Below are 182,540 nucleotides of genomic sequence, written 5' to 3' on the forward strand. Positions count from 1 at the left end.
CTTCGCCGAACAGGATCAGCGGCAGACGTTCCATGCGGCCGGTCTGGATCAGCGTCAGACATTCGAAGAATTCATCGAGCGTTCCGAAGCCGCCGGGGAAGACCGCGATCGCCTTGGCGCGTACCATGAAATGCATCTTGCGAATGGCGAAATAGTGGAAGTTGAAGCTGAGCTCGGGCGTGACATAGACGTTCGGAGCCTGCTCGTGCGGCAGCACGATGTTGAGACCGATCGACGGCGCGCCTTCGTCGGCCGCACCGCGATTGCCGGCCTCCATGACGCCGGGACCGCCGCCGGTCACGATGACATATTCCTGAAAGTCGAAGCCCGCCGAATATTTCGAGCAGAGACGGGCAAATTTGCGCGCCTCGTCATAATAGACGGAGGCCGCCTCCAGATTGGCGCGCTGGATCTCGTTGCGCGCCGCCCAGGCACTCTGGCCGGGGGCGGGAATGCGGGCGCCGCCGAACATGACGACGGTCGACCGGATGCCGCGCTCGGTCAGCATCATCTCCGTCTTCAACAGTTCCAGTTGCAGGCGGATCGGCCGCAACTCCTCACGGCAGAGGAAATCCTCGTCGACATAGGCTAGGCGATAGGCCGGCGACAGCGTCTGCGGCGTCTTCGGCACGGCTTCGGCGCGCTGCCTGTCGGTCGAGCTGCTCTTCAACGGGTCCCATACGCCGTCCTTGCGCCTAGAACCGCCGTTTCGTCCCTTCGCCATGTCGAAATGCCTTTCAGTATTGCCGGCCGTGAAACCGGATATGTCGCTATAACGCCTTGAATCCAGGTATGATCTTGTTCGAAAAATCATTCCGTTCTACGCGTGCATGCTGTAGAGCAGGACAAACCCACGCCGATCGCATGTCCGGAGACTCCGCCGTCTCCACGATAAAGATCGAAGTTTAAGGAATTCTCATGAGCGCCACCGACCTCGCATCCCTGGAAAAGACCATCGAAGCGGCCTTCGACAATCGCGATAATGTGAACGTGTCGACGAAGGGCGAGGTCCGTGATGCGGTCGAAGCGGCGCTCGATCTGCTCGATTCCGGCAAGGCTCGCGTGGCGACCCGCGGCGCCGACGGCGCCTGGACGGTCAATCAGTGGCTGAAGAAGGCGGTGCTCTTGTCCTTCCGCCTCAACGACATGGAAGTGGTCAAGGGCGGCTCGGGCAATTCCGTCTGGTGGGACAAGGTCCCCTCGAAGTTCGAGAACTGGGGCGAAACCCAGTTCCGCGCCGCGGGCTTCCGCGCCGTTCCGAACTGCGTCGTGCGCCGCTCGGCCTATATCGCCCCGAATGCGATCCTAATGCCCTCCTTCGTCAATCTCGGCGCCTATGTCGGCGAAGGCACGATGGTCGACACCTGGGCGACGGTCGGCTCCTGCGCGCAGATCGGCAAACATGTGCATCTGTCCGGCGGCGTCGGCATCGGCGGCGTGCTCGAACCGATGCAGGCCGGCCCGACCATCATCGAAGACAATTGCTTCATCGGCGCCCGTTCCGAAGTGGTCGAAGGCTGCATCATCCGCGAAGGCTCGGTGCTCGGCATGGGCGTCTATATCGGCAAGTCGACCAAAATTGTCGACCGCGCCACCGGCGAGGTGATGTACGGCGAAGTGCCGCCCTATTCCGTCGTCGTCGCCGGCTCGATGGCCTCGGCCAACGCGACGATGGCAAACGGCCAGCCGGCGCCGCATCTCTACTGCGCCGTCATCGTCAAGCGCGTCGACGAACAGACCCGCTCCAAGACTGGTATCAACGAGCTGCTTCGCGATTGATGACATCGGGAGATTGATCCGGTAAACAGACGGCGTCTTTTTGCGCGAGGCGGCCCCGCCTTGCCATGTCTTTGCCATTGCCGCTGGATAATTCGACCGCCATGACCGTTACCGATCCCGTCGCCAATCTGCAGACGCTGATTCGCTGCCCCTCCGTCACACCAGCCGAAGGCGGCGCGCTGACGGCCCTCGCGGCGATGCTTGCGCCGCTTGGCTTCAAAGTCGACAAAGTGAGAGCGAGCGAAGAGGGAACGCCCGATATCGAGAACCTTTATGCCCGCCTCGGCAGCAACGGCCCGCACTTGATGTTTGCCGGCCATACCGATGTCGTGCCAGTTGGCGATGAAGCCGCCTGGACGCACCCGCCTTTTGCCGCGGAGATATCAAAGGGCGAACTCTTCGGCCGCGGCGCCGTCGACATGAAGGGCGGCATCGCCTGTTTCGTCGCCGCCGTTGCCCGCCACATCGAAAAGAACGGGCCGCCTGCCGGCTCACTCTCTTTCCTGATTACCGGCGACGAAGAGGGCCCGGCGATCAACGGCACGATCAAACTGCTGCAATGGGCGGCGGAGCGCGGCGAACGCTGGGACGCCTGCCTTGTCGGAGAACCGACCAATCCGGACCGGCTCGGTGACATGATCAAGATCGGCCGGCGCGGCTCGCTATCGGGCAGGATCATCGTACATGGCGTTCAGGGCCATGCCGCTTACCCGCACCTCGCCGACAATCCGGTGCGCGGTATACTGCAGCTGACGCAGGCGCTGATGGATCCGCCTTTCGACGGCGGCACCGACGATTTCCAGCCGTCGAACCTCGAAGTGACGACGGTCGATGTCGGCAATCCTGCGACGAACGTCATTCCGGCAAAGGCATCGGCAAGCTTCAATATCCGCTTCAACGACAGCTGGACCGTCGAGACGCTGCGCGCCGAAATCCTGCGCCGGCTCGAAGCCGCCGCCGGCCATGGCCAGCTGCGTCCGGGCCGCGAGCCAGTCAAATACGATATCGTCTGGGCGGACCGGCCGAGCCATGTCTTCCTGACCCGCAACAACGCCCTGATAGCTTCGCTGTCGTCTGCCGTCGAAAGCGTCGTCGGCCGGTCACCGGCGCTTTCGACCACCGGCGGCACGTCGGATGCGCGCTTCATCAAGGATTATTGCCCGGTCGTCGAGTTCGGCCTGGTCGGCCAGACGATGCACATGGTCGACGAGCGCGTCACTGTTGCCGATCTGGAGACGCTGACGGCGATCTACGAGACCTTCATCGACCGCTGGTTCGCCCATGCCGGGTCTTAGAGAAGTTCAGTACTACCTGGCCGGCCTCTGGCTGCTGATCCGGATGGATCCGCGCGGCTTCCGCTTCCTCGATCTGTCGGAGCGCGGCGTCAACCGGTCGTTCTGGGCGATGGCCTGGTGCCTGCCGCCGATGGGCATTTCCTGGCTCTGGTGGCGACAGGCCTTCCTGCGGTCGATGCCGCCGGAGGCCGATGTCGATCTTGCCTTCTACATCAGGCTCGGCCTTGTCGAGGTCGCCAACTGGTTCGTGCCGCTGGTCTTTGCCGGGCTGCTGCTGCTTGTCTTCCGCATGGGCGAGCGCTTCGCCCCCGTCGTCGTCAGCGTCAACTGGCTCGGCGTGCCGCTCTCCTATATCAACGGTCTGCTGCTGGCGCTGGTGTTCTTCCTGCCCGGCACGGTCGGCCTCGTCTCGCTGCTGCTGCTCGCCTTCATGCTGGCGCAGGTCTTCGCTTTGGCGCGCATTCTCAGAATGATCTGCCACGATCACGCGCTGATGGTCGGGGCGCTGACGCTGGTGCTGCTGGTGCCGTCGATGATCCTTTCGGAATATCTGCAACACTTTCTCGGCATCTATCCCGCCTGACCCGCACTATCGCATGAGCATCAGAGATCGTCGTCGTTTTCCTCGTCGGGCCTGCGACGGTCGGTGATGACGTCGGGATAATCCACCTGCATGAAATAGAGCCCTTCCGGCGGCGCCACCGGGCCGCAGGCCTTACGGTCCTTCGCCTCGAGCGCTGCCTGCACGTCTTCAGGCGTCCATTTGCCTTCGCCGGCGAGCTTCAGCGTGCCGGCGAAGGAACGGATCTGGTTGTGGAGGAAGCTCTGCGCCGTGGCGCGGATCTCGATCAATTCGCCATTTCGCGTCACGTCAAGCCGGTCGAGCGTGCGCACCGGGCTGTTCGCCTGACAATGGGCGGAGCGAAAGGTGGAGAAATCGTGCCGGCCGACCAGCCGCTGAGCGGCGGCGTGCATGACCTCGTGATCGAGCGTCTTCGGCACCCACCAGGCCTTGCCGGCCTCGAGCGCCAGCGGCGCCCGGCGGCTGACGATGCGGTAGAGATAATGGCGCCGCAGCGCCGAAAAGCGGGCATCGAAGAAGTCGGGAACGGCCTCGACGTCGAGAATAGAGACACGCTCGCCGGCAAGCCGCAGATGCGCGTTCAAGGCATTTTGCAGCTTGTAGGGCGACCAACTCTTGGAAAGATCGGCATGGATCACCTGTCCCATGGCGTGGACGCCGGAATCGGTGCGGCCGGCGCCGCGGATCGACACGGTCTCGCCGGTCAGCGACAATACCGCCGCCTCGATCGCGCCCTGCACCGAGGGTCCGTTCTCCTGCCGCTGCCAGCCGACATAGGGGCCGCCGTCATATTCGACGGTCATGCGGAAGCGCGGCATCAGGAAAGCCTCGTGCCGGCCGCAAGCGGCGTGCCTCGGAGGAAATCCGCCGCGGCCATCGGCTTGCCGCCGGCCTTCTGCAGCCGTGTCAACCGCACGGCGCCGGAAGCGCAGGCGACGACGAGATCGTCGGTCAGCAGCTCTCCGGCAGCGCCCTGCCCGTCGGCCAGTTCGGATCCCAGCACCTTGACCCGCTCCGGCCTGCCGCCGATCTCTAGCTCGAACCAGGCGCCGGGAAACGGCGCCAGGCCGCGGATATGGTTGTGCACATCACGGGCGTTTCTTGCAAAATCGATGCGCGTCTCGGCCTTGTCGATCTTGGCGGCGTACAGCACGCCCTCCTCCCGCTGCGGCGTCAGCGGCAGGTCGTTCATCTCCAGCTTCACCATGGCTTCCGCTATAGCCTTGGCGCCAACGAGCATCAGCCGGTCGTGCAATTCGCCCGCCGTCATGTCCGGACCAATCTCGACTTCGCGGGTCAGCGCGACCGCGCCGGTGTCGAGCCCCTTGTCCATCTTCATCACCATCATGCCGGTCTTGTCGTCGCCGGCCATGATCGCCCGCTGGATCGGCGCAGCACCGCGCCAGCGCGGCAGCAGCGAAGCATGACCGTTGTAACAGCCCTCGCGGGTGCCGTTCAAAACGGCCTCCGGCAACAGCAGTCCGTAGGCGACGACGACGCCGACATCGGCCTTGAAGGCGGCAAACCGCTCGCGCTCCTCGGCATCTTTGAAATTGACCGGCGTGAAGACGGGAAGACCGAGCAGTTCGGCCGCCTGATGCACCGGCGATTTCTGCAGATCGAGCCCGCGGCGTCCACCCGGCCGCGGCGGCTGTGTGTAGACCGCGACGATTTTGTGGCCGGCGTCGACGAGCAAGCGCAAGGTCGGAACCGAGAACTCAGGCGTTCCCATAAAGATGATGCGAAGAGACATTTTATCTCGCCAGTTGAGGATCAGCCGTCTTCAAACGGGTTTATGAGCTTGAGATCAAGCCCCTCGAAATCTCTGGTGTTGCGGGTGGCAAGCGTCGCACCGTTTACAAGGCAAATGGCGGCAATCATGGCACCCTGAACCGAAATTGGCCGTCCCACGCTTTCGCGTCTTGCGCGCAGACGGCCCGTTGCCATTGCCGCTTCCAAATCCCAACCGACGATACGGTCACGAAATTGGCCCTTCACCAAATTCTCTATGGCACGGAAGAAGCGGTCCGATCCTGTCTTCAACAGAACCCTTTCAGCGCTATAAATCTGCTCCATCAACCCGACGGCGCAAAGCCAGATCCGCGAACCATCCTGCTGCTGCAACCAGGTCTTCACTTTTTCATCTGGCAGTAACTTTGCGAATTCTGATACTACATTCGTATCCAGAACGATCATTCGATATCCTCGAACGGCCGACCGAAATCCTTTTTCCGCGCGGCCTCGACTCCTTTCATGACTGCGACAATTTCGTCGTCCACCGCGTTTTCGCTTACGAACGCGGCGCGTATCGCTTCATATGCCGACATAGGCTCAGGCTTGGCCTCGGCTTTTCATTGAAGCGCTTCCCACAAAAGCTCCTTGGCCTCATCAGAAAGGCTGTTCCCACTCCGTTGGGCCGCTTCCGCGATGTCTCGCTTCATTGCGTCGGAAATATTTCGGATCAGAAGGTCGCCCACTCAAAGCCTCCCTTATGATATCAATGATATCATAATGCCGTTGAAGCCCATTTCAATCGTCGTCAGAGGGCTTTGGACTTTGCCGCCTTGGTGAACTTCTTGATCACCATCTCCCGCTTCAGCCGCGAGATATGGTCGATGAAGAGCACGCCGTTCAAGTGATCGATCTCGTGCTGCAGGCAGGTGGCAAGCAGCCCGTCGGCTTCCACCATCTGTTCCCTGCCGTCGCGGTCGAGGTATTTGACCGAGACGACAGCCGGGCGCTCGACCTCTGCATAATAGTCCGGAATCGACAAGCAGCCTTCCTCATAGACCGAGCGCTCGTCGGACGATTTGACGATCTCCGGATTGATGAAGACCTGCGGCTGCTTTTCCTCGCCCTCGCGGGAGACGTCAATGACCAGCATGCGGCGCGGCACGCCGATCTGGATTGCGGCGAGGCCGATGCCCGGCGCGTCGTACATGGTTTCCAGCATGTCGTCGGCAAGGCGCTGCAGGTCGGCATCCACACGCTCGATCGGCTTGGAGAGCTGACGGAGAACGGGGTCGGGAAGAATGATGAGTGGCTTGATGGTCATGGGCGTTCCCATAACCCATCTTTTCCCGCTATGGAATTATCCGGCGGGCGGGGAAGACGCTTTTTTGCATACCCGCCCGGAATTTCGCCATATTTGAGTCAGGCCGCCCGGCGGGCACCGACGACGGCGTGGCCTTCCGAACGGACGCGGAAGCGGCGCAACAGCTCGATCAGCTGGTCCACCTCGTCCTTGAGGCGACGGGTTTCCGCCGACGTGCGCTCGACCATGCCGGAATTCTGCTGGGTGATTTCGCCCATGCTGCGGATCGCCACGCTGACCTCGTTGACGCCGGTCGCCTGATCGCGGGCGGCGGCGGCGATATCGGCGACGAAGCGGTTGATGATATCGATGCGGCTGATCATATCGTTCAGCGCCTCGCCGGTGCTCGAGACGATGCCGACACCCTCGTTAACCTGACTCGAACTCTGCGAGATCAGGTTCTTGATCTCCTTGGCAGCATCGGCCGTGCGCTGGGCGAGCTGGCGGACTTCCTGCGCGACGACCGCAAAACCCTTGCCGGCATCACCGGCGCGCGCCGCCTCAACGCCGGCGTTCAGCGCCAGAAGATTGGTCTGGAAGGCGATTTCGTCGATGACGCCGATAATTTTGGAAATCTCCGTCGAGGATTTCTCGATACCGGCCATCGCCGACACGGCGCTGGTGACGAGTTCGCCCGAATTCTTCGCCTTCTGCTGAGTCTCGCGTACGGCGTCCGAAGCCTTCTCGGCATTGGCGGCGGTCTGGCCGACGCTGACGGAAAGCTGCTGCAGGGCAGCCGAACTCTCCTCGACGCCGGCCGCCTGCTGGGCAGTGCGCAATGCGAGATCGTTGGTCGCATTGGAGATGACGTCGGCGCCATTCATGATATGGCCCGACGTGTCGCGCACCGATGCGAAGGAATGGCGCAGCGCCTTGACGGCACGGTTGTAATCCTCGGCCATCTGCCGAAAATTACCGGGCAGGTCGGATGGCAGAGTGGCCTCGAGATCGCCGCTCGACAGCGCCTCCAGACCGCGGCGCAGCTGCTCCAGCGCCATCGCCTGATCGGCCTCGGCCTGGGCACGCTGCTCTTCCAGAGCCTGGCGCTTGGCTTCAAGCGTCTCGAGGTAGACCGAGATCGAATAATCCATGTCGAGCATGCCGGCCTTGATGACCGCCGACAGCCTTTCGGCGAGCAATTTGCCCTGCTGGCGCGCAAAGACCGACGGCCACTGCTTCTCCATGATGCCCTTGACGAGCTCGGACAGAACCAGGGCATAGCCGCCGACATACCAGCGCGGCTCCAGCCCGATGCGGGCGTGCGTGCGCCCGACCGCGGTCACGCCGTCGACGTAGGTTTCGTCGAAGGCGCCGCCTGCAAGCTTGCCCCAATGATCCTGCTGCCGCTTCTTGGCATGAGCGACATGGTTCTTGTCGGCGAAAAAGCCTGAGACGGCGGGGGTCTTGGCGATCTTGGCATAGAACTTGTCGAGGGCACCGCCGATTAGCTCTGATATGACGGGGCTGAGATCCCGTATCGACCGGCGCGCCGCCTCGTCCAGTTCGATGAAATCGAGGCGCTGCCTGAGTGCACTGTCGGTCTGCTGGGATGTCATGGAAATCTCTGTACTTGGCGCAACGGCGCTGGAGGGAATTCTGCGGCACAGATTTTGGCGAATATGGTTGAGCAATGGTTAAATCGGCGGCGATTTTCTGCATCGGTGAGGAAAAAGGCGACAGAGGATTTCGTTCACGTTTTGATCTATGTATTGCCGCAGCTTCTGTTATGGTTGCGGCATGACCGTTCATTCCGAATCGCTCGCCCTCTCCAACGCCTCGCTGAGCCCGGCCATGCTGGCGCTTGCCGGCGGCGTTTTTGTCGCCTTCGTGCTTCTGGTGATCATCCTTCTCTTGCGCAGCGCCAGCCTCCGCCGCGAGCAGGCGGAGGAGGCGAGCCTGCGGGCTGGCGAAAGCGAGGCGCGCATGGCCGAGCTTTTGAAGATCCAGGCGGAGATGCAGGGCCGCATCACGGCCATGACCGAGGTTTTTGGCGCGCGTCAGAGCGAGCTCAACCAGGCAATCAGCCAGCGTCTCGACGGCATGTCGCAGCGCGTCAGCTCGACGATCACCGAGCAGACGAAATCGACGCATGAGAACCTGCAGCGCCTGCAGGAGCGGCTGGCGGTCATCGATGCCGCGCAGAACAATATCCAGACGCTCGCCAAGGACGTGGTCGGACTGCAGGCGATTCTCTCGAACAAGCAGACGCGCGGCGCCTTCGGCCAGTCCCGGATGGAGACGATCGTCGCGGACGGCCTGCCGATGGGCACCTATGCATTCCAGCAGACGCTCTCGAACGGTTCGCGGCCGGACTGCACGATCCGCATGCCAAACGGCGCGCCGCCACTCGTCATCGATGCGAAGTTCCCGCTCGAAGCCTGGAGCGCCATCCGCGACGCAGCCAGCCCCGAGGCCGGCAAGATCGCCAGCCAGCAGTTCCGCCGCGACATGGAGATTCATATCCGGGATATTTCAGAGAAATATCTGATTCAGGGGGAAACCCAGGAGACGGCTTTTCTCTTCGTGCCGTCGGAATCGATCTTCGCGGAGATCCATGAGAACTTCGAGGCCCTGGTGCAGAAGGCACACCGCGCGCGCATCGTTATCGTCTCGCCATCGCTGCTGATGCTGTCGATCCAGGTCATCCAGGCGGTGCTGAAAGACCAGCGCATGCGGGCGCAAGCGCATCTGATCCAGGGCGAGGTGGCGCTCCTGATGGACGATCTCGGCCGCCTCGACGAGCGGGTGCGCAAGCTGCAGGGCCATTTCGCCATGGCGCAGAAAGACATCGACATGGTGGTCACGTCAGCCGACAAGCTCACCAAACGCGGCGCCAAGATCGAGGCGCTGGAATTCGAGGCAGGCGGCGACGCAAAGCCTGCCCGCGACGGCGAGGTCCCGGCCAAATCCGTGGAAAGCCGTACCGGCCTTCTCAAGCTTCGGGTGGTTGACGAGGAGTGATCGCTTCGGGCAGTGTCTCGCCCCATGAAATAGCAGGAGCATGATGTCATTGGCATGCTCCAAAAGACGGGACAGCCTGATGATCACAGTTTTCGGATCCATCAACATGGATCTCATCGCCACGACCGAGCGCCTGCCGAAGCCCGGCGAAACAGTGGCCGGCAACGGTTTTGCCACGGCCGCCGGCGGCAAGGGCGCCAACCAGGCGCTGGCAGCCCGCCGCGCCGGTCGCTATGTGCATATGGCCGGCGCCGTCGGCAAGGATGCTTTTGCTGCCGATGCTCTTTCTCTGCTCGATGAGGCAGGAACCGATCTCTCCCTCGTCAAGCATATCGACGGTCCCACAGGAACGGCGCTGATCCTGGTCGGCGGCGACGGCGAGAACATGATTGCCGCGGTGCCGGGCGCCAACGGCCTGGTCGCGCCCGCCGATGCGGAAACCGCGATCGGCCGCATGCACGAGGGCGACATACTGATGTTGCAGCTTGAGGTGCCGGTCGCGGCCGTCGAACGCGCGCTCTCGGCCGCACACGCCAAGGGCATCACCAGCATCCTCAACCTCGCCCCATTGATTCCCGATGCGCCGCGTCTCGGACGCCTCGCCGATATCGTCATTGCCAATGAGACTGAGTTCGAGCGACTTGCCGGACAGGACGGCATGGACGCAGGAGCGCGCGAGGCAGCGCTTGTCCGCCTGCATCACGAAACCGGCCAGACGCTGATCGTGACGCTCGGCGGCGATGGCGTCATCGCCATTCGTGACGGGGTCCTCTCAAGAGCGCAGGGGCTGGCGATCGATCCTGTCGATACGGTCGGAGCGGGAGACACCTTCTGCGGCTATTTCGCCGCCAGCCTCGATGACGGGCTTGATTTTCCGACAGCGTTGCGCCGCGCGGCAGTCGCCGGTTCGCTCGCATGTCTCAAATCAGGAGCGCAACCGTCAATCCCTTTGAGTGGGGAAGTCGCAGACAGAATATAGCCTGGCCTGCCTGCGAAACGCCGGCAGATGTCCTTCAATTTTAAAGGAGATTTCTGCGGTTTTGCTCATATAACCACTCAAGTTTCATTTAAATTTAACAGGTCTCCGGCGATCTTCCCAGCGATCGCCGGATCGTCGCATATGCGGATCCGCGGCTGATGCGGCTGCTCCATGACGGAGCCATGCCTTCGCTCCTGCGCCGAAGAATGCCCGTTCGGCGCATCCTTGCCTGAGGAACCCATGTTCATTTTTCGCATGAAATCGCTTGCGGCGAAACTTATCGCCATCACCGGCATCGCCATCGCACTTGTTCTCATCGCTTCGAACTTTTTCCTCATAGGCCAGACCCGGGATCGCGTTCAGACGCTGACGATGGATCAAGCCAATCTCGAGGCAAAGTCGATCGCCAATGAGATCGCCGCCAATGTCGGCGAACTCGCCAGCGCTGCCCGCAGCATGTCAGGCGTTATCGGCCGAGCCCACGATGGAAAGTCGCTCGATCGCAAGGGCATGATCAACGTGCTGAAAGCCAACCTGGAACAGAATGCCTTCGCCTTCGGCAGCTGGTTCTGCGAGCAGCTTGGTGCGCTGGACGGAAAGACGACCGAGATTGCCAACAACAATGACGAAGGCACCAACAAGAACGGCGCCTTCACGCCCTATTGGTCGAAAACCAAGGATGGCGGCATCCAGTATTCGACCTTCGACAATGATTATACCGCTGAGTGGTGGAAACTTGCTGCCGACAGCGGCAAGGGCGCGATCACCACGCCTTACATGGCCGAGGGAACCGACGTACCGACGCTGCTGACTTCCATTGCCTATCCTGTCATGTCGGGCGGCAAGATGATCGGCGTCGGCGGCGTCGACATCTCGCTAAAGTCGCTGACCGATAAGCTTCAGGCGCTGCACCCCTTCGGCTCCGGCCGCGTGACGCTGCTCTCGCAGGCCGGCAACTGGATCGTCGCGCCGGTCCCCGACCTGATGACCAAGCAATATGACGGCGAAGGCGCCGACGTCGTCAAGGCGGCGCTGTCGAACAAGCAGCCCGGCCTCGTCCGAAACCTCACCTATGACGGCCTCGATCCTTTCGACCGCGTCGTCTATCCATTCGAAGTCCCCGGCGTCAACGCCACCTGGGTCGTGCTTGTCGACGTCCCGCACACCGCGATCAACGCGCCGGTGCAGGATCAGACCTACATGATGATCGCCACCGGCCTGATCGTGCTCGGCGCGGTGATGCTGGCGCTCTATTTCGCCGTCCGCTCGCTCGTGCAGAGGCCGCTCGGCAGCCTTGTCGCCAGCGTCAAAACGCTCAGCGACGGCGAATATGCCGAACCCGTCGCGGCCCAGGACCGTACCGACGAAGTCGGTTCGGTCGCAAAGGCACTCGAAGGCTTCCGCTTCAAGCTCGCCGACTCCAGGCGCCTCGAAGACGAGGCCACCCACCAGCGACAGGCCGCAGAGGCCGAGCGCGGCCGTTCGGAATCGGAACGGCAGCAATCGGTGTCGCTGCAGCGTCACATCGTCTCGGTCGTCGGCGCCGGACTCTCGGAATTGTCTCAGGGCAATCTGGGTTACCGCATCACCGAAGATTTCCCCGGCGAATACGGCAAACTGAAGCAGGATTTCAATGCCGCGCTTGCAAGCCTCGAAGAGACCATCAATACGATGAATCTCAGCGTCGTCAATATCGGCGCCGGCACCGGCGAGATCAGCAACAGCGCTTCCGATCTCGCCAAACGTACCGAGCAGCAGGCAGCAAGCCTGGAAGAGACGGCGGCAGCGCTCAACGAGCTCACCGCCCAGGTCGATTCCAGTGCCGAGAATGCCCGCACGGCTGCCGACAACGTCAATCTCGCCTGCCAGGATGCCGAGAAATCAGGCGAAGTGGTGCAGAAGGCCATCGCCTCCATGCAAGGGATCGAGCAGTCTTCGACGGAGGTATCGCGGATCATCGGCGTCATCGATGAGATCGCCTTCCAGACGAACCTGCTGGCGCTGAACGCTGGCGTCGAAGCGGCTCGCGCCGGCGAAGCCGGCAAGGGTTTTGCCGTCGTCGCCCAGGAAGTGCGTGAACTCGCGCAGCGTTCGGCCACTGCCGCCAAGGAGATCAAGACGCTGATCAACACCTCGGCCGTCCAGGTCAAGGAAGGCGTCGATCTCGTGGGGCGCGCCGGCGGGACGCTGCACAAGATCGCCGAACAGGTGATGGGCATCAACAGCCTCATCCGGCAGATCTCGGCATCGGCCAGCGAACAGGCGGTGGGGCTGAAGGAAATCAACCAGGCCATGAACCAGATGGATCAGGTGACGCAGCAAAATGCGGCGATGGTGGAGGAGGCGACCGCCGCCAGCGTGGCGCTCAACGACGAGGCGCAGACGCTGAAGACGCTCGCCACGCGCTTCAGGGTGTCGGGCTCCGCCAACGCGACCGCGCTCGCCTCCGTGGCGAGGCAGATGCGTGCGCCGGCTGCGGCCCCCTCGCACTTGGCAACCGCTCCTGTGGTCCGCCACGCGCCGGCGACCCGCCGCACCACACCTCAATCGCATGGCTCGGCCGCCGTGGCTGGGGATAACTGGGAAGAGTTCTGACCGTTCAGCCCTGGGTAAATCAAAAAATGCGCCTGCGAAATCAGGCGCCTTTTTTCATTTAGGGATTATGCAGCTCAAGCAGCGTTCGACGTCTGCTCTTCGTTGAGGAAGGCGTAGATCGCCGAGGCGGAATCGGTGGCCCGCAGCTTTGCAACCAGGTCTTGATCGCGCAGGACGCGGGCGATGCGCGACAGGGCTTTGAGATGGTCGGCGCCGGCGCCCTCCGGCGCAAGCAGCAGGAAAACGAGGTCGACGGGCTGGTCGTCCAGCGCTTCAAAATCGACAGGCTGCTCCAGCCGGGCAAAGATGCCGACGATGGAATGAATGTTCACCAGCTTGCCGTGGGGAATGGCGATACCGTTGCCGACGCCGGTCGAGCCCAGGCGTTCGCGCTGCAGGATGACGTCGAAGATCTCCCGTTCGGAGAGCCCGGTGATCCTCGCGGCTCTTGCCGCCAATTCCTGAAGCAACTGTTTCTTGGAATTTACTCTGAGGGCGGGAATGATCGCATCCTGATGGAGCAAATCTGCCAATGCCATTTCTTTTTCCTTCTGTCGCCGGGATCAGTTGATGCGAGGAGCGGCGGCGATACCGCCGCTCACCACTCTGATCTCAGCCTTTGATATTGGCCGAATCGATCCAGCCAATATTTCCGTCGTGCCGACGATAAACGATGTTCAGATGTTCCTTGCCGGGACTGCGGAACAGGAGAAGCGGCTCGTCGGTCATGTCGAGCGCCATCACGGCGGTGGCGACGGACATGGTCTTCAACTGCTTCGTGCTTTCAGCGACGATTGCCGGGGCGAAATCGTCGGGAATTTCATCCTCGTGATCAGGAACGGAGTCCATGACCGTATAGGAGACTTCTGCAAAGCCATTCAGGTGGTTTCCGGCATGGTGGTCCTTCAGCTTGCGCTTGTAGCGACGCAGGCGTTTCTCGATGCGTTCGGAAGCGGCGTCGAAAGCAAGCTGCGGATCCGTCGCTTCGCCGGCGGCATGAAGCACCACCCCGCTGTCGAGATGAAGCTTGCAGTCTGCCGAGAAACGAGAACTCGCCTTTTCGACGGTCACCTGGCCGGAATACCCCCCATCGAAGTATTTCGTGATGGCCGTTCCAATTTGGTCCTCGATCTTTTGGCGGAAGGATTCACCAATTTCCATATGTTTCCCGGATACACGCACACTCATGGAGTTTCCCTTCTTATGGTCGTTTGCGGGTATCAGTTTACGCCAAGCCTCGGGTTCATCCAAGCACTTCGCGCAATCTCAAGCAAGATCGGCGTAGGCCTGAGGTCCTCGGTGCCCTTGGGATGATGGGGATAACTTCAAAACGCCGTTCACGGCGACGATTGCGGCGGGCTTCTAGCCAGAGGTTGCCGGAAAGTCAATAGGGCGCCGAATCAGCTCCGGGCGCGCTCCCAGAAGGTGTAGCAAATCTCCTACGGAAGGAGCCTTCCGGCGACTTTCCCTTCATCAGCTCCCGCGCTTCGTGCCTGCGTTGCGCGCGGCATCGTCATGGCGATGACACCGAGAATGACGCAGACCAGTCCGATCCACGCCGTCGGGTTCAGCCTCTCGCCGAGAAAGACGATACCGATCGCCACACCGATCGGCACACGGAGATAGGCTTGCGACGTGGTTCCGACCGAACCCAGCGTCTGAACGAGGCGGAAATAGATCGTAAAGGCAAGCGCCGTCGAAAAGGCAGAAAGGGCAAGCAGCGCCAGCACCGATGCGGCCGAGGGATCGAGCCCCCAGGGCCGGTCGACGAGCAGGCTCACAGGCATCAGAATGACCGCGCCCGAGATCAGCGAACCGGCCGCCGGCACGGCAGGATCGAGGCCACTAAAGTTCTTGCTGAAAATCGCGGCCCCTGCGTAACAGATGGTTGCCAGGATGATGGCGAGCTGCGCCATCAGGCTTTCGCCTAGACCGCCGAGCGCTTCGACGCCGATGACGAGGCAGATGCCGGCAAGCCCGGAGACGACGCCGAAAAGCTTTCGCGCCGTCGCCGGCTCATGGCGGGTTATCGACACGGTCAGCAGGAAGGTGAAAATCGGCGTCGCCGAATTCAGGATCACCGCCAGTCCGGCATCGACGGACTGCTCCGCCCAGGCGATCAGCGTGAAAGGAAAGACGCTGTTCAGGCAGGCCTGAACGACGAACAGGCGCCATGTCGCGCGATCGCGCGGCAGGCGGACATGCCGATGGCGAAGCACGGCCAGCAGAATGGCGCCGGCGATCAGTGTGCGCACCGCGATCAAGGTCACCGGCGGGATCGTTTCGACCCCGATCTTGATAAAGGTGTAGGAAGAACCCCAGAGGGTCGCAAGCACCAAAAGCAGGACAAGTTCTCTGGTAAGGTTCGGCTTTTGCGGCGTCATAGGCACATCGATCTTCGTTCAAGACGCGGGAGAAATAGGCCAATTCGGAAGGTGGATGCTTCGATCCAGATCGAAGCATGTGCTGCGTCAGAAGCCCGCGACTTTGGCGAGCGCCCGCTTCTCGCGGCGGCGCTGCACCGAGGAAGCGATGTTCATCGCTTCCCGGTATTTGGCGACCGTGCGGCGGGCGAGATCCACACCGCCCTTCTTCAGCATGTCGACGATATCGTCATCGGAGAGCACCGCGTCGGGACTCTCCTGCATGATCAGCGCGCGGATCTTGTGACGCACGGCCTCGGCCGAATGGCTGTCGCCGCCCTCGACCGCGCCGATCGATACGGTGAAGAAATATTTGAGTTCGAAGAGGCCGCGCGGCGTCAGCATATATTTGTTCGAGGTGACGCGGCTGACGGTAGACTCATGCATCTTGATCGCCTCGGCCACCGTCTTCAGGTTCAGCGGCCGCAAGTGGTCGACACCGTGCAGCAGGAAGGCGTCCTGCTGGCGGACGATCTCGCTTGCCACCTTCATGATGGTTTTTGCCCGCTGGTCGAGGCTGCGGGTGAGCCAGTTGGCGCTCTGCAGGCACTCGGAAAGGAAGGCATGATCTTCGCCGTTCCGGGTCACGCGGGAAAAATAGGACTGATTGACGAGCACGCGCGGCAGCGTATCCGGGTTGAGCTCGACCAGCCATCCACCCTCAGCGGAGGGCCTGACGACGACATCGGGCATGATCGCTTCGGAAACGCCCGTCTCGAAACCGCTGCCGGGCTTCGGATTGAGCTGGCGAATCTCGCCGAGCATGTCGAGAAGATCTTCCTCATCGACGCCGCAGAGCCGCTTCAGCGTGGCGAAGTCGCGCCGCGCCAGGAGTTCGAGATTTTCGACCAGCGCCTGCATGGCTGGGTCGTAACGGTCTTTATGCCGGAGCTGGATCGCCAGGCATTCGGCGAGGCTGCGGGCGAAAACACCCGGAGGATCGAGCGTCTGCAGGGCGGCGAGCACGTGTTCGACCTGGGTGAGGTTCGTGCCGAGCCGCTCGCCGGTTTCGACGAGATCGACCTGAATGTAACCGGCATCGTCGAGTTGATCGATGAAATTCTGCGCGATCAGCCGGTCGCTCATATCGGGCAGGACGAAGGGGATCTGCTGCGCGAGATGATCGCGCAGGGACACCTGACCGGCGACAAAATCGTCAAGATCGTAATCGGCGGCGTCGGCGCTGCCCGGCATCGACTTCCACTGACCGACGAGTTCCGGTGCGTCGAGGCGCTGCGGACCACCATCATCGGGAAAGACATTGGTGTAATTGGCGTCGAGCTCGTCGTTCAGCCGGCCGGTGCTTTCGCTGCCGCCGTTGTCGTACCAGTCACTGGAAAGCGCCTCGGCGCGATTGTCGGCGCCGTCGTCCGCGCCGGCGTCCTCCGGCGAATGAGCGAACTGCTCGTCCTCGCCTGCCGCCCGTTCGTCGCGCGCCTCGCCATCATTCGACGGAAATTCGAGCAGCGGGTTCTTCTCCACTTCCTGAGCGATGAACTGGGTGAGCTCAAAATGGGTCATCTGCAGCAACTGGATGGATTGCATCAGTTGCGGCGTCATGACCAGGGACTGGCTCTGGCGCAGAAATAGATTGGCGGACAGTGCCATGACGGACGCGAAACTCCCTCAACTCCTCCGGGAAACCACGGCCGATCCACGCTTCAGGCCACGGAAATCCGAGTTGGCCCAAAAATTGCTTTTTTATCTCATTTGGTCAAGCGGAACTACGCGGCAAGGTGAATCAGCGTGGGATCAAAGGCTGAAATTGTCGCCGAGATAGAGCCGGCGTACTTCCGGATTGTTGACAATGTCATTCGCACGGCCGTGGGTCAGCACTTCGCCGGCATGGATGATATAGGCGCGGTCGATGAGGCCGAGCGTCTCACGCACATTGTGGTCGGTAATGAGAACGCCGATGCCGCGGGCCGTCAGATGGTGGACGAGGTTCTGGATGTCGGCGACCGAAATCGGGTCGACACCGGCGAAGGGCTCGTCGAGCAGCATGAAGGTCGGGTCGGTTGCAAGCGCTCGGGCGATTTCGAGACGGCGGCGTTCGCCGCCGGAAAGGGCGACGGCGGCACTCTTACGCAGCTTCTGGATATGAAATTCCTCCAGCAGCTCGTTCAGCTTCTGCTCGCGCTCGGCCTTGTCCTTCACATGCACTTCGAGGACGGCACGGATATTTTCTTCCACCGTGAGTCCGCGAAAGATCGAGGCTTCCTGCGGCAGGTAACCGACGCCGAGGCGCGAGCGCCGGTACATCGGCATGGTCGTGACATCGTTGCCATCGATCTCGATCGTGCCTTCATCGACCGGCACCAGACCGGTGATCATGTAAAAGCAGGTCGTCTTGCCGGCCCCGTTCGGGCCGAGCAAGCCGACGGCTTCGCCGCGACGCACCACAAGGGAGACGCCGTTGACGACACGCCGCGTCGCATAGGTCTTCGTCAGACCACGAGCGATCAGCGTTCCCTGATAGCGGCTCTTGTCGGCGGCACCTGCAGCTTGCGGCTCAGGCCGGCCGAACATGGTGGGTAGCGATGATAATTTCACGGGGGAGGCCGGTTCAGTTCTGCTTCTGCGCGTTCGGCTGCGATTTCGGATCGAGCTGAATCTGGACACGACCGCCGCAGCTTTCAAGCTCCGCCTGGCCGGTTTGCATGTGAACGGTCAGCTTGCAGCCGGTGAAGACGTTCGGTCCGTCCGACAGAATGACCTTGTTTCCCTGATCCGCGGTCAGGATGAATGTCTGCGAGGCCATGTCGAAATTGCCGTCGTCGGCAGTCGCCGTCTGCGTGCCTGAAACCAGGTAGACCTTGTCCGTCACCAGGATCTTGTCGATATCCGCACTTCCCGATGCCAGCGAGGCCGACTGCTCGGGCTTCGCCTCCGGTTGAGCCGGCGCGCCGGCGCCCGGCTTTGCCGCCCTGTCCTTGTAATAGACGGTCATCTTGCCGGACTGCATCGTCGTCGTGCCCTGGACGACCTTGACGTTGCCGGTGAAGAGCGCCGTGTGCTCCTGATCATGGATCTCCAGCTTGTCGCTTTCGATTTGGATCGGCTGATCGTTGGAAAGCTTCATGCCCGACATGGTGGTCGACTGCGCCCCCGCGCCCGAGACCGTCAGAATAAGGGCAAATGCGCCGGCAACGAATGCGATGCCTGTCTTGCAAGCTGAAATGCGACAATCTTTTGTCATGAGTGACCCGGCTGGTTAAGTGCCCTGTTTATGAATGGTGGATGGATCGACATTCATGCGAACATTCCCCTCGAATGTGATCACGCGCCCCTTATCGGTTATCTCCAGCGTCTTCGCAACAATGGAAGCATTGTCCTTTGTGATGGTGACGGGATCGTCGCTGCGCATGTTGCCGCCCTTGATGTCGAGCCGGGCGGACTGGAATTGCGCGTTGAGGCCGCTGCTCAGCACCAGGGTGAAGGGAGCCGTCATATGCAGGTTGTCGGTGGCGCGATTATAATCGGCAGTCGAAGCGATGACGCGGGCAATCAGCCCGTCATTCATCGGCACGGCGGCCTTGATGGTCTCGAGGGTGATGAGATCAGGATTGCGGATATCCTGCAGCGCCCTTTCCGCAAGCATGGAATAATTGACACCGTCGGAGTTGCGTCCGGCAATTGCCGGCTTTTCCATCACGACCTTGCCGTTCTCGATCTTGGCGCCTTCCATCTTGATATTCTCGGGCAGATATATCTTGACCAGTGCAACCGCCGTGAGGCCGGCCGCGATGACGAGGGCGGCCAGGGGCAGCAAGATCTTCAGCCGCCGCACGCGGGCGGAATGGAACAACGCATCGCCATAGGGGCTCCGACCGGAGCCCGCATAAGCGGCATTTCCGTTGTTCTTCAGGGTATCGAGCATAGGTCTCGTTCCATGTGCGATGATTGCCCCGCCTGCGTAACAAAGCGGCCGGCAATCACAGTTCGTTTCGCATTATTACATTGGCTTGCCAATATGGAATTTTTTCTGCAACAAGCAACAAAACGGAAAAACATACAAAAGTGGCATTCGTACGCGCCGCTGCGATCAATTTCACCGGACCCATCGGCGCCATGCCGACCCCGGGCCAGCGCTGGAGGTTTCTATGGACAGTTCGATCATCGCGGATCGCCGGCGGCTGCGCCGCAAACTCGGCTTCTGGCGCATCGTCGCGGTCGCACTCATCGTGGCGCTTGGTTTTGCCTTTTACCGCTTCGCACTCGGCGGAGCCGGCACGGCAAGCCCGCATATCGCCCATGTGACGATATCGGGGCTGATCGTCGATGACGACGAGCTGCTGGAGCGGCTGAAGAAGGTCGAGACCAGCGATCAGGTGAAGGCTGCGGTGATTTCGATCTCCTCGCCCGGCGGCACGACCTATGGCGGCGAAAAAATCTTCAATGCGATCCGGGCGATATCAGCCAAGAAGCCTGTTGTCTCGGACGTGCGCACGCTGGCCGCCTCCGCCGGCTACATGATCGCCACCGCGGGAGACACGATCATTGCCGGCGACAGCTCGATCACCGGCTCGATCGGCGTCATCTTCCAGTATCCGCAGATCCAGCCGCTGCTCGACAAGATCGGCGTATCGCTGCAGGAGATCAAATCCTCGCCCCTGAAGGCCGAGCCCTCGCCCTTCCACGAGGCGAGCGAGGAAGCCAAGGCGATGATCCGCAACATGGTGGTCGACAGCTATAACTGGTTCGTCGACCTGGTCGCCGACCGGCGCAAGCTGCCGCGCGACGAGGTGTTGAAACTCGCCGACGGCACGATCTATACCGGCCGGCAGGCGCTGAAGGCGAAGCTCGTCGATACGATCGGCGGCGAGGCGGAAATCCGCGCCTATCTCAAGTCGCGCGGCGTCGACACCGATCTGCCGATGGTGGATTGGGACAAGAAGAGCAACACGCCTTTTCTGCTCGCAGGAGCTGTTTCGCGGCTGGTTACTATCTTGGGTTATGATGATCTGGTCAAAGGCCAGGATATTAATGGAATCCTGCCCCCAAAGTTGCTTCTTGACGGGCTGCTTTCAGTTTGGCAGGTTGGCCGGGATTGATAAGAAATCAATAATTTAAGGGGGCGACTGTGATCAAGTCCGAATTGGTGCAGATTGTTGCGGCACGCAACCCGCATCTCTATCATCGCGACGTCGAAAATATCGTCAACGCGGTTCTCGACGAGATCACCGATGCACTGGCTGCGGGCAACCGCGTCGAATTGCGCGGCTTCGGCGCGTTTTCGGTCAAGAACCGCCCTTCCCGCTCCGGCCGTAACCCGCGCACCGGCGATACCGTCTTCGTCGAGGAGAAGTGGGTTCCCTTCTTCAAGACGGGCAAGGAACTGCGCGAGCGGCTCAATCCCGGCCAGGCCGACGAAGAGGATTGAGCGGCGCGAGCCGCCTGCGGCGAAACCGCACTTGAACTTGAACACCGTTTTCCTATTCTGCTAGCGCATCGGCCCGAAAGTCGGAATCGATTTTCGGGCCGATGCATATAAGACGCATGGAGAGCTCAAATGGCCAAGAAGATCGTCAACCTGTTGATTCTGCTGCCGCTCGGAGTCATCCTCATCGTCTTCTGCGTCGCCAACCGGCAGAGCGTCACGCTCGCCTTCAATCCCTTCAGGCCCGAAGACCAGGTGCTTGCGGTTTCCGCACCCTTCTTCGTCTTCCTGTTCATCGCATTGATAGCAGGCATGCTGATCGGCTCGGCCGCCACCTGGTTCAGCCAGGGCAAACACCGCAAGCGCGCCCGCACCGAGGCCAAGGAAGCCATTCGCTGGCAGGGCGAGGCCGATCGTCACAGGTCCCGCGCGGAGGAGATCGCCGGCCAGCTGCCGTCGCGATAAGATCGGCTCTCGCCCCGAGTCAAACCGGAGAAAAGCTCAGCTCCTCGTAGTCGCCTTCCGGCGACGCGCCGTTGCCGGTCACCGCGAAACCGTGGGAAAGGTAGAAGGCCTTCGCCCGCCGGTTGTTCACAAGGCATTTCAGCCGGTACTTATGTCGCGGCCATTCCGGCAGCGCCCTGAGCAGCGCCGTGCCGGCGCCGAGCCCCTGGAACTCGGGCCTTATATAAAGCATGTGAATGAAATCGTCCTCCGGCCAGAGCGACAGGAAGCCGGCGACGCTCCGGTCGGCATGCTCGCAGACGAAGATGGTCTCGCCATTGGTATGGGCGGAGAAATCCTCGCGGTGAAACTTGCCGGGATCGACCCAGACGAATGTCTGGCGGCGCACGGAAAGATAGATGTCCGCAAGCAATTCCTGGTCTTCCGCCCGTGGCGGCCTGATGGTCCATGTCATCATGTCGCAATAGCTCAGGCGCAGGTCCGCGCCAAGCCGCAGCGAAAGCCTTCGGCGCTCAATCCGCAGTCATTTTTGCAACGATCGCAGCATTGAAATCCGAGAAGAAACCTTCGGCCAGCCGCTGCGAGGTCGAATCGAGCAGGCGTGCGCCGAGCTGGGCGAGCCTGCCGCCGAGTTCGGCTCTTGCCCGGTAGTGCAGGATCGTCTCCTCGCCCCTCGCCTCGAGCACGACATCGGCGCTGCCCCTGGCGAAGCCGGCAAGGCCGCCCTTGCCTTCGGCCGACAACGTATAGCTTCTCGGCGCATCGATATTAGAAAGCGTCAGCAACCCATGGAAGGTGGCGGAGAACAGGCTGAACTTCACCTTGATCGTCGCCTCGAAAGCGCTTGGCGACAGCCGCTCGATGCCCTGGCAGCCGGGAATGCAGCCGCGCATGATCTCCGGATCGTTGAGCGCTGCCCAGACCATGTCCCGCGGCGCGGCGATGCGTTCTTCGCCGGTGAAATCCATTCGACAGCCCCATCTGCGATTCGCCCCATCTTATCCCAGCAGCAAAGCCCTTTGCCACGGCGGATGGGAATGTTATCTGGTGGCTTCTATCGGAAAGAATTACGATGAGCGACGAATTGAAACCATGGAGCGTGACGGCGAGCCGGATCACCTACGAGGATCGCTGGATCCGGCTTCGCAGCGACGATTGCGTTACCGCCGAGGGGATCGTCGTCGCTCCGTTCCATGTGCTCGATTATCCCGATTGGATCAACGTCATCCCGCTGATGCCCGACGGACGCGTGCTGTTGACGCGGGAGTACCGGCATGGCCGGGCCGAAATCGTCCTCGGTCTAGTCGCCGGCGGCGTCGAACCCGCTGACATCGAAGCCGGCGATGCGGCGATGGCGGCAGCGCGGCGCGAACTGCGGGAAGAGACCGGCTATGACGCCTCGACCTTCGTCAAGCTGCTCACCTCCTATCCGAATGCCGCCAACCACAGCAATATAGTCACGAGCTGGCTGGCGTTTGGCTTGAACAGATCGGGCGAACCCTCTTTCGACCCTGGTGAGAAAGTCGACATGTTGTTTGCAGATCTTGCCGATATCCTTGCCGACCTGCGGTCCGGCGCCGTTATCATGCAATCGATGCATGTCGCGGCCCTCTATGCGGCGGAAAGCTGGCTTCGCACGCACGCAACCGAGGGCTTGAAATGAACGCCGCCACAAGAGAACCTGTCCAGGCGTGGTCGGCGCCCAGTTGATCCGCTGCAGTCTTCTAGGCTAGAGGACGAAAAAACCGACAGAGACGCGGAAGAGCACGTGAAACAAAGAGAACGCCGGCCGGGCCAGAAGAAGACATCAGGTCCCGCCGGTGAAAGCCGCAGGGACGATCGGGCCGGCCGAGCACCAAAGCCCGTGGCACGTCCCGCGGCCACACGCGATACGGTTCGCGAGAGTGCGACGCCGGCTGCGGTTTTACGCCCGCTCATGACGCGCAGCGGCGATCGGCCGGCGGAGCGCGTGCCGGTCATTCTCGAATCGCTCGGCGCCGGCGATTTCCACCTGATCGACAGCGGCGATGGCCAGAAGCTGGAGCAATATGGCCCCTACCGCATCATCCGCCCGGAAGCTCAGGCGCTGTGGCGGCCTTCGCTGGCGCCGCAGATCTGGGAGAAGGTGGATGCCGTGTTCACCGGCGATACCGACGAGGAAGGCACCGGCCGCTGGCGCTTCCCGAGGGAGGCGCTCGGCGAGACCTGGCCGCTCAACCTGCTCGGCGTCGATTTCCTCGGCCGCTTCACCTCGTTCCGTCACGTCGGTGTCTTTCCCGAGCAGATCGTCCATTGGAGCTGGATGAAGGAGGCTGTCGAAAAGGCCGGCCGACCGCTGAAAGTGCTGAACCTCTTCGGTTATACCGGTGTCGCGTCGCTGGTCGCCGCCGCTGCCGGCGCCGAGGTCACCCATGTCGACGCGTCGAAGAAGGCGATCGGCTGGGCGCGCGAGAACCAGGCGCTCGGGCGCATGGAGAAGCTGCCGATCCGCTGGATCTGCGAGGATGCGATGAAATTCATCCTGCGCGAGGAACGCCGCGGCAGCCAATACGACATCATCCTCACCGATCCGCCGAAATTCGGCCGCGGCCCCAACGGCGAAGTCTGGCATCTCTTCGAGCATCTGCCGCTGATGCTCGATGTCTGCCGCGAAATCCTCTCCCCGAGGGCAGTCGGCCTGGTGCTGACGGCTTATTCGATCCGCGCCAGCTTCTATTCGATCCACGAGCTGATGCGCGAGACGATGCGCGGCGCCGGCGGTGCGGTCGAATCCGGCGAGCTGGTGATCCGCGAGGCAGGCCCCGACGGCAAAACGCCGGGCCGCGCGCTTTCCACATCCCTCTTTTCCCGCTGGGTGCCGCAATGAGCAAGGACTTCCACGATCAGGGGCCGCGAAGGGTCGGGCAGGTGAAGGAAGTCACCTCGCTCGCCAATCCGATCATCAAGGACATCAAGGCGCTGACCAACAAGAAGTCGCGGGAGGAAAGCGGGACTTTCCTCGCCGAAGGGCTGAAGCTCGTCATCGATGCGATCGAGCTCGGCTGGACGATCCGCACGCTGGTCTATGCCAAGGCCGCCAAGGGTAAGCCGCTGGTCGAGCAGATGGCGGCAAGGACCGTCGCCTCGGGCGGGCTGGTGCTCGAAGTCAGCGAAAAGGTGATTGCCGCGATCACCCGGCGCGACAACCCGCAAATGGTCGTCGGCATCTTCGAGCAGCGCTGGACGCCTCTCAAGGGCATCCGGCCGCAGGAGGGTGAGACGTGGGTGGCGCTCGACCGCGTGCGCGATCCGGGCAATCTCGGCACCATCATCCGGACGGCCGATGCGGCCGGCGCGGCCGGCATCATTCTCATCGGCGAGACGACCGATCCCTTCTCGCTGGAGACCGTGCGGGCAACCATGGGCTCGGTCTTCGCCGTTCCGGTCGCGCGGGCGACGCCGGAGGAGTTCCTGGCCTGGCGGAAATCGGCCGGCGTTTCCATCGTCGCCACCCATCTGGCCGGCGCGGTCGACTATCGCACGATCGACTACCGCAAGAAGCCCACGGTCCTCCTGATGGGCAACGAACAATCCGGCCTGCCGGACCAGCTCGCCAGGGAGGCCGATGCGCTCGCGCGGATCCCGCAGCAGGGCCGCGCCGACTCCCTGAACCTCGCCGTCGCCACTGCCGTCATGCTTTTCGAGGCGCGCCGCCATCTCCTTTCACTTGCCGAGGGCAAATGACCGAACCGACGAATGCACGCCCCGCGCTGTTTTCGCGCCCGGCACCGATCCTGATTTTCATCCTTCTTGCCGTTCTCATCGACCAGGTCGTCAAGATCGCCGTCGATCATACCCTGCCGCTGCAGGAAGCCGTTCCCGTCATCCCGATGCTGGCGCTCTACCGCACCTATAATCTCGGCGTCGCCTTTTCGATGCTGGAGGGCATGGACGGCTGGATCATCGTCGGCATGCGGCTCGTCATCGTCGCCTTCGTCATCTGGCTGTGGCACCGCACGGCAAAAGACCGCTGGCTCGCGCATCTCGGCTATGCGCTGATCATTGCCGGTGCGATCGGCAATCTTGTCGATCGCTTCGCCTACGGACATGTGATCGACTACATCCTCTTCTACACCGAAAGCTGGTCTTTCGCCGTGTTCAATCTCGCCGACAGTTTCATCACCGTCGGCGCCGGCTGCGTCATCCTCGAGGAGCTGCTGCTGCCGAAAAAGGCCGGCCGCTAAAATCTTATCGAATTCCTGAAGGCATTCGGAATAAGCCTCATGTTATCCAGATACCATGCAGAGTCTGGGACAGTTGCAGGAAAGATTGTCCGCCGCCTTCGGCGGAACCGCCGTCAAGCCGCATCAGGAGCGGACGGAGGAAACCTCTTCGCGTCCCGGAGCATCGACAGCGCGCACGGGGGCTGCTTCCCTATCAGGGCCTGCAGCGACGCGGCGCCTGCTGTTCTACTGGCTGAGCGGCGCCGGCTTTCTGGCCGCGATGGTCCTGACGCTGCTCGCCCATGCCGGCGAGCCGTTGCTCCTTTCGGGCGGTCTCGTCGCTCTCGGCCTTGCCGTCATCGCCTGTTACGCCGTGCTGATGGTACGCCGGCAGAGAAGCAGGCAGCCCGCCGGTCGATCCGCTCCGAACGGCGATGATGGCGCGAAGCTCTTCGCCGAGGTGCATGACGTGCTCGGCGACATCACCCTCACCCGTGCCATGGACCGTCGCATCATCTCGGCCAACGACACCTTTCGCCGTCTGACCGGCCGGCTGCGCCCGGAAGGGCGGACCTGCGAAGAGATCGGGATTGCCTTCCGTCCCGGCGCGATCCCGCACTGCTACGACGTCGAGATATCGACGCCGGAAGGCCAGCGTATTTTCCTGTGGCGCGACGTGGTCACCCGCGATCCGGGCAGCGGCCACCTGCTGCTGCAGAGTGTTGCCCGTGATGTGACGGAGGAGCGGCTCGTCGCGCAGAGCCGCGAGTCGGCCCGCCAGAAAGCCGAGTATAACAGCGCCGCGAAATCCCGACTGCTTGCAACCGTCAGCCACGAGGTGCGCACGCCGCTTTCCGGCATTCTCGGCATGACGCACCTGCTCGCGGAAACGCGGCTGACGCAGGAACAGCAGAATTATCTCGCCAACATCCGCCAATCCGGCCACGCCTTGACGCAGCTTGTCGAGGATCTGCTCGATTTTTCCACCATCGAAGTCGGCCGTTTCGAGCTTCACCCGCGCTCGGAATCGCTGCGGAAGCTTCTGGAAAGCGTCGTCGAAATGCTCGCCCACCGGGCGCATGAAAAGGGGATCGAGATCGGCGCCACCGTGTCGTCAGACGTTCCGGAGAAAATGAGCTTCGATGCGGCGCGGCTGCGCCAGGTTCTGTTCAACGTCATCGGCAATGCTGTCAAATTCACGCAGGCCGGCGGCGTTTTCATCCGCGTATCGCTCGATGCCGGCAACCTGCTGATTACCGTCACCGACACGGGTCCGGGCATGACGGCGGAGGAGCTGGCGCGCGTCTTCGGCGAGTTCGAACAAGGTGGAAACGTTGCCGACAAGAGCGGCGGCACCGGGCTCGGCCTTGCCATCTCCGCCCGCATCATGCGCGAATTCGACGGCGCCTTGACGGTCACCAGCGAAAAGAGCAAAGGCAGCACATTCACCATACGCTTCCCCATTGAACTCGACAGCGAGCGCTCCGAACGGCGAAACACGCTGCTTGCCGGCAACAGCGTCGTGCTGCTGGCGCCGGCAGGGGCGGCCCGCTCCGCCATTGCCGAAACGATCACCGCGCTCGGCGGCACCTGCCATCTTGTCGACAGCGGCGAGGCTGCGCGCGCGAAGCTGCTCGGAATGGCAAGCGGCAGCCGCCGGCCAACCGATATTATCGTCGATCATCGCATGTCGGCGGAATTTTCAGCGCATCTCGCCGATCGCGCCGAAATCGCTGCCCTTGGCCTGCGCAAGGTCCTGCTTGTCAATCCCGAAGAGCGCAGCGCCCATCCGCTCGACCTGTTCGATGCCTGGCTCATCCGGCCTCTGCGCGAACAGTCGCTGATCGATGTGCTGCGCGGGCGCATGCGCGGCATGGAGAAGCGCGACGCGCTGAACGACAACCAGCCGGGTTTCGGACCGCCGATGGCCGAAACCATGGTTGCCGCACACGGCCTGCGCATCCTGCTCGGCGAGGACGATCCGATCAATGCGATGCTGGTGCGCGTCGTCCTGGAAAAGGGCGGACACAAGGTGCACCATGTCGAGGATTTCGACACACTCCTCGATTGCGCGCTCGGCGAGGCGAGCGCGCGGCCAGACATCATCATCAGCGATCTGTCGATGCCCGGCGGCAACGGCATCGACATGCTGGGGCGGCTGCGCGGCCACGAAAGGCGGCTCGATCTTGACCCGGTGCCGGTGATCGTGCTCACCGCCGACAAGAGCGACGAGTCGCGCCGCCAGGTCTTGCTCAATGGCGCCAACCGCGTGATGGTAAAGCCGGTCGATCCGGTGCGGCTGCTGACGGAGGTTCAGGCGGTCGCCGCCCTTTCCGCCCGACGGGCAGAAGCGCGGTAGGTCGCTGAATTGACTGCGCAGGCTGCTTGCGCCGGGAAATTCAATATGTCACTTTCCTGTCGCACAGAAGTGTTTTATGGCGTCGATAAGCCGGCAACGGGAGAATCGCCATGTCCTCCATCGACATCCTGAATTGTGACGTTACCGCGGAGGCTGCACGGCCGTCGACGGCTGCGCAGCAAGACGGCGACATCCTCGGCCGGATCGGCAATCTCGAAACCCGCCTTGCCCGCACGGCACGCGAGATCGATGCGGCCCAGGCCGTGCGCTACCGCGTCTTCGTCAAAGAAATGAAGGCGCAGCTGCCGCCGGAAGCCATGCGGCGCGAACGCGATTTCGATGCCTATGACGCTGTCTGCGACCATCTTCTCGTTCTCGACCGCTCGCTCGAAGGTGATCCGGAAGATCAGATCGTCGGCACCTACCGGCTGCTGCGCCAGGATGTCGCGATCGCCAATGGCGGTTTTTATTCGGCTTCCGAATTCGAAATCGAGAGCCTCCTCGCCAGGCACCCGGACAAGCGCTTCATGGAGCTCGGGCGTTCCTGCGTGCTGCCGGAATACCGCACCAAACGCACCGTTGAGCTTCTCTGGCAGGGCAACTGGGCTTATGCATTGAAGCACGGCGTGAGCGCCATGTTCGGCTGCGCCTCGTTCCCCGGCGTCTATCTCGAAAGCCACGCACTGGCGCTGTCCTTCCTCTACCACAATGTGCTGGCGAAAGACGAATGGGCCATCGGCGCACTGCCGCATCTCGCCCGCAACATGGATCTGATGCCGGCCGAGGCCGTCAACCCGAAGCGGGCGCTGATGGCCCTGCCGCCGCTGATCAAGGGCTACCTCAGACTCGGCGCAATGGTCGGCTCCAGCGCCGTCATCGATCATGCCTTCAACACGACCGACGTGCTGATCGTGCTGCCGATCTCCAGCATTTCCGACCGCTACCTGAACTACTACGGCGCCGACGCCGGTCGCTTCGCAAGCTGATTGCAGTCAGGCGAAGCAGAGATTGCCAGTGCTGCCCCTCACCCTAACCCTCTCGCCGTTCTGACGGGGAGAGGGGACTTGCCGCACGAGCCGTGGATGGGGCGGAGAGATCGCGGCATATCCCCTTCGCCCCGCAAACGGGGAGAAGGTGCCGACAGGCGGATGAGGGGCTGATCTCGCCGATCTCCCTGGTCACTGAATATCTCGCTGTGCGGGCAGATGGCCTTATGACCCGCCATAGGCGGCGATCGCCGCCATGTTGACGATATCGCTGTCCTTGGCGCCCATCGAGGTGATCTGCACCGGCTTGTCGAGGCCGACGAGGATCGGGCCGATGACGGTGGAGCCGCCGAGTTCCTGCAGCATCTTGGTCGAGATAGAGGCCGAGTGGAAGGCCGGCATGACGAGGACGTTGGCGGGGCCGGAGAGCCGGCAGAAGGGATATTGCTCCATCACCTTGCGGTTCAGCGCCACATCGGCAGCCATCTCGCCGTCATATTCGAAATCGACGCGGCGCCGGTCGAGGATCTTGACCGCTTCGCGCACCCGCTCGGAGCGTTCGCCGGAGGGATGGCCGAAGGTGGAATAGGCAAGCATGGCGACGCGCGGCTGATACCCCATGCGCCGTGCGAGACCGGCCGCTTCTTCGGCGATATCGGCAAGCTCTTCGGCGGTCGGCATGTCATGCACCGCCGTGTCGGCGACAAAGACCGTGCGGCCGCGGCAGAGCGCCAGCGACACGCCGATGACGCGGTGGCCGGGCTTCTCGTCGATGCAGCGGCGCACATCCTCGAGCGCGGTGGAGTAGTTGCGGGTGATGCCCGTCACCATGCCGTCGGCGTCGCCGAGCGCCACCATCGTGGCGGCGAAGTGGTTGCGGTCGTTGTGGATCAGGCGCTGGGCATCGCGGTGGAGGTAACCGCGCCGCTGCAGCCGGGCATAGAGGTAATCGATATAGGCTTCGACCCGGGTGGAGATGCGGGCATTGACGATTTCGAAGCCGGGCCGGTTGAGGTCGATGCCGGCGCGCTCCGCCGTCGCCCGGATCAGATCCTCGCGGCCGAGCAGGATGGCGGTGCCGAGCTGCTGGTTGGCGTAGGACATGGCGGCGCGCAGCACCTGTTCTTCCTCGGCCTCGGCAAAGACGATCCGCTTCGGGCGGCGGCGGACACGTTCGTAGAGGCTGGCAAGCGTCGAGGCGATCGGATCGCGGCGCGCCGAAAGCTCGCGAGCGTAACCGGCCATGTCGGTGATGACCTTGCGGGCGACGCCGCTTTCGATCGCGGCTTCTGCGACAGCCACCGGGATGGCCGAGATCAGGCGCGGATCGAAGGGAACGGGGATAATATATTGCGGCCCGAAACGCGGCCGGTTGCCCTGGTAGGCGGCGACCACGTCATCCGGCACGTCCTCACGGGCAAGGTTTGCCAGCGCCTTGACGGCGGCGATCTTCATCGAGTCGTTGATCGTGGAGGCGCGCACATCGAGGGCGCCGCGGAAGATATAAGGAAAGCCGAGAACGTTGTTGACCTGGTTGGGGTAGTCCGAGCGGCCCGTTGCCATGATGGCGTCGTCGCGGATGCGGGCGACCTCCTCGGGGGTTATCTCGGGATCGGGATTGGCCATGGCGAAGATGATCGGCCGGTCGGCCATCGAACGGATCATCTCGGCCGAGAAGGCGCCTTTCTGCGACAGGCCGAAAATCACATCGGCGCCGTTCATCGCATCTTCCAGCGTGCGCGCATCGGTCTTTGCCGCATGCGCCGATTTCCACTGGTTCATGCCCTCGGTGCGGCCCTGGTAGATGACGCCCTTGGTATCGCAGAGGATGATGTTTTCGGGCGCAAAACCCATCGCCTTGATGAGTTCGACGCAGGCAATCGCCGCAGCGCCGGCGCCATTGCAGACAAGCTTCGTCGTCTTCAGGTCGCGGCCGGTCAGTTCCAGCGCGTTGATCAGGCCAGCGGCGGCGATGATCGCGGTGCCGTGCTGGTCGTCATGGAAGACGGGAATGTCCATCAGCTCACGTAGCCGGCTCTCGATCACAAAGCAGTCCGGCGCCTTGATATCTTCGAGATTGATGCCGCCGAAGGAGGGGCCGAGGAAGCGGACGCAGTTGATGAACTCGTCGACGTTTTCCGTATCGATTTCGAGGTCGATGGAATCGACGTCGGCGAAGCGTTTGAAGAGCACCGACTTGCCTTCCATGACCGGCTTGGAGGCAAGCGCACCGAGATTGCCGAGACCGAGAATGGCAGTGCCGTTTGATATGACGGCGACCATGTTGCCGCGCGCCGTATAGTCGTAGGCGGTCTGCGGATCGGCGGCGATCGCCTTGACCGGAACGGCGACACCCGGGGAATAGGCAAGCGAGAGGTCGCGCTGCGTCGCCATCGGCTTGGTCGGGTTGATCTCCAGCTTGCCGGGGCGGCCCATGGCGTGAAAATCGAGCGCCTCCTGATCGGTCACCGAGGTCACCGGCCGGTCCTTCTTATTAATATCGGGCATAAATCCTCCAACGTCCTGTGGGCGACGCTTCGCTCTTCCTCAAATGCAGTTGTCATCTATAGCGGCGCGCGGATAGGGTTGGCACCTGTTTTTTTGGGAAAAACTGCACCTCCGTGAACGCACGAATAGACATTGGGAATGAAGCCTTTTCGGCTGCCGAGCTCGCCACGGCGGAAAGCCGCGCCTCCGCGACGCCGATGATGGAGCAATATATCGAGATCAAGGCGAACAATCCGGGTTCGCTGCTGTTCTATCGCATGGGCGACTTCTACGAGCTCTTCTTCGAGGATGCGCTGGAAGCCTCCCGCGCGCTCGGCATCACGCTGACGAAGCGCGGCCAGCACATGGGCCAGGATATCCCGATGTGCGGCGTGCCCGTGCATGCGGCCGACGACTATCTGCAGAAGCTGATTTCGCTCGGCTTCCGGGTGGCCGTCTGCGAACAGATCGAGGATCCGGCCGAAGCGAAAAAACGCGGTGGCAAATCGGTCGTCAAGCGTGACGTGATCCGCCTCGTCACGCCCGGCACGATCACCGAGGAGAAGCTGCTTTCACCCTCGGAATCCAACTATCTGATGGCGCTTGCCCGCATCCGCGGCGGCGCCGAGCCGCAGCTGGCGCTCGCCTGGATCGATATTTCCACAGGCGTCTTCCGGCTTGCCGAGACGGAAGCCTCGCGGCTGCTTGCCGATATACTGCGCATCGATCCGCGCGAATTGATCCTGCCCGACACGATCTTCCACGATGCCGAGCTCAAGCCGGTCTTCGATGTGCTTGGCCGCACGGCGGTGCCACAGCCTTCCGTCCTCTTCGACAGCGCCAGCGCCGAAGGCCGGATCGCACGCTATTTCGGCGTCTCGACGCTTGACGGCTTCGGCAGCTTCTCGCGCGCCGAGCTGGCGGCGGCCGCAGCCGCCGTCGCCTATGTCGAGAAGACGCAGATCGCTGAGCGGCCGCCGCTTGGTAAGCCGGAACGGGAAAGCGCCGCTTCAACGCTGTTCATCGACCCGGCCACCCGCGCCAATCTGGAGCTTGCCCGCACGCTGTCGGGAGATCGCAACGGTTCGCTCCTGAAGGCGATCGACCGCACCGTCACCGGCGGCGGCGCACGGCTTCTGGCCGAGCGGCTGATGTCGCCGCTCACCGATCCTGCCCGCATCAATGCGCGACTCGATTCGATCGGCTTCCTGATCGAGGAGCCCTCGCTCTGCGGCAGGCTGCGCGACACGCTGAAACATGTGCCCGATATGCCGCGCGCGCTCTCCCGCCTGGCGCTCGACCGCGGCGGGCCACGCGATCTCGCTGCGATCCGCCAGGGGCTGCAATCCGCCAAGGGTGTTGCGGAGATTCTCGCAACCGCCATGCTGCCTGATGAGCTCGGCGAGGCGCTGTCCGGCCTGAAAGCGCTTCCCGCGCCGCTGTACGAACTGCTCGCCGATACGCTCGCCGATGAATTGCCGCTGTTGAAACGAGACGGCGGTTTCCTGCGCGATGGCGCGAGCGCCGAGCTTGACGAGGTTCGGGCGCTGCGCGACCAGTCACGCCGCGTCATCGCCGGACTGCAACTGCAATATGCCGAGGAAACCGGCATCCGGTCGCTGAAGATCAAGCACAACAATATCCTCGGCTATTTCATCGAGGTGACCGCCGGCAATGCCGCCCCGATGACGGAGACGGCGGAGGCGAAGGCCCGCTTCATCCATCGCCAGACGATGGCGAGCGCCATGCGCTTCACCACCACCGAGCTTGCCGATCTCGAAAGCCGTATCGCCAACGCCGCAGACCGAGCGCTGACGATCGAACTCGACGCCTTCGACAGGATGACGACGGCCGTGGTCGCTGAAGCCGAAGCGATCAAATCCGGTGCGCGGGCGCTTGCCGTGATCGACGTCGCCGCAGGCCTGGCGCTGCTTGCCGAAGAGCAGGCCTATTGCCGACCGCAGGTCGACGGCTCGAAAATGTTTGCGATCGAAGGCGGGCGCCATCCGGTCGTCGAACAGGCGCTGCGCCGGCAGGCGGGCGGCCCCTTCGTCGCCAACAACTGCGATCTGTCGCCGAAGACCGGCGACAAGGATGGGGCGATCTGGCTGCTGACCGGCCCGAACATGGGCGGCAAATCGACCTTCCTGCGCCAGAACGCCTTGATCGCGATCCTGGCGCAGATGGGCTCCTTCGTGCCGGCGACATCGGCCCATATCGGCGTCGTCGACCGTCTGTTCTCGCGCGTCGGCGCCTCCGACGATCTGGCGCGCGGACGCTCCACCTTCATGGTCGAGATGGTGGAAACGGCTGCCATTCTCAACCAGGCGAGCGACCGCTCCCTCGTCATCCTCGACGAAATCGGCCGCGGCACCGCCACCTTCGACGGTCTGTCGATTGCCTGGGCCGCCGTCGAGCACCTGCATGAGGCCAATCGCTGCCGCGGCCTCTTCGCTACGCATTTTCATGAGTTGACCGTGTTGTCGGAAAAGCTTGGCCGGTTATCGAACGCCACGATGCGCGTCAAGGAATGGGACGGCGACGTGATCTTCCTGCACGAGGTCGGGCCGGGTGCGGCCGACCGTTCCTACGGCATCCAGGTCGCCCGCCTCGCCGGGCTTCCGGCCTCGGTCGTGGCACGGTCCCGCGACGTGCTCACCCGCCTCGAAGATGCCGACCGCAAGAACCCGGCGAGCCAGTTGATCGACGATCTGCCGCTCTTCCAGGTGGCGGTGAGGCGAGAAGACACTTCTCGCGGCCCATCGAAGGTCGAGGAGGCGCTGAAGGCGATGAGCCTCGACGACATGACGCCGCGCGAGGCGCTGGATGCGCTTTACGATCTCAAGAAAAAGCTGAAATAGGAGCGCAGTCCATGTTCATGGAGAAGCTGGTTCGCGAAACCGAGCGCCTCTCGCTCATCTGCTCCATGCTCGACACGATGCGGCGCGCCGACAAAGATCGCAACGCGCGCGGCTGGACATCGCCGATCGGCCTGCTGAAAATCACCCGCTCCTGCGCTATGATATCCGAACTCGGAACGTCGATTGCCAAGGCGGGCTACCGCGAGTGCGACAGGGCGACGCTCGAGGAGATCCAGCGCGAGACCCGGCAGGTGCTGTATTCGCTGCATGCGCAGGCCGCAGACTGAGACTTTACGGAAGGTTTGCGGCAGAGCGTCCCGCATCGCGGCATTGGCAACACCATTTCGCCAAATTTAAAGGTTCTTGCAGTATGAAGGCCCGTGTCAATCGCCGGGCAAAGAGGTTATAGCGCATGCAGACGAAACGTGAGGCGAGCCCCAATCAGGCAGCCCGGCATGAACAGGAAACCGCCCCTGCGAGCGCGACGCGCAACCTCGATTTCTCGGAGATCCTCGACGCCGAACTCCTGCAGAAGCAGTGTGAAGCCGTTGCCGAAGCCAATCGAAACCGGCCCGACATCATGCGCGCCGATCTTCTCGCGGCGCTGAAAAGGGCGAGCACGGACGGCCGGCAGAAGGCGCGCGCGGCCCTTGCCGCCGACGGAAGCGGTCTCAATTGCGCCTATCGGATTTCCTGGCTGCAGGACCAGATCATCAGTGTCCTCTATAATTTCGCCACCACCCATATCTTCCCGCTGCAGAAGGACAAATTCGCGGTCACCGCCGTCGGCGGCTATGGCCGCGACACGCTGGCGCCGGGCTCCGATATCGACCTGCTCTTCCTCTTCCCGCCGCGGCCGGCGGAGGAGACGCACAAGGCAGTCGAATTCATGCTCTACGTGCTCTGGGACATGGGCTTCAAGGTCGGCCACGCCACCCGCACGGTGGAGGAATGCATCGCGCTTTCCAGGTCGGACATGACGATCCGCACCGCGATCCTCGAGATGCGTTATATTTGCGGCCTGCAGCGGCTGGAAACCGAGCTCGAAGCCCGTTTCGACAAGGAGATCGTCACTGGAACCGGGCCTGAATTCATCGCCGCCAAACTAGCAGAACGCGACGAGCGCCACCGCAAGGCGGGCGACACGCGTTACCTCGTCGAGCCGAACGTCAAGGAAGGCAAGGGCGGGCTTCGCGACCTGCACACGCTGTTCTGGATCTCGAAATATTACTACCACGTGCGCGACCAGGCGGAGCTGATCAAGCTCGGCGTTCTGTCGAAACACGAATATCGCCTTCTGCAGAAGGCGGATGATTTTCTCTGGGCCGTGCGCTGCCATATGCACTTCCTGACGGGCAAGGCCGAGGAACGTCTGTCCTTCGACATCCAGCGCGAGATCGCCGAGGCATTCGGCTATCACACCCGCCCCGGCCTTTCGGCGGTCGAGCGCTTCATGAAACACTATTTCCTCGTGGCCAAGGATGTCGGCGATCTCACGCGCATTCTGTGCGCCGCACTCGAAGACCAGCAGGCGAAGTCGATCCCGGGTCTCACCGGCGTCATCAGTCGCTTTACCCATCGCACCCGCAAGATTGCCGGCAGCGTCGAATTCGTCGAAGACCGCGGCCGCATCGCTCTTGCCGACGCCGATGTCTTCAAGCGCGATCCGGTCAGCATCCTCAGGCTCTTCCACGTCGCCGACATCACCGGGCTGGAATTCCATCCGGATGCGCTGAAACGCGTCACCCGCTCACTCGCCCTGATCGACAACAGCTTAAGGGAAAACGACGAGGCGAACCGTCTCTTCATGTCGATCCTGACGTCGAAACGTGACCCTGCGCTGATCCTGCGCCGGATGAACGAGGCCGGCGTGCTTGGCCGTTTCATCCCCGATTTCGGCAAGATCGTCGCGATGATGCAGTTCAATATGTATCATCATTATACGGTCGATGAGCATCTGATCCGCACCGTCGAAGTTCTCTCGGAGATCGACAATTCACGAGCGGAGGACCTGCATCCGCTCGCCAACAAGCTGATCTCGGGAATCGAGGACCGCGAGGCGCTCTATCTCGCCGTTCTCCTCCATGACATCGCTAAGGGCCGCCAGGAGGATCATTCGATTGCCGGCGCCCGCGTCGCCCGCAAGCTCTGCGCCCGCTTCGGCCTCTCGCAGAAGCAGACGGAACTCGTGGTCTGGCTGATCGAGGAACATCTGACGATGTCGATGGTGGCGCAGACCCGCGACCTCACAGATCGCAAGACCATTATCGATTTTGCCGACCGCGTACAGTCGCTCGACCGGCTGAAGATGCTTCTGATCCTGACGATCTGCGACATTCGCGCCGTGGGCCCGGGCGTCTGGAACGGCTGGAAGGGCCAGCTTCTGCGCACGCTCTATTACGAGACCGAGCTGCTGCTGGCCGGCGGCTTTTCGGAGGTGTCCCGCAAGGAGCGGGCCCACGCCGCCGCCGAGGCGTTGCGCGGCGCCCTATCCGACTGGAGCCAGAAGGACCGCAACACCTATACCAAGCTGCATTACCAACCATACCTGCTCTCGGTGCCGTTGGAAGACCAGCTCCGCCACGCCGATTTCATCCGCCAGGCCGACAAGGCGGGCCAAGCGCTAGCCACGATGGTGCGCACCGACAGTTTCCACGCCATCACTGAGATCACCGTGCTGTCGCCCGACCACCCCCGGCTGCTCGCCGTCATTGCCGGCGCCTGTGCTGCGGCCGGCGCCAACATCGTTGACGCGCAGATCTTCACGACCTCGGACGGACGGGCGCTCGATACGATCCATGTCAGCCGCGAATTTGCCGATGATGCCGACGAACTGCGCCGCGCCGGCACAATCGGGCGGATGATCGAGAACGTGCTGTCCGGCCGCAAGCGCCTGCCCGAGGTTATCGCCACGCGCACGCGTAACCGCAAGAAAAGCAAGGCTTTCGACATTCCGCCTTCGGTCAACATTACCAACAGCCTGTCGAACAAGTTCACGGTCATCGAGGTCGAATGCCTCGACCGGCCGGGCCTGCTGTCGGAGATCACTGCCGTGCTCTCCGATCTGTCGCTCGATATCCAGTCGGCGCGCATCACCACCTTCGGCGAGAAGGTAATCGACACCTTCTACGTCACCGACCTCGTGGGTCAGAAGATATCGGGCGACAGCAAGCGCGCCAATATCACCGCCCGCATGAAGGCCGTGATGGCGGAGGAGCAGGACGAGCTGCGCGAGCGCATGCCCTCCGGCATCATCGCGCCCGCCGCCACCCGAACATCGCCCGCAGCCGAAAAGAAAGCCGATTCCCCCGCATGAGCCCCAAAGCATGAGCCTCGTCAAGAAATTCGCGACCGTCGGCGGCGCCACTCTCGGCAGCCGCATCTTCGGCTTCGCCCGTGAAACGCTGATGGCAGCGGCGCTCGGCACCGGGCCGATGGCCGACGTCTTCTACGCCGCCTTCCGTTTTCCGAACCTCTTCCGCCGGCTGTTTGCCGAAGGCGCCTTCAACGCCGCCTTCGTGCCGCTCTTTGCCAAGGAGATTGAGGCGAACGGCACGGATGGCGCCAAGCGCTTTTCGGAAGAAGTCTTCGGCGTGTTGTTTTCGGTGCTGCTCCTCATCACCATCGTGATGGAGCTTGCCATGCCGCTCTTGGTGCGCTTCATCATCGCGCCGGGCTTTGCCGACGATGCCGAGAAATTCTCGATCACGATCCGCATGGCGGCCGTGATGTTTCCCTATCTGATGTGCATGTCGCTGACGGCGATGATGAGCGGCATGCTGAATTCGCTGCATCATTTCTTCGCCGCCGCCATCGCCCCCGTCTTCCTCAACGTGGTGATGATCGGAGCGCTGTTTTATTCGCTCTATACCGGCGCCGATCCGCTCGCGACGGCCTGGTATCTCTCCTGGGGCGTTCTTGCCGCCGGCGTGCTGCAACTCGCCGTCGTCTATGTCGGCGTGCTGACAGCCGGCATGAGCATCGGCCTGCGCTTCCCGAAGATGACTGCGAATGTTAAGCGGCTGCTGATCCTTGCGGTGCCCGCCGCCGTGACAGGCGGCATCACTCAGATCAACCAGCTGATCGGCCAGGCGATCGCCTCCTCCCGCGACGGCGCGATTGCGGCGCTACAGTATGCCGACCGCATCTATCAGCTGCCGCTCGGCGTCGTCGGCGTCGCCGTCGGCGTGGTGCTGCTGCCGGAGCTTGCCCGGGCGCTGAAGGGCGGGGCGCTGCGCGAAGCGGCAAACCTGCAGAACCGCTCGATCGAATTCGTGCTGTTCCTGACCATCCCCGCCGCTTTCGCGCTCTGGATCCTCTCCGACGAAATCATCCGCGTGCTCTACGAACGCGGCGCCTTTCATCAGGAAAACACCGCCGTCGTCGGCTCGATCCTGGCGATCTACGGCATTGGCCTGCCCGCGTTTGTGCTCATCAAGGCGCTGCAGCCGGGCTTTTACGCCCGCGAGGACACCAAGACGCCGATGCGCTTCTCGGCGATCGCAGTGGGGACCAACTGCGCGACGGCGCTGACCCTGTTCCCCTTTATGGGCGCGCCCGGCATCGCCGTCGCCGAAGCCACCGCCGGCTGGATCAGCACGCTTTTGCTGTTCACCACGCTTTTGCGCCGCGGCCATCTGACCTGGGAATGGGCGCTGGCAAAACGCGCCGCCCTGCTGATCGTCGCCTCGGCCGTCATGGGCGCGGCAATCGTCTTCCTCAAGCAATATTGGGCGCCGTGGCTCGCCTCCGGCGCGCCGCTTCTGACCAAGGTCGGTACGCTGGGGCTGCTGATCGCAATCGCAATGCTCATCTATTTCGCCGCCGCCTTCCTGATCGGCGGAGCCGACCTCGGCATGATTCGGCGCAACCTGAACCGCAAGCCGGTGCCGGCGAAGGATGCACAAAGCTAGTTGATTGCCGAGAAAGCCCCTCATCCGGCTGCCGCCGCCTTCTCCCCGTTCTGACGGGGAGAAGGGACTTGCCGCGCCGCCGCGCCTCTCTCAGGCCTCTCATAGGCACGTCCCCTCGCCCCGTTTACGGGGAGGGTTAGGGTGAGGGGCAAAAGCCGCCGGCGCAAACCTGACCGCCGTGGCACACCCTTCGCAAACCTTGCTCTCGCGCTTAGCAATCGACCCATCGCCGTTGCGGGCCGACATCGACATGAATGATGCCGTTGCAGTAGCTGCCGATGCCGCCGATGCCTGGAGCTGTCTTGGCGGCAGCAATGATGGTTCGTTCCGAGAGGCCCGGCACCCGGATATCGGCCGCCAGGCATTTTCCATGCAGCGAGCCATGACGGCGGGGATGTGGCCGGAGGCCGGAGGTAACGATCGGGCGGCGTCCGGTCTTTGCGGCGATATGCGAGAGGATCGCTCGCAGGCGCTCTGGAAAACAGCCGGCGCGCACGCTGACGGTCTGAACCGCATAAGCGAGTCGCGTCTCATGCTTGGGAAGATGAACGGCCGGTCTCTTGCTGTCTTGACCGACGGCGTCGGTTGCGGATTGTAGGGCGAAAAGGCCTGCCATGACGAGCAAACGGGTGTTCTGCATGGTCCCCTCCGGGCGGTTGGCCTGGCGACTGACGGGCCGCCAGTGTGCGGAGAGGATTTTCAGTTCAATAAAAGCTTTTCTGTGAAATTTTATACTCAATTTGAACTAAGGACGCTGATCAATTCGGCTTAAAAATGAGCATCCTTCGCGTTCTAGATGGAATAAACATCCAAACATGGGAGATCACATGAGTGTCCAGTCTCTTTTTCTCGTCACGCTCGTCGTTGACGATTACGACCGCGCCAAAGGCTTCTATTGCGGCACCCTGGGTTTCGATTGCCTTCAGGACGAGCCCCAGCCGGAGGGCAAACGCTGGGTGGTCGTGAAGCCGAAAGGCGGGGATGGCGCAGCCTTTCTGCTGGCGCAGGCGGCAAACCAGCCGCAGCGCGCGGCGATCGGCAACCAGACAGGTGGCCGCGTCGGCTTCTTCCTGAAGACCGACGATTTCGCCCGCGATTATGCCGCGATGCTCGGCGCCGGTGTGCGCTTTCTGGAGGAGCCCAGGCATGAGGTCTACGGCATGGTCGCCGTCTTTACGGATCCTTACGGCAATACCTTCGACCTGATCCAGCATGCCGCAGCCCGAACCACTTGATTGCGACGGGTTGCCCGTGCATAAGCCGCGGCGTTAGCAACATGGGCGAACAGCCCTGGGGCCCTCCACCAGCCTATTGAGGACGACATGAGCGAATTCCAAAAACTCGTATTCTCCGGCGTGCAGCCGACCGGCAATCTGCATCTCGGCAACTATCTCGGTGCGATCCGCCGCTTCGTGGCGCTGCAGGAAGGCAATGACTGCATCTACTGCGTCGTCGACATGCATGCACTCACCGCCCAGCTGGTGCACGAGGACATGCCGAGCCAGACGCGCTCGATCGCCGCTGCCTTCATCGCCGCCGGCATCGATCCGGAAAAGCACATCGTCTTCAATCAGTCGGCCGTGCCGCAGCATGCGGAACTTGCCTGGATCTTCAACTGTGTCGCGCGCATCGGCTGGATGAACCGCATGACGCAGTTCAAGGACAAGGCCGGCAAGGACCGCGAGCAGGCTTCGCTCGGTCTCTACGCCTATCCGAGCCTGATGGCGGCCGACATCCTCGTCTACCGCGCCACCCATGTGCCCGTGGGCGAGGACCAGAAGCAGCATCTGGAGCTTGCCCGCGACATCGCCATGAAGTTCAACCTCGATTATGCCGAGCATATTCGCAAGAGCGGCTACGGCATCGACATCACCGTCGGCGACGAGCCGGTGCATGCCTATTTCCCGATGGTCGAACCGCTGATCGGCGGACCGGCGCCGCGCGTCATGTCGCTTCGCGACGGCACCAAGAAAATGTCGAAATCCGATCCTTCCGACCTCTCGCGCATCAATCTGATGGACGACGAAGAGGCGATCTCGAAGAAGATCCGCAAGGCCAAGACCGATCCGGACGGTTTGCCGAGCGAGGTCGACGGGCTCCAGGGCCGTCCGGAAGCCGACAATCTGGTGGCGATCTATGCCGCGCTGGCCGACAAATCGAAGGCCGAGGTGCTTACCGAATTCGGCGGCCAGCAATTCTCGGTCTTCAAGCCGGCGCTGGTCGATCTCGCCATCCATGTGCTGGCGCCGATCACCGGCGAGATGCGCCGGCTGATGGACGATACCAGCCATATCGACGCGATCCTGCGCAAGGGCGGCGAACGCGCCAGGGAGCGTGCCGAAGTGACGATGAAGCAGGTGCGCGACGTCATCGGCTTCCTGTACTGAGACAACGCCCCTGTCCTTCGGGGAACAAGGGAATCCCCAGAGGCAGAGGCGCCAAAAACTGCGCTTGCAATTTCCGCTTCGGGTGTCAGAGTCCGCCCCATGGTATCGAAGCGACTCTCACGGCTCGAAGGTCACCGCCGCAAATTCATGGCGGTGATCGACGGGACACCCGAATGCCAGCGCGCCGTTCATTATGCCGGCCGGCGCGCGAAGAATTCCAATGGCGGCCTGGTGCTGCTCTATGTGATCCCCAACGGCGATTTCCAGCAATGGCTCGGCGTCGAGGAGATCATGCGGGCCGAGGCGCGCGAGGAAGCCGAGGCAACGGTTGCCAAGATCGCCCAGATCGTGCGCGAGACGATCGGCATTGAGCCTGAGGTCGTCATCCGGGAAGGCAGTGCCGCCGAGCAGATCAACGCCGTGATCGAAGAAGACCGCGATGTGGCGATCCTCGTTCTTGCCGCCGGTTCGGCAAAGGAAGGTCCCGGACCACTGGTTTCGTCGGTCGCTGGACGCGCGGCGGCGTTTCCGATCCCGGTCACTGTCCTGCCGGATACGCTGACCAATGAGGAAATCGACGCCCTCTGCTGAGCCTATTTCTTGAGTACAAGTCTCTTGATTAGGTCAGGCAATGGGCTTATCTTCTTTGGAAGAATTCTAAAGACGGCCGAGGTCTCGAGCCTGTCACATGGAGAGCCAGATGTTCATTCAGACCGAAGCCACGCCGAACCCCGCCACACAGAAGTTCCTGCCGGGCAAGGTTGTCATGGAAAACGGCACCGCCGAATTCCGCAGCGCCGAAGAGGCTGAAGCCTCGCCGCTCGCCGCCCGCCTGTTCGAAATTCCTGGCGTCACGGGAGTCTATTTCGGCTATGATTTCATTTCCGTCTCCAAGGACAACGCCGAATGGCAGCATCTTAAGCCGGCTATCCTTGGCTCGATCATGGAGCATTTCATGTCCGGCAAGCCGGTCATGAGTGATGCTTCCATCCTTTCCGAAGATGCCGATGCCGGCGACGAGTTCTTTGATGAAGGCGACGAGTCGATCGTGCTGACCATCAAGGAGCTTTTGGAGACCCGCGTGCGTCCGGCCGTCGCCCAGGACGGCGGCGACATCACCTTCCGCGGCTTCAAGGACGGCAAGGTCTATCTGAACATGAAAGGCTCCTGCTCCGGCTGCCCGTCTTCGACGGCGACGCTGAAGCACGGCGTCCAGAACCTGCTGCGCCATTTCGTTCCCGAAGTGCAGGAAGTGATTGCCGCTTAAGAATTTCAAATTCGCTCCGGCCGTTCATCTCAGGTTCGGCCGGAGGGTCTATGGTTAGGCGACAAACAGTTTATTCGGAAATTGATGGCATGATCGTTCTGGCGCTCGACACGGCAGGTGTGGATTGCGCTGCCGCCGTTTATGACAGCGGCAGGAATACGGTGCTGGGGGAGGCATCGGACATGATCGGCAAGGGGCATGCTGAACATCTGATCGGGATCGTCGATCGCGCGCTGGATCAGGCGGGTGTCACGCTTTCTGACGTCGACCGCCTTGCCGTCACCATCGGCCCCGGCTCGTTTACCGGCATCCGCGTCGGCGTTGCCGCAGCCCGGGGTTTTGCGCTTTCCCTCAATGTGCCCGTCGTCGGCGTCACCACGCTCGAGGTGATAGCATCAGCCCAGCGTGCGAGGACGCCGGGCCGTGCCGTGCTGGCGGCGATGGACGCCAAGCGGGACGAAATCTATCTCCAGTCCTTCGCCGCCGATGGTTCCCCGCTGGATCAGCCGCGGGCGGCAAGCGTTGCCGAGGCTCAGGCTTTCGCCGCCGGCTTCGATGGTGAAATCACCGGTTCGGCAACGCCGCTCCTGAAGGCCGGCGCCGGTGGCGACCACCCCAACGTCTTTCCGATTTCGATTGTCGCGCGTCTGGGGGCTGCGGCCCCTGCCGACGCCGGAAAGCCCAAGCCCCTTTATCTGCGCGGACCGGATGCCAAGCCGCAGGCCGGATATGCGATTGCGCGACGAGTGTGACATGCTGGAAGCCTATCTGACGCTGAAGCCGGAATTCGAAATCATCGCCATGGAGCGCGAGGATTGCCGCGACGTCGCCGTCCTGCATGGCGAGCGTTTCGCCCAGCCCTGGGGCGACGGCGAATTCCACAGCCTGCTGTCGCAGGAGACTGTTTTCGGCTTCGTCGCGCGCCAGACCAACGCCATCCTGAAAAAGCCGCTTCCCGGCTTTATCCTTGCCCGCCAAGTCGCCGGCGAAGCCGAGATCCTGACGATTGCCGTGCAGGCGAAAGCCGCCCGTGCCGGACTGGGCTGGCGGCTGATGCAGGCGGCGATGCGCGAGGCGCGGGCGCGCGGCGGCGAGAGCATGTTTCTTGAGGTCGACAGCGGCAATACGGCAGCACTCGGCCTCTACCGCAAGCTCGGTTTTGAAAAGGTCGGCGAGCGCCAGGGCTACTACAAGCAGGAAAACGGCGCCCCTTCCACGGCGCTTGTCATGAAGCGCGTTCTTCGATAGTTCCCTGGCAGAGCAGGACATGCGGACCGGCGCAAACGCCGTGCAGGCATTGTGGAAACGCGATTACTTTTGAAGGCGGGCCATGACCGACGTAGCCAAGACCCTCGAGGAGCTTTGCGCCGAACGCGGCATGCGCATGACCGAGCAGCGCCGCGTCATCGCGCGCATCCTGGAAGACTCGGAAGACCATCCCGACGTCGAAGAGCTTTACCGCCGTTCTGTGAAGGTCGACGCGAAAATCTCGATCTCCACGGTCTATCGCACCGTCAAGCTGTTCGAGGATGCCGGCATCATCGCCCGCCACGATTTCCGCGACGGGCGCTCGCGCTACGAAACGGTGCCGGAAGAGCATCATGACCATCTCATCGACCTGAAGACCGGCACGGTCATCGAATTCCGCTCGCCGGAGATCGAGGCGCTGCAGGAGCGCATCGCCCGCGAGCACGGCTTTCAGCTGGTCGACCACCGCCTGGAGCTCTACGGCATTCCATTGAAGAAGGAAGATCTCTGAAGCGATGGCCGCCCGGGAGTGCCGCATTTGATCGCCTGGCTGCGTATCGCCCTTGCTGCGGTCGTCATCCTTGCCGTCAGCATCGTCCTCATGCCGCTGCAGGTGCTGGCGCTGCGCTTCGACTGGCGGCTGCGGCGCGGACTTCCGCGCGTCTGGCACCGCATCGTCTGCTATTGCCTCGGCATCCGCGTGCGCGTGACGGGCAGGCTGGAAGGCCGCCGGCCGCTGATGCTCTGCTCCAACCATTCGTCCTGGATGGATATCATGGTGATGTCGTCCGTCGCCGACGTCGCCTACATCGCCAAGATCGAGGTCAGAGACTGGCCGATCTTCGGCACGCTCGCCAAGCTGCAGAAGAGCGTGTTCGTCGTGCGCGAGGAAAGGCGCAAGACCGGCCATCAGGCAAATGAGATCGCCGGGCGCATGGCCGATGGGGAAATCGTCGTGCTCTTTCCGGAGGGCACGACCTCGGACGGCAACCGGTTGCTTGAGGTCAAGTCGTCGCTGTTCGGCGCTGCCGCGATGGCGGTGCCTTATTCGCCGACGGGAACCGTCGTGGTGCAGCCGGTGGCCGTCGCCTATACCAGAGTGCATGGCATTCCGATGGGGCGCTACCACCGGCCGCTCGCTGCCTGGCCGGGGGATATCGAGCTCCTGCCGCATCTGATCGACATCCTCAGATGCGGCGCCATCGACGCCGAAGTTTCCTTCGGCGAGGCGGTGGAATACCGCGCCGAGAGCAATCGCAAAGAGGTGAGCGCGACGATCGCCTCGCGCATCCGCAGCCTTCTCAACACAAGCCTGCGCGGGCGCAATGTCGGGTGAGCCGAGAGTCTCTTTTCTCCGACGGCAAAAACCACTAAATAGCGCGCCATGACACAGGATAACGCCCTTCTTCAGGCCCCGGAGGTTTCTCTCCGTGACGGCAGCAACAGCCGCAAGGTCTTCATCAAGACCTATGGCTGCCAGATGAACGTCTATGATTCCATGCGCATGAGCGATGCGCTTGCCCGGGACGGCTACGAACCGACCGAAGACATGGAACAGGCGGATCTCGTTCTGCTCAACACCTGTCATATCAGGGAGAAGGCGGCCGAGAAGGTCTATTCGGCGCTCGGACGGCTGCGCGAGATGAAAAAGAAGAAGGCAGCCGACGGCCGCGATATGATGATCGGCGTAACCGGCTGCGTCGCCCAGGCCGAAGGTGAGGAGATCCTGCGCCGGGCGCCGGCTGTCGACGTCGTCATCGGGCCGCAGACTTATCACCGCCTGCCGGAGGCGCTGCGCCGGGCCAAAGAGGGCCAGCGCGTCGTCGATACGGAATATGCGATCGAGGACAAGTTCGAGCATCTGCCGATTGCCGAGAGCCGCAAGATCCGCGCCCGCGGCGTCACCGCCTTCCTGACGGTGCAGGAGGGCTGCGACAAGTTCTGCACATTCTGCGTCGTGCCTTATACGCGCGGCTCGGAAGTATCGCGGCCGGTCTCGCAGATCGTCGAGGAGGCCGAAAAGCTGGTCGAAGCCGGAGTGCGCGAAATCACCCTGCTTGGCCAGAACGTCAATGCCTGGCATGGCGCCGGACCGCGTGGCGAGGCATGGAGCCTCGGCGACCTGCTCTACCGGCTTGCCGAGATCCGCGGCCTGGCGCGGCTGCGTTATACCACAAGCCATCCGCGCGACATGGACGATCGGCTGATCGAGGCGCATGGTGACCTCAGGGCGCTGATGCCCTACCTGCACCTTCCGGTGCAATCGGGTTCGGACCGCATCCTGAAGGCGATGAATCGACGCCACACGGCAGCCGAATATCTCGCGCTGATCGAGCGCATCCGCGCGGTGCGTCCCGACATTGCGCTCTCTGGCGATTTCATAAGCGGCTTTCCGGGGGAGACAGACAAGGATTTTGAGGATACACTCAGACTTGTGGAGGAGGTGCGCTATGCGCAGGCCTTCTCGTTCAAATACTCGACACGGCCGGGCACACCCGGCGCGGAACTGAAGGACCAGGTGCCGGAAGAGATCAAGGCAGAACGGCTGGAACGCCTGCAAGCGCTTCTTTTGAGGCAGCAGCATGAATTTGCCGAATCCTGCATCGGCAAGGAGATCGATCTGCTGCTCGAAAAGCCCGGCCGCATGCCGGGTCAGCTGATCGGACGTTCTCCCTGGCTTCAATCCGTGAATGTTGATGCAAAAGCATCGCAAATCGGTGACATTATCAAAGTGCGAATCACCGGAACCGGAACGAACAGCCTGTTTGCCGAACGCGCAGAGGCTACGGTCTAACCCAAGGAGCCCGACCGCTTGAACGGACAAGAATTGGTTTCTTCTTCACCGCGCCACCCCCGCACGCCGAGCGACACCAATCACTTCGTCCTGACGTTCGAGAACAATCGGTTCGCCAGCGAACTCTTCGGCCAGTTCGACCAGCATCTAAAGCTGCTCGAGGAGCGGCTGAATATCGATGCGCGGGCACGCGGCAATTCCGTCGTCATATCGGGCGATGTCGTGACCACCAATCAGGCGCGGCGCACGCTCGATTATCTCTATGAAAAGCTTCAGAAAGGCGGCAGCGTGGAACGATCCGACGTCGAGGGCGCAATCCGCATGGCGGTCGCCGCCGACGATCAGCTCAGCCTTCCCACCATGGAGCGCAAGGCCAAGCTGACAATGGCGCAGATTTCGACGCGCAAGAAGACGATCATCGCCCGCACGCCGACGCAGGACGCCTATATCAGGGCGCTGGAGCGCGCCGAGCTCGTCTTCGGCGTCGGCCCGGCCGGTACCGGCAAGACCTATCTCGCCGTCGCCCATGCCGCCCAGATGCTGGAGCGCGGCGCAGTCGAAAAGATCATCCTGTCGCGCCCGGCCGTCGAGGCCGGCGAGCGCCTCGGCTTCCTGCCCGGCGACATGAAGGAAAAGGTCGACCCCTATCTTCGCCCGCTCTATGACGCGCTCTACGATATGATCCCGGCCGACAAGGTCGATCGGGCGATCACCGCCGGCGTCATTGAAATTGCGCCGCTCGCCTTCATGCGCGGCCGCACGCTCGCCAACGCCGCCATCATCCTCGACGAAGCGCAAAATACGACGTCGATGCAGATGAAGATGTTCCTGACGCGTCTCGGCGAAAATGCCCGCATGATCGTCACCGGCGACCCGAGCCAGATCGACCTGCCGCGGGGCGTCAAATCCGGCCTCGTCGAGGCCCTCGAGCTGCTGAACGGCGTTGAGGGCATCTCGATCGTGCGCTTCAAGGACACCGACGTGGTACGCCATCCGCTGGTCGGGCGCATCGTCAGAGCCTATGACGCCACCTATCTTGTCGAAGCCGAAGACGTCGGTCGGCAGGACTGATGGCTGAACTCGACATCCAGATCAGCATCGAGAACATCGGCTGGCCCGGCGAGGAAACGCTGCTGGTTTTTTGCGAGCGTGTGCTCGGTGCCGCCGCGGTCTATCTTCGCGACAATGAGAAGCAGCCCTTCCCGAAGATGCCGCCTGAAGTTTCGCTGGTCTTTACCGACGATGCCTCGATCCAGGACATCAATGCCGAATGGCGCGGCAAGGACAAGCCGACCAATGTCCTTTCATTCCCGGCCTTTCCGGTTGAGCGCGGCAAGCTGCCCGGGCCGATGCTCGGCGACATCATCATCGCCCGGGAGACGGTGGAGCGGGAAGCCCAGGAACTCGAGAAGAGTTTTGACGACCACCTGACCCATCTTCTGGTGCACGGTTTCTTGCATCTTCTCGGCTACGACCATATGAATAATGCCGAAGCCGAAATTATGGAGGGGCTGGAGACTCGCATTTTGGCGCAGCTCGGCCTATCTGATCCCTACGAGGGTCAAGACCTTAAAATGGAACCATGAGCGACTTTACGACGAAGCCAGCGGCAGACGCCAAGGACTCCGAGCCATCCTCTTCTTCGGATGAGGTCGGCAGTAGTAGTCGGCCATCCGGCCGATCCCAATCCTTCTGGTCGCGCGCTGCCCGCATTCTCCGACCGCAGCAGGGCTCGCGGCTGCGCGAGGATCTTGCCGATGCGCTGATGACCGATGCGGCCGGCGACGACGCTTTTTCGCCCGACGAACGGGCGATGCTGCACAATATCCTGCGCTTCCGCGAGGTGCGCGTCGCCGACGTGATGGTGCCGCGCGCCGATATCGAGGCGGTGGACCAAAATATCACTATCGGCGAGCTGATGATCCTTTTCGAGGAATCCGGCCGCTCGCGCATGCCTGTTTATGCCGATACGCTCGATGACCCACGCGGCATGGTGCATATCCGCGACCTGCTCTCCTATGTCGCCAAGCAGGCGCGCAACAAGCGCCGCGGCCCGGCAAAGCCGGCCGCTGCAGCCCCGGCGATCGAAGTCGCGCCGGAGAACATCCAGAAGCCGCCGCGCTCGAGCAAGCCGAATTTCGATCTTGCCCGGGTCGACCTGCAGAAGACGCTCGCCGAGGCCGGCATCATCCGCAAGATCCTGTTCGTGCCGCCGTCGATGCTGGCCTCCGACCTCTTGCGCAGAATGCAGGTGAACCGTACGCAGATGGCGCTCGTCATCGACGAGTATGGCGGCACCGACGGTCTCGCCTCGCACGAGGACATCGTCGAAATGGTGGTCGGCGACATCGACGACGAACATGACGACGAAGAGGTGATGTTCAAGCGCGTCGCCGAAGACGTCTTCGTTGCCGACGCCCGTGTCGAGCTGGAAGAGATCGCTGAAGCGATCGGACCGGATTTCGACATCAGCGAACAGGTCGACGAGGTTGACACGCTGGGCGGGCTGATCTTCTCCGCGCTCGGCCGCATCCCCGTTCGCGGCGAAGTCGTCCAGGCCCTGCCGAACTTCGAATTCCATATTCTTGACGCAGATCCGCGCCGCATCAAGCGGCTGCGCATCACCCGCAAGCGCCACGCGATCCGCCGCCGCGCCAAGGAGGCTGGCGACATCACGCCCGGATCCGAGACCGGCGACGACCGGCCGGCCGAATCGACCACGAACTAGGCATCAGTACGAAAATCGGGTCGCCTTTCAGGGCCGTTGCGGAAACAGGACAAAGGGCCGCTTTTTTGAAAGACTGCGCATGGGTTGATTCGCGGTTTGATGGGAGTGCGCATGGAGCGGCTTGCGGACAGGGTTATCCTCGTCTGGGGGTTAAAACGGTCGTTGGTGGCCGTCGTCGCTGGAGCATTCGCCGCTCTGGCGCTGCCGCCTTTCGGTTTTTTCGCTGCGATGTTTCTCTCCTTCACGCTGCTCGTCTGGCTGCTCGACGGGGCGGCGGCTTCTCCTGAAAGCGGCCTGATCGGCAGGCTATGGCCGGCCTTTGCCGTCGGCTGGCTGTTCGGCTTCGGCTATTTCGTCGCCGGCCTCTGGTGGATCGGCCATGCCTTGCTGGTCGATTCGGAGGAATTTGCCTGGGCACTGCCCCTGGCAGTCCTCGGACTGCCGGCCGGCCTTGCGGTCTTCTATGGGCTGGCGACTGCACTTGCCCGGATCGTGTGGTCGGACGGCATGGGACGGATCGCCGCACTTGCGGCCGGTTTCGGCCTGATGGAATGGCTTCGAAGCGTGATTCTCACCGGCTTTCCCTGGAATGCCATCGGTTACGGCCTGATGCCCGTTCCGCTGATGATGCAGTCGGCGCATGTGATCGGCGTGACGGGGGTGACGACACTTGCCGTCTTCGTCTTTTCCGCCCCGGCGCTGATCGGGACGCGACAGGGCGCGAAGCCTGGAATTGCGCTCGCCGCCCTGCTGTTTGCCGCCCATCTCGGTTACGGCGCCTATGCCCTCCATCTGGCGCCGCGGCCGCAGCCCTTGCCCGAGGACAAGCGGCCCGTGGTGCGGCTGGTGCAGCCGGCTATCGATCAGGCGGCGAAGATGGACAACGACGCCGACCGCAATGCGATCTTCGAGACCCATCTGAAGCTTTCGGCCGAAGCGCCGAGGAATGGCGGACGCAAACCCAACATCATCGTCTGGCCGGAAACCTCGATCCCCTTCATCCTCACCGACAACCAGGATGCGCTGACGCGGATCGCCGATACGCTCGACGACGACCAGATCCTGATCGCCGGCGCAGTGCGCGCCGAGGAGATAGGGCCCGGCACACCGGTGCGCTACTACAATTCCATCTATGTGATCGACGGCCGCGGCCAGATCATCGCCGCCTCCGACAAGGTGCATCTCGTGCCTTTCGGCGAATATCTGCCCTTTGAGGACATCCTCACCGAACTCGGCATCCAGAACGTCGTCGAGATACCGGGCGGCTTTTCGGCCGCCGCAACCCGGCACCTGTTGGCGCTGCCCGGCGGCCTCAATCTCTACCCGCTGATCTGCTATGAGATCATCTTTCCGGGCGAAATGACCGGCGACATCGTGGATGCCAACGCGCTCCTCAACCTCACCAACGATGCCTGGTTCGGCATCACGCCCGGACCCTACCAGCATTTTCAGCAGGCGCGGGTGCGGGCAATCGAGACCGGCCTGCCGCTGATTCGCGACGCCAACAACGGCATATCGGCACTCGTGAACGCGCATGGGGAAATCATCGCAGGCCTCGGTCTTGGTGAGACCGGCTTTATTGATGCAACTGTTGATGGGTTCGGCAATGGGTTCGGAACCACATACCCCCTTCAGACATACTTCTGGTTGACCGAAGCACTGCTGATATTGATTGCGCTAATTTCACGCGGAGGTTTTATTTTAGGGTTGAATTGACCAAAAACCCCTAAAATTGCATAGTGGTGTCAATCGGCGTTCTTAACGTATGTTTATCGGCGGGTTCCCGCCGCTTACAACGTGGCGTTTTGGGATGGATCAGGGGCATGCCGGTTGGAAACAGAAATTCGTAGCTAGGGCACGACCATGATTGAAAATAAGAAGAAGCCGAATCCGATCGACATCCATGTTGGCAGCCGCATTCGCCTTCGCCGGACGATGTTGGGCATGAGCCAGGAAAAGCTTGGCGAAAGCCTCGGCATCACCTTCCAGCAGATCCAGAAATATGAGAAGGGCACCAACCGTGTCGGCGCAAGCCGTCTGCAGAACATCTCGAGCATCCTCAATGTTCCGGTCTCCTTCTTCTTCGAAGATGCGCCCGGCGAACATGCCGGCGCCGTCGGCGGCATGGCCGAAGCCTCCAGCTCGAATTACGTCGTCGATTTCCTCTCCTCCTCGGAGGGTCTGCAGCTCAACCGTGCCTTCGTCAAGATTTCCGATCCCAAGGTACGCCGCAAGGTCGTGGAACTGGTCAAGGCGCTCGCTGCCGAAGCCGACGCTGACTGATCCAGCTCTCATCGCAAAATAGGAAAGGCGGTCGAAAGGCCGCTTTTTTTGCGTTTTTCGGGCAAAATTTGTCACATCGCCGCAGATATAAAGATATATTTATGTCCTTGTGCGCTTGTCATCAGCGCTCGAACTGAGTACCTACTAGCTTGCTTTTATTCTTTGAGGGGAATCCCGGAATGCGCGCGAATTATCTCTTTACCAGCGAATCTGTTGCCGAAGGTCATCCGGACAAAGTGTGTGACCGCATCTCCGACGAGATCGTCGATCTGGTCTACCGCGAAGCGGCCAAGACCGGCGTCAATCCGTGGGGCGTGCGCATTGCCTGCGAAACGCTGGCAACGACCAATCGCGTCGTCATCGCCGGCGAGGTCCGCCTGCCGCCGAGCCTGATGAAGAAGGACAAGGACGGCAAGGACGTCATCAATCCCTCGAAGTTCAAGGCCGCTGCTCGCCGCGCCATCAAGGATATCGGCTACGAACAGGACGGCTTCCACTGGAAGAAGGCAAAGATCGACGTGCTGCTGCACTCGCAGTCGGCCGATATCGCCCAGGGCGTCGACAGCGCCGCCGACCAGCAGGGCGACGAGGGCGCCGGCGACCAGGGCATCATGTTTGGTTACGCCTGCAAGGAAACGCCGGACCTGATGCCGGCTCCGATCTATTATTCCCACAGGATTCTGCAGCTGCTTGCTGCGGCCCGCAAGAAGGGCGACGGTGAAGTCGCCAAGCTCGGCCCCGACGCCAAGAGCCAGGTGACCGTGCGTTACGTCGACGGCAAGCCGTCGGAAGTGACCTCGATCGTGCTTTCGACCCAGCATCTCGACGAGAGCTGGGATTCCAAGAAGGTCCGCGCCGTCGTCGAGCCCTATATTCGCGAGGCGCTCGGTGAACTGAAGATCGCCGAGGATTGCAAGTGGTACATCAATCCGACCGGCAAGTTCGTCATCGGCGGACCGGACGGCGATGCGGGCCTGACCGGCCGCAAGATCATCGTCGACACCTATGGCGGTGCGGCTCCACATGGCGGCGGCGCATTTTCCGGCAAGGACACGACCAAGGTCGACCGTTCGGCTGCCTATGCCGCCCGCTACCTCGCCAAGAACGTCGTCGCCGCCGGCCTCGCCGACCGCTGCACGATCCAGCTCTCCTACGCCATCGGCGTCGCTCAGCCGCTGTCGATCTATGTCGACCTGCACGGCACCGGCAAGGGTGTGTCGGAAGACCAGGTTGAAGCGGCGATCCGCCAGAATATGGACCTGTCGCCGTCGGGCATCCGCCGTCACCTCGACCTCAACAAGCCGATCTACGCCAAGACCTCGGCCTATGGTCATTTCGGCCGCAAGGCTGGCCGCGACGGCTCGTTCTCCTGGGAGCGCACCGACCTCGTCAAGGCGCTCAAGGAAGCCGTCAAGACCAAGGTCGCTGCATGACGGATATGGAGCGCCGGGGACGGGCGACCGAAGCCTTTTTCGGTCGCCGCAAGGGAAAGGCCCTGCGCGAACAGCAGGCGGAAACGCTGAATAGCCTGCTCCCGGCATTCCTCATCGATCTCTCGGCGGCTCCCCCGGAGCCGCTGACCTCCCTCTTTCCGGTTCCGGTCAAGACATTGCGGCTGGAAATCGGTTTCGGCGGCGGCGAGCATCTGATGCATCGCGCGCTGGAGACCCCGTCCACCGGCTTCATCGGCGTCGAGCCCTTTGTCAATTCGATGCAGAAGCTTTTGTCACGCGTCGGCCAGACGGGCGCGCAGAACATTCGCGTCTATAATGACGATGCGACGCAACTGCTCGACTGGCTGCCGGACGCTTCGCTCGACCACATCGATCTGCTCTATCCCGATCCCTGGCCGAAGCGGAAGCACTGGAAACGCCGCTTCGTCTCGAAGACCAATCTCGACCGCTTTCACCGGGTGCTGAAGCCCGGCGGCCTGTTCTGCTTCGCCTCCGACATCGACACCTATGTGAACTGGACGCTGATCAAATGCCGCGACCATGGCGGCTTCGACTGGCTGGCCGACAATGCGGCGAATTGGCTGACCCCCTATGAGGGCTGGCCGAGCACGCGCTACGAGGCCAAGGCACGCCGCGAGGGCCGCTCTTCGGCCTATCTGACCTTCAGGAAGATCTGAGGCTGTCGGCAATTTCCGGCATCCGTCTCTAAAACCGACGACGACAACAAACCGAACTGAACGCGCTACGCTCTCACTTGTGGCGCGTAGAGTTCCGCCGTGGAACGGTTGCAATTGCCGCTGACGCGACTATTTCCGTGCTGGCCACCCTCCGCTCAAATGGAAGGGAGAAAATGACCGGGAGCATGTCATGTGCCGAAATGATGATCCTATATCTGGCTTCCACTGCGGCGACAGTGTTGATTTTTCAGGTCGGTATTGGCTTCATGAGCGGCGACTGTGTTCAGGAACCGGTCGAGCATCGAGTTGAAGCTCTCCGGCTTTTCCCAGAAGGGCGCGTGTCCAGCCCCTTCTATTACATGCGCTTTGCCTTCGAAGAGCAACTGGATGTTCAGGCCCGAAAAATAGCTGAGTTTGACAAAGGGGTCATAAGATCCATTCACAAAAGCAATGGGTATATCAGCCTGTTCGACGGTGCGGCGCTGATCCACGCCCTGCCCCCGCAACATTGCGCGAGAAAAAACGCTCCTTAGTCTCCCGTCCGCGCGCGCTATGGCATCGCGAAAGGAGGGGTTGCTCGTGTCTCCAAAGCAAAGAGACTGAAACCGCTCCACATCACGCGATGTAAAGTTCTCTTTTGATGCCAGAAGAATATCAAATGATGGATGGAATCCCCGCAGCATTCCGAGGAGACCGCTGTGGATCGGTGGCGTGCCGCACAACATCAGGCCCGAAATGCCGTTGCTGCTGCCCGCCATCTCAATCGCGACGTGACCGCCAAGCGACCATCCCAGCACGGGAAAGCGACGGAGCCCCAGGCGGGCTGCCACCTCTCCTATGCAGTCGGCAAGACCGGTGACGGTGTAAGTTGACTGCGGATCTCGAGCGTCACTCGATTCGCCATGTCCCGGAAGATCGAGCGCAATCAGACGCCAATTCCGGGACAAATGGCTGTGTAATTGCTGTGAAAAGACCGTCCGTGAGCTGCCCGAACCGTGTATCATAACCAGTGGTGCAGCGCCATCAATAGTGTCACTGATGCGCACAGCGCCGTGGCTGGTGTCGATTGTACAGTGAAATATGTCCATAAACTGCGACCCCTAACGCGCAGCCAAAGTCTTGCACGAAAATATCTATGGCAGGTGCATGATCATCGTAAACCAGATCTGAACCAGGTCGTGCAATCACGACACGTTTCGGGGCGGTTACGCATCAATACACAATCATTTGCCTTGGCGTTGTATACGGGTTAGGTCTGTCGCTGCTGCAATTGCAACCAACCTTTCACGATGAGCATCACGATGCAATTTCTTCTGGACATTGTTATTTCGATCACCAGCCTGAGTGTCGTCGGGTTCTACGCGTGGTCGTTGCGAGGCCACTTCAACTCGCCGAAGATGGAAGCCGGAGCAAAGCTGATCACCGTCGTCGTCATCGCGACGACGGCGTTTTTCCTGTACCTGGTTTGGTCCGAGACGCAGATGCTATGGGTACAGGTCGTCGGACTGGGATTTGAAATCGGGTCGGCGGTCTTGTTCTGGTGGGCGGTGTCGGTGTCGCGAGAGGCCAGGTTGCGCTTTGTGTTCACCCTCGATCACCCAGATAGTCTTGTCACCGACGGTCCCTATCGCTACCTGCGGCACCCTTTTTACACGTCCTACCTGCTCTTCTGGTCGGGGTGGGCGCTGGCATCTTGGTCGATATGGTCGATCCTGCCGGTCTTATTTTTTACGGTTGTCTACGTGATTGCAGCCCGCAACGAGGAGAGGAAATTCGCCCTATCACCGCTGGCATCCGAATATGAAGCCTATCGGCGCAAGACGGGCTTGCTGACGCCGTGGTTCGATTGGCGATAATGTCGCGACATCCGTCCGGACGGCAGCGAAATCGAATAGAGCGACCGTGCACCGCAAGCAGTGAAACTTAGCAGACGGTGTTGACGGTCAGTGCAGGCTGACCGTCTTCAATTCGTCCTCGGCCGCTTTGAAGAAGGTGCTGGAACGGTTGTCCGTCAGCAGAATCGGCGTGCCGTCGGCGCCGAAGAGCGCCCAGAGATCGACATTCGGATCGATATCCGGCGCCTCTGGAAAGCACTTGGCGACCTCTTCGGTGCGCATCTTTCTGATGTAGGCGACCTCGCCGTTGCCGATGTGGGCAAGCTCGGATTTGGTCAAGTGAGACGTGGCTTCTTTCATCAACATTCCTGTTCCTCCGGAAGAAGGGACCAACGGTTCGACAAACCGTTGTTCTACTGTGAAACCGAAATGTTAATTTTCTTGACCATGCGGGCGGGTTCGGGTCGAATTAGATCGACGGAGAGCAGACCGTTCTTTAGGCCGGCGCCCAATACCTGCATGCCGTCGGCCAGCACGAAGGTGCGCTGGAACTGGCGGGCGGCGATGCCGCGATAGAGATAATCCCGCTCGCCCTGCTCCACCTGACGGCCGCGGATGACAAGCTGGTTCTCCTCGGTGGAGACATCAAGCTCCTCCTCGCTGAAACCGGCAACGGCAAGGGTGATGCGCAGACGCTCGGGCGCGCCGCTGTCGGCGGCGATGCGTTCGATATTGTAAGGCGGGTATCCGTCGCTCGCCTTGGAAATGCGCTCCAGCGTCTTTTCCATGGCGTCAAAGCCCAGAAGCAGAGGGCTGGCGAAAGGGGTAATGCGGCTCATCTCTTTTCAAGTCCTTGATGCAAGCGACCATCCCGGACCTAAAAGTGCAGCATCCGGATGCCGCTAATATGGGGGCATGATCACGGCGCTGCAAGGCGCGCGCGCCCTCCCCGATTTAAACATCTGTCACTTTTCGAATGGCGGCTTCTGCCTCCTTGCTTGACAAAGGACCTGCTGCCTCGCATCAAAACATGCCCGCGCGGAATGTGCCGATTTGTGACGGGAAATGAAGAAATGGTGCCGGCCGGGATAAGCGGCGTGGCGAGAACGGGACGATTGGAATGGCAAGCGCGAGAAAGATCATCATCGACACCGATCCCGGCCAGGACGACGCGGCCGCCATCATGCTGGCTTTCGGCAGCCCGGGTGAGCTCGAGGTGCTGGGGATCACGACGGTCGCCGGCAACGTGCCGCTGTCTCTCACCAGCCGCAACGCGCGCATCGTCTGCGAGCTCTGCGGCCGCACGGATGTGAAGGTTTTCGCTGGCGCCGACAAGCCGATCGCCCGCAAGCTGGTGACGGCAGAACATGTGCACGGCAAGACCGGCCTCGACGGCCCTGTTCTGCCCGAACCGACGATGGCGCTGCAACCCGGCCATTCCGTCGATTTCATCATCGAGACGCTGCGCCGCGAGCCTGAAGGCACGGTGACGCTCTGCACGCTCGGGCCGCTCACCAATATCGGCATGGCCTTCCAGAAGGCGCCCGACATCGTTGCCCGCATTCGCGAGCTGGTGATGATGGGCGGCGGCTTCTTCGAGGGCGGCAATATTACGCCGGCCGCCGAATTCAACATCTATGTCGATCCCGAGGCGGCCGATATCGTTTTCCGCTCGGGCGTTCCGATCGTGATGATGCCGCTCGACGTGACGCACCAGCTGCTGACCCGCAAGGACCGGGTCAAACGCATGGCTGAGATCGGCACGGCGCCTGTTAAGGCCATGGTCGAAATGCTGGAATTCTTCGAACGCTTCGATATCGAGAAATACGGCTCAGACGGCGGGCCGTTGCACGACCCGACGGTCGTCGCCTATCTGCTGAAGCCGGAACTTTTCCAGGGCCGGGACTGCAATGTCGAGATCGAGGTCCGGTCCGAACTTACCGCCGGCATGACCGTCGTCGACTGGTGGCATGTGACCGACCGCAAGCGCAACGCCAAGGTGATGCGTTACGTCGATGCGGACGGTTTCTTCGATCTCCTGATCGAGCGCTTCGCCCGCATCTGATTATTCTTTCCTTCTCCGAAGAGCGAAACGACCTCAGGCGTCCTTCTCGTCGAAGACGGAATTGGCTTCGGCCTCGACCGGTTTCGGGCCGCCCTTGGCGACGCCGACCATGGCCGGGCGCAGGACGCGCTCGCCGATGGTGAAGCCGGCCTGCACGACCTGGACGACGGTGTTGTTCGGCACTTCGGAGTTCGGCACCTCGAACATTGCTTGATGGAAATTCGGATCGAATTTCTGGCCGACCGGCTCCAGCTTGCGAACGCCGTGTCGCTCCAACGCCGAGAGCATCGAGCGCTCGGTCATTTCCACACCTTCGATCAGCGTGGTGAGGCCGGCGTCGGCCGTGGCTTTGGCCTCCGGAGAGATGGCGTCCAGCGCCCGGCGCAAATTGTCCGAGACGGCGAGCATGTCGCGAGCGAAACCGGCGACGGAATAGGATTTTGCATCCTTCACCTCGCGCTCGGTGCGACGGCGCAGATTATCCATCTCGGCGGCAAGTCGCAGATAGCGGTCACGCAGCTCGGCATTCTCGGCCTTCAGAAGCTCGAGCGGATCCGGCTGCTTGGCCTCCTCCTGCTCGACAGTGGCAGTCTCGACGTTGACGGCAGCGTCGGCTGCGGCATCGGCCGCAGTTGCGTCAGGTCCGTTTTTCGTCGTTTCATCGGTCATGACGGTCTCCGGTTGGTATTTTCAGATGCGCCCGATATCGAGGTTTGGCCGGAAAAAATCAAGTCTGCGTGACGAAGAAGCGAAAATTCCGCGCTTCCTCAGTGATGACGTCAAAGCGGATTGCGCGACAGGCGGGAGACGAGCTGAGCGGTGTAATCCACCATCGGCACGATGCGGGAATAATTGAGCCGCGTCGGGCCGATGACGCCGACAGCGCCGACAATCCGGTCATCATCGTCGCGATAGGGCGCGACGATGAGCGACGAGCCGGACAGCGAGAAGAGCTTGTTTTCCGAACCGATGAAGATGCGCACGCCCGAACCGCTTTCGGCCAGGTTGAGAAGCTCGATCAGGCTGTCCTTTTTTTCGAGATCGTCGAACAGCATGCGAAGCCGGTCGAGATCTTCGGCGCCGGCAAGGCCCTCGAGCAGGTTGGCGCGGCCGCGGATGATCAGCTGGGCGGGCTTTCCCTCTTCCGGGCTGCCGGCCCAGACGGCGATGCCGCGCTCTACAAGATCGCGCGAGAGCGCATCGAGCTCGTGGCGAACGTCATCCTTCAGACGGCTTAATTGTTTGCGCAGCTCCGGCAGGGTCTGGCCGGACATGTGCGCGTTGAGGAAATTCGCCGCCTCCGTCAATTGCGACGATGTGATGCCTGCAGGCAGTTCGATGATGCGATTTTCCACCTGGTCGTGATCGCCGACGAGCACGGCGAGCGCCTTTGTCGGTTCAAGCCGGATGAACTCGACATGTTTCAGCACCGGATCGCTTTTCGAGGTGATGACGAGGCCGGCCCCGCGCGAGATGCCGGAAAGCATGCGGCTCGCCTCGTTCATCATCGATTCCACCGGATTACCGCCGCTTTCGGCCCGCACCTGCCGGTCGATACTGGCGCGGTCCTCGGCGGAGAGATCGCCGATCTGCATGAAGGCATCGACGAAGAAGCGCAGCCCGATCTGGGTCGGCAGCCGGCCGGCGCTGACATGGGGGGAATAGATGAGACCGAGTTCCTCGAGATCGCTCATGACATTTCGCACCGACGCCGGCGAGAGTGACATCGGCAACAGGCGCGACAGATTGCGCGAGCCGAGCGGCTCGCCGCTTTCGAGATAACCCTCGACGATGCGGCGAAAAATTTCTCTGGAGCGCTCGTCCAGCGCAGCAACGGCATCCGAAACCGACGTCGACCTGATGCCCATGAACCTCTTGAACCCACGCTGATGATGCTCCCGAAAATATAGTCAAACTCGCACGCGTGGCAAAAGGGAATTTGCAAATGAGCGCCGCCAATCGTAGAAGCGGTCAGCAACTCCAGGAGATAAGAATGCGGCCTTCAGGCAGAAAAACCGACCAGATGCGCAAGGTCTCGTTCGAGCGCAATTTTTCCAAGCATGCGGAAGGCTCCTGCCTGGTGAAATTCGGCGATACGCATGTGCTTTGCACCGCAAGCCTCGAGGAAAAGACGCCGCCATGGCTGCGCAACACCGGCAAGGGCTGGGTCACGGCCGAATACGGCATGCTGCCGCGGGCGACCGGCGAGCGCATGAAACGCGAGGCCGCCGCCGGCAAGCAGGGCGGCCGCACGCAGGAAATCCAACGGCTGATCGGCCGGTCGCTGCGCGCCGTCGTCGATCTGCAGGCGCTCGGCGAAAAGCAGATCACGCTCGATTGCGACGTCATCCAGGCCGATGGCGGCACACGGACGGCCTCGATCACCGGCGGCTGGATCGCGCTTTACGATTGCCTGAAATGGATGGAAAGCCGCAACATGATCAAGGTCGACCGGGTCCTGAAGGATCATGTCGCCGCCATCTCCTGCGGCGTTTTCGCCAACCAGCCGGTGATCGACCTCGATTATCTTGAGGATTCCTCTGCCGAGACCGATGCGAACTTCGTCATGACCGGCGCCGGCGGCATCGTCGAAATCCAGGGCACGGCCGAAGGCACGCCGTTCAGCGAAGAGGAATTCAGCTCTCTGATGCGGCTTGCCAAGAACGGCATCAGCGAACTCGTCACCCTGCAGAAAGAGGCGATTGCGGGATGAATGCCATGCTGGAAGGCATGTTGGAAACGGCGCTTTATGCGCGCGATCTCGATCAGGCCGAGACGTTCTACGAGAGCGTTCTCGGGCTTGAAAAGATCTCCCGCGCCGGCAACCGGCATGTCTTCTTCCGCTGTGGGCCAGGCGTTCTCCTCATCTTCAACCCCGAGGAAACAATAAGGCCGCCGGCAGCCGACGCGCTGCAGGTGCCGCCGCACGGCGCGACCGGCCAGGGCCATGCCTGTTTTCGTGTGTCCGGCCGCAATATCGATGCCATGGCCGAACGGCTGAAGGCGGCTGATGTCGCGATCGAATCCGAGGTGCACTGGCCAAATGGCGGCCGCTCTATCTATTTCCGCGACCCTGCCGGCAACAGCCTGGAATGCGCGGAGGCAAAAATCTGGGGCCTCGAACAGGATATCTGAATGCGCAAGCTCGAAACCAAAACAATCGTCGTCGCCAGCCACAATGCCGGCAAGATCCGCGAGATCCAGGAATTGATCGGGCCGCTTGGCTTCACCGCCAAATCCGCGGCCGAACTGAATTTCGTCGAACCTGACGAGACCGGCACGAGCTTCGAGGAGAATGCGACGATCAAGGCGGTGGCCTCGGCCAATGCCGCCGGCATGCCGGCGCTTTCGGATGATTCCGGGCTGGTGGTCGACGCGCTCGGTGGCGATCCCGGCGTCTACACCGCCAACTGGGCGGAGACCGCAGACGGCACGCGCGATTTCGACATGGCGATGGCCAAGGTGGAAAAGGCGCTGCAGGATGCCGGCGCAACGACGCCTGAACAGCGCGGGGCGCGTTTCGTCAGCGTGCTCTGCCTTGCCTGGCCGGACGGGCATACCGAGCTTTTCCGCGGCGAGGTCGAAGGCCATGTCGTCTGGCCGCCGCGCGGCACGCAAGGCTTCGGCTACGATCCGGTCTTTCAGCCCGAGGGTTATGACGTCACCTTCGGCGAAATGAGCGGCGAGGAGAAACACGGCTGGAACCTCGGCAAGCCGCAGGCGCTGTCGCACCGGGCCCGTGCCTTCAAACTTTTCGTCGAAACCTGCCTGGAGGCATAAGGTCTGTTCGTGGGCAATTTCGATACGCCAAGCCTCTCGCGCGACGCCGCGCTGCTGCCCGATACCGGCGAGCCCGGCTTCGGCGTCTATGTGCATTGGCCCTTCTGCGCGGCGAAGTGTCCCTATTGCGACTTCAACAGCCATGTACGCCATCAGCCGGTGGACCAGGAGCGCTTTGCATCGGCCTTTCTGAAGGAGATGGCGGCAGTTCGGGCAATGAGCGGGCCGAAGACGGTGACGAGCATCTTCCTCGGCGGCGGCACGCCATCGCTGATGAAGCCGGAAACGGTCGATGCCATTCTCGACGGCATCGCGCGGCACTGGCATGTGCCCGCCGGCATCGAAATCACCATGGAAGCCAATCCGTCGAGCGTCGAGTCCGAACGGTTCCGCGGCTACCGCGCGGCCGGCGTCAACCGTGTCTCGCTCGGCGTACAGGCGCTGAACGACCGCGATCTGAAATTCCTCGGCCGGCTGCATGACGTCGCCGACGCGCTGAAGGCGATCCGGCTGGCGCGCGAGATCTTCCCGCGCATGTCCTTCGACCTCATCTATGCCCGGCCGGAGCAGACGGTCGAGGAATGGGAGAAGGAACTGAAGGAAGCGATCTCCTATGCGGTCGACCATCTGTCGCTCTATCAGCTGACCATCGAGGAAGGCACGCCCTTCTTCGGCCTGCACAAATCAGGCAAGCTGATCGTGCCGGACGGCGAGCAATCGGCCCTGCTCTACGAGGCGACGCAGGAGATCACGGCGCGTGAGGGCATGCCCGCCTACGAGGTTTCCAATCATGCCCGGCCGGGTGCCGAAAGCCGCCATAACCTGACCTATTGGCGTTACGGCGACTATGCCGGCATCGGTCCGGGCGCGCACGGCCGGCTGACGCGTGGGCATGAGAAGCTCGCGACGGCGACCGAGCGCAAGCCGGAAGCCTGGCTCGAGATGGTCGAGCGCGACGGCCACGGCATTCTCGATGAGGAGCGGCTCGGTTTCGAGGAACAGTCGGACGAACTGCTGCTGATGGGACTGCGGCTCAGGGAAGGCGTCGATCTCGCCCGCTGGCAGCAGCTTTCGGGCCGTGAGCTCGACCCGAAACGCGAGGAATTCCTGCTCGAACATAAATTCGTCGAGCGGATCGGCAATTCGCGGCTGCGATGCACGCCATCGGGCATGCTGATCCTCGATTCCGTCGTCGCCGATCTCGCCTGCTGACACCCATAAGAGTTCCGGCGCGGTAACGATATCGCTGCCCGCGCCGAAAAATCTTCTCAGCCGTGGCTGGTGGCGCCTGCCTTGAAGAGGCTGCCGGTCGGCGTCTTCAGGAACATCTCCAGCGGAATGTGTTCCTGGTGCAGGAAACCGGACGCCGGTAAGAGACCATCGCGGACCATCTCGATGACGGCGACGACCGAGGCCGACGTCGTCCAGGCGATCGCTGTGCGGCGGGCGCCGGCGATCTCGATCGGGTAATAAGCGCGCACGAATTCCTTGCGACGCAGGCTGCCGTTCTCCGTGCCTTCCGCGGCCACGTGCACGTAGACGACATCGTCTTCGACAGGCGGCTTGGCATTGGTCAGGATCTCGCCGGCGAGCTTGCGCTTGTCGCGCATCAAGAGCTCATGGAAGAAGAAGTTCATCAGCTCCATATGGCCGGGATAACGCATGGTCTTGTAGTCGAGATTGTCAACTGTGCCGAGCATGGTGTCGCACATGGTGCCGAGGCCGCCCGATGTCGTGAAGGCTTCGAGCTTGACACCACCGACATAGATGGTCTCGTGCCACTCCATCGGCGAGACGAGCTTGCGCACGCCGGCTTCGATGACCTCGCAATCGTTCAGATATTCGTTGACGACGCCTTCCGGCGACCAGTTGAAGGCATAGCCGAGAAGACCCGTCGGATGCTGCGGTAGGGCGCCGACGCGCATGCGGATCGATCGGCAGCGATCGAAGCCGTCGGCGAGGCTTGCGCCGACGATGCCGACGAAACCGGGCGCCAGGCCGCATTGCGGCGCCATCAGTCCGCGGGCGGTCTTCGACAGTTCGATGATGAAATTGGTGGTTGGGACGTCTTCCGTAAGATCGAAGTAATGAATGCCGGCAAGATGGGCAGCGCGAGCCAGCTCGATGTTCAGGTGATAGGGCAGGCAAGACAGCACCGCCTCAACGTTCGAGAGCAGTTCGCCGATCACCTGCGGATCGGATATGTCGCCTGCGCGGCATGTGAAGGGCAGCTCGCCCAGGGGCAGCTGCGCATCGACACCAATGACCTTGAAGCCACCTTCATGCAAAAGCGTTGCCGCCAGCCGCCCGACCTTGCCGAGGCCGAGAACGGCGATCGTTTCGAAACTCATTCATTCCCTCCCATGCGCCGTTCGGCGCTCTTCTTGGACGCGGGGAGGTATAGAATAAAAAGCTTATAAAGGAAAACGGCTGGAATCGCTTCCAGCCGTCAAATTTCCCGACAGGTCCGCCGATTACTCGTTGATCAGCCGCTTCAGCAGCTCGATTTCGTGCGAAAGCTTGGTGTCACCTGATATCAGCTCCTCGATCTTGCGCACGGCATGCAGCACGGTCGTGTGATCGCGCCCGCCGAAGCGGCGGCCGATTTCCGGAAAGGAGCGCGGCGTCAGCGTCTTCGACAGATACATGGCGATCTGGCGCGGCTTGACGATGACGCGGGTGCGCCGATTGGAGACCAGTTCCTGGCGCGAGACGTTGTAATGCCTGGCGACGATGCGCTGAATATCCTCGATGCGTACACGGCGCGGTTCGCCCGAACCGACGAGATGGGCGAGCAATTCGTCGACGCGTTCGATCGACAGGTTCGGCTCGAAGGAGCGGCGGAAGATCAGCTGGTTGAAGGCGCCTTCGAGTTCCCGGCCGCTGGCCGTGATATTGCGGGCGACATGCTGCAGGAGGTCTGCGGGAATTTCGAGAGAGGGGTCCTCGAGCCGGGCCGCAGCCAGGCGCCGCTTGAGGATTTCGAGGCGCATTTCATAATCCGGCGCGTCGAGTTCGATGGCAACGCCGCCCTGCAGGCGCGAGCGGACGCGCGGATCGAGCGACTCCAGCTCCCATGGCGCGCGGTCGGCGGCGACGACGACCTGCTTGGCGCTGTCGAGCAGCATATTCAGGAGATGGCAGAATTCATGCTGGATCATCTTGCCCTGCAGGAACTGCATGTCGTCGATGATCAAGAGGTCGATGTTGCGCAACGAGTCTTTCAGCGTCAACGCGTCATTGTCGCGGATCGCCGTGGCGAAGCGCCACATGAAATATTCGGCCGTCAGATAGACGACACGCAGGGCCCGCGGGTTCTGGACCGCCGCATTGGCGATCGCCTGCAAGAGATGAGTCTTGCCGAGCCCGACCGTCGAATGGACGAAGAGCGGATTGAACCGTACGGCGCCGGAGCCGACTTCCGCGATCGTCTTGGCAGCCGCAAGCGCGACGCGGTTCGAGCTGCCTTCCACGAAGGTATCGAAGGTGAAACGGTTGTCGAGCGGAGAGCCGAACAGCGGGGTACCGAGGCTTGCGGGCCTTGCGGCGGCAACGGCCGAAACTGCCTGCTGGACGGCCTGACCGGCCGGCTGGGCGCTCGGCGGACGGCGCATCTGCGCGGGAGCAGCCGGCTCGGGCTGGACCACCTCGTCGACGGCCTTCATGCCGCTGCGCGTTGCGGTGCGCACCAGGATTTCGATTTTCAGGATTTCCGGGTCTTCGGCCTGGAACAGACCGGTGATGAGATCGAGATAACGATTGTTGATCCACGACTTCAGGAAGGTCGTGGGAACCGAAAGGCGAACAACGCTCTTCGAGACCGAATGCAGCTTCAACCTGGCAAACCAGCTGGCATAGACGTCAGGACCGACCTGGGCCTTCAAGCGCGCGCTGACGCGCTCAAACAAAATGCTCTGCTTCATTTCCGCCTTAGCTTCCCCCACTTCCTGGCGCATGGAGCCGAACGCTTGCGGTGCCGCATCCCCATTGTCGAGCCCGCCTGCCATCATCGTATTCATCTGCATAATGCCGCCTTTCAATTCCACCGGGCGGCCTCCGCTAAAACAGCCGCCCGATCATTCCCCGCTTTGACGGGCTGGCGGCATCCTCATGAAGCCACTCGCCTGCCGGTTCACTCAAACACGACACAGAAGTCCGTTGCAGGTACCGCATTCATGCGGCGCCTTCATTGGCTTTCCGTGCCAGGCTGTCGGTCAATCCTCGTTTTCGGCCGACCAGCCCGAACGCAATATTACTATCCCTATCCGGCAGCCTCACGTTAAACGTGTGGTCGCCATAGGCACAAAACATCCCTGCCCCGTAACAGCCACGTTACGGCCCAAATCCGTCAAGTGCTTGAAAAAACGGAAGCGCAAGGCTCCGTAACAGATGGCACAAATTCATCGCCCTGCCGACGTGGCAGTTAAGACCGAACTCTGCAGGTGATGTCCGCGCCCTCTGTTGGACGCCATTTAGGCAGGATCAAATGGCAAGATCAACGATGAATTTTACGCAAAATTAAGATGCGGCCATTGACTCCGGCCGCCCTTTTCGGGCGTCACACCAGCGTCAAAAAAGAATCGCAGTTGAATCAAAGAGATTCCCCATTCGGGCTATTTTGACACGCAAAGAAAGAAAAAAAATAAAAATCTTCTTGACTCGCCCGTGATCCGCAAAGGTTCGGCCAGAGTCGCGCAACGGGAAAGCATCCTTGCGCAAGTACTTGTTTTTGAAGTATTTTTCATGTCATGGCACTGACACGAAACAGTCGTGAGATTTACCATGCAGAGGTTGTTCGGCGGAATCGAAAAAGCCCGGTAAAATTACCGGGCTAATCATAACGAGGAGGTCGTTAATGGATTATTACGCGGTCGTGGAGACCGACAGAGCCTTCACACGAGCTGCCAAGCGAGAGACCTTGCGCGATGCCGTGTTGGAGTGCAGCACGCCCTTGCTGGCGGCGCGGGCGAGTTCCGGCTGAGCGGCCAGGAAAGCTGCCTTCGCCTTGTCGGCGTCACCGGATGCGATGGCCTCTTCGACCTGGCGAACGAAAGTACGCACGCGCGAGCGACGAGCCTTATTGACGTCGGTACGGCGGGCGATCTTGCGGGTCGCTTTTTTCGCCGAAGTTGTATTGGCCATGGATGCCTCTCTCAAGAATTCGAACAAACTCCGCCATTACCGCGGGCCCTGCGGCCACCAAATCCAGCAATACGGGAGCAATCGCGGAAAACCAGAGCGGCTTTCCGAACCGTGGGCGGGCATATAACCCTAAAGCCGGCCCACGTCAACGCGGATTTTCAAGCTTTCCGGCAGCAAGCGCCGAAAAGGATTCAACGGTGCTTGAAGGCAGGTTTGCGCTTCTCGATGAAGGCGGCCATGCCTTCTTTCTGATCGTCCGTGGCAAAGAGACTATGAAACAGGCGGCGTTCGAACCGCAACCCTTCCTCCAGCGTCGTCTCGAAGGCGCGGTTGACCGCCTCCTTGGCCATCATGACCGAGGGCTGTGAAAGCGAGGCGATCTTTTCGGCCGCGGCCAAAGCCTCGTCGATGAGACGCTCGGGCGCCACCACACGCGAAACGAGTCCGGATCGTTCCGCCTCGGCCGCATCCATCACGCGGCCGGTCAGGATCAGGTCCATGGCCTTCGCCTTGCCGACGGCGCGCGTCAGCCGCTGCGAGCCGCCCATGCCGGGAATGACGCCAAGGGTGATCTCCGGCTGGCCGAATTTCGCGGTCTCCGAAGCGATAATGAAATCGCACATCATGGCAAGTTCGCAGCCACCGCCGAGGGCAAAACCACTGACGGCAGCGATGACAGGCTTGCGCGCCTTGGCGACGTCATCCCAGCCGCTGATGAAATCACTCTTATAGATATCGGCGAACTGAAGCGACTGCATCTCCTTGATGTCGGCGCCGGCGGCAAAAGCGCGTTCGGAGCCGGTGAGCACGATCGCACCGACGGCATCGTCTTCATGGAAAGCGGCATAGGCCCGCTTCAGTTCCCTCAGCACAGTGGAGTTCAGCGCGTTCAGCGCCTGCGGGCGGTTCAGCGTGACGAGGCCGACAGTGCCTCGGGTTTCGACGATCAAGGTCTCGTAAGCCATGCTGTTCTCCCGGTTTCTCACTGTTACTTCTGACAGGCGGCGCAATAGAAGGTGGAGCGGCCCGCCTGCACGATGCGACCGACCGTACCGCCGCAGCCGGGCGTGCCGCAAGCCTCACCTTCGCGATCATAGACGGAGAAGGAATGCTGGAAATAGCCGAGCGATCCGTCGGCCTGGATATGGTCTCGCAGCGACGAGCCGCCGGCGGCGATCGCATCGGCGATGACGTCGCGGATCGAGGCGACCAGCAGGTCGAGCCGCTGCTTCGGCCGGCCGCCCGGCGTCACCAGCGTGCCGGCGGCACGCAGCGGCGACAAATGCGCGCGCCACAGCGCCTCGCATACATATATATTGCCGAGACCGGCAATGTTCTTCTGGTCGAGTAGCGCGCTCTTCAGCGGCTGCGCCTTGTCCTGGAAGCGTTCGGCCAGATAAGCAGCGCCGAGTTCGTTTCCCGTCGGCTCCGGGCCGAGATCGCGGAAGAAGGGATGGGCGGCAAGATCGGCGCGTCCGACCATATCCATGAAGCCGAAGCGGCGCGGGTCGTTGTAGATGACGCGGCGAACCCCGTCCGGACCCTGCAGATGAAAAACGACGTGATCGTGTTTCTCGTCCTTCGAGCGTGCGTGGTGGAATTGCCCCGGCGTTGCGGAGGCGGCGCCCTCTTCGATGCGAAAGGAACCGGACATGCCGAGATGGGAAATCAGCGTGTTGCCGTCGTCGAGATCGACCAGCAAATATTTTGCGCGGCGGCCGAGACCGACGATGGTGCGTCCGGAAACCCTGTCCGCCAAGGCATCGGGAAAGGGGAAGCGCAAATCCTTGCGCCGCAGTTCCAGCCTGGCAACCAGAGCGCCTTCCATCGCCGGCGCCAGGCCGCGTTTGACGGTTTCGACTTCTGGCAATTCCGGCATCTTAACCCATCTCTATCGAACGTGTTTCAACCGAGGACGATGTGCGCTATAGCGCCATGTGCCGCGGAGAGCGCGGTCCAGTGATAACGTCGCGCGCGGTCTTTCGCTACGGTCGCCGCGCCGATCTTCAAGGAACGGAGCAGCCTGATGTCAGAAAGCCGCACTTCCGCCGATGGCGGCATGGAGACCTCTTACGGCTTCCGCGAGGTGCCGGGCGGCGAGAAACAGGGTCTGGTCAACCAGGTATTCCACAAGGTCGCCAAGCGCTACGACATCATGAACGACGTCATGTCGATGGGCATGCACCGGGTCTGGAAAGATGCGATGATCTCGGCGCTCAACCCGCGCAAGGAGCCGGGCTACAAGGTGCTCGACGTTGCCGGCGGCACCGGCGACATCGCCTTTCGCATCATCGAGGCCTCTGGTCGGCAGGCACATGCGACGGTGCTCGATATCAACGGCTCGATGCTTGGCGTCGGCGCCGAACGGGCGGCAAAGAAGAAGCTTTCCGACAATCTCACCTTCATTGAGGCGAATGCCGAGGAACTGCCGTTTGAGGCCGCCAGCTTCGATGCCTATACGATCGCCTTCGGCATCCGCAACGTGCCGAGAATCGACAAGGCGCTGTCCGAGGCCTATCGCGTGTTGAAACGCGGCGGTCGGCTGCTGGTCCTGGAGTTTTCGGAAGTCGACATGCCGCTTCTCGACAAGATTTATGACGCCTGGTCGTTCAACGCCATTCCGCAATTCGGCAAGGCGATTACCGGCGATGCCGAACCCTACCAGTATCTGGTGGAATCGATCCGCAAGTTTCCGAACCAGGAGAATTTTTCGGCGATGATCCGCCAGGCTGGTTTTTCGCGCGTCACCTATACCAATTATACCGGCGGCATCGCCGCGCTCCATTCCGGCTGGAAGCTCTGAGGGAATGAAGGAAAAAAAGACGAACCTCCCTCGGCGGGGCACTTCAGCATGAGCACTTTCGGAGCCTATTTTCGCCTTTGGCGCGTCGGCTGGGTGCTCGTGCGCGAAGGCGTCGTGTCGGCCCTGCCGTCCGAAGGACTGCCGCCTTCGGTCGCACTTGCCAAATCCTTCGTCACGATTTTCGAGCGCGGCAGGGCGCGGTATCAGAAGCGCAGCGATCGGCTGGCACAGGCCGTCGAGCGGCTCGGCCCCTCCTATGTCAAGATCGGTCAGTTCCTGGCGACGCGGCCTGACGTCGTCGGCGTCGAATTCGCCAACGACCTGTCTCAGTTACAGGACCGGATGGCCTTCTTTCCCTCGGCGGCCGCAAAGGCGAATATCGAAGGATCGCTCGGGCGGCCGGTCGATGAACTCTATGCGAGCTTCGGCGAGCCGATCGCCGCCGCCTCGATCGCGCAGGTGCACCCCGCCGAAGTCGAAACGACAGAAGGCCGAAGGAAGGTCGCCGTCAAGGTCGTACGACCGGGCGTGCGCCAGCGTTTTGTCCACGACATCGAGGCAATGTACCTGGTCGCTCATATGCAGGAGCGCTTCATGCCCTCCAGTCGGCGGCTGCGGCCGGTCGAGGTGACGAAGACGCTGGAACAGACGACGAAGGTGGAGATGGATCTTCGCCTTGAGGCCGCAGCGCTTTCGGAGATTGCCGAAAACACCGACAGCGATCCCGGCTTTCGCGTGCCGAAGGTCGACTGGGAGCGCACGGGCCGCGACGTCATCACCATGGAATGGATCGACGGCACGAGAATGTCTGACGTCGAGGGGCTGCGCGCGGCCGGCCATGACCTCAACCTGCTCGCCGACACACTGATCCAGTCTTTCCTGCGCCACACGCTGCGCGACGGTTTCTTCCATGCGGACATGCATCCCGGCAATCTCTTCGTCGATGCCGGCGGCATGATCGTCGCGGTCGACATGGGTATTGTCGGGCGGCTCGGCAAGAAGGAGCGGCGGTTCCTCGCCGAAATCCTCTATGGCTTCATCACCCGCGATTACATCCGTGTCGCAGAGGTGCATTTCGAGGCCGGCTACGTGCCCGGCCACCACAATGTCGAAAGCTTCGCCCAGGCGATCCGGGCGATCGGCGAGCCGATCCACGGGCAGCCCGCCGAAACGATCTCGATGGGCAAGCTGCTGACGCTGCTGTTCGAAGTGACCGAACTCTTCGACATGGCGACACGGCCGGAGCTGGTGATGCTGCAGAAGACCATGGTCGTGGTCGAGGGCGTGTCGCGCATGCTCAACCCGCGTTTCAATATGTGGAAGGCCTCCGAGCCCGTCGTCGGCGACTGGATCCGCACCAATCTCGGCCCGAAACGGATCGTCACCGATCTCAAGGATGGGCTGAAGGCGGCGGTCAAGCTCGCCGAAGCCGCGCCCGAAATCGCAGCAAAAACCGAGAAATTCCACCATCAGCTGCTGCATATGAGCGAACACGGCCTGCGTTTCGACGATCAGACGGCCGAGGCGATCGGCAGGGCCGAGGCGCGGCACAACCGCTCGGGCAGGATCGCGCTCTGGGTGATCGCATTGACGCTCCTCTATATTGCCTGGATGTTGAGCTGACCGCTCCGACAACATGCTGTGTTCGGCATTTAGGATATCCCATGTGACGGAGGGCTGGCTTAGTCTCGCAGTTTAGGAGATACGGCACATGCAGCACGAACGCCTTGGCATCGAACTTTCCGGACGGCCGCTCGGTTTTGCCGAGATGGTGACGATTGGTGCCGGCAAGGCGAGGATTTCGGCTTCACCAACCGGCATGGCCCGCATCGCGATTGCCCGCGAAATCGTCGAGGACGCGATTGCCGCCGGCACGCCCGTTTACGGATCGACGACGGGCGTGGGCGCCATGAAGGATGTGGAGTGGTCGGCCGACGAACTCGACACGTTCAATCTCGGCCTGGTGCGCGCCCATCATTTCGGCACCGGCACGCCCTTTTCCTGCAATGTCGTGCGCAACGCCATGGCGATCCGCGTCAACACGGCGCTGACCGGCCAGGTCGGCTGCACGCCGGAGCTGATCGACGCCTATATCAGGATGCTCGAGGCCGATCTCATCCCGGTCGTGCGCCGCACCGGCTCGATCGGCTGCGCCGATATCGGCCTGATGGGGCAGATCGGTGCTGTGTTGACCGGTGTCGGCGAAGCGGTCTATCGCGGCAGCCGGATGCAGGCGGCCGACGCTTTCCGGGCTGCGGGGCTGGAACCGGTGCGGATGGCGCCGCGCGACAGCCTCGCTTCGCTCAGCGTCAATGCAGTGAGCTTTGCGGCGGCGGCGGAAACGACGCGCAATGCCGCGGCCTCGATCCGCATTCTGCTCGCCACCGGGATGATGGCATCGGGTGCGCTCGGCGCCTCCCGTGATCCCTGGAAGGCGGTACGCCATGTCGGCACTGCGCGTGAGGCACTGATCGGCGCCTGGCTCTGCAACGCGTCGGACGAATGGGACTGGCCTGTTGCAACGCATGTGCAGGATCCGCTCAGCCTGCGCATGGTCGCCCAGGTATTCGGCGCCGTCATCGAAAATCTGCTTTCGACCGGTCACAAGATTCTCGCCGCCACCGGACGCTCGGACGACAATCCGGTTGTCGTCGAGGGGCGGGTGATGACATCAGGCGGTTCGCTTCCGCTCGATGTGACAATCCTGCTCGAATCTGCCGCACTCTGCATGGCGCATGCGGCGCGCAATGCCTTCAACCGCTGCGTCATTCTCGGCAACGGTCAACGGCGCGACCTGCCGGTCAACCTCGTGCCGGCGGGACGGATTGCCACCGGCTTCGGGCCGATCATCAAGCTTGCCGGCGAAATCTTCTCGCGCGTCCTGTCGATGTCAGGTCCCGTTTCGGCGCAATCGCTGGTGGTTGCGGCCGGCCTGGAGGATGAGGCCGCCTTCCTGCCGCTGGTCATCGAGCGCTTCGAGCGGCAGATGCAGGCGCTGAAGCGCCTCGCGGCGCTCGAGGCGCTCTTGTCTGCCCAGGCGATCGACATTCTCGGCGATGAGCCGAAGGGCGTGGCCGGCATGCTCTATGACGTCGTTCGCAAACATGCGGCTTTTTATACCGTCGACCGGCCGCTTTCGGCTGAGGTGGAGGCGATCGAGGAAGAGCTCGGATCGGACGACTTTCTCGCGAAACTGACCGAGCAGGTTCCGATCGCCTCCTTCGACGATTTCTTCGCACTCGGTTCGCCAGAGCCCATCGAAGGGCGCTTGGCCGGCCGAGCAGGGTGATTGTGGACCGAGGTCCAAAATCTCAATCCTGCTCTACATTAACCCATCGATGCGTGATGCCGTCCGAAAGACGTTTCAAACTTTGGCATCACGTTTCGGCCGACAGCGGTTCCGACGTCAGTCTAGGAGGAAGCGGCATGGACTTCGATCTCGTTCTGCAGGGCACGGTGGTGCTGCCGGACCGCATCGTCGAAGCGGGTTATGTCGCCGTGCACGCCGGCAAGATCGCCGAAGTCGGCCTCGGCGTCCCGCCTGCGGCGCGCGAACGGCATCTGCTCGGAAGAGCGTTGATCCTGCCCGGCGCCATCGACGCGCAGGTGCATTCGCTTTCCCAGAAGGATCAGGAGGATTTCGTCTGGTCGACGCGGTCGGCAGCGGCCGGCGGCGTGACTACGATCGTCGACATGCCTTATGACGAAGGCAACCTCGTCTGCTCGGCGGCGGCCGTCACGCGGAAGATCGACCATGCCGCCCCGCAGGCGCGCGTCGATTTTGCCCTTTACGGCACCATCGATCCGCAAGAAGGCCCAGCGCGAATCCGGGAGATGGTTGAGGCCGGCGTCGCCGCCTTCAAGTTTTCGACCTTCGGCACCGATCCCAAACGTTTTCCGCGCATTCCCCCCGCCCTGCTCGACGCCTGCTTTGCCGCAATCGCGCCGACCGGGCTGACGGCAGGCGTGCATAACGAGGATGACGAGGCGGTGCGCAGCTATATGGAACAGGTGAAAGCGAGCGGCATCACCGACTGGCGGGCGCATGGTCTGTCACGGCCGCCAATCACCGAACTCCTGGCGATGCACACGATCTTCGAGACCGGCGCCAATACCGGCTGCCCCGCGCATGTGGTGCATTGCTCGCTCGGGCGCGGCTACGATATCGCCCGCGCCTATCGCCGCGATGGTTTTGCCGCGACAGTCGAATGCTGCATCCATTACCTGACGCTCGACGAGGAAAACGATGTGAGGCGCCTCGGCGGCAAGGCGAAAATCAACCCGCCGGTGCGGCCGCGCGCCGAGGTGGAGAGGCTCTGGCGGAAGGTGGCCGAAGGCGATGTCTGGTTGGTCTCGACCGATCACGTCAGCTGGTCGGAGAACCGCAAGACCGATCCCGATATGCTCGCCAACGCATCCGGCGTTCCCGGTCTCGAGGTGATGGTGCCCCTATTCGTCAAAGGCGCTCTCGAGCGCGGCATTCCCCTGACCTGGGCCGCGCGGCTGATGGCCGAGAACCCGGCCAAACATTTCCGGCTCGATCATATCAAAGGGGCGCTGACCCCAGGCAAGGACGCCGACATCACCGTGCTGGAGCCGCGCGGAAGCGTCTACGATGCGTCTGCGAGCGGCAACAATGTCGTTGGCTGGAGCCCCTATAACGGCATCCGCCTGCCCTGGACCGTTTCCGCCACCTATCTGCGCGGCGAAAAGATCGCCGAGGGCGGGAAGGTATTGGCCGAGCCCGGCAGTGGCCGGTTCATCCGGCCGCCGCCGCGCCAGGTCATTTCGGGAGCCGCCGCATGAGCCGCAATCTTCCCGTCAATGCCGACCGGATCGCTGAAGATATCCAGGCGCTTGCCGATATCACCGAGCCGGGGCGCTCCTGGACACGTCGGGCTTTCACGCCGCTCTTTCTGGAAGGCCGGGCCTATATCGAGACACGAATGAAGGCGGCAGGGCTGGAAACACGGATCGATGCCGCCGGCAATCTGATCGGCCGGCGCACCGGCAGGAAGCCCTGGCTCGGCACGATCATGATCGGCTCGCACTCCGACACGGTGCCGGAGGGTGGCCGCTTCGACGGCATTGCCGGCGTGGTTGCGGCGCTCGAGGTGGCGCGGGCGCTGCATGACCACGGCCTGGAACTCGACCATGATCTTGAGATCGTCGATTTCCTTGCCGAAGAGGTCAGCATCTTCGGCGTCTCCTGCATCGGCAGCCGCGGCATGACCGGACAGTTGCCGGAGGCCTGGCTGTCGCGGGCAAGCGGCGGGCTCGATCTTGCCGGCGGCATTGCCCAAGTGGGCGGCGAGCCGGGCGTGCTGGGACAGCAGAAGCGACCCGATCTGGCAGGCTTCCTGGAGCTCCATATCGAACAGGGGCCAGTGCTCGAAGCCGAAAGGGAGGATATCGGCATCGTCACGGCAATCTCCGGCATTACCCGCATCGAGATCACCGTCGAGGGGCGGGCCGACCATGCCGGCACGACGCCGATGGACAGGCGGTCGGATGCTCTGGTGGCGGCCTCGCAGCTAGTGCTCGACATCCGCAACGCCGCCGCCGAGCTTGCCAAGACGCCGGGCCATTTCGCGGCGACGGTCGGCGAGTTCAGGATCGAGCCGAATGCCGCCAATGTCGTGCCCTCGAAGGTCGTGCTGCTGATCGACGGGCGCGCGGAAATCCGCGCCGACATGGAGGCCTTCTGCCGCTGGCTCGAGGGCCATGTCGAAAAGCTGGCGACCGCCTATGGCGTTACGATCGAGCCGCCGAATCGGGTTTCCGACAATCCGCCGACGCCAAGCGATACCGCACTGCTTTCGACGCTGGAGACCGCCTGCGACCGCGTCGGCGCAAAATACCGGCGCATGGCCTCCGGCGCAGGGCACGATACCGCCTGGATCGCCAAGGTGGCGCCGGCGGCAATGATCTTCGTGCCCTGCCGGGAGGGCCGCAGCCATTGCCCCGACGAATGGGCCGACAATGACGATATCGCGCTCGGCACCGCCGTGCTTTTCCAAGCGGTGCGCGAGATGGACAAGGATTCGAAGCGGGAGAAGGCCGATGGGACGCATACTGGTTGAGAAGGACGTGGAAGCCGCCGTCAAAGGAGGCTCCGTCTATGCCGCCGGCGGTGGCGGCTGGGCTGAGCACGGGCGGATGCTCGGGCATGCGGCCGTCACCATCGGCAAACCGGAGCTGGTCTCGATCGACGAGTTGAAGGATGACGACTGGGTCGCCACGGCGGCCGCGATCGGCGCGCCGGCCTCCACCACGCCCTGGGAAATGCAAGGCGTCGATTACGTCAAGGCGGTGCAATTGCTGCAGGAGGCGCTCGGCGAAAGGCTTTCCGGACTGATCATCGGCCAGAACGGCAAATCCTCGACGCTGAACGGCTGGCTGCCATCGGCGATCCTCGGCACCAAGGTAGTCGATGCCGTCGGCGACATCCGCGCGCACCCGACCGGCGACATGGGGTCGATCGGCATGGCCGCCTCACCCGAGCCGATGATCCAGACCGCCGTCGGCGGCAACAGGGCCGAGAACCGTTACATCGAGCTGGTGGTGAAGGGCGCGACGGCGAAGATCTCGCCGGTGCTGCGCGCCGCCGCCGATCAGTCCGGCGGTTTCATCGCCAGCTGCCGCAATCCGCTCCGGGCTTCCTATGTCCGGGCGCATGCGGCCCTCGGCGGCATCTCGATGGCGCTTGCGCTCGGCGAAGCGATCATCGCGGCGGAGAAGCGCGGCGGGCCAGCGGTCATCGATGCGATCTGCAAAACGACGGGCGGGCGTATCCTTGCCGAAGGCGTCATCACCCGAAAGGACGTCGTCTATACCAAGGAGGCCTTTGATATCGGCACCATCGCCGTCGGCTTGGGCGATAAATCGGTGACGCTGCATGTGATGAACGAATATATGGCCGTGGACGATGCGGGTGGCGGGCGGCTTGCGACCTTCCCCGCCGTGATCACCACGCTGTCGCCGGAGGGCGAGCCGCTGAGCGTCGGGCAGTTGCAGGAAGGCATGCACGTCTTCATCCTGCATGTGCCGATGGAGATCATTCCGCTCTCGGCCAGCGTGCTCGATCCGACAGTTTATCCCGTCGTCGAAAAGGCGATGGGTATCGAGATCGCGCGTTATGCGCTGGCGGCGAAGGCCTGAGCCATGGCACGCGATCCCGGCCTTGAAGAACTGCTGCGCGAGGAACTCGACGATCGTCCTGGCCTCAGCGAAAAATCCATGTTCGGCGGCCGCGCCTTCCTGCTGAACGGCAATCTTCTCTGCGGCGCGCGCAGTGACGGCATGCTGATCCGACTCGGCAAGGGCAATGATGATTGGGCGCTGGCGCTGCCGGGCGTAACCCGGATGCTGATGGGCGAGCGAGTCATGCACGGCTGGCTGCGCGCCTCCGCCGAGGCTTACGGCGACGATGCTCTGAGACGGCGTCTGCTCGATGCGGCGCTTGCCTATGTGGAATCGCTGCCGGGCAAGTGACCAACTAGCTTTCGCCCTTCTCTCCAGCGGGGAGAAGGGAAAAGCAGAGAAAAACGAGGAACCCACGATGCCGAAGGCCAATCCACGCCATCCGAAATTTCCCATTCCCGGCGGACCGGAGTTGCGCGCCAAGGGCTGGCGGCAGGAGGCGCTGCTGCGGCTGCTCGAAAACGTGCTGGCCGTCGGCGAGGATCCCGACAATCTGATCGTCTATGCCGCGCTCGGCAAGGCCGCCCGCAACTGGGCGGCGCATAAGGGCATCGTCAAGGCGCTGACGGAGATGGATGAGGACCAGACGCTGCTCATCCAGTCCGGCAAGCCGATCGGGCTCGTAAAGACCCATGCCAGGGCGCCCCTCGTCATCATGGCGAACTGCAACATCGTCGGGCAATGGGCAAAGGCCGAAGTGTTCTACGAGCTGCAGCGCAAAGGGCTGATCTGCTGGGGTGGGCTGACGGCCGGAGCCTGGCAATATATCGGCAGCCAGGGCGTCATCCAGGGCACCTATGAAATCTTCATGCGCATCGCCGAGCGGCGTTTCGGCGGCGACCTTCACGGCCGCTTCGTGCTGACGGCCGGACTCGGCGGCATGGGCGGGGCCCAGCCACTCGCCGGCCGTATGGCGGGCGCGGCGATCCTCTGCGTCGACATCGATCCGGAGCGTGCCCGCAAACGCCAGCAGATCGGCTATCTCCAGGAGATCGCGCCGGATCTCGATACCGCGCTTGAAATGATCAATGCGGCGGTGAAGGAGAAGCGGGCGCTGTCCGTCGGCCTCGTCGGCAATGCGGCGGAGATCTATCCCGAGATTGCCCGGCGCGGAATCGTGCCAGATATCGTCACCGATCAGACCTCGGCGCATGACCTCGTCTATGGCTACGTGCCGAAGGGCATGAGCCTCGATCAGGTGAGAGGCCTGCGCGATGATGGCCAGGGGCAATTGATGGCGGCAAGCCGCGCCTCGATCGTCGAGCATGTGACGGCGATGCTGGAGTTCCAGAAGAAGGGCGCCGAGGTCTTCGACAACGGCAATCTCATCCGCACGCAGGCTCGCGAGGGCGGCCTTGCCAATGCCTTCGATATTCCGATCTTCACCGAAGCCTATCTCAGGCCGCTGTTTGCCCGGGCGATAGGCCCGTTCCGCTGGATGGCTCTCTCAGGCGAGGAGAGCGATATCGCCCGCATCGACGATCTGCTGCTCGAGATGTTTCCCGACAACAAGATCATCACAAACTGGATCCGGCTGGCGCGCGAGCATGTTCCCTTCGAGGGACTGCCGGCGCGCATCGCCTGGCTCGGCCATGGCGAACGCACCGCACTCGCACGACGTGTCAACATACTGGTGGCAAGCGGCGACCTAAAGGGCCCGGTCGCCTTCTCCCGCGACCATCTCGATGCCGGCGCCATGGCGCATCCGAATATCATGACCGAGCGGATGAAGGACGGCTCCGATGCGATCGCCGACTGGCCGCTGATCGATGCGATGATGCTCTGCTCGTCGATGGCCGATCTCGTCGTCATCCATTCCGGCGGCGGCGGCTATGCCGGCTACATGACGAGCTGCGGCGTCACCGTGATTGCCGACGGCACCGATGCCGCCGACGAACGCCTCGACCACGCGCTTACCAACGACACGGCGCTCGGAGTCATGCGTTATGCCGATGCCGGATATGAAGAGGCCCTTGATGAGGTGGCGAAGAAGGACGTTCCCTATCTCAGGCTTGGTTGAAACGGACAGAGGATTGCTATATATCATTGCCATATCTCATCCTGAGCGAATGACATGGAAACAGCTAAAATCTTCTGGTCGGGGCGCTCCCAAGCCGTCCGGCTGCCTAAGGAATTTCGCTTCGACGGCGATATCGTCGCCATTCGGCGGCAGGGGCGTGCGGTCATTCTCGAACCGATTTCCGACGATTGGGGATGGCTTGCCGATGTAATCGGTCCTGTTGACGCCGACTTTGCGACGGCGGCGGAAGAGCAGCCTGCACAGCAGGAACGTCCCGAACTCGACTTCTTCAAATGAAATACTTGCTCGATTCGAATGCCGTGATTGCCCTGATGAAAAGCAACGAGGGCCTGATTGCCGAACTGAGCAAACACCTGCCCCACGAATTCGCCGTGCCCGCAATCGTTGCGCATGAACTGTTTTACGGCGCCTACAAAAGCCTTCGCATTCACGAAAACTTAGGGCGGATCGATGCACTGCAGTTTTCAATACTGGAATTCGACCGGAACGATGCACGCAAAGCGGGGGAAATCCGCGCCGCGCTGCATGCATCGGGAACGCCGATGGGACCCTACGACGTATTGATTGCGGCCCAGGCTGTCGCACGCAACCTCATCCTGATCACCCGAAACCTGCGGGAGTTCGAACGTGTGGCAGAGTTGCGGGTGGAGAATTGGGAGCGTTAGCTCTCGCGCTCCAAATTATCGGGCATTCTTTGCGAAATGCTGAGCGACACAGGCTGACATAAAGGCCAACGCCAGCATGGCAAGCGTGAAGACGACGACGGCTACCCAGCCTTCGACCGCGAAGAACCAGCCCCCGGCCGAGCCCATGAGGCTGGAGCCGACGTAATAGGCCAGCATGTAGATGGAAGAAGCGTGCCCCTTGTTGCCAAAGGCAAGCTTGCCGACAAGGCCGCTGGCGATGGAATGGCTCATGAAGAAGCCGGCGGTCAGCACGATGATACCGAGGATGATCGACGGCAGCGCGGCTAAGAGCGTCAATGCGCTACCGGCAGCCGTCAGCGCGAGGCCGAAGAGCAGCACGGGAAAGTGACCGATCCGGTCTCCCAGCAGCCCTCCGATCGAGGCGGCGCCGATGCCGAAGACATAGACGGTGAAGATCAAGCCGAGTTCGGTCTGATTGAGCCCATAAGGCGGCGCCACGAGGCGGTAACCGGCGTAATTGTAGATTGTCACGAAGGAGCCCATCGCCAGGAAGGCGATGGCGAAGACGAAGGGTAGCGCCGGATTTCTAAGATGGCTAAGCCAGGCTTTCGCGTGGAAACGCGGATCGAAACCCGGCCGGCGAACGAAATTCCTTGACGGCGGCAGAAGGGCGATGAAGCCGATCGCCGCGGCAAGACCGATGGCGCCGACGAGGAAGAGCGCCGGGCGCCAGCCAAAATATTCGGCGAAGATGCCGGTGAGCACGCGGCCCGACATGCCGCCGAAGGCCGTACCGCCGACATAAAGGCCCATGGTGGCGCCAAGGCCGCGCGGATCGATTTCTTCGGCAAGATAGGCCATGGCGACGGCCGGCACGCCGCCGAGGACGAGGCCCTGCAGGGCGCGGATGACGAGCAGCAGGTGCCAATTCGGGGCGAAAGCCGTGGCAATTGTCAGTACTGCCGCGCCAACCAGCGATATCGACATCAGGCTGCGGCGGCCCAGCCCCTCCGCAACGGCGGCGGCACAGACAATGGCAAGCGCGAGAAAGCCGGTGGAAAGCGACAGCGACAGCGAGCTTTCGGCCGGACTGACGGAAAACTCCTGCGAGAAGACCGGCAGCAGCGGCTGCACACAGTAGAGCAGCGAGAAGGTGGAAAAACCGGAGAGAAAGAGCGCCAGGCTGGCGCGGCGATAAGCGCCTGTGCCGCGCGTCAGGTAATGCTTTTCTCGTGCGATCACGGTCTTCACGCTTTCCGCTGCCGGCGGCATATCTTCATCCTGGCGGGTCTTCGAACTCATGTGTTAACCCGCCGGATCCCAATAGGGCGGATCGCCGAAGCTCTTCCTCAAGTGATCGGCGATGGCGCGAAGCTTGGCGGATGGATTTCGACCTTCCGGATGGGCCATATAGATGAATTCGGCCTCCGGCCTGTGACCGACATCGATTTCGGCAAGCCGGCCCTCGCGGATGGCCGGGCCGGCGATGAAGGCCGGCAGCAGCGCGATGCCGAGACCGGCAATCGCGGCATCGCGCATCATGTCGCCATTGTTGATGCCGAGCGCCAGTTTGGCGCGGACGGCGACCGCCCCCTCCGGCGTCTGGAAGCGCCAATCGGCGACGCCGCGGTTGGTGTAGAAGACGCCGCGATGGCGGTTCAGGTCGGCAAGCGACGATGGCGTTCCCTCGCGGGCGAGATAATTCGGCGAAGCGCAGAGAAGACGGCGGCTGCGGGTGAGCTTCCAGGCGATCAGCCTGCTATCGGCGATCGGGCCATTGCGGATGATGGCGTCGTAGCCGTCCGACGCCGCATCGACGCGGCGGTCATCGATGTCGAGCGTCAACTCGATATCGGGATGATCGGCAAGAAAGGGGTAGAGCGCCGGGCCGAGATGCATGCGGCCGAACGTGACCGGGGCGGCGATGCGGATCGGGCCGGACAGCGTGCCGCGCCGCTCGGCCATATCGGCGGCGGCTTCTTCAATCTCACGCACGATGCGCGCGGCGCGCCGCAGAAATGCAGCTCCGTCCTCCGTCAAGGTGAGCTTGCGTGTCGTTCGGTGCAGCAGGACGCCGCCCAAGGACTTCTCCAATTCCGCCAATCTTTCGCTGACGACGGATTTGGAGAGCCGCAGCCGCCTGGCCGCCTCGCTGACCGAGCCTGCCTCCGTCACGGCGACGAAAGCCGCGATGCCTTCTATCCTGATCATCGTTCGGTATTTCCGAATTCCAGTTCCTCAATCTGGAGACTAATCCGAACGAAAAGAAAATGCCATCTTCTGATCAACGAAACGGACGGCAAGGGCCGCCTCGGATCAACCACAGGAGATGCAACCATGAACCGCTTGAATAACAAGGTCGCAATCGTTACCGGCGCAAGCTCCGGCATCGGCCGCGTCACGGCAAAGCTCTTTGCCGCCGAAGGTGCCAAGGTCGTCGTCGGGGCGCGCCGCGAGCGCGAACTCGACAGCCTCGTCGCAGAGATCGAGGCCGAGGGCGGCAAGGCTATTGCCGTTGCCGGCGACGTCCGCTCGGAAGATTATCATAAAGCGCTGGTGGCCGCCGCGATGACGAATTACGGCAAGCTCGACATCGCCTTCAACAACGCGGGCATCATCGGCGAAGCCGGTCCGAGCACCGGTGTCTCGGAAGCAGGCTTCAGCGAGGCGCTGGCCGTCAATCTCACAGCATCCTTTCTCGCTGCCAAACATCAGATCGGCGCGATGGCAGAAAATGGCGGCGGCTCGGTGATCTTCACCTCGACCTTCGTCGGCTACAGCTTCGCCTTTCCCGGCGTTGCCGCCTATGCCGCCAGCAAATCCGGCCTGATCGGGCTGACGCAGGCTCTCGCCGCCGAGTTCGGACCGCAGGGCGTGCGCGTCAACGCCATTCTGCCGGGCGCCGTCGATACCGACATGTACCGCGATGTGAACGATACAGCAGACAAGCAGGCTGCCATCACCGCTATGCATGCGCTGAAGCGCGTCGCGACACCTGATGAAGTCGCACGCTCGGTTCTCTACCTCGCCTCCGATGATGCGAGCTTCGTCACCGGCACGGCCTCGCTGGTCGACGGCGGCATTTCGATCACTCGCAGCTGAGATGGTGGGGGTGCGATTATTCGCTGCGGCTACACAGCGTTTGATTGCCGAGACCAGCCCCTCATCCGGCTGCCGCCACCTTCTCCCCGCTCGCGGGGCGAAGGGACATGCCGCACCCTCCCCGTTCCCACCTCGCTCTCACAGAGCACGTCCCCTCGCCCCGTTTACGGGGAGAGGGTTAGGGTGAGGGGCATCGGCGCAACCGGTCAGCGATGCGCAACCCGCGCGATTGCATGTTCTGCGCCAAAGGCTTAGGGTCAAGATCAATCAGAAAAAGGCGACGGGTAGAAGGCCATGGCTCTCAGCGGCAAACGCATCCTCCTCATCATCTCGGGCGGCATCGCCGCCTATAAGAGCCTGGATCTGATCCGCCGGCTGCGGGAGCGCGGCGCAAGCGTGCGTCCGGTCATGACCAAAGGCGCGCAGGAATTCGTCACGCCGCTGGCCGTCGGGGCACTTGCGGCCGACCATGTCTTTGTCGATCTGTTTTCGCGCCAGGACGAACAGGATGTCGGCCATATCAGGCTGGCGCGCGACTGCGATCTCGTGCTGATTGCTCCTGCCAGCGCCGACCTGATGGCGAAAATGGCGAACGGGCTTGCCGACGATCTCGCCTCGACCGTGCTTCTGGCGACGGACAGGCCGGTGCTGGCCGCGCCGGCGATGAACCCTCGCATGTGGGCGCATCCCGCGACGCGGCGCAATGCGGCGACGCTGATAGCCGACGGCGTTCGTTTCATCGGGCCAATGGCCGGCGAGATGGCGGAGAGCCGCGAGGCCGGGCTCGGCCGGATGGCGGAGCCGCTGGAGATCGTCGCGGCCGCCGAAACCCTGCTCGACGACGGAGAAAAGCCGCTGAAAGGACACAAGGCGATCGTCACATCAGGACCGACCCATGAGCCGATCGACCCGGTGCGCTACATCGCCAACCGTTCCTCCGGCCGGCAGGGACACTCGATCGCCGCAGCGCTGGCGAGGCTCGGGGCCGACGTGACGCTCGTCTCCGGGCCGGTGACGATCGCCGATCCGGTCGGTGTCAATGTCGTCCATGTCGAGCGTGCAGAGGAAATGCGCGATGCCGTGCTGGCGGCGCTGCCGGCCGATATTGCCGTGATGGTGGCGGCGGTGGCGGACTGGCGCGTGGCGTCCGCCGCCGACCAGAAACTGAAGAAACATCCGGGCGAATCCATTCCGACGCTGGCGCTGACCGAGAACCCCGACATATTGAAAACGCTGGGACATCACACGATGCGGCCGAGGCTGGTGATCGGCTTTGCCGCCGAGACCCAGGACGTGGAAAGCAATGCCAAGGCGAAGCTCGAGCGAAAGGGCGCCGACCTGATCGTCGCCAATGACGTTTCTCCTGCGACCGGCATCATGGGCGGCAGCCGCAACAGGGTCAAACTCATTCGCCACGACGGCGTCGAGCAATGGCCAGACCTGACGAAGGAAGAGGTCGCCGAAAGGCTGGCGGCGCTGATCGCCCAACGCTTCCACGCATAGTCCCCTCGAAAATCGATCCCGTTTTTCGGAAGGGATTATGCCCAGATAGCCATGCGTTGCGATTTGGCTTTGCTCGGCTTTTCCGCCCGAAATTCCGCGACATCAATGCCGTCTCTGCCGACGATGACGGCGCTGCCGTCGGGAATCTCCGCCCAGGCGTCGACGTCGTCGTTCAAGGGTTCCGAGACGAGGCAGTAGCCGGCACCGACGGGCGAGGCGTAGAGCGTCGGCGCCTTGCGATCCGTGGCATAGCGGATCGCATAGAGCGACTTGCCGTCGGAGAAGGCGGCGGTAAAGCGCAGCAGGATCGAGCCGGTGATACTTTCGGCGAGATCTTCGACGAAGCCGATCATATCAGCCATCGCGGCGACCGGCGCCTCGCGCAGGCCGAACTGCAGCGCCAGCAGGAACATCAGTTCGGAATCGGTCGTGCCGCTGCGGGCATTGAACAGTTCGTCGTCAAGCATCGCCTCCATCGGCCGACGCAGACGCTCGAAGCCCGATATCTGGCCGTTGTGCATGAATGACCAGGTCTCATGCGTGAAGGGATGGCAATTGTCGCGGCGGGTGCCGCCGCCGGTGGCGGCACGGACATGGGCGAGGAAGAGCGGCGAGCGGATCTGCCGCGCCAGGCTCTTCAGATTGCAATCCGACCAAGCCGGCAGGATGTCGCGGTAGCGGCCGGGCTCCGGCCTGTCGCCATACCAGGCGATGCCAAAGCCGTCGCCATTGGTCGCGGTCTTGGCACGAGTGGCGCAATGGGACTGCTCGATCAGGGAATGGGCCGGCGAGGATACCAGCTCCTCGAGGTAGAGAGGGTCTCCGCGATAGGCTGCCCAGCGACACATGGCTCTTTTGCTCCGGAACCCGCGGCATCGGCGGGCATGCTCTAAATTGTCGAACGCCACGGCTAATAACAGCTTAACGCGCGACTGATTTGCAGGCCGATCATGCCGGTTTGGTGACCGAGTGGAACTTCAAATTCGGCGAAAGCCTGTGTTCTTTTGTGAACGCGGGTCCGCCCCGAGTGGATGTCTCGAGTGCAATTTCTTCTTGCATCTGGCGCGAATCGTCCTACCTTTTCCCTATCAGCAACAGAAAGAAAGGAAGGTGATCCAATGTCTAATGAGATTTCGGACCTCGTATCGGGCATGGAAGAGGTGATGAAAGCGAGGCAGCCCTCGCTCTAAGACCCGCCTTCCTGGGGCTGCTTTGACGGTCCAGGCCAGTTCGAGGCCAAACTCATGGAAAGGGTCGCCGAGGCGGCCCTTTTTTATTGCCCGCCTCCCAGCATTGACAGAAGACGGCAATTCTTCTACTCATAAAGTCATCTGATGACTTTATGAGTAGAAAATGCAGGCGCTCCGCAAGACCAATCTCGCCGATGGAGCGATCGAGGCAATTCGCAACGACATTGTCGGCAAGCGCTGGGCGGTCGGCGACAAGCTGCCGAACGAGGCATCGCTGTCGGCCACGCTCTCCGTCAGCCGCGGCACGGTGCGCGAGGCGGTGCGGGTGCTTGTCTCCCAAGGTTATCTCGAAACGCGGCAGGGATCAGGCACCTATGTGCGCTCGACCAACGACGCCGGCCGGCCGCTGACCATGGCGCGGCGCGCCAGCCTGCGTGATCAGTTCGAAGCGCGCTGCGCCCTCGATGTCGAGGCCGCACGGCTGACGGCGATGCGCAAGACGCCGGAGGTGATAGCCGAGCTGCGCCGGCTGCTGAACGAACGCGGCAGTTACGCCGGCGGCGATGAAGCCGCCTTCATCGAACGGGACCTCGCCTTTCACAAGGCGATCATCGCTGCTTCCGGCAATCGGGCGATGATCGAAATCTACGATTTCTTCTCGGCCTCGATCGCCGACACCATTGCGGCGACGCTCGGCAAGGATATTCCCGAACCCGACATGCAGGCGCATGTCGATATTGTCGATGCGATCGAAACCGGCGATCCCGATCAGGCGGATGCGGCGGTGCGCCGCTTCATGGCCCCCGTTCTTGCCGCACTCGATCGAATGATCCTGTCATGAACACGTCTTCCAACGATGCCACCATCACGCTTGACCTGGCCGACGAATTGCTGATCGATGCCGAGGCTGCCAGCCTTCCCGCCCCAGAGGCGACGCCGGTGCGGGATGGAGCAGCCAGTTTGCTGCTCGGCGCGAGCCTCGTGCTCATCGCTTTCAACCTGCGCCCAGTCTTTTCGAGCGCCTCGGCACTCCTGCCTGAGATCCGTACCGAGCTCGGGTTGAGCGCGCTCGGCGCCAGCCTGCTGACGACGCTGCCGGTCGTCTGCCTCGGCGTCTTCTCGCCGCTTGCGCCGCGTCTTGCCCAGCGCATCGGTTCGGAGCGCACACTGCTCGGCGTTCTCCTATTGCTCGCCCTCGGCACCGCCTTGCGTGGGCTTTCCTCCGTGCCGCTGCTCTTCATCGGCACGGCCCTTGCCGGTGCCTGCATCGCCGTCGGCAACGTGCTGCTGCCGGGACTGGTGAAGCGGGACTTCCCCACGCGCGCCGCGCTGATGACCGGCTTTTATACGATGGCGCTCTGTGCGGGTGCTGCCAGCGCGGCGGGGCTGACGCTACCGATCGAGCATGCGCTCGGCGGCTCTCTGAACGGCGCGCTCGCTGCCTGGGCGCTGCCGGCGCTCGCCGTCGGCCTGATCTGGCTGCCGCAGGTCCTTCGCGGCGGCGCCGGAGGAAGGCGAAACGGCTTTCGCGTCAAAGGCCTCTGGCGGGACCGGCTCGCCTGGCAGGTCACGCTGTTCATGGGGCTGCAATCGGCTCTGGCCTATTGCGTTTTTGGCTGGCTCGTTCCGATCCTGCGCGAACGCGGCCTCGACGGCGTCACGGCCGGAGCGATCGTTTCGCTCTCCGTCATGGTGCAGGCGGCGTCCTGCCTTGTCGTGCCGCATGTCGCCGTGCGCGGCCGGGATCAGAGATGGATCAATGCCGGCCTCTGCGGCGTCGCCGTCATCGCCCTGCTCGGGCTGCTCTTTGCCCCGCTTTCGAGCGTCTGGCTGTGGGCGGTGCTGCAAGGCATCGGCCAGGGCGGGCTGATCGCGGCCGCCATGACGACGATCGTGTTGCGCTCGCGCGATCCCGATGTTGCCGCCCATCTCTCCGGCATGGCGCAATGCGTCGGCTATCTGCTCGCCGCAATCGGGCCGCTGATCGTCGGCCTGATCCGCAGCTGGACCGGCAGCTTTTCCTGGTGTGCGGCTCTTTTCATCGCGCTCGGGCTCGGGGCCGCGATCAACGGCTGGAAGGCCGGCCGGGCGCTGGAAGTGAATGTGCACGCCGTCGAGAAACTCTGAGCGGCCCTGCACCTCACCGGCCCATCACCATCTCTTGATGCCGGTCGTCAGACGCGGATGCTGCGCTATCTCAGCCTGCATTCGCCGGAGGACAAATCGTTGCGCCTACGAACCCTGTTTCTGCTGACCGCCCTCGTGGCATCGCTCTGGCCTGCCCTTTCCCCGGCGCAGGAAAGCGGCGGGCGCCAGGCCAATGTCGAGCGGAGCGCGCGCGACGGCGTGCTGAAGCTGCTGCCGGCCGACTCCGTCACCGAGCACGAGCTGACGGTCGACGGCCGGAAGATCGCCTATACGGCGACCGCCGGCACGCTCGATCTGTTCGGTCAGGACGGAGCACAGACCGGCGCGATCTTCTACACCGCCTATGTCGCCAGGGGTGGCGGGCCGGATCGGCCGCTGACTTTTGTCTTCAACGGCGGGCCGGGCGCGGCCTCCGCCTTTCTGCATCTCGGGCTGGTCGGGCCCAAAGTGCTCGATTTCGGGCCTCAGGCACGCGACGGCGCCCATGCGAAACTCGTCGACAACGAGCATAGCTGGCTCGACTTTACTGATCTCGTGCTGATCGACCCGATCGGCACCGGCTGGAGCCGGACGGCGAAGGCCGACGATGCCGCCAACTATTACAACGTCAACTCGGATGCCCAGAGCATCGCCAAGGCGATCGCGCTCTATGTCGCCCATAACAACCGTTCCAACTCGCCGAAATACCTGCTCGGCGAAAGCTACGGCGGTTTCCGTGCAGCCAAGGTTGCCTCCACCCTGCAGGAAAGCCAGGGCATTGTCGTTGCCGGCGCCGTGATGCTCTCGCCGCTGCTGGAAGGGCAGCTGATGTTCGATGCCGACCAGTTCGCGCTCGGCGCGGCGCTCGAGCTGCCGTCCTTGGCTGCAGCCGAACTCGACCGGCAAAATGGCTTTACCGAGGAGAAGCAGAGGGAAGCGGAGCGTTTCGCGCTCGGCGACTATTTGACGACGCTCGCCGGCCCGCCGCCGAGGGGCGCCGATGCTGCAGCCTTCTATGGCAGGATCGCTGGGCTGACCGGCATTCCGCAGGATATCGTCGCCCGCAACCGCGGCTTCCCAGGCAATTCCTTCGTCAAGCATTCGGACGGCGGCGGTCAGGTGACAAGCCCCTACGATGCGTCCTTCGCGGCGCCCGATCCCTATCCGGAATCCGATTACGACCGCGGCGACGACGCCATCCTCGACGGCTTCACCCGCGCCTATGGCGGCGCTTTCGCCGATTATGCCCGCAACGAGCTCGGCTTCAAAACCGAAATGACCTATTCGCTGCTCGACAGCGACATCAGCCGGCGCTGGGAATGGGGCGGCGGCCGCGGCGGATCACGCTTCCAGGCAAGCGCCACCGACGACATCAGGCAACTGCTCGCCTCGAACGCGGCCTTCCATCTGCTGATCGCGCATGGCTACAGCGATCTGGTGACACCGTACAGCGTCAGCCGCTATGTGGTTGACCACCTGCCGCAGTCGCTCGCCGATGGCCGCGTCGGGCTGAAGCTCTATCATGGCGGCCATATGTTCTACACCCAAGCCGATCAACGGGCCGCCTTCACGGCGGATGCGAGGGCCTTCTATAGCGCACGCCCGGCCGCACAGCCCGCAGACTGAGGAGTTGCCGATGCGTATAACGGGAGGATGTCATTGCGGGGCGATCCGCTACCAGGCGGAGATCGATCCGGAGCGCATCTCGATCTGCCACTGCACCGATTGCCAGCGATTGACGGGCTCGGCCTATCGCGTCACCGCGCCGGCGCAACCGGAAAGCTTCACGCTTATTTCGGGTGAACCGCGCAGCTATGCGAAACATGGCGACAGCGGCGCCCTCAGCCGGCAATTCTTCTGTCCGAATTGCGGATCGCCGCTCTACCGCTCGGACGGCGAAGGCGGCGCGATCGGCATTCGAGTAGGCAGCATCGACCAGCGGCGGGACCTGACGCCAAAGAAACAGATATGGTGCCGGTCGGCTCTGCCGTGGGTGGAGAATATCCAGCCGCTGCCGCGGTTCGATGGCGAGGCTAACGGAGCGAAGATCCTTAGGACCTGACTAAAGGAGGGGCTAGGCCGCATTCGGTCATCAGCCACTTTGTCAGCGCGTTGAGTTGCCGGACCACACGGTGATGGACCGCCTGTGGCGACAGCGCAAGCCAAAGACCACTCCCTTCGATCGCCGGCAATGACTTCCACTGGCATCCCACAACGGGCGGAGTCATTTCCAGTGTTGCGCGAACAGCCAAAGAGAGAACCCGTTAATATTGTTCTTATCTTAGCTCGAACTGGCTAAGTGCATCTAAGATCAATTTATAGTATATTTAAGATGAGGGGATAATCGCGCATACGACGCGGAAGGTTGTCTCAGTACTCAGTGGATTTCATCTGAATTTTACATCCTTGTATTGCATTTTTTTGGACGTAGGCTTCAGAGAAGCTATCATAGCAGCCTTAGATGCGGGCTTTAGTCGCAACGCGTATAGGGACTTTAGTCTTAATACCCCTCCAACTGTGAGTGAGTTGGTCCTCTCGATCGACGGCAATCGCAGTCAATCGAGAGCTCTAGCTTCAATACGCAAGAGGGTGGGCTCGGAGATGCAGTTCGGCACCCGGACTCTGTGACCCTCTGCGAGCTAGCCGAGGGAGAAGCTCCATGGCACTCGATATCACAACTCAAGATCTCATCATCGACGAAACTGCCAATTTGCAGGACGACGACGTCAACCCGGCGATTGCGCCGCACAACAATGCGACGGTGCAATATCTATTGAGCCTGGACGCTGCCGGCGGGCTGACCTCGCCGGAGGTCGCCTATCAGAGCAATTTCGTCGTGGCCTCGGCGAGCGCCGGGGAAACCATCACCTCGGTGGTTCTCACCCAGAACGCCTCCGGCACCCCATACTCCACCACGGTGGGCGTCAACAGCGGCATTCGCACCGTCGACGGCAAATACGTTTGGCTGTTCCAAGATGCAACGCATGCAAACGTCGTGATCGGGGTGATCGGCACGTCCGACGCGCTCACCGCGCCGGCCGCCGGGGGGCCGCTCGCCTTTTCGCTGGCGCTCCTCAGCACCAGCGCCACCAACGCCGACCTCTATACCGTCCAATACGTGCCGTTGCTCCATCCCGATGTGAACAACGCCGACGACCGCATTGATCTGACCAACAAGGTGTTCGCCTCGGTCACCGGAACCACGGTCGTGAATTTCAGCCAGCTTGGCGATGCCCCTTCAGGACATAACAACTGGTATATTCTCGACGCCGACGCCGCCAGCCCGCAGAAGATCCTGGTGACGGCACACGATAATGGCGTCCAGGCGGAAGTCAATGTCAGCACCCAAGGCCTTGGCGTCGCCTCTCAAGACGTGCGCGAGGGCCGTGAACTTCAGATCGACCTGATCACCGGCGGCATCCAGAGTGCGGGGAAAAGCTTTACCGACACGCCGACTGCGCCCGATTATGGCTCGCACATCGAGAACGTCTCCAGCGCCGGTTTTTCGGTCTCGCAGTCGACGCCGACCAGCAGCGTCGCCGACATGGAGATCCATGCCTATAATAATAACGACAATGTGGAGGGCGCTTCGTTCCCCACTGACGACAACGATACCGAGATCAATATCACCGGCGTAACTTTCAAGCTGAACGGTGTGGCAACGACAGCAGCAGCACTCGGCATTACTGTCGATCTCTCAGGAACCGGGCTGATCCTTCGCAATGTTGGCGAGGGCGTGACGGTCGACTTCGCCACCGCCGGCGGGGCTGGCGGAACTTTCGACCGTTTCACCATCAAGAATATCGACGCCGGGCATGACTATTTCGATGTCAAGGAAGTGCATTTCAGCGGTGACGTCAGTAACGCCTATAACGAAGAAGTTGGCTCCTTCATCAACTTCGACGATGACGGGCCGAGCATCACGGCAACCGGCACCCCGCCGCAACTGACAGTGGACGAGACCGTGCTGGCGGATAATGCCAGCGCCGACTTCTCGACCTTCTTCACTTCGAATGCCGGGGCCGATGGCGGCGCCGCCACCGCAATCACCTATGCACTCGGCATCAGCCAGGCCGGCAGTGCCAGCGGCCTCACCGACACCGCAACCGGCCAGTCCGTGCTGCTCTACCTCGAAGGCGGCAATGTCGTCGGACGCGCCGGATCCGCCGCCGGCGCAATCGTCTTCACCGTCAGCGTCAGCGCTGCCGGCGTCGTCACCCTCGACCAGCAACGGGCAATCGTCCATGCCAATGCCAGCGACCCGGACGATAGCCGAACCCTGGCGGCCGCCAACCTCGTGACCCTAACCGCCACCATCACCGATCGTGACGGCGATCACGCTCCGGCCACCCACAATATCGGCCAGAAGCTCATCTTCAAAGACGACGGGCCTAGTATTACGGCAAGCGGCACTCCACCGCAGGTGACAGTCGACGAGACCGTTCTGACGACCAACGCCACCGGCGACTTCTCAACCTCCTTTACTTCGAATGCGGGGGCCGATGGCGGCGCCGTCGGCGGCGCCATTTCTTATGCGCTCGGCATCAACGTAAACAACAATGTCAGCGGCCTCACCGACACCGAAACCGGCGCGTCCGTGCTGCTCTTCAAGGAAGGCAGCAATGTCGTCGGTCGCGCCGGATCAGCCATTGGCGACGTCGTCTTCACCGTCAGCGTCAGCACTGCGGGCGTGGTCACCCTCGATCAGGCGCGGGCGGTCGTCCATGCCATTACCACTGACCCGGACGACAGTCGGACCCTGGCGGCCGCCGACCTCGTCACTCTGACCGCCACCATCACCGACCGTGACGGTGATCAGGCCCAGGCCACCCGCAATATCGGCCAGAACCTCAACTTCGAGGATGACGGGCCGACGATCACCAAGCCGTTCGACGGCAACCCGGCTCTCGCGGGCATTCAGCATGAGACCCTGGCCAACACGCTCAACGCATCGGCCAGCGGTGACTTCGGCTACAATATCGGCGCGGATGTCCACCCGGCCGCGTTTTATACGAATGGCGGCTCCGACTTCGTCGACCAGGACACCCAGACAGCCGGCGTCCAGATCGGACTGACCGGCACCATCACCGGCGGCGGCGGCGGCAGTCTCCTCAGCTCGAATGTGACGCTCGCCTCGGAGAGCCTGAGCTCCGCGACGTTCAACTTCACCTTCACCTATGACAAGGACCCGGCGGCCGGCAACCAGGTCGGAACGGCGGGCGGCACCCTCGTCTTCGACAAGAACGCCGACACCTATACGATCAACCTGACGGACCCGCTCGAAGGCTTCAGCTTCGACGTGCTCCACACCAGCGAGCTCTTGTCCAAGGAGCCGACGGGCAATACCGGCCATCCGCAGATCGTGTTGGAAAAACTTCAGGCGGATGACGCGAACACGCCGGCTGACGAAGACTTCTACGTGCAGTTCACCGGCAACCTGATCGACAGGTCGCATCCGTTCAGCCTGACCACCAATGGCGAGGGGTCATCCAATGACTCCACCTTCACCCCCGACGCTCACGAGATGGTCAGCAACACCAACGAAACCTGGGTCTCAGCAACACAGAGCACCAACGGTGTTGCGGGCGACACGATCCAGAAAGACGAACTGCTCACCTTGCGGTTCTTCAACAGCAATGTGGGCATTGCCAACGAGGACCTCGCCCTCACCCCGACGGCGACCGCCGGCGCGATGGCCATCAAGTTTGACGGCATCGGCAACAGCGAAGACCTGATGCTGATCCTCAACCTGATCGACACGAACGGCGCCGACAACATCGCGGGCAACGGCGACGACAATGCGACGATCACCCGGGCCATGTATGTGTCGAACGCCGACATCTACAAGACCGGCCAGGTCCCAGCGCCCTATAATACCGAGTTCACGCTCGACAATAATGACGGCCTCGTGATCGTCGAGCAGAACGACTACAACGCCGCCGGTGAAGACTATGTGTTGCAGGGTGCGCAAATCATGCAGTCGGGCAATGGGATCACCGGCACCGCTGCGGCGATCGACCTCAACAGGGTGACCGGCGCCAATGGCGGCAGCAATGCGACGTCAAGTCTGGTCGACTTCGACGCCACCGATAACGACGTGCTGAAGATCACCGATATCGGCTTTACCTCGACCGTGACCCAGACGCCGGATGCCAATCTCGACTTCGCCTTCAATGTGGTGGACGCCGATGGCGACCAGACAGCGATGCAGCACATCCTAGTCGACATCGCCTGATAACTGACGAGACGGGGGCAGCCATGGCTGCCCCCCACTGTCTTTGCATGCTCATGGAATCTCGTAGGCCAGAGACATGATGATGAAAACAAAGCAACAGCCCCCTGCCCTGCAGGTGGTGATGAAAGAAGCCAGACGCGCCATCCGGCCGCTTCTCTGGTTCAGCGGGGGCATCAACGTGCTGATGCTGACCGGAGCGTTTTACATGCTCCAGGTCTACCACCGCGTGCTGTCCAGCCACAGCCTGGAGACATTGGCGATGCTCTCGCTGATGGCGGCCGGCGCACTGGTGACGATGGCGGGCCTGGAAGTGGTGCGCGGGCGCCTTCTGGCAACCGTCGGATCCTGGATGAACGCACGCCTGGCGCCGGTGCTGCTGACCGCATCGGTGGAATATGCCGCTTCCGCGCCCGGCCAGGTCAACGCCCGACCGCTGCGTGACCTCGACCAGGTGCGGAACTTTTTCACCAGCCCAAGCATCTTTCCAATCCTCGACGCACCTTGGGCGCCACTGTTTTTCGCCGCCATCTTCTTCATGCACCCCTGGCTGGGCTGGCTGGCGCTCTGCGGCGGCGGAGTGCTTTTCGTGTTGGCCCTGCTTAACGAATGGCTGACACGCAAGCCGTTGACCGAGGCTGCCGGCGCGCAGTCACGCGCCTATGTCCAGGCCGAGGCGGCGATCCGCAATGCCGAGGTTGTCCAGGCGATGGGCATGTTGAAACCCTTGCTGGAAGGCTGGAAGCTGCAGCAGGACGAAGCGAACAAGGGCCAGGTCGTTGCCGCCAACCGCGGCGGCATCATCTCCGCCATCGCCCGTTGTCACCGGCTGGCCCTGCAGATGGGCATATTGGGACTTGGAGCCTATCTCGTTCTTCGCAACGAAGCCTCCCCCGGCATCATGGTCTCCGCCTCGATCCTGATGGGTCGTGCATTGTCGCCGGTCGAACAGGCGATCGGCACTTGGAAGGCGACAGTCGGAGCGCGGGCCGCTTACCGGCGCCTCACCGCCGTTGCAGGCCAGCACCCCGAGGCGACCCCGGTTCTGGCGCTGCCGCAGCCCACGGGGAGGTTCGAGGCCGACAATATCGTGCTTTCCCGGCAGGGCGGCGAGCAGATCCTGAAAGGGATCAGTTTCCATCTCGAGCCGGGTGAATCCATGGCCCTGATCGGCCAGAGCGCGGCCGGCAAGACGAGCCTGGCGCGAATCTTGGCCGGCGCCTGGCGTCCTTCCGGCGGGCGCGCGCTGCTTGACGGCATGGATGTCGCCCAATGGGCGGCGGAGGACCGTGGCCATCATGTCGGTTATTTGCCCCAGGATGTCGAACTCTTCTCCGGCACCGTCTCCGAAAATATCTGCCGCTTCGCCAAGCTCAGCCCGGTGATCTTCGACAAGGTGGTCAAGGCCGCGCAGATGGCGGGCGTTCACGAACTGATCAAAGGACTGCCGAAAGGTTACCTCACCGAGATCGGCGAAGCCGGCGCGGTGCTGTCCGGTGGACAGCGCCAGCGCATCGGCTTGGCCCGGGCGCTCTACGGCGATCCGGCGCTCGTTATCCTGGACGAACCCAATTCCAACCTCGACCGCGACGGGGAGGAGGCATTGATCTCAGCCCTCGGCACGATCAAGGCGGCGGGCACGACCGTTATCCTGATCGCGCATCGACCGAATATCATGGAGACGGTCGACAAGATCCTTGTCCTCAACCGGGGCCAACAGGATCTCTTCGGTCCGCGTGACTATGTCTTCAATGAACTGGCTGCGCGCGTGCGCAAGATCGCTCAAATGCCGACGATCGTGGCGAAGTAGCAAGGGAACGAAACCGCCATGAAAAAGGACCTGAAGGTCGTTCCATTACCCGTTTCGCCGCCCGTTGCACCGGTCCCGCTGCGGCTCACGGGCCTAACTTTCACCGGCTTCGCAATCATGTTCCTGTTCTTCGGCATGGCCGGAGGCTGGGCGACGCTTGCACCGCTGGACAGCGCTGCAGTGGCGCCCGGCCTTGTCAAGGTTGCCGGTGACCGCAAGCTCATCCAGCACCTCGAAGGCGGGATCATTGCAGGATTGACCGCCGCCAACGGCGACATCGTCAAGGCCGGCAAGGTCCTCCTCCAACTCGATGACACGCAGGCGAGGGCAAGGCTTGATCTGGTCCAGAACCGGATCGCAACGCGCGAGGCGCTGGCCGCTCGCCTGAGAGCCGAGCGCGACGGCAAAGCCGAGATCGAGTTCGATCCGGCGCTGCTTGCAAACCCCACCAAATCGGCAAGGGACGCGGTGGCCGCACAACGTGACGTGTTTTCGGCCAAGCACCACAACCTGAAGGACGAGCGAGAGATTCTCAGCCAGCGCCGCCGCCAGACCGAGGAAGAGATAACGGGACTGCAGGAACTCATCGTTACCGAGGACAAGCAGATCGAGGTGTTCGAGGGGGAGACCAGAGATCTTGAGAGCCTCGTCAAGCGCGGTCTGGTCACCCGCGAGCGTTGGCTGCTGCTCAGACGGCAGCAGCGGGAAGTCGAAGGGGAGCGCGCGACCAATGTCGCAGCCATCGCTCGCGCCAGGAGCGCCATGGCCGAGATCGACATGCAGATCGTCAACCTCAACACCTTGCAGCTGAACCAGGCCGTCGAGGAGCTGAGCAAAGTCGAGGCGGAAATGTTTGACCTCAGGCAGGAGGAACGGTCCGCCAAAGACGTGCTCGCCCGCACCAACGTCGTCGCACCGGTCGACGGCATCATCATGGACCTGAAGGTCCATACGACCGGGGGCGTGGTGAAACCCGGCGAGACCCTGATGACGATCGTACCGATGGGACAGCAGCTCGTCATCGAGGCGATGGTCAGACCGGAAGACGTCGAGACGATCGCTCCCGGACAGCCGGCGCGCGTCAGTTTCCCGGCCTTTGCCCGTTACAACCTGCCGCCGCTCGACGGCGTCGTGGAGATCGTATCGGCCGACAGGATGGTGGAGGAACGCAGCGGCGCGCCTTATTTCGCCGCGACCGTTGTGATCGACCAGAGCGAGCTTGCCAAGCTGGAGGGCCGCAAGCTGCTGCCCGGCATGTCGAGCGAGACGATGATCCGGACGGGTGCCCGCACCGTGCTTTCTTACCTTGCCGAGCCCATCACACAGAACTTCCGCCGGGCGATGCGGGAAAAATAGCCGCAGCGCCCACGCTTCCAAGACTCCCGGTCACGCCGCCTTGGCGGCGTGATATTCCTTGATAGCGACCATCTTGATCGCCGGGTAGCGCTCCGCCTCGTAACGCAGCGAGAAGGCGTCCTGAGCGAGGAAAACCGGATCGCCGTCGAGATCGCGGGCGATATCGCCGCGCTTGACGGTGAGGAACTTTTCCAGATCGGCCGGCTGGTCGGCCGAGATCCAGCGGCAGACGGAGAAACGCGACATTTCGAAGGAGACCGGCAGGCCGTATTCGGCCATCAGCCGCTCCTTCAGGACGTCGAGCTGCAGGGCGCCGACGACGCCGACGATCGCCGGTGAACCGTCTTCCGGCGAGAACAGCTGCACGACGCCTTCCTCGGCCATCTGCTGCAGCGCTTCCTTGAGCTTCTTCGCCTTCATTGCGTCTTCGAGACGCACGCGGCGCAGAATTTCAGGCGAGAAGTTCGGCACGCCCTGGAAGACCAGGGCTTCGCCTTCGGTCAGCGTATCGCCGATGCGCAGCGTCCCGTGGTTGGGAATGCCGACGACGTCGCCGGCATAGGCGGTGTCGGCGAGCTGGCGCTGCGAGGCGAAGAAGAATTGCGGCGCCGTCAGGCCGAGCTGCTTGCCGGTGCGGGCGAGCCTCGCCTTCATGCCGCGCTCGAGTTTGCCCGAGCAGATGCGGGCAAAGGCGATGCGGTCGCGGTGGTTCGGATCCATGTTCGCCTGGATCTTGAAAACGAAGGCCGTCATCTTGTCGTCGGTCGCGTGCACGGTCCTGGTATCGGCGACCTGGTCACGCGGCGGCGGCGCAAACTCGCCAAGCGCGTTGATGAGGTCGCGAACGCCGTAGTTGCGCAGCGCCGAACCGAAGAAAACAGGCGTCATATGGCCTTCGAGGAAAGAATCACGGTCGAAGGGGCGGCAGGCCTCTATGGCAAGCTCAGTTTCGTCGATGAAGGCCTGGCGTTCGTTTTCCGGCAGCCTGTCGGCGACGGCCTGCGGGCCGTTGACCGGTGTCGTCTCGACTTCGGTGTCGGAACCGCGAGCGGTGCTGTTGGCGAGATGATAGGAGCCGCAGAAGGTCTTCGAACGGCCGATCGGCCAGGTGATCGGCGCCGTATCCAGCGCCAGCTTTTCTTCCACCTCGTCGAGGATCTCGAAGGGATCGCGGCTTTCCCTATCCATCTTGTTGATGAAGGTGATGATCGGAATATCGCGCATGCGGCAGACTTCGAAGAGCTTCAGCGTGCGCGGCTCGATGCCCTTGGCGGCATCGATGACCATGACGGCGGCATCGACGGCGGTCAGCGTGCGATAGGTGTCATCGGCGAAATCCTCGTGGCCCGGCGTGTCGAGGATGTTGAAGACATTGTCGTTATATTCGAAGGTCATCACCGAGGTGACGACCGAGATGCCGCGTTCGCGCTCGATCTTCATCCAGTCGGAGCGCGTCTGCATGCGATCTTTCTTGGCCTTGACTTCGCCGGCAAGCTGGATGGCGCCGCCGAACAGCAGCAGCTTTTCGGTGAGCGTCGTCTTGCCCGCGTCCGGGTGGGCGATAATAGCGAATGTGCGGCGGCGGGAAACCGCCTCGGAGAGGCTTTCGGCCATGATGTGAATCCTGTGGAATTGCGGCTTAACTAGCGATTAAAGGCTGAGATTGCAATTGACCCCGGCCGCTCACGCGCAAAGTAATGGGTCATGACCATTCATCACGATCTCAGCCCGACGCTGAACCTCATCCGCCTGGCCAACGGCGAGGGCCTCGACCTGCCCGCCTATGAAAGCAAGGGGGCGGCCGGCATGGACCTGCGCGCCGCCGTCGCCGACGGCGAACCGCTGACGTTGCTACCTGGCAAGCGGGCGCTGGTGCCGACCGGCTTCATCTTTGAAATTCCGGAAGGCTTCGAGGGGCAGGTGCGGCCGCGCTCCGGCCTTGCCTTCAAACACGGCATCACTTGCCTGAATTCGCCCGGCACCGTTGACAGCGACTATCGCGGCGAGGTGAAGGTGCTGCTCGCCAATCTCGGCGAGGAAGCCTTCGTCATCGAGCGCGGCATGCGCATCGCCCAGATGGTGATCGCGCCGGTGACCCAGGCGCGGGTGGCGGAACTGTCAGTGGCGAGCGAAACGGCACGCGGTGCAGGCGGCTTCGGCTCCACCGGCGTTTGATGGCAAAGCGCCTCGACAGCACCGGCTTAACCTTCCGACAAGATTATTTCGGCGACCCCGCTGATTGGGCAGCGCTGGTGCGCCTGCTTCAGGATATTTTCGGCATTGACATCGGCCCGCTGCAGCATCTCGGCGGACCCGACCCCACCAGCATGCCCTTCGGCTGGTTCGATGCCACAGGCGAGCTTGCTGCCAATATCTCGGCCTTTGCGCTGCCCTTCGTCATCAATGGCAGGGTCGTTCATGCCGCCGGCCTGCAGTCCGGCGCGGTGCGGCCGCAGTGGCGCGGCTGCGGGCTCTATCGCGACGTGACGGCGAAAGCGCTCGACTGGTGCGAACAGCAGGGCTTCGAGGCCGTCATCCTCTACACCGACAAGCCCTCGCTCTACGAGCCTTACGGTTTCCGCTCGATACCGCTGCACCGCTATGAAGGGGCCGCCCCCGCTCCGTCGACATCAGCCGCACCGGCCCTGCCGCTTTCGCCGACGAATGCGGACGATCTTGCCCTGCTGCAAGCGCTGCTGAAAACGCGCAGCCCCGTTTCGACGACGCTCTCGGTGACTACAAATGCGGCGATGTTTCTCATCAATACGCAGATCGATCCCGATATCCGTGTCAGCTTCCTAGAAGACCAGCAAGCAGTCATCGCCTGGAAAATGGATGCGGCGGGTCGCTTCAGCCTTCTCGACGTCGTCGCGTGCGAGATCCCATCACTTGCCGCTATCCTCGGTGGACTCGACATCGCCTCCGCCGCCATTGACGTGTTTTTCCGTCCGGAGAAGCTGGACTGGGTGGGTACTCCACAGCCTTTGGAAAGCACGACAACACTGATGCTGCGTGGGCTCGGCGATGTCACCCCGCATTTTCCGGCCATGCTTTCGCCACTGGCGGATTTCTGACCGTTTCAGCGATCCTGTTTCCCGCGTGAGAGCGGCGGCAGGCGACGTTTGACAGGCGACGATTTGATCATCGAGGTGTTGGTTTCCGCCCGTTCGGCGACCTTGTCCAGAATGCCGTCGAGCTCCGCCATCGAGCGCACGACTAGGCGAGCGATAAAACAATCCTCGCCCGTCACCTTGTCGCATTCGACGATTTCGGGGATCTCCTGGATGATGCGTTCGACGATGTGCAGCTGTCCCGGCAGCGGACGGACCCGCACGATCGCCTGCAGGGGATAACCGACGGCTGCGGGGTCGAGAGCGATGGTGAAGGCCTTGATGACGCCGCGCTCCTCCAGCCGCCGCAGACGCTCGGCAGCGCTCGGCGAGGACAGCCCGACCTGCTGCGCCAGCTCCTTCAGCGAAATCCGGGCATTGCCGGCCAGAGCCTCCAGAATGGACTGATCAATATCATCGAGCTCCAGCACATCATTAGGCATGGTAATTATTTTCCCTTCAATGATTAGGCAAAGGCCGTTTTTGTCCTTCTTATTTCTATACGGAATCAGCTGCTGACGCAATAATATCGTCCGAGCAAAACGGAGGCTACCATGAGCGGCGATATCAAAAGAGGTTCGGTGGAAATGACGGCAGCGATGCTGATCTCGGGGACGATCGGCTGGTTCGTCGTCATGTCGGGCCAGCCGGTCAGCGGTGTGGTTTTCTGGCGCTGCCTGTTCGGCGCGCTGACCCTGCTCGTCATCTGCGGCGCCCTCGGACTGCTGCGGCCCGGCATCATCACGCTGCGCGCCTTTGGCATCGCCGTCATCGGCGGCGTCGCCATCGTCGTCAACTGGCTGCTGCTCTTCGCCTCCTATTCGCATGCGACGATTTCGATCGCCACGACGGTCTACAACACCCAGCCCTTCATGCTGCTGGTGCTCGGGGCGCTGTTCCTCGGCGAGAAGATCACCGCCGCGAAACTGTTCTGGCTGACGCTCGCCTTTGCCGGGATGGCGGCGATAGTCGAGGCAAAGCCTCAAGCCGGCGGGGGAACGGATGGCTACGGCGTCGGCATTCTGATGGCGCTCGGCGCGGCCTTCTTCTACGCGCTGGCAGCTCTTGCCGCGAAATGGCTGAAAGGCACGCCGCCGCATCTGATCGCGCTGATCCAGGTCACAACCGGCATGCTGATGCTGGCGCCGATGACGGAGTTTTCGCAACTGCCCGGCGATGCCGGCGGCTGGGCTATCCTGGTGACGATCGGAGTCGTCCATACCGGGCTGATGTATGTGCTGCTCTACGGTGCGATCCAGCGGCTGCCGACGCATCTGACCGGGGCGCTCTCCTTCCTCTATCCGATCGCCGCGATCCTCGTCGACCGGCTGGCCTTCGGCCACGCGCTGCAGCCGATGCAGATCGCGGGCGCTGCAATCATCCTGCTGGCCGCCGCCGGCATGAATCTCGGCTGGAGCCCAAGATGGCTGCGGCCGAGGGCGCTTCAGGGCTGAGGTATCGGCAGGCACGCGGCGGCAGGCATTCCTTCTGGTGATGCATCCATCAGCGCCGGCGGATTGATGGCACGGCCTGCCTGACATAAAACACCGGAAAGAGGGAGCCGCCACATGAGCCTTGCCGCCTTGCTTGCCTATGCCGGAGCGTTGTTTATCGCCGCAGCCATTCCCGGACCCGGCATAACCGCCATCGTCGCCCGTGCGCTCGGCTCGAATTTCCGCGAGACCTTCTTCATGGGTCTCGGCCTGGTGCTCGGCGATATGACCTATCTCACCGCGGTCATTCTGGGCCTGGCTTTCGTGGCGCAGACTTTCACGGAAGTCTTCCTCATCATCAAGATCGCCGGCGCCCTTTATCTCGGCTACATCGCCTGGAAACTCTGGACGGCAGGGCTGCTGCCGCAGGATATTGCCGCAAAAAAATCCGGCAATGTCGGCCTTTCCTTCCTCTCGGGCCTGCTGGTGACGCTCGGCAACCCGAAGACGATGCTATTTTATGTCGCGCTGGCGCCGACGCTGATCGATATCGGCAATATCACCCTGCGCGACTATGCGCTTCTGCTCGCCGTCACCTTCGTGGTGCTGATCACCGTACTCGTGCCGTATATGCTGCTTGCCGCGCGCGCCCGCACAATGCTGAAACAGCCGCGTGCCCTGCAGACGCTGAACCGGGTTGCAGCCGGCATTCTCGCGGGCACGGCAGCCTTCATCGCCACGCGCGCTGCGTGAAATAAACATCCGTCAAGAAACGGTTTTCAAAGCTTATTTTCTCTCCGCCACCCCAGCCCGGGACGAACGGGCTCTGGTCTCATTCCGTCTTTGACCCTATTCTCCTCCTCGATTTCAGGGACCGAAGTCCAAAGGGAGAGCACCATGTCGCACAAACCCGGCCGCGGCCGCATTTATTCCTCGATCACCGAGACCATCGGCGACACGCCGCTGGTGCGCTTCGACAAACTGGCGCGGGAAAAGGGCGTGGCCGCAAACCTGATCGGCAAGCTCGAATTCTTCAATCCGATCGCTTCCGTCAAGGACCGCATCGGTGTGGCAATGATCGAAAGCCTGGAATCGCAGGGCAAGATCACATCCGGCAAGACGGTGCTGATCGAGCCGACCTCGGGCAATACCGGCATCGCGCTCGCCTTTGCTGCCGCCGCCAAGGGGTATCGGCTGATCCTCACCATGCCGGAAACCATGTCGGTCGAGCGGCGCAAGATGCTGGCCCTGCTCGGCGCCGAGCTCGTGCTGACCGAAGGCGCGAAAGGCATGAAGGGCGCGATCGCCAAGGCGGAGGAGCTGGCAGCGTCGCTTCCCGACGCCATCATTCCGCAGCAGTTCGAAAACCCGGCCAACCCCGAGATCCACCGCAAGACGACGGCCGAGGAAATCTGGAACGATACCGAGGGCAAGGTCGACATCGTCGTCTCGGGCATCGGCACCGGCGGCACGATCACCGGCGTCGGCCAGGTGCTGAAGAGCCACAAGCCCGAGATCCAGATCATCGCCGTCGAACCCGCCGATTCGCCGGTGCTCTCAGGCGGCAATCCCGGCCCGCACAAGATCCAGGGCATCGGCGCCGGCTTCGCGCCGAAGATCCTCGATACCGGCATCTATGACGAGGTCGTCACCGTCACCAATGACGAGGCCTTCGAACAGGCCCGCCTCATTGCCCGGCTCGAAGGCGTGCCCGTCGGCATCTCCTCAGGCGCGGCTCTGACCGCCGCGATCAAGGTCGGCAGCCGGCCGGAGAATGCGGGGAAGAATATCGTCATCATCATTCCGTCTTTTGCGGAGCGGTATTTGTCGACGGCGCTGTTTGAGGGGTTGGGGAGCTAAAGTTGGTTGTGGCGGGCGTTTTCTCCCGCAATTTGTCTTGCAGAATATCGGGGCGCTTCGGCGTCCCTTTTTGTGCCGTTACCTGCATCCCAATTGAAGCGGGACGAGTGTTCTGTGGTGGTCCGTAACGATGGTCGATGTCCGGCCTGAGCTAGTTGAGTGCAGATGTTTGCCCACCTTCGCCATCACCTCCTTCAGCGTCGCGGTCAAACGATTCCACTCGGTGTGCTCGCTCGCCCGCTCCGGTGCATAGCGCGAGATGAGGTACTCACGCTTTGCTGTCATTGCCTCCAGATGCAGAGCAGTCCTTTTTCTCAGTTGAAGTTTAGCAACGAACATCGGCTCAGCGAGGTTGTGCATCCGTCCTCGTATTTCTTCTGGAGCAACGCCTTCATGGCGCAGGAAGGCGTTTAAATAGAGTTCAATAGCATGAATGGCGCACATTCGAGCTGGTGCGATCGATAGTGCAACCTGCTTCTGGCCCTCGCTGAATAGGAGGATCGAAGCGCGAGAGTAGGCATTCGCCAAGTCAAAAACTTCCCTGGGTTTGGCGTTTGAGCCTGGATATTCGTTCCCCATGAGCATCCCCGGCGGCAGGCCTCCCTATCCGTCACCTCCGATCGACTATATCGAACGGACCGACATCCCTTCGGAAATTTTTCAGCCGAAGCTAATATTGTAAAGAGGGACGAATTGAGGAGAGATTCCTACCCCTAATGGATAATCAATACAGAGGGACGCTTATATCGGCGCCTTAGCCAGTTTCGGTACCGCGTTCGGCAAACCAGCCCCGGCCAAGACCATCGCGCCGACCGCTGCCGGCAGCGCGCCGCTATAGCCGGACGGCCATATAATTCATAATCCGCAGCGCTCAGTGGCGATTTTGCTGCGTGGCAGCCATCAGCGCAACGCGATCGGCGAATTGGTGGGCAGTCTGACGACTCATACTCCGCGCGTCCGTCCTTCTTCTCACGCCGCCGCCGTTAATCTTTCCCCGGCGATCCGATAAGAGATCGCTTCGGCGAGATGCAAACGGCCCACTGTCGGTTTGTCGTCGAGATCGGCAAGCGTGCGGGCGACCTTGAGGACGCGGTGGTAGCCGCGGGCGGAGAATTTCATCTTGTCGGCGGCATCGCGCAGGAGCTGCAGGCCGGCGGCATCGGGTTCGGCGAGCTTTTCGATCATCGCGGTGGAGCAGCGGGCATTGGTGCCGATATCCCCAGCGCCGGCGCGCTCGAAGCGCTCCTGCTGGATCTCGCGGGCGCGGGCGACGCGGCGGGCAACGTCGGCGCTGGCCTCGGCCGCCATCGGACGGATGAGGTCGGCGGCGGAGACGGCCGGCACGTCGATGCGGATATCGATGCGGTCCATCAGCGGTCCGGAGATGCGGGCCTGATAATCGCTCATGCAGCGCGGGCCGCGGGCGCAGGTATGGCCGGGCTCACCGGCCATGCCGCAGCGGCAGGGGTTCATCGCCGCGATCAGCTGGAATTTTGCCGGATAGGAGACCCGGTGATTGGCACGCGCGATGACGCATTCGCCGCCTTCGAGCGGCTGGCGCAGCGCATCGAGCGCCTGCGGCGTGAACTCGGGAAACTCGTCGAGGAAAAGCACGCCGTGATGGGCAAGCGAGGCTTCGCCGGGACGGGCGCGCAGCCCGCCGCCGACAAGGGCGGCCATGGTGGCGGAGTGGTGCGGGGTGCGGAAGGGCCGGCGATCGGAAAGCTTGCCGCCGGTGAGTTGGCCGGCGATCGAATGGACCATCGACACTTCAAGCAGTTCGGCGGCCGAAAGCGGCGGCAGGATCGACGGCAGGCGCGACGCCAGCATCGATTTGCCGGAGCCGGGAGGCCCGACCATCAGGAGATTGTGGCCGCCGGCAGCCGCCACCTCGAGCGCGCGTTTGGCGCTTTCCTGGCCCTTGATCTCGGCAAGGTCGGGCAAGTTGGCGGCATTGGCGCGGATCGACGGTTCCGGCCTAGACAGTACCTGCGTGCCGCGGAAATGATTGGCAAGGGCAATCAGGCTGCGCGGGGCGAGAATATCGACCTCGGCGCCGGCCCAGGCGGCTTCCGCGCCGCTTTCGGCCGGGCAAATCAGCCCCTTGCCGAGCGCATTGGCGCCGATCGCGGCCGGCAGCGCGCCAGCGATCGCGGCGATCGTTCCGTCGAGGTTGAGTTCGCCGACGACGACATAATCGGTCAGCGCGTCGCCAGGAATGGCGCCGAGCGCCGCCATCAGCGCGAGTGCGATTGGCAGATCGAAGTGTGAGCCTTCCTTCGGCAGATCGGCGGGCGCCAGATTGACGGTCACCCGTTTGCCCGGCAGCGCAAGGCCGGAGGCATGAAGGGCGGCCTGCACGCGCTCACGGCTTTCGGCCACCGCCTTGTCGGGCAGGCCGACGATCTGCATGCCGACCTTGCCGGGCGCGATCATGACCTGAACCTCGACCGGCACGCCTTCGATGCCCTGGAATGCCACTGTACTGACACGCGCGACCATATGCCCACCCTTGTCCCGCAAACTCTTAGAGACCGCCCCTGTGGCCGTTGAAAGCCAGCGGTTGCAATCTTGCACGGAAGCAGGACTAAAACAAGAACAATAAAAGAACGCAGGCAGATAATCGGTGGCGGGCGCGGTTGTACCCGATCGCGGCCTCAGCCGCGCTTGCGCTGGATCGCGTCCCAGAGCAGGCTTGCTATATCGGCGCCGCCGAACTTCCTGACCTCGCGGATGCCTGTCGGCGAGGTTACGTTGATCTCGGTCATGTAATCTCCGATCACGTCAATTCCGACGAGCAGGAAGCCGCGTTCCCTCAGCGCCGGGCCGATGCGGGCGCAGATTTCCTTCTCGCGCGGCGTCAATTCGGTCGCCTCGGCGCGGCCGCCGACATGCATGTTGGAGCGGCTGTCATGTTCGGCCGGCACGCGGTTGATCGCACCGGCGAACTCGCCGTCGACGAGGATGATACGCTTGTCGCCCTTGCGCACGTCGGGCAGATATTGCTGGGCGATGAAGGGCTCGCGGAAGAGCTGGCCGAACATTTCCAAGAGCGATGAGAGATTGCGGTCGTCGCGGGTCGAATGGAAAACGCCGGCGCCGCCATTGCCATAGAGCGGCTTCAGGATGATGTCGCCCATCTCGTCGCGGAAGCGGCGGATTTCGGCCGGATCCTTGGTGATCAGCGTCTTCGGCATCAGGTCGGAGAATTCGGTGACGAAGATCTTCTCCGGCGAATTGCGCACCCAAGCCGGATCGTTGACAACGAGCGTCTTCGGGTGGATGCGCTCGAGCAGATGCGTCGAGGTGATATAGGCCATGTCGAAGGGCGGATCCTGGCGCAGCAGCACCACATCCATGGTCGAGAGATCGACGCGCTCGGGCGCGCCAAGCTCGAAATGATCACCCTTGACGTCGCGCAGCACCATGGGCTCGACGCTCGCAAAGAGCTTGCCGTCGCGAAAGCTCAGGCGCTCGGGGGTGTAATGGAAGAGCCTGTAGCCGCGCGCCTGCGCTTCCAGGCTCATGGCGAAGGTGGAGTCACCTGCGATATTGATGCCGGCGACATGATCCATCTGGACCGCTACATTGGTGATCTTGGCCATTTCCGTCCCTCGCTGAATGCCGGACAGATGTAGGTCGGCCCGGCATCAAACGCAACGGTCATCGAAGGCTTGCGCCGGACGCAATTTTCAGGCGGCGATGCCCTGGCTGCCGCCGTTGCGCAGCATGTTGCGCAGACGGTAGGCGATCGCCAAAGGCTTCGGGAAAGGCTTGCGCAGGAAGGCAACCTTGCGGACGTAAGTGTCGACCCGCCAGCTCGCCCAGGTTCCACCGGCGAAAAAGGCGACGTCGCCGGTGCGCAAGGTTCGTTCCGTGCCATCCTCGGCGGTGATGTGGACCTCGCCTTCGAGGATCATCACGGTCTCGTCCCAGCCGAAATACCAGCGGAATTCGCCCGCCGTGCAGTCCCAGATTGCTGTCAGCGATGCCTCGTCATGGCCGCGCGAATGTTCGGCGGTGCGCGCCTGCGGATTGCCGCTGATGATCCAGTCGGGATTGATCGGCGTCGATTTCAGCGGCAGATGGTCGCTCGCATGGGCGACGAAGGATTTCCCGGCCGGCTTCAGCGCAATATACGGCACCGAGCGCGCCGCTATGGCGACCGCGCTTGCGAGCATCATCTTCAAGGCCACGCAACAACCCCCAAATCTCAACCCCTATTGCGACGGTGGGTAGCAGAAAGTCGTAAGGAGCTCGTTCAACGGGGGACTAAAATTTTAACAATCCGGAAACTCGACCGGGCTGAAAGCGCTCAGAAGGCGTCGGGAAAGTGCCGTGGCAGCCGGCCGGGCATGACCGCGACGATATCGTAGCGCTGGGAAAGGCGGGCCTGATCCGCCTGGCGGGCGAGCCACAGATCGCTTGCCGCCCGGATGCGCTTCTGAGCGGCGACAGAGACGGCGTCGATCGCCGCAGCCTCGCCATGGCGGGCCTTGACCTCGACGAAGACGGCGAGATCGCCCTTGCGGGCGACGATATCGATCTCGCCGAGCCTGGTGCGGTGGCGCAGCGCCAGGATACGGTATCCCTTCAGCATCAGGAAGGCGGCGGCGACATATTCCGACATGCGGCCGCGGCGTAGCGCCTTCCGTTTGATGGCGGTAAGCTCCTTATCTCCCATTGCCGCCCTTCATCTCCAGCAGGCGCTGGTAGAGCGCCTTGCGCGGCAGGCCGGTGAGACGGGCGGCCTCGGTCGCAGCCTTTGCCGTCGGCATCGACATCGAGAGGTCGGCAAGCACGGCTTCGACATCGGCCTCGGATGTTTCGGCTGGCTGCGGCGGACCCACGACGAGGACGATCTCGCCCCTGACGTTTTCCACCTGCTGGTAATGGGCGGCGAGTTCGGCAAGCGTGCCGCGGCGGAATTCTTCATAGGTCTTGGTCAATTCACGGCAGACGCAAGCCGGCCGGGCCGGGCCGAGCACATCGGCGGCGGCAAGAAGCGTGGCAGCGATGCGATGGGGCGATTCAAAAAAGATCAGCGTCGCCGGAGCTGCGGCAAATTCACCGAGACGATCGCGGCGGGCTTTGTCCTTGGCCGGCAGAAAGCCGGCAAAGAGGAAGGCGTCGTTCGGCAGGCCGGAACCAACCATGGCGGCGAGCGGCGCCGAGGCGCCTGGAATGGGAATGACGCGGTAACCGGCGGCTATCGCCTGCCGAGCCAGCCGATAGCCGGGATCGGAGACGAGCGGCGTGCCGGCATCGGAGACGAGCGCCACCGAGCGTCCGGCTTCGAGCGCCTGGATGAGCCGCGGGCCGGCTTCATCGGCATTGTGCTCATGGTAAGCGAAGGGGCGGTTCTGGATGCCGTAGCGGTCGAGCAGAACGCGGGTGACACGCGTATCCTCGCAGGCCAGCACGTCGGCGCCGGCCAGCGTTTCCAATGCGCGCAGCGTGATGTCGCCAAGATTGCCGATCGGAGTGGCGACCAGATAGAGCGCCGGCTCCAGCGGCCGCGCCGGCACCGCCATGTTGTGCAGGCGGAAGCTTCGCCTCGTGGCGTCCTCGCCTGTGGTTTGCTCGTTCATGCCCTTTGCCTTCGTGCCGCCGGCGCCTTGCCGGTTCATCGGCCTTTATGGGCGAGCGCTGCGGCTTCGGCAAGGGTTGGGATTTCTGTGAGCATTGCTCCGGAAAACCTGAAATGCGAGGGCTCAGCCGTCCATGCCTCTTGCCATCCAATGCTGAAGTCTGCCATTTTGCCCGTCCACTCCCCCGACCTAAATCGGGAAAGCATTCTTCGGGCCTTCGATGCGCCCGGGCAGTCACGGTCGAAAGCGGTAGCATCCCATGCGTATTACTATTGAGCGGTCAAACCTTCTGAAATCGCTGAACCACGTCCACCGTGTGGTCGAACGTCGCAACACGATCCCGATCCTGTCCAACGTACTGCTCAAGGCCGATGGCCAGAACCTCGACATGAAGGCGACCGACCTCGACCTCGAAATCACCGAGGCGACGCCGGCAAGCGTCGAACAGGCCGGCGCTACCACCGTTCCGGCCCATCTTCTTTACGATATCGTGCGCAAGCTTCCCGATGGCGCCGAAGTGCTGCTGGCCACCAGCCCCGACGGCGGCTCGATGACCGTCCAGTCCGGACGCTCGAAGTTCTCGCTGCAGTGCCTGCCGGAATCCGATTTCCCGGATCTGACCGCCGGCACCTTCACGCATTCCTTCAAGCTCAAGGCGACCGATCTGAAGATGCTGATCGACCGCACCCAGTTCGCGATCTCGACGGAAGAAACGCGTTATTATCTGAACGGCATCTTCTTCCACACGATCGAGAGCAATGGTGAGCTGAAGCTCAGGGCGGTCGCGACCGATGGCCACCGGCTGGCCCGCGCCGATGTCGATGCGCCGTCGGGCTCCGAGGGCATGCCCGGCATCATCATTCCGCGCAAGACGGTCGGGGAACTGCAGAAGCTGGTCGACAATCCGGAAGCGATCGTCACCGTCGAGGTTTCCGACGCCAAGATCCGCATGACGATCGGCTCGATCGTCCTGACCTCGAAACTGATCGACGGCACATTCCCGGATTACCAGCGCGTCATCCCCACCGGCAACGACAAGGAAATGCGTGTCGATTGCACGACCTTCGCCCAGGCAGTCGACCGCGTCTCGACGATCTCCTCCGAGCGCGGGCGCGCGGTGAAGCTCGCGCTGTCCGAAGGGCAGCTGATGCTGACCGTCAACAATCCGGATTCCGGCAGTGCAACGGAAGAGGTCGCCGTCGGCTACGACACGGACGCGATGGAAATCGGCTTCAACGCCAAATATCTGCTCGACATCACCGCGCAGCTTTCCGGCGAGGAAGCGATCTTCCTGCTGGCCGATGCCGGCTCGCCGACACTGATCCGCGACACCGCCGGTGACGACGCGCTCTACGTCTTGATGCCGATGCGCGTCTGACGGGAACGAAGGCGGCCGCTTTCGGTTCTCCTCCTGTCAAACAGGAGGATTCCAGAATGAAAAAGACGGGGGCGGTGCGCATCGGCATTTCAGGCTGGACCTATGCGCCCTGGCGCGGGCAATTCTATCCGGAAGGACTGCCGCAGAAGCAGGAGCTTTCCTATGCCGCCCGTCACTTCCGTTCGATCGAGATCAACGGCACCTTCTATGGGCTGCAGAGACCCGAAAGCTTCGGCCGCTGGCGGGACGAAACGCCTGATGATTTCGTCTTTGCGGTCAAGGGACCGCGATTCCTCACCCATGTGCGGCGACTGAGGGAGATCGAAGGGCCGCTTGCCAATTTCTTCGCCTCGGGCCTGCTGAGGCTCGGCCCCAAGCTCGGGCCGATCCTCTGGCAATTTCCGGCCAACATGGTCTTCGATCCCGATCGTTTCGAAAATTTCCTGTCGCTGCTGCCGCATGATCACGATGCGGCGATAACGCTCGCCAAGCGGCATGACGAGCGCCTCAAACAGGCCTGGCTCACAAGCGACGGACACCAGCCGATCCGCCATGCGTTCGAAATCCGTAACGACAGCTTCCGCTCAGTTGAGTTCATCGAGATGCTCCGGCGACACAAGGCCGCGCTGGTCTGCGCCGATACGGTGAAATGGCCGTTGCTGATGGATATCACCGCCGACTTCATCTATTGCCGTCTGCATGGGTCCGAACAGCTCTATGTCAGCGGCTATGAAGACGAAGCGCTCGATCTATGGGCGGAACGTATCCGCGCCTGGACAAGCGGCCGAGAGCCTGACGATGCGACGCGCGTTCTGGAACCTTTGCCGGCACGCGCCAGGGGCCGCGACGTCTATCTTTATTTCGACAATACCGACAAGAAGCTGCGCGCGCCCATCGACGCCCAACACCTGGCCGAGCGGCTTGCCGATCTGATGCCTGATTCCCACCGAAAGGCCGCATGAGCTGTTGATGCCGATGTTCTTGTTGCGAAAATCCTTGTCCAAGCAGCGACAAGCGGCATATTAAGACAGTCGATCAACATGCGGATGGGTGGAGAATGCGCTTACGGGTCAAGGTGAAGGAACACCTCGGGAAGAGATTTGATGAGGAAATCCGTTTCTTCCGGGGCATGATGCAGGGGCCGAAGACGGTGGGCTCGATCGTGCCGACCTCTTCGATTACCGCCAAGCGCATGGCCAGCGTCATCGATATGCATTCGGGGCTGCCAGTGCTGGAACTCGGCCCGGGCACTGGTGCCATCACCAAGGCCATCCTCGGCCGGGGCGTGAAACCGGAAAATCTGGTCGCAATCGAATATTCGACGGACTTCCACCAGCATCTGCTGCGGACTTATCCCGGCGTGCGTTTCATCAACGGCGATGCCTTCGATCTCAAGACCACGCTTGGCGCATTCGGCGAGCAGACGTTCGATTGCGTCATCTCCTGCATTCCGCTCTTGAATTTTCCGATGGCGATGCGCGTCTCTCTGCTGGAAAGCCTGCTCGACCACCTGCCTGCCGGCCGGCCTGTGGTGCAAATCTCCTATGGCGCGATTTCGCCGATCGCCGCCAATCCCGACCGTTATCACATTCAGCACTTCGACTTCGTCATGCGCAACATCCCTCCGGCGCAGCTCTGGATCTACCGCCGCGGCTGAGATGTTCGGACTTTATATCACCCACCCGCAAGTCAAGATCGATGCGAATGTTCCCGTGCCGAAATGGGGCCTTTCCGATGTCGGGGCTGCGCGCGCCCGCAAAGCTGCCGAGAGCGGCTGGGCCAAACGGCTGACCCGCATCGTCTCCAGCGACGAGACGAAGGCGATCGAGACGGCCGAAATTCTGGCGGCCGCCTCCGGTATCAACATCGAGATCGTGCATGGCATGCACGAGAACGACCGGTCGGCGACCGGCTTCCTGCCGCCGCCGCAATTCGAAGAGGCGGCCAACTGGTTCTTTGCCCATCCGGAAAAAAGCTTCCAAGGCTGGGAGCGCGCCGTCGACGCGCAGGCCCGCATCGTGGCGGCGGTCAAGGCCGTTCTCGCCACGCACGATCCGGCCGCACCGATCGCCTTCGTCGGTCATGGCGGCGTCGGCACGCTACTCAAATGCTATCTGGCGGGACGGCCGATTGCCCGCGACCGCGACCAGCCGGCCGGCGGCGGCAATCTCTATGCTTTCGGCCTTGCGGATCTCGGCCTAACATGCGACTGGACGCCCATCGAAGACTGGCGGGGGTGACTTCACATGGATGCACGCGAGCGGTTGATCGTCGGCCTGGATGTTCCAACGATCGGCGAGGCGGAAAGACTGGTTTCCACGCTCGGCGACGACATTCTCTTCTATAAGATCGGCTATCAGCTGGTCTTTGCCGGCGGCCTCGAATTCGCCCGCGACCTTGCCGCGAGCGGCAAGAAGATCTTTCTCGACATGAAGCTGCTCGACATCGACAACACGGTCGCGTCGGGCGTCGAGAATATCGCCAAGATGGGCATGTCGATGCTGACGCTGCATGCCTATCCGAAGGCGATGAGGGCGGCGGTGGAGGCCGCTGCCGGCTCCGGCCTCTGCCTGCTCGGCGTCACCGTGCTAACCTCGATGGATGCCGAGGACCTTGCCGAGGCCGGCTATAGCCAGGACCCGCACAGCCTGGTGCTCAGCCGCGCCGGACAGGCGCGCGCCGCCGGCATGGGCGGCATCGTCTGCTCGGCGGCGGAGGCGGCCGAGGTGCGGGAGGTCGTCGGTCCCGACATGGCGATCGTCACGCCCGGCATTCGCCCGACCGGCAGTGACAAGGGCGACCAGAAGCGGGTGATGACACCGTTCGATGCGCTGAAAGCGGGATCAACCCATCTCGTCGTCGGCCGGCCGATCGTGAAGGCGCCCGATCCGAAAGAGGCGGCCCGCGCTGTCCTCAACGAGATGGTGAGCGCGCTCTGGCCGGCAAACCGCTGAATTCAAAAAGCACAAGGGAGAAGATCATGGCCAAGGCATATTGGATCGCCCGCGTCGACGTTCGTGACGTCGAGCGCTACAAGGATTACGTGGCGGCGGCCAAACCGGCCTTCGAAAAATATGGCGCAAATTTCCTGGCGCGCGGCGGCGCCATCACCGAACTCGAAGGCAAGGCGCGCGCCCGCAACGTCGTAATCGAATTCCCTTCAATGCAGCATGCGGTGGATTGCTACAATTCGCCGGAGTACCAGATCGCCGCCAAGATCCGCCAGGAAGTGGCAGATGCGGAAATGGTCGTCGTCGAAGGCGTCTAAGCTGCGCGCATCGCCAAAAACTGACGGCGCGATAGGCCTTCCCGTCGCCTCGGGATTGGGCTAATACGGTGCCGACAAAGCATCCCCAAGCCTTTCGAGGAAACTGCCATGACCCTTGCCAATCTGCCGCCGCTCGTCACCGTGTTCGGAGGCTCCGGCTTTGTGGGCAGGCACGTGGTGCGGGCGCTCGCCAAGCGCGGCTATCGCATCCGCGTCGCCGTGCGCCGGCCCGATCTCGCCGGCTTCCTGCAGCCGCTCGGCAATGTCGGCCAGATTTCCTTCGTGCAGGCGAACCTGCGCTATCGCAACTCGATCGACCGCGCCGTCGAGGGCGCCAGCCACGTCGTCAACTGCGTCGGTATTCTGCATGAGACCGGCCGCAACACTTTCGACGCCGTACAGGAGTTCGGCGCCCGCGCGGTTGCCGAAGCGGCGCGCAATGCCGGCGCGACCCTCACCCATATTTCGGCCATCGGCGCCAATGCCAACTCCGATTCGGATTACGGCCGCACCAAAGGCCGCGCGGAAGCGGCCATCCTCTCCATCAAGCCGGATGCGGTGATCTTCCGTCCGTCGATCGTCTTTGGACCGGAGGACAGCTTTTTCAACAAGTTTGCCGACATGGCTCGCATGTCGCCCGTCCTGCCGCTGGTCGGCGGCGGCAAGACGAAATTCCAGCCTGTTTATGTCGAGGACGTCGCCGAGGCGGTCGCCCGCGCCGTCGATGGCAAGGTTGCGGGCGGCACGATCTATGAGCTCGGCGGGCCCGAGGTGCTGAGCTTCCGCGAATGTCTCGACATGATGCTGAAGGTGACGTGCCGCAAGAATCCGCTGGTGTCCCTGCCCTTCGGCCTGGCTTCGCTGATCGGCAGCATCGCCTCGCTGATCCCCTTCGTGAAGCCGCCGATCACGCCCGACCAGGTGCGCCTGCTCAAGCGCGACAACGTCGTTTCCCCAGAAGCCGAGGCGGAAGGCCGCACGCTGAAGGGACTCGGCATCACACCCACAATGCCGGCATCGGTGCTCGGCTCCTATCTCGTGCAGTATCGTCCGCACGGCCAGTATACCGGCTCCGGCAAGGCCGCCTGACCATCTTTGCCGAGAAACGATTGCGCCGTCCGCCGGTCCCGCGGGCGGCGTTTGCTTTGCCGCAGCATGGCGTTCTTTGCGCGTCCTGAACGGCGTGTGGCTCTGCCATGCCGGCGCAAGCTCGGCATATTTTCCTGCCGGCCATATCGAGCAGCGTTGCATAAAAGGCGCAGCGGAAATTTTGTGGAATTAACGTCAAATTTAGCAGGAACGTTTATTGCTATTTGTCATTCCACTGACTACCAAACCCCGCGCCTTCCAACGGACTCAACGTCTGCGAAGGCGTGCGGCAATCACTGTGAAAGGCATTTCTCGATGGGCAAGTCAATCGCGCTCCTTTTTGCGTGTGCGGCGCTGATTATCATGGCAGGTTCCTTCGTTGCGCCCGGTTCGGTCGCGGCGGTCAAGGGCGACTGCTCGCCGGCTTACGGCGTCGATCCTTGCTCGACGGCTTCGATCAGCCATTGACGAAAAGGCCGGCGCTTTGCGCCGGCATCCAAAAGACAAGCAATCGGGAACGCCGAACAAGGCGTTCCGCAATGACGGCTCGATATTGCCTGCTTCAAAGCGGCGACGAGCGTCCTTCCTCTCAAGATGTTCTGAAAACTCGACGCTTGCCGGCGAGCGGGTATCGTGCGCCAAATTCCGACAGGGCAATGCATTCGCGCCGGGAGTTGCGCGAATGCAGTTGCAGGTTGCTCAGGCGATCAAGCCGGTCGCGGCCATGCCGAGCAGCAAGACACCGAGAATGATGCGGTAGATGGCAAACAGCGTGAAGCGGTTGCTCCTTATATAGGCGAGCAGCCATTTGACGGCGATGAAAGCGACGATCGTGGAGACCACGAAGGCGATGGCGAGCGCCGTCCAGTCTTCACCTGCCGCGCCGCCGTCCTTGAAGGTCTTCAGCAGTTCATAGCCGCTTGCGGCATACATTGTGGGAATGCCGACGAGAAAGGCAAATTCGGTCGCCGCGGCGCGATTGCCGGTGCCGGCCAGCAAGGCGACGAAAATGGTGGCGCCGGAGCGTGACGTGCCCGGAAAGACGCCGGCAACGATCTGGGCGATGCCGACCAGGATGGCGACAAGCCAGGTGATTTTTTTATGCGGCGGCCGGCGCGCGGCGGCCCATTCGGCAAAGATCATCCAGATGCCGCCGATGATGAGCGCCCAGGCGATCGGCGTCGCGGTCTCGGGCAGTTCGAAGCCGAGCTTCTTGACGACGAGGCCGAGAATTGCGGTGATGAGAAATGCGACGATCAGCTTGGCGGCATAGTCCCGATTCTCAGGCTCGCGCCAGCCGAGCACCAGATCCAGCAGGCGGCGCCAGTAGATAATGGTGACGGCGAGGATGGCGCCCGCCTGAATGACGATATTGAACATGTCCGAGCGGTGTCCGAGCCATTGCTCGGCAATGATCAGGTGGCCGGTGCTCGAGATCGGCAGAAATTCGGTGATCCCCTCTATGACACCGAGAATTGCGGCACTGATATAATCCATACATTGTCTCCGGTTTAAAGTTCGGTCGGCCTGATCGCTTGGGTCGATCAGGCTGCCGTTTCCATTCGTTCGTTAGACCGTGTTTTGCCATCGTCAGATGGGGTAAAATCCGATTCGCTTGTATTGGCGGGGCCAAGCTCCTATAGCTTCAACCAATGAGTCACGACTAAGGCGCTATAAACGAGCTGCCACACAGTCCTGTAACAGCAATCACAAAGCCCGAGTATCGATGCCCACGCTTTATCATCATCCCATGTCATCCGCATCCCGCTTCGTCCGGCTGATCCTGGCGGAATACGGCTATCAGGCGGATCTGATCGAGGAGCAGACATGGGAGAAGCGCCGGGATTTCCTGGCGCTCAATCCGGCCGGCACGCTGCCGGTCTATGTCGACGACAGCATGCGGGCGCTCTGCGGCGCCACCGTCATTTCCGAATATCTGGACGAGACGCACGGGGTGTTGAAACGCGACCGGCGACTGCTCGCCGAAGACCCTTTCCAGCGGGCGGAAATCCGCCGGCTGACCGAATGGTTCATGCAGAAGATGGAGAACGACGTGACGAAGCCGCTCGCACGTGAGCGTGTCTACAAGTTGCAGATGACCGCCGATCAGGGCGGCGGAGCGCCGGATTCGAAGATTTTGCGCACGGCCCGCGCGAATATCCGCCAGCATATGCGTTATCTCACCTGGCTTGCCGGCTCGCGCCAATGGCTGGCGGGAGAGCGGATGAGCTATGCCGATCTTGCCGCCGCCGCCTCCATCTCGATCCTCGATTATCTCGGCGAGATCGAGTGGGCCGAAGCCCCCGTCGTCAAGGAGTGGTATCAGCGGCTGAAATCGCGTCCCTCCTTCCGGCCGATGCTCACCGAGCGCGTGCGCGGCCTGACCCCCGTTTCACACTATGCCGATCTGGATTTCTGACGAGGGCTCTTCATGCCCGAAGCTTATAGAGACGACAAAGAGCGGCGGCGCCGCGACAATTTGACCGACTTCGTTCGGGCGGAATCGGTCGCGAAGGGCTTCGATCTCTGCCGCATCACGCGCCCTGACGCGATCCCCGAAGCCAAACGGCGTCTCGGTGAGTTCATCGATGCCGGCCGGCACGGGACGATGGAGTGGATGGCGGAGACGCGCGAGCGGCGCGGCGATCCGCTGACCCTCTGGAGCGAGGTGCGATCCGTCGTCGTCTTCGGCCTTAACTACGCCCCGGAAGAAGATCCGCGCGGCATCCTCGACAAGCCCGACAAAGCGGCGATCTCCGTCTATGCCCGCAACCGCGATTATCACGACCTCATCAAGGGCCGGTTGAAGGAGATCGCCACCCGCTTTGCGGCGCGGGCCGGCGCCGATGTGAAGGTGTTCGTCGATACCGCGCCGGTCATGGAAAAGCCGTTGGCGGCGGCGGCCGGTATCGGCTGGCAGGGGAAACACACCAATCTCGTCAGCCGCACGCATGGTTCGTGGCTGTTCCTCGGCACGATGTTCACCACCGCCGATCTTGCCGTCGACGCGCCGGAAATCGATCATTGCGGCTCCTGCCGCGCCTGTCTCGACATCTGTCCGACCGCCGCCTTTCCGGCGCCTTACCAGATCGACGCGCGGCGCTGCATCTCCTATCTCACCATCGAACACAAGGGGCCGATCGACCCCGACCTGCGGGTGCTGATCGGCAACCGCATCTATGGCTGCGACGACTGTCTCGCCGCCTGCCCCTGGAACAAGTTCGCAAGCTCCGCCTCCGAAATGAAGCTGCAGGCGCGCGAAGAGCTGAAGGAGCCGTCGATCGCCTTTCTGCTGACGCTCGACGACGCCGCCTTCCGCTCCTTTTTCAGCGGCTCGCCGGTCAAGCGGATCGGCCGCGACCGTTTCATCCGCAACGTGCTGATCGCTGCCGGCAATTCCCGCGAGAGGGCGCTCATCCCGCAATGCCGCCTGCTCGCCGACGACGCCTCGCCGGTGGTGCGGGGGATGACAGTCTGGGCGCTTTCAAGGCTGATGAAGGCTGACGAATTCTCGGCCTTTGCCGCAAAAAGGGCTGATGAGAGCGACGATAATGTCCTGAACGAATGGCGCCTGGCAGGAGTGGGCTGATGCATGTGATGATCTTCGGCTGCGGTTTTTCCGGTACGGCGATCGCCAAGGCCTTCGCCGGCGACGGCGTGCGCGTGTCCGGAACGACCCGTTCGGCAGAGAAGATGGAAGCGCTGCGCCGCGCCGGCATCGAGGCATTCCTGTTCGATGGCGGAACCTTGGAAGAGCAGCTCGTCCGGGCTTTGGCCAATGTCACCCATCTCGTGCAGTCGATCGCGCCCGGAAAGGCTGACCCGCTGCTGCGGCTGCTCGATAAGGACGGCGCGAGCCTGCTGCCGAGGCTTGAATGGATCGGCTATCTCTCCACCGTCGGCGTCTATGGCGATCACAAGGGCGCATGGGTCGACGAGGAAATACCGTGCGTGCCCGTCTCCGGACGGTCGAAGGAGCGGCTCGAGGCAGAAGAGGGCTGGCTGGCAATGGGCGCGAGGCGCGGCGTGCCGGCGGCCGTGCTGCGGCTTTCCGGGATTTACGGGCCGGGCCGCAATGCCTTCTGCAACCTAGAAAAAGGCACGGCGCGGCGGCTGATCAAGAAGGATCAGGTCTTCAACCGCATCCGCGTCGAGGATATCGGCGCGGCGGCGCGCTTCCTGTCGGAGCGCGGGCTCGGCGGCATCTATAATGTCACCGACGACCAGCCTGGGCCGCCGCAGGATGTGATCGTCGAGGCGGCACGGCTGATGGGCGTCGAGCCGCCTCCGGAACAGGCTTTCGAAACCGCCGAACTGACGCCGATGGCGCGTTCTTTCTACGGCGAGAACAAGCGGGTTTCCAATGCGAAACTGAAGGCGGCCGGTTTCCGATTTTCCTTCCCGAACTATTCGATGTCGCTTGCTCAATTGTGGCAGGACGGGCGCTGGCGCGGGTAAATCCGGGCCGCTTGAGGTGACCGGGGTTATCACCCAAATTGAGTAGGAAATTCCTACTTTGCACAGTTGGCAGAACAATTCTCGCCGCATATCATGGTTAACAGCCTTTGAATTTGCGCAAATGTGGCGGGAAATATGGCGAAGTCAGAAAAAATATTCCGTGATTTTTGTGAAGGCCGCGAAGTTTAGGGCTTCCCCGGAAAAATCATTTGAATTTTAGCTGATTTCATTGCGCTTTTTTCTCAAATCGCCATGCGCGGCAAATTCTCATTTTTTATCAATGGTCTGGCAAATATTACAGACTGTAATATTCCGTGATCGCATGCGGCACTTTTTTGCCATTTTTCCACGGATTTAAGCCCCGCCGCCTGCCAGGGCGTCGAGTTCAATAGTTGAGGGATACTCCGTTTTGAAGAAAATCAGCCGTTCTATTATCGCTGCCGCAACTATTGCAGCCTGCTCTTCCATGCTTCCGGCGGAAGGTTTTGCTGCAAATGGCTGTGGCGGTGCTTCGTGGTACGCTCTTCACTCCAAAACTGCTTCCGGAGAACGTATGAACCCCGCCGTCTTGACTGCCGCGCATCGTTCGCTCGCATTCGGCACCAAGGTCAAGGTCACCAACCGCAACAATGGGCGCACCGTCGTCGTCCGCATCAATGATCGCGGCCCGTTCATCCGCGGCCGTGTGCTCGATCTGTCGCGCGCCGCCGCACAGAATATCGGCATGGTGAGCTCCGGCACGGCGAAGGTCTGCTACCAAGTGATCAGCTAAGTCCGGAGCTTGCAACCGGCTGCACGGCGCTTGCTCTTGCCGCCAATCGCGGTTACCACGCGATCGAAACCTGTAAGCAATCCGCCCGACCTCTGGGTGCGGATCGTTCGCACGGTACGGCAACAGGAGATATCTGAATGCGTCTGGGCGGCCGCCTCGAAGGGGCGATTTCTGTGCTCGCGGACATCGATGCCCGCAAGCGACCCGTCGCCGACGCACTCAAGGACTGGGGCCTTGCCCATCGCTTCGCCGGTTCCGGCGATCGTGCCGCGATCGGCAACATCGTCTACGACGCCTTGCGCATGCGGCTTTCGCATGCCTGGCTGATGGATGACGACAGCGCTGCGGCCATTGCCCACGCCGTCATGTTCCGTCAATGGGGTTTCACGCCCGAAAGCCTTGCCGCCGAGCTGGCCGACGACAAATTCGCGCCGGCGCCACTTTCACCCGAAGCCCTTGCCGCCTTTAGCAGCCGCTCGCTCGAAGACGCGCCGCCGCATATCCGCGGCGATATTCCCGAATGGGTTCAATCCTCCTTCGAACAGTCTTTCGGCACGGGCTGGCTCGCCGAAGCACAGGCGCTCGCCGCCCGCCCGACGCTCGATCTGCGCGCCAACATTTTGAAGGCTTCGCGCGACAAGGCGGTCAAGGCGCTCGAAAGAGCCGGCGCGCATGCGGCGAAGATCGCCCGTTACGGCATCCGGATTGCCGCAGGCGAAGGCGCCTCGCGTCTTCCCAACGTGACAGCCGAACTTTCGTTCCAGAAAGGCTGGTTCGAAGTTCAGGACGAGGGTTCGCAGATCGTCGCCGATCTGGTGCTGGCGCGCGATGGCGAACAGATCCTCGATTATTGCGCCGGCGGCGGCGGCAAGACGCTCGCCATGGCCGCCGCCATGCAAAACAAGGGCCAGGTTCACGCCTATGACGCCGATCGCAAACGGCTGGCGCCGATCATCGAGCGGCTGAAGCGGGCGGGCACGCGCAATGTCCAGGTGCATGACGACGCCAGAGGGCTTTCGGGCCTTGCCGGGCGCTGCGACAAGGTGCTGGTCGACGCGCCCTGCACCGGCACCGGCACATGGCGCCGCCGCCCCGATACGAAATGGCGGCTGACGGCGAAGAACCTCGACGAACGTACCGCCCAGCAGCAGGACGCGCTGGCGCAGGCAAGCGGCTTCGTCAAACCGGGCGGTGAGCTGATCTATGTCACCTGCTCGGTGCTGCCTCAGGAAAATGAGGAGCAGGTGCGCCGCTTTACGGCCAGGAATACTGATTTTGAGATCGTCGGCGCCCTGCCCGCCTGGGACGCTCTCTTCGGCAAAGACGCGCCGCGTCCGCACTCCTCCGATGGTCTGACGGTGACGCTGACACCGGCTTCCACCGATACGGACGGCTTCTTCTTCTGCCGCATGCAGCGCAAGGGCTGAGACCCCCGCGAGAGCCGCTGACGGGAGCTTGACGTTCCGGCGCCGTGAAGGTCGTGATTTTCAGTCAAATGCGCTGGAAAGACCGGGGCGTGCTGGCCCGCGCCCTTCTTAAAATCATTCCAAACTAGAGCGTTTGACACCAGTTTACTTTTGCGCGAAGAGACGGAGCCCGACGGAAGATCCGTCACAGGAGAGGATTATGAAGCTCAACAGCAAATTCCGCGCAGCTGTGCTCGCGATTGCTCCCGCCGCTCTGCTCGCCCTTCCCGCGCAGGCTGAGACCGATGCTAGCGCCGTGGTGAAACATTATGCCGAGGTGGCGCATGCCAAATACGAGGACTCGCTGACGACGGCCAAGGCGCTCGACGCCGCCATCGACGCCTTCCTGAAGGCACCGACCGATGAGACGCTCAAAACCGCCAGGGATGCCTGGGTCAAGGCGCGCGTGCCCTACCAGCAGACCGAAGTCTATCGTTTCGGCAATCCGATCGTCGACGACTGGGAAGGCAAGGTCAATGCGTGGCCTCTCGACGAAGGCCTGATCGATTATGTCGATGCCGCCTACGGGACCGAGAGCGACGAAAACTCGCTCTATGTGGCCAATGTCATCGCCAACAAGACGATCAAGATCGACGGCAAGGATGTCGACGCCTCGAAGCTGACGCCTGATTTCCTCTCCAGCACGCTTGCCGAAGCCGGCGGCATCGAAGCCAATGTGGCGACCGGTTACCACGCCATCGAATTCCTTCTCTGGGGCCAGGATCTGAACGGCACCGGTCCGGGCGCCGGCAGCCGCCCGGCCACTGATTACGACCTCAAGAACTGCACGCACGGCAATTGCGACCGCCGCGCCGAATATCTGAAGTCCGCCTCCACCCTGCTGGTTTCCGACCTGCAGGAAATGACCGACAACTGGAAGCCGGACGGGGTGGCGACGAAGACCGTCGAAGCCGATCCGAAGGCCGGCCTCGTCGCCATCCTGACCGGCATGGGCTCGCTCTCCTACGGCGAACTTGCCGGCGAGCGCATGAAGCTCGGCCTGCTGCTGCACGACCCGGAAGAAGAGCATGATTGCTTCTCCGACAATACCTACAACTCGCATCTCAACGACGCGATCGGCATCGCCGCCGCCTATACCGGCAACTATACCCGCGTCGACGGCACCAAGCTCACTGGCCCGTCGCTGCACGACCTCGTGGCCGCCAAGGACAAGGCGCTCGATGCCGAGATGGAAGGCAAGCTCGACAAGACGCTCGATGCAATGAACGCCATGGCCAAGCGTGGCGAGACGGTCGAGAAGTACGACCAGATGATCGCCGAGGGCAACAAGGAAGGCAATGCCGTCGTCCAGGCCGCCATCGACGGGCTGATCGACCAGACGAAGTCGATTCAGCGCGTTATTGCCGCACTCGATCTCGGCACGGTTCAGCTTGAAGGTTCCGACAGCTTGGATAATCCTAACGCCGTCTTCAAATAAGCAAAAAGGCGGGCCGCCTCGACAGCCGGAGCGGCCCGGACTCTTGAAATGTCGCATGCCCCGGCCCGCCGATTGATCGCCAGCGCATCGCTCTGCGCCATGTTTGCCGGATTTTCCGCAGCCATCGCCGGCGGTTTCGACCTGCCAACCAAACGCACCGACCTCTCCGAGACCGATCTCAAACGCGTCGCCGACATCACGCGGCCGACGGCGGATTTTTCCAAGGCCGAGCAATATGAAGCGATGCAGGCGGGGGCCGCGACCTCGATCGATCCCGTCACTGAAGACAGCTTCTCGCATATTTCCGCCAACATCCCCTTCGAGGAAGAGCAGAATTTCAAGCTCGGCAATGCGCTCTTTCGCAAGCTCTGGGTTTCCGCTCCTTCCTCGACGCAGGCCTCTGATGGCCTCGGGCCGCTCTTCAACGCCCGCTCCTGCATGAGCTGCCATGTCAATGACGGCCGGGGCAGACCGCCGGAGGGGGCCACAAGCGCCACCTCGATGTTCCTGCGTCTGGCACGCGCGGCGACCAGGCCGGAGGAAGAAAAGGCGATCGCCAATGCCGACGTCGTGAACTTTCCCGATCCGGTCTATGGCCATCAACTGCAGGACCTTGCCGTCCCCGGCATTGCCGCAGAAGGCCGGATGGCGATCACTTATGATGTGGAGACGGTGACGCTCGGCGACGGTGAAAAAGTATCGCTTCGCCGGCCGCATTATACGGCGACGAACCTCGCTTACGGGCCGCTCGACACGGCGACGACCATTTCGGCGCGCGTGGCGCCGGCGATGATCGGCCTTGGGCTGATCGAAGCCATTCCGGAAGCGGACATTCTTGCCCATGCCGATCCTGATGATGCAGACGGCGACGGCATTTCGGGCAAGGCGGCGATCGTGCGCGACCATCGCAGCGGCAAGATCGCACTCGGTCGTTTCGGCTGGAAGGCGCAAAACGCCACCGTGCGCGATCAGAGCGCCGATGCCTTCGCCAACGATATCGGCATCTCGACGCCCGACCAGCCGGATGCACATGGCGATTGCACCAAGCCGGAAGAAAAATGCCTTGAGATGCCGACAGGGGTGCAGAAACGGCTGGGTGCAGAAGAAGCCCCAGGCCCCGTTCTCGACCTCGTGACCTTCTATTCCGAAAATCTCGCCGTGCCGGCGCGGCGCAAGGCGAGCTTTCCCGAGACACTGCGGGGCAAGCGGATTTTTTACGAAACCGGCTGCATTTCCTGCCATGTGCCGAAATTCGTCACCCGCCGGGATGCAGCCGAAAAGGCGCAATCCTTCCAGCTGATCTGGCCCTATTCCGACTTTCTCCTGCACGACATGGGCGAGGGTCTGGCCGATGGGCAACAGGTCGGGCTTGCAAGCGGACGTGAATGGCGCACGCCGCCGCTATGGGGTATAGGACTGACCCGGACTATCAGCGGACACAGCTTTTTCCTGCATGACGGCCGTGCGCGAAACGTCACCGAGTCGATTCTCTGGCATGGCGGCGAAGCTGAAAAGGCCCGCAACGCTTTCTCCTTCCTGTCGAAAGACGACCGGGCGGCCCTGATTACATTCCTGGAGTCACTTTGATGCGCCTTTGGCACCCCCTGCTCTGCCTCACTCTGATCGGCCTCGCCACATCGGCGGCCGCTGAGACCGCCGCTCCTCCGGCAGGGCTGAATGAGGATGCCGTTCCCGCCGTCATGCAGCGCGCCGTCGATGAGGTGATCCGCCCCGGCTATCGCAATATGCAGCAATCGGCCGCCCGGCTGACGACGGCGATGAAGGATCTCTGTGACGGCGGAACGCAACAGACGCTCGACAAGGCGAAATCCGCCTTCGACGACACGATCCGCTACTGGTCGATCATCGAGATCGTCCAGACAGGGCCGGTCATCCAGGACAATCTCTTGGAGCACATCCTGTTCTATCCCGACCGCAAGGGTGTCGGCCTGAAGCAGGTGCAAGCGCTGATCGCCAAGGCCGATCCTAAGGACGCGACCGTCGATGCCATCGCCGGCAAGAGTGTGGCGCTGCAAGGCCTGACGGCGCTGGAATATGTGCTCTATGGCAACGGCTCCGACGATCTCGTCAAGCAGAAGGGCGGCTTCCGCTGCCTTTACGGTGCCGCGGTCGCCGGCAATATCCAGCGTGAGGCAGGCGAAGTCGTCGCGGCCTGGGAAAAACCCGATGGCGTGCAGGCGAGCTGGAAACATCCGGGCCCGCAGAGCAATGATTTCATGGACAACAAGGAAGCCGTGACTGCGCTCCTCGGCATTCTCGTCCACGGCGCAGAGAATGTCCGCGACCAGCGGCTGGAGCAGTTCTACAAGGGCAAGGACACCACGCCGCGCCCGCGCATGGCCATCTACTGGCGTTCGAAGAACACCTGGAAATCGATGGCCGCCAATCTGGAAGGCCTGCGCACGCTCTGGCAGAAGGCCGGCATGGCCGAGCTTCTGCCGACGGACAAGCGGTCGGTCGCCGCCTCGATCGACGCGGATTTCAAATCGCTGCTCGACAGCGTGCCGAAGCTCAATCCCGACATTGACGTCGCCGTGAGCGATGCCGAGAAGGCCAAACTCGAAGCGTTGCTCGCCGATAGCCGCCAGCTCATTACCAGAATCAGCGACGAATATGGCTCGGCCATCGGCCTTTCGGCCGGCTTTTCCTTTTCGGACGGAGACTGAAGCGATGATACGAAGCACCACGATCGGTCGACGCAGCTTCGTCAAGGCGGCAGGGATCGGCTTCCTTGCGGCCTTGACGCCAAGATCGCTGATGGCGTTGGAGCGCTCGGACGCCGTTTATGCCTCGGGCATTCGCGCAGCCGACGGCTCCTTTGCCATCGCGACGGTGACGGAGCGCGGCGAGATAGTCGATCAGGTGGCGCTTCCCGCCCGAGCTCACGGCATGGCCTTCAGCGCCGCCACCGGCAAGACCGTCGCCTTTGCGCGCCGGCCCGGCACCTATGCGATGATCTTCGATCCACGGAATAAGGGGCAGCCGATCGTCGTCAGCTCCCGGGAAGACCGGCATTTCTACGGCCACGGCGTGTTCTCGCCCGATGGCCGCATTCTCTACGCCAGCGAGAACGATTTCGACGGCAATCGCGGCATGATCGGCATCTACGATGCGACCGACCGCTTCACCCGCATCGGCGAATTCGAGACCTATGGCATCGGCCCGCACGACATGACCGTGTCCGATGACGGACGCCTTCTCATTGTCGCCAATGGCGGCATCGAGACCCATCCCGACTTCGGCCGCACCAAGCTCAATCTCCGGGCGATGCAGCCGTCGCTGGTCCTGATCGATGCGGCGACGGGCGCGTTGATCGAAAAACATGTGCTGCCGGCCGAATGGTCGCAGCTGTCGACCCGCCACGTCGACCTCGACGGCGAGGGCCGCATCTGGTTCGCCTGCCAGTACGAGGGCCACCGCAAGGACCTGCCGCCGCTCGTCGGCCATTTCGCCAAGGGCGAGGATATTTCCTTCGTCGAGCTGCCGGAAGAGACGACGCGCAGGCTTGCCAATTACGTCGGGGCGATCGCCGTCAACCGCAGCGAAGGCCTCGTCGGCATCACCTCCCCGAAAGGTGGCGCCTCGGTGACGATCGACGCGAGGACGGGGAAGGTGCTGGCCGAGACGGCAGTTGCGGATGCCGCGGGCATCGCGCCGGCAAATGAGGGTTTTGCCGTCTCCTCATATGATGGCGACTTCCTGTCGACCCGCAGCGACGTCGCCTGGGATCAGCACATCGTTCGGATCTCTCAGCCGACGCGCGCATAGGCCTTCTGCTCGGCACTGATCGCCGACGCCGCAGCCCTTGCCGCTTGATGCAGCCATTCGCTCCCGCGCACCCGTAGGTCCTCCAGGATCGCCGCGGCCGCTGCCGGATCGTCGGAATGACAGTTGGCGATCTCGAAGCCCATCAGCTCGAGCATCGTCGGCGCAAGCAGGATTTCCGGGTGCTTGTCGATCTCGATCTTGCGGCTGTTCGGCGAGAGCCGGCGCACGAGGATACGCCCGGAGACTTGATAGTGGGGATCGGCCGAGCGCATCCGCCCTCCGGCAATCTTGCCTGCATTGATCGTCCCATGCTGCAGCCCGTGGCAAAGCGACCAGGCCGAGGGCACCAGCGCCTTCGCCTCGCGCAGAACCGGCCCGCCTTGCCATTCGCTATAGGCGACAAAACGCGGCCGACCGAGACTGCCGGTGCCGGCGCGATGCGGCTTGGCCACGAAGCGACCTGTGCCGGATGGCAATGCCCCGGTAAGCGCCTCGATATAGGCGGGAGGCACCGGTTTCTTGCCGGGACGCAGCGTGTTGTATTTCTCCCAAAATTCCTGGCGGTCGGCATTCGGCAGCACCAATGCCTTGCGAAGCCATTTATAATCGCGTTCGAGGATGACGGGCACCGGATTTTCAAGGCCCCGGCGATAGCCGGTGAGGATCAGTTCGCCGATCCTGCGGACGGACGGACCATTGTCGCCACGCGCCAAGATGGCGCTTGCCGCCAGACGAACGCGAGCGCATAAGGCATGAGCGCGGCGTCGTCGAAATCATTGACGCCCCAGACGAGCCGGCCCTCGACATCGCGCCAGGTGCCGAAATTTTCCAGATGCGTGTCGCCGATCGCCAGCACTTCAGGTGCGCCTGCAAGTTCCTGGCAGATGCCGAGGATGGTTTCGCACCAGCGCCAATAGGTGGCGCGCAGGAAGACGAACGCTTTGCTGCGCATCTTCTTATGTTTCTCCCTGAGATCCTTCTTGACGAGATCGTCGCCGAGTTCGCCGCTCAGCCAGTTCTCGAAATTCCGGACAGATTGCGATATCGTCATCATGCCGCTGATGCATCCATCCTTTCGAGTTTGGATGCGAGAATACGCGCTTTGCGCGAAGCTGCAATCGCCATTGCACGAGGCTAGCGGCGCTGACGAAGCGGGTTCATGCAACGACTCATGGCGAAAGGTTGCCCCGGCGACACGATTTGCAGTTTCCGGCGTCGGCCGGGCGGATTTCGGCAAGGTCCAGCTTGTCGAATCCGGCCCGCCATGCCACTTTCCCGGCTTCGAGAGGGGTAGCCATGAGCGAGACTGACAGGGGCGATTTCCGCGCGCGAATCCGCCGCAATTTTGCGCGCCAGGCGGCGATGCAGACGATCGGCGCGGAGCTGACGCGCGTCGAGCACGGCGTCGTCGAGATCGAGCTTCCCTTCGACGTCAAACTGACACAGCAGCACGGCATCCTGCATGCGGGCATCATTTCGGCGGCGCTGGATTCGGCCTGCGGCTTTGCCGCCTACAGCGTCATCGACCCTGAAGCCTCGATCCTGACAATCGAGTTCAAGGTCAATCTCATGTCGCCGGGGCGTGGCGAGCGCTTCCTGTTTCGCGGCGAAATCACCAAACCCGGCTCCACCATTATCGTCGCCGACGGGCGAGGCTACGCGATCAGCGACGGGCCGGCGAAACTCATCGCCTCCATGACCGGAACGATGATGGTCATCCGCGGGAGAGAAGGAATTACAGGATGAAGTTCGAGCTGAAGTCGGTCGCAGGAAAATCCATGCTTTTCGTCATGGCGGCGGAGGCCGAATACGGCTCATTCCTGCGTTCGCGCATTGAACCCCTGATGACCGGCGTTGGCCCGGTCGAGGCAGCGGTCGCGCTGACCAAGACCCTGGCACGGCTGGATGCGGCCGACGACCTGCCGGATCTCGTGGTATCGCTCGGGTCGGCCGGTTCGGCGAAACTGGAGCAGACCGAAGTCTATCAGGTGAGCTCGGTCTCCTATCGCGACATGGACGCCTCGCCGCTCGGTTTCGAAAAGGGTAGGACGCCGTTTCTCGACCTGCCCGCTGCGCTCGAACTGCCGCTGCGCATCCCCGGAATTCCCGAAGCCAGCCTTTCCACCGGCGGCAACGTCATCTCGGGCGCCGCCTACGGCGACATCGACGCCGACATGGTGGACATGGAGACCTATGCGGTGCTGCGCGCCTGCCAGGGCTACAAGCTGCCGCTGATCGGCCTGCGCGGCATCTCCGACGGCGCGGTCGAACTGCAGCATATCTCCGGCTGGACAGAATATCTGCACATCGTCGACCGCAAGCTTTCCTACGGCGTCGACAGTCTGTTCACGGCGCTGGAGGACGGGGTTTTCTGGTTCTAAGGCCTCGAACACGCCGCGCGCCTTTCACAGGCGCGGGGACAATCGGAACAATAAAAACCCGAAGCCCGCGATTTCCCGGATTGCCAGGCGAAGCGCTTTTCTTTAAAGCCTCGCCATGACCCAGACAGCACATCCCGACTCCGTTCTCATCGTCGATTTCGGCAGCCAGGTGACCCAGCTCATCGCACGGCGCGTGCGCGAGGCCGGCGTCTATTGCGAGATCGTCCCCTTTCAATCCGCCGAAGAAGGCTTCAAGCGCCTGCAGCCGAAGGCCGTGATCCTCTCCGGCAGCCCGGCTTCCACCGTGGACGAGGGATCGCCGCGAGCGCCCCAGATCATCTTCGATAGCGGCCTGCCGGTGTTCGGCATCTGCTACGGTCAGCAGACGATGTGCATGCAGCTCGGCGGCAAGGTCGAAAGCGGCCATCACCGTGAATTCGGCCGCGCCTTTCTGGATGTCGACAAGGATTGCCAGCTGTTCGAAGGCCTCTGGTCCTCCGGCTCGCGCCATCAGGTCTGGATGAGCCATGGCGACCGCGTCACGGCACTGCCGGATGGTTTCGAGGTGGTCGCCACCTCTTCCAACGCGCCCTTCGCCTTCATAGCCGACGAGAAGCGCAAATATTACGGCGTGCAGTTCCACCCCGAGGTCGTGCATACGCCCGACGGCGCCAAGCTGATCGGCAACTTCATTCACAATGTCGCCGGCATCAAGGGCGACTGGTCGATGTCGGCCTATCGCCAAAAAGCGGTCGACGAGATCCGCAAGCAGGTCGGTGACAAGCGCGTCATCTGCGCGCTTTCAGGTGGCGTCGACAGCTCTGTCGCGGCACTCCTGATCCACGAGGCGGTCGGCGACCAGCTGACCTGCATCCTCGTCGACCACGGGCTGATGCGCAAGGATGAGGCGGCCAATGTCGTCGCCATGTTCCGCGAGCACTACAATCTGCATCTGCTGCACGTCGATGCCTCCGACCGTTTCATCGGCGAACTCGAAGGCGTCAGCGACCCGGAAACCAAGCGCAAGATCATTGGCCGGCTCTTCATCGAAACCTTCGAGGAAGAGGCGAAGAAATTCGGCGGCGCCGATTTCCTCGGCCAGGGCACGCTCTATCCCGACGTTATCGAGAGCGTTTCCTTCACCGGCGGCCCGTCGGTGACGATCAAGTCGCACCACAATGTCGGCGGCCTGCCGGAGCGGATGAACATGCAGCTCGTCGAGCCGCTGCGCGAACTGTTCAAGGACGAGGTGCGCGCGCTCGGCCGCGAGCTCGGCCTGCCCGACAGCTTCATCGGCCGCCATCCCTTCCCCGGCCCTGGCCTTGCCATCCGCTGCCCCGGCGGCATCACGCGCGAGAAGCTCGAGATCCTGCGCGAGGCCGATGCGATCTATCTCGACGAAATCCGCAAGGCCGGCCTCTACGACGCGATCTGGCAGGCCTTCGCCGTGCTGCTTCCCGTCCAGACTGTTGGTGTGATGGGCGACGGGCGCACGTATGAATTCGTCTGTGCGCTGCGCGCCGTCACCTCGGTCGACGGCATGACGGCGGATTTCTACCACTACGACATGGAATTCCTCGGCCGCGCCGCCACCCGTATCATCAACGAGGTGCGCGGCATCAACCGGGTGGTCTACGACGTCACGTCGAAGCCGCCCGGCACGATCGAGTGGGAGTGAGGGCAGAAGCCGCCCTCCGAGGTAGCTATTCGAGCGGCAGAAGCACCTCCGCCAGCGCCTCATGCTGCGGCACTTCAAGAAGCTAAGCCGCTGGCAAATATTTGGAAGTCGCTCGTCGCCGCGCAGCGTCCGCCAGCGACTCGCCGGCCTTGATAGCTTCGCCATTTGCCTCGATCGATCGGTCGACCAACACAAGGTCGCTAAAGGCGAGACGATGTGGGGCTGAGACTGCATCGATGCTCGATGAAGCGCCTGCCCCGATCACTTCGGACGCGCTCGAGTTCAGCCAGAAACCAATTGCAATGTAAAATCAGTTCGCCTAACCTACTCCCGTCGCTACGCAGCCGAATTCACGCACATACTCCGTTCAAGAAGGAAGTTGGCATGGCTAAGCTCGTCTTCGGGATGAACCAGTCGCTGGACGGTTACGTCGACCACACGGCCTTCGGGCCAAGTCCCACACTCTTCCGCCACTTCGTCGAGCAGGCGCAGAGGCAGGCGGGCAGCGTCTACGGCCGCCAGATGTACGAGGTCATGCGTTATTGGGATGAGGATCATCCCGAATGGGATACCGAGCAGCGAGCCTTCGCAGCGGCGTGGCGGAAGCAGCCGAAATGGGTGGTCTCGCGCTCGTTGACGTCGGTCGGCCCCAACGCCGGGCTTGTTGGGAATGATCTCGAGGGCGCGATGCGCGCGCTAAAGGCCGAGCGTGACGGGGAGATCGAAGTTGCCGGGCCAGACTTGGCGCAAAGCCTTACCGGACTCGGGCTGATCGATGAATATCACATCTACCTGCATCCCGTCGTGCTCGGCCACGGCAAACCCTATTTCGCCGGGCCCCGGCCGCCGCTTCGTCTTGTGAGCCATGATCTGATCGACGAGAATGTGATCAAGCTGACCTATGTTCCTGCCTGATCCAAGGAGCCGCAAGTAACTTGTCCGATCGTGGGCGGCGCGCACCTCTCGCGCCTGCAGTTATGAGCGCGGCCTCCTCCAACCTCCTCATGCTGAGGTGCGAAGCCCATAGGCGTAGCCTCGAAGCACGCCGCAACATTGCTTCTTGAATCCCTCTGATGCCTCCTGCGCTTGCCTCAGCGCACAGACCGGCCGAGGTTTAGTCACCACGGCCGGTCTTTGGTATGCAAGGATGTTGCGGCTCCAGAGCCGCCTCAGCGGCCGTAAGTGACCTCGATCGAGGCCTTGTCGAGCGTGTTGGCCCTGACATAGAAGCCGACCATGGCGCCCGGCGCCGTCTCGGGCAGCGGAAGCTTGTCCACCTTGAGCGCGTAGACGGTGAACTGGTAGCGGTGCGGCTTATCGCCGGCCGGAGGGCATGCGCCGCCATATCCGGAGGTGCCGAAATCTGTGTGGCCTTCCACGGCGCCTGCGGGAAGTTTTTTGTCACCGCTTGCACCCGTGGCAATCCCCGAAGTCTTTGCCGGGATGTTGAACACCGACCAATGCCACCAGCCGGAACCCGTGGGCGCATCCGGATCGTACGCCATGACGGCGAAGCTCTTGGTTCCCTCGGGTGCGCCCGACCAGGCCAGTTCCGGCGAGATGTTCTTGCCCGAGCAGCCGAAGCCGTTGAAGACCTGCGCATCGGCCATGGCCTTGCCGGCGGTCAGATCCTTCGAGGTGAGCTTCATTTCGGCATGGGCGGCCGTGGCGCCGAAGACGGAGGCGGCCATAAGTGCTGCTGTGATCAATCGCATTGCTATTCTCCTGTGGTTGACGATGCCGGGAAACTATCGTCACCGCGCCAGCGCATCTGCCCCGCTCTGCTCAATTTCTGCCCCGATCCGCTCAAATTGTTCGGGTCCGCTGCGTACATGGCGTGGGCTGACGCCAAACCGCTCCTTGAAGCGCGCGGAAAATTGCGAAGGCGAATCGTAACCGACCTCCAGCGCAACCTGCGCCATCGGCAATGTCGTGGTCTGAATGAGCGCCAGAGCACGGTTCATCCGGGTATCGCTCAAGATATCGCTGAAGGCTGTATTCTCGGCGGAGAGCCTGCGCCGCAGCGTCGCCTCGCTCATGTTGAACAAGCCCGCAGCATGCGCCAGCGTCCAGGCGCCGGCCGGATCAGCTTCGATCATCTGCCTCAGCCGGTCCTCAAGCCGGGGGCTTTCGCATCGGCCGAGCACCGCCCCGCAGAGCGCGAACCAGGTGACGAGTTCCATCAGACGGGCCTTGGCGATGGCGCCCGGAAGCCGCGCCAGATTGCCCGGCTGACTGCAATATTCGAACAATGCAGCAGCTTCCTCCGGCAGCCTCGAGGTGCTGGCCGGAAGAGGCCGTGATGGCACGGCGACTGATCCCATCCTATCATAAGCGTCCTCGAAAAGCTGTCGCGGAATTGGAAGCGCCAGGGTCTGATATTTCTGCGGCGCTTTGGGAATGTTCTCCATCGTCAACGGCCGGTAGTCGGGCAACAGACCGTAATCGCCCGCCTCGAGGCGCAAAGGCTTGTCATCCGACATGACGATCTTCGTTCCAGACTGGACCTGGATCAGCAGCGGGCTGGTAGTGACGAGGCGATGGAAGCAGGCTCGACCACCCTGGCGGATCACTGCCCTGGTCGGAATGGGAAAGACGTCGTCGAGCATATGTTCTCCGCCAGCGGGATGGTCAGAACGGCGACCGGAGCAGCCAGCACGACGTCGCCCGCTTCGCCATCCAACTGAAGGCTCGAAATACCAAAACCACATGCTCGCAGCAACCATGCCGGCGGCACGGCACTCGAGTAGGTCTAACGACCGGCCGACCGGCGCACATAGTCGACCAGCGCGCGCAGTTTCACTGGCTGCCTCTGGCGCCTGGGATAGTAGAGATAGAAACCAGGAAAGGGCGGGCAGAAATCCTCCAGCAGCGGGATGAGCTCGCCGCGATCGACATAGGGCGCGAAGGTTTCCACCATGCCGAAGGTGATCCCGGCCCCGGCGCAGGCCATGCGGATCATCATTCCCATGTCATTGGTCGTGACCACGGGATCGACGGCGACGTCGAAGTCGCGGTCGTTCTCCGTGAACTCCCAGCGATAGGGCGCGGTATCCGGGCGCGGCCGCCATCCGATGCAGGCGTGGTTCTGTAGGTCGCGGGGATGGCGAGGCGAACCGTGACGCTCGAGATAGCTTGGCGATGCGGCGGCGCATTGTCTCTGTTGAGACGAGACCGGTACCGCGATCATGTCCTGCTCGATCACCTCGCCCAGTCTCACACCAGCATCGAAGCCGGCTTTGACGATGTCGAATTCGTCATCGGTGATGGTGATATCGAGCTTGATGCCGGGGCAGGTCTGCATGAAGCCGGCGAGCAAAGTCCCGGATAGGAAGCGCTCGGCGATGGAGGAAACAGTGACCCGCAGCAGGCCGCTCGGGCGCGCTTGCATGTCGCGCACCGTCTGCATCGCATCGCTGACCTGGCGCATCGAGGGACGAACCGCCTCAAGGAAGACTTCGCCGGCCTCGGTCAGGCTGACGCTGCGCGTCGTGCGCTGAACCAGGGGCGCACCAAGCCGGTCCTCAAGGCGTTGCAAGGCCTGGCTGACGGCGGAGCGGGTCACGCCGAGGCGCTCGCCGGCGAGCCGGAAATTCCGCGCCTCCGCTATGGCGAGAAAGACTGAAATGCCTTCGAGATCATCGGCCATTGGTTAGCTATGCTAACCAAGCCATTCGGCATTGGCAACTTAATCGCGCGGCTCGCCAAGATTATGTTCTGTCGAGGGCAAGGCATGAGCTAGCCCCGAGTGCTGCCCGCGTCGAAAGGAAGAGCGATGCCAAAGTTTTACAGCAGCCCAGTTCTGCATCTCTTCACCGCAATCATTCTAACCGGCACGGCGCTCCCCACGTGGCCCGCCGACGCCTCGAACGAGCGAAAATCCAAGTTCCAACAGCCAAGCGAGAACACCATGCAGCAGCATCCCTATGTCGGAATGTGGGTCACCGACGACGGCCGAGTCCGACACGAACTCCTGCCCGACAATCGTTACGACGAGGCCCGGGGACGCCGGGAGAGCGCCTATCGCGGACGCTACGAAGTCACCGGAACACATATCGAGTATTGGGACGATACCGGCTTCACCGCCGATGGCGATTTCGTCGACGACAACACGCTCCATCATGGCGGCATGGTGCTTCGCCGCAAATGACCCCCGCACACCGAAAAGGCCGCATAGGACGGCCGGAAAGGATGACGACATGTCTTCCACCACACCCATCTGGTTCATTACCGGCGCATCATCCGGCCTCGGCCGGGCACTCGCCGAAGCGGTTCTGGCGCGCGGCTGGCGCGCTGCCATTACGGCGCGCAAACCCGATACACTCGGCGACCTCACGGCAGCACATGGCGAGCGGGCCTTGGCCCTCGCCCTCGACGTAACCGACGGCCGCTCTATCGCTGCTGCGGTCCGTGAAGCCGAGGCGCAGTTCGGCGCCATCGATGTCCTCGTCAACAATGCCGGCTATGGCTATCTCTCGGCAATCGAAGAGGGCGAGGATGCCCAGATCCGCGCCCAATTCGAGACCAATGTCTTCGGCTTGATCGCCGTGACCAAACAAGTTCTGCCTGGCATGCGCTCACGCCGGCGGGGGCATATCTTCAACGTCTCCTCGCTCGGCGGGCTCGTCGCCTTCGCTGCAACCGGCTACTACCATGCCACCAAGTTTGCGGTCGAAGCCCTGTCGGAGTCGCTGGCCCATGAGGTCGGTCCGCTTGGCATCCGTGTGACGATCCTGGAGCCCGGCGGCTTCCGCACCGATTGGGCCGGCCGCTCGATGGTCGAATCCAGCACGATCCTCGAAGACTATGCCGAGACCGCGGGCAAGCGGCGCCAGGCCACCCGCTCGGTTTCCGGCAAGCAGCCGGGCGATCCCGCACGCGCGGCAAGCGCAATCATATCGGCCTTCGAGGCGGGCGAGCCGCCGCTGCGGCTGCTGCTCGGGGCAGCTTCCCTGAAGATCGCCCGCGAACGGCTGGACACGCTGCGCGCCAATTTCGATGCCTGGGCTGACACGACGCTCAGCGCCGATTTCCCCAGCTGATCGCCACAACAACCCTCAACCTGCACATGGAGTGTGAAATGTCTGACATCGAAGGAAAGGTCATCGCCATCACCGGAGCCAGCAGCGGCATTGGAGAGGCCACGGCAAAGGTGCTGGCCGCGGCGGGCGCCCGGATCGTGATCGGCGCGCGCCGCAGCGACCGACTGGAGGCGCTCGCCGGCGAAATCGAAGCTGGAGGTGGAACGGTGCGTCTGCGCAAGCTCGACGTCACCGACCGTGCCCAGGTGGAAGCCTTTGCCGGCTTCGCCAAGTCCGAATTCGGCCGCCTCGACGTCATCGTCAACAATGCCGGCATCATGCCGCTCTCGCCGCTCGACGCACTCAAGGTCGACGAGTGGGACCGAATGGTCGACGTCAATATTAAGGGCGTTCTCTACGGCATAGCGGCCGCTCTTCCGATCATGAAGGCACAGGGATCGGGGCAGATCATCAACCTGTCCTCGATCGGCGGCCACAGCGTCTCGCCGACTGCCGCCGTCTATTGCGCGACGAAATACGCGGTGCGGGCAATCTCGGATGGATTGCGTCAGGAGACAGATCGTATCCGCGTCACCGTCGTCTCTCCCGGAACCACGACATCGGAACTCGCCGACACGATCACCGATCCCACTGCGCGGGATGCGATGAAGGCTTTCAGGGCGGTCACCATCAGCCCCGAAGCCGTCGGCAATGCGATCCTCTACGCCATCAGCCAGCCCGATGACGTCGATGTTAGCGAGATCGTCATCCGGCCGACTGCCAGCCCGCATTGAACTGCCGGCATTTCGCCTAAAAACCCAGCGATTGCTGGGCGGGCGGCGGCGGGGCGAGGCTGACGCCTTCAAGCTCCAGCATGCGGGCCTTCGATGTTGAGCCGCCGGGCGCGGAGAAGCCGCCGATCTTGCCGCCGGCGGCCAGCACCCGATGGCAGGGAATGATCAGGGCGACTGGGTTTTTCGCCATCGCCTGACCAACATCGCGGGCCGCTTCCGGCCCGACGCCAAGCTCCTTCGCCAGCGCGCCATAGGTGGTCGTGCGGCCCCAGCCGACACGCCGTGCCGCCGCATAAATATCCCGGAAGAAGTCGTTCTGGCCGGCAAGATCGAGTTGGACGCAGGAGAAATCGGTTTCCTCCCCTTGGAAATAGCGTTTCACCGCTGCGACGGTCTCGAGCACCTGAGGCGTCGGCGCGCCGGGCGCACCATCGGGCAGTCGGCGCAGAAGCAGCCGCTCGGTAGCCTCCGCGGTTTTCGTCGGCAGCTGGAAACGGACGATGCCGGCGTCGCCCCAGGCGATGCCGCAGAAGCCGCCCGCGGTTTCGAAGATGAGATAGTGGTGCCTTGTCTCAGCCATGACATAGCCTCCGCGTTTTCGATGTCCCAAAGGATCGTATGGAGCTGCCGCTGTTTCAACCCGTTTCTTGCCTAGATCGTTCTTTTTTTGTTCCTATAGGCTTGGAAGCCGATTAAGCAGGCACTTTTGATGTTTCGTGCATCATCTCGACGGCGAGGCAAGATCAATCATAGCGGCAACCTGCTTTTCTTCGGGCCTCGGTGAGGCAAGGGTGGCGGTGAGGCTTGCGCTCGCCGGTTTTCAGCGCATAAAGCTGGTCGGGCTGGTGAATGCGGAGCAAGGACAGCATGGACGTTTCGGAGATCATCATCCCAGGCGATACGCCGGGAACGGCGTGGCGGCTGCCGGTGCTGCGTTTTGCTGGCCGTGATCCGAAGGCGCCGAAGGCCTACATTCAGGCGGCGCTTCACGCCGGTGAGCTGCCGGGAACGGCGCTCCTGCATTTCCTCTCGGAGCGGCTGCGTCGGGCGGAAAGCGAAGGCGCGGTCGCAGGCGACATCACCATCGTACCGCAGGCCAACCCCATTGGCGCGGCGCAATCGCATTTCGGCGAATTGCAGGGTCGCTTCGATCTCGGTTCCCGCACCAATTTCAACCGGGATTTTCCGCTGATAAGCGTCACCGATCGGGCAATACTGACGGAAGATTTCACTGATTATCCGGCTACCGACCAGCTGAAGCGGCGGCTTCTGCACATGGCGCTCGGGGCCGACCTCGTCCTCGATCTGCACTGCGACGACGAATCACTGCAATATGCCTATATCGATGAGGCCTTCTGGCCGGAGGCGGCCGACCTTGCCGCCGCGCTCGACATGGAGGCCGTGCTGCTTTCGGATGGCGAAAGCTCGGCCTTCGAGGAGGCCGTCGGTTTTGCATGGAAATATGCGGTTCCCGGCGAACGACAATCCCGACTGCCGGGCAAGCTTTCGGTCACCGTCGAGCTGCGCGGCAAGCGCGACGTCGATCCGCTGCTGGCGAAGCGGGATGCGGACGGGCTCTGGCGTTTTCTCGCCGCACGGGGGATCGTGAGCGACAACAGAATGGCGCCGGCCATGTTTGTCGGTCCCGCCGTGCCGCTCGACAATGTGGAGATCATCCGCGCTCCCGAAGGCGGCGCCGTGCTCTTCCATCGCACGATCGGTGACAGGATTGCAGAGGGCGAACTTCTGGCGACGATCGTCACCCGGCCGGGTCAGCCGGACGGCAGCATCGACCTGCATGCGCCGCAGGATGGGCTGGTCCTGACCCGAACCTCGGATCGGCTGGTGCGCCGGCGCGGCGACCTGATGAAGATCGTCTGCGCCAGGCCGAGCAAGGCCACACGCAAGGCCGGCACGCTGGAGAGTTGAGCAGTCGCTGCCCGGGACAAATGCCCGGGCGGCATTTGCGCCGGCTGTCGCGCATGCTATCCCGTTGCCATCACAGGGAGATCGATCGGGCATGGCCGTCACCATCTATGGCATCAAGAATTGCGACACGATGAAGAAAGCCCGTAGTTGGCTGGAAGAACATGGCGTAGATTATGAGTTTCACGATTACAAGGCACTCGGCATCGACCGCGCCCATCTCGAAGCCTGGATCGATGAAGCCGGCCTCGATACGATGCTCAACCGCGCCGGCACCACCTTTCGAAAACTGCCCGATGCCGAGCGCGAGAACCTGAGCCGGGAGAAGGCGATCGCGCTGATGCTCGACCAGCCGTCGATGATCAAGCGGCCGGTGCTGGAGACGGAAGGCAAGCTCTTGATCGGCTTCAGGCCGGAGAATTATTCGGATCTGTTCGGGCGCTGAGCAATGTCCAAGACCACGCGCGCGACACAGGTTCTCTCCCAGGCGGGTGTCGCCTTTACCATCCACAGCTATGATTATGATCCGGGCGCGGAGCGTGTTGGGCTGCAGGCGGCAGAAGCCTTAGGCGAGGCGCCGCAGCGCGTGCTGAAAACGCTGATGGCGGAGGTGGACGGCAAGCCCGTCTGCGTTGTCGTGCCGTCGGATCGCGAAGTCAGCATGAAGAAACTCGCCAGCGCCTTTCGCGGTAAATCCGCCAATATGATGAAGCCTGCCGATGCCGAACGGCTGACGGGCTACCATGTCGGCGGCATCAGCCCCTTCGGCCAGAGGAAGACCGTGCCGATGGCAATCGAGGAGATCGCTCTCGCAGAGCCGCTCGTCTATATCAATGGCGGACAGCGGGGGCTGCAGGTGCGGCTTGATCCGAAGGATGCACTGAAGGTGGTAAAAGCCGTCGGCGCGCCATTGGTCGCCTGATCAGAGGAAACGAGCGAGCAGACCGGAAATCGCCTTCGCCTCGTCTTCGGCAAGCTTGCTGCCGACATGGCTCTCGATCGCTGCGGCATAGACAGTCCACATCCGGGTGCGAAGCGTTCGGCCGGCATCGGTGATCAGAACCCAGCGCCCGCGGCCATCCTCGGCGAAGACCTCACGCCGGACCAAGCCCTCTCTTTCCAGCCGGTCGATCAGCCGGGAAAGATTATACTGGGCCAGCAATGTCCGCTCCTCTATCTCGTAGGGCCGCAGCTTGCCGTCGTTCGCGCGCGCCAGTTCCCACAGCACGTCATACCAGGCAAGCGGCGGCATGCCGGCCGCTTTCAGATCGGCTTCGATCGCGGCGAGCAGCCGTTCGCGAGCGCGCATGATGCTGGTCCAGGCAGAGGTGGCGGTTTCGCTCGGCTTCGGCATCTTTTCCATGATAGATGCAGATACATTTATCTTGCGCAAAGCCGCAAGCACTACTATATGCAAATGCATCTATTAAAACTGCGAGGAGACGTTCATGAGCAGGCTTACCCTCATCAGCCACCATCTCTGCCCCTATGTGCAACGCGCCGCCATCGCGCTTCACGAAAAGGGTGTTCCCTTCGAGCGCGTCAACATCGACCTTGCCAACAAGCCAGACTGGTTCCTGCAGATCTCGCCGCTCGGAAAGGTGCCGCTGCTGAGGATCGAGGAAGAGGATGGCAGCGAGGCCGTCCTCTTCGAAAGCAGCGTCATCTGCGAATATCTGGAGGAGACGCAGGCGGGGCCTGCCCTGCATCCTGCCGATCCGCTTGCCCGCGCCCGCCATCGCGGCTGGATGGAGTTCGGCTCGTCCGTGCTTTCCGATCTCTGGGGCTATGAAACGGCCACGGAGGTGGAACAGCTGGAGGCCAAGCGCAAGGCGCTGATCGCCAAGTTTACGACGCTCGAAGGAGCGCTCGGGGATGGACCTTATTTTTCCGGCAGCAGCTTCAGCCTCGTCGATGCCGTCTTCGCGCCGATCTTTCGGTATTTCGATGTTTTCGACAGGCTGGGGGATAGCGGCATCTTCGAGGGGCTCGAGCGGGTGACGCGCTGGCGGAGCGCGCTCGGCGAACGGCGGAGCGTGAAAGACGCCGTCGGCGAGGATTATCCCCAGCGGCTGTTGGAATTCCTGGAAAAGCACAAGTCGATCCTGCTCAGGCTGCCCGTCGCGGCCTGAGGCGTGATGCTGAAGCGGGTCGGGCATGGCGCCGGCCGGTTTCAAATCGGCGGCGGCGCGCTTCATTTTCGCCGCAAACGGGTCTAAGTCTTTCAGCCTCTTGGAGCGGTTCAGCTTTTCACGGAAGAGCAGAACCGCTCTAATCTCTTGAACTTACGCAATTCCAGACGGAAAACCGCTTCGCACTTTTCCTGGAATTGCTTTTGCGTCGATGACAGAAGGCAGGTTGCACCATGACTTTCATGCCCCAGAGCCAGAACACCGTTGATCCCGTCAAGCTGGAAAAACTCGCGGAAGTCGCGGTCAAGGTCGGGCTGCAGCTGCAGAAGGGCCAGGATCTGGTGATCACCGCGCCTGTTGTGGCGCTCCCGCTCGTTCGCCTCATCACCAAACACGCGTATCAGGCCGGCGCCGGTCTGGTGAGCGCCTTCTACTCCGACGAGGAAACGACGCTGGCGCGTTATCAGTATGGCAGCGACGAGAGCTTCGACCGCGCCTCCGACTGGCTCTACGAGGGCATGGCCAAGGCCTATGCCAACGGGGCGGCCCGTCTGGCGGTCGCCGGCGACAATCCAATGCTGCTTTCCGAGCAGGATGCCGGCAAGGTCGGCCGCGCCAATCGCGCCACATCAACCGCCTATAAGCCGGCCTTGGAAAAGATCTCGAATTTCGACATCAACTGGAACATCGTCTCCTATCCCAACCCCTCCTGGGCCAAGGTGGTCTTCCCCGACGACCCGGAACCGATCGCAATCGCCAAGCTCGCCAAGGCGATCTTTGCCGCCTCGCGCGTCGATGTCAGCGACCCCGTCGCCGCCTGGGCGGAGCACAATGCCAATCTCGCCAAGCGCTCAGCCTGGCTGAACGGCGAGCGTTTTGCCTCGCTGCATTTCAAGGGGCCGGGCACCGATCTGACGGTCGGTCTTGCCGACGGACATGAGTGGCATGGCGGCGCCTCCACCGCCAAGAACGGCATTACCTGCAATCCGAATATTCCGACTGAAGAGGTGTTCACGACGCCGCATGCTTTGCGGGTCGAAGGCCATGTCTCGAGCACCAAACCGCTGTCGCACCAGGGCACGCTGATCGACAATATCCAGGTGCGCTTCGAGGGTGGGCGGATCGTCGAAGCCAAGGCGTCACGCGGCGAAGAAGTGTTGAATAAGGTGCTTGATACCGACGAGGGCGCGCGCCGGCTCGGCGAAGTGGCGCTCGTGCCGCATTCCTCGCCGATCTCGGCGAGCGGCATTCTGTTCTACAACACGCTGTTCGACGAAAACGCCTCCTGCCACATCGCGCTTGGCCAGTGCTATTCCAAGTGCTTCCTCGATGGCGCTTCACTGAGCCAGGAGCAGATCAAGGCGCAGGGCGGCAATTCCAGCCTGATCCACATCGACTGGATGATCGGATCCGACAAGGTCGATATCGACGGCATCACACCGGACGGTGGGCGGGTTCCGGTGATGCGGCAGGGCGAGTGGGCCTGAGCGGCATCACCGTGCGCTGGCTGAGCCAGACGCTGGCAAGGACCATGGCGAAGCCGGCAAGCTGCGCCGGCGTCAGGCTCTCGCCGAGCGCCAGCCAGCCGAGAAGAGTGGCAACGACGGGGCTCAGGAAGCCGAGCGACGCCGCAGCCGAGGGCTCGATGCGAGACAGACCGCGAAACCACAGCAGATAGGTAAAGGCCGCTCCGATCAGGCCAAGCCAGGCGATTCCGAGAATATTGGCGGCCGTCGGCACCGGTAGCGCCGGCTCAAGCAGCAAGGCGACGGGCACGAGCAGGATACCGCCCGCGGTCAATTGCCATGACGTAAAGGTAAGGCTGGAAACAGGCGGCTGCCAGTGACGGGTCAGCACGGTGCCGAAGGCCATGGAGACGGCGCCGGCAAGGCCAGCCGCAACGCCCAGAGGATCGAGCGCCGCATTCGGCGTCAGCACCAGCAGCGCGACGCCTGCCATACCGATCAGGCCGGCGACGACGGCAAGGAAGCGGATCGGCTTGCCGAGGAAGAGGCGCGACAGGGCGATGACAATCAGCGGCTGAACGGCGCCGACCGTGGCCGCGACGCCGCCCGGCAGGCGATAGGCCGAAACAAAGAGCATTGCCCAGAAGAACGAGAAGTTCAGCGCCCCGAGAATGAAGGCGCGGCCCCACCAGACCCCCGTCGGCAGCTTCCGGACAATGAGCAGGAGAAGCAGGCCGGCCGGCAAAGCACGCAGCATGGCGACAGACAGCGGATAACCCTGCGGCAGGAAGGACGTCGTGACGAAATAGGTGCTGCCCCAGATGGCGGGGGCGATAGCGGTCGTCAACACGTCGGCGATATGGCGAGAATTTATCTTCATATCAAGAATCTCTATATCAAGATAAATTCAGCATAGTCCATTTTATCTTGACGTCAAGATATCCACTGCTATCGATGTGACATGAATGAAGAGAAGCAAGATCACGTCGACCGAATCCTGGCGCAATGGAGGCGCGAGCGGCCCGACCTCGACGTCGAACCGATGGGCATCCTCGGGCGCCTCAAGCGCCTCGGCACCCATCTCGGCCGCGAGGTCGAAGCCGTGCTCATGAAGCACGGGCTTTCAACGCCGGCCTTCGACGTCCTAGCCACACTTCGCCGTTCAGGCGCGCCGCACCGGCTTTCGCCGGGCGAGCTTCTGGAGATGACGATGGTGAGCTCCGGCACGATGACGAACCGGATCGACCAGTTGGAGAAAGCGGGATTCGTCGAGCGCATCGTCAATCCGCAGGACAGGCGCAGCGTGCTGATTGCGCTGACCGACAAGGGACTTGCGACCGTCGAAGAGGCGGTCGGCGCCCATGTCGCCAATCAGCAGCGGCTGACGCGCAATCTGACACCCGAGGAAAGGGCCACGTTCGACCGGCTGCTCAAGAAGTTCCTGTCGGACTTTGAATAGTCAGACTGCGGCGAGCAACTTACGGACGCGCTCCAAATGCGCCTTGCGCCTGGCATCAGTCGCGCGGTCCATGTCGTGCAGGCTCAGCATTCGGAAGACGAGCTTCTTCGCGCAGAATGCGGCAATGCCGCGCTTCAGCAGGCGGCGGACGGGATCGCCCATATAAAGATGCACCAGCCACCAGGGCGATCCCGTCGTGGTCAACGCATAGAGCAGCCGGATATTGGTAAGCTCGGGCACGATGCGGCCGCCGGCGGCATCGTGCGTGAAGGCCACGCCGGGCGCGAAGATGCGATCGAAGAACCCTTTCAGCACGGCTGGAAAATTGAACCACCATTGCGGAAAGACAAGGACGAGACCGTCAGCCGCCTTCAGGCGGCCAACGATGCCGGCAACGGCCGAAGTGTCGTAGGGCATATCGAAGTAACCGCGGCGCTCGGCTTCGGAAAGGCGCGGATCAAAATCCTCAGCGTAGAGATCGATGAGATCGACAACATGCCCGGACGCTTGCAGTGCCTCGCGGGCCGTGCGCGCCACCGAGGCAGCGAAACTTTCCGGCAGCGGATGGGCAAGCACCAGCAGGATCCGCATCGTCAGAACAAGCTTCCCTGCTTCGGCGCATCCGCTGGTCTTGCACCCCGCTTCTTCGCCCCGGTGGGCGGTACGCCGCCTTCTGTGGTCATGGCGCCGACCCGGCCGTCGGCAAATTCGATGGCGATGCCCATGCCGGCAGAAAGTGCCGCCGCCTGCGAGACCGGCCTGTTGTCCTCATCGCGAATGACGGCGTAGCCGCGCTTCAGCACATTCTTGTAGGAGAGCGACTGCAGCACGCGGTCCTGCGCGGAAAGTTCGGCGCGGGCGCGCGTCAGCTGATGGCGGATCGCCGTATCGGCATGGCGCGAAAGGTTGCCGAGCCGCTCACGACTGCGGTCTGTCTGGGTCTTCAGCCGCCCCGGCAGCGAAGTGAGAATGGCCTCGGCGCGGTCAATGCGGGATTTCGAGCGATCTAGCAGACGCTCGATTGTGCGCTCGGCCCGCGCCATGCGCTCGCTCAGAAGCTGGCGTCGCTCGGCGATGCGATTGGAGAGCACATCGGGGCGCAGATGCGAGGCCATACGCTCGAAGCCGCGACGCTTGTTGATGGTGTTGAGTTCCAGCCCGCGACCAAGACCGACGGCCGCTTCATCGAAACGGCGGCGCGGCAAGGCGAGAAGCTGATCGAGCGAGGGCAATGCCCGCATCAGACTACGGACGGACTGGCGGCGCTGATCCATCTGCCGGTTCATGCAGCCCTGCAGGCGGGCGGCAAGCGCCGCAGCCTGCACCTCGAGCTCCGCCTTGACGGGCACGGCCATTTCCGCCGCCCCCGTCGGGGTCGGAGCGCGGACATCGGCGGCATAGTCGATCAGCGTCCAGTCGGTCTCGTGGCCGACGGCCGAGATCAGCGGTATGCGGCTTTCGGCAGCGGCGCGCACGACGATCTCGTCGTTGAAACTCCAGAGATCTTCCAGGCTGCCGCCGCCGCGCGCGACGATCAGCACATCCGGGCGGGGGATGGCGCCCGCGGGCCCCAGCGCGTTGAAGCCGCGGATGGCGTTCGCCACCTCCTCGCCGGATCCCTCCCCCTGGACCTTCACCGGCCAGACGAGGACATGCACGGGAAACCGATCGGAGATGCGGTGAAGGATATCGCGGATGACGGCGCCGGTCGGCGAAGTGACAACGCCGATCACATGCGGCATGAAGGGAAGCCGCTTCTTGCGGGCGGCGTCGAACAAACCCTCGGCACCGAGCCTGCGCTTGCGCTCCTCGATCAGCGCCATCAGCGCGCCGGCGCCTGCCGGCTCCAGCGTCTCGATGACGATCTGATACTTCGAGGAGCCCGGAAAAGTGGTGACCTTGCCGGTGGCGATCACCTCCATGCCTTCCTCGGGGCGGAACTTCAGCCGCGAGAAACTGCCCTTCCAGATCACGGCGTCGATGCGGGCGCGATCATCCTTCAGTGCGAAATAAGCGTGGCCGGAGGAGTGCGGACCGCGATAACCGGATATTTCCCCGCGCACGCGAACCTGATCGAAGGCGGTTTCGACGGTGCGCTTGATCGAGCCGGAAAGCTCCGAAACCGAATATTCGGCAAGGTTGGTCGGCGAATCGCTGTCGAAGAGGTTGCTCATCCCTCCTTTCTATTTCCATTGGCGGGAAACAGGAAGGTCCGCGACCGCCGGAGAGACCCGTTTTCCCGACGGCTGAACCGTTGGCGTGGCAGAGTCGAGGCCGTTCTTTCAAGACTCATGCTCTGGGCATTGCGTGCATGCGGTCGTTGCAGCAGAAAAAATGACAAGAAAAACGGGAAAATCCGTTTCGCCGGGGAACGCATAGATAAAAAGCGCGTTTTACCCGAAAGGGATTGCTAACCACCGCAATACAAAGGATTTTCAGCCGAGAGAGCCGGTAAATCTTTGTTAGTTGGCGCTTCCTATTCTTCCCCTCGTTCTCTCTGGGAAGGTGCTGAAATGATTATTCTCACAGCAGCAGCATTGGGCATCAGCGCCGGGTTAATGCGCTCGGCCGCCGGGATCGCGTTGGTGGCCGCGCTGATCGGAATGAGCTTCACCCTGGCGACGATAACCTCGCCGGGGCCAGTGTCACTTCTGGCGCTTGTTTATGCCATTCTCGGCTATAATGGCGGTCTTATCCTCTTTGTGCTCGGGCTTTATGCCAGCGACCGTCTGCAGGCCGTCCGCACGTCTCACTGACGTCAGCGCAACATAAAGGCTGCCGGCGTCAATTCGCCGTCGGCCGGTAGCGGAAGAACTGGACGCCCGTATCCGGCACTTTTGCAAGTGGTTCCAGATAGGGCGGAATATTCCCCTTGCCAAGTTCGGCATAGAGCCCATTCGGCTTCAGTTTGGCAAGTTCGCGCGTCTGCAGGTCCTTCGGGCAGAAAGCAAGCGCCGTCACACCGGCTCCCTTCAAAAAGGCTTCCGCCTCCTGCGGCTTTGCCAGGCCGATATGCATTTCCGTCAGCATGCCGCCCTGATCTCGGTGATAGGGGGCGGCGAGAACCCGATTTTGCGTGAATCGGAGGATCGGCACACCCATTTCCGATGGCGCGGAGACCAGGCCGGGCGGTAGTTCGCCAAGCGGTGCCAGCGCCTCTTTCGATGTGCAGGAAAGCGCCTTTGTCGGCTCCGCCGCCTTGTTCTGCGCATCGTTCTCCATCTGCATTGAAACGAGCCCGCCGCCGACGGCCCAGACCGCCGGAACGCTTGCGAGAACACTCGTCACATAGACAAGGGCGGCAGCGACATTCTCGCTGTCGCTGTTGGAGATGCGCCTGACATCGATAATCAGCAGGGCGAGCGGCAGGATCGAAAGCAGGTTCGAGAAGGAAGAGCCGCGCACCTGGACCAGCGCGATCGCCCAGCTCGTGGCAAGCAGGAAGAGCAGGATAAGGTGGATCTGCACGCGATCGCGCTGAATGATGCGAAAGATGCAGACGGCAATGCCGAGCAGACCTGCCGCATAGAAGGCTCCGACCAAGGTGGGATCTGTGCGCGCCAGCGCCAGGAGCGACTGGGCTTCCGAAATATGGCGCAGCCAGAGTTCGACCAGCATCGGATCGAGACTGCCCAACGGATCGCTCAGGCATTGCGGTGCGATGACGATCGCCGCACCAAAAACGCCGGCGCCGACAAAGGCGAGCGCGATAAAGCGCAAGGGTCGACGCAAGCCGCTCGCAAAAATGGCCGAAAACAACAGGAGGCCGCTGCCGATCGCCGCCAGGCTGTAGTAGCCGAGCGAGAGATTGTCGCAGGTAACCATCGAATAGAGCCGGGGCGGAACCGTTGCGAAGAAAAGAATGTTGATCGCAATCGTCAGCGACAGCCCGAAGGCCCGGGCCGCAGCGCAAAAATTCTCGCCTTCCCATGCCCAGAGCAGCGCGATCGTGAGGCAGACGGCAGCGACGAAAGGAGTGGTTTCGGCGCCGATGGCGATGGCGACAGCCGCCGCAACGCCGGCGACCGCGTAGCTCCAACCGCGACGCGCGGGATCCATGAGCATCGCCACCATCGTCGCGACCAGCGCCAGCTGCGCATTGTGATGATCGATGGCGCCAGGGGCGAAGCGGTTTCCAATGTAGATCGCCGGAGCAGTGAGACCGAGGGCGATATGCATACCCGCAATGCCGCCGATCCGCCGGCCGGCAACGCCCATGGCGAGCATGGCAGGAAAGATGAGCGATACGGGCCAGACGGCCAGCGCCAGCGCCTCGGCGGTTTCACGCGGCGCAAACAGGTCGAAGAACCAGATCAGCGAAGCGATCGGCAGATCGATCAAACGCGACCAGTGCATCAACGTACCGCCGGCGAGGCCGAGACGATATTGCATCAGATCGAACCAGCCCTGACCGGCAAGAAAATCGCGAACCTCGACGAGACGCATGCCATCGTCATTGTCGGGACCGACATAATCCGTGGCGCCGGAGAGCTTGGTAACAAGGATGACGGCGGCGAGGATGACACTATAGGCGATGACGGCGGGCCAGAGACGCGTCAGCAGCGCCCCGAGCCGGCTCCTGCGGGCGGCGGTCACGGTCGACGCATTGGCGATCGGCTGCACGGCGTTCATCGTGGTTAGCAACTCGTTTCCAGATCGCCGAACCTTAGCGGGCGCCGATCAAGAAAGTGTAAAGCCGTTTGCGCACGCAGCCGACTTTGCCTCGGTCATAGGGTTTATTAACGCTGCATGATTTAAGCTGTTGGCGGCTTTTCAGTGTAACGAGTAGAGTCATGGCCCGAACGCGTTCCCATCACCCGGACATTGCCGTCCTGCTTCCCTGCTATAATGAAGCTGCGACGATCGGCTCCGTGGTGCAGGGCTTCCGGGCGACGCTGCCGGATGCCGCAATCCACGTCTACGACAATAATTCCACCGACGGCACCGCGCTGCAGGCGATGCTGGCCGGAGCGCATGTCGTGCGCGAGCGGCGGCAAGGCAAGGGACATGTCGTGCGCCGCATGTTCGCCGACATCGAGGCCGACATCTACATCATCGCCGACGGCGACGGAACCTATGCACCCGGCGATGCCGAGGAGCTGGTGCGGACGCTTCTGACCGAACGCGCGGACATGGTTGTGGGAACCCGGCGCGGCGTGCATGCCGATGCCGGCCGTCAGGGCCATGCGCTTGGCAACCGGCTTTTCAACCTGCTCTACCGGACGATCTTCGGCCCCGACTTCACCGATATTTTTTCGGGTTACCGCGCTTTCTCGCGCCGCTTCGTCAAGAGCTTCCCGGCAGTATCCGGCGGCTTCGAGATCGAAACCGAGATGTCGGTGCATGCCTCCCGGCTGAAACTTCCGGTGAGCGAGCTGGAGCTCGATTATGGCCGCCGCCCGGAAGGCTCGCACTCCAAGCTTTCGACGTTCCGTGACGGCGGAAAAATCCTCTGGATGTTCGCGATGCTGATGAAGGAAACGCGGCCCTTCGCCTTCTTCAGCGCGATCAGCGCCGCCTTCATGCTGGCAAGCCTCGGCTTCATGACGCCGGTGCTGGCGGAATATTTCGACACGGGCCTCGTCAGCCGCATGCCGACCTGGGTGCTATCGATGGCGCTGATGATGATCTCCTTCATGCTGTTCACCGCCGGCGTCATCCTGGATTCCGTGGCCCGGGCCCGGGCCGAGCAGCTTCGCATCCATTATATGAGCCTGGAGACCGCCAGCGCGGCCAAGGCGCCGCTCGCCGACGCACAGCCGGCATCGCGTGAACGTCCCGGAAAGGCGGATGCGGCATGAGAAAGCTCGTCCGCTTCGCGATCGGCGGCGGCATCGGCTTCCTTGTCGATGCCGGCATGCTGGCGGCGCTGCTCCATCTGACGCCGCTCGGCCCATTTCTGGCGCGGCTCGTCGCCATCGGCGTGGCAATGGCGACCACCTGGGCTTTCAATCGCAGCTTCACCTTCGATCGTTCCGGGCGGTCGCTTGCTGCCGAGGGTTTCCGCTACGGCTCGGTCGGCGTGACGGCGGCGCTTGTCAATTACGGGCTTTACTCTGCGCTGCTGCTTTCGCTGCCCACGCTCCAGCCGCTGGCCGCCATGGTGATCGCCAGCGTCGCCTCGATGGTCTTCAGCTTCTTCGGCTATTCGCGCTTCGTCTTCCGCCCGGAATGAGCGGAATGATCAGACTGGCTCCCAGCCGTCCTTCTCGCTGGCGCGGTAGATCGCATCGATCACCTTCTGGTTCAGCTTCGAGTTTTCGAGCGTAACGATCTCTTCCTTGCCGTTCTTTACCGCCCGAGCGAAGGCCTCGACCTCGCGCCTGTATTGGCGGCTGTCCTGATAGCGGAAGATGCGCGATTCATTGTGGCTGCGATCGGCCAGTTCGATCTCTTCCGGTCCCCAGCGATTGGCGTTGAAGGGCGACTTGACCTCGATGTAACCTTCGGTGCCATGGAAGACCATGACCTGGCGGTTGGCCATCTGCGTCGAGACGTAGAAGCTCAACTCGAAATCACCGAAATCGGCCTTGACGCTCGAATAAATATCCGTGCCGAAATCCGGATCGCGCTCGGTGATCGCCTGGACTGAGAGCGGCTCCTTGCCGGTGGAAAAACGCGTGCTCATGACGGGATAGACGCCGATATCGGGAAGGCCGCCGCCGCCGAGTTCCGGAACGTTGCGCATATTGGCGGGGTCGCGGTTGAAATAGGTGAAAGCGCCCTGCACATGCCGGAGCGAACCGATCGCACCCTCGCCGATCAATGAACGCACCTTCTGCCAGACTGGGGAATAGGTGACCATGTAGGCTTCGGTGACCACCACGCGATTGCGGTCGCGGGCAGCGATGACGGCGTCGATATCATCGGCCTTCAGCGCCAAGGGCTTTTCGCAGAGCACATGCTTGCCGGCATCGGCTGATTTGATCGACCATTCGATATGCTGCGACGTCGGCAGCGGGATATAGACGGCGTCGATGACGTCGGAAGCCAGCATTTCCTCATAGGAGCCGAAGGCATGCGGCACGGAAAAGCGATCGGCCATTTCCCTTGCCCGCGTCAGATCGCGGCTGGCGATCGCCGTAACGACGCAATTTTCAGCGTCCTGGATGGCGGGAACGACATTGTCGCGACCGATCTTCGCCGTTGAAATGATACCGAAACGCAGCATGTGCGAGCCTCCCAAAACCAATGCCGTCGAACCATATTCAGGCCTCGAGCGCGACGCAATGGTGCGACATGAAATTGCAGAAGTCGGGTTTGCCTAGTGCCGGGATCGCGCTAACTTGGCCAAACGGCGTTCTGCCGTATCCGCGATTCAACACAGCCTTTTATATTTCACCCATTTTGGAGAGCCTTATGGAACTGCGCCGGCTTGGGAAAACAGGTCTTTCGGTCGCACCGATCGTCATCGGCGGCAATGTCTTCGGCTGGACGGCCGACGAGAAAACATCCTTCGCCATTCTCGACGCATTTTTCGATGCCGGGCTCAACACGGTCGATACGGCGGACGTCTATTCCGCATGGGTTCCCGGCAGCAAGGGCGGCGATTCCGAGGAGATCATCGGACGCTGGCTGAAACAGGCCAAGGTTGGCCGCGACAAAGCCATCATCGTTACCAAGGTGGGCTCGGACATGGGCGAGGGAAAGACGCTCAAGGAGAGCTATATTCTGAAGGCGGTCGAGGCGTCGCTGCGCCGGCTGCAGACCGACTATATCGATCTCTATCTCGCGCATTGGCCGGATGCCGACACACCGCACGAGGAAACGCTCGGCGCCTTTGCAAAGCTGAAGCAGCAGGGCAAGATCCGCGCCATCGGCTGCTCGAACTATGACGCGGATCTGCTCCAGGCGTCCTTCGAAGCAGCCGAGAGGGCAGGCCTGCCCCGCTATGATGTGCTGCAGCCGGAATATAATCTTTACCAACGCGCCAGTTTCGAAGGGCCGCTTGCCGACCTCTGCGTTCGTCAGGATATCGGCGTCATCACCTATTTCGGCCTCGCCGCCGGCTTTCTCACCGGCAAATACCGCAGCAAGGCCGATACGCAGGGACGGGCCCGCGAAGGCCGCGTTTCGCAGTATTTCGATGAAAAGGGCCTGGGCATTCTCGCCGCGCTCGACAAGGTGGCTGCCGAGACCGGCGCCACGCCGGCGGAAATCTCGCTTGCCTGGCTGTTGCGCAAGAGGGGCGTGACGGCGCCGATCGCCAGCGCGACCAGCCTGTCACAGCTCGAAAGCCTGGTGACGTCGGCGACACTTTCCCTTTCCCACGACGCAGTGGCGCTGCTCGACGAAGCCGGCGCTGAAAGAACAGAGCCATGACCGCAACGATACGTGATGCCCGCCCCGAGGATGAAGCCCGCTGGCGCGAACTTTGGGCCGCCTATCTCGCCTTTTACGAGGTGACTGTCGATGCAGATATCACCGACCAGACATGGCGCCGGGTCTTCGATCCGGCCTCCGCGATCGCGATGCGCGTCGCCGAGGTCGACGGCAGGATTATGGGCTTTGCTCTTTTCCTGACGCATGAGGGCACCTGGATCCGCGGCAGGGACTGCTACCTCGAAGACCTCTTCGTCGATCCCGATGCGCGCGGCAAGGGCGTCGGCCGGGTGCTGATGGACGATCTCATCGCGCTCTGCAAGGCGAAGGGCTGGTCGCGGCTCTATTGGCATACGAGCGAGCAGAACAAAACGGCCCGCGCGCTCTATGACAGCTATGTCGAAAGCGACGGTCACATCCGCTACCGCATCAGTTTCTGAGTGAAGGGAATCCCTCATAGAAAGCGCCGTGATCACCCTCCCAGTTCGCCATGCCCGGCTTGGTCAGGATGCCGCGCGGCCTGACATAGCTCTGGATCACCCGCTTCGGCCGTTCATGCCATTGGATATTGAAGGCCCAAAGCTTTGGGAAGAAGCAGAGCGTGGCGTAGGGCAGATGGTCGTGGATCCACCAGGCGAGCCGCTGCCAGTCGCTTTCATCGCGATAGCGGTCGATCACCCACGGCACGGCAATGCAGACGGCGGCGCCAATGCAGCCGTCGAAATCCCTGAGATCCCAGATGTGATGCGCAGCGGTGGCGGCATTGGTGGAACAGTTCAGATTGTTCGCGTTGCCGAAGCGGTTGACCTCAGGCGAGCGGTAACCGGAGCGGATGTGCAGGCGCCCGAACGTCGCTTCGAGCGGCTCCAGCAGTTCCTCGCAAAGCTGCGTGCCGGCTTCGATCGCTAGATCGGGATCCTCGGGGATATTGGGGATTCGGTAGAAATCGGCGATTTCGGAATGGAGGAAATCGCGGAAGAAGAAGTTTTGCGACAGCCGTACGCGGCCGAGATCCTCCAGACCTTTCATCGAACCCGGCTTTCGCATGAGCTTTTCTTCCTCCACATCGGCGGCAGGATGATTGCCCGGCGCGGTTTTCCAGTCCACCCGAAATCGGTCGGGAACAAATTGCGCGATCTTTGCTTCTTAGTGTGTCGCCGCGTTCGCGGCCTTTCCCAAAACAAGGATCGAGAAAATGGCCAAGGAAAAGACGTTGGAAGATCTCTTCTACGACACGCTCAAGGACATCTATTTTGCCGAGCGGCAGATATTGCGCGCCCTGCCGAAGATGGCGCGCGCCGCCCAGTCCTCCGAACTGAAGGCCGGTTTCCAGAAGCATCTCGAGGAAACCGAAGCCCAGGTCGAGCGCCTGCAGCAGGTTTTTGAAAAGATCGGCAAGCGCGCCCAGGGCAAGACATGCGAGGCGATCCAAGGCATTATCGCCGAGGGCGAAGAGATCATGGAAGAATTCAAGGGCACACCGGCGCTGGATGCCGGGCTGATCTCCGCCGCCCAGGCGGTCGAGCACTATGAAATCGCCCGTTACGGCACCCTGAAGACCTGGGCCGCAACGATCGGCCTGAAGGATGTCGTCGCGCTGCTCGACCAGACGCTGCAGGAGGAAACGGCCACCGACAAGATCCTTACCAAGCTCGCCACGACGGCGGCAAACCAGAAGGCAAAAGCCGCCTGACGAAACGAGACAAACGAGCGGCGGCCCTCACCGGCCGCCCGCATCCCTCTCCACATACCTGAAGAAATCGATAAAGGCGCGCAGCGCCGGCCGCATCTGCCGCCGGCTCGGATAATAGACAAACGGCCCGGGATAGGGCGCACACCAATCCTGCAGCACCCGCACCAGCCTGCCGGCCGACAGTTCAGTATGCACCCGCATATCGAAGAGATAGGCAAGACCGGCGCCGTTCAGCGCCGCAAGAAGGGCCAGCCGGTCCTCGCTGACGACAAGCGGCCCGTCGACCGCGACGATCAGTTCCTGCCCGTCCTTTTCGAATTCCCAACGATAGATGGAGCCGTTGGTGAAGCGTCGCTTGATGCAGCGATGATGGACGAGATCACGCGGGTGCTGCGGCTTCGGATAGCGTTCGAAATATTCGGGCGAGGCCGCAATCACTGTCGTCAAATTGGGCGAGATTCTGACGGCGATCATATCGGCCTCCAGGCTCTCCTCCAGCCGGATGCCCGCGTCGAAACCCTCCTTGACGATATCGGTGAAGCCGTCCTCATTGGCGATCTCCAGCGTGATATCGGGATAGAGATTGAGGAAATCGCCAAGGCGCGGGGCGAGCAGAATATCGGAGGCGAAGCGCGGCGCCGTGATGCGCAGGTTTCCGGCCGGTTTGCCGCGCGTATCGTTGACCGCCTCCAATGCGATACCGATTTCCTCGAGCGCCGGACGCAACCTTTCGAGAAGCAGCCGACCTTCCTCCGTCGGCGCGACACTGCGGGTCGTGCGCGCCAGGAGCCTGACGCCGAGACTTTCCTCCAGGCTAGATATGGCGTGGCTGACCGCCGACGGCGCGACGAGCAGTTCCTTGGCCGCGGCTCGGAAGCTGCGATGTTCCGAGACGGCGGCGAGAACGGCGAGTTGAGAGAGTTGCCTTCTGTTCATTGATCTAAATTATAGAACAGGTTGTTAGAAACTGCATGCATTTTTTGATTGATACGGCGCCGATATAGTCTGGCCGTACCGCAATGATCTCCCAACCGGTTCGACGTCAGCTCAGAAAAGGAGCGCATCATGAAAACCAGAAAACTCGGAAACGATCTCACGGTCTCTGCCGTCGGCCTCGGCTGCATGGGCATGAGCTTTGCCTATGGCGCCAGCGACGAAGCGGAATCGGTCAAGACGCTGCACCGCGCCGTCGATCTCGGCGTCACCTTCTTCGACACGGCCGAAGTCTATGGTCCCTTCACCAACGAGGTTCTTCTCGGAAGAGCGCTGAAGCCCTTCCGCGACCGCGTGGTGATCGCCACCAAATTCGGCTTCAAGATCGATACCAGCCAGGCCGGCGCTGCCGCCATCGCCGGTGTCGACAGCCGTCCTGAACATGTGCGTGCGGTTGCCGAAGCCTCACTGAAGCGTTTGGACATCGAAACCATCGATCTCTTCTACCAGCACCGGGTCGACCCCAACGTGCCGATCGAGGAGACGGTCGGCGCCATGGCCGAGCTTGTGAAGGAAGGGAAAGTCCGTGCCCTCGGCCTCTCGGAAGCCGGCAGCGCCACGATCCGCCGCGCGCATGCGGTCCATCCGATCGCAGCGCTTCAGAGCGAATATTCACTGTGGACGCGCGCTCCCGAAGAGGATGTGCTTGCCACCTGCCGCGAACTCGGCATCGGCTTCGTGCCCTACAGCCCGCTCGGGCGCGGTTTCCTGACAGGAGCGATCCGCAAGGTCGACGACCTTGCCGACGACGATTTCCGCCGGCAGGTACCGCGTTTCCAAGCGGAGAATTTCGACGCCAATGCCGCGCTTGTCGCAACGCTCGAAAAGCTTGCCGCCGCAAAAGGCGTGACCGCGGCGCAGCTGGCACTGGCCTGGGTGCTGAACCAGGGCGACGACATCGTGCCGATCCCCGGCGCGCGCAAGCTTCACCACCTCGAACAAAACGTCGCCGCTGCCGATATCACGCTCGGCGCGGAGGAGCTCGATAAACTCGGCGAGGCGATCCCAGCGGCACAGGTGGCGGGCAAGCGCTATTCGGATGCCTCGCTTGCCATGACGAACATTTGAGAACGGACAAGCCCGGCCGGTCGCACAGGTCGGGCTTGCCTTCGCGGCCGGCGAAACTATCTAACGCCATCTTGGAGAACGGGATGGAAACATGTCGGACAGACAGGCAGTCGAGCAGACGGTTCACCTCTATGTCGAAGGCATGGCCTTCGCCAATGCGGCAGCCTTGAAGAAGGCCTTTCACCCGAAAAGCTCGATCATCGGCTATTACCAGAATGCCGTCGAATGGCTGACGCGGGACGAATTCATCGCCGCAATCCTGGCCGAGGAGCCGGCCCCTCCCGGCACGCAGCCTTTCATGGACATTCAGAACGTCGATGTCGAGGGTGACGCGGCAAGCGTGAAGGTCACCGATGATTTCGCCGGAATGCGCTTCACCGACTATCTATCGCTGCTGAAGATCGAAGGCCGATGGGTGATCGTCAGCAAACTCTATCATTTGCACACATGAAAAGACCGGCCGCTCGCGCGACCAGTCCAATCTATCTTCTCTCAGCTTCTGAGGACGCCGCCGGTGAATTTCGCGACGCTGGCCACTATCTTCTGCGTCAGCGCCTCGAAATCCTCGTCCGTCAGCGTGCGCTCGACCGGCTGGATCTGAACCTCGATCGCTACCGACTTCTTGCCCTCGCCGACCGATGCGCCCTCGAAGATGTCGAAGACGGTGACGCCGGTGACGAGCTTACGGTCGGCGCCGGTCGCAGCCTTGACGATCGCGCCTGATTCCACCGTCTTGTCGACGACGAAGGCGAAGTCGCGCTTGACGGCCTGGAAAGGCGACAGATCGAGCGCCGGCTTGGTGCGGGTCGCCTTCTTTTTCGGCTCCGCCATGGCATCGAGATAGACTTCGAAGCCGCAAAGAGCACCGGAGACATCGAGGGCTTCCAGCGTCAGCGGATGGAATTCACCGAAATAGCCGAGCACGATCTTCGGCCCCATCTTGATCGTGCCGGAGCGGCCGGGATGGTACCATTCGGGGCCGCCCTGCTCGATCTGGATATTGCCCATCGGCAGGCCGCAGGCTTCGATGACGGCGAGCGCATCGGCCTTGGCGTCGAAGACGTCGACCGGCTTGCCGCCGCCCTTGGCGGCGTTCGACCACATTCGGCCGGCGCCTGATAGTGAGGCCGTGCCGCGGCGGATGCCGCCGGCGACGCGGCGCTGGCCTTCCGGCCGGTCGTTTTCATAAGTGCCGGAGACTTCGAAGATGGCGACGTCGGCGTAACCCTTATCGGCATTTCGCTGAGCCGCGGTCAGCAGGCCCGGCAGCAAAGACGGGCGCATGTCCGACATTTCGGCGGCGATCGGATTGGCAAGCTTGAGCGCGGGCGAACCGCCGCCGAACAGCTTTGCCTGATCCTCTGGAATGAAGGACCAGGTCACGGCCTCCAGCATTCCGCGCGCGGCGAGCGCCCGCTTCGCCGTGCGGGTGCGGATCTGCAGCGTCGTCAGGATCCGGCCATTGACGGCGGCATGGCTTTCGAGCGGCGCCGGCTTGATATTGTCGACGCCGTGGATGCGCATGACCTCCTCGACGAGATCGGCCTTGCCGTCGACATCAGGACGCCAGGAGGGAACGGCGACGGAGACCCTCTCGCCGGAGCCTGAGACCGTGAAGCCGAGACGCGTCAGGATCGTGTTGCTTTCCTCATTGGAGACTTCGAGGCCTGTCAGGCGCTTGACCTCCGAATAGGGGAAATCGACAACCTTCGGTTCGTAGCCGCGATAGCCGGCAATCTCGGCCCTGGTAGCGGTGCCGCCGCAGAGTTCCAGCACCAGTTCGGTCGTGCGTTCGAGACCGGGAACCATATATTCCGGATCGACGCCGCGTTCGAATCGGTAGCGTGCGTCCGTGATGATGCCGAGGCTGCGGCCCGACTTGGCAATGTTCATCGGGTCCCAGAGAGCGGATTCGATCAGCACGTCGACGGTGTTGTCGTCGCAGCCGGAATGTTCGCCGCCCATGATGCCGCCGATCGATTCGATGCCGTCCTCGTCTGATATGACGACATTGTTCGGGCCGAGCTTGTATTCGCGCTGGTCGAGCGCCAGTACGGTCTCACCTTCCCTCGCGCGGCGGACAGTTAGATTGCCCTTGATCTTGGCGGCATCGAAGACATGGATCGGCCGGCCCTGATCGAAGGTCATGTAATTGGTGACGTCAACCAGCGCGTTGATCGGGCGCAGGCCGATGGCTGTGAGCCGTTGCTGCATCCAGCGCGGGCTCGGGCCGTTCTTGACGCCGCGCACAAGCCGTAACGCGAAACCGGGGCAGAGCCTGGGATCATCGAGATCGAGGGTCAGCTTGACCGGCGTCTCGCCTTCGACGGCAAAGGACGGCGCGGGGCGCATCTTCAGCCTGCCGAGACCAGAGGCGGCAAGATCGCGGGCAATGCCGTGGATGGAGGTGCAATCCGGCCGGTTCGGCGTCAGGTTGATCTCGATGACCGGATCGTCGAGATTGATATAGGCGGCGTAACTCTGGCCGACCGGCGCATCCTCGGGCAGTTCGATGATGCCGTCATGACTGTCGGAGATCTGCAGCTCCTTTTCGGAGCACATCATGCCGCGGCTTTCGACGCCGCGAATATTGCCGACGGCAAGCGTGACGTCGATGCCGGGAACGTAGGTTCCGGGTGCGGCGAAGGCACCGACGAGGCCGGCGCGCGCATTCGGGGCGCCGCAGACGACCTGTACCGGCGCGCCGGATCCAGTATCGACCATCAGCACCTTCAGGCGATCGGCCTGCGGATGTTTTTCCGCCGAGAGGACCTTGGCGATGACGAAGGGCTTGAACGCCGCCTTGTCGTCGACATCTTCAACTTCCAACCCGATCTCGGTGAGGCGGGCGCAGATTTCATCCAGCGTGGCATCCGTTTCGAGATGCTCTTTCAGCCAAGAGAGCGTGAATTTCATCGTCCCAAATCTCCGTTCAAGCGCTCAGACCGCCGAACAGTGTCGGCATGTCGAGCGGGCGGAAGCCGTAATGCGTCATCCAGCGGACGTCGGCATTGAAGAAGTCGCGCAGGTCGGGCATGCCGTATTTCAGCATGGCGATGCGATCGAGACCCATGCCCCAGGCAAAACCCTGATATTCGTCCGGATCTAGCCCGCCATAGCGCAGCACGTTCGGGTGGACCATGCCGCAGCCGAGAATCTCCATCCAGTCGGTGCCTTCGCCGAACTTGACGATGGGGCCGGAGCGGTCGCACTGGATATCGACCTCGAAGGAGGGCTCGGTGAAGGGGAAGAAGGACGGGCGGAAACGCATCGTCACGCTTTCGACCTCGAAGAAGGCCTTGCAGAATTCTTCCAGCACCCAGCGGATGTTGGCGACATTGGCCTTCTTGTCGATGACGAGGCCTTCGACCTGATGGAACATCGGCGAATGGGTGGCGTCGCTATCCTGACGATATGTCTTGCCGGGAATGATGATGCGGATCGGCGGCTGCTGCGCTTCCATGGTGCGCACCTGCACCGGCGAGGTATGGGTGCGCAGCACCTTGCGCTCGCCGTTCTCATCCGGATTGAAGAAGAAGGTGTCGTGCATCTCGCGGGCCGGATGGCCTTCGGGAAAATTCAGCGCGGTGAAATTGTAGTAGTCGGTCTCGATATCGGGACCTTCGGCGATCGAGAAACCCATGTCGGCGAAGATCGCGGTGATCTCGTCGACGATCTGGCTGATCGGATGGATGCGGCCGCGCTCGGCGGGCGAGGAGCGCACCGGAAGGCTGACATCGACCGTCTCGGCCTTAAGACGGGCATTGACCGCCGCCATCTTCAGCACCGATTTGCGCTCAGCAATGGCGTCCGTCACCTCGTTCTTCAAGGCGTTGATCGCCGCGCCGCGGGTCTGGCGTTCCTCCGGCGTCATGGTGCCGAGCGTCTTCAAGAGCTCGGAGACAGAGCCCTTTTTGCCGAGGGCGGACACGCGCACGGCCTCGAGCGCGGGCTCATCACCGGCGGCGGAAATTTCGGCAAGCAAGGAAGATTTAAGCTGGTCGATATCTGACATCGTCTTCTTTCCGTCCAGATCAGGCGGCGTTCGAGAGGCAGGCTGGAGAGGCCGGCGCAAGGAGTATAGAGAAAGAAAAACCCGCGCTAGCCCAAACCAGCGCGGGTTTCCCAAAATTCAATAGAGCATAGAGCCTGGGAAGCGCTGGCAGCGCATGTCCCGTGTGGGCGAAGCCCGCTCGAAAGGTACATGCGCCACTTTAAGCAGTTGAGCCAGCTTTGCGCGTTCTTACGAACGCGCGCGGCTCAACGAACCGCGCCTTCAAACTCGTTCGCCGTGCCGGTGTCCTTGAGATATTCAAGGGCCTTCTTAGCGGCAGCAACCAGGGCGCCGAATGCTTCCGGCTCATGGATCGCCATGTCGGAGAGAACCTTGCGGTCGACTTCGATGCCTGCCTTGTTCAGGCCGTCGATGAAGCGGCCATAGGTCAGGCCGAATTCGCGGACGGCAGCGTTGATGCGCTGGATCCAGAGTGCGCGGAAATTGCGCTTGTTGACCTTGCGGTCGCGGTAGGCGTACTGCTTGGCGCGATCGACGGCGGCCTTGGCGGTACGGATGGTGTTCTTGCGGCGGCCGTAGAAGCCCTTCGCCTGTTTCAGAACCTTCTTATGCTTGGCGTGGGCTGCGACGCCTCTCTTTACACGTGCCATTTCATGATCTCCTTAATCTAACGCGTTACCGGAATAGTCTCAGAGACCGTTCGGCAGATAGTTCTTCACGACCTTGCGGCCATCGGGTTCTGCGAGAACCATCGTGCCGCGTGCATCGCGAATGAACTTGTTCGTGCGCTTGATCATGCCATGGCGCTTGCCAGCGGCAGCCGCCTTGACCTTGCCGGATGCGGTGATCTTGAACCGCTTCTTGGCAGCGGACTTCGTCTTCATCTTGGGCATTTTGCTACTCCTTCTGTCCTCCCTGCGCGCTTCATCAAAAAGCCCTCCTCGCGAAGTCCGGTTCTCCGGCCGTCGCAACAAGGTGCGGGAGCGTTTGTTGTTGATCTGCGGCATCAGCGACGAACCGTTCCGCAAGCATTCGAAACTGCCACGGCATGCCCTGCCGGTCAGTTCGGACGCGCGCTTATAACCGCAGCGTCACGAAAGTGCAACGGGGCCGCGGAGGAATCTTCGGCTATGCATGTCGCGCGGAAGTGTGCGGCGGTTCCGGGATAACGACATGCATAAAACAAAGGGGCCGAAGATAGGGTGGCCGAACGCACAAAAGCCGCCCTTGCGGACGGCCTTGGGCAAAAAGTGACTGGCGCTTACTTCGGCGCCAGCACCATCATCATCTGGCGGCCTTCGAGCTTGGGCTCGGCTTCCACCTTGGCGATCTCGGTCGTATCCGCCTTGACCTGCTGCAAAAGCTTCATGCCGAGTTCCTGGTGAGCCATTTCGCGGCCGCGGAATTTCAGCGTCACCTTGACCTTGTCGCCTTCGTCGAAGAAGCGGCCCATCGCCTTCATCTTCACCTCATAATCATGGGTGTCGATGTTCGGGCGCATCTTGATTTCTTTGACTTCGACGATCTTCTGCTTCTTGCGCGCCTCGGCAGCCTTCTTCTGGTTGGCATATTTCAGCTTGCCCAGATCGAGGATCTTACACACCGGCGGTTCGGCATTTGGGGAAATTTCGACAAGATCGAGGCCGGCTTCTTCCGCCATTCTCAAGGCCTGGTCGGTGGGCACGACGCCCATATTCTGTCCGTCAGCCGCGATCAGCTGAACTTTGGGAATGCGGATTTCACGATTCGAGCGCGGTCCGTCCTTCACGGGCGCATCGGTCTTAAAAGGTCTGCGAATGGTCGTATTCTCCTCGCGTTGTTTCAGAACGTTGCAGCCGCGCGCTCCGGATCATCAGGGGCGCAAACCTATCTCGTTATCGCTGCAACGGAGTCAATATCACCCTATAGCGGAAAAATCACCCGCTGTCAGCCTGCCAAGAATCTGTTTTATAGGCCAAAACAACAGGAGTTTCGCCGATGTCCGATCCGATGGCCAATACCCAACCCCAGTTCATGACGGTCGGTGAAGGCGAGGCGGCGCGTGAAATCGCCATGCTCGTCCGCCCCGCCCAAGCCGGCAATACGGTCCCGTCTCTCGTTTGGCTATCCGGCTACCGTTCGGACATGAGCGGCACCAAAGCCCTGGAGCTCGACGAGCTGGCGGGCGAACTCGGGGCCGCCTGCATCCGCTTCGACTATTCAGGCCACGGTCTTTCCGGCGGCAGCTTCCGCGACGGCACGATCTCGCGCTGGCTGGAGGAAGCGCTTGCGGTCATTCGTCATCTTGCGCCAGACAGGATCATTCTCGTCGGTTCCTCGATGGGAGCCTGGATCGCGCTCCGGCTGGCGCAGGAACTCGCCCGACAGGGTGATCCGAAGCTCGCCGGTATGGTGCTGATCGCGCCGGCGCCCGATTTCACGTCGGAACTGATCGAGCCGAACCTTAAGGCCAAGGAGCGCAAGTCGCTGGCGGAGCGCGGCTATTTCGAAGAGCGCTCGCAATACAGCCCCGAACCGAACATCTATACGCAGGCACTGATCGAGGACGGGCGCAAGAACCGGGTGCTCGACGGCATGATCGAGACGGGCTGCCCGGTGCATATCCTTCAGGGCATGAAAGATCCCGACGTGCCGCATGCGCACGCAATGAAGCTTCTGGAGCACCTTCCCGCCGACGACGTGGTGCTGACCTTCATCCGCGATGGCGACCACCGCCTTTCCCGCCCGGGCGATATCGCCCTTCTGCTCAGCGCCGTCAAAGGCATCATTCGTTCATCAACAAATATGCAGATGCCCATTTGAACAGCACCGACCGAGAAATTCCCCTAACGCAAGCCGCCAACCCGTTGCATTTTAACCATGTTGGCGCGTCGCAACGCTCTCCCAAGAAGTAACGATTGACTCTTCTCGGCCCTCTCCATTAACAATTTGTTAATAATTTAAGGGGCGATCGAGGAAAGGGCGGGCGTGCGATTCAAGGGTATCTTTGTGGCCATGACGGCCGTGTTTGCGATGGCGACTGCCGCCATCCCAGCTCCAAGCAGAAATGCTTCCATGGTAACAGGCAACGCCACCTCTCAGCCGATCGGCCATTATGATTTCTGTCAGACCCACAGCAGTGAGTGCGGCGCGAACCGCAATGCGGGTCCGGTCGAGATGACGCCTGCGAAGTGGTCGCTCGTCCGCTCGGTCAACGCTACGGTCAACAGCACGATCAAACCGATGACCGACAAGGAAATCTACGGCAAGGACGAGGTCTGGGCCTATCCGACGACCGCCGGCGACTGCGAGGATTTCGCGCTCTTGAAGCGCCGCATGCTGATCCAGCGCGGCTTTTCGGCCGCCGACCTGCTGATGACCGTCGTGCGCAAGCCTGACGGTGAAGGCCATGCCGTCCTGACGCTGCGCGCAGCCGACGGCGACTTCGTGCTCGACAATCTCGCAGCCGACGTGAAGCCCTGGTTTGCGACGCCCTACACCTTCGTCAAGCGCCAGTCGAGCTACAATGCCGGCCGTTGGGTCACCATCGAGAACGGCCGCGACCTTCTGGTCGGCGCTCTTCGCTAAGAATTTTCAAGGGGGATGCGGGGGAAAAGGCCGGCGAAAGCCGGCCTTTTGCTTTTTGGAGATTGGAGACGCGTCGTCGTTAGCTTTCGCAGTCCTCGTCCTTCGAGGTCCGTGCTGTGCACCTCATTGAGGGCTGATCGTCTGCGTGCCGCCGGAGATGAGGTGTTGATATGCCGCACCGTCTCCCGGCCCTTCGCTTTGGCTCAGGGCGTTCGTCGCTGCAATCGATTCACTGGATCGATTGCTCGGCTTCGCCGACCGCTCCTCACCCATTCCCAATCAAAATACCGGCGGCGAGTACCAGGCCGCCGCCGAGCACGACCTGGAAGGCGGCGCGCAGGAAGGGGGTTTCCATGTAGCGGTTCTGGATGAAGGCGATTGCCCAAAGTTCGAAGAAGACGATGATGGCGGCGGTGATCGTTGCCGTCCAGAAATGCGGGATCAGATAGGGCAGCGCATGGCCGAGGCCGCCGAGCGCCGTCATGATGCCGCAGGCAAGGCCACGCTTGACCGGCGAGCCCCGGCCGGAGATTTTCCCGTCGTCATGGGCGGCTTCGGTGAAGCCCATCGAGATGCCGGCGCCGACGGAGGCGGAAAGACCGACCAGGAAGGTCTGCCATGTATCCTGGGTGGCAAAGGCAGCGGCAAAGATCGGCGCCAGCGTCGACACCGAGCCGTCCATCAAGCCGGCAAGGCCCGGCTGCACATAGGTCAGCACGAATTGCCGGTGCGCCGTCTCGTCCTCGTCGCGCCTGATATCCTCGGGCGTATGTTTGTCGCCAAGCATGCGGGCGATGTCTTCGTGCCCCTGTTCGGCGAGTGCGAGATCGCCGAGCAGCTCACGCGTCGAGGCGTCGGTGGTGCGCTTTGCCGCCTCGACATAAAATCGATAGGCCTGCTCCTCCATCGCCTCGGTCTCCTGCCGCATCGCATCGAGCGACAGGTTGGCTCGCAGCCAGTCCGGCTTGCGTTCGTAAAAGCCCTGCACATGCTCGCGCCGAATCAGCGGGATGCGCTCGCCGAAACGTTGACGATGGATTTCGAACAGCGATTTGCGGTGCGTATCCTCGACCTCGGCCATATCTTCAAAGACCTTGGCCGAAGCCGGAAATTCAGGCCGCAGCTTGTCGGCATAGGCGAGATAGATGCGGGCGTCATCTTCCTCGGAGGCAATCGCAAGGGCGAGAATCTCCTGCTCGGAGAGCGAATCAAAGGATCGTTTCGGCGACCTGAAAAAACGCGCCAGCATAAACTTCTCCAAAAAATTTAGAATAATTCTAAACCTAGGCAAGGAAGCGATGGTGGTCAAGTGGCCGAGGCGGACCGGCTGACAGATTGCCGCAATCCGCACGAGCGGCTTTGGTTCGCTGAGGTAAAGACTTATATGAGAGACGCCGCATCATGCGGCGCCGGGGTTTCTGATGAACAATGACATTCAGGGCCGCCCTGCCCATGTCGCGGCGATCCGCGAAAAGGCGGAGGCCGAGATGCGGACGATAGGGGTCGACGAGGCCTTTATCGGCAGGCTGGTCGAGACTTTCTACGGGCGCGTGCTGAAACATCCCGATCTCGGCCCGGTATTCGATGCGCGGCTTTCCGGCCGCTGGCCGGAGCATATAGAGAAGATGAAGAGCTTCTGGTCGGCCGTTGCCTTCCGCAGCGGCGCCTATGGCGGCAAGCCGGTGCAGGCGCATACCGGCGTTCAGAACCTGACGCCCGATCTTTTTCCGAAGTGGCTGTCGCTGTTCGCCGCAACGCTTGACGAGATCGCCCCCTCGTCGGAAGCCAAGGTCTGGTTCATGGCGACCGCCGAGCGGATTGCCAAAAGCCTGACGCTGTCGCTGTTCTACAATCCCGCTCTCGACGATCCGGCGAAAAAGGCGGGCTGATCACTGCCGAGCGGAAAAGGTCGCGCCGGCACTTGCGGCGACCACCAAGGCAGTTCCGGCCATCTGCAGCAGCGTCATCGGCTGGGCCAGAATGACGAAACCGGCCAGTGCCGCGATGGCCGGCTCGAGGCTCATGAGAATGCCGAAAGATGCCGTCGGCATGCGCCGCAAGGCGATCAGCTCCAGCGTGTATGGAAGCAGCGGCACGAGAACGGCAAGGCCGACCATTTCAACAAGGCCGTAAGCATCGAGCTTCGGGATGGCGCCGGCGATGCCGAAGGGTGTCGCGACAAGAGCGGCGGCCATCAGCGATATGGAAAGCCCCTCCAGCCCCTTGAAGCTCGCGCCGATCTTTTTTGTCAGGACGATATAGATCGCCCATCCGGTTCCGGCGCCGAGTGCAAAAAGAATGCCCTCGATATTGCCGACCCAGCCTTCACCGTCATGAGCAAGCGCCAGAACGCCAAATGCTGCAATGAGAGGCCAGAGGAGACGCCGGCTGAGGCCATAGCCGATGGTCGCAACGAAAAGCGGGCCGAGAAAATCGATCGCTACGGCAAGACCGAGGGGAATGCGCGCGATCGCCGCGAAGAAGCTCATGGTCATCAGCGCTGTCGCCGCGCCGAGGACCAGAGCGCTCGTCCATTGCGCCCTTGTGTAGCTGAAGACGCGCGGCCGCACGACAAGGGCGAGAATGATGGCCGCAAAAGCCAGGCGCAGCCAAGAGGCGCCGGCCGGCCCATAGGTTGAGATGGCTGAGGATGAGAGTGCGGCGCCGAACTGGATCGACGACATGGATAGGAGGCACATTAGCCCGCCAGTCGCCACCCCGCCAAATGCTGTTGACGCCTCTGCGGTCAGCGTGCCCGCGCCGACATTTGCTCTTCCTTCCATACCCGCCCCCTCGCCGATTGTGCGCTGTTCTTACGAAGACGGTCTGCGAGCGACAAATTCAAACTTCTGATCCGGCCAGTAAAAGGCCTTATGCAAGATCAGAGACGGCAGGCCAGGATGACCTCTTCGGCATCCTCCAAACTCATGTCGAACACCTTCCTGCCGATGTCGAAGCTGAAGCCGTTGCGGGCGAAGGCCGAAAGCTCTTTGGCCTTTCGCTTTTCGTCAAGCTCGACGCGGCGGAAGGGGCCGAAGGCGCGTTTGCGGGCAAATATTGCAGCAGCATAGAGATCGTCAGCCTCCTCAAGGGCGGCCTCTACCTTATCACCAGCGACGCCCTTGGCCGCAAGTTTCCGGGCGATGGCGCGCTTCGATTTGCCGCCGCGTAGCTGGGAACGCGTGCTGATCTCGGCATAGGCGTCATCATCGAGCGCCTTGTTGTCATAGGCGAACCTGACGGCGAAATCGGCAAGGGCCTTGAGTTGCGCCGCACCGATATCCTCGAACTTCTCTTTCGCCTTGCGGGTGATCGCGTCAAACAGCTGCTTTTCGGTCATCATCCGCCGCTCCAAGCGATAGATGGCGGAGTTGCGGGCCCAGCTCAGCATGCGAGGCGTCGGAATGTCGGATGGAACGATCTCGTCGGTCATATCAAGCAATCAGGCTTCCAGGCCCTTGAGGACATTGGCGACGTTGAGGCCAATTTCCGGCACGCCGTAACCGCCCTCCATGCAGGTGACGACGGGCAGGCCGGCGGCGGAGATCATCTCTCCCATGCGAATGAAGTCTTCCGACTTCAGCTGGAAAAAGGAGATCGGGTCGCGCTCGAAGGTATCGACGCCGAGCGCCACAACGATCGCCTCGGCGCCGAAAGCCTTGATGCGGGCGAGCGCATCGGCAAGGGCCGAAGACCAGACCTGCCAGGGCGTGTGCGGCGGCATCGGATAGTTGCGGTTGCTGCCCGTACCCTGCCCTTCTCCTTCCTCGTCGGCATGGCCGAGGAAATAGGGAAAGGCAAACATCGGATCGCCATGCAGCGAGGCGGTGAAGACATCGCCTCTGTGATAGAACAGGTCCTGTGTGCCGTTGCCGTGGTGGAAATCGACATCGAGCACGGCGACCTTCTTCGCGCCGTGATCGATGAGCCGCTGGGCCGCGACGCCCGCATTGTTGATGAAACAATAGCCGCCGAAAAGGTCGATGCCGGCATGATGGCCGGGCGGACGGCAAAGTGCAAAGGCGAACCGGTTACCGGCATTCAGCCAATCCGCTCCGGTGATGGCGCAACGCATGGAGGCGATCGCCGCTTCATAAGAGCCCTTGGTGATGGAGGTGTCGGCGGCATTGGCATAATGGCCGATCGCGCCGACGATATTGTCGGGGACGCGATGGCTGGTGCGGCGGACCGGGAAGGAATTGGCGATCGCTTCGCCTTCGAAACCAGCCGCCACCCAGCGATCCCAGACGGTAGCGAGAAAATCGAGATAGGCGGGGTCATGCACCTTTCGGGCCGCTTCCAGCCCATGCGCGTCCGGCGCTGCGACATCGGCAAAACCCGCTTCCTTGACCGCCGCCAGGATCCACTCGGCGCGAAACGGCGCCTCGAAGGGCGTCACCAGCTGGCCGGCATAGAGCTCGGTCCTGGCGTCACGCAGCTTATGGTCTTCGGAATAGATGACGCGCATTTCGGATCCGTCCTTGATTGGAATTCCAGATTTACATGGGTCGGCCGCGACAAAAAAGCCGGCGCGGCGCCCTTGATCGCCAAAGTGAATGACTTCACCCTTCGCGATGTTTTGAGTCCGAAGGAAACTGCCGCATGAAAGTGCTGATGGTCGATGTCGACGGCGTGCTCATCCATGGCCGCCCGGCCGACGGGCTGCCCCACTTCACCTATCTCGAGCGCGATCTCGGCCTGCGACCCGATCTGCTGCAGCAGGAGTTTTTCCAGGTTCACTGGGGCGCCATCATCATCGGCCGCGAAGCACTGGAGCCAACGCTCGCCGGCGTGCTCGCAAAGATCGCGCCCCATCTCAGCGCCGCGGCGCTGATCGACTACTGGTTCGAAAACGATTCCCGGCTCGACCGCAATCTGCTGGCGGATCTCGCCGCTCTCAGGCGAAGCGGCGTCACTCTCTTCCTGGCGACCAACCAGGAGCACAGGCGCGCGCGCTATCTGATGGAAGAGCTGGGGCTTGGCGCGCATTTCGACGGCATCATCTATTCCGCAGCACTCGGACACAGCAAGCCTTCGCCCGACTTCTTCCGAATGGCGACCGAACGTGCCGGGGTCATGGCCGCGGAGATCGCCTTCATCGATGATATCGCGGCGAATGTCGAAACGGCGCGGCAGTCTGGCTGGAACGCGGCGCAATGGACGGCGGGGACGACATTGGCCGGGGCGCTTCCCATGTTTGCAAGGTGGGCATGAGCGGCACTGGTGCAATCAGGCGAGCCGCTTGTAGAACAAGGTGGTGTCGCAAAAGCCGCCTTCCGGCCACAGAGCATAATCGGGGATGACGCCGACCCGCTGCCAGCCCAGGCGGGGATAGATCGCCTCGGCATCGCTGCCGGTCGCCGTGTCGAGCACGAGCAGGGTCTTGCCGCGGGCGGCCGCCTCGCGTTCGGCGGCTTCCATCAGCAGCCGGGCAAGGCCGCGCCCGCGGGCGGAACGATGCACCAGGAGCTTCTTCAGATCGCCGCGATGCGGCTGGTTCGGCATCTGCGCGGCACCCACCTGCACCGTGCCGACGATCCGGCCGTCGAGTTTGGCGACCAGCAGTAGACTGCTGCCGGCGGCGACTGCATCTGCAACGTCCAGCCAATAGGGCTCGGCATCTTCCGGTCCATAGGGCTGCATGAAACCGACGGAAGCGCCGCCCGTGACGCAATCGGCCAGCACCTCCGAGAGGGCCGGAATTGCAGCGTGGGCCTCCTCAGCAGAAAGGATGCGAATGTCAGGCATGGTCTTCTCCTGAAATGAAGGTCGTCATCGGCCGCCGCGATCGAGCACGACGCAATAGCGCGCCGGGGCATTGCCGGGATTATGGAAGGAATGGCCCTCCCCGACGGGCATGAACAGGCAGTCGCCTGGACGCAGCCGGTAGACCGTCTCACCCGCAGTCATCTCCAGCTCGCCATCGAAGAGCCAGACATGCTGTGTCATGTCATGGGATGCCGCATGCGGTGGGAAGCTGACGCGGGCGCCGGGTGGAAATTCGACTTCGACGATATCGACGGCGGAGCCGGTGCCGGGCGCCGATACCGCGCGCCTGAGATAACCGGTTTCCGGATCGCGCCAGACCTGCTGTTCCTGCCGCCGCGCCAGCGGCGAGGCTTGCTGCCCCTCCTCTGCAAAGAAGGCTGAGAGCGACAGGCCGAGCGCGGCGCAGACCCTTGCCAACAGCGAGGCGGTCGGGCTCGCCTCCGCCCGCTCTATGCGCGAAATCATCGCGCGGCTGACGCCAGACGCTTCGGAAAGCTCATCCAGCGTCAGGCCCTTTTCCAGCCGCAAGGTGCGAATGCGGCTGCCGATCGCCTGTTCGAGTTCCTGTTCCATCGCCGATCCAAGATTCTACTATAAGAGAAATACCTTATCTCATCATGGAATCAAGCGTCTTTTTAATGCGTCGTCGCGCTTGCCTTCACCGCCGTGCCGCCGATATATGGCAGCGGCGCTTGGAGAGCGGAGGACATCATGGACGGCAGCTTGCAGAACATCGAAATCACAGGAAACTTCACGGCCGCCGCCTGGGACCGGATCAAGCCTCTCATGGCCGAGATCGAGCGATTGCCGCTCCTGGAACGGCTTTCGGACGGCACGCTGCCGCCGGAGGTTTTCCGTCACTACATCCTGCAGGACGCAATCTATCTGAAGCATTATGCCCGGTGCCTCGCCATCGTCGCGGCAAAAGCGCCCGACAATGCGCAGGTGCTGCGCTTCCTCGGTTCGGCGCAGAAGGCGATCACCGTCGAGCAGGGCCTGCATGCCGGCTTCCTCTCGCAATTCGGCATTTCGAGCGCAGATGTGACGGCCGCAGAGCCCTCGCCTTCCTGCTTCGCCTATACGAATTTCCTTCTGGCGACCGCCTATCATAGGTCCTATGCTGTTGCGCTTTCGGCCATCCTGCCCTGCTTCTGGATCTACATGCATGTCGGCGAAGGCATCAAAGGCAGACCCGCGATCGAAGGCAATGTTTATCAGGCCTGGATCAACACCTATGGCGATCCGCAATTCGCCGCCGGCGCCCGCGAAGTGATCGCACTGACCGATATCGCCGCCCGCGCCGCATCGGAGACGGAGCGCGCCGAAATGATGGACGTTTTCGTGCGCGCCTCGCAATATGAATGGATCTTCTGGGATTCGGCCTGGCGACTGGAGAGCTGGCCGGTCTGACGCACGCCGGGCAGACCCGCAAAATAGCGTAAACTCCCGATTAATTACCGCTTTGCGGCAGGGGGCGGCGCTGCTATATGGCGCGCATGAGCACCAATTCGACCACTCCGCTGTCCCATATCCGCAACTTCTCGATCGTGGCCCATATCGACCACGGCAAATCGACGCTGGCCGACCGCCTGATCCAGACGACGGGCGGACTTGCCGAGCGCGAAATGTCCGAGCAGGTGCTCGACAATATGGAGATCGAGCGCGAACGCGGCATCACCATCAAGGCCCAGACCGTGCGCCTGCACTATCAGGCAAACAATGGCGAGAAATACATTCTCAACCTGATCGACACGCCCGGCCACGTCGATTTCGCCTATGAAGTCTCGCGGTCGCTGTCGGCCTGTGAGGGCTCGCTGCTGGTCGTCGACGCCAGCCAGGGCGTGGAAGCGCAGACGCTCGCCAATGTCTACCAGGCGATCGACAACAACCACGAGCTCGTCACCGTGCTCAACAAGATCGACCTGCCGGCCGCAGAGCCCGACCGCATCAAGGAACAGATCGAGGAAGTGATCGGCATCGACGCTTCCGAGGCCGTCCTGATTTCGGCCAAGACCGGCCTCGGCATTCCCGACGTGCTGGAAGCGATCGTCCACAAGCTGCCGGCGCCGAAGAGCCCCGGCGGTGAAAAGGCGCCGCTGAAGGCGCTGCTCGTCGACAGTTGGTACGACACCTATCTCGGCGTCATGGTTCTCGTGCGGGTCATCGACGGCGTGCTGACCAAGGGCCAGACGATCCGCATGATGGGCACCGATGCGAAATACCAGGTCGAACGCGTCGGCGTGCTGACGCCGAAGATGGTCAATGTCGACAGCCTCGGCCCCGGCGAGATCGGCTTCATCACCGCCTCGATCAAGGAAGTGGCCGATACACGCGTCGGCGATACGATTACCGAAGACAAGCGCCCGACGGCGGAAGCCCTGCCGGGCTTCAAGCCGGCGCAGCCGGTCGTCTTCTGCGGGCTCTTCCCTGTCGATGCCGCCGATTTCGAAGACTTGCGCGCGGCCATGGGCAAGCTTCGCCTCAACGACGCATCCTTCTCCTTCGAAATGGAATCGTCGGCAGCCCTCGGCTTCGGCTTCCGCTGCGGCTTCCTCGGCCTGCTGCACCTCGAAATCATCCAGGAGCGCCTGGAGCGCGAGTTCGACCTCGACCTCATCGCAACAGCGCCTTCCGTCGTCTATCAGCTGACGATGACCGACGGCAGCGAGCGCGAACTGCACAATCCGGCCGACATGCCCGATGTCGTCAAGATTGCCGAAATCCGCGAGCCGTGGATCAAGGCGACAATCATGACGCCGGACGATTATCTCGGCGGCATCCTGAAACTCTGCCAGGACCGTCGCGGCATCCAGACCGAGCTGACCTATGTCGGCACCCGGGCGATGGTGACCTATGAACTGCCGCTGAACGAAGTCGTCTTCGACTTCTACGACCGGCTGAAATCGATCTCCAAGGGCTATGCATCCTTCGATTATCACCTCGAAGGCTACCGCGCAGGCAACCTCGTGAAGATGTCGATCCTCGTCAATGGCGAGCCGGTCGATGCACTCTCGATGCTTGTGCATCGCATGGCAGCTGAAAAGCGCGGCCGCGACATGTGCGAGCGGCTGAAGGAGCTTATTCCGAAGCACATGTTCAAGATCCCAATCCAGGCGGCGATCGGCGGCAACGTGATTGCCCGCGAAACCATCTCGGCGCTGCGCAAGGACGTGACGGCCAAGTGCTATGGCGGCGACGCCACTCGCAAGCGCAAACTGCTCGACAAGCAGAAGGAAGGCAAGAAGCGCATGCGCCAGTTCGGCAAGGTGGAGATTCCGCAGGAAGCCTTCATCGCCGCGCTGAAGATGGGCGACGAATAGCGCTTCTCAATATATCTTATGCGCATATGATTTGCGCATAAGACCGAGGAGAGCGTTATGACTCAGCAGGCGAGAAAAGCAGCGAACCTGTTTCTGGATGAAGGCCTAGTCGCTCAGGCTCGCGAGCTCAAGATCAACATATCCAGGGCGGCGGAAGAAGGTATCGCGAAAGCGATAAAAGCGGAACGCGAGCGGCTGTGGCGGATCGAGAACGCCGAGGCGATCCGGCTCGAAACCGAATATGTCGAAAAACACGGCCTGCCGCTCGCCAAGTACCGTCAGTTTTAGAGCGGTTCAGTTTTTCATTAAAGCGCAGAACCGCTCTAAGTCTTGTATTACGCAATTCCTGACGGAAACCCGCTTCACACTTTTCCTGGAATTGCTTCCACGTCTATCGCCTGAAAAGTGGGAATGTCCTTGCCGTCGACCTTCAAGCCAATCTGCTTGACGATCTGCCTTCACGTGTCATGGTTCCTTTGCATCCAGTCCAGGAATTGACTTGGACGATCTCGCGACTGAACCCACGCTTTCTCATTGAGAATGAACCATACGTGATGGCCACCCAGCGCATGGCGTCTGTCCCGACCTCGGAAATTGGAGAAGCCGTCACAGATCTATCGGGCAAAAGCGATGCCATCATCTGTGCCATGGACTTTCTCTTCCAAGGCTTCTGAGCCTTATCCCCTGCTCATATACTCCTTCACCAACCCCTCATAGGCGTCCATCTCGGGTAGCGCTTCGTAACTATACACCGCGCCGGTTTCAGCAAACGACAGCTTCTCGCTCGTCCATGTCTCGATGAACGGCGTGAACCAGCTCGGGTCATCGAGCATGGTGACGCGCAGATTGACGAACCAGTCCATGCCTTCTGGCCGGGTGAACATCCAGCTCATGCAGTGCGGACAGAAAAAATGCCTGGTGGCGCCGTGCAGGCCGCCGATAACAGGCTCGCCATTGGTAACCTCGAAACCTTCGCTGGGGATGGCGGCACTCAGCGAATAGGCGCTCGCCGTCATCTTCTGGCAGCCTGTGCAATGGCAGGCCATGGCCAGCAGCGGCGGAGCGCTGATCTTCAAGCGCACCCGGCCGCAGCGGCAGCCGCCTTGCATGGGCAAATTCGGTAATGTCATGATATCTCTCCCCTTCCGTCCTCTGATCTAGAGGAGGCGGCGTCATTGTCGAGGGAGCGCACCTGTGCAAATCTCAAAAGCGGTTTATCGGACGCGCGGGATTGCCGATCACCGTTGCGCCCGCCGGCACATCCTTGGTGACGACGGCGCCCGCACCCACGATCGCACCATCGCCGATCGTCACGCCGCCGAGGATGATGGCGCCACCGCCGACCCAGACATCGCTGCCGATTGCGACCGGTCGGGCGATCTCGATTCCCCTACTGCGAAGCGCCGAATCCTTGTGATGCTCGGCGCAATAAATCTGCACGCCCGGTCCGAACATGGTGCGATCGCCGATCGTCACGCTGCCGGAATCGAGGATGGCGCAGCCGGAGTTGATATAGACGCGCTCGCCAAGGGTGATGTTGATGCCGTAGGAACAATGAAACGGCGCTTCGATAAAGATATCGGGGGCGGCCCGTGCAAAAAGCGCCCTGAGGGCGGGGGCTGCGGCGCCGCGCTCGTCCGGCGGCAGCGTATTGTGGGCGTGGACGGCGAGCCGCGCCTGCCGGCGAAGGTGATCGAGTTCGTCATCCAGGCAGCGATACCACTCACCCGCCGCCATCTTCTCGCGTTCGCTTGCCGTCATCGCATCGCTCTTCAAGCCGGGACCTGCGACCGCATCTCGACCTCTTGCCGTTCGATCTGCCCGACCCAGGCGCGGGCGATGGCAAGGCCGGCGGCATCGGCGCCACCAGCATGCCGCGCAGCCAGTTCGGCATAGCTTTGCAGCCAACCAGGCGCGATGCGTTCTATCGTGTCAGGGAATTCCGCCTTCCACTGCTCGACCACCCTTCTGTCGGCCTCGAAATGAAACTGCGTGCCGTAGACGGCGCGGCCGATACGGAAGGCCTGGTTCTCGGCGACAAGGCTGGTCGCGAGACGAACGGCGCCTTTCGGCAGGGAAAAGGTGTCGGCATGCCACTCGAAGATGGTGAATTCGCCGCCAAGCGCCGAGAGCAGCGGATCGGAGCGGCCTTCATCAGTGACGCCGATGCTGTGCCAGCCGAATTCGCGGGCGGCTCCGAGATGGTTGTCGGCGCCATAGGCGCGGGCAAGAATCTGGCTGCCGAGGCAGATGCCGAGCACGGCCTTGCCGGCATCGCCGAAGCGGCGCGCGAGCCGGGCGAGCTCCGGCAGATAGGGATGCGTCTCGTCATCCAGCGCGCTCTGCTCGCCGCCGAGAACGACCAGCGCGTCATGACCGGATATGTCCGGCGGCAGGATGCCATCCCGCCAGACCCGGAACCACTCGATCTCAGCACCCGCCTCGTCGAGCGCCGTGGCAAGCGCGCCGAGGCCGGTGTTGCGCATATTTTCGACGACTGCGACTCGCATAGGTTCTCCCCGGTGGTCGGCAGTTAGAAACCATGCCGAAGAACGGCGCGCAAGATGCTTGCGCGTGCGCGATTGCGTCTGCACGCCGCAAGCGCTTAAATCACGCCAAACGAAAGGAAAACGCCATGACCGAAAAAGCCCGCGTCTCGATCCTCTACTGCACCCAGTGCAACTGGCTGCTGCGCGCCGCCTGGATGGCGCAGGAGCTGCTGAGCACCTTTTCCGACAGTCTCGGCGAGGTGGCGCTGATCCCGGGCACCGGCGGCAATTTCGAAATCCGCGTCAATGGGGATCTCATCTGGGAGCGTAAGCGCGACGGCGGCTTTCCCGGGCCGAAGGAGCTGAAGCAACGCGTCCGCGACATCATCGAGCCCGGCCGCGATCTCGGCCATGTCGACCGCGTCTCGCACGAAAGCTGACCAAGCACGCTCAGCGATAGGGCGAGCGGCAGACCCTGTAGACGCCTTCATAGGTGAGGAAGTGATCCGTCCGCGGATTATAGGAACGGTATTCATTGGTGCACCAGGCGATGTGCTTGTTCAGATCCCGTGCCGGCTGCACCTGGCGCACCGGCGGCGGGTCATAGGTCAGCTGCGGCCGTCCCGCCGCGCCCGGCAGGTAATAGGTCGGCCCCGCGCCGCGCGGACGGTAATTCGGCTGGACATAAGCCGGGCGATGCCATTGCTGCGGCCCAAAACCGAAGCAGCCGCGAAAATCGCACAGCGTCGATCCCGTATTGACCGGCCCGAGACCCGGCTTCGGCGAATCAGCGCCGGCCATGAGAGGCGCGAAAACGGCAAAAAGGCCGGCGAGCAGAAGCGTGCGAGCAGCAGGCATGAGGCATTCCTTTCGAGACTCCCTCTATATAGGGCGCCCGGACCGGAGCGCTATGGCTCCCCTCCGGCCGCTCCCTCGCATGTGATCGGTTGTTTTTTGCAGACTGTCAGGAAAACTTCAAAAACCCAGTTGACAGTCACGAGCCACCCCCTTACATCGCTCTCCGTCGCCCAGATGGCGGAATTGGTAGACGCGCAGGTTTCAGGTACCTGTGCCGCGAGGCGTGGAGGTTCGAGTCCTCTTCTGGGCACCATTTCCTTTTGATCGCTGCCAAGATCAAACATTCAAATCTTTCCAAAAATTGCGCACTTGGCCCTGTTGACAGAGGCCATCGACCTGCTTGTCTGGATACCGGTTCCAAGAGTCGGCGCAGGTTGAAGGCCTGTCACGCCGCCATGTGGGATGTCGTCTTGCCGCTACCCGATACGACCGACAAAGCGGTAATGCCGGCTTCCCTGGCGGCGCGAAGAAGCAATTCCCTCAATTCCTCCATCCCGGCCTCTCCCGCGACGGCATCATCGCAAGCCTTCACGGCCGCGACATATTCCTCTCCATCGTCGAATGGCCAATCGATTATCAGCACTTCGGCTGCGTCTCGGAGCGTCTTGACGACCCTACGCTGACCGCCAAGAAAGAGGACAAGAGGTGCAAAATTCGGTGATGCGTTCCATTGCATGACACTTTCTCCCCAAAGGTTAGAATATTAGTAATGAAGCAAGAAGCATGCCGGGGAGCGGAAGGCGCGTTCGTTGCCCGATAGAGCAGCGCTTCATGAATGAATTCGGCAACAAATGAAATTTTTCGGGGCTCGGGGCCAAGACGGCCGAGCTGCATGTCTCCGAGAAAGGCGATTGGCCTTACCGCACCGGCTGGTAATGGCCGCGGAGCGGAATCTTTTCGCCCATGGTGACGAAGCCGTCGCGGTCACAGACATACATCAGCGTCGGCATGCCGCCGGAGCGGAAGATTTCGTCATAGCGGCGGCGGATCTGGACGGTCTCGGTGCGGCAATTATAGGATTCCTCTTCCTTCTTGTCCGGCTGCGCCCTGACGCCGGGAAGGCCCTTGTAGGGATAGAGGGGCTGAACAGTCGAATCCACGGATTTCGTCCAGTCGACAGCGAAGGCTGACGCCGGGGCGAGGCTGGACAAGACGCCGATCGATATCAGAAGCAACAGCCGCATGGGAACTCTCCTGCCGGCGACAAACCGCTTCTTCCGCATGTAGGAAAACCGGCGGCCAGCATCAAGCCGCCGCGGCGGGCGATTTCCTGAAATAGCCTCTGATGACGGGGTGGCCGAAGAGACCGACGAGGATGGCAAAGGCAGCGCCCAGGAAGAACCCGGCGAGGAAGCCGCCGATGATGCCGGCGACCATCAGGATCTTCTTTCCCGGGCCATCGGCCTTGACCGGCGGTTCGGCCGGCGAGATGACGCGGATGTTGCTCTGGCTGAGGTTCTGCTCCTCGCTCGTCTGGCTCGAGCGCTTGAGCACCGTTTCGTAGATATCGCGCGCCGCCGTTGCCTTGCGCTGCAATTCGTTCAGCTCCACCTGCTTGTCCGAGGTCGTCGCCTGCAGTGCCTTCTGAACGGCGAGCTCCTTGGCGACGCTATCCTCGGCGGCCTTGGCCTGCTCGTATTCGCCCTTTGCCGAGGTGGCGAGGCGCTGCAATTCGCCCCTGATTTCGCCGGCTATGCTCTGCAGCGAGGAGCGCGCCGCCTGCAGGCGCGGATGACGCGTTCCCATCTGGCTTTCAAGGCTGCCGACGGCGGCGGCTTGGGCGGCATATTGCTGACGCAAGCTGACGAGCGGCGAGGTGACGCCGCCTTCCGCCTGGTTGCCGGCAACAATGTCTTCGACGCGCAGATTGGCGACGGCATCGGCGCGGGCCTTCGCCTGGATGGTCTTTTCCTGCGCCGTTACCAAGAGCGTGTTCAGCGAGACGAGGCGCTGGTCGGAGATCAGGTTGCCTTCGGTCGCGGCCATGTCGTTGTCGGCCCGGAAAGTTTCGACCGCCTGCTCGGCCTCCAGCACCTTCTGGCGCAGATCGGCAAGGCGTCCGTCCAGCGTCGAGGAGGTGTTTTCGTAGAGGCCGTTCGAGGCGCTGTTTTCCTCCTCGGTAAAGGAGGTGACCACCTGGTTGGCAAGCTTCGCGGATTTCTCGGGGTCGTTCGTCGTCGCGGCGAGCGAAACGACATAGGTGCCGGCCTGGCGGGTGATGACAAGCGCCTTCTGCAGGGCGCCGATCACGGCCGCGCCATCCGTCCTGCCGCCGTTGAATTCCGGATCCTGGTCGAGCTTCATCGCCTCGACGACGCGGCGCAGCACATTGCCCGAGGTCAGGATCTGCACCTGGCTGTCGATCAGCGCCGAGATCATCTCCGGCGATGGGCCCGAAGATTGCGCGCCGGCCTCGGCCAGCCCGATCTGGCGCGGATCGAAATAAAGGCTGCTGACGGCGGTGAATTTCTGGCCGATCAACGGCGCCACCACGCCGCCCCCGACGGCTCCAAAGAGGGCCAACACAAACACCACCAGCCGGCGGCTCCAGATCGCCGCGATGCTGGAGCGGAGGTCGAGAAGCGCGGCGGCGGGCGCGGATGTGTTCTGCAGCGGCACATTGGCCACAGCCGGTTCTGGGGCCGCAGGCGGTTCTAGGGCCGCAGGCCGTACGGCGGCAGCGGCGGACGGCGGCTCGGATCGACGGATGTCTGCAACCCGTGCCGACGGTGGCACGAAAGGCGGTGGGGCTGGCTTGGGCTCGGGACGGGCGAAATCATCCGGACGAATAACGGGACTGCGCGGGCGCACGCCTTCCGACGCAGTCGGAGACGGCTCGTAACTGCGCCAGCCGGGCAGCCGGCTTACCCTGTTCCTGTCATATTGACTCATACGCGCACTCGTGTCCCGCCCAGCGTGAAAGACTGAAGCCGAGGTGCTGCGACTTTAGAAATTCTTAGCTAACGGACCGTTAAGATAGGCGCAGCGACGTCGATGTTGCGATTTGCCGTGATTGCGAGGATAGCTATGAGGACGACACGACATCTGGCGGCGCTGCTGCTTGCGGCCGCCCTTATGCCGTCGCCGGCCTTTGCGGCCGGCGCGCCGTGTTATCGCGGCGTCAATCTTTCCGGCGGCGAATATGGCGAGCGCGGCGCCATCTACGGTACGAACTACATCTATCCGAGCGAGCAGACGATCCGCTATTTCGCCGAAAAGGGCATGACGATCATTCGGCTGCCCTTCCGCTGGGAGCGGCTGCAGCCGGCGCTCGGCGGGCGGCTGGACGAGGACGAACTCAAGCGGATCAAGGATACGGTCGGCCTGATCCGAAAGCGGGCCATGGCCGTTCTGCTCGACCCACATAATTTCGGCTATTACGATAAGGCGCAGATCGGCACCGCGCCGGCGACGGACGCTGCTTTCGCCGACTTCTGGGCAAGGCTCGCGGTCGAATTCGCCAATCAGGACGGCATTCTCTTCGGCCTGATGAACGAGCCGCACGACATCAAGGCCACCGACTGGCTCGATGCCGCCAACGCGGCGATCCGCGCCATCCGCGCCGTCGGCGCTCGCAACCTTATTCTGGTGCCGGGCACCGCCTGGAGCGGCGCTCACAGCTGGGAAGAGGATGTGATCGGCGGTGCCAACGGTACTGTCATGCTCGGCGTGCGCGACCCGCTCGATTTCTACGCTTATGAGGTCCATCAATATCTCGACGTCGATTCGTCGGGAACCCATGCCACCTGCGAAGGCGCCGCCACCGCGGTCGAGGCCATCACCGGCGTCACCGCCTGGCTGAAGCGGAACCATAAACGCGGTTTTCTTGGCGAATTCGGCGGTTCCGCCGACAAGGACTGCATGAGCGGCCTGACCAAGATCTACGCGACCATGTCCGGCAATAGCGATGTCTGGCTCGGCTGGTCCTATTGGGCGGCGGGCGAATGGTGGCCGGCGGACGAACCTTTCAACGTTCAGCCGGGCAAGGGCCCTGAGCGACCGCAGATGCGGCTTCTCGCCGCGTCGGCGAAAGCGCACGCCGGCGCCTGCACCGCCGTCAAGCCTGCGGGGAATTGACCGTGGCGACAGTCGATCAGAAGGCAGCGACTTTCACGGTGTCGGGCAACCGCCTCGACGCGGCCGGGGGGGCGTCTCGCGTCGATCATGCGGTGCTCTGGCTTGGCCTGCTTTCGATGCTCTATAACGGCATTCTTGCCTTCATCAACCACAACATCATGCCGCTGTCGATGACGCATGTCGCCGCCAGCGAAGGCTTGATTCTGGCAAGCGCGATCATCTACATCCTTCATAAGGGGATCTACGAGACGGATCTGCCGAGCTTCCTGTTCCTGCTGTTCACGCTTGTCGTGACCATCTATGTCAGCGTGCTCAACCGCATGCCGTTCGTCGATCATTTCCGCAACGTGCTGATCATCTTCTGCTTTACCGGCCTCGGCGGCTGGAGCAACGAGAGAACGATGAAGCTGGCCTTCCGCTGGGCAAGCCTTGCGGTGCTGATCTTCCTGATCTTCGAAATCGTCAGCGTGCCCTTCTATGTCAGCATCGTGCATCCGTCCGATTATTTCGCCAATACGCGCGGGCTGCTGCCGCTGAGCTACAACACGACAGGCCTGTTCCAGAACGCTCTCGGCTTTCCCGAGCGCTTTTCCTTCGGCATTATCGACCATCGCTCGTCGTCGATTTTTCTCGAACAAGTGTCGCTTGCCAATTTTTGCGGCGTGATCGCGATCTACCTGATTTCCATGTGGGAAAGACTGGGGCGCTGGGACCGGCTGCTCTTCATCAGCACGGCGGTGCTGATCCTGGTGACGAACGATACGCGCACAATGCTGATCTTCTGTTTTGCCTGTATCGTCGGCTATTTCGTCTTTCCGAAGATCCCGAGGAATTTCAATCTGGCGCTGATGCCGCTGATCGTCGCCGCGGGGTTTGTCGTCTATACCCTCAAACCCAATGCGACGGGCGACAATTTCACCGGCCGCATCAACCTGACGATGAAGAAGATCATGGAGCTCGATCCTCTCGCCGTACTCGGGCTTTCGGTCGACAGGGTCGCCGAGTTCGCCGACAGCGGTTATGTCTATCTGATCTACGCGGCGACGATCTTCGGCGTCGTCGCGCTCTGGCTATTCGTCTGCCTCTTCCCAGCCGGCCGTACGGCGGCGCAGCGGCGATGCGCCCATTCACTTTCTCTTTTCATTTTTCTGAATATGATGATCGGGGGGACCGCCGTTTTCTCGATGAAGATTGCCGGCCTCTTGTGGTTCGTCGTCGGATATATGCGCTTCCACGACAGCCCGCGCATCCGGCAGGGTCGTGCGGCAGATGTACTGAGTTGACCGTAGCGGCACGGTGGAAACCGGCGTCCGAGAGTCCGAGGAGCAAGACGCTTCGATGCTTGTCCAGCTTCAATATCTGCGCGCTGTTGCGGCGCTGATGGTCGTTTATTTCCATGCGATATTGCAGCTTGCCAAGGTCAATCCCGCCGTCGACGCCACGGCTTTTCTTTATGGCGAAACCGGCGTCGACATCTTCTTCGTGCTGAGCGGTTTCGTGATGTGGCTGACGACGAGCGGGCGCGCGATGAGCCCCAGCGATTTCGCCCGCCGCCGCATCAGGAGGATCGTCCCGCTCTATTGGCTGGCAACCTTGTTTTCGGCGGCCGTGGCGCTGGTGGCGCCTTCACTGCTGAAATCCACGGTGTTCGACCTTCCGCATCTCATCGCCTCGCTGATGTTTCTGCCATGGGCCAATGCCGCCGATCCAAGCACGATCACCCCTGTCGTCGTGCCGGGCTGGACGCTGAATTACGAAATGTTCTTCTATTTTGTGTTTGCGTTGCTGCTGCCGCTCTCGGAAGCCCGCCGGATTCCAGCGATGTTCGCCGTCTTTGCCGTGATCCTGATTGCCTGCCGGCTGCTGCCGGAAACGACGGCCACCCGGTTCTACGGTCAGCCGATCATGCTGGAGTTCCTCGCCGGCGTCGTGCTCGGCTGGCTTTACGGGCAAAAGGTGCTTCTGCCGAACCGCTGGGCATGGGCGGCACTGGCCACGGGTTTTGTGTTCCTCTTCGTCAACGAAGCGCTGATGCCGCCGGAGAGCCGGTTCTACGCCTGGGGAATCCCGGCGATCTTCATCATCTGCGGCGCAGTTTCCATCGACTTTTCCCGGCTGCCGGTTCTGGGATGGCTGAACTATCTCGGCGACTGCTCCTACAGCATCTACATCACCCACGCCTTCACACTCGCTTTCCTGAGGGTGGCTTCGGAACGCCTGCCGATCGGCATCCTGCAGCAGCCGCTGCTCTTCGTGGTCCTGGCGCTGGTGCTTTCGTCGGTCGGCGGAGCAATCGTCCACGAAATCACCACGCCGCGCCGGAAAGTGGCGGCCGTGAGCCGTCCGCCGGCCTAACCCATCGGATTCAGTTCCCGTCCTTCACATCCTTGGTTTCCCGCCTCTCGATGTCGCAAATTGCTCATCAGCTTTCAGCGACATGCTATAGTTTCATTCACTGAAGGCGAGAATACACATCCGTGCGGCGCTGGCGGCACAGCGTTTTGAGCAACTTCTCCTAAGCTGATGTCGCGATGAGAGAACTTGCAGGAACGTGATGGTTTATCTTGCAATTTGTCGCATAAATGAAAGTGCGCCGGCCTATTCGCGGCACGGGCTTTGATCTAAGCACGGGCTGCGGCCTCCAAGAGGGAAGAGGGAGAGACATGAAAAGCTATGTATTGACGGTATCCTGCAAGTCGACGCGCGGCATCGTTGCGGCGATTTCGAGCTATCTGGCCGAGAAGGGCTGCAACATCGTCGACTCCAGCCAGTTCGACGATCTCGATACCGGCAGGTTCTTCATGCGCGTCAGCTTCATTTCCGA

General features: G+C 62.2%; 183 protein-coding genes, 1 tRNA gene and 3 pseudogenes (1 of these 187 cut by a window edge). 116 read left to right on the plus strand and 71 right to left on the minus strand.

Translation table 11 applies throughout. The annotated features are described in order from the left end of the window. Positions 1-724: the 5' portion of an LOG family protein gene (locus tag CO660_RS15275; protein WP_097599423.1), read on the minus strand. The gene continues 158 nt to the left of window position 1, outside the view; 724 of the gene's 882 nt are visible here — the first part of the coding sequence; it begins with the start codon at positions 722-724; the stop codon falls past the left edge of the window. A gap of 194 nt (positions 725-918) precedes the next feature. On the opposite strand from CO660_RS15275, the gene dapD reads away from it, so the two are divergent. The 3 genes from dapD to CO660_RS15290 all read left to right on the plus strand — a co-directional run bounded on the left by dapD (position 919) and on the right by CO660_RS15290 (position 3,657). After that, positions 919-1,779 carry a 2,3,4,5-tetrahydropyridine-2,6-dicarboxylate N-succinyltransferase gene (gene dapD / locus CO660_RS15280; RefSeq protein ID WP_097599424.1) on the plus strand — a complete coding sequence of 287 codons (861 nt, stop codon included), beginning with the start codon at positions 919-921 and terminating at the stop codon, positions 1,777-1,779. 101 nt (positions 1,780-1,880) lie between these two features. Continuing rightward, positions 1,881-3,074: a succinyl-diaminopimelate desuccinylase gene (gene dapE, locus CO660_RS15285; protein WP_097599425.1), complete on the plus strand. Its 1,194-nt coding sequence runs from the start codon at positions 1,881-1,883 to the stop codon at positions 3,072-3,074. Then, positions 3,061-3,657, plus strand: coding sequence for a hypothetical protein (locus CO660_RS15290; protein WP_097599426.1), 597 nt, complete (start codon positions 3,061-3,063; stop codon positions 3,655-3,657). Before dapE ends, CO660_RS15290 begins: the two co-directional genes overlap by 14 nt. A gap of 20 nt (positions 3,658-3,677) precedes the next feature. On the opposite strand, the gene truA is transcribed toward CO660_RS15290, so the two are convergent. The 6 genes and pseudogenes from truA to CO660_RS15320 form a co-directional block, all read right to left on the minus strand. Then, a complete protein-coding gene (truA, locus tag CO660_RS15295; protein WP_097599427.1) occupies positions 3,678-4,475 on the minus strand; it encodes a tRNA pseudouridine(38-40) synthase TruA in 798 nt (265 codons plus the stop codon). Beyond that, positions 4,475-5,410 carry a methionyl-tRNA formyltransferase gene (gene fmt, locus CO660_RS15300; RefSeq protein ID WP_097599428.1) on the minus strand — a complete coding sequence of 312 codons (936 nt, stop codon included), beginning with the start codon at positions 5,408-5,410 and terminating at the stop codon, positions 4,475-4,477. Before fmt ends, truA begins: the two co-directional genes overlap by 1 nt. A gap of 20 nt (positions 5,411-5,430) precedes the next feature. Further along, positions 5,431-5,853 (minus strand): type II toxin-antitoxin system VapC family toxin, encoded by a 423-nt coding sequence (locus CO660_RS15305; protein WP_097599429.1) that lies wholly within the window; start codon positions 5,851-5,853, stop codon positions 5,431-5,433. Further along, positions 5,850-6,134: pseudogene (locus CO660_RS34470) on the minus strand (plasmid stabilization protein). Before CO660_RS34470 ends, CO660_RS15305 begins: the two are co-directional and overlap by 4 nt. A 62-nt stretch (positions 6,135-6,196) precedes the next feature. After that, positions 6,197-6,712, minus strand: a complete 516-nt coding sequence (def, locus tag CO660_RS15315; protein WP_085779941.1) for a peptide deformylase — start codon at positions 6,710-6,712, stop codon at positions 6,197-6,199. Between the two features lie 98 nt (positions 6,713-6,810). Then, positions 6,811-8,307: a globin-coupled sensor protein gene (locus tag CO660_RS15320; protein ID WP_097599430.1), complete on the minus strand. Its 1,497-nt coding sequence runs from the start codon at positions 8,305-8,307 to the stop codon at positions 6,811-6,813. A gap of 181 nt (positions 8,308-8,488) precedes the next feature. Between CO660_RS15320 and CO660_RS15325 the strand changes: the two genes are divergently transcribed. The 3 genes from CO660_RS15325 (at position 8,489) to CO660_RS15335 (ending at position 13,286) form a co-directional block, all read left to right on the plus strand. Then, positions 8,489-9,712: a DNA recombination protein RmuC gene (locus CO660_RS15325; RefSeq protein ID WP_097599561.1), complete on the plus strand. Its 1,224-nt coding sequence runs from the start codon at positions 8,489-8,491 to the stop codon at positions 9,710-9,712. A 79-nt stretch (positions 9,713-9,791) separates the two neighbouring features. Next, entirely contained in the window at positions 9,792-10,691 is a 900-nt protein-coding gene (locus CO660_RS15330) for a ribokinase (protein ID WP_097599431.1), read from the plus strand. 240 nt (positions 10,692-10,931) lie between these two features. Next, positions 10,932-13,286 carry a methyl-accepting chemotaxis protein gene (locus CO660_RS15335; protein ID WP_097599432.1) on the plus strand — a complete coding sequence of 785 codons (2,355 nt, stop codon included), beginning with the start codon at positions 10,932-10,934 and terminating at the stop codon, positions 13,284-13,286. 74 nt (positions 13,287-13,360) lie between these two features. Here CO660_RS15335 and ptsN read toward each other — a convergent pair whose 3' ends face one another. From ptsN to lptC, 7 genes are all read right to left on the minus strand, one after another. Next, complete coding sequence (gene ptsN / locus CO660_RS15340) at positions 13,361-13,825, minus strand: PTS IIA-like nitrogen regulatory protein PtsN (RefSeq protein ID WP_011423788.1); 465 nt, start codon at positions 13,823-13,825, stop codon at positions 13,361-13,363. A gap of 73 nt (positions 13,826-13,898) precedes the next feature. Continuing rightward, on the minus strand, positions 13,899-14,474 hold the full coding sequence (gene raiA / locus CO660_RS15345; RefSeq protein ID WP_085776747.1) for a ribosome-associated translation inhibitor RaiA: 576 nt from the start codon (positions 14,472-14,474) through the stop codon (positions 13,899-13,901). A 251-nt stretch (positions 14,475-14,725) separates the two neighbouring features. After that, positions 14,726-15,670 carry an EamA family transporter gene (locus tag CO660_RS15350; protein ID WP_097599433.1) on the minus strand — a complete coding sequence of 315 codons (945 nt, stop codon included), beginning with the start codon at positions 15,668-15,670 and terminating at the stop codon, positions 14,726-14,728. An 87-nt stretch (positions 15,671-15,757) separates the two neighbouring features. After that, positions 15,758-17,317 carry an RNA polymerase factor sigma-54 gene (gene rpoN / locus CO660_RS15355; RefSeq protein WP_097599434.1) on the minus strand — a complete coding sequence of 520 codons (1,560 nt, stop codon included), beginning with the start codon at positions 17,315-17,317 and terminating at the stop codon, positions 15,758-15,760. A 144-nt stretch (positions 17,318-17,461) separates the two neighbouring features. Then, on the minus strand, positions 17,462-18,238 hold the full coding sequence (gene lptB / locus CO660_RS15360) for an LPS export ABC transporter ATP-binding protein (protein WP_085776744.1): 777 nt from the start codon (positions 18,236-18,238) through the stop codon (positions 17,462-17,464). A 37-nt stretch (positions 18,239-18,275) separates the two neighbouring features. Continuing rightward, positions 18,276-18,908, minus strand: coding sequence for an LptA/OstA family protein (locus CO660_RS15365; protein WP_097599435.1), 633 nt, complete (start codon positions 18,906-18,908; stop codon positions 18,276-18,278). 15 nt (positions 18,909-18,923) lie between these two features. Beyond that, complete coding sequence (lptC, locus tag CO660_RS15370) at positions 18,924-19,589, minus strand: LPS export ABC transporter periplasmic protein LptC (protein WP_097599436.1); 666 nt, start codon at positions 19,587-19,589, stop codon at positions 18,924-18,926. 223 nt (positions 19,590-19,812) lie between these two features. On the opposite strand from lptC, the gene sppA reads away from it, so the two are divergent. The 3 genes from sppA (at position 19,813) to CO660_RS15385 (ending at position 21,554) form a co-directional block, all read left to right on the plus strand. Continuing rightward, on the plus strand, positions 19,813-20,763 hold the full coding sequence (sppA, locus tag CO660_RS15375) for a signal peptide peptidase SppA (protein ID WP_097599437.1): 951 nt from the start codon (positions 19,813-19,815) through the stop codon (positions 20,761-20,763). Between the two features lie 29 nt (positions 20,764-20,792). Then, complete coding sequence (locus CO660_RS15380) at positions 20,793-21,092, plus strand: integration host factor subunit beta (RefSeq protein ID WP_003544934.1); 300 nt, start codon at positions 20,793-20,795, stop codon at positions 21,090-21,092. Positions 21,093-21,221: 129 nt separating this feature from the next. Continuing rightward, entirely contained in the window at positions 21,222-21,554 is a 333-nt protein-coding gene (locus CO660_RS15385) for a LapA family protein (protein ID WP_085776740.1), read from the plus strand. 19 nt (positions 21,555-21,573) lie between these two features. On the opposite strand, the gene CO660_RS15390 is transcribed toward CO660_RS15385, so the two are convergent. Together CO660_RS15390 and CO660_RS15395 are read right to left on the minus strand one after the other, a co-directional pair. After that, positions 21,574-22,008: a GNAT family N-acetyltransferase gene (locus CO660_RS15390; protein ID WP_085779938.1), complete on the minus strand. Its 435-nt coding sequence runs from the start codon at positions 22,006-22,008 to the stop codon at positions 21,574-21,576. A gap of 58 nt (positions 22,009-22,066) precedes the next feature. After that, on the minus strand, positions 22,067-22,522 hold the full coding sequence (locus CO660_RS15395; RefSeq protein ID WP_097599438.1) for a carbon monoxide dehydrogenase subunit G: 456 nt from the start codon (positions 22,520-22,522) through the stop codon (positions 22,067-22,069). Positions 22,523-22,626: 104 nt separating this feature from the next. On the opposite strand from CO660_RS15395, the gene CO660_RS15400 reads away from it, so the two are divergent. The 6 genes from CO660_RS15400 (at position 22,627) to CO660_RS15425 (ending at position 29,101) form a co-directional block, all read left to right on the plus strand. Then, positions 22,627-23,217, plus strand: coding sequence for an NUDIX hydrolase (locus tag CO660_RS15400; RefSeq protein ID WP_097599439.1), 591 nt, complete (start codon positions 22,627-22,629; stop codon positions 23,215-23,217). Positions 23,218-23,322: 105 nt separating this feature from the next. Continuing rightward, on the plus strand, positions 23,323-24,420 hold the full coding sequence (locus tag CO660_RS15405; protein ID WP_097599440.1) for a class I SAM-dependent methyltransferase: 1,098 nt from the start codon (positions 23,323-23,325) through the stop codon (positions 24,418-24,420). Beyond that, positions 24,417-25,277 (plus strand): RNA methyltransferase, encoded by an 861-nt coding sequence (locus tag CO660_RS15410; RefSeq protein WP_097599441.1) that lies wholly within the window; start codon positions 24,417-24,419, stop codon positions 25,275-25,277. Before CO660_RS15405 ends, CO660_RS15410 begins: the two co-directional genes overlap by 4 nt. Continuing rightward, positions 25,274-25,777: a signal peptidase II gene (gene lspA / locus CO660_RS15415; protein ID WP_097599442.1), complete on the plus strand. Its 504-nt coding sequence runs from the start codon at positions 25,274-25,276 to the stop codon at positions 25,775-25,777. Before CO660_RS15410 ends, lspA begins: the two co-directional genes overlap by 4 nt. Positions 25,778-25,832: 55 nt before the next feature. After that, entirely contained in the window at positions 25,833-28,115 is a 2,283-nt protein-coding gene (locus tag CO660_RS15420) for an ATP-binding protein (protein WP_097599443.1), read from the plus strand. A 110-nt stretch (positions 28,116-28,225) separates the two neighbouring features. Then, on the plus strand, positions 28,226-29,101 hold the full coding sequence (locus tag CO660_RS15425) for a GNAT family N-acetyltransferase (protein WP_085776733.1): 876 nt from the start codon (positions 28,226-28,228) through the stop codon (positions 29,099-29,101). A gap of 225 nt (positions 29,102-29,326) precedes the next feature. Here the strand turns inward: CO660_RS15425 and CO660_RS15430 are convergent, their stop codons facing one another. Beyond that, complete coding sequence (locus CO660_RS15430) at positions 29,327-31,609, minus strand: NADP-dependent malic enzyme (protein ID WP_097599444.1); 2,283 nt, start codon at positions 31,607-31,609, stop codon at positions 29,327-29,329. Positions 31,610-31,722: 113 nt separating this feature from the next. On the opposite strand from CO660_RS15430, the gene mutS reads away from it, so the two are divergent. From mutS to murJ, 4 genes are all read left to right on the plus strand, one after another. Then, positions 31,723-34,449, plus strand: a complete 2,727-nt coding sequence (gene mutS / locus CO660_RS15435; protein ID WP_097599445.1) for a DNA mismatch repair protein MutS — start codon at positions 31,723-31,725, stop codon at positions 34,447-34,449. A gap of 11 nt (positions 34,450-34,460) precedes the next feature. Further along, on the plus strand, positions 34,461-34,736 hold the full coding sequence (locus tag CO660_RS15440) for a hypothetical protein (protein WP_085776730.1): 276 nt from the start codon (positions 34,461-34,463) through the stop codon (positions 34,734-34,736). Positions 34,737-34,861: 125 nt separating this feature from the next. Then, on the plus strand, positions 34,862-37,765 hold the full coding sequence (locus CO660_RS15445; protein ID WP_097599446.1) for a [protein-PII] uridylyltransferase: 2,904 nt from the start codon (positions 34,862-34,864) through the stop codon (positions 37,763-37,765). A 10-nt stretch (positions 37,766-37,775) separates the two neighbouring features. Next, positions 37,776-39,362, plus strand: a complete 1,587-nt coding sequence (gene murJ / locus CO660_RS15450) for a murein biosynthesis integral membrane protein MurJ (RefSeq protein WP_085776728.1) — start codon at positions 37,776-37,778, stop codon at positions 39,360-39,362. 211 nt (positions 39,363-39,573) lie between these two features. Here murJ and CO660_RS15455 read toward each other — a convergent pair whose 3' ends face one another. Beyond that, a complete protein-coding gene (locus CO660_RS15455) occupies positions 39,574-40,002 on the minus strand; it encodes a D-Ala-D-Ala carboxypeptidase family metallohydrolase (protein WP_085776727.1) in 429 nt (142 codons plus the stop codon). 187 nt (positions 40,003-40,189) lie between these two features. On the opposite strand from CO660_RS15455, the gene CO660_RS15460 reads away from it, so the two are divergent. The 16 genes from CO660_RS15460 to CO660_RS15535 all read left to right on the plus strand — a co-directional run bounded on the left by CO660_RS15460 (position 40,190) and on the right by CO660_RS15535 (position 54,200). Further along, complete coding sequence (locus CO660_RS15460; protein WP_097599447.1) at positions 40,190-40,597, plus strand: VOC family protein; 408 nt, start codon at positions 40,190-40,192, stop codon at positions 40,595-40,597. Between the two features lie 87 nt (positions 40,598-40,684). Beyond that, the gene (gene trpS, locus CO660_RS15465) at positions 40,685-41,749 is read left to right on the plus strand and encodes a tryptophan--tRNA ligase (protein ID WP_097599448.1); all 1,065 of its coding nucleotides are present in this window, start codon (positions 40,685-40,687) and stop codon (positions 41,747-41,749) included. 99 nt (positions 41,750-41,848) lie between these two features. After that, positions 41,849-42,340 (plus strand): universal stress protein, encoded by a 492-nt coding sequence (locus tag CO660_RS15470; RefSeq protein WP_011423764.1) that lies wholly within the window; start codon positions 41,849-41,851, stop codon positions 42,338-42,340. A gap of 109 nt (positions 42,341-42,449) precedes the next feature. Further along, on the plus strand, positions 42,450-43,016 hold the full coding sequence (locus tag CO660_RS15475; RefSeq protein WP_085779937.1) for a NifU family protein: 567 nt from the start codon (positions 42,450-42,452) through the stop codon (positions 43,014-43,016). 89 nt (positions 43,017-43,105) lie between these two features. Then, positions 43,106-43,768 carry a tRNA (adenosine(37)-N6)-threonylcarbamoyltransferase complex dimerization subunit type 1 TsaB gene (gene tsaB, locus CO660_RS15480; protein ID WP_097599449.1) on the plus strand — a complete coding sequence of 221 codons (663 nt, stop codon included), beginning with the start codon at positions 43,106-43,108 and terminating at the stop codon, positions 43,766-43,768. Position 43,769: 1 nt separating this feature from the next. Continuing rightward, complete coding sequence (locus CO660_RS15485) at positions 43,770-44,264, plus strand: N-acetyltransferase (protein ID WP_085776723.1); 495 nt, start codon at positions 43,770-43,772, stop codon at positions 44,262-44,264. Positions 44,265-44,346: 82 nt separating this feature from the next. Continuing rightward, positions 44,347-44,775, plus strand: coding sequence for a Fur family transcriptional regulator (locus tag CO660_RS15490; RefSeq protein WP_097599450.1), 429 nt, complete (start codon positions 44,347-44,349; stop codon positions 44,773-44,775). 27 nt (positions 44,776-44,802) lie between these two features. Continuing rightward, positions 44,803-45,600, plus strand: a complete 798-nt coding sequence (locus CO660_RS15495; RefSeq protein WP_097599562.1) for a 1-acyl-sn-glycerol-3-phosphate acyltransferase — start codon at positions 44,803-44,805, stop codon at positions 45,598-45,600. A 48-nt stretch (positions 45,601-45,648) separates the two neighbouring features. Next, a complete protein-coding gene (gene miaB, locus CO660_RS15500) occupies positions 45,649-47,058 on the plus strand; it encodes a tRNA (N6-isopentenyl adenosine(37)-C2)-methylthiotransferase MiaB (protein WP_097599451.1) in 1,410 nt (469 codons plus the stop codon). An 18-nt stretch (positions 47,059-47,076) separates the two neighbouring features. Continuing rightward, on the plus strand, positions 47,077-48,129 hold the full coding sequence (locus tag CO660_RS15505; RefSeq protein WP_085776720.1) for a PhoH family protein: 1,053 nt from the start codon (positions 47,077-47,079) through the stop codon (positions 48,127-48,129). Beyond that, positions 48,129-48,644, plus strand: coding sequence for an rRNA maturation RNase YbeY (gene ybeY, locus CO660_RS15510; RefSeq protein WP_097599452.1), 516 nt, complete (start codon positions 48,129-48,131; stop codon positions 48,642-48,644). The genes CO660_RS15505 and ybeY overlap by 1 nt, the downstream gene beginning before the upstream one ends. After that, positions 48,641-49,786, plus strand: a complete 1,146-nt coding sequence (locus tag CO660_RS15515; protein ID WP_085776718.1) for a hemolysin family protein — start codon at positions 48,641-48,643, stop codon at positions 49,784-49,786. Before ybeY ends, CO660_RS15515 begins: the two co-directional genes overlap by 4 nt. A gap of 111 nt (positions 49,787-49,897) precedes the next feature. Then, on the plus strand, positions 49,898-51,502 hold the full coding sequence (gene lnt / locus CO660_RS15520) for an apolipoprotein N-acyltransferase (RefSeq protein ID WP_097599453.1): 1,605 nt from the start codon (positions 49,898-49,900) through the stop codon (positions 51,500-51,502). Positions 51,503-51,649: 147 nt separating this feature from the next. Continuing rightward, entirely contained in the window at positions 51,650-52,069 is a 420-nt protein-coding gene (locus CO660_RS15525; protein WP_064707753.1) for a helix-turn-helix domain-containing protein, read from the plus strand. A gap of 179 nt (positions 52,070-52,248) precedes the next feature. Then, positions 52,249-53,502: a methionine adenosyltransferase gene (gene metK / locus CO660_RS15530; protein WP_085776717.1), complete on the plus strand. Its 1,254-nt coding sequence runs from the start codon at positions 52,249-52,251 to the stop codon at positions 53,500-53,502. Then, entirely contained in the window at positions 53,499-54,200 is a 702-nt protein-coding gene (locus tag CO660_RS15535) for a tRNA (guanosine(46)-N(7))-methyltransferase TrmB (protein WP_097599454.1), read from the plus strand. Before metK ends, CO660_RS15535 begins: the two co-directional genes overlap by 4 nt. Before the next feature lie 209 nt (positions 54,201-54,409). Here CO660_RS15535 and CO660_RS15540 read toward each other — a convergent pair whose 3' ends face one another. Continuing rightward, positions 54,410-55,288 (minus strand): alpha/beta hydrolase, encoded by an 879-nt coding sequence (locus CO660_RS15540; RefSeq protein ID WP_097599455.1) that lies wholly within the window; start codon positions 55,286-55,288, stop codon positions 54,410-54,412. 213 nt (positions 55,289-55,501) lie between these two features. Here CO660_RS15540 and CO660_RS15545 point away from each other — a divergent pair, with 213 nt between their 5' ends. Continuing rightward, entirely contained in the window at positions 55,502-56,056 is a 555-nt protein-coding gene (locus CO660_RS15545; protein ID WP_097599456.1) for an isoprenylcysteine carboxylmethyltransferase family protein, read from the plus strand. Positions 56,057-56,143: 87 nt separating this feature from the next. Here CO660_RS15545 and CO660_RS15550 read toward each other — a convergent pair whose 3' ends face one another. Both CO660_RS15550 and CO660_RS15555 read right to left on the minus strand, forming a co-directional pair. After that, positions 56,144-56,401, minus strand: a complete 258-nt coding sequence (locus tag CO660_RS15550) for a DUF1150 family protein (protein ID WP_008524631.1) — start codon at positions 56,399-56,401, stop codon at positions 56,144-56,146. A gap of 47 nt (positions 56,402-56,448) precedes the next feature. Next, positions 56,449-56,874, minus strand: a complete 426-nt coding sequence (locus tag CO660_RS15555) for an Hsp20 family protein (RefSeq protein WP_010032703.1) — start codon at positions 56,872-56,874, stop codon at positions 56,449-56,451. Positions 56,875-57,155: 281 nt separating this feature from the next. Between CO660_RS15555 and CO660_RS15560 the strand changes: the two genes are divergently transcribed. Further along, complete coding sequence (locus tag CO660_RS15560; protein WP_097599457.1) at positions 57,156-58,100, plus strand: nucleoside hydrolase; 945 nt, start codon at positions 57,156-57,158, stop codon at positions 58,098-58,100. A 33-nt stretch (positions 58,101-58,133) separates the two neighbouring features. Here CO660_RS15560 and grpE read toward each other — a convergent pair whose 3' ends face one another. Further along, the gene (gene grpE / locus CO660_RS15565) at positions 58,134-58,769 is read right to left on the minus strand and encodes a nucleotide exchange factor GrpE (RefSeq protein ID WP_085776712.1); all 636 of its coding nucleotides are present in this window, start codon (positions 58,767-58,769) and stop codon (positions 58,134-58,136) included. 110 nt (positions 58,770-58,879) lie between these two features. Then, positions 58,880-59,968 carry a heat-inducible transcriptional repressor HrcA gene (hrcA, locus tag CO660_RS15570; protein WP_085776711.1) on the minus strand — a complete coding sequence of 363 codons (1,089 nt, stop codon included), beginning with the start codon at positions 59,966-59,968 and terminating at the stop codon, positions 58,880-58,882. A gap of 125 nt (positions 59,969-60,093) precedes the next feature. Between hrcA and rph the strand changes: the two genes are divergently transcribed. The 4 genes from rph to hemW are packed head-to-tail and all read left to right on the plus strand — an operon-like array spanning position 60,094 to position 63,092. Next, positions 60,094-60,813, plus strand: coding sequence for a ribonuclease PH (gene rph, locus CO660_RS15575; RefSeq protein WP_085776710.1), 720 nt, complete (start codon positions 60,094-60,096; stop codon positions 60,811-60,813). After that, the gene (locus CO660_RS15580) at positions 60,810-61,235 is read left to right on the plus strand and encodes a VOC family protein (protein WP_097599458.1); all 426 of its coding nucleotides are present in this window, start codon (positions 60,810-60,812) and stop codon (positions 61,233-61,235) included. Before rph ends, CO660_RS15580 begins: the two co-directional genes overlap by 4 nt. Beyond that, on the plus strand, positions 61,236-61,880 hold the full coding sequence (rdgB, locus tag CO660_RS15585; RefSeq protein WP_085776708.1) for an RdgB/HAM1 family non-canonical purine NTP pyrophosphatase: 645 nt from the start codon (positions 61,236-61,238) through the stop codon (positions 61,878-61,880). A 9-nt stretch (positions 61,881-61,889) separates the two neighbouring features. Further along, positions 61,890-63,092: a radical SAM family heme chaperone HemW gene (gene hemW, locus CO660_RS15590; protein WP_097599459.1), complete on the plus strand. Its 1,203-nt coding sequence runs from the start codon at positions 61,890-61,892 to the stop codon at positions 63,090-63,092. A gap of 56 nt (positions 63,093-63,148) precedes the next feature. Here hemW and CO660_RS15595 read toward each other — a convergent pair whose 3' ends face one another. The 5 genes from CO660_RS15595 to mutM form a co-directional block, all read right to left on the minus strand. Then, entirely contained in the window at positions 63,149-64,231 is a 1,083-nt protein-coding gene (locus tag CO660_RS15595; protein ID WP_097599460.1) for a saccharopine dehydrogenase C-terminal domain-containing protein, read from the minus strand. 123 nt (positions 64,232-64,354) lie between these two features. Further along, positions 64,355-65,905, minus strand: coding sequence for a chromosomal replication initiator protein DnaA (gene dnaA / locus CO660_RS15600; RefSeq protein ID WP_097599563.1), 1,551 nt, complete (start codon positions 65,903-65,905; stop codon positions 64,355-64,357). 838 nt (positions 65,906-66,743) lie between these two features. Continuing rightward, the gene (gene rpsT, locus CO660_RS15605; protein ID WP_064800423.1) at positions 66,744-67,022 is read right to left on the minus strand and encodes a 30S ribosomal protein S20; all 279 of its coding nucleotides are present in this window, start codon (positions 67,020-67,022) and stop codon (positions 66,744-66,746) included. Positions 67,023-67,213: 191 nt separating this feature from the next. Continuing rightward, on the minus strand, positions 67,214-67,987 hold the full coding sequence (locus CO660_RS15610) for an enoyl-CoA hydratase (RefSeq protein WP_097599461.1): 774 nt from the start codon (positions 67,985-67,987) through the stop codon (positions 67,214-67,216). 23 nt (positions 67,988-68,010) lie between these two features. Further along, entirely contained in the window at positions 68,011-68,901 is an 891-nt protein-coding gene (gene mutM / locus CO660_RS15615; protein ID WP_097599462.1) for a bifunctional DNA-formamidopyrimidine glycosylase/DNA-(apurinic or apyrimidinic site) lyase, read from the minus strand. Between the two features lie 147 nt (positions 68,902-69,048). Here mutM and ubiE point away from each other — a divergent pair, with 147 nt between their 5' ends. The 10 genes from ubiE to CO660_RS15665 all read left to right on the plus strand — a co-directional run bounded on the left by ubiE (position 69,049) and on the right by CO660_RS15665 (position 79,734). Further along, the gene (gene ubiE, locus CO660_RS15620; protein ID WP_097599463.1) at positions 69,049-69,825 is read left to right on the plus strand and encodes a bifunctional demethylmenaquinone methyltransferase/2-methoxy-6-polyprenyl-1,4-benzoquinol methylase UbiE; all 777 of its coding nucleotides are present in this window, start codon (positions 69,049-69,051) and stop codon (positions 69,823-69,825) included. Positions 69,826-69,873: 48 nt separating this feature from the next. Then, the gene (ubiB, locus tag CO660_RS15625) at positions 69,874-71,448 is read left to right on the plus strand and encodes a 2-polyprenylphenol 6-hydroxylase (protein ID WP_097599464.1); all 1,575 of its coding nucleotides are present in this window, start codon (positions 69,874-69,876) and stop codon (positions 71,446-71,448) included. Between the two features lie 88 nt (positions 71,449-71,536). Continuing rightward, positions 71,537-73,114, plus strand: a complete 1,578-nt coding sequence (locus tag CO660_RS15630) for an aromatic amino acid lyase (protein ID WP_097599465.1) — start codon at positions 71,537-71,539, stop codon at positions 73,112-73,114. Positions 73,115-73,251: 137 nt separating this feature from the next. Continuing rightward, on the plus strand, positions 73,252-74,631 hold the full coding sequence (locus CO660_RS15635; protein ID WP_097599466.1) for an amidohydrolase family protein: 1,380 nt from the start codon (positions 73,252-73,254) through the stop codon (positions 74,629-74,631). Next, positions 74,628-75,908, plus strand: a complete 1,281-nt coding sequence (locus CO660_RS15640; RefSeq protein WP_097599467.1) for a Zn-dependent hydrolase — start codon at positions 74,628-74,630, stop codon at positions 75,906-75,908. Before CO660_RS15635 ends, CO660_RS15640 begins: the two co-directional genes overlap by 4 nt. Beyond that, a complete protein-coding gene (locus tag CO660_RS15645) occupies positions 75,889-76,986 on the plus strand; it encodes a DUF917 family protein (RefSeq protein WP_097599468.1) in 1,098 nt (365 codons plus the stop codon). Before CO660_RS15640 ends, CO660_RS15645 begins: the two co-directional genes overlap by 20 nt. A gap of 3 nt (positions 76,987-76,989) precedes the next feature. Continuing rightward, the gene (locus CO660_RS15650; protein WP_020920210.1) at positions 76,990-77,319 is read left to right on the plus strand and encodes a TfoX/Sxy family protein; all 330 of its coding nucleotides are present in this window, start codon (positions 76,990-76,992) and stop codon (positions 77,317-77,319) included. Positions 77,320-77,386: 67 nt separating this feature from the next. Then, positions 77,387-79,048, plus strand: coding sequence for a urocanate hydratase (locus CO660_RS15655; RefSeq protein WP_097599469.1), 1,662 nt, complete (start codon positions 77,387-77,389; stop codon positions 79,046-79,048). 54 nt (positions 79,049-79,102) lie between these two features. Further along, entirely contained in the window at positions 79,103-79,345 is a 243-nt protein-coding gene (vapB, locus tag CO660_RS15660) for a type II toxin-antitoxin system VapB family antitoxin (RefSeq protein WP_097599470.1), read from the plus strand. Next, positions 79,342-79,734 carry a type II toxin-antitoxin system VapC family toxin gene (locus tag CO660_RS15665; protein WP_097599471.1) on the plus strand — a complete coding sequence of 131 codons (393 nt, stop codon included), beginning with the start codon at positions 79,342-79,344 and terminating at the stop codon, positions 79,732-79,734. The genes vapB and CO660_RS15665 overlap by 4 nt, the downstream gene beginning before the upstream one ends. A gap of 15 nt (positions 79,735-79,749) precedes the next feature. On the opposite strand, the gene CO660_RS15670 is transcribed toward CO660_RS15665, so the two are convergent. Beyond that, positions 79,750-80,988, minus strand: a complete 1,239-nt coding sequence (locus tag CO660_RS15670; RefSeq protein WP_097599564.1) for an MFS transporter — start codon at positions 80,986-80,988, stop codon at positions 79,750-79,752. 33 nt (positions 80,989-81,021) lie between these two features. Then, entirely contained in the window at positions 81,022-81,927 is a 906-nt protein-coding gene (locus CO660_RS15675) for a LysR family transcriptional regulator (protein ID WP_097599472.1), read from the minus strand. A gap of 126 nt (positions 81,928-82,053) precedes the next feature. Between CO660_RS15675 and CO660_RS15680 the strand changes: the two genes are divergently transcribed. Then, positions 82,054-82,818: an SDR family oxidoreductase gene (locus CO660_RS15680; RefSeq protein WP_097599473.1), complete on the plus strand. Its 765-nt coding sequence runs from the start codon at positions 82,054-82,056 to the stop codon at positions 82,816-82,818. 294 nt (positions 82,819-83,112) lie between these two features. Then, the gene (gene coaBC / locus CO660_RS15685; RefSeq protein ID WP_097599474.1) at positions 83,113-84,321 is read left to right on the plus strand and encodes a bifunctional phosphopantothenoylcysteine decarboxylase/phosphopantothenate--cysteine ligase CoaBC; all 1,209 of its coding nucleotides are present in this window, start codon (positions 83,113-83,115) and stop codon (positions 84,319-84,321) included. A gap of 35 nt (positions 84,322-84,356) precedes the next feature. Here the strand turns inward: coaBC and CO660_RS15690 are convergent, their stop codons facing one another. Further along, positions 84,357-85,169: a class II glutamine amidotransferase gene (locus CO660_RS15690; RefSeq protein WP_097599475.1), complete on the minus strand. Its 813-nt coding sequence runs from the start codon at positions 85,167-85,169 to the stop codon at positions 84,357-84,359. Positions 85,170-85,674: 505 nt separating this feature from the next. Between CO660_RS15690 and CO660_RS15695 the strand changes: the two genes are divergently transcribed. The 7 genes from CO660_RS15695 to CO660_RS15725 all read left to right on the plus strand — a co-directional run bounded on the left by CO660_RS15695 (position 85,675) and on the right by CO660_RS15725 (position 97,036). Beyond that, positions 85,675-86,352: a FadR/GntR family transcriptional regulator gene (locus tag CO660_RS15695; protein ID WP_097599476.1), complete on the plus strand. Its 678-nt coding sequence runs from the start codon at positions 85,675-85,677 to the stop codon at positions 86,350-86,352. Continuing rightward, positions 86,349-87,638 carry an MFS transporter gene (locus CO660_RS15700; protein ID WP_097599477.1) on the plus strand — a complete coding sequence of 430 codons (1,290 nt, stop codon included), beginning with the start codon at positions 86,349-86,351 and terminating at the stop codon, positions 87,636-87,638. Before CO660_RS15695 ends, CO660_RS15700 begins: the two co-directional genes overlap by 4 nt. Before the next feature lie 99 nt (positions 87,639-87,737). Beyond that, complete coding sequence (locus tag CO660_RS15705) at positions 87,738-89,264, plus strand: carboxypeptidase (RefSeq protein WP_097599565.1); 1,527 nt, start codon at positions 87,738-87,740, stop codon at positions 89,262-89,264. A 10-nt stretch (positions 89,265-89,274) separates the two neighbouring features. Then, the gene (locus CO660_RS15710; protein ID WP_097599478.1) at positions 89,275-89,700 is read left to right on the plus strand and encodes a GFA family protein; all 426 of its coding nucleotides are present in this window, start codon (positions 89,275-89,277) and stop codon (positions 89,698-89,700) included. 597 nt (positions 89,701-90,297) lie between these two features. After that, positions 90,298-93,873: a DUF5801 repeats-in-toxin domain-containing protein gene (locus CO660_RS15715; protein WP_097599479.1), complete on the plus strand. Its 3,576-nt coding sequence runs from the start codon at positions 90,298-90,300 to the stop codon at positions 93,871-93,873. A gap of 82 nt (positions 93,874-93,955) precedes the next feature. Then, positions 93,956-95,680: a type I secretion system permease/ATPase gene (locus tag CO660_RS15720; RefSeq protein ID WP_097599566.1), complete on the plus strand. Its 1,725-nt coding sequence runs from the start codon at positions 93,956-93,958 to the stop codon at positions 95,678-95,680. Between the two features lie 18 nt (positions 95,681-95,698). Further along, positions 95,699-97,036, plus strand: coding sequence for an HlyD family type I secretion periplasmic adaptor subunit (locus tag CO660_RS15725; RefSeq protein WP_097599480.1), 1,338 nt, complete (start codon positions 95,699-95,701; stop codon positions 97,034-97,036). A 30-nt stretch (positions 97,037-97,066) separates the two neighbouring features. Here CO660_RS15725 and CO660_RS15730 read toward each other — a convergent pair whose 3' ends face one another. Next, on the minus strand, positions 97,067-98,650 hold the full coding sequence (locus tag CO660_RS15730; RefSeq protein ID WP_097599481.1) for a peptide chain release factor 3: 1,584 nt from the start codon (positions 98,648-98,650) through the stop codon (positions 97,067-97,069). 90 nt (positions 98,651-98,740) lie between these two features. Between CO660_RS15730 and dut the strand changes: the two genes are divergently transcribed. Further along, positions 98,741-99,211 (plus strand): dUTP diphosphatase, encoded by a 471-nt coding sequence (gene dut / locus CO660_RS15735; RefSeq protein WP_097599482.1) that lies wholly within the window; start codon positions 98,741-98,743, stop codon positions 99,209-99,211. After that, positions 99,211-100,110, plus strand: coding sequence for a GNAT family N-acetyltransferase (locus tag CO660_RS15740; RefSeq protein ID WP_097599483.1), 900 nt, complete (start codon positions 99,211-99,213; stop codon positions 100,108-100,110). The genes dut and CO660_RS15740 overlap by 1 nt, the downstream gene beginning before the upstream one ends. 5 nt (positions 100,111-100,115) lie before the next feature. On the opposite strand, the gene CO660_RS15745 is transcribed toward CO660_RS15740, so the two are convergent. Beyond that, entirely contained in the window at positions 100,116-100,589 is a 474-nt protein-coding gene (locus tag CO660_RS15745; RefSeq protein WP_097599484.1) for an Lrp/AsnC family transcriptional regulator, read from the minus strand. 111 nt (positions 100,590-100,700) lie between these two features. On the opposite strand from CO660_RS15745, the gene CO660_RS15750 reads away from it, so the two are divergent. The 3 genes from CO660_RS15750 to cysK all read left to right on the plus strand — a co-directional run bounded on the left by CO660_RS15750 (position 100,701) and on the right by cysK (position 103,439). After that, a complete protein-coding gene (locus CO660_RS15750; protein ID WP_097599485.1) occupies positions 100,701-101,600 on the plus strand; it encodes a DMT family transporter in 900 nt (299 codons plus the stop codon). A 114-nt stretch (positions 101,601-101,714) separates the two neighbouring features. After that, positions 101,715-102,332, plus strand: a complete 618-nt coding sequence (locus tag CO660_RS15755) for a LysE family translocator (protein WP_097599486.1) — start codon at positions 101,715-101,717, stop codon at positions 102,330-102,332. A gap of 144 nt (positions 102,333-102,476) precedes the next feature. Continuing rightward, positions 102,477-103,439, plus strand: coding sequence for a cysteine synthase A (gene cysK / locus CO660_RS15760; protein WP_097599487.1), 963 nt, complete (start codon positions 102,477-102,479; stop codon positions 103,437-103,439). 78 nt (positions 103,440-103,517) lie between these two features. Here the strand turns inward: cysK and CO660_RS15765 are convergent, their stop codons facing one another. The 6 genes from CO660_RS15765 to rsmI form a co-directional block, all read right to left on the minus strand. After that, positions 103,518-104,018: a hypothetical protein gene (locus CO660_RS15765; RefSeq protein ID WP_097599567.1), complete on the minus strand. Its 501-nt coding sequence runs from the start codon at positions 104,016-104,018 to the stop codon at positions 103,518-103,520. A gap of 390 nt (positions 104,019-104,408) precedes the next feature. Then, positions 104,409-105,941 (minus strand): YifB family Mg chelatase-like AAA ATPase, encoded by a 1,533-nt coding sequence (locus CO660_RS15770; RefSeq protein WP_097599488.1) that lies wholly within the window; start codon positions 105,939-105,941, stop codon positions 104,409-104,411. A 155-nt stretch (positions 105,942-106,096) separates the two neighbouring features. Beyond that, the gene (gshB, locus tag CO660_RS15775; protein ID WP_097599489.1) at positions 106,097-107,044 is read right to left on the minus strand and encodes a glutathione synthase; all 948 of its coding nucleotides are present in this window, start codon (positions 107,042-107,044) and stop codon (positions 106,097-106,099) included. 87 nt (positions 107,045-107,131) lie between these two features. Continuing rightward, positions 107,132-107,635 (minus strand): cupin domain-containing protein, encoded by a 504-nt coding sequence (locus CO660_RS15780; RefSeq protein WP_245421334.1) that lies wholly within the window; start codon positions 107,633-107,635, stop codon positions 107,132-107,134. Between the two features lie 119 nt (positions 107,636-107,754). After that, positions 107,755-108,123 (minus strand): YraN family protein, encoded by a 369-nt coding sequence (locus CO660_RS15785; RefSeq protein ID WP_097599490.1) that lies wholly within the window; start codon positions 108,121-108,123, stop codon positions 107,755-107,757. Next, positions 108,113-109,030 (minus strand): 16S rRNA (cytidine(1402)-2'-O)-methyltransferase, encoded by a 918-nt coding sequence (gene rsmI, locus CO660_RS15790; RefSeq protein WP_097599569.1) that lies wholly within the window; start codon positions 109,028-109,030, stop codon positions 108,113-108,115. The genes CO660_RS15785 and rsmI overlap by 11 nt, the downstream gene beginning before the upstream one ends. Before the next feature lie 259 nt (positions 109,031-109,289). Here rsmI and dnaN point away from each other — a divergent pair, with 259 nt between their 5' ends. The 7 genes from dnaN (at position 109,290) to CO660_RS15825 (ending at position 114,765) form a co-directional block, all read left to right on the plus strand. After that, a complete protein-coding gene (gene dnaN, locus CO660_RS15795; RefSeq protein WP_097599491.1) occupies positions 109,290-110,408 on the plus strand; it encodes a DNA polymerase III subunit beta in 1,119 nt (372 codons plus the stop codon). Positions 110,409-110,464: 56 nt separating this feature from the next. Continuing rightward, positions 110,465-111,370, plus strand: a complete 906-nt coding sequence (locus CO660_RS15800; RefSeq protein WP_097599492.1) for a DUF72 domain-containing protein — start codon at positions 110,465-110,467, stop codon at positions 111,368-111,370. Between the two features lie 95 nt (positions 111,371-111,465). Next, on the plus strand, positions 111,466-112,065 hold the full coding sequence (gene pmtA, locus CO660_RS15805) for a phospholipid N-methyltransferase PmtA (protein WP_097599493.1): 600 nt from the start codon (positions 111,466-111,468) through the stop codon (positions 112,063-112,065). Between the two features lies 1 nt (position 112,066). Further along, complete coding sequence (locus tag CO660_RS15810; RefSeq protein WP_097599494.1) at positions 112,067-112,648, plus strand: histidine phosphatase family protein; 582 nt, start codon at positions 112,067-112,069, stop codon at positions 112,646-112,648. Between the two features lie 6 nt (positions 112,649-112,654). Next, positions 112,655-113,362, plus strand: a complete 708-nt coding sequence (gene pyrF / locus CO660_RS15815) for an orotidine-5'-phosphate decarboxylase (RefSeq protein ID WP_097599495.1) — start codon at positions 112,655-112,657, stop codon at positions 113,360-113,362. Between the two features lie 26 nt (positions 113,363-113,388). Continuing rightward, the gene (locus CO660_RS15820) at positions 113,389-113,676 is read left to right on the plus strand and encodes a DUF1330 domain-containing protein (RefSeq protein ID WP_097599496.1); all 288 of its coding nucleotides are present in this window, start codon (positions 113,389-113,391) and stop codon (positions 113,674-113,676) included. Between the two features lie 108 nt (positions 113,677-113,784). Next, positions 113,785-114,765, plus strand: a complete 981-nt coding sequence (locus CO660_RS15825; protein WP_097599497.1) for a complex I NDUFA9 subunit family protein — start codon at positions 113,785-113,787, stop codon at positions 114,763-114,765. A gap of 699 nt (positions 114,766-115,464) precedes the next feature. On the opposite strand, the gene CO660_RS15835 is transcribed toward CO660_RS15825, so the two are convergent. Further along, the gene (locus tag CO660_RS15835) at positions 115,465-116,262 is read right to left on the minus strand and encodes an undecaprenyl-diphosphate phosphatase (RefSeq protein WP_097599498.1); all 798 of its coding nucleotides are present in this window, start codon (positions 116,260-116,262) and stop codon (positions 115,465-115,467) included. A 229-nt stretch (positions 116,263-116,491) separates the two neighbouring features. Here CO660_RS15835 and CO660_RS15840 point away from each other — a divergent pair, with 229 nt between their 5' ends. The 9 genes from CO660_RS15840 (at position 116,492) to CO660_RS15880 (ending at position 126,688) form a co-directional block, all read left to right on the plus strand. Further along, positions 116,492-117,184 carry a glutathione S-transferase family protein gene (locus CO660_RS15840; protein ID WP_097599499.1) on the plus strand — a complete coding sequence of 231 codons (693 nt, stop codon included), beginning with the start codon at positions 116,492-116,494 and terminating at the stop codon, positions 117,182-117,184. Positions 117,185-117,196: 12 nt separating this feature from the next. Further along, positions 117,197-118,354: a tRNA epoxyqueuosine(34) reductase QueG gene (gene queG / locus CO660_RS15845; RefSeq protein ID WP_097599500.1), complete on the plus strand. Its 1,158-nt coding sequence runs from the start codon at positions 117,197-117,199 to the stop codon at positions 118,352-118,354. Beyond that, a complete protein-coding gene (locus tag CO660_RS15850; protein ID WP_097599501.1) occupies positions 118,354-119,223 on the plus strand; it encodes an SDR family oxidoreductase in 870 nt (289 codons plus the stop codon). The genes queG and CO660_RS15850 overlap by 1 nt, the downstream gene beginning before the upstream one ends. Positions 119,224-119,632: 409 nt before the next feature. Continuing rightward, positions 119,633-119,995 (plus strand): septal ring lytic transglycosylase RlpA family protein, encoded by a 363-nt coding sequence (locus CO660_RS15855; protein WP_085776661.1) that lies wholly within the window; start codon positions 119,633-119,635, stop codon positions 119,993-119,995. A 137-nt stretch (positions 119,996-120,132) separates the two neighbouring features. Next, complete coding sequence (locus tag CO660_RS15860; RefSeq protein ID WP_097599502.1) at positions 120,133-121,422, plus strand: RsmB/NOP family class I SAM-dependent RNA methyltransferase; 1,290 nt, start codon at positions 120,133-120,135, stop codon at positions 121,420-121,422. Positions 121,423-121,621: 199 nt separating this feature from the next. Continuing rightward, a complete protein-coding gene (locus CO660_RS15865; RefSeq protein ID WP_097599503.1) occupies positions 121,622-122,899 on the plus strand; it encodes an imelysin family protein in 1,278 nt (425 codons plus the stop codon). A gap of 48 nt (positions 122,900-122,947) precedes the next feature. After that, the gene (locus CO660_RS15870; RefSeq protein ID WP_097599504.1) at positions 122,948-124,486 is read left to right on the plus strand and encodes a di-heme oxidoredictase family protein; all 1,539 of its coding nucleotides are present in this window, start codon (positions 122,948-122,950) and stop codon (positions 124,484-124,486) included. Next, positions 124,486-125,586: an imelysin family protein gene (locus tag CO660_RS15875; protein WP_097599505.1), complete on the plus strand. Its 1,101-nt coding sequence runs from the start codon at positions 124,486-124,488 to the stop codon at positions 125,584-125,586. The genes CO660_RS15870 and CO660_RS15875 overlap by 1 nt, the downstream gene beginning before the upstream one ends. Positions 125,587-125,590: 4 nt before the next feature. Then, positions 125,591-126,688 carry a DUF1513 domain-containing protein gene (locus CO660_RS15880; RefSeq protein WP_097599506.1) on the plus strand — a complete coding sequence of 366 codons (1,098 nt, stop codon included), beginning with the start codon at positions 125,591-125,593 and terminating at the stop codon, positions 126,686-126,688. On the opposite strand, the pseudogene CO660_RS15885 reads toward CO660_RS15880, so the two are convergent. Beyond that, positions 126,670-127,742 (minus strand): annotated as a pseudogene (locus CO660_RS15885) (DUF2252 family protein). The gene CO660_RS15880 and the pseudogene CO660_RS15885 overlap by 19 nt on opposite strands. A 242-nt stretch (positions 127,743-127,984) precedes the next feature. On the opposite strand from CO660_RS15885, the gene CO660_RS15890 reads away from it, so the two are divergent. The 4 genes from CO660_RS15890 (at position 127,985) to CO660_RS15905 (ending at position 131,662) form a co-directional block, all read left to right on the plus strand. Beyond that, positions 127,985-128,434: a PaaI family thioesterase gene (locus tag CO660_RS15890; RefSeq protein ID WP_085776653.1), complete on the plus strand. Its 450-nt coding sequence runs from the start codon at positions 127,985-127,987 to the stop codon at positions 128,432-128,434. Continuing rightward, positions 128,431-129,069 (plus strand): 5'-methylthioadenosine/S-adenosylhomocysteine nucleosidase, encoded by a 639-nt coding sequence (locus CO660_RS15895; RefSeq protein WP_097599507.1) that lies wholly within the window; start codon positions 128,431-128,433, stop codon positions 129,067-129,069. The genes CO660_RS15890 and CO660_RS15895 overlap by 4 nt, the downstream gene beginning before the upstream one ends. A gap of 115 nt (positions 129,070-129,184) precedes the next feature. After that, positions 129,185-130,747, plus strand: coding sequence for a glutamine-hydrolyzing GMP synthase (guaA, locus tag CO660_RS15900; protein WP_097599508.1), 1,563 nt, complete (start codon positions 129,185-129,187; stop codon positions 130,745-130,747). Between the two features lie 384 nt (positions 130,748-131,131). Beyond that, entirely contained in the window at positions 131,132-131,662 is a 531-nt protein-coding gene (locus CO660_RS15905; protein ID WP_097599509.1) for a dihydrofolate reductase family protein, read from the plus strand. Positions 131,663-131,916: 254 nt separating this feature from the next. Here CO660_RS15905 and CO660_RS15910 read toward each other — a convergent pair whose 3' ends face one another. The 3 genes from CO660_RS15910 to CO660_RS15920 form a co-directional block, all read right to left on the minus strand. Beyond that, complete coding sequence (locus CO660_RS15910) at positions 131,917-132,462, minus strand: YbhB/YbcL family Raf kinase inhibitor-like protein (protein ID WP_097599510.1); 546 nt, start codon at positions 132,460-132,462, stop codon at positions 131,917-131,919. Between the two features lie 39 nt (positions 132,463-132,501). Next, a complete protein-coding gene (locus CO660_RS15915; RefSeq protein ID WP_097599511.1) occupies positions 132,502-133,356 on the minus strand; it encodes a helix-turn-helix domain-containing protein in 855 nt (284 codons plus the stop codon). 143 nt (positions 133,357-133,499) lie between these two features. Beyond that, positions 133,500-134,396 (minus strand): LysR family transcriptional regulator, encoded by an 897-nt coding sequence (locus CO660_RS15920; RefSeq protein ID WP_097599512.1) that lies wholly within the window; start codon positions 134,394-134,396, stop codon positions 133,500-133,502. Positions 134,397-134,522: 126 nt separating this feature from the next. On the opposite strand from CO660_RS15920, the gene CO660_RS15925 reads away from it, so the two are divergent. From CO660_RS15925 to CO660_RS15935, 3 genes are read left to right on the plus strand one after another with little or no spacing between them, the layout of a single operon-like run. Next, positions 134,523-134,897, plus strand: a complete 375-nt coding sequence (locus CO660_RS15925) for an Atu4866 domain-containing protein (protein WP_097599513.1) — start codon at positions 134,523-134,525, stop codon at positions 134,895-134,897. Between the two features lie 49 nt (positions 134,898-134,946). After that, positions 134,947-135,789 (plus strand): oxidoreductase, encoded by an 843-nt coding sequence (locus tag CO660_RS15930; RefSeq protein ID WP_097599514.1) that lies wholly within the window; start codon positions 134,947-134,949, stop codon positions 135,787-135,789. Positions 135,790-135,827: 38 nt separating this feature from the next. Beyond that, complete coding sequence (locus CO660_RS15935; protein WP_097599515.1) at positions 135,828-136,562, plus strand: SDR family oxidoreductase; 735 nt, start codon at positions 135,828-135,830, stop codon at positions 136,560-136,562. Positions 136,563-136,578: 16 nt separating this feature from the next. Here CO660_RS15935 and CO660_RS15940 read toward each other — a convergent pair whose 3' ends face one another. Then, complete coding sequence (locus CO660_RS15940; protein ID WP_097599516.1) at positions 136,579-137,142, minus strand: methylated-DNA--[protein]-cysteine S-methyltransferase; 564 nt, start codon at positions 137,140-137,142, stop codon at positions 136,579-136,581. Positions 137,143-137,429: 287 nt separating this feature from the next. Here CO660_RS15940 and CO660_RS15945 point away from each other — a divergent pair, with 287 nt between their 5' ends. The 3 genes from CO660_RS15945 to ybaK all read left to right on the plus strand — a co-directional run bounded on the left by CO660_RS15945 (position 137,430) and on the right by ybaK (position 139,410). Continuing rightward, complete coding sequence (locus CO660_RS15945; RefSeq protein ID WP_097599517.1) at positions 137,430-138,491, plus strand: succinylglutamate desuccinylase/aspartoacylase family protein; 1,062 nt, start codon at positions 137,430-137,432, stop codon at positions 138,489-138,491. A 91-nt stretch (positions 138,492-138,582) separates the two neighbouring features. Further along, the gene (locus CO660_RS15950) at positions 138,583-138,933 is read left to right on the plus strand and encodes an ArsC family reductase (RefSeq protein WP_097599518.1); all 351 of its coding nucleotides are present in this window, start codon (positions 138,583-138,585) and stop codon (positions 138,931-138,933) included. Positions 138,934-138,936: 3 nt separating this feature from the next. Next, positions 138,937-139,410 (plus strand): Cys-tRNA(Pro) deacylase, encoded by a 474-nt coding sequence (gene ybaK / locus CO660_RS15955; RefSeq protein ID WP_097599519.1) that lies wholly within the window; start codon positions 138,937-138,939, stop codon positions 139,408-139,410. On the opposite strand, the gene CO660_RS15960 is transcribed toward ybaK, so the two are convergent. Further along, positions 139,411-139,851: a helix-turn-helix domain-containing protein gene (locus CO660_RS15960; protein ID WP_176536295.1), complete on the minus strand. Its 441-nt coding sequence runs from the start codon at positions 139,849-139,851 to the stop codon at positions 139,411-139,413. A gap of 85 nt (positions 139,852-139,936) precedes the next feature. On the opposite strand from CO660_RS15960, the gene CO660_RS15965 reads away from it, so the two are divergent. Both CO660_RS15965 and CO660_RS15970 read left to right on the plus strand, forming a co-directional pair. Next, positions 139,937-140,620, plus strand: coding sequence for a glutathione S-transferase family protein (locus CO660_RS15965; protein ID WP_097599520.1), 684 nt, complete (start codon positions 139,937-139,939; stop codon positions 140,618-140,620). A gap of 233 nt (positions 140,621-140,853) precedes the next feature. Beyond that, entirely contained in the window at positions 140,854-142,107 is a 1,254-nt protein-coding gene (locus CO660_RS15970) for an aminopeptidase (protein ID WP_097599521.1), read from the plus strand. Here CO660_RS15970 and CO660_RS15975 read toward each other — a convergent pair. Next, the gene (locus CO660_RS15975) at positions 142,055-142,966 is read right to left on the minus strand and encodes an EamA family transporter (RefSeq protein ID WP_097599522.1); all 912 of its coding nucleotides are present in this window, start codon (positions 142,964-142,966) and stop codon (positions 142,055-142,057) included. The two genes, CO660_RS15970 and CO660_RS15975, sit on opposite strands and share 53 nt — an antisense overlap. A gap of 81 nt (positions 142,967-143,047) precedes the next feature. Here CO660_RS15975 and CO660_RS15980 point away from each other — a divergent pair, with 81 nt between their 5' ends. Then, a complete protein-coding gene (locus tag CO660_RS15980; protein WP_097599523.1) occupies positions 143,048-143,545 on the plus strand; it encodes a MarR family transcriptional regulator in 498 nt (165 codons plus the stop codon). Here the strand turns inward: CO660_RS15980 and CO660_RS15985 are convergent, their stop codons facing one another. Then, entirely contained in the window at positions 143,546-144,136 is a 591-nt protein-coding gene (locus CO660_RS15985) for an NAD(P)H-dependent oxidoreductase (protein WP_097599524.1), read from the minus strand. Between the two features lie 2 nt (positions 144,137-144,138). Continuing rightward, entirely contained in the window at positions 144,139-145,719 is a 1,581-nt protein-coding gene (gene xseA, locus CO660_RS15990; RefSeq protein ID WP_097599525.1) for an exodeoxyribonuclease VII large subunit, read from the minus strand. A gap of 339 nt (positions 145,720-146,058) precedes the next feature. On the opposite strand from xseA, the gene CO660_RS15995 reads away from it, so the two are divergent. After that, positions 146,059-146,301 (plus strand): hypothetical protein, encoded by a 243-nt coding sequence (locus tag CO660_RS15995; RefSeq protein ID WP_097599526.1) that lies wholly within the window; start codon positions 146,059-146,061, stop codon positions 146,299-146,301. 28 nt (positions 146,302-146,329) lie between these two features. Here the strand turns inward: CO660_RS15995 and CO660_RS16000 are convergent, their stop codons facing one another. Next, positions 146,330-148,177, minus strand: a complete 1,848-nt coding sequence (locus tag CO660_RS16000) for a hypothetical protein (RefSeq protein WP_097599527.1) — start codon at positions 148,175-148,177, stop codon at positions 146,330-146,332. Positions 148,178-148,338: 161 nt separating this feature from the next. Between CO660_RS16000 and CO660_RS16005 the strand changes: the two genes are divergently transcribed. Both CO660_RS16005 and CO660_RS16010 read left to right on the plus strand, forming a co-directional pair. Next, complete coding sequence (locus CO660_RS16005; protein WP_097599528.1) at positions 148,339-149,346, plus strand: glycosyltransferase; 1,008 nt, start codon at positions 148,339-148,341, stop codon at positions 149,344-149,346. Then, entirely contained in the window at positions 149,343-149,720 is a 378-nt protein-coding gene (locus CO660_RS16010; protein WP_097599529.1) for a GtrA family protein, read from the plus strand. The genes CO660_RS16005 and CO660_RS16010 overlap by 4 nt, the downstream gene beginning before the upstream one ends. Positions 149,721-149,729: 9 nt before the next feature. Here the strand turns inward: CO660_RS16010 and CO660_RS16015 are convergent, their stop codons facing one another. Further along, complete coding sequence (locus CO660_RS16015) at positions 149,730-150,716, minus strand: Gfo/Idh/MocA family oxidoreductase (protein ID WP_097599530.1); 987 nt, start codon at positions 150,714-150,716, stop codon at positions 149,730-149,732. A 188-nt stretch (positions 150,717-150,904) separates the two neighbouring features. Here CO660_RS16015 and CO660_RS16020 point away from each other — a divergent pair, with 188 nt between their 5' ends. After that, positions 150,905-151,867 carry an aldo/keto reductase gene (locus tag CO660_RS16020; RefSeq protein WP_097599531.1) on the plus strand — a complete coding sequence of 321 codons (963 nt, stop codon included), beginning with the start codon at positions 150,905-150,907 and terminating at the stop codon, positions 151,865-151,867. Continuing rightward, the gene (locus CO660_RS16025; protein WP_097599532.1) at positions 151,864-152,307 is read left to right on the plus strand and encodes a GNAT family N-acetyltransferase; all 444 of its coding nucleotides are present in this window, start codon (positions 151,864-151,866) and stop codon (positions 152,305-152,307) included. Before CO660_RS16020 ends, CO660_RS16025 begins: the two co-directional genes overlap by 4 nt. Here the strand turns inward: CO660_RS16025 and CO660_RS16030 are convergent. After that, positions 152,297-152,914 carry a hypothetical protein gene (locus CO660_RS16030; protein WP_097599571.1) on the minus strand — a complete coding sequence of 206 codons (618 nt, stop codon included), beginning with the start codon at positions 152,912-152,914 and terminating at the stop codon, positions 152,297-152,299. The two genes, CO660_RS16025 and CO660_RS16030, sit on opposite strands and share 11 nt — an antisense overlap. A 148-nt stretch (positions 152,915-153,062) precedes the next feature. Between CO660_RS16030 and CO660_RS16035 the strand changes: the two genes are divergently transcribed. After that, positions 153,063-153,560 carry a ferritin-like domain-containing protein gene (locus CO660_RS16035; protein ID WP_085776628.1) on the plus strand — a complete coding sequence of 166 codons (498 nt, stop codon included), beginning with the start codon at positions 153,063-153,065 and terminating at the stop codon, positions 153,558-153,560. A 27-nt stretch (positions 153,561-153,587) separates the two neighbouring features. Here CO660_RS16035 and CO660_RS16040 read toward each other — a convergent pair whose 3' ends face one another. Further along, positions 153,588-154,496 (minus strand): LysR family transcriptional regulator, encoded by a 909-nt coding sequence (locus CO660_RS16040; RefSeq protein WP_097599533.1) that lies wholly within the window; start codon positions 154,494-154,496, stop codon positions 153,588-153,590. A gap of 129 nt (positions 154,497-154,625) precedes the next feature. On the opposite strand from CO660_RS16040, the gene CO660_RS16045 reads away from it, so the two are divergent. After that, entirely contained in the window at positions 154,626-155,621 is a 996-nt protein-coding gene (locus CO660_RS16045) for an aldo/keto reductase (RefSeq protein ID WP_097599534.1), read from the plus strand. A 91-nt stretch (positions 155,622-155,712) separates the two neighbouring features. Further along, on the plus strand, positions 155,713-156,072 hold the full coding sequence (locus CO660_RS16050) for a nuclear transport factor 2 family protein (protein WP_011423650.1): 360 nt from the start codon (positions 155,713-155,715) through the stop codon (positions 156,070-156,072). 41 nt (positions 156,073-156,113) lie between these two features. Here CO660_RS16050 and pheT read toward each other — a convergent pair whose 3' ends face one another. From pheT to infC, 5 genes are all read right to left on the minus strand, one after another. Further along, the gene (gene pheT / locus CO660_RS16055) at positions 156,114-158,537 is read right to left on the minus strand and encodes a phenylalanine--tRNA ligase subunit beta (protein WP_097599535.1); all 2,424 of its coding nucleotides are present in this window, start codon (positions 158,535-158,537) and stop codon (positions 156,114-156,116) included. Positions 158,538-158,553: 16 nt separating this feature from the next. Continuing rightward, entirely contained in the window at positions 158,554-159,636 is a 1,083-nt protein-coding gene (pheS, locus tag CO660_RS16060; RefSeq protein WP_097599536.1) for a phenylalanine--tRNA ligase subunit alpha, read from the minus strand. A gap of 245 nt (positions 159,637-159,881) precedes the next feature. Beyond that, positions 159,882-160,286, minus strand: a complete 405-nt coding sequence (gene rplT, locus CO660_RS16065; RefSeq protein ID WP_097599537.1) for a 50S ribosomal protein L20 — start codon at positions 160,284-160,286, stop codon at positions 159,882-159,884. A 39-nt stretch (positions 160,287-160,325) separates the two neighbouring features. Then, positions 160,326-160,529 (minus strand): 50S ribosomal protein L35, encoded by a 204-nt coding sequence (gene rpmI / locus CO660_RS16070; protein ID WP_011423646.1) that lies wholly within the window; start codon positions 160,527-160,529, stop codon positions 160,326-160,328. Positions 160,530-160,897: 368 nt separating this feature from the next. Then, positions 160,898-161,434 carry a translation initiation factor IF-3 gene (gene infC / locus CO660_RS16075; RefSeq protein ID WP_073990355.1) on the minus strand — a complete coding sequence of 179 codons (537 nt, stop codon included), beginning with the start codon at positions 161,432-161,434 and terminating at the stop codon, positions 160,898-160,900. Between the two features lie 179 nt (positions 161,435-161,613). On the opposite strand from infC, the gene CO660_RS16080 reads away from it, so the two are divergent. Together CO660_RS16080 and CO660_RS16085 are read left to right on the plus strand one after the other, a co-directional pair. Next, entirely contained in the window at positions 161,614-162,438 is an 825-nt protein-coding gene (locus CO660_RS16080) for an alpha/beta hydrolase (protein WP_097599538.1), read from the plus strand. Between the two features lie 165 nt (positions 162,439-162,603). After that, positions 162,604-163,203, plus strand: coding sequence for a transglutaminase-like cysteine peptidase (locus CO660_RS16085; RefSeq protein WP_097599539.1), 600 nt, complete (start codon positions 162,604-162,606; stop codon positions 163,201-163,203). 265 nt (positions 163,204-163,468) lie between these two features. On the opposite strand, the gene mbfA is transcribed toward CO660_RS16085, so the two are convergent. Next, positions 163,469-164,452, minus strand: a complete 984-nt coding sequence (gene mbfA, locus CO660_RS16090; protein WP_097599540.1) for an iron exporter MbfA — start codon at positions 164,450-164,452, stop codon at positions 163,469-163,471. A gap of 172 nt (positions 164,453-164,624) precedes the next feature. Between mbfA and CO660_RS16095 the strand changes: the two genes are divergently transcribed. Next, positions 164,625-165,092: a truncated hemoglobin gene (locus tag CO660_RS16095; protein WP_097599541.1), complete on the plus strand. Its 468-nt coding sequence runs from the start codon at positions 164,625-164,627 to the stop codon at positions 165,090-165,092. Here the strand turns inward: CO660_RS16095 and CO660_RS16100 are convergent, their stop codons facing one another. The 3 genes from CO660_RS16100 to CO660_RS16110 all read right to left on the minus strand — a co-directional run bounded on the left by CO660_RS16100 (position 165,093) and on the right by CO660_RS16110 (position 167,671). After that, complete coding sequence (locus CO660_RS16100; protein WP_097599542.1) at positions 165,093-165,986, minus strand: EamA family transporter; 894 nt, start codon at positions 165,984-165,986, stop codon at positions 165,093-165,095. 98 nt (positions 165,987-166,084) lie between these two features. Then, the gene (recX, locus tag CO660_RS16105; RefSeq protein WP_097599572.1) at positions 166,085-166,636 is read right to left on the minus strand and encodes a recombination regulator RecX; all 552 of its coding nucleotides are present in this window, start codon (positions 166,634-166,636) and stop codon (positions 166,085-166,087) included. A gap of 9 nt (positions 166,637-166,645) precedes the next feature. Continuing rightward, positions 166,646-167,671, minus strand: coding sequence for a histone deacetylase family protein (locus tag CO660_RS16110; protein ID WP_097599543.1), 1,026 nt, complete (start codon positions 167,669-167,671; stop codon positions 166,646-166,648). A gap of 134 nt (positions 167,672-167,805) precedes the next feature. Between CO660_RS16110 and CO660_RS16115 the strand changes: the two genes are divergently transcribed. After that, positions 167,806-168,417: an HAD-IA family hydrolase gene (locus CO660_RS16115; protein ID WP_097599544.1), complete on the plus strand. Its 612-nt coding sequence runs from the start codon at positions 167,806-167,808 to the stop codon at positions 168,415-168,417. Positions 168,418-168,432: 15 nt separating this feature from the next. On the opposite strand, the gene CO660_RS16120 is transcribed toward CO660_RS16115, so the two are convergent. After that, a complete protein-coding gene (locus tag CO660_RS16120; RefSeq protein ID WP_097599545.1) occupies positions 168,433-168,951 on the minus strand; it encodes a GNAT family N-acetyltransferase in 519 nt (172 codons plus the stop codon). Between the two features lie 24 nt (positions 168,952-168,975). Further along, positions 168,976-169,545, minus strand: coding sequence for an XRE family transcriptional regulator (locus CO660_RS16125; RefSeq protein ID WP_085776616.1), 570 nt, complete (start codon positions 169,543-169,545; stop codon positions 168,976-168,978). 138 nt (positions 169,546-169,683) lie between these two features. Here CO660_RS16125 and tenA point away from each other — a divergent pair, with 138 nt between their 5' ends. The 4 genes and pseudogenes from tenA to CO660_RS16145 form a co-directional block, all read left to right on the plus strand. Next, on the plus strand, positions 169,684-170,382 hold the full coding sequence (gene tenA / locus CO660_RS16130) for a thiaminase II (RefSeq protein WP_097599546.1): 699 nt from the start codon (positions 169,684-169,686) through the stop codon (positions 170,380-170,382). A gap of 77 nt (positions 170,383-170,459) precedes the next feature. After that, entirely contained in the window at positions 170,460-172,292 is a 1,833-nt protein-coding gene (lepA, locus tag CO660_RS16135; RefSeq protein WP_085776615.1) for a translation elongation factor 4, read from the plus strand. 57 nt (positions 172,293-172,349) lie between these two features. Next, entirely contained in the window at positions 172,350-172,580 is a 231-nt protein-coding gene (locus CO660_RS16140; protein ID WP_097599547.1) for a type II toxin-antitoxin system CcdA family antitoxin, read from the plus strand. A 101-nt stretch (positions 172,581-172,681) separates the two neighbouring features. Beyond that, positions 172,682-172,966, plus strand: a pseudogene (locus tag CO660_RS16145) (CcdB family protein); the annotation flags it as partial. Positions 172,967-172,969: 3 nt separating this feature from the next. On the opposite strand, the gene CO660_RS16150 reads toward CO660_RS16145, so the two are convergent. The 3 genes from CO660_RS16150 to CO660_RS16160 form a co-directional block, all read right to left on the minus strand. After that, positions 172,970-173,422, minus strand: coding sequence for a GFA family protein (locus CO660_RS16150; protein ID WP_097599549.1), 453 nt, complete (start codon positions 173,420-173,422; stop codon positions 172,970-172,972). 73 nt (positions 173,423-173,495) lie between these two features. Beyond that, positions 173,496-174,053 (minus strand): sugar O-acetyltransferase, encoded by a 558-nt coding sequence (locus tag CO660_RS16155; RefSeq protein ID WP_097599573.1) that lies wholly within the window; start codon positions 174,051-174,053, stop codon positions 173,496-173,498. Positions 174,054-174,064: 11 nt separating this feature from the next. Then, positions 174,065-174,802: a type 1 glutamine amidotransferase gene (locus CO660_RS16160; RefSeq protein ID WP_097599550.1), complete on the minus strand. Its 738-nt coding sequence runs from the start codon at positions 174,800-174,802 to the stop codon at positions 174,065-174,067. A 125-nt stretch (positions 174,803-174,927) separates the two neighbouring features. On the opposite strand from CO660_RS16160, the gene CO660_RS16165 reads away from it, so the two are divergent. After that, positions 174,928-175,221, plus strand: coding sequence for a SelT/SelW/SelH family protein (locus tag CO660_RS16165; RefSeq protein WP_011423629.1), 294 nt, complete (start codon positions 174,928-174,930; stop codon positions 175,219-175,221). 10 nt (positions 175,222-175,231) lie between these two features. On the opposite strand, the gene CO660_RS16170 is transcribed toward CO660_RS16165, so the two are convergent. Further along, entirely contained in the window at positions 175,232-175,639 is a 408-nt protein-coding gene (locus CO660_RS16170) for a BA14K family protein (protein WP_097599551.1), read from the minus strand. A gap of 168 nt (positions 175,640-175,807) precedes the next feature. Between CO660_RS16170 and CO660_RS16175 the strand changes: the two genes are divergently transcribed. Next, positions 175,808-175,892: transfer RNA gene (locus tag CO660_RS16175), tRNA-Leu, on the plus strand. A 132-nt stretch (positions 175,893-176,024) separates the two neighbouring features. Here CO660_RS16175 and CO660_RS16180 read toward each other — a convergent pair. From CO660_RS16180 to CO660_RS16190, 3 genes are all read right to left on the minus strand, one after another. Continuing rightward, positions 176,025-176,315 (minus strand): DUF982 domain-containing protein, encoded by a 291-nt coding sequence (locus tag CO660_RS16180; RefSeq protein ID WP_097599552.1) that lies wholly within the window; start codon positions 176,313-176,315, stop codon positions 176,025-176,027. Between the two features lie 181 nt (positions 176,316-176,496). After that, positions 176,497-176,823 (minus strand): hypothetical protein, encoded by a 327-nt coding sequence (locus tag CO660_RS16185; protein ID WP_097599553.1) that lies wholly within the window; start codon positions 176,821-176,823, stop codon positions 176,497-176,499. 61 nt (positions 176,824-176,884) lie between these two features. Next, a complete protein-coding gene (locus CO660_RS16190; protein ID WP_097599554.1) occupies positions 176,885-178,531 on the minus strand; it encodes a GumC family protein in 1,647 nt (548 codons plus the stop codon). Between the two features lie 135 nt (positions 178,532-178,666). Between CO660_RS16190 and CO660_RS16195 the strand changes: the two genes are divergently transcribed. From CO660_RS16195 to CO660_RS16210, 4 genes are all read left to right on the plus strand, one after another. Beyond that, on the plus strand, positions 178,667-179,716 hold the full coding sequence (locus CO660_RS16195) for a glycoside hydrolase family 5 protein (RefSeq protein ID WP_097599555.1): 1,050 nt from the start codon (positions 178,667-178,669) through the stop codon (positions 179,714-179,716). Positions 179,717-179,718: 2 nt separating this feature from the next. Then, a complete protein-coding gene (locus CO660_RS16200; RefSeq protein WP_097599556.1) occupies positions 179,719-180,999 on the plus strand; it encodes a hypothetical protein in 1,281 nt (426 codons plus the stop codon). 55 nt (positions 181,000-181,054) lie between these two features. Further along, the gene (locus tag CO660_RS16205; RefSeq protein ID WP_097599557.1) at positions 181,055-182,071 is read left to right on the plus strand and encodes an acyltransferase; all 1,017 of its coding nucleotides are present in this window, start codon (positions 181,055-181,057) and stop codon (positions 182,069-182,071) included. A gap of 308 nt (positions 182,072-182,379) precedes the next feature. After that, positions 182,380-182,540, plus strand: a 161-nt coding sequence (locus CO660_RS16210; protein ID WP_141504858.1) for an ACT domain-containing protein, incomplete at its 3' end; no start/stop codon positions are given.

Origin of the sequence: Rhizobium sp. L9, assembly GCF_002531885.1 — a bacterium.
In the GTDB taxonomy this organism is placed as follows: domain Bacteria; phylum Pseudomonadota; class Alphaproteobacteria; order Rhizobiales; family Rhizobiaceae; genus Rhizobium.

Excerpts from the sequence above, each read along its gene's own strand:
- CO660_RS15960 (WP_176536295.1), bottom strand. The coding sequence starts at position 139,851 with ATGGAAAAGATGCCGAAGCCGAGCGAAACCGCCACCTCTGCCTGGACC.
- CO660_RS15655 (WP_097599469.1), top strand. The coding sequence starts at position 77,387 with ATGCCGAAGGCCAATCCACGCCATCCGAAATTTCCCATTCCCGGCGGA.
- CO660_RS15840 (WP_097599499.1), top strand. The coding sequence starts at position 116,492 with ATGCCCACGCTTTATCATCATCCCATGTCATCCGCATCCCGCTTCGTC.
- mutM (WP_097599462.1), bottom strand. The coding sequence starts at position 68,901 with ATGCCGGAATTGCCAGAAGTCGAAACCGTCAAACGCGGCCTGGCGCCG.
- dapE (WP_097599425.1), top strand. The coding sequence starts at position 1,881 with ATGACCGTTACCGATCCCGTCGCCAATCTGCAGACGCTGATTCGCTGC.
- CO660_RS15785 (WP_097599490.1), bottom strand. The coding sequence starts at position 108,123 with ATGGGAGATAAGGAGCTTACCGCCATCAAACGGAAGGCGCTACGCCGC.
- CO660_RS16095 (WP_097599541.1), top strand. The coding sequence starts at position 164,625 with ATGAACAATGACATTCAGGGCCGCCCTGCCCATGTCGCGGCGATCCGC.
- coaBC (WP_097599474.1), top strand. The coding sequence starts at position 83,113 with ATGGCTCTCAGCGGCAAACGCATCCTCCTCATCATCTCGGGCGGCATC.
- CO660_RS16080 (WP_097599538.1), top strand. The coding sequence starts at position 161,614 with ATGTCCGATCCGATGGCCAATACCCAACCCCAGTTCATGACGGTCGGT.
- sppA (WP_097599437.1), top strand. The coding sequence starts at position 19,813 with ATGGACAGTTCGATCATCGCGGATCGCCGGCGGCTGCGCCGCAAACTC.
- guaA (WP_097599508.1), top strand. The coding sequence starts at position 129,185 with ATGACCCAGACAGCACATCCCGACTCCGTTCTCATCGTCGATTTCGGC.
- ybaK (WP_097599519.1), top strand. The coding sequence starts at position 138,937 with ATGTCCAAGACCACGCGCGCGACACAGGTTCTCTCCCAGGCGGGTGTC.
- CO660_RS15810 (WP_097599494.1), top strand. The coding sequence starts at position 112,067 with ATGTTCGGACTTTATATCACCCACCCGCAAGTCAAGATCGATGCGAAT.
- CO660_RS15945 (WP_097599517.1), top strand. The coding sequence starts at position 137,430 with ATGGACGTTTCGGAGATCATCATCCCAGGCGATACGCCGGGAACGGCG.
- CO660_RS15305 (WP_097599429.1), bottom strand. The coding sequence starts at position 5,853 with ATGATCGTTCTGGATACGAATGTAGTATCAGAATTCGCAAAGTTACTG.
- CO660_RS15560 (WP_097599457.1), top strand. The coding sequence starts at position 57,156 with ATGGCAAGCGCGAGAAAGATCATCATCGACACCGATCCCGGCCAGGAC.
- CO660_RS15440 (WP_085776730.1), top strand. The coding sequence starts at position 34,461 with ATGTTCATGGAGAAGCTGGTTCGCGAAACCGAGCGCCTCTCGCTCATC.
- CO660_RS16125 (WP_085776616.1), bottom strand. The coding sequence starts at position 169,545 with ATGGAACAGGAACTCGAACAGGCGATCGGCAGCCGCATTCGCACCTTG.
- CO660_RS15765 (WP_097599567.1), bottom strand. The coding sequence starts at position 104,018 with ATGGGGAACGAATATCCAGGCTCAAACGCCAAACCCAGGGAAGTTTTT.
- CO660_RS15925 (WP_097599513.1), top strand. The coding sequence starts at position 134,523 with ATGCCAAAGTTTTACAGCAGCCCAGTTCTGCATCTCTTCACCGCAATC.
- pheS (WP_097599536.1), bottom strand. The coding sequence starts at position 159,636 with ATGTCAGATATCGACCAGCTTAAATCTTCCTTGCTTGCCGAAATTTCC.
- CO660_RS15325 (WP_097599561.1), top strand. The coding sequence starts at position 8,489 with ATGACCGTTCATTCCGAATCGCTCGCCCTCTCCAACGCCTCGCTGAGC.
- pyrF (WP_097599495.1), top strand. The coding sequence starts at position 112,655 with ATGGATGCACGCGAGCGGTTGATCGTCGGCCTGGATGTTCCAACGATC.
- CO660_RS15635 (WP_097599466.1), top strand. The coding sequence starts at position 73,252 with ATGGACTTCGATCTCGTTCTGCAGGGCACGGTGGTGCTGCCGGACCGC.
- CO660_RS15390 (WP_085779938.1), bottom strand. The coding sequence starts at position 22,008 with ATGACATGGACCATCAGGCCGCCACGGGCGGAAGACCAGGAATTGCTT.
- CO660_RS16190 (WP_097599554.1), bottom strand. The coding sequence starts at position 178,531 with ATGAGTCAATATGACAGGAACAGGGTAAGCCGGCTGCCCGGCTGGCGC.
- CO660_RS15395 (WP_097599438.1), bottom strand. The coding sequence starts at position 22,522 with ATGGATTTCACCGGCGAAGAACGCATCGCCGCGCCGCGGGACATGGTC.
- CO660_RS16030 (WP_097599571.1), bottom strand. The coding sequence starts at position 152,914 with ATGCGAAAGCCGGGTTCGATGAAAGGTCTGGAGGATCTCGGCCGCGTA.
- CO660_RS16195 (WP_097599555.1), top strand. The coding sequence starts at position 178,667 with ATGAGGACGACACGACATCTGGCGGCGCTGCTGCTTGCGGCCGCCCTT.
- CO660_RS15820 (WP_097599496.1), top strand. The coding sequence starts at position 113,389 with ATGGCCAAGGCATATTGGATCGCCCGCGTCGACGTTCGTGACGTCGAG.
- CO660_RS16165 (WP_011423629.1), top strand. The coding sequence starts at position 174,928 with ATGACCGAAAAAGCCCGCGTCTCGATCCTCTACTGCACCCAGTGCAAC.
- CO660_RS15720 (WP_097599566.1), top strand. The coding sequence starts at position 93,956 with ATGAAAACAAAGCAACAGCCCCCTGCCCTGCAGGTGGTGATGAAAGAA.
- CO660_RS16050 (WP_011423650.1), top strand. The coding sequence starts at position 155,713 with ATGTCGGACAGACAGGCAGTCGAGCAGACGGTTCACCTCTATGTCGAA.
- CO660_RS15650 (WP_020920210.1), top strand. The coding sequence starts at position 76,990 with ATGGCACGCGATCCCGGCCTTGAAGAACTGCTGCGCGAGGAACTCGAC.
- CO660_RS15320 (WP_097599430.1), bottom strand. The coding sequence starts at position 8,307 with ATGACATCCCAGCAGACCGACAGTGCACTCAGGCAGCGCCTCGATTTC.
- CO660_RS15710 (WP_097599478.1), top strand. The coding sequence starts at position 89,275 with ATGCGTATAACGGGAGGATGTCATTGCGGGGCGATCCGCTACCAGGCG.
- CO660_RS16120 (WP_097599545.1), bottom strand. The coding sequence starts at position 168,951 with ATGCCTGACATTCGCATCCTTTCTGCTGAGGAGGCCCACGCTGCAATT.
- CO660_RS15970 (WP_097599521.1), top strand. The coding sequence starts at position 140,854 with ATGACTTTCATGCCCCAGAGCCAGAACACCGTTGATCCCGTCAAGCTG.
- CO660_RS15550 (WP_008524631.1), bottom strand. The coding sequence starts at position 56,401 with ATGTTGATGAAAGAAGCCACGTCTCACTTGACCAAATCCGAGCTTGCC.
- CO660_RS15365 (WP_097599435.1), bottom strand. The coding sequence starts at position 18,908 with ATGACAAAAGATTGTCGCATTTCAGCTTGCAAGACAGGCATCGCATTC.
- CO660_RS15910 (WP_097599510.1), bottom strand. The coding sequence starts at position 132,462 with ATGCGATTGATCACAGCAGCACTTATGGCCGCCTCCGTCTTCGGCGCC.
- CO660_RS15755 (WP_097599486.1), top strand. The coding sequence starts at position 101,715 with ATGAGCCTTGCCGCCTTGCTTGCCTATGCCGGAGCGTTGTTTATCGCC.
- CO660_RS15485 (WP_085776723.1), top strand. The coding sequence starts at position 43,770 with ATGCTGGAAGCCTATCTGACGCTGAAGCCGGAATTCGAAATCATCGCC.
- CO660_RS16035 (WP_085776628.1), top strand. The coding sequence starts at position 153,063 with ATGGCCAAGGAAAAGACGTTGGAAGATCTCTTCTACGACACGCTCAAG.
- CO660_RS15400 (WP_097599439.1), top strand. The coding sequence starts at position 22,627 with ATGAGCGACGAATTGAAACCATGGAGCGTGACGGCGAGCCGGATCACC.
- def (WP_085779941.1), bottom strand. The coding sequence starts at position 6,712 with ATGACCATCAAGCCACTCATCATTCTTCCCGACCCCGTTCTCCGTCAG.
- CO660_RS15490 (WP_097599450.1), top strand. The coding sequence starts at position 44,347 with ATGACCGACGTAGCCAAGACCCTCGAGGAGCTTTGCGCCGAACGCGGC.
- CO660_RS15455 (WP_085776727.1), bottom strand. The coding sequence starts at position 40,002 with ATGCAGAACACCCGTTTGCTCGTCATGGCAGGCCTTTTCGCCCTACAA.
- CO660_RS15335 (WP_097599432.1), top strand. The coding sequence starts at position 10,932 with ATGTTCATTTTTCGCATGAAATCGCTTGCGGCGAAACTTATCGCCATC.
- tenA (WP_097599546.1), top strand. The coding sequence starts at position 169,684 with ATGGACGGCAGCTTGCAGAACATCGAAATCACAGGAAACTTCACGGCC.
- CO660_RS15940 (WP_097599516.1), bottom strand. The coding sequence starts at position 137,142 with ATGGCTGAGACAAGGCACCACTATCTCATCTTCGAAACCGCGGGCGGC.
- CO660_RS15975 (WP_097599522.1), bottom strand. The coding sequence starts at position 142,966 with ATGAAGATAAATTCTCGCCATATCGCCGACGTGTTGACGACCGCTATC.
- CO660_RS15730 (WP_097599481.1), bottom strand. The coding sequence starts at position 98,650 with ATGGCCGAAAGCCTCTCCGAGGCGGTTTCCCGCCGCCGCACATTCGCT.
- CO660_RS15555 (WP_010032703.1), bottom strand. The coding sequence starts at position 56,874 with ATGAGCCGCATTACCCCTTTCGCCAGCCCTCTGCTTCTGGGCTTTGAC.
- CO660_RS15725 (WP_097599480.1), top strand. The coding sequence starts at position 95,699 with ATGAAAAAGGACCTGAAGGTCGTTCCATTACCCGTTTCGCCGCCCGTT.
- CO660_RS15715 (WP_097599479.1), top strand. The coding sequence starts at position 90,298 with ATGGCACTCGATATCACAACTCAAGATCTCATCATCGACGAAACTGCC.
- CO660_RS15545 (WP_097599456.1), top strand. The coding sequence starts at position 55,502 with ATGCAATTTCTTCTGGACATTGTTATTTCGATCACCAGCCTGAGTGTC.
- CO660_RS15800 (WP_097599492.1), top strand. The coding sequence starts at position 110,465 with ATGAAAAAGACGGGGGCGGTGCGCATCGGCATTTCAGGCTGGACCTAT.
- CO660_RS15410 (WP_097599441.1), top strand. The coding sequence starts at position 24,417 with ATGAGCAAGGACTTCCACGATCAGGGGCCGCGAAGGGTCGGGCAGGTG.
- lnt (WP_097599453.1), top strand. The coding sequence starts at position 49,898 with ATGGAGCGGCTTGCGGACAGGGTTATCCTCGTCTGGGGGTTAAAACGG.
- ubiB (WP_097599464.1), top strand. The coding sequence starts at position 69,874 with ATGAGCACTTTCGGAGCCTATTTTCGCCTTTGGCGCGTCGGCTGGGTG.
- CO660_RS15290 (WP_097599426.1), top strand. The coding sequence starts at position 3,061 with ATGCCGGGTCTTAGAGAAGTTCAGTACTACCTGGCCGGCCTCTGGCTG.
- CO660_RS15350 (WP_097599433.1), bottom strand. The coding sequence starts at position 15,670 with ATGACGCCGCAAAAGCCGAACCTTACCAGAGAACTTGTCCTGCTTTTG.
- CO660_RS15445 (WP_097599446.1), top strand. The coding sequence starts at position 34,862 with ATGCAGACGAAACGTGAGGCGAGCCCCAATCAGGCAGCCCGGCATGAA.
- CO660_RS15540 (WP_097599455.1), bottom strand. The coding sequence starts at position 55,288 with ATGGACATATTTCACTGTACAATCGACACCAGCCACGGCGCTGTGCGC.
- CO660_RS15470 (WP_011423764.1), top strand. The coding sequence starts at position 41,849 with ATGGTATCGAAGCGACTCTCACGGCTCGAAGGTCACCGCCGCAAATTC.
- CO660_RS16170 (WP_097599551.1), bottom strand. The coding sequence starts at position 175,639 with ATGCCTGCTGCTCGCACGCTTCTGCTCGCCGGCCTTTTTGCCGTTTTC.
- CO660_RS15865 (WP_097599503.1), top strand. The coding sequence starts at position 121,622 with ATGAAGCTCAACAGCAAATTCCGCGCAGCTGTGCTCGCGATTGCTCCC.
- CO660_RS15700 (WP_097599477.1), top strand. The coding sequence starts at position 86,349 with ATGAACACGTCTTCCAACGATGCCACCATCACGCTTGACCTGGCCGAC.
- CO660_RS15750 (WP_097599485.1), top strand. The coding sequence starts at position 100,701 with ATGAGCGGCGATATCAAAAGAGGTTCGGTGGAAATGACGGCAGCGATG.
- hrcA (WP_085776711.1), bottom strand. The coding sequence starts at position 59,968 with ATGGGCATCAGGTCGACGTCGGTTTCGGATGCCGTTGCTGCGCTGGAC.
- CO660_RS16160 (WP_097599550.1), bottom strand. The coding sequence starts at position 174,802 with ATGCGAGTCGCAGTCGTCGAAAATATGCGCAACACCGGCCTCGGCGCG.
- CO660_RS15935 (WP_097599515.1), top strand. The coding sequence starts at position 135,828 with ATGTCTGACATCGAAGGAAAGGTCATCGCCATCACCGGAGCCAGCAGC.
- CO660_RS15870 (WP_097599504.1), top strand. The coding sequence starts at position 122,948 with ATGTCGCATGCCCCGGCCCGCCGATTGATCGCCAGCGCATCGCTCTGC.
- dut (WP_097599482.1), top strand. The coding sequence starts at position 98,741 with ATGACCATTCATCACGATCTCAGCCCGACGCTGAACCTCATCCGCCTG.
- CO660_RS15890 (WP_085776653.1), top strand. The coding sequence starts at position 127,985 with ATGAGCGAGACTGACAGGGGCGATTTCCGCGCGCGAATCCGCCGCAAT.
- CO660_RS15425 (WP_085776733.1), top strand. The coding sequence starts at position 28,226 with ATGTCCTCCATCGACATCCTGAATTGTGACGTTACCGCGGAGGCTGCA.
- rplT (WP_097599537.1), bottom strand. The coding sequence starts at position 160,286 with ATGGCACGTGTAAAGAGAGGCGTCGCAGCCCACGCCAAGCATAAGAAG.
- CO660_RS16025 (WP_097599532.1), top strand. The coding sequence starts at position 151,864 with ATGACCGCAACGATACGTGATGCCCGCCCCGAGGATGAAGCCCGCTGG.
- CO660_RS15695 (WP_097599476.1), top strand. The coding sequence starts at position 85,675 with ATGCAGGCGCTCCGCAAGACCAATCTCGCCGATGGAGCGATCGAGGCA.
- pheT (WP_097599535.1), bottom strand. The coding sequence starts at position 158,537 with ATGAAATTCACGCTCTCTTGGCTGAAAGAGCATCTCGAAACGGATGCC.
- ybeY (WP_097599452.1), top strand. The coding sequence starts at position 48,129 with ATGGCTGAACTCGACATCCAGATCAGCATCGAGAACATCGGCTGGCCC.
- CO660_RS15515 (WP_085776718.1), top strand. The coding sequence starts at position 48,641 with ATGAGCGACTTTACGACGAAGCCAGCGGCAGACGCCAAGGACTCCGAG.
- CO660_RS16100 (WP_097599542.1), bottom strand. The coding sequence starts at position 165,986 with ATGGAAGGAAGAGCAAATGTCGGCGCGGGCACGCTGACCGCAGAGGCG.
- CO660_RS16000 (WP_097599527.1), bottom strand. The coding sequence starts at position 148,177 with ATGAACGCCGTGCAGCCGATCGCCAATGCGTCGACCGTGACCGCCGCC.
- CO660_RS15965 (WP_097599520.1), top strand. The coding sequence starts at position 139,937 with ATGAGCAGGCTTACCCTCATCAGCCACCATCTCTGCCCCTATGTGCAA.
- CO660_RS16140 (WP_097599547.1), top strand. The coding sequence starts at position 172,350 with ATGACTCAGCAGGCGAGAAAAGCAGCGAACCTGTTTCTGGATGAAGGC.
- CO660_RS16205 (WP_097599557.1), top strand. The coding sequence starts at position 181,055 with ATGCTTGTCCAGCTTCAATATCTGCGCGCTGTTGCGGCGCTGATGGTC.
- CO660_RS16150 (WP_097599549.1), bottom strand. The coding sequence starts at position 173,422 with ATGACATTACCGAATTTGCCCATGCAAGGCGGCTGCCGCTGCGGCCGG.
- CO660_RS15420 (WP_097599443.1), top strand. The coding sequence starts at position 25,833 with ATGCAGAGTCTGGGACAGTTGCAGGAAAGATTGTCCGCCGCCTTCGGC.
- CO660_RS16185 (WP_097599553.1), bottom strand. The coding sequence starts at position 176,823 with ATGCGGCTGTTGCTTCTGATATCGATCGGCGTCTTGTCCAGCCTCGCC.
- CO660_RS15950 (WP_097599518.1), top strand. The coding sequence starts at position 138,583 with ATGGCCGTCACCATCTATGGCATCAAGAATTGCGACACGATGAAGAAA.
- cysK (WP_097599487.1), top strand. The coding sequence starts at position 102,477 with ATGTCGCACAAACCCGGCCGCGGCCGCATTTATTCCTCGATCACCGAG.
- CO660_RS15640 (WP_097599467.1), top strand. The coding sequence starts at position 74,628 with ATGAGCCGCAATCTTCCCGTCAATGCCGACCGGATCGCTGAAGATATC.
- rph (WP_085776710.1), top strand. The coding sequence starts at position 60,094 with ATGCGGCCTTCAGGCAGAAAAACCGACCAGATGCGCAAGGTCTCGTTC.
- CO660_RS15835 (WP_097599498.1), bottom strand. The coding sequence starts at position 116,262 with ATGGATTATATCAGTGCCGCAATTCTCGGTGTCATAGAGGGGATCACC.
- CO660_RS15630 (WP_097599465.1), top strand. The coding sequence starts at position 71,537 with ATGCAGCACGAACGCCTTGGCATCGAACTTTCCGGACGGCCGCTCGGT.
- raiA (WP_085776747.1), bottom strand. The coding sequence starts at position 14,474 with ATGAGTGTGCGTGTATCCGGGAAACATATGGAAATTGGTGAATCCTTC.
- CO660_RS15740 (WP_097599483.1), top strand. The coding sequence starts at position 99,211 with ATGGCAAAGCGCCTCGACAGCACCGGCTTAACCTTCCGACAAGATTAT.
- CO660_RS15690 (WP_097599475.1), bottom strand. The coding sequence starts at position 85,169 with ATGTGTCGCTGGGCAGCCTATCGCGGAGACCCTCTCTACCTCGAGGAG.
- CO660_RS15680 (WP_097599473.1), top strand. The coding sequence starts at position 82,054 with ATGAACCGCTTGAATAACAAGGTCGCAATCGTTACCGGCGCAAGCTCC.
- truA (WP_097599427.1), bottom strand. The coding sequence starts at position 4,475 with ATGCCGCGCTTCCGCATGACCGTCGAATATGACGGCGGCCCCTATGTC.
- grpE (WP_085776712.1), bottom strand. The coding sequence starts at position 58,769 with ATGACCGATGAAACGACGAAAAACGGACCTGACGCAACTGCGGCCGAT.
- rpsT (WP_064800423.1), bottom strand. The coding sequence starts at position 67,022 with ATGGCCAATACAACTTCGGCGAAAAAAGCGACCCGCAAGATCGCCCGC.
- CO660_RS15880 (WP_097599506.1), top strand. The coding sequence starts at position 125,591 with ATGATACGAAGCACCACGATCGGTCGACGCAGCTTCGTCAAGGCGGCA.
- dapD (WP_097599424.1), top strand. The coding sequence starts at position 919 with ATGAGCGCCACCGACCTCGCATCCCTGGAAAAGACCATCGAAGCGGCC.
- mbfA (WP_097599540.1), bottom strand. The coding sequence starts at position 164,452 with ATGCTGGCGCGTTTTTTCAGGTCGCCGAAACGATCCTTTGATTCGCTC.
- CO660_RS15385 (WP_085776740.1), top strand. The coding sequence starts at position 21,222 with ATGGCCAAGAAGATCGTCAACCTGTTGATTCTGCTGCCGCTCGGAGTC.
- CO660_RS16155 (WP_097599573.1), bottom strand. The coding sequence starts at position 174,053 with ATGACGGCAAGCGAACGCGAGAAGATGGCGGCGGGTGAGTGGTATCGC.
- CO660_RS15995 (WP_097599526.1), top strand. The coding sequence starts at position 146,059 with ATGATTATTCTCACAGCAGCAGCATTGGGCATCAGCGCCGGGTTAATG.
- CO660_RS16040 (WP_097599533.1), bottom strand. The coding sequence starts at position 154,496 with ATGAACAGAAGGCAACTCTCTCAACTCGCCGTTCTCGCCGCCGTCTCG.
- recX (WP_097599572.1), bottom strand. The coding sequence starts at position 166,636 with ATGACCGACGAGATCGTTCCATCCGACATTCCGACGCCTCGCATGCTG.
- dnaA (WP_097599563.1), bottom strand. The coding sequence starts at position 65,905 with ATGCAGATGAATACGATGATGGCAGGCGGGCTCGACAATGGGGATGCG.
- CO660_RS15985 (WP_097599524.1), bottom strand. The coding sequence starts at position 144,136 with ATGCGGATCCTGCTGGTGCTTGCCCATCCGCTGCCGGAAAGTTTCGCT.
- CO660_RS16010 (WP_097599529.1), top strand. The coding sequence starts at position 149,343 with ATGAGAAAGCTCGTCCGCTTCGCGATCGGCGGCGGCATCGGCTTCCTT.
- CO660_RS15665 (WP_097599471.1), top strand. The coding sequence starts at position 79,342 with ATGAAATACTTGCTCGATTCGAATGCCGTGATTGCCCTGATGAAAAGC.
- trpS (WP_097599448.1), top strand. The coding sequence starts at position 40,685 with ATGAGCGAATTCCAAAAACTCGTATTCTCCGGCGTGCAGCCGACCGGC.
- rpmI (WP_011423646.1), bottom strand. The coding sequence starts at position 160,529 with ATGCCCAAGATGAAGACGAAGTCCGCTGCCAAGAAGCGGTTCAAGATC.
- CO660_RS15930 (WP_097599514.1), top strand. The coding sequence starts at position 134,947 with ATGTCTTCCACCACACCCATCTGGTTCATTACCGGCGCATCATCCGGC.
- ptsN (WP_011423788.1), bottom strand. The coding sequence starts at position 13,825 with ATGGCATTGGCAGATTTGCTCCATCAGGATGCGATCATTCCCGCCCTC.
- lptB (WP_085776744.1), bottom strand. The coding sequence starts at position 18,238 with ATGTTCGGCCGGCCTGAGCCGCAAGCTGCAGGTGCCGCCGACAAGAGC.
- CO660_RS15645 (WP_097599468.1), top strand. The coding sequence starts at position 75,889 with ATGGGACGCATACTGGTTGAGAAGGACGTGGAAGCCGCCGTCAAAGGA.
- CO660_RS15580 (WP_097599458.1), top strand. The coding sequence starts at position 60,810 with ATGAATGCCATGCTGGAAGGCATGTTGGAAACGGCGCTTTATGCGCGC.
- tsaB (WP_097599449.1), top strand. The coding sequence starts at position 43,106 with ATGATCGTTCTGGCGCTCGACACGGCAGGTGTGGATTGCGCTGCCGCC.
- miaB (WP_097599451.1), top strand. The coding sequence starts at position 45,649 with ATGACACAGGATAACGCCCTTCTTCAGGCCCCGGAGGTTTCTCTCCGT.
- CO660_RS15430 (WP_097599444.1), bottom strand. The coding sequence starts at position 31,609 with ATGCCCGATATTAATAAGAAGGACCGGCCGGTGACCTCGGTGACCGAT.
- CO660_RS15535 (WP_097599454.1), top strand. The coding sequence starts at position 53,499 with ATGACGGATATGGAGCGCCGGGGACGGGCGACCGAAGCCTTTTTCGGT.
- CO660_RS15675 (WP_097599472.1), bottom strand. The coding sequence starts at position 81,927 with ATGATCAGGATAGAAGGCATCGCGGCTTTCGTCGCCGTGACGGAGGCA.
- CO660_RS16110 (WP_097599543.1), bottom strand. The coding sequence starts at position 167,671 with ATGCGCGTCATCTATTCCGAAGACCATAAGCTGCGTGACGCCAGGACC.
- fmt (WP_097599428.1), bottom strand. The coding sequence starts at position 5,410 with ATGTCTCTTCGCATCATCTTTATGGGAACGCCTGAGTTCTCGGTTCCG.
- CO660_RS15905 (WP_097599509.1), top strand. The coding sequence starts at position 131,132 with ATGGCTAAGCTCGTCTTCGGGATGAACCAGTCGCTGGACGGTTACGTC.
- CO660_RS15330 (WP_097599431.1), top strand. The coding sequence starts at position 9,792 with ATGATCACAGTTTTCGGATCCATCAACATGGATCTCATCGCCACGACC.
- pmtA (WP_097599493.1), top strand. The coding sequence starts at position 111,466 with ATGCGCTTACGGGTCAAGGTGAAGGAACACCTCGGGAAGAGATTTGAT.
- CO660_RS16180 (WP_097599552.1), bottom strand. The coding sequence starts at position 176,315 with ATGCAATGGAACGCATCACCGAATTTTGCACCTCTTGTCCTCTTTCTT.
- lepA (WP_085776615.1), top strand. The coding sequence starts at position 170,460 with ATGGCGCGCATGAGCACCAATTCGACCACTCCGCTGTCCCATATCCGC.
- vapB (WP_097599470.1), top strand. The coding sequence starts at position 79,103 with ATGGAAACAGCTAAAATCTTCTGGTCGGGGCGCTCCCAAGCCGTCCGG.
- rsmI (WP_097599569.1), bottom strand. The coding sequence starts at position 109,030 with ATGAACGAGCAAACCACAGGCGAGGACGCCACGAGGCGAAGCTTCCGC.
- CO660_RS15770 (WP_097599488.1), bottom strand. The coding sequence starts at position 105,941 with ATGGTCGCGCGTGTCAGTACAGTGGCATTCCAGGGCATCGAAGGCGTG.
- CO660_RS16005 (WP_097599528.1), top strand. The coding sequence starts at position 148,339 with ATGGCCCGAACGCGTTCCCATCACCCGGACATTGCCGTCCTGCTTCCC.
- CO660_RS15745 (WP_097599484.1), bottom strand. The coding sequence starts at position 100,589 with ATGCCTAATGATGTGCTGGAGCTCGATGATATTGATCAGTCCATTCTG.
- CO660_RS15670 (WP_097599564.1), bottom strand. The coding sequence starts at position 80,988 with ATGCCGCCGGCAGCGGAAAGCGTGAAGACCGTGATCGCACGAGAAAAG.
- CO660_RS15525 (WP_064707753.1), top strand. The coding sequence starts at position 51,650 with ATGATTGAAAATAAGAAGAAGCCGAATCCGATCGACATCCATGTTGGC.
- CO660_RS16115 (WP_097599544.1), top strand. The coding sequence starts at position 167,806 with ATGAAAGTGCTGATGGTCGATGTCGACGGCGTGCTCATCCATGGCCGC.
- CO660_RS15595 (WP_097599460.1), bottom strand. The coding sequence starts at position 64,231 with ATGAGTTTCGAAACGATCGCCGTTCTCGGCCTCGGCAAGGTCGGGCGG.
- CO660_RS15850 (WP_097599501.1), top strand. The coding sequence starts at position 118,354 with ATGCATGTGATGATCTTCGGCTGCGGTTTTTCCGGTACGGCGATCGCC.
- CO660_RS15875 (WP_097599505.1), top strand. The coding sequence starts at position 124,486 with ATGCGCCTTTGGCACCCCCTGCTCTGCCTCACTCTGATCGGCCTCGCC.
- lspA (WP_097599442.1), top strand. The coding sequence starts at position 25,274 with ATGACCGAACCGACGAATGCACGCCCCGCGCTGTTTTCGCGCCCGGCA.
- xseA (WP_097599525.1), bottom strand. The coding sequence starts at position 145,719 with ATGAGCAACCTCTTCGACAGCGATTCGCCGACCAACCTTGCCGAATAT.
- CO660_RS15460 (WP_097599447.1), top strand. The coding sequence starts at position 40,190 with ATGAGTGTCCAGTCTCTTTTTCTCGTCACGCTCGTCGTTGACGATTAC.
- rdgB (WP_085776708.1), top strand. The coding sequence starts at position 61,236 with ATGCGCAAGCTCGAAACCAAAACAATCGTCGTCGCCAGCCACAATGCC.
- CO660_RS15610 (WP_097599461.1), bottom strand. The coding sequence starts at position 67,987 with ATGGCTTACGAGACCTTGATCGTCGAAACCCGAGGCACTGTCGGCCTC.
- CO660_RS15915 (WP_097599511.1), bottom strand. The coding sequence starts at position 133,356 with ATGCTCGACGACGTCTTTCCCATTCCGACCAGGGCAGTGATCCGCCAG.
- CO660_RS15825 (WP_097599497.1), top strand. The coding sequence starts at position 113,785 with ATGACCCTTGCCAATCTGCCGCCGCTCGTCACCGTGTTCGGAGGCTCC.
- gshB (WP_097599489.1), bottom strand. The coding sequence starts at position 107,044 with ATGGCCAAGATCACCAATGTAGCGGTCCAGATGGATCATGTCGCCGGC.
- ubiE (WP_097599463.1), top strand. The coding sequence starts at position 69,049 with ATGTCAGAAAGCCGCACTTCCGCCGATGGCGGCATGGAGACCTCTTAC.
- lptC (WP_097599436.1), bottom strand. The coding sequence starts at position 19,589 with ATGCTCGATACCCTGAAGAACAACGGAAATGCCGCTTATGCGGGCTCC.
- rpoN (WP_097599434.1), bottom strand. The coding sequence starts at position 17,317 with ATGGCACTGTCCGCCAATCTATTTCTGCGCCAGAGCCAGTCCCTGGTC.
- CO660_RS15920 (WP_097599512.1), bottom strand. The coding sequence starts at position 134,396 with ATGGCCGATGATCTCGAAGGCATTTCAGTCTTTCTCGCCATAGCGGAG.
- metK (WP_085776717.1), top strand. The coding sequence starts at position 52,249 with ATGCGCGCGAATTATCTCTTTACCAGCGAATCTGTTGCCGAAGGTCAT.
- CO660_RS15895 (WP_097599507.1), top strand. The coding sequence starts at position 128,431 with ATGAAGTTCGAGCTGAAGTCGGTCGCAGGAAAATCCATGCTTTTCGTC.
- CO660_RS15475 (WP_085779937.1), top strand. The coding sequence starts at position 42,450 with ATGTTCATTCAGACCGAAGCCACGCCGAACCCCGCCACACAGAAGTTC.
- CO660_RS15860 (WP_097599502.1), top strand. The coding sequence starts at position 120,133 with ATGCGTCTGGGCGGCCGCCTCGAAGGGGCGATTTCTGTGCTCGCGGAC.
- CO660_RS15980 (WP_097599523.1), top strand. The coding sequence starts at position 143,048 with ATGAATGAAGAGAAGCAAGATCACGTCGACCGAATCCTGGCGCAATGG.
- queG (WP_097599500.1), top strand. The coding sequence starts at position 117,197 with ATGCCCGAAGCTTATAGAGACGACAAAGAGCGGCGGCGCCGCGACAAT.
- dnaN (WP_097599491.1), top strand. The coding sequence starts at position 109,290 with ATGCGTATTACTATTGAGCGGTCAAACCTTCTGAAATCGCTGAACCAC.
- CO660_RS16045 (WP_097599534.1), top strand. The coding sequence starts at position 154,626 with ATGAAAACCAGAAAACTCGGAAACGATCTCACGGTCTCTGCCGTCGGC.
- CO660_RS16020 (WP_097599531.1), top strand. The coding sequence starts at position 150,905 with ATGGAACTGCGCCGGCTTGGGAAAACAGGTCTTTCGGTCGCACCGATC.
- murJ (WP_085776728.1), top strand. The coding sequence starts at position 37,776 with ATGAGCCTCGTCAAGAAATTCGCGACCGTCGGCGGCGCCACTCTCGGC.
- CO660_RS16015 (WP_097599530.1), bottom strand. The coding sequence starts at position 150,716 with ATGCTGCGTTTCGGTATCATTTCAACGGCGAAGATCGGTCGCGACAAT.